This window comes from Chryseobacterium sp. AG844 (genome assembly GCF_003182335.1).
GTDB lineage: Bacteria > Bacteroidota > Bacteroidia > Flavobacteriales > Weeksellaceae > Chryseobacterium > Chryseobacterium cupriresistens.
Genome location: NZ_QGTV01000006.1, coordinates 1 through 183,771, shown reverse-complemented (window position 1 = coordinate 183,771; position 183,771 = coordinate 1). Strand labels below are relative to the sequence as shown.

The 183,771-nt window shown below is 37.0% G+C and carries 168 protein-coding genes and 1 riboswitch; of the genes, 101 read left to right on the top strand and 67 right to left on the bottom strand.

Annotated features, from left to right (window positions below; all coding sequences use genetic code 11):
• Window positions 1–742 precede the first annotated feature (742 nt).
• Complete coding sequence (locus tag DEU40_RS08685; protein ID WP_110009480.1) at window positions 743–1,552, bottom strand: DUF4197 domain-containing protein; 810 nt, start codon at window positions 1,550–1,552, stop codon at window positions 743–745.
• Window positions 1,553–1,826: 274 nt separating this feature from the next.
• Here DEU40_RS08685 and DEU40_RS08680 point away from each other — a divergent pair, with 274 nt between their 5' ends.
• The 6 genes from DEU40_RS08680 to DEU40_RS08655 all read left to right on the top strand — a co-directional run bounded on the left by DEU40_RS08680 (window position 1,827) and on the right by DEU40_RS08655 (window position 8,334).
• Window positions 1,827–4,049 carry a family 20 glycosylhydrolase gene (locus tag DEU40_RS08680; RefSeq protein WP_317047524.1) on the top strand — a complete coding sequence of 741 codons (2,223 nt, stop codon included), beginning with the start codon at window positions 1,827–1,829 and terminating at the stop codon, window positions 4,047–4,049.
• Between the two features lie 9 nt (window positions 4,050–4,058).
• Window positions 4,059–4,700 carry a Crp/Fnr family transcriptional regulator gene (locus DEU40_RS08675; RefSeq protein WP_110009478.1) on the top strand — a complete coding sequence of 214 codons (642 nt, stop codon included), beginning with the start codon at window positions 4,059–4,061 and terminating at the stop codon, window positions 4,698–4,700.
• A gap of 254 nt (window positions 4,701–4,954) precedes the next feature.
• Window positions 4,955–5,749 (top strand): sulfite exporter TauE/SafE family protein, encoded by a 795-nt coding sequence (locus DEU40_RS08670; RefSeq protein ID WP_110009477.1) that lies wholly within the window; start codon window positions 4,955–4,957, stop codon window positions 5,747–5,749.
• 91 nt (window positions 5,750–5,840) lie between these two features.
• Window positions 5,841–7,256, top strand: a complete 1,416-nt coding sequence (locus tag DEU40_RS08665; protein ID WP_110009476.1) for an MBL fold metallo-hydrolase — start codon at window positions 5,841–5,843, stop codon at window positions 7,254–7,256.
• A gap of 4 nt (window positions 7,257–7,260) precedes the next feature.
• Entirely contained in the window at window positions 7,261–7,824 is a 564-nt protein-coding gene (locus DEU40_RS08660; protein ID WP_110009475.1) for a YeeE/YedE family protein, read from the top strand.
• Between the two features lie 27 nt (window positions 7,825–7,851).
• A complete protein-coding gene (locus DEU40_RS08655) occupies window positions 7,852–8,334 on the top strand; it encodes a DUF6691 family protein (protein WP_110009474.1) in 483 nt (160 codons plus the stop codon).
• 60 nt (window positions 8,335–8,394) lie between these two features.
• Here the strand turns inward: DEU40_RS08655 and DEU40_RS08650 are convergent, their stop codons facing one another.
• From DEU40_RS08650 to DEU40_RS08635, 4 genes are all read right to left on the bottom strand, one after another.
• Window positions 8,395–9,774, bottom strand: coding sequence for a TolC family protein (locus DEU40_RS08650; protein WP_228406471.1), 1,380 nt, complete (start codon window positions 9,772–9,774; stop codon window positions 8,395–8,397).
• Between the two features lie 22 nt (window positions 9,775–9,796).
• Window positions 9,797–10,954, bottom strand: a complete 1,158-nt coding sequence (locus DEU40_RS08645; RefSeq protein WP_110009472.1) for an HlyD family secretion protein — start codon at window positions 10,952–10,954, stop codon at window positions 9,797–9,799.
• 5 nt (window positions 10,955–10,959) lie between these two features.
• Window positions 10,960–11,325 carry a DUF3302 domain-containing protein gene (locus DEU40_RS08640; RefSeq protein WP_062671030.1) on the bottom strand — a complete coding sequence of 122 codons (366 nt, stop codon included), beginning with the start codon at window positions 11,323–11,325 and terminating at the stop codon, window positions 10,960–10,962.
• 231 nt (window positions 11,326–11,556) lie between these two features.
• A complete protein-coding gene (locus DEU40_RS08635) occupies window positions 11,557–12,135 on the bottom strand; it encodes a Crp/Fnr family transcriptional regulator (protein WP_227943543.1) in 579 nt (192 codons plus the stop codon).
• Between the two features lie 148 nt (window positions 12,136–12,283).
• Between DEU40_RS08635 and DEU40_RS08630 the strand changes: the two genes are divergently transcribed.
• The 8 genes from DEU40_RS08630 (at window position 12,284) to DEU40_RS08595 (ending at window position 24,713) form a co-directional block, all read left to right on the top strand.
• Window positions 12,284–13,279, top strand: coding sequence for an isoaspartyl peptidase/L-asparaginase family protein (locus DEU40_RS08630; protein ID WP_110009470.1), 996 nt, complete (start codon window positions 12,284–12,286; stop codon window positions 13,277–13,279).
• A gap of 83 nt (window positions 13,280–13,362) precedes the next feature.
• Window positions 13,363–13,923, top strand: a complete 561-nt coding sequence (locus tag DEU40_RS08625; RefSeq protein WP_110009469.1) for a hypothetical protein — start codon at window positions 13,363–13,365, stop codon at window positions 13,921–13,923.
• A gap of 14 nt (window positions 13,924–13,937) precedes the next feature.
• A complete protein-coding gene (locus DEU40_RS08620) occupies window positions 13,938–14,600 on the top strand; it encodes a copper homeostasis protein CutC (RefSeq protein WP_110009468.1) in 663 nt (220 codons plus the stop codon).
• A gap of 119 nt (window positions 14,601–14,719) precedes the next feature.
• Window positions 14,720–17,188, top strand: a complete 2,469-nt coding sequence (locus tag DEU40_RS08615; protein ID WP_110009467.1) for a beta-mannosidase — start codon at window positions 14,720–14,722, stop codon at window positions 17,186–17,188.
• Window positions 17,189–17,422: 234 nt separating this feature from the next.
• Window positions 17,423–18,331 carry an AEC family transporter gene (locus DEU40_RS08610; RefSeq protein WP_110009466.1) on the top strand — a complete coding sequence of 303 codons (909 nt, stop codon included), beginning with the start codon at window positions 17,423–17,425 and terminating at the stop codon, window positions 18,329–18,331.
• Window positions 18,332–18,619: 288 nt separating this feature from the next.
• Complete coding sequence (priA, locus tag DEU40_RS08605) at window positions 18,620–21,067, top strand: primosomal protein N' (RefSeq protein ID WP_110009465.1); 2,448 nt, start codon at window positions 18,620–18,622, stop codon at window positions 21,065–21,067.
• Between the two features lie 161 nt (window positions 21,068–21,228).
• Window positions 21,229–22,698, top strand: a complete 1,470-nt coding sequence (gene dacB / locus DEU40_RS08600) for a D-alanyl-D-alanine carboxypeptidase/D-alanyl-D-alanine-endopeptidase (protein WP_110009464.1) — start codon at window positions 21,229–21,231, stop codon at window positions 22,696–22,698.
• A gap of 83 nt (window positions 22,699–22,781) precedes the next feature.
• A complete protein-coding gene (locus tag DEU40_RS08595; protein ID WP_110009463.1) occupies window positions 22,782–24,713 on the top strand; it encodes a M1 family metallopeptidase in 1,932 nt (643 codons plus the stop codon).
• A gap of 67 nt (window positions 24,714–24,780) precedes the next feature.
• Here DEU40_RS08595 and DEU40_RS08590 read toward each other — a convergent pair whose 3' ends face one another.
• The gene (locus DEU40_RS08590; protein WP_110009462.1) at window positions 24,781–25,659 is read right to left on the bottom strand and encodes a cupin-like domain-containing protein; all 879 of its coding nucleotides are present in this window, start codon (window positions 25,657–25,659) and stop codon (window positions 24,781–24,783) included.
• A gap of 158 nt (window positions 25,660–25,817) precedes the next feature.
• On the opposite strand from DEU40_RS08590, the gene kbl reads away from it, so the two are divergent.
• The 5 genes from kbl to gldG all read left to right on the top strand — a co-directional run bounded on the left by kbl (window position 25,818) and on the right by gldG (window position 30,673).
• Complete coding sequence (kbl, locus tag DEU40_RS08585) at window positions 25,818–27,014, top strand: glycine C-acetyltransferase (RefSeq protein WP_110009461.1); 1,197 nt, start codon at window positions 25,818–25,820, stop codon at window positions 27,012–27,014.
• Window positions 27,015–27,186: 172 nt separating this feature from the next.
• Window positions 27,187–27,654, top strand: a complete 468-nt coding sequence (locus DEU40_RS08580; RefSeq protein WP_110009460.1) for a hypothetical protein — start codon at window positions 27,187–27,189, stop codon at window positions 27,652–27,654.
• 4 nt (window positions 27,655–27,658) lie between these two features.
• The gene (locus tag DEU40_RS08575) at window positions 27,659–28,210 is read left to right on the top strand and encodes a CopD family protein (RefSeq protein WP_110009459.1); all 552 of its coding nucleotides are present in this window, start codon (window positions 27,659–27,661) and stop codon (window positions 28,208–28,210) included.
• Between the two features lie 59 nt (window positions 28,211–28,269).
• Window positions 28,270–28,998, top strand: a complete 729-nt coding sequence (locus DEU40_RS08570) for an ABC transporter permease (RefSeq protein WP_062671005.1) — start codon at window positions 28,270–28,272, stop codon at window positions 28,996–28,998.
• Window positions 28,999–29,002: 4 nt separating this feature from the next.
• Window positions 29,003–30,673, top strand: a complete 1,671-nt coding sequence (gene gldG / locus DEU40_RS08565; RefSeq protein ID WP_110009458.1) for a gliding motility-associated ABC transporter substrate-binding protein GldG — start codon at window positions 29,003–29,005, stop codon at window positions 30,671–30,673.
• A gap of 264 nt (window positions 30,674–30,937) precedes the next feature.
• Here gldG and DEU40_RS08560 read toward each other — a convergent pair whose 3' ends face one another.
• The 3 genes from DEU40_RS08560 to DEU40_RS08550 all read right to left on the bottom strand — a co-directional run bounded on the left by DEU40_RS08560 (window position 30,938) and on the right by DEU40_RS08550 (window position 32,971).
• Window positions 30,938–31,756, bottom strand: a complete 819-nt coding sequence (locus DEU40_RS08560; RefSeq protein WP_110009457.1) for a DUF2314 domain-containing protein — start codon at window positions 31,754–31,756, stop codon at window positions 30,938–30,940.
• Window positions 31,757–31,792: 36 nt separating this feature from the next.
• Window positions 31,793–32,431, bottom strand: coding sequence for a hypothetical protein (locus tag DEU40_RS08555; RefSeq protein ID WP_110009456.1), 639 nt, complete (start codon window positions 32,429–32,431; stop codon window positions 31,793–31,795).
• 111 nt (window positions 32,432–32,542) lie between these two features.
• Window positions 32,543–32,971, bottom strand: a complete 429-nt coding sequence (locus DEU40_RS08550) for a DUF4268 domain-containing protein (RefSeq protein ID WP_110009455.1) — start codon at window positions 32,969–32,971, stop codon at window positions 32,543–32,545.
• A 151-nt stretch (window positions 32,972–33,122) separates the two neighbouring features.
• On the opposite strand from DEU40_RS08550, the gene DEU40_RS08545 reads away from it, so the two are divergent.
• The 4 genes from DEU40_RS08545 to DEU40_RS08530 all read left to right on the top strand — a co-directional run bounded on the left by DEU40_RS08545 (window position 33,123) and on the right by DEU40_RS08530 (window position 35,078).
• Window positions 33,123–33,530 (top strand): RrF2 family transcriptional regulator, encoded by a 408-nt coding sequence (locus DEU40_RS08545; RefSeq protein WP_110009454.1) that lies wholly within the window; start codon window positions 33,123–33,125, stop codon window positions 33,528–33,530.
• Between the two features lie 88 nt (window positions 33,531–33,618).
• Complete coding sequence (locus DEU40_RS22395; RefSeq protein WP_110009453.1) at window positions 33,619–33,810, top strand: hypothetical protein; 192 nt, start codon at window positions 33,619–33,621, stop codon at window positions 33,808–33,810.
• 1 nt (window position 33,811) lies between these two features.
• Window positions 33,812–34,699: a sulfite exporter TauE/SafE family protein gene (locus tag DEU40_RS08535; RefSeq protein WP_110009452.1), complete on the top strand. Its 888-nt coding sequence runs from the start codon at window positions 33,812–33,814 to the stop codon at window positions 34,697–34,699.
• An 88-nt stretch (window positions 34,700–34,787) separates the two neighbouring features.
• Window positions 34,788–35,078, top strand: a complete 291-nt coding sequence (locus DEU40_RS08530) for a putative quinol monooxygenase (RefSeq protein WP_047376912.1) — start codon at window positions 34,788–34,790, stop codon at window positions 35,076–35,078.
• Window positions 35,079–35,215: 137 nt separating this feature from the next.
• On the opposite strand, the gene DEU40_RS08525 is transcribed toward DEU40_RS08530, so the two are convergent.
• Both DEU40_RS08525 and DEU40_RS08520 read right to left on the bottom strand, forming a co-directional pair.
• The gene (locus DEU40_RS08525; protein WP_110009451.1) at window positions 35,216–36,508 is read right to left on the bottom strand and encodes a T9SS type A sorting domain-containing protein; all 1,293 of its coding nucleotides are present in this window, start codon (window positions 36,506–36,508) and stop codon (window positions 35,216–35,218) included.
• Between the two features lie 193 nt (window positions 36,509–36,701).
• On the bottom strand, window positions 36,702–37,508 hold the full coding sequence (locus DEU40_RS08520) for a T9SS-dependent choice-of-anchor J family protein (protein WP_110009450.1): 807 nt from the start codon (window positions 37,506–37,508) through the stop codon (window positions 36,702–36,704).
• A gap of 95 nt (window positions 37,509–37,603) precedes the next feature.
• On the opposite strand from DEU40_RS08520, the gene DEU40_RS08515 reads away from it, so the two are divergent.
• From DEU40_RS08515 to DEU40_RS08475, 9 genes are all read left to right on the top strand, one after another.
• The gene (locus DEU40_RS08515) at window positions 37,604–39,709 is read left to right on the top strand and encodes a TonB-dependent receptor plug domain-containing protein (protein WP_110009449.1); all 2,106 of its coding nucleotides are present in this window, start codon (window positions 37,604–37,606) and stop codon (window positions 39,707–39,709) included.
• Window positions 39,710–39,725: 16 nt separating this feature from the next.
• On the top strand, window positions 39,726–40,841 hold the full coding sequence (locus tag DEU40_RS08510; protein ID WP_228406470.1) for an HmuY family protein: 1,116 nt from the start codon (window positions 39,726–39,728) through the stop codon (window positions 40,839–40,841).
• Window positions 40,842–40,862: 21 nt separating this feature from the next.
• Entirely contained in the window at window positions 40,863–41,741 is an 879-nt protein-coding gene (locus DEU40_RS08505; RefSeq protein WP_110009447.1) for a hemin ABC transporter substrate-binding protein, read from the top strand.
• Window positions 41,742–41,757: 16 nt separating this feature from the next.
• A complete protein-coding gene (locus DEU40_RS08500; protein WP_410493491.1) occupies window positions 41,758–42,765 on the top strand; it encodes a FecCD family ABC transporter permease in 1,008 nt (335 codons plus the stop codon).
• Window positions 42,765–43,538: a heme ABC transporter ATP-binding protein gene (locus DEU40_RS08495; protein ID WP_110009445.1), complete on the top strand. Its 774-nt coding sequence runs from the start codon at window positions 42,765–42,767 to the stop codon at window positions 43,536–43,538. Before DEU40_RS08500 ends, DEU40_RS08495 begins: the two co-directional genes overlap by 1 nt.
• 2 nt (window positions 43,539–43,540) lie before the next feature.
• Window positions 43,541–44,191: a class I SAM-dependent methyltransferase gene (locus DEU40_RS08490; protein ID WP_110009444.1), complete on the top strand. Its 651-nt coding sequence runs from the start codon at window positions 43,541–43,543 to the stop codon at window positions 44,189–44,191.
• A gap of 4 nt (window positions 44,192–44,195) precedes the next feature.
• Window positions 44,196–45,224, top strand: a complete 1,029-nt coding sequence (locus DEU40_RS08485) for a hemin-degrading factor (protein ID WP_110009443.1) — start codon at window positions 44,196–44,198, stop codon at window positions 45,222–45,224.
• A 118-nt stretch (window positions 45,225–45,342) separates the two neighbouring features.
• Window positions 45,343–46,215 carry a ChaN family lipoprotein gene (locus DEU40_RS08480; protein WP_110009442.1) on the top strand — a complete coding sequence of 291 codons (873 nt, stop codon included), beginning with the start codon at window positions 45,343–45,345 and terminating at the stop codon, window positions 46,213–46,215.
• Between the two features lie 160 nt (window positions 46,216–46,375).
• Entirely contained in the window at window positions 46,376–47,011 is a 636-nt protein-coding gene (locus DEU40_RS08475; RefSeq protein ID WP_110009441.1) for a peptide deformylase, read from the top strand.
• 46 nt (window positions 47,012–47,057) lie between these two features.
• On the opposite strand, the gene DEU40_RS08470 is transcribed toward DEU40_RS08475, so the two are convergent.
• The 4 genes from DEU40_RS08470 to DEU40_RS08455 form a co-directional block, all read right to left on the bottom strand.
• On the bottom strand, window positions 47,058–47,492 hold the full coding sequence (locus DEU40_RS08470) for a hypothetical protein (protein WP_110009440.1): 435 nt from the start codon (window positions 47,490–47,492) through the stop codon (window positions 47,058–47,060).
• A gap of 170 nt (window positions 47,493–47,662) precedes the next feature.
• Window positions 47,663–48,088, bottom strand: coding sequence for an organic hydroperoxide resistance protein (locus DEU40_RS08465; RefSeq protein WP_110009439.1), 426 nt, complete (start codon window positions 48,086–48,088; stop codon window positions 47,663–47,665).
• A complete protein-coding gene (locus DEU40_RS08460) occupies window positions 48,085–48,522 on the bottom strand; it encodes a MarR family winged helix-turn-helix transcriptional regulator (protein WP_062670961.1) in 438 nt (145 codons plus the stop codon). The genes DEU40_RS08465 and DEU40_RS08460 overlap by 4 nt, the downstream gene beginning before the upstream one ends.
• A 32-nt stretch (window positions 48,523–48,554) precedes the next feature.
• Window positions 48,555–49,187, bottom strand: a complete 633-nt coding sequence (locus DEU40_RS08455; RefSeq protein WP_110009438.1) for an NAD(P)H-dependent oxidoreductase — start codon at window positions 49,185–49,187, stop codon at window positions 48,555–48,557.
• A 234-nt stretch (window positions 49,188–49,421) separates the two neighbouring features.
• Here DEU40_RS08455 and DEU40_RS08450 point away from each other — a divergent pair, with 234 nt between their 5' ends.
• The gene (locus tag DEU40_RS08450) at window positions 49,422–50,174 is read left to right on the top strand and encodes an SDR family oxidoreductase (protein ID WP_110009437.1); all 753 of its coding nucleotides are present in this window, start codon (window positions 49,422–49,424) and stop codon (window positions 50,172–50,174) included.
• 6 nt (window positions 50,175–50,180) lie between these two features.
• On the opposite strand, the gene DEU40_RS08445 is transcribed toward DEU40_RS08450, so the two are convergent.
• From DEU40_RS08445 to DEU40_RS08380, 14 genes are all read right to left on the bottom strand, one after another.
• Window positions 50,181–50,492, bottom strand: a complete 312-nt coding sequence (locus DEU40_RS08445) for a hypothetical protein (protein ID WP_110009436.1) — start codon at window positions 50,490–50,492, stop codon at window positions 50,181–50,183.
• Window positions 50,493–50,561: 69 nt separating this feature from the next.
• Window positions 50,562–51,521, bottom strand: coding sequence for a protein-glutamine glutaminase (locus tag DEU40_RS08440; protein WP_110009435.1), 960 nt, complete (start codon window positions 51,519–51,521; stop codon window positions 50,562–50,564).
• 362 nt (window positions 51,522–51,883) lie between these two features.
• Window positions 51,884–52,612, bottom strand: coding sequence for a lipoyl(octanoyl) transferase LipB (lipB, locus tag DEU40_RS08435; RefSeq protein ID WP_110009434.1), 729 nt, complete (start codon window positions 52,610–52,612; stop codon window positions 51,884–51,886).
• 31 nt (window positions 52,613–52,643) lie between these two features.
• Window positions 52,644–53,378 carry a tryptophan synthase subunit alpha gene (gene trpA, locus DEU40_RS08430; RefSeq protein ID WP_110009433.1) on the bottom strand — a complete coding sequence of 245 codons (735 nt, stop codon included), beginning with the start codon at window positions 53,376–53,378 and terminating at the stop codon, window positions 52,644–52,646.
• A gap of 96 nt (window positions 53,379–53,474) precedes the next feature.
• A complete protein-coding gene (trpB, locus tag DEU40_RS08425) occupies window positions 53,475–54,653 on the bottom strand; it encodes a tryptophan synthase subunit beta (protein WP_110009432.1) in 1,179 nt (392 codons plus the stop codon).
• Window positions 54,654–54,656: 3 nt separating this feature from the next.
• On the bottom strand, window positions 54,657–55,202 hold the full coding sequence (locus tag DEU40_RS08420) for a GNAT family N-acetyltransferase (RefSeq protein ID WP_110009431.1): 546 nt from the start codon (window positions 55,200–55,202) through the stop codon (window positions 54,657–54,659).
• Entirely contained in the window at window positions 55,199–55,708 is a 510-nt protein-coding gene (locus tag DEU40_RS08415) for a hypothetical protein (protein ID WP_110009430.1), read from the bottom strand. The genes DEU40_RS08420 and DEU40_RS08415 overlap by 4 nt, the downstream gene beginning before the upstream one ends.
• A gap of 18 nt (window positions 55,709–55,726) precedes the next feature.
• Complete coding sequence (locus DEU40_RS08410; protein WP_110009429.1) at window positions 55,727–56,425, bottom strand: phosphoribosylanthranilate isomerase; 699 nt, start codon at window positions 56,423–56,425, stop codon at window positions 55,727–55,729.
• An 18-nt stretch (window positions 56,426–56,443) separates the two neighbouring features.
• Window positions 56,444–57,217 carry an indole-3-glycerol phosphate synthase TrpC gene (gene trpC / locus DEU40_RS08405; RefSeq protein ID WP_110009428.1) on the bottom strand — a complete coding sequence of 258 codons (774 nt, stop codon included), beginning with the start codon at window positions 57,215–57,217 and terminating at the stop codon, window positions 56,444–56,446.
• Between the two features lie 55 nt (window positions 57,218–57,272).
• Window positions 57,273–58,259 carry an anthranilate phosphoribosyltransferase gene (gene trpD / locus DEU40_RS08400; protein ID WP_110009497.1) on the bottom strand — a complete coding sequence of 329 codons (987 nt, stop codon included), beginning with the start codon at window positions 58,257–58,259 and terminating at the stop codon, window positions 57,273–57,275.
• 41 nt (window positions 58,260–58,300) lie between these two features.
• On the bottom strand, window positions 58,301–58,903 hold the full coding sequence (locus DEU40_RS08395) for an anthranilate synthase component II (protein WP_110009427.1): 603 nt from the start codon (window positions 58,901–58,903) through the stop codon (window positions 58,301–58,303).
• Window positions 58,904–58,955: 52 nt separating this feature from the next.
• The gene (locus tag DEU40_RS08390; protein WP_110009426.1) at window positions 58,956–60,380 is read right to left on the bottom strand and encodes an anthranilate synthase component I family protein; all 1,425 of its coding nucleotides are present in this window, start codon (window positions 60,378–60,380) and stop codon (window positions 58,956–58,958) included.
• A 245-nt stretch (window positions 60,381–60,625) separates the two neighbouring features.
• Window positions 60,626–61,267, bottom strand: a complete 642-nt coding sequence (locus DEU40_RS08385) for a hypothetical protein (RefSeq protein WP_110009425.1) — start codon at window positions 61,265–61,267, stop codon at window positions 60,626–60,628.
• 191 nt (window positions 61,268–61,458) lie between these two features.
• Window positions 61,459–61,911 (bottom strand): cupin domain-containing protein, encoded by a 453-nt coding sequence (locus tag DEU40_RS08380; RefSeq protein ID WP_110009424.1) that lies wholly within the window; start codon window positions 61,909–61,911, stop codon window positions 61,459–61,461.
• A gap of 201 nt (window positions 61,912–62,112) precedes the next feature.
• On the opposite strand from DEU40_RS08380, the gene DEU40_RS08375 reads away from it, so the two are divergent.
• The 4 genes from DEU40_RS08375 (at window position 62,113) to lysS (ending at window position 65,510) form a co-directional block, all read left to right on the top strand.
• Window positions 62,113–62,331 carry a hypothetical protein gene (locus DEU40_RS08375; RefSeq protein WP_110009423.1) on the top strand — a complete coding sequence of 73 codons (219 nt, stop codon included), beginning with the start codon at window positions 62,113–62,115 and terminating at the stop codon, window positions 62,329–62,331.
• Entirely contained in the window at window positions 62,331–62,705 is a 375-nt protein-coding gene (locus tag DEU40_RS08370) for a c-type cytochrome (protein WP_110009422.1), read from the top strand. The genes DEU40_RS08375 and DEU40_RS08370 overlap by 1 nt, the downstream gene beginning before the upstream one ends.
• 3 nt (window positions 62,706–62,708) lie before the next feature.
• On the top strand, window positions 62,709–63,638 hold the full coding sequence (gene rlmF, locus DEU40_RS08365; protein WP_110009421.1) for a 23S rRNA (adenine(1618)-N(6))-methyltransferase RlmF: 930 nt from the start codon (window positions 62,709–62,711) through the stop codon (window positions 63,636–63,638).
• A 174-nt stretch (window positions 63,639–63,812) separates the two neighbouring features.
• Window positions 63,813–65,510 carry a lysine--tRNA ligase gene (gene lysS / locus DEU40_RS08360; protein WP_110009420.1) on the top strand — a complete coding sequence of 566 codons (1,698 nt, stop codon included), beginning with the start codon at window positions 63,813–63,815 and terminating at the stop codon, window positions 65,508–65,510.
• A gap of 36 nt (window positions 65,511–65,546) precedes the next feature.
• Here lysS and DEU40_RS08355 read toward each other — a convergent pair whose 3' ends face one another.
• Genes DEU40_RS08355 through DEU40_RS08345 form a run of 3 tightly spaced genes read right to left on the bottom strand, consistent with a single transcriptional unit; the run spans window position 65,547 to window position 68,412 of the window.
• Window positions 65,547–66,062, bottom strand: coding sequence for a ClbS/DfsB family four-helix bundle protein (locus DEU40_RS08355; RefSeq protein WP_110009419.1), 516 nt, complete (start codon window positions 66,060–66,062; stop codon window positions 65,547–65,549).
• A gap of 5 nt (window positions 66,063–66,067) precedes the next feature.
• The gene (locus DEU40_RS08350) at window positions 66,068–67,072 is read right to left on the bottom strand and encodes a cytochrome d ubiquinol oxidase subunit II (RefSeq protein WP_110009418.1); all 1,005 of its coding nucleotides are present in this window, start codon (window positions 67,070–67,072) and stop codon (window positions 66,068–66,070) included.
• Window positions 67,069–68,412 carry a cytochrome ubiquinol oxidase subunit I gene (locus DEU40_RS08345; RefSeq protein WP_110009417.1) on the bottom strand — a complete coding sequence of 448 codons (1,344 nt, stop codon included), beginning with the start codon at window positions 68,410–68,412 and terminating at the stop codon, window positions 67,069–67,071. The genes DEU40_RS08350 and DEU40_RS08345 overlap by 4 nt, the downstream gene beginning before the upstream one ends.
• Before the next feature lie 234 nt (window positions 68,413–68,646).
• On the opposite strand from DEU40_RS08345, the gene gyrB reads away from it, so the two are divergent.
• The 6 genes from gyrB to DEU40_RS08315 all read left to right on the top strand — a co-directional run bounded on the left by gyrB (window position 68,647) and on the right by DEU40_RS08315 (window position 77,125).
• A complete protein-coding gene (gene gyrB / locus DEU40_RS08340) occupies window positions 68,647–70,581 on the top strand; it encodes a DNA topoisomerase (ATP-hydrolyzing) subunit B (RefSeq protein ID WP_110009416.1) in 1,935 nt (644 codons plus the stop codon).
• Window positions 70,582–70,662: 81 nt separating this feature from the next.
• Window positions 70,663–71,085 (top strand): DUF5684 domain-containing protein, encoded by a 423-nt coding sequence (locus DEU40_RS08335; protein WP_047432171.1) that lies wholly within the window; start codon window positions 70,663–70,665, stop codon window positions 71,083–71,085.
• Window positions 71,086–71,484: 399 nt separating this feature from the next.
• On the top strand, window positions 71,485–73,377 hold the full coding sequence (locus DEU40_RS08330; RefSeq protein ID WP_110009415.1) for a DUF3857 domain-containing protein: 1,893 nt from the start codon (window positions 71,485–71,487) through the stop codon (window positions 73,375–73,377).
• Between the two features lie 2 nt (window positions 73,378–73,379).
• Entirely contained in the window at window positions 73,380–75,314 is a 1,935-nt protein-coding gene (locus DEU40_RS08325; protein ID WP_110009414.1) for a transglutaminase-like domain-containing protein, read from the top strand.
• A 91-nt stretch (window positions 75,315–75,405) separates the two neighbouring features.
• Window positions 75,406–76,230 carry an RsiV family protein gene (locus DEU40_RS08320; protein WP_110009413.1) on the top strand — a complete coding sequence of 275 codons (825 nt, stop codon included), beginning with the start codon at window positions 75,406–75,408 and terminating at the stop codon, window positions 76,228–76,230.
• Window positions 76,231–76,273: 43 nt separating this feature from the next.
• Complete coding sequence (locus DEU40_RS08315; RefSeq protein ID WP_110009412.1) at window positions 76,274–77,125, top strand: diacylglycerol/lipid kinase family protein; 852 nt, start codon at window positions 76,274–76,276, stop codon at window positions 77,123–77,125.
• A 106-nt stretch (window positions 77,126–77,231) separates the two neighbouring features.
• Here DEU40_RS08315 and DEU40_RS08310 read toward each other — a convergent pair whose 3' ends face one another.
• The gene (locus tag DEU40_RS08310) at window positions 77,232–78,512 is read right to left on the bottom strand and encodes a dicarboxylate/amino acid:cation symporter (protein ID WP_110009411.1); all 1,281 of its coding nucleotides are present in this window, start codon (window positions 78,510–78,512) and stop codon (window positions 77,232–77,234) included.
• 170 nt (window positions 78,513–78,682) lie between these two features.
• Window positions 78,683–80,371: a gamma-glutamyltransferase gene (gene ggt / locus DEU40_RS08305; RefSeq protein ID WP_110009410.1), complete on the bottom strand. Its 1,689-nt coding sequence runs from the start codon at window positions 80,369–80,371 to the stop codon at window positions 78,683–78,685.
• 233 nt (window positions 80,372–80,604) lie between these two features.
• On the opposite strand from ggt, the gene DEU40_RS08300 reads away from it, so the two are divergent.
• The 3 genes from DEU40_RS08300 to DEU40_RS08290 all read left to right on the top strand — a co-directional run bounded on the left by DEU40_RS08300 (window position 80,605) and on the right by DEU40_RS08290 (window position 85,363).
• Entirely contained in the window at window positions 80,605–83,457 is a 2,853-nt protein-coding gene (locus DEU40_RS08300) for a TonB-dependent receptor plug domain-containing protein (RefSeq protein WP_110009409.1), read from the top strand.
• A gap of 103 nt (window positions 83,458–83,560) precedes the next feature.
• Complete coding sequence (locus DEU40_RS08295; protein ID WP_110009408.1) at window positions 83,561–84,526, top strand: NAD-dependent epimerase/dehydratase family protein; 966 nt, start codon at window positions 83,561–83,563, stop codon at window positions 84,524–84,526.
• 84 nt (window positions 84,527–84,610) lie between these two features.
• Window positions 84,611–85,363 (top strand): polysaccharide deacetylase, encoded by a 753-nt coding sequence (locus tag DEU40_RS08290; RefSeq protein ID WP_110009407.1) that lies wholly within the window; start codon window positions 84,611–84,613, stop codon window positions 85,361–85,363.
• A gap of 144 nt (window positions 85,364–85,507) precedes the next feature.
• On the opposite strand, the gene DEU40_RS08285 is transcribed toward DEU40_RS08290, so the two are convergent.
• Complete coding sequence (locus tag DEU40_RS08285) at window positions 85,508–86,713, bottom strand: metallophosphoesterase (RefSeq protein ID WP_110009406.1); 1,206 nt, start codon at window positions 86,711–86,713, stop codon at window positions 85,508–85,510.
• Between the two features lie 65 nt (window positions 86,714–86,778).
• Entirely contained in the window at window positions 86,779–87,852 is a 1,074-nt protein-coding gene (locus DEU40_RS08280; protein WP_110009405.1) for a 3-oxoacyl-ACP synthase III family protein, read from the bottom strand.
• Window positions 87,853–87,953: 101 nt separating this feature from the next.
• On the opposite strand from DEU40_RS08280, the gene DEU40_RS08275 reads away from it, so the two are divergent.
• From DEU40_RS08275 to rny, 6 genes are all read left to right on the top strand, one after another.
• Window positions 87,954–88,523 carry a hypothetical protein gene (locus DEU40_RS08275; protein WP_062670900.1) on the top strand — a complete coding sequence of 190 codons (570 nt, stop codon included), beginning with the start codon at window positions 87,954–87,956 and terminating at the stop codon, window positions 88,521–88,523.
• Window positions 88,524–88,526: 3 nt separating this feature from the next.
• Window positions 88,527–89,258 carry a bifunctional demethylmenaquinone methyltransferase/2-methoxy-6-polyprenyl-1,4-benzoquinol methylase UbiE gene (ubiE, locus tag DEU40_RS08270; RefSeq protein ID WP_002980528.1) on the top strand — a complete coding sequence of 244 codons (732 nt, stop codon included), beginning with the start codon at window positions 88,527–88,529 and terminating at the stop codon, window positions 89,256–89,258.
• A 3-nt stretch (window positions 89,259–89,261) separates the two neighbouring features.
• Entirely contained in the window at window positions 89,262–90,044 is a 783-nt protein-coding gene (locus DEU40_RS08265; protein ID WP_110009404.1) for a porin family protein, read from the top strand.
• The gene (locus tag DEU40_RS08260; protein WP_227943922.1) at window positions 90,037–90,486 is read left to right on the top strand and encodes a FlxA-like family protein; all 450 of its coding nucleotides are present in this window, start codon (window positions 90,037–90,039) and stop codon (window positions 90,484–90,486) included. Before DEU40_RS08265 ends, DEU40_RS08260 begins: the two co-directional genes overlap by 8 nt.
• Window positions 90,486–90,773, top strand: a complete 288-nt coding sequence (locus tag DEU40_RS08255) for a cell division protein ZapA (RefSeq protein WP_110009403.1) — start codon at window positions 90,486–90,488, stop codon at window positions 90,771–90,773. Before DEU40_RS08260 ends, DEU40_RS08255 begins: the two co-directional genes overlap by 1 nt.
• Window positions 90,774–91,006: 233 nt before the next feature.
• Window positions 91,007–92,572, top strand: a complete 1,566-nt coding sequence (gene rny / locus DEU40_RS08250) for a ribonuclease Y (RefSeq protein ID WP_171006220.1) — start codon at window positions 91,007–91,009, stop codon at window positions 92,570–92,572.
• Window positions 92,573–92,648: 76 nt separating this feature from the next.
• On the opposite strand, the gene DEU40_RS22615 is transcribed toward rny, so the two are convergent.
• Window positions 92,649–92,870, bottom strand: coding sequence for a hypothetical protein (locus DEU40_RS22615; RefSeq protein WP_228406469.1), 222 nt, complete (start codon window positions 92,868–92,870; stop codon window positions 92,649–92,651).
• Window positions 92,871–93,450: 580 nt separating this feature from the next.
• Between DEU40_RS22615 and DEU40_RS08240 the strand changes: the two genes are divergently transcribed.
• The 5 genes from DEU40_RS08240 (at window position 93,451) to DEU40_RS08215 (ending at window position 97,865) form a co-directional block, all read left to right on the top strand.
• Window positions 93,451–94,017, top strand: coding sequence for a DUF6624 domain-containing protein (locus DEU40_RS08240; RefSeq protein WP_137904184.1), 567 nt, complete (start codon window positions 93,451–93,453; stop codon window positions 94,015–94,017).
• Between the two features lie 7 nt (window positions 94,018–94,024).
• Entirely contained in the window at window positions 94,025–94,987 is a 963-nt protein-coding gene (gene gwsG, locus DEU40_RS08235; RefSeq protein ID WP_110009400.1) for a grasp-with-spasm system ATP-grasp peptide maturase, read from the top strand.
• Between the two features lie 202 nt (window positions 94,988–95,189).
• A complete protein-coding gene (gene gwsS, locus DEU40_RS08225; RefSeq protein WP_110009398.1) occupies window positions 95,190–96,221 on the top strand; it encodes a grasp-with-spasm system SPASM domain peptide maturase in 1,032 nt (343 codons plus the stop codon).
• A gap of 52 nt (window positions 96,222–96,273) precedes the next feature.
• A complete protein-coding gene (locus DEU40_RS08220) occupies window positions 96,274–97,515 on the top strand; it encodes an MFS transporter (protein WP_110009397.1) in 1,242 nt (413 codons plus the stop codon).
• A 167-nt stretch (window positions 97,516–97,682) separates the two neighbouring features.
• Window positions 97,683–97,865, top strand: a complete 183-nt coding sequence (locus tag DEU40_RS08215) for a hypothetical protein (protein WP_110009396.1) — start codon at window positions 97,683–97,685, stop codon at window positions 97,863–97,865.
• Between the two features lie 79 nt (window positions 97,866–97,944).
• On the opposite strand, the gene DEU40_RS08210 is transcribed toward DEU40_RS08215, so the two are convergent.
• From DEU40_RS08210 to DEU40_RS08185, 5 genes are all read right to left on the bottom strand, one after another.
• Window positions 97,945–98,880 (bottom strand): YeiH family protein, encoded by a 936-nt coding sequence (locus DEU40_RS08210; protein WP_110009395.1) that lies wholly within the window; start codon window positions 98,878–98,880, stop codon window positions 97,945–97,947.
• Between the two features lie 157 nt (window positions 98,881–99,037).
• A complete protein-coding gene (locus DEU40_RS08205; protein ID WP_110009394.1) occupies window positions 99,038–99,913 on the bottom strand; it encodes a LysR family transcriptional regulator in 876 nt (291 codons plus the stop codon).
• A 284-nt stretch (window positions 99,914–100,197) separates the two neighbouring features.
• Window positions 100,198–101,505, bottom strand: a complete 1,308-nt coding sequence (locus tag DEU40_RS08195) for a voltage-gated chloride channel family protein (RefSeq protein WP_181397947.1) — start codon at window positions 101,503–101,505, stop codon at window positions 100,198–100,200.
• A 31-nt stretch (window positions 101,506–101,536) separates the two neighbouring features.
• Window positions 101,537–101,604: riboswitch (Fluoride riboswitch) on the bottom strand.
• Window positions 101,605–101,777: 173 nt separating this feature from the next.
• Complete coding sequence (locus DEU40_RS08190; RefSeq protein WP_110009392.1) at window positions 101,778–102,617, bottom strand: GLPGLI family protein; 840 nt, start codon at window positions 102,615–102,617, stop codon at window positions 101,778–101,780.
• 84 nt (window positions 102,618–102,701) lie between these two features.
• Complete coding sequence (locus DEU40_RS08185) at window positions 102,702–103,169, bottom strand: acyl-CoA thioesterase (RefSeq protein WP_002980508.1); 468 nt, start codon at window positions 103,167–103,169, stop codon at window positions 102,702–102,704.
• A 121-nt stretch (window positions 103,170–103,290) separates the two neighbouring features.
• On the opposite strand from DEU40_RS08185, the gene DEU40_RS08180 reads away from it, so the two are divergent.
• A complete protein-coding gene (locus tag DEU40_RS08180; RefSeq protein WP_110009391.1) occupies window positions 103,291–103,647 on the top strand; it encodes an arsenate reductase family protein in 357 nt (118 codons plus the stop codon).
• A gap of 124 nt (window positions 103,648–103,771) precedes the next feature.
• Here DEU40_RS08180 and gcvT read toward each other — a convergent pair whose 3' ends face one another.
• Genes gcvT through idi form a run of 3 tightly spaced genes read right to left on the bottom strand, consistent with a single transcriptional unit; the run spans window position 103,772 to window position 105,840 of the window.
• Entirely contained in the window at window positions 103,772–104,848 is a 1,077-nt protein-coding gene (gene gcvT / locus DEU40_RS08175; RefSeq protein ID WP_110009390.1) for a glycine cleavage system aminomethyltransferase GcvT, read from the bottom strand.
• A 9-nt stretch (window positions 104,849–104,857) separates the two neighbouring features.
• The gene (locus DEU40_RS08170; RefSeq protein WP_110009389.1) at window positions 104,858–105,328 is read right to left on the bottom strand and encodes a hypothetical protein; all 471 of its coding nucleotides are present in this window, start codon (window positions 105,326–105,328) and stop codon (window positions 104,858–104,860) included.
• Window positions 105,329–105,330: 2 nt separating this feature from the next.
• The gene (gene idi, locus DEU40_RS08165) at window positions 105,331–105,840 is read right to left on the bottom strand and encodes an isopentenyl-diphosphate Delta-isomerase (protein WP_110009388.1); all 510 of its coding nucleotides are present in this window, start codon (window positions 105,838–105,840) and stop codon (window positions 105,331–105,333) included.
• Between the two features lie 326 nt (window positions 105,841–106,166).
• Between idi and DEU40_RS08160 the strand changes: the two genes are divergently transcribed.
• The 4 genes from DEU40_RS08160 to DEU40_RS08145 all read left to right on the top strand — a co-directional run bounded on the left by DEU40_RS08160 (window position 106,167) and on the right by DEU40_RS08145 (window position 109,224).
• Window positions 106,167–106,577: a phosphoheptose isomerase gene (locus tag DEU40_RS08160; RefSeq protein WP_002980498.1), complete on the top strand. Its 411-nt coding sequence runs from the start codon at window positions 106,167–106,169 to the stop codon at window positions 106,575–106,577.
• 86 nt (window positions 106,578–106,663) lie between these two features.
• The gene (locus DEU40_RS08155) at window positions 106,664–107,623 is read left to right on the top strand and encodes a D-2-hydroxyacid dehydrogenase (protein WP_110009387.1); all 960 of its coding nucleotides are present in this window, start codon (window positions 106,664–106,666) and stop codon (window positions 107,621–107,623) included.
• Between the two features lie 471 nt (window positions 107,624–108,094).
• Window positions 108,095–108,379, top strand: a complete 285-nt coding sequence (locus tag DEU40_RS08150; protein WP_110009386.1) for a hypothetical protein — start codon at window positions 108,095–108,097, stop codon at window positions 108,377–108,379.
• A 71-nt stretch (window positions 108,380–108,450) separates the two neighbouring features.
• A complete protein-coding gene (locus tag DEU40_RS08145) occupies window positions 108,451–109,224 on the top strand; it encodes a GLPGLI family protein (RefSeq protein WP_110009385.1) in 774 nt (257 codons plus the stop codon).
• 63 nt (window positions 109,225–109,287) lie between these two features.
• Here DEU40_RS08145 and mscL read toward each other — a convergent pair whose 3' ends face one another.
• Window positions 109,288–109,665 (bottom strand): large conductance mechanosensitive channel protein MscL, encoded by a 378-nt coding sequence (gene mscL / locus DEU40_RS08140; protein ID WP_110009384.1) that lies wholly within the window; start codon window positions 109,663–109,665, stop codon window positions 109,288–109,290.
• A gap of 245 nt (window positions 109,666–109,910) precedes the next feature.
• Between mscL and DEU40_RS08135 the strand changes: the two genes are divergently transcribed.
• Window positions 109,911–111,428 (top strand): NAD(P)H-hydrate dehydratase, encoded by a 1,518-nt coding sequence (locus DEU40_RS08135; protein WP_110009383.1) that lies wholly within the window; start codon window positions 109,911–109,913, stop codon window positions 111,426–111,428.
• A gap of 71 nt (window positions 111,429–111,499) precedes the next feature.
• Here the strand turns inward: DEU40_RS08135 and lgt are convergent, their stop codons facing one another.
• Together lgt and yidD are read right to left on the bottom strand one after the other, a co-directional pair.
• The gene (gene lgt, locus DEU40_RS08130; protein WP_110009495.1) at window positions 111,500–112,348 is read right to left on the bottom strand and encodes a prolipoprotein diacylglyceryl transferase; all 849 of its coding nucleotides are present in this window, start codon (window positions 112,346–112,348) and stop codon (window positions 111,500–111,502) included.
• A 450-nt stretch (window positions 112,349–112,798) separates the two neighbouring features.
• Complete coding sequence (yidD, locus tag DEU40_RS08125) at window positions 112,799–113,050, bottom strand: membrane protein insertion efficiency factor YidD (RefSeq protein WP_034695943.1); 252 nt, start codon at window positions 113,048–113,050, stop codon at window positions 112,799–112,801.
• A gap of 102 nt (window positions 113,051–113,152) precedes the next feature.
• Here yidD and DEU40_RS08120 point away from each other — a divergent pair, with 102 nt between their 5' ends.
• Window positions 113,153–114,430, top strand: a complete 1,278-nt coding sequence (locus DEU40_RS08120) for a replication-associated recombination protein A (protein WP_110009494.1) — start codon at window positions 113,153–113,155, stop codon at window positions 114,428–114,430.
• 46 nt (window positions 114,431–114,476) lie between these two features.
• On the opposite strand, the gene DEU40_RS08115 is transcribed toward DEU40_RS08120, so the two are convergent.
• The 5 genes from DEU40_RS08115 to DEU40_RS08095 form a co-directional block, all read right to left on the bottom strand.
• A complete protein-coding gene (locus tag DEU40_RS08115; protein WP_110009382.1) occupies window positions 114,477–114,914 on the bottom strand; it encodes a hypothetical protein in 438 nt (145 codons plus the stop codon).
• Window positions 114,915–115,030: 116 nt separating this feature from the next.
• Window positions 115,031–117,265 carry a DUF2339 domain-containing protein gene (locus DEU40_RS08110; protein ID WP_110009381.1) on the bottom strand — a complete coding sequence of 745 codons (2,235 nt, stop codon included), beginning with the start codon at window positions 117,263–117,265 and terminating at the stop codon, window positions 115,031–115,033.
• Between the two features lie 111 nt (window positions 117,266–117,376).
• Entirely contained in the window at window positions 117,377–118,087 is a 711-nt protein-coding gene (locus tag DEU40_RS08105) for a hypothetical protein (RefSeq protein ID WP_110009380.1), read from the bottom strand.
• Window positions 118,088–118,448: 361 nt separating this feature from the next.
• The gene (gene pheA / locus DEU40_RS08100; protein WP_110009379.1) at window positions 118,449–119,297 is read right to left on the bottom strand and encodes a prephenate dehydratase; all 849 of its coding nucleotides are present in this window, start codon (window positions 119,295–119,297) and stop codon (window positions 118,449–118,451) included.
• 258 nt (window positions 119,298–119,555) lie between these two features.
• Entirely contained in the window at window positions 119,556–119,963 is a 408-nt protein-coding gene (locus DEU40_RS08095; protein WP_110009378.1) for an acyl-CoA thioesterase, read from the bottom strand.
• A 136-nt stretch (window positions 119,964–120,099) separates the two neighbouring features.
• Here DEU40_RS08095 and dnaA point away from each other — a divergent pair, with 136 nt between their 5' ends.
• The 5 genes from dnaA (at window position 120,100) to DEU40_RS08070 (ending at window position 125,653) form a co-directional block, all read left to right on the top strand.
• On the top strand, window positions 120,100–121,554 hold the full coding sequence (gene dnaA / locus DEU40_RS08090; protein ID WP_002980474.1) for a chromosomal replication initiator protein DnaA: 1,455 nt from the start codon (window positions 120,100–120,102) through the stop codon (window positions 121,552–121,554).
• 100 nt (window positions 121,555–121,654) lie between these two features.
• Window positions 121,655–122,101 carry a low molecular weight protein-tyrosine-phosphatase gene (locus tag DEU40_RS08085; RefSeq protein ID WP_110009377.1) on the top strand — a complete coding sequence of 149 codons (447 nt, stop codon included), beginning with the start codon at window positions 121,655–121,657 and terminating at the stop codon, window positions 122,099–122,101.
• Window positions 122,102–122,165: 64 nt separating this feature from the next.
• On the top strand, window positions 122,166–122,864 hold the full coding sequence (locus DEU40_RS08080; RefSeq protein WP_110009376.1) for an SAM-dependent methyltransferase: 699 nt from the start codon (window positions 122,166–122,168) through the stop codon (window positions 122,862–122,864).
• Window positions 122,865–123,327: 463 nt separating this feature from the next.
• Window positions 123,328–125,130, top strand: a complete 1,803-nt coding sequence (locus tag DEU40_RS08075) for a lytic polysaccharide monooxygenase (protein WP_110009375.1) — start codon at window positions 123,328–123,330, stop codon at window positions 125,128–125,130.
• A gap of 145 nt (window positions 125,131–125,275) precedes the next feature.
• The gene (locus tag DEU40_RS08070) at window positions 125,276–125,653 is read left to right on the top strand and encodes a hypothetical protein (protein ID WP_110009374.1); all 378 of its coding nucleotides are present in this window, start codon (window positions 125,276–125,278) and stop codon (window positions 125,651–125,653) included.
• A 62-nt stretch (window positions 125,654–125,715) separates the two neighbouring features.
• On the opposite strand, the gene DEU40_RS08065 is transcribed toward DEU40_RS08070, so the two are convergent.
• Window positions 125,716–126,597 (bottom strand): DUF4349 domain-containing protein, encoded by an 882-nt coding sequence (locus DEU40_RS08065; protein WP_110009373.1) that lies wholly within the window; start codon window positions 126,595–126,597, stop codon window positions 125,716–125,718.
• A 144-nt stretch (window positions 126,598–126,741) separates the two neighbouring features.
• Here DEU40_RS08065 and DEU40_RS08060 point away from each other — a divergent pair, with 144 nt between their 5' ends.
• Window positions 126,742–127,809, top strand: coding sequence for a DUF2891 domain-containing protein (locus DEU40_RS08060; protein WP_110009372.1), 1,068 nt, complete (start codon window positions 126,742–126,744; stop codon window positions 127,807–127,809).
• Here DEU40_RS08060 and DEU40_RS08055 read toward each other — a convergent pair.
• Window positions 127,806–128,279, bottom strand: a complete 474-nt coding sequence (locus DEU40_RS08055) for a DUF962 domain-containing protein (RefSeq protein WP_110009371.1) — start codon at window positions 128,277–128,279, stop codon at window positions 127,806–127,808. The two genes, DEU40_RS08060 and DEU40_RS08055, sit on opposite strands and share 4 nt — an antisense overlap.
• A gap of 74 nt (window positions 128,280–128,353) precedes the next feature.
• Between DEU40_RS08055 and DEU40_RS08050 the strand changes: the two genes are divergently transcribed.
• The 7 genes from DEU40_RS08050 to DEU40_RS08020 all read left to right on the top strand — a co-directional run bounded on the left by DEU40_RS08050 (window position 128,354) and on the right by DEU40_RS08020 (window position 137,806).
• Window positions 128,354–129,199, top strand: a complete 846-nt coding sequence (locus DEU40_RS08050) for a helix-turn-helix domain-containing protein (protein ID WP_110009370.1) — start codon at window positions 128,354–128,356, stop codon at window positions 129,197–129,199.
• Between the two features lie 89 nt (window positions 129,200–129,288).
• Complete coding sequence (locus tag DEU40_RS08045) at window positions 129,289–130,599, top strand: TolC family protein (protein ID WP_110009369.1); 1,311 nt, start codon at window positions 129,289–129,291, stop codon at window positions 130,597–130,599.
• Window positions 130,600–130,621: 22 nt separating this feature from the next.
• The gene (locus tag DEU40_RS08040; protein WP_110009368.1) at window positions 130,622–131,725 is read left to right on the top strand and encodes an HlyD family secretion protein; all 1,104 of its coding nucleotides are present in this window, start codon (window positions 130,622–130,624) and stop codon (window positions 131,723–131,725) included.
• A 102-nt stretch (window positions 131,726–131,827) separates the two neighbouring features.
• A complete protein-coding gene (locus DEU40_RS08035; protein ID WP_110009367.1) occupies window positions 131,828–133,420 on the top strand; it encodes an MFS transporter in 1,593 nt (530 codons plus the stop codon).
• Between the two features lie 350 nt (window positions 133,421–133,770).
• On the top strand, window positions 133,771–135,981 hold the full coding sequence (locus DEU40_RS08030; RefSeq protein ID WP_110009366.1) for a TonB-dependent receptor: 2,211 nt from the start codon (window positions 133,771–133,773) through the stop codon (window positions 135,979–135,981).
• Window positions 135,982–136,085: 104 nt separating this feature from the next.
• Window positions 136,086–136,898: a siderophore-interacting protein gene (locus DEU40_RS08025; protein WP_110009365.1), complete on the top strand. Its 813-nt coding sequence runs from the start codon at window positions 136,086–136,088 to the stop codon at window positions 136,896–136,898.
• Window positions 136,899–137,101: 203 nt separating this feature from the next.
• Window positions 137,102–137,806, top strand: a complete 705-nt coding sequence (locus DEU40_RS08020) for a class I SAM-dependent methyltransferase (RefSeq protein ID WP_110009364.1) — start codon at window positions 137,102–137,104, stop codon at window positions 137,804–137,806.
• 291 nt (window positions 137,807–138,097) lie between these two features.
• Here DEU40_RS08020 and DEU40_RS08010 read toward each other — a convergent pair whose 3' ends face one another.
• Window positions 138,098–138,442: a hypothetical protein gene (locus DEU40_RS08010; RefSeq protein ID WP_110009362.1), complete on the bottom strand. Its 345-nt coding sequence runs from the start codon at window positions 138,440–138,442 to the stop codon at window positions 138,098–138,100.
• Between the two features lie 64 nt (window positions 138,443–138,506).
• A complete protein-coding gene (gene metG / locus DEU40_RS08005; RefSeq protein ID WP_110009361.1) occupies window positions 138,507–140,543 on the bottom strand; it encodes a methionine--tRNA ligase in 2,037 nt (678 codons plus the stop codon).
• A gap of 335 nt (window positions 140,544–140,878) precedes the next feature.
• Between metG and DEU40_RS08000 the strand changes: the two genes are divergently transcribed.
• The 14 genes from DEU40_RS08000 to guaA all read left to right on the top strand — a co-directional run bounded on the left by DEU40_RS08000 (window position 140,879) and on the right by guaA (window position 161,314).
• Entirely contained in the window at window positions 140,879–143,731 is a 2,853-nt protein-coding gene (locus tag DEU40_RS08000; protein WP_181397946.1) for a SusC/RagA family TonB-linked outer membrane protein, read from the top strand.
• 17 nt (window positions 143,732–143,748) lie between these two features.
• Window positions 143,749–145,317 carry a RagB/SusD family nutrient uptake outer membrane protein gene (locus tag DEU40_RS07995; protein WP_110009359.1) on the top strand — a complete coding sequence of 523 codons (1,569 nt, stop codon included), beginning with the start codon at window positions 143,749–143,751 and terminating at the stop codon, window positions 145,315–145,317.
• Between the two features lie 16 nt (window positions 145,318–145,333).
• The gene (locus DEU40_RS07990; protein ID WP_110009358.1) at window positions 145,334–146,446 is read left to right on the top strand and encodes a SusE domain-containing protein; all 1,113 of its coding nucleotides are present in this window, start codon (window positions 145,334–145,336) and stop codon (window positions 146,444–146,446) included.
• Between the two features lie 78 nt (window positions 146,447–146,524).
• Window positions 146,525–148,681 (top strand): glycoside hydrolase family 97 protein, encoded by a 2,157-nt coding sequence (locus DEU40_RS07985; protein WP_110009357.1) that lies wholly within the window; start codon window positions 146,525–146,527, stop codon window positions 148,679–148,681.
• A 226-nt stretch (window positions 148,682–148,907) separates the two neighbouring features.
• A complete protein-coding gene (locus DEU40_RS07980) occupies window positions 148,908–150,767 on the top strand; it encodes a glycoside hydrolase family 13 protein (protein ID WP_110009356.1) in 1,860 nt (619 codons plus the stop codon).
• A 9-nt stretch (window positions 150,768–150,776) separates the two neighbouring features.
• Complete coding sequence (locus tag DEU40_RS07975) at window positions 150,777–151,295, top strand: nuclear transport factor 2 family protein (RefSeq protein WP_110009355.1); 519 nt, start codon at window positions 150,777–150,779, stop codon at window positions 151,293–151,295.
• Complete coding sequence (locus DEU40_RS07970; RefSeq protein WP_110009354.1) at window positions 151,295–152,713, top strand: MFS transporter; 1,419 nt, start codon at window positions 151,295–151,297, stop codon at window positions 152,711–152,713. Before DEU40_RS07975 ends, DEU40_RS07970 begins: the two co-directional genes overlap by 1 nt.
• 604 nt (window positions 152,714–153,317) lie before the next feature.
• Window positions 153,318–154,046: a pirin family protein gene (locus DEU40_RS07965; protein ID WP_034696330.1), complete on the top strand. Its 729-nt coding sequence runs from the start codon at window positions 153,318–153,320 to the stop codon at window positions 154,044–154,046.
• 38 nt (window positions 154,047–154,084) lie between these two features.
• Window positions 154,085–154,636: an NADPH-dependent FMN reductase gene (locus DEU40_RS07960; RefSeq protein ID WP_110009353.1), complete on the top strand. Its 552-nt coding sequence runs from the start codon at window positions 154,085–154,087 to the stop codon at window positions 154,634–154,636.
• 289 nt (window positions 154,637–154,925) lie between these two features.
• Entirely contained in the window at window positions 154,926–155,918 is a 993-nt protein-coding gene (gene purM, locus DEU40_RS07955; RefSeq protein WP_110009352.1) for a phosphoribosylformylglycinamidine cyclo-ligase, read from the top strand.
• Window positions 155,919–156,001: 83 nt separating this feature from the next.
• Window positions 156,002–156,568: a phosphoribosylglycinamide formyltransferase gene (purN, locus tag DEU40_RS07950; protein WP_110009351.1), complete on the top strand. Its 567-nt coding sequence runs from the start codon at window positions 156,002–156,004 to the stop codon at window positions 156,566–156,568.
• Window positions 156,569–156,743: 175 nt separating this feature from the next.
• Window positions 156,744–158,261, top strand: coding sequence for a bifunctional phosphoribosylaminoimidazolecarboxamide formyltransferase/IMP cyclohydrolase (purH, locus tag DEU40_RS07945; protein WP_110009350.1), 1,518 nt, complete (start codon window positions 156,744–156,746; stop codon window positions 158,259–158,261).
• Window positions 158,262–158,350: 89 nt separating this feature from the next.
• Window positions 158,351–159,589, top strand: coding sequence for a phosphoribosylamine--glycine ligase (purD, locus tag DEU40_RS07940; RefSeq protein WP_110009349.1), 1,239 nt, complete (start codon window positions 158,351–158,353; stop codon window positions 159,587–159,589).
• A gap of 177 nt (window positions 159,590–159,766) precedes the next feature.
• The gene (gene guaA / locus DEU40_RS07935) at window positions 159,767–161,314 is read left to right on the top strand and encodes a glutamine-hydrolyzing GMP synthase (RefSeq protein ID WP_410493751.1); all 1,548 of its coding nucleotides are present in this window, start codon (window positions 159,767–159,769) and stop codon (window positions 161,312–161,314) included.
• A 292-nt stretch (window positions 161,315–161,606) separates the two neighbouring features.
• Here guaA and DEU40_RS07930 read toward each other — a convergent pair whose 3' ends face one another.
• Window positions 161,607–162,164: a DUF6705 family protein gene (locus DEU40_RS07930; RefSeq protein WP_146207838.1), complete on the bottom strand. Its 558-nt coding sequence runs from the start codon at window positions 162,162–162,164 to the stop codon at window positions 161,607–161,609.
• Window positions 162,165–162,183: 19 nt separating this feature from the next.
• Window positions 162,184–163,545: a hypothetical protein gene (locus tag DEU40_RS07925; RefSeq protein WP_146207837.1), complete on the bottom strand. Its 1,362-nt coding sequence runs from the start codon at window positions 163,543–163,545 to the stop codon at window positions 162,184–162,186.
• Window positions 163,546–164,017: 472 nt separating this feature from the next.
• Between DEU40_RS07925 and DEU40_RS07920 the strand changes: the two genes are divergently transcribed.
• On the top strand, window positions 164,018–165,520 hold the full coding sequence (locus DEU40_RS07920) for a carbon-nitrogen hydrolase family protein (RefSeq protein ID WP_110009345.1): 1,503 nt from the start codon (window positions 164,018–164,020) through the stop codon (window positions 165,518–165,520).
• 57 nt (window positions 165,521–165,577) lie between these two features.
• Here the strand turns inward: DEU40_RS07920 and DEU40_RS22390 are convergent, their stop codons facing one another.
• Window positions 165,578–165,742 (bottom strand): hypothetical protein, encoded by a 165-nt coding sequence (locus DEU40_RS22390; protein ID WP_167497813.1) that lies wholly within the window; start codon window positions 165,740–165,742, stop codon window positions 165,578–165,580.
• Between the two features lie 212 nt (window positions 165,743–165,954).
• Between DEU40_RS22390 and DEU40_RS07915 the strand changes: the two genes are divergently transcribed.
• From DEU40_RS07915 to DEU40_RS07905, 3 genes are all read left to right on the top strand, one after another.
• The gene (locus DEU40_RS07915) at window positions 165,955–167,601 is read left to right on the top strand and encodes an ABC1 kinase family protein (protein ID WP_110009344.1); all 1,647 of its coding nucleotides are present in this window, start codon (window positions 165,955–165,957) and stop codon (window positions 167,599–167,601) included.
• A 122-nt stretch (window positions 167,602–167,723) separates the two neighbouring features.
• Window positions 167,724–168,233 carry a hypothetical protein gene (locus tag DEU40_RS07910; protein ID WP_228406468.1) on the top strand — a complete coding sequence of 170 codons (510 nt, stop codon included), beginning with the start codon at window positions 167,724–167,726 and terminating at the stop codon, window positions 168,231–168,233.
• Window positions 168,234–168,392: 159 nt separating this feature from the next.
• Window positions 168,393–169,745 carry a DEAD/DEAH box helicase gene (locus DEU40_RS07905; RefSeq protein ID WP_110009342.1) on the top strand — a complete coding sequence of 451 codons (1,353 nt, stop codon included), beginning with the start codon at window positions 168,393–168,395 and terminating at the stop codon, window positions 169,743–169,745.
• An 81-nt stretch (window positions 169,746–169,826) separates the two neighbouring features.
• Here DEU40_RS07905 and DEU40_RS07900 read toward each other — a convergent pair whose 3' ends face one another.
• From DEU40_RS07900 to DEU40_RS07885, 4 genes are all read right to left on the bottom strand, one after another.
• Window positions 169,827–170,483, bottom strand: a complete 657-nt coding sequence (locus DEU40_RS07900) for a GDSL-type esterase/lipase family protein (protein WP_110009341.1) — start codon at window positions 170,481–170,483, stop codon at window positions 169,827–169,829.
• Between the two features lie 63 nt (window positions 170,484–170,546).
• Window positions 170,547–171,008, bottom strand: a complete 462-nt coding sequence (locus tag DEU40_RS07895) for a lipocalin family protein (protein ID WP_110009340.1) — start codon at window positions 171,006–171,008, stop codon at window positions 170,547–170,549.
• A 217-nt stretch (window positions 171,009–171,225) separates the two neighbouring features.
• Window positions 171,226–172,389, bottom strand: a complete 1,164-nt coding sequence (locus DEU40_RS07890; RefSeq protein WP_110009339.1) for an iron-containing alcohol dehydrogenase — start codon at window positions 172,387–172,389, stop codon at window positions 171,226–171,228.
• Window positions 172,390–172,541: 152 nt separating this feature from the next.
• Window positions 172,542–172,943: a winged helix-turn-helix transcriptional regulator gene (locus tag DEU40_RS07885; RefSeq protein WP_110009338.1), complete on the bottom strand. Its 402-nt coding sequence runs from the start codon at window positions 172,941–172,943 to the stop codon at window positions 172,542–172,544.
• 99 nt (window positions 172,944–173,042) lie between these two features.
• Between DEU40_RS07885 and lpdA the strand changes: the two genes are divergently transcribed.
• Window positions 173,043–174,443 (top strand): dihydrolipoyl dehydrogenase, encoded by a 1,401-nt coding sequence (lpdA, locus tag DEU40_RS07880; protein WP_110009337.1) that lies wholly within the window; start codon window positions 173,043–173,045, stop codon window positions 174,441–174,443.
• 246 nt (window positions 174,444–174,689) lie between these two features.
• Here the strand turns inward: lpdA and DEU40_RS07875 are convergent, their stop codons facing one another.
• Both DEU40_RS07875 and DEU40_RS07870 read right to left on the bottom strand, forming a co-directional pair.
• On the bottom strand, window positions 174,690–175,295 hold the full coding sequence (locus tag DEU40_RS07875) for a hypothetical protein (protein WP_228406467.1): 606 nt from the start codon (window positions 175,293–175,295) through the stop codon (window positions 174,690–174,692).
• A 37-nt stretch (window positions 175,296–175,332) separates the two neighbouring features.
• Window positions 175,333–175,737 (bottom strand): hypothetical protein, encoded by a 405-nt coding sequence (locus DEU40_RS07870; RefSeq protein WP_110009335.1) that lies wholly within the window; start codon window positions 175,735–175,737, stop codon window positions 175,333–175,335.
• A gap of 222 nt (window positions 175,738–175,959) precedes the next feature.
• Here DEU40_RS07870 and DEU40_RS07865 point away from each other — a divergent pair, with 222 nt between their 5' ends.
• The gene (locus DEU40_RS07865; protein ID WP_110009334.1) at window positions 175,960–178,494 is read left to right on the top strand and encodes a phosphoenolpyruvate carboxylase; all 2,535 of its coding nucleotides are present in this window, start codon (window positions 175,960–175,962) and stop codon (window positions 178,492–178,494) included.
• Between the two features lie 210 nt (window positions 178,495–178,704).
• Here the strand turns inward: DEU40_RS07865 and DEU40_RS07860 are convergent, their stop codons facing one another.
• A complete protein-coding gene (locus tag DEU40_RS07860; RefSeq protein ID WP_110009333.1) occupies window positions 178,705–180,306 on the bottom strand; it encodes a S8/S53 family peptidase in 1,602 nt (533 codons plus the stop codon).
• An 88-nt stretch (window positions 180,307–180,394) separates the two neighbouring features.
• Here DEU40_RS07860 and DEU40_RS07855 point away from each other — a divergent pair, with 88 nt between their 5' ends.
• From DEU40_RS07855 to DEU40_RS07840, 4 genes are all read left to right on the top strand, one after another.
• Complete coding sequence (locus DEU40_RS07855) at window positions 180,395–181,519, top strand: DegT/DnrJ/EryC1/StrS family aminotransferase (protein WP_110009332.1); 1,125 nt, start codon at window positions 180,395–180,397, stop codon at window positions 181,517–181,519.
• Window positions 181,520–181,522: 3 nt separating this feature from the next.
• The gene (locus DEU40_RS07850) at window positions 181,523–181,939 is read left to right on the top strand and encodes a hypothetical protein (RefSeq protein WP_110009331.1); all 417 of its coding nucleotides are present in this window, start codon (window positions 181,523–181,525) and stop codon (window positions 181,937–181,939) included.
• A gap of 2 nt (window positions 181,940–181,941) precedes the next feature.
• The gene (gene galE, locus DEU40_RS07845) at window positions 181,942–182,964 is read left to right on the top strand and encodes a UDP-glucose 4-epimerase GalE (protein WP_110009330.1); all 1,023 of its coding nucleotides are present in this window, start codon (window positions 181,942–181,944) and stop codon (window positions 182,962–182,964) included.
• 132 nt (window positions 182,965–183,096) lie between these two features.
• Window positions 183,097–183,549 (top strand): adenylyltransferase/cytidyltransferase family protein, encoded by a 453-nt coding sequence (locus tag DEU40_RS07840; protein ID WP_110009329.1) that lies wholly within the window; start codon window positions 183,097–183,099, stop codon window positions 183,547–183,549.
• The last annotated feature ends 222 nt before the right edge of the window (window positions 183,550–183,771 follow it).

The following is a 183,771-nucleotide window of genomic DNA, read 5'->3' as shown; positions in this document are numbered from 1 at the left end:
AACATAAAGAAATAATGATTCCGCGCAAGTTTAGAATTTTTAGAGAACAGGAATTATTTTTAGCGAAGAGATCCAGGTCTTGAATTTTTGTTTCTTTTGTTTTAAGACAAAAGAAAATAATCAAATAAAAAACGGTCCTTTCTTCATTTAGACACAAACAAATAGTTCTATTTACTACTCTAAAACTGACATTGGAACTCGCAGCGTTAAAAAAATAAGTCCTGTGAACGTTAAGAAAATTCTCCTGTCCGAAGCGCGAGCCCAATTCTGAACCGATTAAGAAATAATGATTCCGCGCAAGTTTAGAATTTTTAGAGAACAGGAATTATTTTTAGCGAAGAGATCCAGGTCTTGAATTTTTGTTTCTTTTGTTTTAAGACAAAAGAAAATAATCAAATAAAAAACGGTCCTTTCTTCATTTAGACACAAACAAATAGTTCTATTTACTACTCTAAAACTGACATTGGAACTCGCAGCGTCAAAAAAATAAGTCCTGTGAACGTTAAGAAAATTCTCCTGTCCGAAGCGCGAGCCCAATTCTGAACCGATTAAGAAATAATGATTTCGCGCAAGTTTAGAATTTTTAGAGAACAGGATTTATTTTTAGCGGAGAGCTCCAGGTCTTGAACTTTTGTTTCTTTTGTTTGACTACGTCGAATCTTCGATTTCAAGACAAAAGAAATTAAACATAAAAAAGCTGCTTCATCATGAAACAGCTTTTATATATTTAGTCTAATCTTATTTATCTCCCATCCTGAGCTCCAAACACCTTCTGCAAAATACTCGTAGTTCTCATGGCAGGTGTATTTCTGATCCCGCTTTCTTTATCTGCTACCATTTTGAAAAATCCATTGATAGTTTCTGTAGTAACATATTCATTAAGATCTGTGGTAACAGCCTGTCCGGTAAACGTATTATACTTTGAAATCAGGTTTTTCCAAAGCGTATCAGCACCTACCTTACCTAAAGAAGCTTTTACTTTAGGCTGAAAGACATTGAACAGCTGAGTCTGGGTTTTTCCCTGCAGATAGTTGGTTGCAGCATTATTACTGCCTAATAAAATGTTTTTAGCATCCGTAATCGTCATAGAAGTAATCGCGTTTGTAAAAATAGGAGCAGCCTCTGTTACGGCATCCTCAGCAGCTCTGTTTAATAATTTTACCCCTTCATCCGCAAGGCTTCCCATCCCGATTGAACGTAGGGTAGTATCAATTTTTCTTAATTTTTCAGGCATTAAAATCTTTACGGCTTCATTCTTGAAAAAACCATCGGTTACTGCCAGCTTTTTTACACCGTCCGTTACGCCCATACTTAAAGCTTCTTTTAATCCTGAGGAAATCTGACTGGAAGTGAGGTTTCCAATATTGGCCGAAGAATTACCGGAGGTGGTAGTGGTAGTCTTAGTAGAAGTTGCTGTACCATTATTTTTTACCGGAACATTAAGATCTACACCCGTTTTGTCTTTAACCGTAGATTTTATAATATCAAAAATTTGTGCATGAGCTGATAAAGAAAATAATAAAGCGGCTGCCAGAAAAATGTTTTTTTTCATCTTATTTTTTTACAAATTTAAACCTTTAATTTTTTTAAGTCGACTAAATTGAACAAAAAAACAAACCATAATAAACCGTATTTTATAGAATAATTTCTAGACAGAATGATTTAAAAGCTGTAAATACTTCATCTTATAGGGATCCCAACCCATAAGGTCTTTAATTTGTTTTTAAAAAGGCTCAAAGAGTTTTGAAAAATAATTATCTTAGCTCAAACCTTAACCCCATCTCATGATACGGACTTTTCTAGTACTCTTTGTATTGATTTCAAACATGATTTTTGCCCAAAATAAATTAAATCTAATTCCTTATCCTCAAAAAGTTCAACTTTTACAGGGAGAATTTGTAATCCCAAAAACTTTCGTATTAAGTGGTGATCTGCCAAAAGAGGAAACAGAATATTTCAAAAAGAGAATAGGTTCACAGGTAGAATTTCAATATGCTCAAAAGGGTGGTAATATTCATTTAACGAACTCTATAATTCCTCAGGCATCAGGAACAGATGCTGAACAGAAAAAGGAGTATTATTCATTAGAAATTTCTCCAAAACAGATCCATATAAAGTCTTACACTAAGCAAGGATACTTTCTGGCTCTTCAAACTTTGATCCAGCTTATTGAACAGTATAAAGAAGGAAAGAATATTCCGGCTATGAAAATCGAAGACCAGCCAAAGTTTGCATGGAGAGGAATGCACCTGGATGTCTGCCGCCACTTTTTCACAGTAGATGAAGTGAAGCAGTATATAGATTATCTGGCAATGTATAAACTGAATACCTTCCACTGGCATTTAACGGATGATCAGGGATGGAGAATTGAAATCAAAAAATATCCTAAGCTTACTCAGATCGGTTCAAAACGTAAAGAATCCATGATTGGGGCTTATGTGGATAATACTTTTGATGGAAAACCTTACGGTCCTTATTTTTATACACAGGAACAAATAAAAGACGTGGTGAAATATGCTCAGGATAGACATATTACCGTGGTTCCGGAAATTGAAATGCCTGGGCATGCATTGGCAGCATTATCGGCATATCCTGAACTGGCATGTACCAAAGGTCCTTTTGAACCTGCTACAAAATGGGGTGTTTTTGATGATGTTTTCTGCCCGAAAGATGAAACTTTTACGTTTCTTGAAAATGTTCTGGATGAGGTCATCAAATTATTCCCTTCCCGATACATTCATATTGGTGGTGATGAATGCCCGAAAACAAGATGGAAGGAATGTGCGCACTGCCAGGAACTGATTAAGAAAAATAATTTAAAAGATGAACATGGTTTGCAAAGCTATTTTATTCAACGGATTGAAAAATATGTCAACAGTAAAGGCCGAAAAATCATTGGCTGGGACGAGATTTTAGAAGGCGGATTAGCTCCCAACGCCGCTGTGATGAGCTGGACAGGCGTGAATGGAGGTATTGAAGCTGCAAAATCAAAACACTTTGCCGTAATGACTCCTGGTGCCTACTGTTATTTTGACCATTATCAGGGAGATCCACAGTCTGAACCTAATGCTTTTGGAGGATTTACGCCTTTGGAAAAAGTATATTCTTACAATCCTATTCCTTCCGAACTGAATGCAGAACAGAGTAAGTACATTATGGGAGTTCAGGCGAATCTGTGGACAGAATATATTTTAGATTTTAAGCAGGTACAGTACATGATTTTCCCAAGATTAATGGCACTTTCTGAAGTAGGGTGGGGAACATCAGATCCTAAAAAATATAAAGAATTTGAAAACAGAGTGATTAACCAGTTTAAAGTTCTGGATGGTATGAAGGTCAACTATGCCAGAAGCATTTATAACATCACCGGAAAAGTAATTCCTTCCAATAACGGAATTGCTTATGAACTGTCTACTTCGCAGAATTCAAACGGTATCCGATATACGCTGGATGGAACAAACCCTTCCATCAATTCTAAAACGTATCAGACGGCAGTTGAGATTCCTAATTCTTTAACTATTAAATCAGCTTATTTTGAAGAGGGGCAGTTGAAAAGTGCCGTGTCTACACAGCAATTTATCATTTCAAAGACTACCGGAAAAAAGATAACTTTAGAACAAAAACCTAGCGAAAACTATTCTTTTGGAGGTGCTTTCACCTTAGTAGATGGTATTATCGGAAATGTAAAACAGCTGGGTAAAACATGGCTGGGCTTTCAGGGTAACGATGTGGTGGCAACCATAGATTTTGGTCAGAAAACAGCTTTCTCAGAAGTGTATTTCAATACCCTTGAAAATAAAGGAAGTTGGATTCATCTGGCTAAGTCTGCAAAGATTTATGTTTCTGATGATAACACAAACTTTAAACTGATTAAAGAAATCGGAACCGCAGAAATTAAAAATACCAATGGAAAAATCAAACTGAATATAGGAATGCAGAACGCGAAATACCTGAAAGTAACTATTGAAAATGCAGGCATTATTCCGGCAGGAAATCCTGGTGCAGATTCCAAAGCATGGTTGTTTGTTGATGAAATTGGCGTAAATTAGAATAAAAAAATGCAGAACGACACGATACTTTCTTCAGAATTCTCATCATCACCAGAATTGGTAGAAAAGCTGTATCAATATGGTATAACGAAGAATTACCATCAAGGAGATATTATTCTAGATGAAAATGCTTCCATCCGTTCCATTCCTATTGTGATGAAAGGAATGCTGAAAGTGATCAGAACGGAAGAAGACGGGCGTGAAATTTTATTATACTACATCAAAGCCGGAGAAAGCTGTATCATGTCTTTTCTGGGTGGCATGCATAATGAAAAAAGCATTGTAAAAGCAGAGATAGAAGAGGATGCAGAAATACTTTTCTTACCCGTAGACAAAGTATCTTTATTCATCAAAGATCATCCGGAATGGCTGGATTATATCTTCAGACTGTATCATAAAAGATTTGAAGAGCTATTAGATATCATCAATGCCATCGCTTTCAAAAAAGTAGACGAAAGACTTCTCAACCTATTGCAGAAAAAATCTGAACTCACCGGCTCTGAAACGATTCATACCACTCATGAGCAGCTTGCCAATGAGCTGGGAACCGCAAGAGTAGTGGTGTCAAGACTTTTGAAGCAACTGGAAGAAGACGGAAAACTCATGTTAGGCAGAAATAAAATTACCCTCCTGAAAGCCCTGAACTCATAAATTCTCTCTCAATTTAATCAAAAATACTCATATTTCCCTTTCTTGGAAGGGTGGCAAAAGTTCAAAGAATTTTTGACGGGGTAGTTAAAGTCATTGCGAACCAAAGGTGAAGCAATCTCAAAGAAGCAGAATTACTCTAAATTCTTTGTGTCCTTTGTGAAATTATTCGTGTTTAAAAATCTCCTTATGTAACAAAAGTAGCTGTAGACTTTCATTCATATTCCCATTTTTGCATCAGAATTATTTGAATAGAAATGGAAATTATAGGATATACAGCGGCAGTTTTAATAGGTATTTCTCTGGGGTTAATCGGAGGAGGAGGAAGTATTCTCACGGTTCCTGTACTCGTTTATCTCTTTGGGATCGATGCTTTTCTGGCAACAGAATATTCCCTCTTTATAGTGGGGATGAGCAGTATTGCAGGTTCTGCATCGTATTTTAAAAAAGGACTGGTCAATTTTAAAATGGCGCTGGTGTTCGGAATACCTTCGGTAATCTCGATTTTTCTGACAAGACAATATATTCTTCCTCTGATTCCTGTAGAAATACTTCAAATACACGATTTTACCATTACCAGGAACATTTTTTTATTACTGGTTTTTGCCTGTTTGATGATTCTTGCTTCCTATAAAATGATTAAAAGCAATTCCTCAAAAGAAACTTTAGAAAACATTCAGGATGAAAATAATTTTTTTCTGGCAGTCGGACAGGGTTCAATAGTTGGTATTTTAACGGGACTGGTGGGAGCTGGAGGCGGTTTTATGATCATTCCGGCATTAGTGAATCTATTAAAAGTGCCCATGAAAACTGCAATAGGAACTTCCTTAATTATTATTTCTTTCAATTCTTTAATCGGTTTCCTCTCTTCAGTAAACCAGGTGAAAATAGAATGGAAACTGCTTGTTTCTATTACGGTGATTGCTGTTGCAGGAATTATAATGGGCTCAAAACTATCAAAAAGGATAGACGGTAAAAAGCTGAAACCAGCATTCGGATGGTTTATCCTGATCATGGGTATTTATATCATTACAAAAGAAATCTTCCTTTAATGTTCTTATGTAACAAAAGTAGCTGTACAGGAAAAAGCAAAGCAGGAAATTTGTATCAGATAACAGAATAAAGAATAAAAAATAAAATACAATGAAAATAGAACAGATTTATACAGGATGTCTTGCTCAGGGTGCTTACTATATTACCTCAGCCGGAGAAGCTGCTATTATTGATCCTTTAAGAGAAACACAGCCTTATATCAACAGACTGAAAGAATATGGAGTAAAATTGAAATACATCTTTGAAACCCATTTTCACGCAGATTTTGTCAGCGGACATCTGGATTTAAGCCATAAAACCGGAGCTCCGATTGTTTACGGGCCAACAGCCCATCCCGACTTTAATGCAGTTATTGCAGAAGATGAACAGATATTTGAACTAGGAGATGTTAAAATTAAAGTTCTTCATACACCGGGGCACACCCTTGAAAGTTCATGTTACCTTTTAATGGATGAAAATGGTGTTGAAAAGGCCCTTTTTAGTGGTGATACCTTATTCCTAGGGGATGTGGGGCGTCCTGATCTCGCACAGAAAGGAGCCAATATGACGCAGGAAGAGCTGGCGGGACTCTTATATGATAGTCTATACAATAAGATTTTGCCTTTAGATGATGATATTACGGTGTATCCAGCTCATGGAGCCGGTTCAGCCTGCGGTAAAAATATGCAGAAAGAAACCGTAGATACTCTGGGAAATCAAAAAAGAACCAATTATGCCCTGAATCAAAAGGACAGACAGAGCTTTATAAAAGAAGTAACGGATGGTCTTTTACCTCCACCGGCTTATTTCGGAATGAATGTGATGATGAATAAAAAAGGGTACAGCAGTTTTGATGAAGTACTTTCAAAAGGGTTGCACGCTCTTTCTCCTGAACAGTTTGAGGAAATTGCTGAAGCCTCAGGTGCTTTGATTTTAGATGTAAGATCCAATCGTGAATTTGCCAAAGATTTTATCCCGCAGTCCATCAATATAGGATTAGATGGTGATTTTGCCCCGTGGGTAGGCGCTTTAATTGCTGATGTCAACCAACCTATTCTGCTGGTCACTGAAAGAGGAGCTGAAGAAGAAGCGGTAACCCGGTTGAGCAGGGTAGGATTCGATCATATTTTAGGTTTTCTGGACGGAGGTTTTGAAAGCTGGAAAAAAAGCGGAAAGGAAACTGACTTTGTTAACCGTATCTCTGCAGACCAGTTTGAAACTGAAATCAAAGAGAAAGAAGCAAAAATCATTGATATAAGAAAAGAAAGCGAATACCATGCAGAACATATTCATGAGGCTTACAGCAAACCTCTGGCCTATATCAATGAATGGATTCATGAGATAGAGCCAGCAGAACATTTTTATATGCACTGTGGAAGCGGCTACAGAAGTACGATGGCAGCGAGTATCCTTCAGGCAAGAGGATATAGAAACTTTTCAGAAATTGAAGGAGGTTTTAAAGCAATTAGCTCCACAGAGATTCCTAAAAGTGATTTTGTATGTCAGACTAAAATTTTAAATAAATAGAAAAATGCTGGAGATTATAAAAGAACCGTGGCCGTGGTATATTGCCGGCCCGTTGATTGGGCTTACTGTGCCTGCCTTATTGATTATGGGAAATAAATCCTTTGGAATCAGTTCCTCACTAAGGCATATCTGTGCAGCCTGTGTTCCGGCCAATGTGAATTTTTTCAGATACGACTGGAAAAAAGAAGCCTGGAATTTATTTTTTGTCCTGGGAATCTTCTTCGGAGGATTGATTACATCCCAATTTTTGGTGAATCCCAATGAAATAACAGTGAATCCTGACCTGAAAGCAGAATTGGCAGGCTACGGAATTACAGATTACAGCAATCTGGTCCCGTTACAACTGATGAATTTCGAAAGCCTGTTGACCCTTAGAGGATTTATCATGATGGTTGCGGGAGGATTTTTGGTCGGCTTCGGAACAAGATATGCGGGCGGATGTACCAGCGGACATGCCATTATGGGACTTTCCAACCTGCAGTGGCCATCTCTGGTAGCAACAGTCTGTTTCATGATCGGTGGATTTTTAATGGCTAATCTTATTCTGCCTGCCATTCTATCCCTATAAGTAATTTAAAAAAGAGAAGTTTACATTATGAGCAAAGAAAAAGATATACGTCATCAGGATACTGTTTGTGTGAACGAAAGTGTCCTTACTCACCAATGGTATCACAACCTGAAATACCTTGCTGCCGGAATTATTTTTGGAATTATTTTCGTGAAAGCAGAGGTGATCAGCTGGTTCAGAATACAGGAAATGTTCCGCCTGCAGTCTTTCCATATGTACGGAATTATTGGAAGTGCTGTATTGGTGGGAATGATTTCAGTGTGGCTGATTAAAAAATTTAAAATAAAAACAATGTATGGGGAACCTATTACATTGACCCCTAAAAAGTTCAACAAAGGTCAGATCTACGGTGGATTGATTTTTGGTTTTGGCTGGGCGATAACCGGAGCCTGTCCGGGACCTCTTTTTGCTCAGATCGGGACGGGTGCTTTAGCCGTATCTGTTACCTTACTGAGCGCTATTGCCGGAACATGGGTATATGGATATTTCAGAGACAAACTGCCTCATTGATACCTTATAAATTATAAAAAAGACTGCAGATTATTTCTGCAGTCTCTCCAAGTATAAAAATTATGAATAAATAAAGTTCTCCGCACCTAAAGCCATATAAAGATTAATGCGCTCTATTCTGTACTGAAGTTCCAGATTGATGAGGTTCATTTCATTTTTCAAAAGATCTCTTTGTTTACGGATCAGTACAAAACTGTTGCTGGTACCGACCTTTATTTGTTTCTCGGTAAGAGAAATATTGTTTTTCAGCTCATTGACAGCATTGGTCGTATAAGCCATCTGTCTTTCAATAGATCGGAGATTAGCTAAAGATGATTCCACTTCGTTCAATGCATTCAGAACAGCTTTTGAATATTCTTCAACGACCTGTTTCTGCTGTGAGTTCTTTATTTCCACATTCTTTTTCAGCTTTCCACCGTTGAACAGGGGAGAAACCAATCCTCCGCCCACTTTTATTAAAGGGTTGGAAAATAAAGAATTAATAGATTCCACATTACTTCCGGCGCTACCCAGAGATGAGCTTATACTTAATGAAGGAAGTCTTGCCGCTTTAGCTTCCTGTACTTCATAAAAAGCCTTTTCGATCTGGAAATGACTCGCCTGTATGTCTGATCGGTTTTCAAGAAGTTCCAGAGGAAAAGATTCAGGAATACTGCTTTTTACAGAATTAAAGAAATTCTGGGTTGCCAGTTTTCCCTCCGGATACTTTCCGGTAAGAAGCTCCAGAGACCTTCTCGACTGCATATTGGCATTTTTAATCTTTTCAAGATAACCCTGCAGGGAAATAATTTCTGCAGAAATATTGGACACATCAATAGCATTTGCCGTTCCAACTTTCTTTTGAATGATGTAGAGTTTTTCCAGGTCTTTGGTCTTCTGAATATAGCTTTCAATCTTATTTTCCTGAATGTTTCCTGCAATATTCAGATAATAAGCTTTGGCAATCATCCCTGCAATAGATTGATGCAGCAGGGTATTCTGATGTTTTGCAGAAAAATAACTGCTGGTGCTGGCCATCTGTGAAGATTTATTTTTACCCCAAAGGTCAATTTCCCAGTTAGCTTTTAATGCAAGCCGCTGAACCTGGCTGCCGCTGACCAGATTATTCGAAGTGTTGGCCACAGCACTTACGCTCGGATAAAGGTCGCTTCCGGCAATTTCCATCGCCAGCTCAATCTGATTAAGCTTTTCTCTGGCAATAATAAGATCTGCATTGTATAACATTCCTTCTTTAACCAGGGCTTCCAGCTGTGAGGTCTTAAGATCATTGATCCAGTCGTAGGAAATTGATTTTGATCCAGCCTTTCTGTCAAAAATCCAGTCATCAGGAATTTGTATATGAGAAGCAATTTCACTCTTTTCTTTAAGCTGATCTATATTTTCCTTCGTAGCCTCTTTATAACCGATGCAGGAGCTTAAAGATCCAGCAAGTATGCTCACTAAAATTAACTTTTTATACATGTTAATGAAGTTTAGGAATCAGGAAGTTGATTTTGCTGTTGATACGCACCATTACTTTTCTGATAAGATGAAGAGGTTTAATATGATCAGAATAAATAACCGCAGTTCCTCTTGCTCCCACTGTAAGCTGTTTCTGATTATCTTCCAGTACAAATTTGGCAATAAGCTTTCCATCGGTTTCCGGCAATTGTCTTGCCGTATCAGGAAGTCCGGCTGTAGAACCATTTCCGCCCAGCATTCCTCCTGCATTATTCATGATCCCCTGGCTGGTAGCATCAATGACATATTCAAGTCTGGCTTTCACCACTTTTCCAGGTTCTGTTTTAAGAGCAAGCTCTACTTCATCTCCTTTTTTTACGGTTTCAAGCTCATTCTGAGCAAAAAATCCAATAACTGACTGCTGCTTCTGAATCAGAACAAATGCTGATTTGAAAGGCGCCATAATAGCTCCCTCATTCAGCTGCACATTCGGAATCACACCATCCGTAGGTGCCAGAACAACGGTTTGGGAGAGATTCCATTTGGCCTGTTCCAGCTTAGCCTGGATCTCAGACACTGATGAATTTTCTCCACCATAAGAAGCATTGGATTTTGTTTCCAAAGACTGCTGTTGTGACTGTGCAGCACTGATTCGGGATTGCAGATCACGTACATTGGTTATCGCCTGCTCAAGATCAAATTTGTTGGCAGCTCCAGCCTGTACAAGCTCCTGATATTGAGATACTCTTTTGTTGGCAAGATCAAGCTGAGACTGTAATGCAGAAATATTTTTTCTGGAGGCCGAAATGTCTGCATCATAAGAATGTACCGTGGCTTTCATACTGCTCAGTTTAGCTTCCAGTGATTTAATTTCCTGTAAATAAGGCTCCCTGTCGAGCATAAATAAAGTATCTCCCTTTTTTACTTCCTGGTTGGTACTCACATATACTTTTTTCACCTTTCCCAAAACCTGCGTAGTAATATCCACACTTCTGTTTCCCACCTTTACATCAGAGGTAATGGGGCAATAATAATTTAAACTTAATATCAAAGCGATAGATCCGAAAATAGGCAATGAATATACGATTACCTGTGTGGTAAATGTCCACGGGATCAATTTTAATTTTTTAATGAGAAGCCAGCAAATCCCGGCATATATTGCGACTAGTAATTCCAGCATGTCTTTTAATTTTCGATAGGTTTTAATTCTTCTTCAGGCAAATCTGTGTTGTCTTTCTCTCTTTCAGGAGCCGTCTGGTTTCCATAGTCATAGTTGGCCCAAATTAAGGCAACCGGCCATAAAAGACCGCCAAAGATCAGAGAAAGAAGACACATACTTTTGATAGCATTCAGCTGGGGATGGTTTTTCTTTTCTGCTACTTTTTCCGGGTAAATATGAACTTTCCAGAAGAGATAAATCCCTGCAATAGGCAATACAAATAAGATAAGCCAGGATGCTCCGTCGGCTATTTTGTCTTCAACATTGCCTGTAGAGGCCTGCACAAAATTGCATGCTAATAACAGGCAGAGAATGGTGGTTATTCTTTGCATAAATTAGTATAAAATGGTAATAAAATGTTGACTTAAGAAAATACAGATTCAGATCCCGATGAATATCCGGACAATCACATATTAATCCTGTTAAGATGTAAAGACTATTCTATAAGGTGGAATGCTTTGAAGATGATTATATTTTTTTTCATTTGGTTTTTTTAGTGGTGAAGAACAAGTTTTTGACCGGACAAAATTATACTGAATGCAACAATTAAAAATATTCTTAAGTTATTTTTTTCCTTGATTCTTTTTTTTATTGTCGCGGGCAGTAATACGGGAAAGGGAATTGGGAGTGATGCCCAGAAAATTAGCAATGTATTTTCTGTTGGCATTTTGACAGACAAACGGATGGCTGTTCAGAAAATCTTCATAACGGGAAAGCGGCGAGCTCCTGCAGAACTGCTCTGTGCGTGCTGATAAAATGCTGATAATCTGTTTCAACGATTTCAAATACAAATTGTAAATTCCTTTATGCTGAAAGGCAGTCTGCTCAAATTCACCTTTGTTAAAAAGAATAATCTGAGAATCAATCACGGCTTGTATAGTATACTTTTTAGTACCTTCAGCAGAATAAGATTCCGGACTCTCCAGAAAGGCAACCTCTTTTTCTGAGGGCAGAAAAGTATTAATTTCAACTCCATTTTCATCATCAAAGAAAAATCTCAAAAGACCATTGGTCAATATAAATAAATGGTTAAACGGCTGACCTGGCTCTAACAGTTTTTCTTTTTTCCGAAGAAGCTTAGGAGTACTGATGCTTGCAAGGACCTGGATTTCTTCATCCGATAATTCCTTAAAGCAATCCATTTTTCTAAAGGTTTTAAACATATATATTAATTAAAATAACCATTATAAAAATAATAAAAAATGGTAAAGAAAAATAGTGGGAAAACCATAAGATTTTCAACGGATTTTTTTAAGATATTTGCTTTGTATTAAATAATTCTTACATCCAATGAACAATAACCGAAGAAGTTTTATCAAAAAACTGGGAATTGCAACCGCAGCACTTACCATTAATCCTCTAGAACTAATGGCCGCAGAACGACCTGAAAGTAAAAAAATCATCAATAAACCTATCGTTCTTTCCACCTGGAATTTCGGATTAAAAGCCAACGAAGAAGCCTGGACCATCCTTGGAAAAGGAGGAAGAGCTTTGGATGCTGTAGAAAAAGGAGTCCGTCTTGTAGAATTAGATCCAAAAGAAAGAAGTGTAGGATATGGAGGACGTCCGGACAGAGACGGAAGGGTAACGCTGGATGCTTGTATCATGGATGAGAATTATAATATCGGTTCCGTAGCATGTCTGGAATATGTTAAAAATCCTATTTCTGTAGCCAGAGCTGTCATGGAAAAGACACCACACGTTATGCTGGTTGGGGACGGTGCATTGCAGTTTGCCCTTTCACAAGGTTTTAAAAAAGAGAATCTTCTTACTCCCGAATCGGAAAAAGAATGGAAAGAATGGTTAAAGACCAGCCAATACAAGCCCATTGCCAATATTGAAAACCATGATACCATCGGAATGATCGCTTTAGATGCACAGGGAAACCTTTCCGGAGCCTGTACCACCAGTGGAATGGCTTTCAAAATGCATGGAAGGGTAGGAGATTCGCCAATCATCGGAGCAGGTCTGTTTGTAGATAATGAAGTAGGTGCTGCTACAGCAACAGGTCATGGTGAAGAAGTCATAAGGACTGTAGGAACGCATCTTGTGGTTGAGCTGATGAGGCAGGGTAGAAATCCTCAGGAAGCCTGTAAAGAAGCTGTAGAGAGAATTGTAAAAATCAATCAGCGAAGAAATAAAAACCTTAAAGATATTCAGGTAGGGTTTATTGCCATCAATAAACAGGGAGAATATGGTTCTTACTGTATTCAGGACGGATTCAATTTTGCGGTGTACGATCAGAAAGGAAACCGCCTTGAAAAGCCTGAATTTGCTTTGAAATAATTAAAAATTCAATAGAAATGGGCTTCAGCCCATTTAAACAAATAAAAGATACCCATTGGCTTTAGCCAAAACATAAAACAAATATGAAAAGAACGATTATCGCTTCCTTGTTTATGATTATTGCTTGCAAGGAAGAAAAGAAGGAGATAAAAAAAGATGGTGAAATCCAGCCAATAAAAGAAAAAGTAGTTTTGCATAATGAGTCCAATGAGGCTGAAGAAGCCCAAAAATGGTTGGAAAAAAGTATTGTCGATTATTTTAAAGCCGATATCGGAAGTGAAGAAAAGAATATGCGGAAAATCACAACCAAAGACTACTTCGATTATAAAATGGATGCAATGAATGTTGACCTGGATGTAAGCGGAGGCCTTACTGAAAAAGAATTTCAGGATAAATGGAAAACCAGATTTGATGTAAGTAAAGCAGGTGTTGGAGCGGGCTTCCTGATTGCAGCACAGGATTGGGATAAAATTGAAGTTGGAAGCTGTGATTTAGAACTCTCCTCAACAGATGAATATCTCTTCAAGGTAGTGCTGACAGACAAAAATTTTAAAGCAGAATATCCGTCAGTAATAAAAGTAGTAAAAGAAAACGGTTCTTTTTTGATTGCAGATGTACTGCAGGACGAACCAAAATCAAATTAAATAGATACAATACAATGTCAAAAATAGAAATAGCTTGTTTTAATCCTGAATCAGCGATTATCGCTTTTGAAAACGGGGCAGACAGAATAGAATTATGTGATGGACTCAGTGAAGGCGGAACTACTCCGGATTTCGAAACGATGAAGAAGCTTCGTGAAAAAATTACAATCCCGATTTTTGTGATGATCCGTCCGAGAGGTGGAGATTTTACCTATTCTGATTCGGAATTTGAGCAGATGAAAAATGATTTGGTTCATTTAAAATCTTTACATGCAGATGGTTTTGTATTCGGGATCCTGGATGAAAATGATGAGATTAATATAGAGCAGAATAAAGTTTTAGTCGAATTGGCAAAACCGCTTCCATGTACTTTTCACCGTGCTTTTGATCGTGCTGCAAGTCTGGAAGAATCTCTGGAAAAAGTAATCGAATGTGGTTTTACAACCATTCTTACCTCCGGTCAGAAACCCAATGTATCTGAAGGAAAAGAGAATCTGAAAAAGCTTGTTGAATTATCCAACGGAAGAATAGAAATCCTTGTCGGAGGAGGTCTGCGTTCATCTAATATTGAAGAGATTAGAGCATTTACCCATGCGGGTTACTTCCATTCTTCAGCCATTACGGATGGTGGGGCTTTTGCCAATGCGGATGAAGTGGTTGCATTGAAGAATAAATAATATGCACTCAGTTTGTCATTCCAAGCGTAGCGGGAATCTAACCAATGAAAATAGAGATTCCTTCGTTCCTCGGAATGACAAAATCACTGGTATGATAACGACTCAAAATAAATTTATTGATGAATAGAACGACCCTTTTTGCTTTCCTTTTTATGCAGAATATCCTTTCCGCACAGTTTTCACAAAGAAGCTTGTCTTCGGAGAACTGGCAGTTTAAAAATTCAAAAGACTCAAACTGGTTTCCTGCGAAAGTTCCGGGAACCGTTCATTTGGATTTAATGGATAATAAGATCATTCCTGATCCTTTTAAGGATGAAAATGAAAAGAAAGTACAATGGGTTGAAAATGAAGACTGGGACTACCAGACCTCATTTACTATTTCACCTCATGAACTAAAGAACGAAAACATTGATCTGGTTTTTAATGGATTGGATACATTTTCTGAAATTTATCTTAACGGTCAGCTGCTGAAGAAAACAGATAATATGTTCCGTAAATGGAATATTCCTGCAAAACAATATTTAAAACCGGGTCATAATACATTGCAGATTAAGTTTACATCCGCTGTGAATACCGGAAAGGAATTAGCGAAAAAAATTCCGTTCACTATGCCGGAATCACCAAGAAGTTTTGTGAGAAAAGCACAATACCAGTTTGGATGGGATTGGGGACCAAGGCTGGTTACTGCAGGAATATGGAAAGATGTTCAGCTGGAATTCTGGAATAATGCTAAAATTATTACGGTTAAGGATATTCAGAAAAGAGTTTCCGGCACTTCTGATAATTTGCGCTTTGATGTTGAAATTTATGCTCAAAATGCCGGAGATTATACCTTGGATCTTAATAAAACTCATCAAAAAATATCTTTAAAAAAAGGGATTAATAAGATATCGGTTCCTTATGAAACAAAAGGGATGAAGCTCTGGCAGCCTAACGGGCGTGGTGAAGCTCATCTTTATGATTTTGAAGTGAAGCTTTCCAAAGATCAGAGAAATATTGATGCTAAAAATATCAGGATAGGCTTAAGGACCGTTGAATTGATTCAGGAAAAAGACGAAAAGGGAAAATCATTCTATTTTAAAGTGAATGGGGAACCACTGTATATCAAAGGAACCAACTGGATTCCGGGAGATAGTTTCTCACCCAGAATGACCAAAGAAAAGTATCGGAAGCTGATCAGGGATACCAAAGATGCCCATATGAATATGATCCGTATCTGGGGCGGAGGTATTTATGAAGATGATGAATTTTACAAAGCCTGTGATGAAAACGGAATCCTGGTGTGGCAGGATTTTATGTTTGCGGGAAGCTTTTATCCGGCAGATGAAGCGTTTTTAAACAATGTAAAAGAAGAAGTAAAAGACCAGGTCAACAGACTTCAGAATCATCCGTCCATTGCTTTGTGGTGCGGGAACAATGAAATTGATGAAGCGATTGTCAACTGGGGATATCAGAAACAGTTCAACTATTCAAAAAGCGATTCATTGCAGGTTTGGAAAGATTATAAGAAGCTGTTTCATGAGGTAATTCCTAATGCATTGGCAGAAAATCTGAAATCGGATAAAAATATATATTGGCCAAGTTCTCCCTCCATTGGTTGGGGACATAAAGAAAGTCTTACCGAAGGAGATTCTCATTACTGGGGCGTTTGGTGGGGTGAGCAGCCTTTTGAAATTTACAACGAAAAAGTAGGGCGTTTCATGTCTGAATATGGCTTTCAGGGTACACCTAGCCTTGAAACGACAAAATCAATGTTCTCCGGAACTCCGGATTTAAACCTTCAGAATCCAACGATAAAAGCTCATGAAAAGCACGCCCGTGGCTGGGACATCATTAATGAATATCTGAAGCGTGATTACAAAATTCCAACGGACTTTGTACAATACAACTATCTTTCACAGCTCTTGCAGGCAAGAGGAATGCAGATTGCTATTGAAGCTCACCGCCGTGCAAAACCTTATAATATGGGAACGCTGTATTGGCAGCTGAATGATTGCTGGCCGGTGGTTTCCTGGTCTTCCATTGATTATCTTGGAAACTGGAAAGCCTTCCATTATCAGGCGAAAAGAAGCTTTGAACCTGTTTTGGTATCAATAGCGGAAACCGAAAAAAGCTATGATGTCTATCTGATAAGCGATCTCCTGAAAGAACTGAAAGCAGAGACAAAATTTGAATTGATTGATTTCAAAGGAAAAATACTTTGGAAAGCCAGTCAGTCAAATCTTATTAATGCTGATGTAAGCAAGAAAATACGAACTATCAGTAAATTGGAATTGTCTCACTTTGATTTGTCCGCAGCTGTTTTAAAAATCAGTTCCGAAAAGGACACAAAATTCGAAAAGCTGTTCTTCTTTAGTAAACCAAAAGATCTGAAACTCTTACAACCTGATATTAAAATCAGAAAAATATTACCCACTGAAATTGAAATTTCAACAGATACGCTTGCTAAGGACATTTATTTAATCGGCGATACTCACTTCAGCGATAATTTCTTTGACCTGCTTCCAGGAACTTCAAAAAAAATTACCCTTTCAAAACCTTTGGAAAATATAGAGGTGATGAGCCTTTGGGATGTGATGAAGGAGTAATGGTCAATTGTAATTGATAATAAGAAAAAAACTCTTAAAAAGTCAGTCGTCAACTTTAAACCTTGACAAGGGTTATAAATTTCCGGCAGGTAGATCTCCAAACCTTATAGGTTTTGAAAACCTATAAGGTTTAATACTGGAAAGTTTTATTAGAAATTCCACCGAAAAAAATATAAATTTTACCCTTCCAACTCAAAAATCAGCCGTAAATTTGCCTCATATTTTATTACAGTTATGGTAAATTTTGTTCTGATTGCAGTGTGTATCATTGCAGGAATGATATTCAAAGCAACAAAATCTATCCACCCCGATGCTCACAAAGGCATCAATACCTGGATTCTTTATCTTGCTCTTCCGGCAGTTTCGTTTAAATATCTGCCCAAAGTAAAATGGACAACAGAAATGCTGTTCCCGATTGCAGCCACATTTTTAATTTCTGTGTTCTGTTTCTTTTTTATGATGTTTTACAGTAAGAGCAGGGGATATTCAAGGCGTTCCAGAAGTACATTAGAATTGGCAAGCGGATATAGTAATACTTCGTTCATCGGATTTCCATTAATCAGTGCTTTTTATGGGGAAGGGCTTTTGAGTATTGCAATCATCTGTGACCAGACGATGTTCTTTGCCCTTTCAACCCTGGGAATTATTGCTGCAGTAAAAGGGGGAAGTAAATCAGGAAAGGTGAGCGCGGCATTTATTTTAAAGAGATTAATAACATTTCCACCATTAATTGGCTGTATTTCTGCTTTGGTATTGTCTCAGTTCATTGACTTTACCGTTGCAGAACCATTTTTTGATAAGCTGGCAGCAACGGTAAGTCCGTTAGCTCTGTTTTCAGTCGGGTTACAGCTGAAATTCAATGGATGGAAAAAGCTGATCCCTCAGATGTCTATGTCGATGCTTTATAAATTGATTCTGGCACCCGCAATTGTTCTGGGAATGGCTTTGTTATTCGGAATAAAAGGAGATGTGGCAAAAATTACAGTATTTGAAGCAGCAATGCCAACCTTGGTTACCTCAAGTATCATTGCAGAACAGTTCAGGCTGAATACAAAATTGACCAACCTGATCATCGGAGTCAGTATCATTGTAGGATTTATTACGTCTGCATTCTGGTATCAGATTACAGAACTTCTTTTTTAGTCATTCATGAATCCTTTCTTCGATCCTTTCTGAATTTGTGTTGTTCTTTTATCCACACGCTTTGTCATTCCGCAGGAATCCAGCCTGTCATATCATTATTTTTGATCAATGTAATTCTAGACATTAAAAAATATCTGAATGGGTTACATTCCTACGGAATGGACAAAAATAAGGAGAAAGTAAAGAATAGAATGCAGTTTCAGGTTCTTGGTTAAAGATTACTAAAGAATCTCCACAAAGTTGCAGTTCTCTCAGGAAAATTCTAATTTTACACTTTAAATATTTCCCTTGCAATACGCTCAAATTATTTTACCCCTCAACCTGAAAGGATCTTTCACTTATAAAGTTCCTCAGGAAATGATGTCTGAAATCCAGCCCGGAATGCGTGTTCTGGTACCATTTGGTGGAAAAAAGATCTATACGGGAATCGTGTTTGAGCTTCATGATAATGCACCGGAAAATTTTGTGGCCAAAGAAGTCATCAGCATGCTGGATGATCAGCCGATTCTTCCTCAGGAACAGATTGATTTCTGGAACTGGCTTTCGAAATACTATTTGTGCAGCCTCGGAGAAATTTACAGGTTTTCGTTTCCTTCTTCTTTAAAACTGGAAAGTGAAACCTATTTAAAACTAAAACCAGGAGCCATTATAGATTTTGAAAATCTGGATGTTAACGAAATGTATCTGGTTCAGGCACTGGAAGTACGGCAGTTGATTAATCTTACAGATATTGAAGCTTTTATTCCTAAAAAAGATATCATCAGAACCATCAATTCTCTGATTGATCTTCAGTACATTGAAATTGATGAGAAAATTGCTGAAAAGTATAAAGCCAGAGAAGTTGCTTATGTGAGAATTAATGATGAGGTTCTGGCCAATCAAAATCTTACGGATATTCTTTTAAAACTGAACAGAGCGCAGAAACAGAAAGATCTTTTCCTTCTTATATTGGAAAAACAGACGGAACATCCTGACGTTCCTATCAAAAAATCTGAACTGTTTGAAGACGGTTACTTCGGAAGTTCCCACTTCAAACCTTTGGCAGACAAAGGTCTTGTGGAGGAATACTTTATGCAGAAAGACAGGATTGAAAGCTATGAAGGAGAAATCGAGGAGCTTGAAGAACTTTCCGAACAGCAGAAAACAGCAAAATCTGAAATTGATGAAGCTTTTGAAGAAGGGAAGAATGTTCTGCTTCATGGCGTTACTTCATCTGGGAAAACCCATATTTATTTAGAAAAAATTGATGAATGCATCCGTGACGGAAAGAATGTTTTGTTTTTGCTTCCGGAAATTTCGCTTACCAAACAGATCACCCAAAGATTAGAGAAGAAGTATGGAAGGCAGCTCGGTTTTTATCACCAGAAACTGACTGATTTTGAAAGAGTGGAAGTATGGAGAAGAATTAAGCAAAACGACATCCGCATTCTGATCGGAACCCGTAATGCTTTGTTTTTACCTTACCGGAACCTGGGCCTTATCGTAGTAGATGAGGAACATGATTCTGCGTACAGACCAAGAGAGGTTTCTCCTTATTTTAATGCTAAAGATGCGTCTATGGTGTTAGGAAAGATGTATAAAGCCGGAGTCATTCTGGGATCGGCTACCCCATCAGTCGAAAGCTACTACAGTGCCCGGAAAGATAAAATGAAATATGTTTTTCTGAATGAAAGATTCGGGAATGTTAATTTGCCGGAATACGAACTGATCAATTTCAAAGAAGCTCAGGAATCTAAAAAGGTTTCTGGAAATTTCTCGCTGAAGCTTATTGATGAGATAAAGAAAACGGTGGATGAAAAGAACCAGGCGATTGTCCTTCACAACCGCCGTGGTTATTCCAATGTCATAGAATGTGAAAGCTGTGGCTATGTGAACTACTGTTCCAATTGTGATGTGGTCATGACGTATCACAAAGCGGCAAATGAAATGAAATGCCACTATTGCGGGCAAAGAGCTTCAAAACCGAAAACCTGCCCGAAATGCAATTCTGAAAAGCTGAACGAAAGAGGAGTGGGTGTAGAGCAGATTCACGAAGAAGTTTCCAGGCTGTTTCCGGAAAATGAGGTGGACAGGATGGATGTGGACTCTATGCGTAAGAAATTTGCTTACGAAAAACTCTATGAAAAGATTGAAGACGGAGAAACGGATATTATTGTAGGAACCCAAATGATTTCTAAGGGACTGGATTTTGATCATATTGAACTCGTTACCATCCCAAAAGCAGACTCCTTATTATATGTACAGGATTTCAGAGCGGAAGAAAGAGCGTATCAACTGATCACGCAGGTTTCAGGAAGGGCCGGAAGGGTTTCAGGAAAAGGGAGGATCCTTATTCAGACCTTTAATCCTGATCATTCTGTATTTCAGCTCATCAAGATGAATAATCCTGCCAAGATCTATAAATATATCCTTACAGAACGTCAGAAGTTCCATTATCCGCCTTTCACCAAGCTGATTATGATTGAATTGAAACACAGAAGAGAGGATAAAGCTGACCGGGCATCACAGTTTCTGGGTTCTATTCTCAGAAAATACCTTCCTGAAGAATGTGTTTTAGGTCCGGAAAGAGCACAGATTGCAAAACTGAATAACTTCTATCAGTTCCAGATTATGCTGAAGCTTCCCCGTGGGAAAAATTATGAAAAATTCAAAAATATGGTTTTGATAAGTTTGAAAGAATTTGATGAAATCACTGCATATCAAAGCATTAAAAAAGATGTTTTTGTTGATTTTTAACAATTTTTAACAAACTTTACACTCTTTTATAACGGGGCGGTGGTCCGTTATATAACAATAATTTCTACTTTTGGACGTTGATTAAGTGTTTGGCTCTTTTACTGAATGATTTAACCTTTCATTTTTTATAGAGTCAAAACTACAGAACAAAAAGAAGATAGATGGTAAATTTCAGAAAATATATTTCAAGTGCGGCGGTGTTGGCTTCTGGTCTTTTCCTGGCTCAATCTACCGTTTCTACCGTTCTTTATTCCCAGAATTATGACAATCAGAAAAGCAGTTTAAACCTGCCTTCACCCGTTAGTACGATAGTGGAGAAAACTGTTTTGTCAGCAAAAGAACTGGTAGACATTAATGTAAACACAATGATGGCGGATCCTGTGCTGAAAAATGCAACCTGGGGATTCGTAGTGTATGACCCGAAAACGAAGAAGGTTATCTCTTCGTACAACGAAAATACTCCTTTAGTACCTGCTTCTACAACCAAATTGCTGACAACGGAAACGGCTTTAAATATGCTGGGTGAAAACTACCGTTGGATGACTCAGCTGGAGTACTCAGGAACTATAGATGAAAACGGAGTGTTGAATGGAAATCTTTATGTAATAGGAAGCGGAGACCCTTCTTTGGGAACAAACAAAGCAGGTGCAGCATCTTATAGAGATATTATTTCAGATTTCTTAGGCGGTGTTTCAAGAGAGGGAATCAAAAAGGTAAATGGTGATATTATCATTCAGACAGCGCTTTTCAAAGGCAATATTTCAGTGCTTCCGGAAAATGTTGTATGGTTGGAAAACAATAACTATTATTTACCTGCAGGAAGTACCCGCGATATCAACCCGGCCAACGAAAAACTGATCGTTAAAAAAGGTGGTTTCTCTACAGAAAAGAAATTTTTCTACGTTTCTCCTTACAATCATCAGATGGTATATGCTGATAAATATGAAGGAAACGGAGTTTTAACAACCAAGCTTCCTGATGCACCGGCTTATCTTGCCAACTCTTTCAGAACAACACTGGTGAAAAGCGGAATTCCTGTTACCGGAAAAGTAACTCCGAAAATGACAGATGCAGCCCCTGAAAACAGAAAAATGCTTTCAGCGTATAAATCACCTACTTTAAGTGATATTATTTATTATACCAACCAGCACAGTGATAACTCACTGGCAGAAGCTTTGCTGAGAACCGTAGGATATCAGAAAATGGGAGATCAGACTTCAGAATCCGGAAGAATCGTGGTGACTAATCACCTGAAAGATGCAGGTTTTGATATGGTTGGACTTAATTACATTGATGGGAGCGGGCTTTCAAGAAGTAATAATGTAACCCCGATTTCTCAGGTGAAATTTCTTACTTCTCTGATGGATCAGAAATACTACAGATCTTATCTGACTTCTTTGCCTATCGGAGGACAATCCGGAACATTGAAAAGAATGTTCAATGCAGGAGGTAACGGACAGGTTTTTGCGAAAACAGGAACTTTGAACAAAGTAAAAACATTAGCTGGTTATCTGAAAACCAATTCAGGAAAAACGTTGGTTTTTTCTTTAATGGTGAATAACTATTCCGGATCAGTAGATATGGTAAAAAAGAGGATGGAAAAGATTCTTGAACCCGCACTGGATTTGTAAAATTTTTTTATTTTATATATTATAACAGCCTTTTAATCATGGATTAAAAGGTTTTTTTTATATTTGATTAAATTTTTCTAAACATGACAAAATTGTACCTTTTGGTGTTGGGATTGTTATTGTCTCAACAATTTTATGGCCAGAAGCAAAGGCAAAATACGGATATGAAAGGATTAATCGAAAAAGAGAAAAAATCCTTCACCCAAAAGATGAATATCGGGAATATCAATCCCAATACCCTGAATTACGACCTGCAGTATCAGAGAATGGACGTCAGCCTTGATCCTGCAGTGTATAATATTTCAGGTTCGGTAACTTCACATTTCAAACCTACACAAAGTATGGGAAGCATTTATTTTGATCTTTCCAATTCATTAACGGTTTCCCAGGTGAAATACCACGGAACTAACATTACAAGCTTTCAGCAGCTTCCATCAAAAGAACTGAAGATTGATTTTCCTGCCTCGATTCCTGCCAATACACTGGATTCTCTTACCATTTATTATGCTGGAGCACCGTCCACAAGTAATGATGCATTCAAAACTGCTCTTCAGAGCGGAACTCCGGTTCTTTCTACTTTGAATGAACCTTATGGCGCCCAGGACTGGTTTCCGACAAAGCAAAGTTTAAATGATAAAATTGAAAGATTTGATTTTAAAATTACAACTCCATCAAACTACAGCGTGGCAGCCAATGGAAAATTAATGTCTGAAACTTTTCCTACAGGAAACACCAAACTTACGTTCTGGAGAACAATGTATCCTACACCGGCTTATCTGATTGCGCTGTCTATTACCAATTTTGTTAAGCTTAATGATACCATCGGAAACCCTCCGTTTCCTTTTGTGAACTATATTTATCCATCCACGAATTCAAATGCCACCAGTATAGCCAATATTAACTGGACAAAACAGGTAATGAATACTTTTGAAACGTATTTCGGCTCTTATCCTTTCCGTAATGAAAAATACGGACACATGGAATTTATGTTTGGCGGAGGAATGGAACATCAGACCATGTCTTCCATGGGAGGTTGGGGCAAACAGCTTATTGCCCATGAACTTGCCCATCAGTGGTTTGGTGATAAAGTAACCTGTGGTGCATGGAATGATATCTGGCTGAATGAAGGTTTTGCAACTTTTGGAGAACACCTTGCCAATGAAAAACTATTGATGACCAATACAGAATTTTTAAATTACTTACAAGGTCAATCTAACTACATTACTGCAAGTACAACAGGAAGTGTGTATGTCCCGGATTCCGGACTTTCCAGCATCAACAGGATATTTGACAGCAGATTGTCTTATGCTAAAGGAGGATATGTGCTGAGAATGCTGAAATGGATTTTAGGTGATGCTGCGTTTTATCAGGCACTTAAAGATTATCATGCAAGACCGAACCTGGCATACAGTTATGCTCGTACTGCTGATTTTAACGCTTCTTTGCTTCAGTCTACCGGAACAGATTTTACAGAATTTTTCAATGACTGGGTTTATGGCGAAGGATATCCTACGTATACCATCAAGTGGATGCAGGGCGGAAATCAGGCTCTATTTAAAGTTTCTCAGACACAAAGTAGTTCTACGGTAAGCTTTTTCGAAATGCCTCTGCCAATTAAAGTGACGGGAACTTCAGGGCAGACTGCTTACTTTGTTCTTAATAATACATCCAATAACCAAAGCTTTTTACAGTCGGTAACATTCCCGATTGCAAGTGTTCAGTTTAATTATGAATATCAGATTCTTGAGAAAAACTCTACAGTGGTTCAGGATAATACGTTAAGTGTTTCTTCTGTGGAGAAAGAAGGTTTTGGTTTGTATCCGAACCCTGCAAAAAATGAAATTAATCTTAAAGGAATTAATAAGGCTATGGACTTTACGATTCATGCCATTGATGGGAAACTGGTAGGAAAAGGAACGTATCAGCCAGGTAAAGCAATTGGAATAGCAGAATTGGTTCCGGGAGCTTATTTTATTACGATTGATGAAAAAAATATCAAATTTATCAAACATTAAAAATAACAAACGGCAAAGTATGAATGAGTACTTTTACCAATCAATCAAAATATAACAAAAGAAGCTTTCAGATTTGAAAGCTTCTTTGTTTTCTTGCTGCTCTGGCTCCTCTTTTTCTGGCCGTTTTCACTTTGTATTCAAACCATTTTTCTTTGAATATTTTACGCATGAGATTATCAAAATGTCTGGTGATCACAAGATTTTTAAATCCACGCCATTTTTCAAGTGGACTTGAGGGAAGTGCCCTTACTGATATGGAATATCCTTCTGTATCATATTGAATATAATGCCACCAGCCGGAAGGAATATAGAGGGTTTCTCCGGGATGAATAATAGCTTCATAGCCATTTAAATAGAGAAGGGCCGGATATTTTCGGTAATCAGGGTTTTTAATCTGAGCCAGACTGTGGAAGTTGTAAGGGAGTTTATACATAAAATCAGACTGTTCCCACGGGAAGAGCCAGATCCTCTTGATTCCCTGGAATTGGGTGATAAAAACATGGGACATGTCAATATCAATATGGTTTCTGGTGACAGAGCCTTCTCCTCCAAAAAACATAAAGGGCAGCCATTTCAGTATTTTACCATTCGTTACATCATTGTAGATGAGGTCATTCTTCAATTCAGGTTTTATTTTCAATAAATTAAATAAGAAAAGCCTGTGTTCAGTGGGAGCAGATTGGATGAGATCCAGATATTCTGAAAATGTTGTCTGTGCAATAGGATCACTGGCCACTCTGTCCAGGGAATCAAGCTCACTTCCGTAGATGTTAACTTTATGATCTCCTGCAATCTCTTTGAAATACTCATAATTCCACTTTTTAAAAGCTGGACTTTCCGGATGCACAAAGTCTTCAATAATAACCGGAACTCCCGGCTTCATGTGGGTGTTGATAAAGGTTCCTGAACTGATCGTCTTTATTTTTTGTACCGGCTTTAGTCTCATGCATTAAAATTTTAAACAAATATAACTATTATCCTACTAAATTTGTAGACTAATAATGTTAAAAGTGAAAGCCTTTTCAATTTTTTAGAATTAAACTGATAAAAGGTTTTATTTTACTGCCTTTTTAGTAAATTAGCACATCTAAAAAATTACTAAAAATGATCTCTGAAAAATACCTTCAACATTTACAGAACGAACTTCAGAATATTGAGAATGACGGACTTTACAAAAGAGAAAGAATCATCACTTCTCAGCAGAGTGCAGAAATAGAAGCGAACGGAAAAAAGCTTTTGAACTTCTGTGCCAATAATTATCTGGGATTATCCAACCATCCGGAAGTGATGAAAGCTTCGCAGGATATGATCCAATCTCACGGATACGGAATGTCTTCTGTACGTTTTATCTGTGGAACACAGGATATTCACAAAGATTTGGAGAAAAAGATTGCTGATTTCTTAGGTCTTGAAGATACCATCCTTTACGCAGCAGCATTTGATGCCAACGGAGGTGTTTTTGAACCCCTGTTTACAGAAGAAGATGCTATTATTTCAGATGAACTGAACCACGCATCAATCATTGATGGTGTTCGTTTGTGTAAAGCGGCGAGATACAGATACAAAAACAATAATATGGAGGATCTGGAAGCTCAGCTGATTGCAGCTTCTGAAAAGAACCACCGTTTTAAAATTATTGTTACAGACGGAGTATTCTCAATGGACGGTATTGTTGCAGATTTAAAAGGAGTTTGTGATCTTGCCGATAAATATGATGCTTTGGTAATGGTAGATGATTCTCACGCAACAGGTTTCATTGGAAAAACAGGCCGTGGAACTCACGAAGCGAATGAAGTAATGGGTAGAGTAGACATCATTACTTCTACCTTGGGAAAAGCCTTAGGTGGTGCTTTGGGAGGATTTACTTCCGGTAAAAAAGAAATCATTGATATGCTGAGACAGCGTTCAAGACCTTATTTATTCTCGAACTCTTTAGCACCTGGTATCGTAGGAGCTGCATTAAGAGTATTGGATATGATTTCAGATGATACCTCTCTTCGTGATAAAGTAATGGAAAATGCAGAATATTTCAGAACGGAAATGAAAGCGAAAGGCTTTGATATTCCTGATGGAGATGCTGCTATTGTTCCGGTAATGCTTTACGATGCACCGCTTTCTCAGAAAATGGCAGAAAAGCTTATGGATGAAGGCATCTACGTCATCGGATTCTTCTATCCTGTAGTACCGAAAGGAAAAGCAAGAATCAGAGTTCAGTTATCTGCGGCTCATACCAAAGAACATCTGGATAAAGCGATTGCTGCTTTTGAAAAAGTTGGAAAAGAATTAGGAGTGATCTCTTAATTATTGAATGGCGTACAGCAATGAAAATATAATGTTCGGCTCGGGCAGCTTTGCTGCCCCGAGCCGAACTATTTTTTATATAAAACTGTTTTTAATTATCTTTTCCTGATCAAAAGAAATTTATTTTTAAGAATTAGATAAAAACTTATCTTTGTGCCTGATTAAAATTGATATGTTTTTAAAGTCCAAATATCAGGTTGTCTTTTCGAAGCCAAAAAAAGCGATACTATCTAACATTGAAGAAAGTATATTTAAGAGCTTTCCTGATTATAATGGTAAAAAATTTAAAGGTGAAGTAACTGATGATGGATTTGAAGTAAAAGTGATGGGGAATGAATACTTGTCTTTTATAGGAAAATTTGTTTCAGACAAAAATAATGAAGAGCTTCTTAAAGTATCCATTGGAGTTAAATATTTTGATGTACTCATTCTTGTTCTTCTTTTAGGGATTTTTGTTCCTTTTTATACGGATGGAAATTCTGGAACCACGTATGGAATTATATTGATCTCTCTTGGGCTGGCTATTTTTATGGGATATTCTTATTACAATAATGTAAAGGATATGAAAAAGATTTTTTTTGATGTACTGAAGAATTTCGACCAGGATTGTAAAATTATTTCTATCAATAAATTTATTTAATAAAATGCTTTACACAATAATCAAAGCGCTGCACATTATTTTTATGGTAAGCTACTTTGCGGGAATCTTTTATCTCGTAAGGATTTTCGTTTACTATAAAGATACCGATGAATTTCCGGAAGAAAAAAAGAAAATTCTGAGAGAGCAGTACACTTTTATGGCCAGAAGGCTGTGGAACATTATCACAGTTCCTGCCGGGGTAATCATGGCGGTCTGCGGATTGGTGATGATCTTTTTAAACCCGGGATTAATGAAGATGGGATGGTTTCATTTAAAACTGACCTTCCTGATCGGACTTGCCATCTATCATTACTGGTGCTGGAAAAAAGTCCTTCATTTAAAAGAATTACATGGAAGTACACTACCCATTGCCAATATCAAACTGAGACAGGCCAATGAAATTGCAACGTTCATTCTGTTTCTGGTCGTATTTACCGTTATATTAAAATCAATGGTGATTGAATACTGGTGGCAATTAATTGCAGGATTTTTCGTTCTTGTATTTCTGATTATGATGACAGTGAAACTGGTTAATAAAAATAAAAAAAACAAATAATTGTAGAGTAGGGCGCATGTCCGAATATATTCATCCTTTCTACATCTTATAAAAAAACTATGATTGCAATTTTAAAGAAAGAACTTTGGAGTTACTTTGGAAACTGGAGCGCATGGGTGATTATTGCCGCTTTCAGTTTGATAGCGACTCTTTTTCTGTTCTTTTTCGACAACGATTCTAATATTTTTGAGATTGGAATGGCCTCATTGCAGAGCTATTTCGTATTGGTTCCATGGCTGTTGATGTTTATCATCCCGGCCCTTTCTATGAAAACTTTTGCGGAAGAACAGCAAACCGGAACATTGAACTGGCTTTTTTCACAGCCATTAAAAGTTTCAGAACTGGTAACAGGTAAATTCCTTTCCGTATGGATTGTAGGAATTTTATGTCTTATTCCATCATTAATTTATCTGTACACTGTATATGTTCTGGGAGTTCCTGCAGGAAATATTGATCTGGGAATGACTTTCGGAAGTTATATCGGACTGATAATCTTAATCGCAGCATTTTCAGCAGTGGGAATTCTTGCTTCCTCTCTATCTCAGAATCAGATTATGGCTTATCTGCTGGGTGTTTTTATGTGTTTCATCATGTATTTTGGGATCGAACAGCTGGCAAGTTATAAACTATTGGGAGGTGCAGATTTTATCCTTCAGAATATTGGCTTTTATCAGCATTTCTTAGGCTTCACAAGAGGACTTATTGATGCTAAAGATGTGGCGTATTTTGTTCTTGTCATCGGCGCTTCATTAGTATTGGCTAATCATTTTATTAACAAAAAGAAGTAGAAGTATGAAGAAGTTCAATGCTAAATCTCCACTGGGAATTTTCTTAATTGCAATTGTTCCTTTGGTTATTATCCTGACCTATTCGGGAATCAGATTAGACTTAACAAAAGAAAAAAGATATACCCTTTCTGATAACACCATCAAAGTATTGGAGTCTGTTAAAAAGCCTCTGACGGTTGAAGTGTATCTGGAAGGTGACTTTCCGGCAAGTTTCAAACAGCTGCAAAGCGAAACGAAATTTATGCTGGAGGAATTTAGAAAAATTAATCCGAAGATTGATTTCAAATTTATTGATCCCATTAAAACAAAAATGTCTCAGGACACTTTGATGGCCATGGGAATGCAACCGTCTATTCTTCCGGATGTAAAAGACGGGAAAATCTCACAGATCACCCTTTTCCCTTACGCTGTGATTAAATATGGAAATGATGGGGTTTCTATTCCTTTAGTGGTTCAGCAGGCCGGAATTGATGCCGATCAGCAGCTGACAAGATCGATTGAAGGACTGGAGTACAATCTTGTTTCCAACATTAAAAACATTGCAACCGCAAAGAGAAAGAAGGTCGGAATCCTGGTCAACCATGATGAGCTGAATCCGGATGAATTCCAGGGATTTGTACAGCTGGCCATGGAAAACTATGATGCAGGACCTATCATTCCTAAAAATCAGACTGAACTTTCACTGGAAGATGTTCCGCTATTAAAGCAGATGAGTGCCCTGGTGATTGCGAAACCAAGAAAAGCTTTTACTGATAATGAAAAAGTAATTCTGGACCAATACATCATGAACGGAGGAAAAACCCTTTGGATGATCGATGCAGTAAATGCTGAAATGGATACGTTAACAAGATCCAAAAAAGTAATGCCTTTCCCTGTCGATATCAATATGACAGACTTCTTTTTCAATTACGGGCTGAGAATCAATCCCGCGTTGGTAAAAGACGTGAAAAAGTTTGCCCTGTTAAGACTGGTTACAGGAGAAGTGAGTGGAAATCCTCAGTACACAAGCTTACCATGGCCTTATTATCCGCTTGGAATTGCCGAAAATAATAATCCGGTTACAAAGAATATCAACCCTGTAAAATTTGAATTCCCGACTTCCATCGATACTTTAGGAGGTAGAAAGAATATCAAAACAAAAGTCCTTTTCGAATCCAGTGAACGAACATTATTGAAACAGGTTCCGAATTATGTGGATCTGAAAGAAATTGCAAGTGTAGACAGTCTTGGACAAATGGAGAAACCAAGTACACCGAAGATCTTCGCTGTTGCATTGGAAGGGAAATTCAACTCTGCCTATGCATCGAGAATTGAGAGAAAATCTTACCCTGGGTTCAAAACATCCAGCCCGGAAAACAAAATGATCGTGATTGCAGACGGAGATGTAGGAAGAAATAAAGTAATCAAAGGAAAACCACTTCCTTTAGGAGTAGATTTATTGACGAACGAACAATTCGGAAACGAACAGTTCCTGAGAAATGCTTTAGATTATCTTTTGGATGACAGCAATCTGATGGAACTGAGAAACAGAAACATTGAAGAAAGACTTCTTGACAGGCAAAGAATTACGGAAGAGAAATCCACATGGCAGTGGCTGAACTTGTTGTTTCCATTGGCCATTATCGGCCTTATCGGAGGACTGTTCTTCTGGTTAAGGAAAAAGAAATTTGGATAAAGCATAAAAAATTCCGGAAGATGTTCTTCCGGAATTTTTATTTTGACAACTTGAGTAGTTGTTCAGACTTATAAAAAATGTTGAATATATTAAAAACCATTAAGAAGGATTTAAGAAATAAAGTATAGTTAAGATAAATCATTCCGATTTTTAAGCTTAAAGCGAAGCTTATCTTAATACTCTCAACAACTTAATACAATCTTAATGTTTCATAAATAAAAGTCTAAAACAAATTCTGAGTTGTATATAATCTTAATTAATAATTTATCCTTCCAATATAGGAATAAGGTGTTCCCAGTTCAGCTGTTTTGCATAATCCAAAGCTGTTTTTCCTTTTTTAGACGGGATATTTTTATCCGCTCCGGCTTCTAAAGCAACTTGTACAGTGGTTAAATTTCCTGCAATCGTTTCTTTGTGAAGAAGCGTCAGTCCGTCTTCATCGGCTTGGGTAAGTTCATCCGGATATTGTTGTAAAAACTTTGCAAATTCCTCCTTCATATTTTTACTCATCGGATGTTCAATAAGATTTTCCGGATTTTCTTTCTGGTTATTGACAACAAGGATGTCATTAAAGTCTCCGAAATCCAACTGCCATGCATTATCATGTTCCTTTCTTTCTGCAACAGACATGTCAGCACGCATTTTCTGTATGGTAAATCCGCCGTAAGCTTTCGGAAGTGGAGAAGATGAGGATGAAAATAACTTGGAAAGTCCCTTTGGTTTCTGTACACTTGGAGTGATGGCAAAAAGCCAGTCACTGATATTTTGTAAAGGGATTTCAACATAATCACCCACCTGCACGTTTTTAAGGCTGTTGGGTTCATTAATCAAATATCCTCTCACGTGATCTCCGTCAAAAAATATTTCATTAATCCACATATGTTCTACCAGGCTTTCTCCGGTTTCTTCATCCTGTTCTTCAAAAGCTGTTTTAACGCACGATACATTAAGTCCGGGAATGATTCTTCTGTATTCCCAGGACTGTTCGCGCCAGAAATACTTAAAGGTTTCCTGAGCTTTTCTGTAAGCTTTAATCATTTCCGGATCATTTCCGTCTGCAAAAAAGATGGGATTCTCTTCCATTTAATAATTAGGTGTGGTGTGTGAAAGAATATAAGATTATTGCTGATAGGCTTGTTTGGGAAGTAAGGCTGCTGTTTTGTAATAGCTGATGTCAGTAGGGATCTGTGCCTGAAGATCTTCGAAAGTATCATAATCATAATGGATCCAGTTTTCTTCATTGTCCGGGTCGGGTGTTTTATCTACAGCCAGTTCCAGTTTTCCGTCTTCCTGATAGCTGCATTCTATGGCTGCGTATTTTTCACCGTTTTCGTCATTCGTATACCAGCATTTTATGGTTCTTTCAAGGTGTGGCTGTTGAGTCTCATTATCGATGACCTGTGAACAGATAAAGTTTTCAGGATCGTCCGTTTTGAAAACAGTTTTGGAAATGAGGGGCAGATCATCTACGGATAAAGAATATAATGTATTGGTAGAAATAATATAGCCGTCGGCAGTTTCTTTTCTTTCAATATCAAAAAAGTCAGATTTTTCTTTAAGATAATCCACTACCTTCGCCTCGTCTTCCTCGTCACTTAGAAAATAATTGATGTTGTAAACACTGTCTTCATTGATGAATTCAATTTCTTTCAGGAAATCGGAGCCTTCTTCATAATAATACAGATGATATTCGCTTAGCTTCACAGCTTTACTTTTAGAGATGATTTCTCCAAAAATGTTTTTGTACACTTTTCTCATTTTTAATCATGTTAGTTTGTTTCATCTATTAGTTTAAGTGGTAGTGCAAAGATAAGTTTTCTTTTTTTATCTCAACCTGAAGTATAAAGTGGTATTTATTTCGTAAGTATTCTATATATCCTTTATAAAATCCTCATATTCGTAGTAAAACCTTTCGAAACCGTCCATTTTGTCCACAAAAAATTCAAAAATTTCTTGCCAGGTATTTTTATTAAAAACGGAAACATTATGTTTTTCAACCCATATCCTGCTGATGATCTTACCGTTTTCAAGAGTGAAATATTCTTCCTTCTGAAAATCTCCGATGAAATCTTTTAATATATCTTCCAAAGACCAGATCTTCTCATAGTAGGCATTCCGGAAAATTTCATCTTTCATTTCGATATCCAGAGAAACTTCTGCTTTTTTATTGTCGGCAGAAAACTTAAATGCCATGTCCTTGATTTTGGTATCATAAAGAATCCATTTTCTGGGAAATGATCTTCCGAAAGCTGTCCAAAATTCTTTTTTTAATTGCTGTGCTTCTTGTTTGCTGAACATATGGCAAACATAATGATTTAATAGGAGAAAGGCAAAATTGTGGTACCTAAAACCGTAAAATTACGGATAGATACACCGACATTTTTTTCGTTTGTTATTCCTGTTTTCAGGTCTTTTTCAAATATTAAACAATTTTCGTATTTTTGCTTTAATGCTTTCAAAAAAATCTCAATATGCTTTTAAGGCGCTGTCATATCTTGTAGAAAAAAGAAATGACGGCCCGATTCTTATTTCTGAAATTGCGGAACATAAAAAAATTCCTTTAAAGTTTTTGGAAAACATCCTTCTTGAACTGAAAAAAGCGGAAATCCTCGACAGTAAAAAAGGAAAGGGTGGAGGATACTTTTTTAAAGAAAATCCGGAAAATGTGAAACTGGCAAAGATCATCCGTCTTGTCAACGGTCCTATTGCGATGCTGCCATGTGTAAGTCTCAACTTTTATGAAAAATGTGAGGACTGCAATGAAGATCACTGCGGGCTTCATGATGTCCTGATAGAAGTTCGTGATGCTTCACTGAATATTCTGGAAAGTAAAACTTTAATGGATCTGGTAGATTAACCCGGTCCTTTTTTTTGAATTAATAGTCTACTTTTTTTGTAGGATAAATATTTTATCAGATATTTGCACTACTTCAAATGAATAAACTATGATTTCAAAAGAAGAGATAAACCAATTACAAAAGCTTACACGCTCCATTACTGCAATGCATTCTGATGCTGCATATGGCATACCTGAAAATATTTCCTTGTACAGAAGCGCAGAAAACATACGATCGTTAAATATCCTTATTTTCAATGTGACGGATAATCAGGAAATACAGACCAAAACGATTTTTTAATATGGTGATTTCAAGAAAAATTCAGGTAAGGTTGAATGTCCTTTTGGTGACGGCTGCTATTATATCCATTGCTGTTTTTTCCATGTACGAACTGGGATATCTGGAAGAATTACAGATTATTCTGGCCAAGGATCATTATATTTTTTACTGGATGCTCCTGGTAGGTGTTTTTGCAGAAATTGTGGCTGGTTCCATGGGAATGGGATATGGAGTTATTTGTACCACAACCCTTATGCTTCTGAATATTCCGCCGCATATTGTAAGTGCGAGTATTCATTCTGCAGAAAGTTTCACCACTGCTGCGGGAAGCCTCAGTCACATTAAACTGAAAAATGTAAGCAAAAGTCTGGTGAAAAAACTCGCTATTCCGGCTGTGATAGGAGCAATTATCGGAGCTGTCAGTCTTACTTATCTTGGAGAATATTATGCGAAAATCACCAAAACACTCATTGCTTTTTACACCTTATACCTTGGATTCCAGATTCTTTCGAATGCTTTTAAAGAAAAACAAAGCAAAGCATTGAAAAGAAAAACCAATCTGACCAGACTTGGCGTGATAGGAGGCTTTATAGATTCCTTTGCCGGAGGAGGCTGGGGGCCTTTGGTGACCGGAACACTCATTAAAAATGCATTCACCCCAAGATTTGCCGTAGGAAGTTCTACCGTGGCCAAATTTATTCTTACCATAACGGCTGCCGTTACCTTTTTCTTTACCCTGGGAATCCAGCACTGGAATATCATTCTCGGGCTTTTGATCGGAGGAATTGTGACCGCTCCTTTTTCAGCAATGCTTACTGCCAGGCTTCCTGTAAAGAAAATGTTTGTGATTATCGGTACTCTGGTTATTGTGATGAGTTCTATAACTATTTATAAATCAGTTTTTAATTAAAAATTATGTTGGATGTGGAAAAATAAAAGGGTTAAAAAGGTTTTCGGTTTTGAAAATATTTTACTTTTACATCACTAAATATTAGAACATGAATTTACATATCATTGCACTTTTTAAGTTTAATGAAAATTATCTGATGGACGCTGTAGAGCTGTTTCAGAACCTTGTGAAAGAAACAAGAAAAGAAGAAGGCTGTCTGCAGTACGATCTTATTGAGGATAAAGATAATAAAGGAACTTTCTTCCTGATCGAGCTTTGGGAAAGTGTTGAGCATCACAACAGGCATAACGGTCAGGATCACCTTTTGGATTTCCGTAAGGATGCTTCCAAAATTATGGAAAGCTCTGCAGAGGTTTATAAAGGGTTTAAAATATATTAATGGTATTGAAGGATTTAAAGATTTAAAAATTTAATGATTTAAAGAAGAATCTTATATCAATAGAAAATAAAAGGCGGTTTCAACAATCTGAAACCGCCTTTTTATTAGAAAAAATAGAAAGTATTAAAATAGAAAGTTTATTTTACGATAAGCTTTTTCGTCTCCGAATGGCCACCGTAAGTAATTTTTACAAGGTAATTTCCTGAAGTAAGGGTAGAAAGATTCAAATCCTGCTTATAAAAACCAGCCTGGTTGGTAAGTTCAGCTGAATAGACCTTTTTCCCGGTCTGGTCATAGACCTCTACATTTCCCTTATTACCTGTTTTTTCTTTAACATCAAAAAGAACCGTTACTTTTTTATCTGCCGTAGTTGGATTAGGATAAATACCGAATGATGCTTTTTTTCCAACTTCAGTTATCCCTAACGTTTCCGTGATCTTTTTGTATTTGAAATACATATTTCCTGTACTGGCACCACCATTGGTTGTGAAGTACATTCTGTAGTAATCATTTCCTTTTTTGACGTAGTAGACCACATCATTTTTCACCGTCCCGATCCCTTTCCAAGAGTGTCCTACCGTAGTGATAGCAGATGAGAAACTTGCATTGGCAGGAATTGCATACGATGCTGTTTGCTGTGCTTCAGGCTGAACCATTGCCACTTTTACGTTCGGGCTTTGAATCGCTCCGGAAAGAGGGTACATCTGCACACCCATATAGAACGTGTAATATTTGGTGAATACGAAATCCCATGCCGTTCTGGAAGGCTCAAGATTGGGAACTTTTTCTCCGGTATCAAATGAGAAATAGTTGAAATATGAATCATCTGTCCCGTTGGCGATGGTTCTGGTTTCCGTAGCTCCCCATGAGGTCCCGTTCCATTTTGAATACTTGAAGGTATATCCTGCAAAAGCATCTTCAATGGCAAACTTGATATAGGTTCCTGAAGCATATTTTAAAACAAAAATAGCTTTCCCCTGAATGTGGTGGTTCACCGGGTTATAAACGCCCCATCCGGTTGAAGGAATATTGGGGTTTGGAGAGGTTACTGGTCCCTGTTCAAAAGCTCCCTGGCTCCAGTCAGTGGTCTGGTCCGGATTATAAAGAGGATCTCCCCATGAAGCTTCATTGCTGATGCTGATGTTATCCCAGTCTGCTAAGTTGGTTGATGCACTGAATACTTCAATATCCTTAGCATCATTGACTCTGGATCCGAATGCATAGTTTGAATTTCTATAAAAAGCAATATCCCACGTATTGGCTGGCTGAGAAACCATATTACCATCTGCAAGGTTTACAAACACGCGGTTTTGGTATCCGCTTCCCATGGTCATATTTACCTGTGAGTATCCCAACGCGTCAGTCTGCGCCAAAACAGTCTGCTGAACAGACAATGCCAGTACTGAAGCCAATAATAGTTTTGTTTTCATAATTTATTTTTTAAATCCTTATTTAGAATGATTCCACAAAAATATATAATTATTTTTAATCAGTCTAAATAAAAACATGATTTTTATCGTGTTTTTATTTTAATTCTTATGATAAACAGAGAAAATCGGACATAGAAAAGCCGGCAGGATTACTCCTGTCGGCTTTAAAAAGGTCATAATAGTCTGATGAACCTTATTTTTTAATAAATTTTGATTGGATCAATCTGCCTTCTGCAGTCTCAATATTCATATAATATACTCCTGTCTGAAGCGTGCTGATATCAAATCTTTGTCCGTTCAGTTTCCCTTCCGCTGCTTTTTGTCCTGCTGCAGAATAGATCTGAATGTTTTTAGGATCTTTTTTGACAATGAATTCTATTGCAGACTGATCAGAATTTAAGGCAAATCTGAAATTTTCTGTCGATTTATGGTTGTCTGATACGCCTAAAGAAGCGGTCGTGTTATACACTACATTATCCACCTGAATGGCTACGTGAGTAGCAGTAGGAGTGAACTTAAATACAATGTATGAACCTGTGGATGCCGGAATATTAACACTGATATTCTGAACTGTACCAATAACTGATACATTAATAGGACTTCCTACAGGAACGAATGTTGACATATCAGCAGGATTGGATGCTATTCCTATCTGAATGCTTCCCGGGCCGGGAGACGGTGATACTAAAGTAGTATCAAATGTCAGTGTTTTGTTTCCGGTCGGAGTTTCAATCTGTGGTGTAATAAGGTAAGAGGAACCAGTTGCATTGTTTCCTGCATACGACTGGACAAACCTGTTGGAATCTCCTGCTACAATCATTCTTGGAGGTACAGGAGGAAACTCACCGGTGATGGGTGCAACAATGGCAGACCATCCAGACTGTGGGAAAGTGGTATTCCCTGCTGTAAAATTGTTGAAATTTTCATTGATGTTGGATACCTGAGCATTCGCAGTTAAAGCAGTCAACATCAGAGCTCCTAAAAGTAATTGTAATTTCATAACATTATTTTTATTTAGAATTATTATACAAAAATATATAATTATTTTTAATGAGTCTAAATAAAGTTTTATATTTGTCGAAAATTTGTACCCTTATGAAGAAGAAAGTGCTTTCCGTTCTATCATTATCCGTGGCTCTATGGATGAATGCACAAGAAAAGGATTCTCTTAATCAAAAGAAAATTGAAGAAGTTGTTATTACAGGACAGTACATGCAGCAGTCCATTAACAAATCGATATATAAGGTTGATGTTATTGATGCAGAACAGATCAAAAATATGGCAGCAACGAATGTTGCAGAGGTTTTGAATCAAAGTCTGAATATACAGATCACTCCGGATACCCGCTCAGGAAATTCCACCGCCAACATCATGGGACTTAACGGAGACTATGTGAAAATCCTTATAGACAATATACCGGTAGTAGGGGATACAGGACTGGGAAGTAATATAGACCTTACCAAAATTACTCTAAGCAATATCGAAAGAATAGAAATTGTAAAAGGAAGTATGGGGGTTGAATATGGAAATGGTGCCGTTGCCGGGGTTATCAACATTATTACCAAGAAAAACAGTACAAAAAAGATCAGTGTTAGAGGTTCGATACAGGAAGAAACAGTAAGGGATAACTATGATCTTAAGAAAAGAGGAAACGGAAGGCATATTCAGAACCTTAATGTAGATTATAACATCAGCAATGAATGGTTTGCCAGCATCAATTTCAACCATAACCAGTTTATGGGATATGAAGGGGAAAGCAAAGGCTACAAATATTTCGGGCAGGATAACCAGAGAGGGTATGAATGGAACCCGAAAGATCAGTATGATGCGTCTGCTTTATTAAGATATACCAAAAATAAAACGACATTCTTTTACAAACTGTCTTATCTGAATGAAAAATTCAACTTCTACAATCCGGAGGTCAACAGAAATCCTCTTAATGATGGTTTGGGCGGTGTTTCGTATGAAAGCAGAGACAGAAGATATAATACCGACCGATGGATTCACCAGTTCAATATTCAGACTAATCTGGGACACATCCGGTACATGGGCGATTTCTCGTATCAGAACCAGGACAGAAAATACTACGACTATAATTACGATATCCCGAACAGACAAATCAAAAGCCGCCAGGAAGAAAAATCTTATTATAAGACCGATGTCATCTACTCCAGAGGAATGTTCAGCAACTTCCTCGACAGCAAGGTTTTTGACTTTCAGTTAGGATATGAATTAGACTATACCAATGGCTATGCCGCTTTAATTGCCGGAGATTTCTTTGGTGAAGCGGTAAAGAGAAAAATATTTACCTACTCCAATTTCCTTTCTGCAGAATGGAATGTGTCAGACAAATTCTCTTTAAGACCGGGAGTAAGACTTTCCCTTAGTGAAAACTTTAATAATCAGTACAACTATTCTTTATCAGCAAGATATAAAACCTCTGAGAATTCAAATCTTAGAGCAGTGGTGGGATCGGCTAACCGATTCCCAAAATATGACGAGTTGTACACCTATTTTGTAAATCTTAATCATGATGTACAAGGAAATCCGGATTTAAATCCTGAAAAAGGATTCTCTGCTGGACTTTTCTGGAATCAGAACTTTTCAGCAGATAATGGCTGGAAGATCGCTTATGGAGTAGACGCATTATACCTTGATGTACGTGACAGGATTGAAATGGTAATGGTAAAGGAGCCTTCTACCTATAAATATATGAACCTTAATACCTATAAAAATCTACTATTCTCCGCTAATGTAGATTTCAGAAAAGATCAGTTTGCCCTGTCTTTAAGAGGATCAGTAAACGGAACATCAGTATCGATGATTGATTTGAAATCTTCTTCCCCAACAGACTTTCAGTATCTGGTACAGGCAGGCGCTTCAGCAACTTACAAACTGAAAAGTACCGACACTAATTTTGCCCTTTACTACAAATTCACAGGTCCGGACAGAATTTATGTGTCCGATGGAGCTAATGACTTCCGCCTTGGAAAAATAGATAGTTTTCATATGATGGATTTCATCGTAAGCCAGCCTTTCTGGAAGAAACATTTTGAAATTTCTGCAGGAGTGAAAAATATATTTGATGTCACAAGATTAAACTCTACGGCAGTGGCCGGTTCAGCTCATACAGCTGCCAATGGGTTTGTTAATTTATATTATGGCAGAAGCTATTTTGCCCGATTAATGTTTCAATTTTAAATAATACGTTACGATTATGAAGTATTTAAAAATAGTATCTGTTCTTTCCATCATGGCTGCCACACAGTCTTGTCTTTCTGCAGACGAAGATCCGGTTCCGGTTCCACCTATGACGGGATCTGAAGTAAGTGTACCAATTGGCGGCCCTACAGAACCTAATCAGGTTTGGATTGATTTAAGTGACTATACCAATCCGGCGGTCAACAGCAGGACAGACTGGGATCTTGGTTTTTACAGCGGCGATGCCTACAGAGTGATCATGAATGGATCTCTTGCCATGACGGTAATCAAAATACCCAACGCATCAGACATCAGTAAAGTAAAGGAAGCTGATATTTCAAGTTTAAAAGATATTGCCCAGGTAGGAACATTTGATGCTGCCAATATGAAATATGTTGACAATCCTAATGGTGACTTCCTGAATCAGACTTCAGGAATTGATGCCATCAAAGAAAATGATGCTGATAACCCAGTGTATCTGATCAATCTGGGGAGAGAAATACCTTCTGCCACCAATATCGGGGCAGGTTCAGTTTCATTGTCCGGTGATCCGAGAGGATGGAAAAAAATTCAGATTCTGAGAGCTCAGAACGGATACAAAATCCGTTATGGTGACGTGAACGCAGCAGAAGCAGACATCAAAGAATATATCATTACAAAAGATACAGAATACAGCTTCTCATTCTTCAATCTGAAAACAGGAACCCCGGTAAAAATTCAGCCAAAGAAAAAGAAATGGGATCTGGCATTCACAACGTTTACCAATGAAGTGTTCATGGGACCTACAACCAGCGCAGGAAGCTATTTTTATGCAGATTTTGTAACAACCAATACTTTGAATGGAGTAGGTGCTTACCAGGTAACAGTTACGGGAAGTCTTGATGCTGCTTACAGTTCATTTAAACTGAAAGATGTAGAGCCTTCAAAATTTGTTTTCAATGACCAGAGGGCTATCGGGGATAAATGGAGAACCACTACCGGTACGGCATCCAATCCTGTTCCTTTTGTGTATGCAGACCGTTTCTTTGTATTGAAAGATGCTGAAGGTTTTTATTTCAAGCTGAGATTCAATACCATGAAAAATACAAAAGGTGAAAGAGGGTACACCAATTTTGAATTCGAACCTTTATAAATAATCAAATAATAGTATATCATGAAAAAATTCATCCTTGCAGCTTCTGTTCTTGTAGCAGTATATTCTTGCAAAAAAGCAGAGACAGGAGCAAAAGAAAATACAACAGAAGCCAGTTCAGAAGCACCCAAAACCAACAATAAAATAGTAACATTAAACGGAGGAATTACTGAAATCGTAGCTGCTTTAGGTCACGAAAAGGAAATCGTGGGAACTGATGTTACCAGCACCTATCCTACGTCATTAAAAGCTACAGCGAAAGATTTAGGACACATGAGATCAATGACAATTGAACCGATCATGGCTGTAAACCCAACATTGATTCTGGCTTCTGATAAAGATATCAATCCGGAATTAATGGGTAAAATCAAATCCTCAGGGATTCAAACCGAAGTTTTCAAACAGGAATATACGGTTGAAGGAACCAAAAAACTGATCGAGCAGGTAGCAAAAGCGATCGGAAATACAGATTATCAGAAATTAAATGATAAAATTGATGCTGACTTAAAGCAAGTACAGCCTATTGCTAAAAAGCCCAAGGTATTGTTCATCTACGCAAGAGGAAATATGCTGATGGTGAGTGGTAAAAATACCCCAATGGCTTCATTGATTACCCTCGCAGGAGGAGAAAATGCAGTAACTGATTTTGAAGATTTCAAACCATTGACACCGGAAGCCGTTGTAAAAGCTAATCCTGATGTGCTATTTTTCTTCGAAACCGGTTTACAGGGAGCAGGAGGAAACGAAGGAGCGCTAAAAATGCCGGGAGTATCTCAGACCAATGCAGGTAAAAACAAGAAAATCATTGCAATGGACGGAGGTTTGGTATCAGGTTTTGGACCAAGAGTAGGAGAAGCAGCAGTAGAATTAAACAAACTTTTAATTGAAAGCACCAAGTAAATTATACTTTTATCTAATGATAAGTGCGGTACTGCTTGCCATTATAGCAGTACTGTCACTTAATACAGGAGTTTATGATTTCGGAGAAAATTCTCCGTTCAGGGCTCTGTGGCAATTTATAAAAGGAGATTCCGGTTTGTCACTCAGTGATAAATATGTGATCTGGGACGTAAGGGCAGCCAGGATTATCATGGCCATTTTAGTAGGAAGTATGTTGTCGGTTTCCGGGACGAGCCTTCAGGGACTTTTCAAGAATCCTCTGGCAACGGGAGATTTAATAGGACTTACATCAGGAGCAACATTGCTGGCAGCTATTGCGATTGTTTTAGGAGGACATTTCAAAGAATATCTTCCTGAAGCTGTACAATTTTCACTGGTAGGAATAGCCGCTTTTATCGGTTCTTTTTTATCCATGATGCTGGTCTACAGAATTTCAACAAGCGGAGGGAAAACAAATGTAGTCATGATGCTGCTTACCGGAGTTGCCATAACGGCTATCGGGTTTTCGATAACCGGATTTTTGATCTATATCTCAAAAGATGAACAGCTCAGAGATCTTACTTTCTGGAACCTGGGAAGCCTGGCCGCAGCAACATGGACGAAGAATATCATTCTCGCCATTGTGATCACCATCGCCTACATCATTTTATTACCCAAAGGAAAAGCCTTAAATGCAATGATGCTGGGAGAAAAAGATGCACAGCATCTGGGAATCAATGTGGAAAGACTGAAAAAGCAGATCATCATCACCGTGGCTTTAATGGTGGGAACGTGTGTGGCATTTTCAGGTACCATTGGTTTTGTAGGGCTTATTGTACCTTATATTTTAAGGCTTTTATTCAAATCCAATTATGTTTTTATTTTGCCATTATCGGCAATGTGCGGAAGCATTTTGTTATTAACGGCAGACACATTCAGCAGAAGTATTGTGGCACCGTCAGAACTGCCAATCGGAATTTTAACAGCCTTAATGGGAGGACCTATTTTTATCGCTATTTTGGTTAAATTTAAAAAATCACTGTAATGATCAAGGCACACCAGATAAATTATCAACATAAAGAATTCAGGATTCTGGATGGGGTAGATGTCTCTCTGGAATACGGCGAATTTCTGGCCATTGTGGGACCGAACGGAGCAGGGAAGTCAAGCCTTTTGAGTGTATTGGCAGATGAAGTGAAATCCGGAAATAACAAAGTTCTGTTTAAAGATAAACCCATCAGAGAATGGAATATCCGGGAACTTTCTAAACACAAAGCCAAGTTCTCGCAGCATAACAGCAATGATATTCCGCTTGAAGTAAAGGACGTGATCATGATGGGAAGGTATCCTTATTTTGATGCCCGGCCCGGAAAAGAAGATCTTGAGGCGATGAATAATATGATGTACGAAACCGATATTTTTCATCTCAAAGAAAGAGAATACAATACCCTTTCGGGAGGAGAAAAGCAGCGTGTACATCTTTCCAGAGTGATGGCTCAGCTTGAAAATGACATCGCCCACAAACTGGTTTTTCTGGACGAACCATTGAATAATTTAGATATAAAACATCAGTACAAAGCATTGGAAATTATAAAAAATTTCACCAAAAAAGCCAACAGTGCTATTGTTGTTTTGCATGATCTGAACCTTGCTGCACAGTTTGCAGATAAGATTTTATTAATGAAATCAGGACAAGTCTCTGCCTATGGAACCCCACAGGAAGTTTTTACTGAAGAAAATATCAGCAATGCCTATAATTTTCCCTGTACCATCTGCGGACACCCTATTACCAGTAACCCAATGATCATTTTTGGATAACCATGGAAAAAGACGAACTCAAAATCCTCGCACAGAATCTTGCCAACCCTCAGGGTGAAAAAGGCATCGAGATTGGTGAAATGATGAATGCCACTAACATCAGCATGACCTTAGAAAGTATCAAAACCCTTGTGATTGATGACGGCCAGCAAATCCTTGAAATAGGACATGGGAATGCCGCACACCTGAAAAGTATCATGAACCTTGCCAGAAACCTGAAATACACAGGGACTGACATTTCCGAAACCATGCACAATGAAGCCAAAAGGCTCAATAAAGAATTTGAAAGTCAGGCAGAATTTGTTTTATACGAAGGGAAGAAACTTCCTTTCAAAGATGAAACTTTTGATAAAATATTTACAGTCAATACCGTGTACTTCTGGGAAAATCCCGTGGGATTCTTAAACGAAATCTATAGGGTTTTAAAAGATGACGGAACATTTGTTCTTACGTTCGGACAAAGAGAATTCATGGAAAAACTGCCGTTTACGGAATATGATTTCACCTTGTACAGCAACAGTGAAATGGAAGAGCTGGTCTCCAAAAGCCAATTTAAAAGGATGAAAACTTCTGAAAGAGAAGAAGAAATAAAAAGTAAAACAGGAAACGAAACCATACGAAGAATTTATACAATTTTAACCATAAAAAAGTAAAGTAATGAGCACATTAGTTAATGATTTAAAGGAAAAATGGGAAGCTCTGAAAGCAGAAAATCCACATATCAGAATAAGAAATGCAGCAGCACAGTTAGAAGTAAGTGAGGCAGAATTATTGGCAACAAGCATAGGAGAAGGCGTTACTGTCCTGAACCCGGATTTCCAGGGAATCCTTACAGAAGCTGAGCAGTTGGGAAAAGTAATGGCGCTTACCCGTAATGATGAATGTGTTCATGAAAGAAAAGGGACTTACCTGAACGGAGATTTCAGCAGTCCTCATGCACAGCTTTTTGTGGGTGAAGATATTGATCTCAGAATTTTCCTTAACCACTGGAAATTTGCTTTTGCAGTACTGGAAGGAGAGAAGAAAAGCCTTCAGTTTTTCGGAAAAGATGGTCTGGCACTTCACAAGATTTATCTGACGAAGGACAGTAATGAAGCTGCTTTCAATGCGATCGTAGAAAAATTCAGAGCGGAAGATCAGAATCAAACATTGGCTTTTGAAGCAATCGCTCCAAAACAGGCTGAAAAAGCAGATTCAGACATTGATGTGGAGGGATTCAAAAAAGCATGGACGGAATTGAAAGACACCCATGATTTCTTCATGATGACCAGAAAATATGGAGTAAGCAGAACGCAGGCATTAAGATTGGCTCCGGAAGGATTTGCTAAGAAAATTGATAATGCGAAAGTGGTGAATATCCTTGAAGATGCTTCTGAAAAGAACGTTCCAATCATGGCTTTCGTTGGAAACAGAGGGATTATCCAGATACACACAGGAAATGTGAAGAAAACACTTTGGCACCAGCAATGGTTCAATGTAATGGATCCTGATTTCAATTTACATCTTGACGTAACGAAAATTGCAGAAGCATGGATCGTGAAAAAGCCGACTGAAGACGGAGAAGTAACCGCTATCGAAGTATTCAACAAAGAAGGAGACTTTATCGTTCAGTTCTTCGGAAAAAGAAAACCTGGAATTCCTGAGCTTCAGGAGTGGAAGGACCTTGTAGCAGCTTTAGAGAAATAATAATTAGATGATTTGAATGAGACCGTTTTGTTTGTAAAATTCAAAGCGGTCTTTTTTATTGCATGCGATCTGCGGGTGATGAAATATTTGTGTAATTTGTGATTAAAAATAAAATAAAATGAAACATATTTTCATAGCGATATTGCTGGCTGGTTTCTGTGCATTGAAGGCACAGGACTTAAAAGCATATCAGTTTTATGATAAAAAAGGAAAAGAAATAAAGACAGAAAAGCTGGTCAAAGAACTGGCAGATTATGATGTGGTCTTTTTTGGGGAAAATCATAACAGTTCCATCAATCACTGGCTTCAGCTGAAGATTACAGAAGCGCTGTTTGCGAAAAAGAACGGACAGCTGATCTTAGGAGCGGAAATGTTTGAAAGAGATAATCAGGCACAGCTGGATCAATATTTAAACGGAAAATTTGATGCAAAAACATTAAAAGATTCTGCCCGTTTGTGGAGCAATTATGCAACCGATTACAAGCCTTTGGTAGATTTTGCTAAGGATAAAAAGCTAAATTTTGTTGCTACCAATATTCCAAGAAGATATGCCTCCCAGACCGCCAAAGAAGGTCTTGAATCTTTAAATAAACTAAGCGAAAAAGAGAAAACCTACATTGCCCGGTTGCCGATTAAAGTAACGTTAGACACTCCAGGATATCCGGAAATGAAAAAAATGATGGGTGATCATGCCGAAGGAACAAAAGTGATGAATTTTATTTCAGCTCAGGCTACAAAAGATGCTACAATGGCTGAATCTATCCTGAAAAATTACCAGCCCGGAAAGACCTTTATCCACTACAACGGTAACTATCACAGCAAAGAATTCGGAGGAATCTATTGGTATATCAAACAGAAGAATCCAAATCTGAAAATGGCCGTAATTTCTGTTTTTGAATCAGACGATCTTGAATTGAAAGTACCTGCCAAAGATTATATCCCGACAGATTTCAATCTGATTATTCCTGCGGATATGACGAAGACTTTTTAAACCTTCGTATCTCTGAGAGAAAAATATTCAATAGGGTCGGGCTTAAGCCCGACCATTTTTAATTAAAAGAGGCAACGGCTTTAGCCAAAACTTAAAATTCATTGCTAAATAAATTATTTTTACACCACAATATTTACCTTTGTATCAGATTCAAAAACATATGAAAAAAATCCCCATCCTGCTGATCTTTTTTACCGGATTTTTTAATGGTCAGAAACTCACTCCCAGTGAAGTTTCAATCATCAATCAGGGAGATGTAAACACGGCGTTACCCATCTATCAGACGACGGATAATAATCAGCACCAAACCCTGCTGAACATTTCTTCAGAAGCAGATCCTCTTGATCCGAATACAGCTGTTCTGGTAAAAAGGATGAAAGAATCTCTTCTTTCAACAGATGGCGGAGTAGGTATTGCAGCCCCACAAGTGGGAATCAACAGGAAGATTATCTGGGTGCAGCGTTTTGATAAGGAAGGAACACCGCTGGAATATTTTATTAACCCGGTCATTGTTTGGCGATCTGATCTTCAGAATCTCGGTCCTGAAGGTGATTTATCTATTCCTGATTTCAGAGATCAGTTCTACAGAAGCAAAGTTATCCAACTGGAATATGTGGATTTGAAAGGGCAGAAATATTCAGAAATTGTAGAAGGTTTTACTGCGGTGATTTTCCAGCATGAAATCGACCATCTTTTCGGTATCCTGATTTCCGACAAAAAAGAGAAAGAGAAAAATGATTCCTATAAAAAAGTAGATGCCTATCAGAAAAGTGATGTAAATAAAGACAGGAGGTAATTACGAATTATAAATGATAAGTTATGAATGATGACAAGATTGAGTACTATCCATATTTTATAATAAAATCTTCTCCATCTTCATAATCTGCAGGATACACATAGGTAATTACTCCGATATCTGATTGTAAAATTTCTTTAAGCTTATGGAAGTACATATCCCTTTTCTCTTCAGTTGTATCCATTGTTAGGCTCATGATAAGTCTGTCATCATCTGTAATATTAGCACCCACCATTATTTTTTCCGGATTATCATGGTATTTATTCCAGTAAAAAGTTTGGTCAAGGGCAGGGTTTTCGATGAAATAACCAATCATTTCGTCCTCTGTTTTAAAAATATAATCTTTGTCGTGTCTTGGGTAAGTATAATTGAGATTTAATTTTTCATATCCGGGAATGAACGTATTCAAAACCAGATCAATCGTCTTTCTTGATTTTTGCCCTGCATACACCTGGCAAACAATATCTATAATGATTTCCATTGCGTAAAAATATTCAATAATGATGAATTATGAATAAAATTCTTAACCATTATGAGCATATAAAAATATCCTCAATGATCTGCGTCATCTGCGCGAAAATATAAAAATAAAAAGGAGCTGTTTCCATGGAAACAGCTCCTTTCGTTATAACTATGCTTAAAAAAATTGGATTAATTGTTGTTGGTTACTGAAAGTTTCACCTCCATATTATTTCTGGTCGCATTAGAATAAGGACAGATCTGGTGTGCTTTTTCTGTCAAAGCCTGTGCTTCCTCAATAGAAACTCCAGGGATGTTCACATCCAGTTCTGCTGCCAATCCGAAGCCGCCATTCTCAAGCTGACCTATGCTCACCTGAGCAGTCACTGTTGTTTCACCTGTTTTTACTTTAGAAAGACTGATCACTCTGTTCAGTGCGCTGTCGAAACAGGCAGAATATCCCGCTGCAAAAAGCATTTCAGGATTGGCAAAATCATCATTGGCTCCTCCTAAAGCTTTCGGCATTCTTACATCAAGATCCAGCACTCCGTTTTCACTTTTCACATGTCCGTTTCTTCCTCCTTTTGCAGTGACCTGAGTGGTATATAATGTTTTCATTTATTTTCTATTTTGTTTAATATTTTTAAGACTGTGTCTTTAAGGTGCAGCAGCTCTTCCGGTTGTATTCCCAGTTTTTCCTGAATTTTCCCCGGAATTTCACAAGCCTTTTGCTGAAGCTGTTTTCCTGCTTCGTCTAAAAATACTTCAACCACTCTTTCGTCCTCTTTTTTTCTTTTTCGGATAATAAATCCTTTAGACTCCAGCCTTTTAAGAAGAGGGGTCAAAGTACCACTGTCCAGAAACAGTTTTTCTCCGATATGGGTTACCGTAAGTCCGTCACCGTCCCATAATATCATCATCACAAGATATTGCGGATAGGTAATGCCCAGCTCATCAAGAAAAGGACGGTAAAGGCCTGTAATTTCTTTGGCAATGACATACAATGGGAAACAAATCTGGTTTTCCAGTTTAGGTGTTTTAGGATTTTCCATAATTTTGGGGTGCGAAAGATTCGATGAAGGTATTACTTTTTTATGATAAATTCATCCATTGGAATTCTGACTTTTTTCATAGTAGAAAGCCAGTCATTAGCTTCATCACGGTATCCAAGATATAAAAGGCTTACACTTTTTAATCCCAGTTCTCTTAGTCCCAGTACTTCATCTACCACCTCATTGCTGAATCCTTCCGCCGGAGTACTGTCGATTTTAAGTTCTGCAGCCTGTGCAAGCGCAATTCCTAAGGCAATATAAGTCTGGCGGGCAGTGTGGGCAAAATGCTCTTCAGGAGTCTGTGCACCATATATTTCTTTAATTTTATCGGTATAGCTTCCGAAGCGGCCTCTTGGAAGATCTCTTACATCTGTATGATAATCGTAAACTTTGTCAATTTTTTCATTAGAATAACTGTCCCATGCTGCAAAGACCAAAACGTGAGAAGAATCTCTCATTACTTCAGGGTTTAAAGCACCCGCCACCATTTTTTCTTTCAGTTCCTGATTTTCCACTACAATAATTCTGAACGGCTGTAAGCCCGATGAAGTAGGAGCCAGTCTTGCTGATTCTAAAATCGTATTAAGGTCTTCCTGTGAAACTTTTTTGGTAGGATCATAAGCTTTTACAGCATGTCTCCAGTTTAGATTTTCTATTAATGACATTTTTCTTTTGTTTTAAATTAAACTACTTATTGATGATTCAATGTCAGTTTTGAACTGACTCAATTAACAATACAAATATATGGCCAATTTAATTGTGTGCAATTTAATTTTGAGTGATTTTATTGATGACAATTATTGATGGACTTTTTGCCTTTCCACTCAATTCCACAAGAACTGGATTTTTTCAAAGCCTTTGAATTCCAATCTTTGCCGTAGAATTTTAAACTTAAAACAATGCAGAGATTTAAAAACAAAACCGCTTTAATTACCGGAGGAACCAATGGGATGGGTTTGGCTACCGCTCAGAAATTCATTGAAGAAGGAGGATCTGTGATCATTACCGGACGAAGCGAAGAAACGGTGAATAGTGCTTTAGAGAAACTTGGAGAAAAGGCTTTTGGAATTGTTTCCAATGCCGGAAATATAAAAGACCTTATGAACCTGCAGCATGAAATCAGAAAATATACAGAACATATTGATCTGGTTTTTGCCAATGCAGGATACGGAAGATTTGCACCTGTGGAATATGTGGATGAAAATCAGTTTGACGAATTATTTAATATGCTGGTGAAAGGACCGTTTTTTACGGTACAGCAGATGTTGCCATTAATGAAAAGCGGAAGCTCTGTTATTTTCAATACTTCAGTGGCAACGGATATTGCGATGCCTAATTTTTCGGTGTATTCTGCAGCCAAATCTGCAGTGCAGTCAATGATCAAAACGTTTGCTGTAGAACTTACAGAACGTGGAATCCGTGTGAATGGAGTAAGTCCCGGACATATCAAAACCAATATTTTTAATAATACAGGTTTAACCGGAGAGCAGATAGAAAGCGCTATTGATGATATTATTCCGACAATTCCTTTTAAAAGACAGGGAGAGCCTTCAGAAATAGCCAGTGTAGTTCTGTTTCTGGCTTCAGAAGAAGCGTCCTATATCCATGGGGCAGAAGTGAAAGTGGATGCCGGAATTTCTGTGATCAGATAATCCGGATTATTTGACCTCTTTAATTTCTTTAATGATATTGGTTTTATTTTCAATACCAATATTATAGGCCTTACCTTTTTTAAAGCTTTGGGTAGCTTTTTCCATAAGGCTCTTGTATTCCGGTGACTTTTTAGAGAGATAAAAAACCTGCGCACTGATTCCAATAGCGACGCGTACCACTTCATTGGGTTTATCGGGATCTTCCATAATGTTTGAAATCGTGGCATTATTGTACCATGTCAAGTTCTGTGAACTGGAGTTACCGGAACAGGATGTAATCATAATAAAAAGTAATAGTAAATAGGACCAGGCTTTCATAATAAAAAAGATTAAGTAAAAAGCTCCTGCAATATATCAAAATATCAGCAGGAGCTCTATATAAATTAGTTAGAATCCACAGCTCGCTACACTAGGTGCAGGGGAAGGAGAACATCCGGAAAGGGATGAGAATATGTTTAATACACAGTTGGTATTTACATAATTGTTATCATATAATAAAGATCCTGATGGACTTCTGTAGTATACGTTTCCTGCAGTATTGGCATAAGAAGATACTGAAGCAGATCCACAGCTTGTATTGGTGCAAGCAGCTCTCCATGCAGAATCGGTTACCGGTCCGCTGGAGAATAATGACGGATCAATAATTCTTTTTTCAACAATTCCTGAAGCATTTTTGAAGCTTACTAAAATCGCTACGTGATATACCCATGATACACAGCATGTTCCTGTAGATGCTCTAAGGTTACCATACACGAATTGCTTTTCACAATCGTAGCCTGCATTCAAAAGGATTTGTCTCATTTTGTGCGCTCTTGCATAGCATCCATCCACTGGATATCTGAATGTGATACATGGTGAAGATGCCGTAGAAGTTCCACAAGCCTGGTTTTTGATCTGGGTAAAAAGACTGTTTAACGTAGCAAGATTTGGAATAACACTTACTGCCTTGTTACTTTCTCCTCTTTCTTCCTTGTTGAATACCGATTTGAAATAACGGATGTCATCAGCAGTTGCTTTTTCTACTTTCGCAATTTTATTGGTATTGGCTTTAAGGAAAACATGAACAGGAGTTTCGTTTTCAACAGCCTGTCTGATCATGGAAATATAACCTGCATTCTCTTTACTGTCCGCAATTTCGTACGGCTGTGCAGTAACCATAAATGAGATTTTAAATTTTCCATCTTCTTTTTCAATCCCTACCGGAACAGTTTTGCCGAAATCTTTCATTGCAATTTCATTAGACTCCTTGGCTACAAGATTAGGATCCTGGTTGGCAGCTGAATCTGAGCAGGAATTCACTGACAGTACCGTCACGAATACCATCATGGATAACAGAAATTTTTTCATAGTTTTTATATTTTGTGGTTAGTTTTTCAGTGAACTTTTTAATTATGATAGTTCACTTATTTGTGACATTAAAAGTAATAAAAATTAAAATATATGCAAGATTTTTTTTGAAAAAAATACATTATTCTGTTGTTTTATTGATTTTATAATATTGAAAACAACTAAAAAACCTTAGGTTTTTAATAGTAGAATTTTGAAACATAGAAAATTTTAAAATAATGTTTTTTTAACCTTGCAGTCTGGATTCCTACTGAATAACAAACGTTGTGGATAGTCAAGGTGAATAAAAATAACATTATCATAAAACTAAAAGCCCGGGTTCAATCGTTGAAACCGGGCTTATTATATTGTATTAAACTTGACTATTTATAAATCAATTCTGCCTGAAAAACATCCGCGAAATGCTTTCTGATCTTTGCTTTCAGTTCTTCCATTTCTTCTGGTGTCAGTTCTCTTTCAAGCTCTCTTTTTAAAGAAGTAACCTGCTTATCTTTGATCCCACATGGAATAATGTATTCAAAATAACGCATATCCGTATTCACATTCAGTGCAAAACCATGAAGGGTAACCCAACGGGAAGCTTTTACCCCCATAGCACACATTTTTCTGGCGTAAGGTTTTCCAACATCCAGCCATACTCCGGTTTCTCCTGGTGAGCGTTCCCCTTTAATGCCATATTCGGCAATGGTTCTGATGATCACTTCTTCCAGATTTCTCATATATAAATGAATATCCGTGAAAAAGTTTTCAAGATCCAGAATAGGATAACCTACAACTTGTCCATAGCCATGATAGGTAATATCTCCACCGCGGTTTACTTTCACGAAGGTAGCCTCAATTTCTTTCAGCTTATCAATACCGGCAAGCATATTTTCTTCATGTCCGCTTTTTCCTAAAGTGTATACGTGAGGATGCTCTACGAAAAGAAGGTGGTTGGGAGTAATACTATGCTGTTCCGCAGGAAGATCTCTGTTTTTTATTTTGGTATCAATGATGTTTTTCATCAGCTGTTCCTGATAATCCCAGGCTGGCTGATATTCTTTGATTCCTAAATCTTCAAATTCTACTGCTTTATTTTGATTTGTATTCATTTCAATTTTTGATATACAAATTTAGTGAATTTTACCCTTTTATGGAATGGATAAAATCTATGGCACTTTTCTTCCAGTCTTTATCCTTAAGCAAAATATTCACAAAAGCGGTTCCGATGATACCGCCATCCGCTTTTTCCGTCACATTTTCGAAGTCATCTTTCGATTTAATTCCAAACCCGATCATCACCGGATTTTTAAGTGGAAGAGCAGCGAGCCTGGAAAGATAGTCCTCGTTCTTTAAAACCGCATTTTCATTTCCGGTAGTGGAAGAAGAACTTACTGCGTAAAGAAATCCTGAACTTAATGAATCCAGGTAGATCATCCTTTCATCGGAGGTTTCCGGTGTTACAAGAAAAGTGAAATTAAGATGATATTGTTTTAAGATATGTTGATAGTTTTTCTCAAACTCAATAGGAGGAAGATCAGGAAGGATCAGCCCTGAAACTCCACTTTCCGAACATGCTGCACAGAATTTCTCAAATCCGAAACTCAGTACCGGATTGATATATCCCATCAGAATAATTGGAATGTTGATTTTGTCTTTGATGGCTTTTAGCTGAGATAACAGTTTTTCGATCGTCATTCCGTTTTGTAAAGCCAGTTCGTGAGCTTTCTGGATGACAGGTCCGTCTGCTACAGGATCAGAATAAGGCATTCCGATTTCAATCATATCAGCCCCGGAATCCTGAATCAGTTGTATAATATCAGCGGTATCTTCCAGTTGTGGAATTCCTGCTGTGAAGTATATATTTAGTTTTTTCATTTTTTATTGTATTAAAGTATAACGTACAAAGTACAATGTATAAAGTAGTATTAAACTCAGGTGAGAAAGTACATTGTACATTTTACATCCGACATTTTACAAATTCTTCAGATACGTTTCCATATCCTTATCTCCACGGCCGCTCAGGCAAATGACCACAACATCATTTTCATTAAATTTCTTCTTATCCAGAACAGCCAGCGCATGAGAGCTTTCCAGTGCAGGGATAATTCCTTCCAGTCTGGTGAGTTCAAAGGCACATTTCAAAGCTTCATCATCATTAATACTAAAGAATTCAGCTCTTTTTTCTTTAAATAAATGCGCATGAAAAGGCCCGATTCCCGGGTAATCCAGTCCGGCAGAAATAGAGTGGGGTTCAATAACCTGGCCGTCTGCTGTCTGCATCACAAGACTTTTGCTTCCGTGAAGAACACCAAGCGTTCCCAGGAAAGTAGTAGCAGCGGATTTTCCGGAATCCACTCCCAATCCTCCGGCTTCAGCAGCAATGATTTTCACCTCTTTTTCCTCTACGAAATGATAAAAGGTCCCTGCTGCATTACTTCCTCCACCTACACAGGCAATCACATAATCCGGATTTTCTCTTCCGATTTTCTCTTTAAGCTGTTCCTTGATTTCCTTTGAAATAATACTCTGGAATCGTGCTACAAGATCTGGAAAAGGATGAGGTCCCACTACACTTCCAATCACATAATGAGTCGTCACAGGATTGTTGATCCAGTCTCTTAATGCTTCATTTACTGCATCTTTCAGGGTTTTTGATCCTGAAGTTGCTGCTACAACTTCTGCCCCAAGCATTTTCATTCTTGCGACGTTTGGGGCTTGTCTCTGGATATCAATTTCTCCCATATAAACAATGCACTCAAGACCAAGCAAAGCACACGCTGTAGCTGTGGCAACACCATGTTGTCCTGCTCCGGTTTCAGCAATGATTCTGGTTTTTCCAAGACGTTTTGCCAACAGAACCTGCCCCAGAGCATTATTGATCTTGTGAGCTCCCGTATGGTTGAGGTCTTCCCGTTTCAAATAAATCTGTGTCTGGTATTTTTGACTTAAGTTTTTAGCAAAATAGAGGGGCGTAGCTCTTCCGACATAATTTTTCAGTAAATCCTGATATTCTACCTGAAAATCTTCAGATTCTATGATTTCAAGATAGTTTTTTTGCAGTTCTTCTACATTAGGATAGAGCATTTCGGGGATAAAAGCACCTCCAAACTCTCCATAATATCCGTTTTCATCGGGGGTTTTATAATTCATTTTTTATTCTTTAGTCATTAAATAAGCGTTGTTTTGTACACTCAGCTGGTTGAGCAGCTCTTTTCTTTTCTGCGAGGTATGAAAAATCAAAATATCATCATCTTCAGAATTTACCCACTCCGGGCCGACACTTTCTTTGATCATTTTGGCCTTGTCATGGAGGATTTCTATGTCACATTTTTCATAAAAGGAACGAAGATCAGCGTGGCAGAAACCAATTGTCTCTAAATTTCTCTGAATAACATTTTCTTTGAAATTGTTTACCAATGCAGCACCATATCCTTTCTTTTTATGAGCAGAAACAAGTCCTACGGCTTCCGCAAAGGAATAACCGGTGTCTGCTATTTGTAAGGTGAAATCAAAGTTCACTCTCATAACGGCCAATATGCTTTCATCCATATCCATCAGAAAATGAAATTCCGAGTCTTTAAAAAAAGAGCGGAAGTAGGATGATTTCATGGTGTTCCATGCAGAAATATCCCAAAGTTCCAGGATGTGTTTTATTTGGGCTTCTGTTAAATCTTTCGTTTCTTTTACGTGATATTTCATGGGTTCAAACTATTAATAAATGTGAGATGGTAATCGTACTGCTGTTTGGTAATCAGCTTTTTATAATATAATAATTCTATTTTATGCATTAAGTCAATTAAGGTTGCTTTATCTATTTTCGACTGATACATGGTAATGGCAATTTCAAGGTTGTCAATCAGAAAATAAGGATCGGAATCCTCGTAAAGCAGAAAAATTTTAGAATAAATTAATCCCAGGTCATACTTTACACTGGATTTTACATGGTTTTCCAAAAATTTATCTGAAATAATAACCAGATAATAACTGTTCCATAAGCTGATTCTTTCAAAAAAATACTGGATATCACTTTCTTCAAAATCTTTAATAATACAAATGAAATCGGACAATAATCCACCCGCTTCCCAATGTTCTGTATTGCTGTCGTTCTGTGCAACAAAGTGGTACAGATTCTGGATTTTTTCATTCCCGAATTTAGGCGGAAATAATGTTTTATAAAATGTCTTCTTTAGCAAATGTATATTCATCCTTGTGTTTTTTATGTGTTATTTATTTTGTTGAAATTGGGTTTTAAATTTTTTTATCCTGTCAATATTTTTACTGCCGGGCTCTGTTTCAAACTTTGAATTGATATCCAAAGCGAAAGGCTGTTGCTTCAATGTTTTTACATCACAGATATTATCTTCAGAAATTCCGCCGCTTAGAAAGTAGGGCAGTGGAATCTCAAATTCATTCAGCATATTCCAGTCGAATTGTTGTCCCGTTCCGCCAAAGGCTTTGCTGTCAGTATCGAATAGGTAGTAGGTGATAGGTTGCAGATTACAGGTTGCAGGTTGCAGATCAAGAATTTGTGTTATTTTATTTTGATTTTCTGCCGTATTACTTCCTATTCTGATGACTTTAATGATTCCAACCTCAGGATTCAGTTTTTGTCTTAGTTCAGCAATAAAATCATTGCTTTCATCACCATGAAGCTGTACAAAATTCAAATCCGCACGCTGAACGACCTTTACAATGATATCTGCTTCTTCATTAACAAAAACGCCCACTTTTCCCTGGTGGTCAATACTTGAGAGTTCTTCCAGACTCAGATGGTTCAAAACATATCTCGGTGATTTTTCGTAGAAGATAAAACCGAGAAAATCTGTTTTCATAGCAATCAATTCCTGAATCTGATCCGGTTTTGTAAGACCACAGACTTTCAGGCGAGATGGCAGGTTTGAGGTTGTAGGTTGCAGGTTCATTGTTGATTATTATTGAGTTTAAATTTGAGAAGCGAATTCTTCAAAAGCTTTGGCCGGATCTGTATTTTTCATGAAATATTCACCCATCAGGAAACCATCAAACCCTTTTTCTTTTAAAAACTGAAAATCTTCAATGCTGTAAATACCACTTTCTGCAACAGATAAAACTTCTTTCGGGAGTTGATTCTTCAACTGAACCGAATGCTGAAGATCTACTTTAAAATCTTTAAGGTTCCTGTTATTGATCCCAACTAAATCGATTTTTGAATTAAAATGTTTCAGTTCATCTTCTGTATGAATTTCCAGTAAAACCTCCAATTTCAGTTGGTGAGCTAATTCGGTAAATTCCTGTACCTGAGCTGGTGAAAGACATGAAGCAATCAGTAATACTACATCAGCTCCAATACTTTTGGCTTCATAAAACTGGTATTCATCAATCATAAAATCTTTTCGCAGAATCGGAATATTGATGTCATTTCTTACACTGAGAATATCATTTAAATCTCCTCCGAAAAAATCATGATCAGTCAGGATAGAAACCCCGCTGGCTCCAGAATTTTTGTAAGCAGAAACTACTTCCAAAGGCTGTACACTATTGTTTATGATTCCTTTTGAAGGAGATTTTCTTTTAAACTCAGCGATAATTCCGCTTTTATTTTTGATGGATTCTTTCAGTGAATAGGTTGGTCTTCCAAAAAAGGCTGTATTTTTTAATCGGTCAAGGGAAATGCGCAATTTTGCAGCAGCAACTTCCTCTTTTTTCCGTTCAATAATTTGATCCAGTATAGTCATTTTTGTGTTTAAGTTTGGTCAATGCTGAATTTTGCTTCGCAAGTGAATAATGAATTTAATTAATCAGGAGATTAAAACTGTTTAATGCTTTTCCGCTTTGCAGGCTTTCCTGAGCAAGCAGAAGACAGTCATCGTACGTTCCGAATTTATGGGTGTTGTGCAGCGCTGCTGAAGCATTGGCAAGAATTACTGAGTTCTGCTGTTCTGTACCGTTTCCTTCCAGAATATTCATGAATATTTTTGCCGTTTCCCGAATGGAGTTTCCTGCTTTAATATCTTCCAGCGTTACCGGATTGAAACCTAAATCTTCTGCAGAATAAATTTCTTCTCCGTTTTTGGTGATGATTTTGCTGTCGCCGGTAAGACTTATTTCATCATATCCGTCAAGACCATGCACCAGAATAAATTCACGTGCTTCCTTTTGAAGAAGATACTGATAGATTCTTGCAATTTCCAGATTATAAACTCCAATCATGGAAAATTTTGGTTTTGCCGGATTTACCAATGGACCCAAAAGGTTAAAGAATGTCCTCAATCCCAGCGACTTTCTTAATAATCCGACAGATTGCAGCGCAGGATGAAAATAGGGAGCATGCAAAAAGCAGATGTTTGCCCTTTCAAGATCTTCATTCAATTGCTCTGAGCTGTTTTTAAACTGATATCCCAGTTCTTCCAGTACATTCGATGAACCTGTGGTGGTGGAAGCTCCGTAATTTCCATGCTTTGTTACCTTTTGTCCGGCTCCGGCTACAACAAAACTGGCCAGAGTTGAGATATTGATGGTGTCTTTTCCATCACCTCCTGTTCCTACAATATCAATCGCATCACTGGCATCGATGTTTACAGGAACAGCCATTTGTAACAATGCTTCTCTGAAACCTTCCAGCTCTTTCAAGGTGATATTCCGCATCAGGAAAACACTGATAAAAGCAGTCACTTCCGCAGCGTTGAATTTATTCTGTGCAATCTCAATCATGGTAGCCTTCGCTTCAGATTTTGAAAGCGTATTATGGTTGAACAGGTATTGAAGTATTTCTTTCATTTGTGGTATTTTTATGGTTGTTGAAGGACTTTCTAAGGTTTTCATGACAACAGAAAGTTTTTAATGATTACTTCTCCTTCCGGTGTTAAAATGCTTTCAGGGTGAAACTGTACTCCGTGCGCATCATAGGTTTTGTGCTGCAAAGCCATGATCATTCCGTCTTTATCTACAGCCGTAATTTCCAGTTCTTCCGGGAAATCTTCAGTATTGACTGCCCAGCTGTGGTATCTTCCCACTTCCAGTCCTGAATGTAAATCCTTAAATAATTTGGTGTCTTCTTTCACCAGATCGGTAGTGGTAGCCACTCCGTGAAAGATTTCAGACAGGTTGATCAGACTTCCTCCGAAAGCTTCAGCTATGGCCTGCTGTCCGAGACATACTCCAAGGATACTTTTTGAAGGAGCGTATTCTTTAATAAGGTCTAATAAAATACCTGCTTCTTCAGGAATTCCGGGACCGGGAGAAAGGATGATTTTGTCGTATTTTCCAATCTCTTCAAGGGTAATTTCATCGTTTCTTACCACATCTACTCTTTGGTTCAGAATTCTTTCAATAATCTGAACAAGGTTATAAGTAAAGCTGTCGTAATTGTCAAAAACGAGAACTTTAAGTGGCGTCTGCTGAGTGTTTATATTGCTGTTCATTGCTTTTTTTGTTAGATAGTTGCTGGTTGTTTTTTGTTGCTAGCTGGTGGGTTTATTTTTCAACTATTTTTTCTGCTTTTTCTACTGCTTTTTTCAGTGCATTCAGTTTGTTGTTGACTTCCTGTAATTCACTTTCAGGGACAGATTTTGCTACAAGACCGGCACCAGCCTGGTAAAATAAGGTATTGTTTTTACTTAAGAAGGTTCTGATCATAATGGCCTGGTTGCAGGTTCCGTTCAGTCCGATGATTCCTATACAGCCGCCATAATAGCCGCGGGAATCTTTTTCATATTGATTGATCAGCTGAAGCGCTTTATGCTTGGGTGCACCGCTTAATGTTCCCTGAGGGAAAGTAGCGGAAACCATTTCCAGAGGATTGATGTCACCAGCAACATCTGCAGTCACCTCACTTACCATATGAATAACGTGCGAGAACAGTTGGATTTCTTTAAGCTTGGTAACCGTTACATTTTTTCCGAGTTTTCCAAGATCATTTCTTGCCAGATCCACCAGCATGGTATGTTCTGCATTTTCTTTAGGATCGGCTTTCAGGACTTCAATAGCTTCAAGGTCAGCTTTAAAATTCCCCGTTCTTTTGGATGTTCCTGCAATCGGGTGAATAATGGCTTTATTGTTTTTGATGATTAACTGGCTTTCAGGACTCGATCCGAATAATTTGTAATTTCCGTAATCAAAATAGAATAAGTAAGGAGAAGGATTGATATTTCTCAAAGCACGATACACGTTGAACTCATCACCTTTGAATTTCTGCTCGAATCTTCTGCTGAGAACCAGCTGGAAGACATCTCCGCGCATACAGTGTTTCTGAGCTGTCTTTACCAGTTCAATATATTCTTCATCTGTAATATTAGATGTTTCTTCGCTTATTTTCTCAAATGGGTAAACCGGAGTATTCTGATTTTTAATGAGGTTTTCCAACAGATGGAATTCAGACTTTACGCCATCAATACAGTTTTCTATAATATACATTTCATCATTGAAATGATTGATAGCAATCACATATTGGTACAATCTGTATCTTAAAACAGGAATCTCTACTTCCTTGCTTTGTGCTTTAAGGCTGATGTTTTCAAAAAACTGTACTGCTTCAAAACTTGTGTAGCCGAAAAGGCTCTGAGCCGTCTGCTCAATAGGATCATTGGTTTCTTCACATTTAAAAATCTGGCGAAATTCTTCAAATACATCTGTAATATTCCGCTCCATAATAAATTGCTTTACGGGAGCAGAAGAAGGAAGTTTGATTTCATATTCGTTAAGATTTTTCACCTCAATTCCGGCAATGGCATTCACGGCGATGAAGGAAAAGTTATTATCAATACTTTTTGAATCTGAACTTTCCAGAAGAATCGTATCACGGAATTTATCCCTGATCTTAAGGTAAATATTCATGGGAGTATGAAGGTCTCCCAGTGTTTTTTTTGAAACGGTTTTTATCGTAATTGTTTTGGTCAACATTTTATTGTTTTTTGTGAGATTAGGAATAAAAAAAGGCTTTAACGGTATCCGTCAAAGCCTATATATTGTTTTTTGATTATTTCTGCTGTAATTAACAACATGACAATACCTCCAGACCCGACGAAGAGTTTGAAAGCCACCACCAAATATTGTTGTTCATTTTAAACATGGGACAAATGTAGAAATTTTTTTAATACAAAGACTAAAAAATTTCTGAAAATAAAAAAACTTAACATTGAAACCTCTTATTTAAGCTGTTTGAGTTCTTGTTTCAATACTTTGATTTTTTCTCTGTAAGTTTCATCATCATAGTCTTTTACATAATCTTCCAATGCAGCAATATATTCTTCAATGAATTGTTTATTTGTTCTGTCTGCTTCATATTTGATTCTTGCAGAATTCACAGGAGCCATTTTTTCATTTTGTAATACAATTTTTCCTTCCCTGGATTGGTCATAAAGGATTACCATGTTTTTTTCATATCCCGGAATGTATTTTACAGGAATATCCTTATCACCTGGAATTCTGATTGAATTTCTGATAGGATAAATGGCTGCAGTAGTAGTGGAGAAAAAGGTAGTGGTATATGTTCCGTCCTGTTTCTTTACAATAGCCTCATAATCGTGGATATACATATCATTCAGGGTAGAATTGGTTTCTACATCAGAGGTGATAATAGCTGTGCTTTCTACTCCGTATTTGTTTAAAAACCATGCATTTAGAAACTGTCCTCCAAAACCATTCAATATAGCAAGTGGAATGATCGGAATCAAAAACCATGCTTTTTTGGTCAGATAGGAGAGCAATCCAAAGAATGCAAACAACAGAACCACAGTATAAAAACCATGATGGCTGGTGAAAAACAGAATTTTTGAAATTAAAACCATGGATTAAATATAATTATAATAATCTTTTATTTAAACGCTGAGATCACAAAGATGTTATTAAATGATTATTAAAATGATCGCAAGGGCGTTTCACTCAGCAAAAGACGCTGTCATTAATTAAACGAAGTGCCCTTGTGAATAAAAAACAGAGTTTTATCATCATTACCTTGCGAACCCAGCGTTTGAACTATTTATTGTACTGGCTCAGATAAAGGAATGTCAGGAGTTCCACTATAGAAAACAATCAGCGTTGCGCCGAGGTCTCCGGTTTTACCTCTGTGGCCGGTATTAACCATTTCAGGAAGCACCTGACCTTTTCTTATCCATTGCGTTTTTCCATCCTCTTTTCTTTCAATCTGAATTTCACCCTTTTCTACATAAGCAGCATTGATGACGGGATGTTTATGCCAGCTCAGTGCCGAATTGGGAGGTACAGCAATTTTAAGAACCGAAATTTCCGGCTGAGTTGCGGGGTAAGCAGGATACGTAGTTCCGTCCCAGGATTTTGTCGTTTTTAAAAGAGTCACCGATTCAATTTTATCAGAATATTCTGATTGTGGTTCATTGGATGAATTATCACATGAAAAAAGGAGAGAAGAGAGTATAGCAAAGCAAGCGGTACCCAATACATGTTTTCTGGTCATACATTTTTAAATTAATACGTTGATTTTTGGCTCGGATCATCCGATATACAAAAATACTAACCTAATTTAAAATTCTCTCATGTTTGAATTATTTTTTTATTAGTTGTTAAAATCCTGATCTCAAAAATATTTCCTAAAGAAAACATTTGTCATAAGTTTAAAAGTTTATTTTTTATATTTTTGCTTCCAAATTAGAAAAAAATGAAAAAAGTATTAGCAATCGCATTTATCGGAGGTTTATTATTGGCAAGCTGCAAAAAAAAGCCAGATCACTCTTTACAGGATAGCAACACAATGCTTGAGGAACCGGAAGCAACTACTGTGGTAGATTCTACTGCTAAAACTGCTGCTCCAGCTGCTGCAACTCCGGCTGCACCTGCACCTGAAGCTGCTAAAACAGATTCTACAGCGAAGAAATAATGAAAAAAATACTTTTGGCAGGAACACTGGGTCTTATGATCATTTCCTGTTCTAAAAAAGAAAATACAGCAGAAGTGGCATCTTCTTCTGAAACTACAGCTGTTTCAGAACCTGCTCAGTCTCATCTTTCCGGTGATCAGATCATGGAAACATTGGACTGCTCAGGCTGCCATTCTGTGAATGAGAGAATGATAGGACCTTCTTATCAGGAAATTGCAGGAAAGTACTCTGAAAAGGATACTGAACTGCTGGCTTCCAAAATTATAGAAGGCGGAAGTGGAGTATGGGGAAGTGTCCCTATGGCTGCTCATCCTCAGGTATCTAAAGAAGATGCCAAAAAAATGGTGGAATATATTTTAAGTCAGAAGAAATAAAATATGTCCGCTGAAAAATCCAGTCTGCACACAAGAAATCTGCATCGTCATCCCTACGATTTTGATCAGCTTATTTCTTGTGTGCCGGAACTGAAACACTATGTTTTTACAAATGCCTATCAGACGGCAACCATTAATTTCAGCATTCCACAGGCTGTTAAACTGCTCAACAAAGCCCTACTCTTACATTTCTACAACATTAAAGGCTGGGACATTCCTGACACCAATCTTTGTCCACCGATCCCGGGAAGAGCAGACTATGTACATTATATTGCCGATCTATTAGGTGAACCACTTAATAAAATCCCGACAGGAAATTCTGTAAAAGGATTAGACATAGGAACAGGCGCGAATCTCGTGTATCCTTTAATCAGTTGCAAATCTTATGGCTGGATCATGCTGGGAACGGATATCAATCAGGATTCTTTGAAAAATGCTCAACACATTCTGAATCAAAATGAAGATCTTTCCTCTGTTATTCAGTTAAAAAGCCAGCCTGATGCTGATCATATCTTTACCAATATCATTGGTCCGGAAGACAGATTTACTTTCACCATGTGCAATCCTCCTTTTCATGATTCCGAAGAATCTGCCATGAAAGGGAATATCAGAAAAACAAAAAATCTTAGTAAATCAAAGAAAACGAAACCTCTTTTTAACTTCAGCGGACAGCAGTCTGAACTTTGGTGTGAAGGTGGTGAACTTGCTTTTATTACTAAAATGATCAATGAAAGCAGATTGTTTTCATCACAGGTTCTTTTGTTCACGTGTCTGGTTTCGAAAAAAGACAATCTCAATAAACTCAACAATCTTTTAAAGAAAGTAAATGCTGTAGAGGTGAAAACCATCGATATGGCTCAGGGACAAAAAGTAAGCAGAATGCTGGCGTGGACGTTTATTCCCCGAAAAGACAGAAAAAGCTGGTTGATTTAAAATTCAAAGTTCAAAGTTTAATGTGATAGCACAATCATTCAAATCTTTGATCTCTAAACACGTATCCCGAACCCCAATACCCCGCATCTTTACCACTTTTTAAAATTTCTTAAAAAAGCCATTGACGGTCATGTCAAAAATGCCTAAATTTGTACGCTTTTAGAAAAATAAGAAATGCAATTATCAGAACAAGAAATCATTAGAAGAGAAAAGCTGAATAAGCTTACTGAAATGGGGATTAATGCGTTCCCTGCGGATGAGTATATAATTACAGATACTACAGAATCTATAAAACAGGATTTTTCTGAAAGTAAACAGGTGAAGATCGCTGGTAGATTGATGTCCCGCAGAATTCAAGGAAAGGCTTCTTTTGCAGAATTGCAGGATTCTAAAGGAAAAATCCAGGTTTACTTCAACAGAGACGAGATCTGTCCGGGTGAAGATAAAGAACTATATAATGAAGTATACAAGCACCTTCTGGATATCGGTGATATTATCGGTATTGAAGGAGAATTGTTTACCACTCAGGTAGGAGAAAAGACGGTTTTAGTGAAAAACTTTACGCTTCTTACAAAGGCTTTACGCCCGCTGCCTCAGGCTAAAACTGATGAAAACGGAGTAGTACACGATGGTTTTACAGATCCTGAATTAAGATACAGACAGCGTTACGTAGATTTAACGGTAAACCCACAGGTAAAAGAAATTTTCGTGAAGAGAACAAAATTGTTCAATGCCATGAGAACATTCTTTAATGATGCAGGATATTTTGAAGTGGAAACACCAATCCTACAGTCAATTCCTGGTGGAGCAGCAGCTAAACCGTTTATCACGCACCACAATGCGCTGGATATTCCATTATATTTAAGAATTGCCAACGAATTATATCTGAAAAGACTGATCGTAGGTGGTTTTGACGGAGTATATGAGTTCTCTAAAAACTTCAGAAATGAAGGAATGGACAGAACCCACAACCCTGAGTTTACCGCTATGGAAATCTATGTAGCGTACAAAGATTATAACTGGATGATGGATTTCACTGAGAAATTACTGGAATTCTGTGCTATCCAGGTAAATGGAACTACAAAAGCTACCTTTGGGGAACATGAAGTAGATTTCAAAGCTCCTTACCCAAGAGTTTCCATGACAGAAGCGATCCTGAAATTTACAGGTTTTGATATCACCGGAAAAACTGAGAAGGAATTATATGATTTCGCGAAATCTATCGGTATCGAAGTAAATGAGACGATGGGTAAAGGAAAATTAATCGATGAAATCTTCGGTGAGAAATGTGAAGGAAACTTCATCCAGCCGACTTTCATTACAGATTATCCGATCGAAATGTCTCCACTGACAAAGAAACACAGAAGCAAAGAAGGCTTAACAGAGCGTTTTGAATTAATGGTATGCGGTAAAGAAATCGCGAATGCTTATTCAGAGCTTAATGATCCGATCGATCAGAGAGAGCGTTTTGAAGCTCAGATGGCGTTATCTGAAAGAGGAGATGATGAAGCCATGTTCATCGATCAGGACTTCTTAAGAGCTCTTGAGTACGGTATGCCGCCAACTTCAGGATTAGGTATCGGTATGGACAGATTAATCATGTTCTTAACGAATAATGCCTCAATCCAGGAAGTATTATTCTTCCCTCAGATGAGACCTGAAAAAGCAGTTCCACAAATTGAATTAGGAGAGGATGAAAAAGTAATCCTTGAAATCCTTAATTCTCAGGACGAGCCAATGGCTTTGGCTGAAGTAAAAGAAAGAAGCCAGTTATCCGGTAAAAAATGGGATAAAGCTTCCAAGACTTTGACAAAAAACAATATTGTGAAAGTAGAGAAAATTGATGAAAATCTTTTGATGAAACTGGCTTAAGATTTCTCAGAAAACATAAACAAAAAAGGTACAGTGTTATGCTGTACCTTTTTCTTTTTTCCATTTCCGGAGCTGTGCCCTGAAGTTTTTAAAGGGAGCTACGGTATTGATATGAATCCATTTCCAAACCGGCCACTGGGCGGGAGTAGTTGCCCATTTTCTTTTGCCAGGAATAAATAGTATATCATCATCAAGGCTTTCTATCCAGTTGATAATTTCATCCACCTGATTTCGAAGCAGTTCTCTTTGTTCTTGTAAAGTATGAGAACCATATTGATTATAAAAAGACTGGTACAATCCTCCCAGGTTATTCCATTTGTATTCAGGAGTGGGAGTTTTTACTTCAATTCCTTTGCTTTCATCAGATTCCCACTGTAAAAGTAGGTGAGTCCAACCCAATTGATAGGAAATATTTTGTGATGGAGTTTTATCAACTCCCGGCTGCCGAAGATCTTTTTCCTCTTCTTTTATATCATTAAATTCCTGATCATAGAGCAGATATCTTTTCTTTAGCTCTTCAATGAATTCTGTTTTATCTTTATACCCCTGCATACTTACTATTTTCTCAACTTACTGAAAGAAGCCATCAGATAAAATAAGAAAGGAAGAATAAACAATGAACCCAGCATCAATGCCCATCCCAATGCAGCGATAGTTTTTTCAGGAGCCATATGTTCCAGTAATGAAAGATGCTGTCCGTTCCCTAATAAAATAATATCCGGATTATGCTGATAGGTTGCCGCAACCAGAATCATCACTATCTGGAAGCCAGCCAAAGCACGTACAGGAAGTAGTTTTTGACGGTTCATCGCTCTTAGAATAAGCAACAAGGCAATGGTGGCAAAAGCAATCGCCATAATACCCAAAGGCTTTGAAAATACCCACATCAAAAGTGGAATATCGGAAATATAAGCAGCTACGAATACCAGTATTCCGGTTATCACAACAAAGATCATGGTCTGCTTGGATTTTCTGATCATTAACAAAAGATCGGCCTTATCACGGGTTTCTCTTAATGAAAAAATAGAAGCAAGATAAGCACAAAGGGCTACAGTAAATAAGCCCACAGAAACCCCAAACCAGTTCAGCCAGCTGAACACATACAAATCCAGAAAGCCTACAGCATCAGGATTGATAGAATGTGAAACCGTTGCAGCAGCTATTAACCCTAAAAAGAAAGGTGTTAAAAGGCTTGCGTAGTAGAAAATATGAGTGTATAAAACCTGCCAATTGTCTTTCACAGCATCATAATGCCTGAACGTAAAAGCTGTTCCTCTTGCAATAATTCCTAAAAGCATTAAGACTAAAGGAATGTGAAGATAAGTAGACATAGTGGTATAAATCTCCGGAAAGCCAACAAAAAGGATAACGATGGCAATAATCAGCCACATGTGATTGGCTTCCCAAACAGGAGCAATAGATTCATACATAATCTCATGGGTTTTATGGCGGGCTTTTTTATTGGTGAACATTTCTACAATACCTGCTCCAAAGTCAGCTCCTCCCAGAATAATATAAAGACAGATGGATAGCCAGAGAAAACCTATTACAATGTAAATCATGATTTTTTGTTTTTATCGTTAAACTGAGCATCAGTAGGATCGTAAAGCTTCGGTACCATTTGAATCTGTCTCTTTAAAAGGAAAACAAGGATCAATGATAATGATACAAAAATAGCCGTGAAGAAATAGAATGAATACTGTATTCCCGGCATAGGAGTTACCGCATCTGCTGTCCTCATAATTCCATAAATAATCCAGGGCTGTCTTCCGACTTCTGTTACCGTCCATCCCGCTTCCAGAGCAATATATCCAAAAGGTGTTGCGATTAAAAAGGTTTTTAGTAACCAGTTTTTATTCAGCCATTCTTTTTTGAAGAAGAAGGCATATAAATAGACAGCTCCGATAACGATCATCACCACACCGAAGAAAATCATAATCTGAAAAGCATAATGAACCACAGCAACCGGAGGCCATTCATCTCTCGGAAAATCTTTTAGTCCTTTTACTTCAGAATTAAAATCATTACTTACCAGAAAACTCAACACTTTTGGAATTTTCACAGCATATTTTACTTCTTCTTTTTCTTCGTCAGGTATTCCTCCAATCACAAATGAAGCCCCTTTTTCAGTTTCAAAATGAGCTTCCATGGCAGCCAGCTTGATCGGTTGTCTTTCTGCAACGGATTTAGCAGCAACATCACCGCTCAAAGGGGCTCCAAAAGCTCCGATAAGAGCAAAACCTACGGCAATTCTAAAAGCTTTGGTATGAAACTCAATATTCCTCTTTCGCATAATCATAAAAGCGTGAACTCCTGCAACTGCAAATCCTGTTGCACAAAAAGCAGCAACTGTCATATGAAGGGCCTGCGGAAACCATGCATCATTGAACATCGCTTTGATAGGATCTATATTAAGATACTGTCCGTTAATATAATCAAAACCGGTGGGAGAATTCATCCATGAGTTGGCTGCTACCACCAGAATTCCGGAAGCCAGCCCGCTTACTCCTACAAGAAAACCACAGAACCAGTGAAACCATTTATTGAATCTTTCCCATCCGTATAAAAAGAAACCAATGGCAATCGCTTCGATGAAAAAGGCTGTTCCTTCCAGAGAAAAAGGCATCCCGAAAATCGGACCTGCATGTTTCATAAATCCGGGCCATAAAAGGCCAAGTTCAAAAGAAAGCATTGTTCCTGAAACGGCTCCCGTTGCAAAAAGGATAGCCACCCCTTTACTCCATGCTTTTGTAAGTCCTTTATATACCTCGTTATTGGTTTTCAGATATTTCCAATGGGCAAAAGCCATCAGAAAAGGCATCACCATACCCACACAGGAGAATATGATATGAAAGCCCAGAGAGAGTGCCATCTGAGCGCGTGCTGCGATAAAATCATCCATAATTTCAACTTTTCAGTTAATAAATTTAAGCATAAATTATTGATGTTGAATATGATTTACAACAGTTGCTATCTCACCAATACATTTTAATTTTGTTTCTTTTACCGGCTCACCAATCCTTATGTTTTTCTAAAGAAAACTCCACATTTTTTTGACACTTTTTAACTTTCATACCTCGAAAAAAATCACGATATTTGTGAGTCTTTGCATATAGCAGGATTTTTAATTTTTAATATGAGTCAAAAACAATATACAGCTAGTAGTATTCAGGCATTGGAAGGAATGGAACACGTTCGTATGCGTCCTTCAATGTACATTGGTGATGTAGGAGTCAGAGGACTTCACCACTTGGTTTATGAAGTAGTAGATAACTCTATTGACGAGGCATTGGCAGGGTACTGCGACACGATCTTCGTTAGCATCAAGGAAGGAAACGGAATTGAAGTAAGTGATAACGGTAGAGGTATCCCGGTTGATTTCCACGAAAAAGAGCAGAAATCTGCCCTTGAAGTGGTAATGACAAAAATTGGAGCCGGAGGTAAGTTTGACAAAGACTCTTATAAGGTTTCAGGAGGTCTTCACGGAGTTGGGGTTTCGTGTGTGAATGCCCTTTCCAATGAGATGATCACTACGGTTTACAGAGACGGAAACGTTTACCAGCAGATTTATTCAAGAGGAAAAGCCCAGACAGGTGTTGAGGAGATTGGTCACAGCGAAAAAAGAGGAACCAAGCAGTTTTTCCAGCCGGATGATACCATCTTTACAGAACTAATATATAATTACGATACATTAGCAAGCCGTTTAAGAGAGCTTTCTTATCTTAATAAAGGAATTACCATTACTTTAACGGATGAAAGAGAAAAACTGGAAGACGGATCTTTCCGCTCTGAAGTTTTTCATTCTGAAGGCGGATTAAAAGAATTCGTTGCTTATATTGATGGCAACCGTGAATCTATCATGGAGCATGTGATCTTCATGGAAGGTGAAAGAGATGATATTCCTGTTGAAGTAGCAATGCGTTACAATACTTCTTTCAACGAAAATCTTCACTCTTACGTCAACAACATCAACACTCATGAAGGAGGAACTCACCTTGCAGGTTTCAGACGTGCTTTGACGAGAACCCTTAAAAAATATGCTGATGATTTAGGAATTCCACAGAAAGAGAAAGTAGAAGTTACAGGAGATGATTTCCGTGAGGGATTAACAGCTGTAGTTTCTGTAAAAGTAATGGAACCTCAGTTTGAAGGACAGACTAAAACAAAATTAGGAAACTCTGAAGTTTCCGGGGCTGTAGATAAAATTGTAGGGGAAATGCTTACCAACTTCCTTGAAGAGAACCCAAATGAAGCTAAGCTGATTGTTCAGAAAGTGGTTTTGGCTGCAAAAGCAAGACAGGCTGCAAAAAAAGCCCGTGAAATGGTTCAGAGAAAATCTCCGATGGGAGGTTCCGGTCTTCCAGGGAAATTATCAGACTGTTCATCAAAAGATCCGGCAGAATCTGAAATCTTCCTTGTAGAGGGAGATTCCGCAGGGGGTACGGCTAAGCAGGGAAGAGACAGACACTTCCAGGCTATTCTTCCGTTAAGAGGTAAAATCCTGAATGTAGAAAAATCTATGCTTCATAAAGTATATGATAACGAAGAGATCAGAAATATCTATACTGCTCTTGGGGTTTCTGTGGGAACTGAGGAAGACAGCAAAGCATTGAACCTGGCAAAATTAAGATACCACAAGATCGTGATTATGACCGATGCCGATATTGACGGATCTCACATTTCAACACTGATTCTTACTTTCTTCTTCAGATATATGAAGGAACTTATTGAGAATGGTTATATCTATATTGCTCAACCACCTTTATACCTGTTAAAGAAAGGAAACAAAAAAGTATATGCTTATAACGAAAAAGAGCGTGAGGAATTTACTTTAGAAATGTCTCCGGACGGAAAAGGAGTAGAGGTACAACGTTACAAAGGTCTTGGAGAGATGAACCCTGAACAGCTGTGGGAAACTACATTGAATCCTGAACACAGAATTCTGAAGCAGGTAACCATTGATAATGCAGTGGAAGCAGATAGTATTTTCTCAATGCTGATGGGAGATGAAGTTCCGCCAAGAAGAGAATTTATCGAGAAAAATGCGAAATATGCAAAAATTGATGCATAATCCTTTTTAAAAATATAATAAAAAAGCTTCTGATTATTTAGAAGCTTTTTTTATATTTGGATAAACCAAAAAAACAATAATATGTTAACTCTTTTACAAACAGATCCTTACAACGGAGCAGATGCGGCTTCTGGTGCAGTTGCTGCAGGATTAGGGATCGGAACAATGTTCTTCGGGCTGCTTTGCTATATATTCTATGGATACTGCATGTACAAAATTTTCCAGAAAGCAGGAAGACAAGATGCCTGGGCTGCCTTTATTCCTATTTACAACACGATCGTATTACTGGAAATTGTGAAAAAACCGATTTGGTGGATCATTCTTTTCTTTATTCCACTGGTAAACATTTATGCATGCTGGGTGGTATATGACAGACTTGCCAAAGGCTTTGCGAAAGAAACACCTCTGTACACCATTCTGATTCTCCTTTTCGGATTTATTTTTATTCCTGTATTGGGATTGGGAAGTGATCGCTTTGACAGTAAGCTGGTCCCGAATGACTAAATAGAAAGAAAAAAATTAAAAGACTTCAGCAATGAAGTCTTTTTTTATTGATCATCGATAGGATTGTAGAATTAATTGTACTTCCTGTTATTATTAATTCTACAGTATTTGAATCATATGGATTGTAAATTATTATAAATTTGAGTGCAGACAATTTGAAGTTTATCCCTTCATGTTACAGAATATATATTCTTATTTCAATATAGAATGAATATAAATATTCTGTTTTAACTTTTCAGAAATAAGCAATGAAAAGTTGATAATGTGTTCATTGCCTTATAGGTACATTTAAAACAGTACTTTTTTAAGTATTAGGTTGAAGGCTTCACATGTTGGAGCCTTTTATATTTTTTTTAACAGTTATTAAGATTTTATTATTTTTGTACTATCTTAATAACTATGATGAAAATATTAGTCCTCGGGGCATTATCTACCGCCTCATTATATTTCGCACAGAGCTATCCTGCCTCTGCCATTCCTGAGAATTTAAAGAAAAATGCGAGTGTTGTAATCCGAAAAGAAATTACAACCGTTCAGATCAATAAAATCGATGAAATAAAATATCAGAAAAATAAGATAATTACAGTCTTAAATAAAGATGGTGACGATGAGGCAGTAGCTTACATCCCTTATGATAAATCAAAAAGTATTTCAAACATAAAACTTACGATTTACGATGAGGCCGGCAAAAAAATTAAAAGTGTTTCAAAATCTGATTTTAAAGACGTAGCGAACAATCCTCAGGGAGTTTTTTATTCTGATAACAGGATATTGGTTTATTCATATACACCGGTGCAATATCCTTATACTATTGATTTTTCCTATGAAGCTGAAGATGAAGATACTGTTTTTATCCCGGATTTTGTACCTTTTACTTCTACTAAAATATCTCTTGAAGAAGCACAGTTTAAAATCGTTAACACTTCTGGAATAGAACTCAGATCTAAAATTTACCCTTCAAAATACAATTATACCTCTGTGATAGAAAGCGGTAGTGGAAATGATAAAACCTATTCATACAAAAATGTACCTGCTATTGACGATGCTTTTATGATTCCAGAGCCTGTTAAAATCTTACCTGCGGTCAACTTTGCACTTACAAAATTCAGCCTTGCAGGAAAACAGGGAACTTTGAATAACTGGACAGATTTCGGAACCTGGATTTACAATGATCTTTTGGTACCTGTTTCTGCATCTACTCCTTCTATTAAAGCTGAGGTAGCCTCTTTACAATTACAGGGATCTGTAGAAGATAAAGTAAAGAAAATTTATCAGTACATGCAGAACAAAAGCCGATATATTGCTGTGGCTTTGGGAATAGGGGGATGGCAGCCTATGATGCCGGATGAGGTTCAGAAAAAAGGCTATGGAGATTGCAAGGGGCTTACGAATTATATGAAAGTTCTTCTGAATGAAGCAGGGATTCCTTCCAACTATTGTATTATTACTTCCAGTCGGTCACAGGTTTCTTTTGATCCCGAATTTCCTTCTATGGGAGGAAATCATATTATTCTTATGGTTCCAACAGAAAAAGGAAATATATGGCTTGAAAATACCTCTCAGCAAATTGCTTTTAACCATTTAAATTACAGTACTACCGACAGAAATGTACTTGCTGTAACTCCGAAAGGAATCGAACTGATCAATACACCGGTGTATAAAGCTGAACAGAATAAAGAAAAACAAACATTGAGAGTTAATCTTAATGAGGATAACAGTATTATCGGCACCGGTAACTTTTCTTATACCGGAAATCAATATGATGATAATCTGAGATTTGCCAACCTTAATCCTAAAGAAAAGAATGATGCAGTTAAAGAAAGGTTTAATATCCTGAACTTTGAAAAAGTTGAAATGAAAAATTTTAATAACGACAGAGACAATGCCGTTATTACCTATGATCTGGATTTTAAAACCAATAATTTCTCTAAAAAAGCAGGAAACAGCCTATTGTTCCGATCTGTGCCTATTTTTAATGATGCAGTCTTTAAAACTGATGAAAACCGTGAGCTTCCTTTTGAAGTAGGCATGTCTTATGAGGATGAATATGAAATTGCCTTTGTGCTTCCTTTAGGATATAAAGTTGATGAAATTCCGGATAACGCAACCATTACTTCCGAGTTCGGATCTTATAAGCTAAGCTTTGTTAAAAGTGATGATCAGGTAAAAGTGATCAGAAAAATACAGATTAATAAAGGGCTGTATCCAAAGGAAAAGTACAATGACTATATCAGTTTCAGAAAAAAGATCCTGAATATGGATAATTCAAAAATTTTAATAACAAAAATATAACCATGAAAAAAATAATAATATTGCTTCTTTGCTCAGCCGGCACAATACTGGTAAATGCTCAGAAGAAATATGAATTTCTGAATCCTCCGAAATTTAATGATGCAGATTTATCTAAAACCAAATCATTACTGGATGAAAATGCTCCTGCAGAGATCTTGTATAAATCTGCTTATTTTATGATCGATAACAATACCGGTAATCTGCATAAAAGATATTTTTACAGAGTTAAGATTTATGATAAAGATAAAGCTGAAGATTGGCTGAATCTCGAAATCCCTATCTATAATATCGGTTCAAACAGAGAATCACTGGGTAAATTCAAGGCTTTTACCTATAATCTTGAAAATGGAAATTCTGTTCCTGTAAAAGTAGAAAAGAGTTCTCAATATAAAAGCAAAGAGAATAAATATGTTACTCTCACAAAATTTGCATTCCCAGGTGTGAAAAATGGATCAATCCTGGAGTATCAATATGAAATTGTATCTCCGTTCAGATTTATGATTCCTGAAGTATTGATAGAATCCGACACGCCTTCTCTGAATACAGAATACGTTTTTGATACTCCAATTAATATGTCATATAACGTAAATTATACAGGGGGAATTACTCCTAAGTACAGAGAAATGGAGGAAAGATACCTATATGGTGCACAATACAGAACCTACAGATTTGCTTATGAAAATCTGAAAGGCTTTAAAACTGAAAAATTTGTAAGAAATGACAGAAACTTCAGAACAAAAATCAGTGCTGAGCTGAATTCTACAAATTTCGGAGAGCTTAAGCTGTATTCTTCCTCATGGGATCAGATTGGAAAGAGATTGTATGAAAGTGAAGATTTTGGAGGAGAACTGAAAAGAACAAAACTGGCAAAAGAAAATATGCCGGCAGGAATTTCAGAAATGAAAACGGATCTTGAAAAGGCAAATGCTATTTTTTCCTATGTTCAAAAGACCTTTACCTGGAATAAAGATAAAGGAATCTACACAGAAGATGGCATCAGGAAACTGTTGGAAACTAAAGTTGGGAACGCTGCAGAAATCAATCTTTTTCTTGTGATGATGCTTCGCGAAGCAGGTCTTAAAGCTGATCCGTTGGTAATTTCTACAGTGGAAAACGGGTTAATCAACCTGGTTTCGCCTAATATTTCCAATATGAATTTTGTATTAGCAGCGATCAGTATCGATGATCAGCTGCATATCTATGATGCCACCTCAAAACAATCTTCTCTGGATGAAATTCCTCTTAAAAACTGGAATCAATATGGAATTTTAGTCACCAAAAACAAGACTCTTCTGATTCAAATGGCCAATGTGAAGTCAAGTAATACTTTCCTTACAGTCAATGGTAAAATCAATGATGACGGAAGTATTTCAGGAACGTATTCTGACAGAGATACCGGCGCCTACGCAATGTATGTAAAAGACAGCTATGACGATAATGCCGAGAAATACAAAAAACAGTACAAGGAAAACTTCTCCATGGACTTTACGGATATCGATTCAAAAGTCTTAGAAAATGGAGACTTTGAAAGCAGTATGAAATTCTCTTCTCCCAACCTGATTGACAGAGTAGGAAAGAAAATGATCATTAATCCTATGCTGTTTTTAAACAAAAGTTCCAATGAATTTGATCAGACGGAAGTAAGACAATATCCTATCGATTTTGGATCACCGATCACGAAAGTAAAAAAAGTAACTCTTGAAATTCCGGAAGGATATGTGATTGAGGAAATGCCTAAAGAAAAAAAGATTGTTACAGAAGATAAAGAAATAGAATATACCTATTCTATCGTACAAAAAGGAAATAAGCTGGAGGTAACAACCACTACAAAAATTAACAGTTCAGATTATCCGAAAGAGTATTATCCTGCATTTAAACAAATCTGGGGCGTTGCTTCGAAATTTGAAAATCAGGTAATCAGTCTTGTTAAAAAGTAATGTTCGACGTGATCTGAGTAAAAAAATATATTTTTTTCCAAAACCATTCATCTTTTGAATGGTTTTTGTATATATACTCAAAAAATAAATTATGAAAAATACGATTGCTGTTATAGCATTATCTTCTTTCCTGGCAGTTACGGCCTGTAAAAAAAATGAAAAGGCAGAGCAAGCAGAAAAAACAGAAAATAAAGCGACTGAAGAATTTGTAGTGGACTCTGTGAAAATCAATGACTCTACAAAAATTACAGACTCCTTAAAAGTGAGCTACACTTCAAAACTATTGGTTTTTCCTTCTTTAAAAGATAAAAAACTACTGGACAGCATCTATTTTCAGAATGAAAAAATTAAAGACTTTTCCAAAGCCGGTCTTCAGGCTTATCTGGACAATGAAAAAAATAGTTATTTCAATTCTGTAAAAAATGATAATCAAGACTGGGCTTCAGATGTCACTTATGCTCAAAACTGGTATTCAAGCTCACATATGAATCTTATTTCCAACACAAACGGGTATATGCATATCCAATACGTGGGAAGCGGATATGAAGGTGGAGCACATGATAATTACGGATTTTCCGAAAGGGTTTTTGATCTCAAAAACAGTAAAAAATTAGAATTGACAGACATTACTTCAATGCCTAAAAATAAAATTGAAGCCATTCTAATGAAAAATATCGATAAAATGAATAGTGGTACGATGGATGGTGACGGAGAAGTGAAAAACTCAGAAATGCTTTTAGTGGATAAAATTCCGGCATCTGATAACTTTTATTTTGATGATAAAAACCTGTATTTTCACTACAGTCCTTATGAAATTGCTGCATTCGCTGCCGGAGATATTACCATTCCGGTTTCATGGGAAGACCTGAAAGGCACATTAAATGCAGAATTTAAAGAAAGAATGAAAATTAAGTAAATTAATGCTTCCAGTTTAGGAAGCATTTTTTAATTTTGCTGTAATGGACAAAGTAGCTTTTATTATCAATCCTTTTTCGGCCAAAAAAAACTATCAGCCGTTTTTGAACGAACTTAAAGCAAAGGTTAACAATCCTCTGTATTACGTTTCAGAATCTATTCCCGGGACAGATGAATTTATCCAGTCTCACTTCGGAAAGGTAGATATTTTTGTGGCAATAGGAGGGGATGGTACCATTTCTACAGTGGCCAGGAACCTTATTAATACAGAGAAAATTCTCGCAATTTTCCCCGCTGGTTCAGGAAACGGTTTTTCCAATGAAACACAATTCAGTAAAAATCTGGACGAACTTTTAGAAAAAATAAAAGCAAAAAATTCCAGGAAGATCGATACATTTACCGTGAACGACAGGCTTTCCATCAATGTTTCGGGAACAGGTTTTGACGGTAAAGTGGTTAAAGAGTTTGAAAAAACAAGCCGTGGATTCAAAAACTATATCAAAGTTTCTCTGAAAACCTTTTTCAATTACAAGCCGATCAAAGTGAAGTTTTTTGATGAGGAATATCAGCAGTATAACGGAAGATATCTGATGATGAACATTGCCAATACCCGGCAGTTTGGTAACAACGCCTATATTGCACCAAAAGCCAGTAAAAGTGACGGGCTGGTTGATATGGTTTTAGTAAAAAAATTTCCTTTGACGTATTCTGCGCTGTTTGCTTTCAGAATGTTTACCAAAAGACTGAAAGATGATGAGTATGTGACCTATCTTCCGGTCTCTGAAATATCATTTAAAGTCAATACGAAAAACTGGCATCTTGACGGTGAATTCAATAAGATAAAATCACCAATTCATGTTAAAGTACAGCCTTCAAGTTTGAATATTTTGATTTAAAGCCAGTTACTGGTGTGGGTTAATCTGTTTCGGGTGATATTTTACACACAACATTAAACCTTGAACTTTGAATTCTATCCCTATTCCCCTGCCATCTGCCATCTATCTACACTTCCAATTTCTTTTCCACTTCAGCCGGATGTTCCAGACAGTATTGAAGCTGTTTTTTATCAAGTTGTTTTTCCCAGTTGGCTACTACAACTGTAGCCACTGAATTTCCAATGACATTGGTTAAAGCTCTGCATTCGCTCATGAACTTATCAATTCCAAGAATTAAAGTCATTCCTGCAATCGGAATTTCAGGAACTACGGCAAGTGTTGCTGCAAGTGTAACAAATCCGGCACCTGTGACACCAGCTGCACCTTTTGAACTTAACATGGCTACCAAAAGAAGCATCAGTTGCTTTTCGAGAGGAAGGTGAATATTTAATGCCTGTGCAATAAAGAGAGAGGCCAGTGTCATATAAATATTTGTTCCGTCAAGATTGAAAGAATATCCGGTAGGAACTACAAGGCCTACAATTGCCCGTGAGCAGCCGGCTTTTTCAAGTTTTTCCATAATTCCCGGCAGGGCAGACTCTGAAGAGCTTGTGCCCAGAACGAGAAGAAGCTCTTCCTTAAGATAAAAAAGAAGTTTGAATATATTGAATCCATTATACCATGATACTGCTCCCAATACAATAACAACAAAAAGGATAGATGTAATATAAAAGGTACCTACCAGGAATATTAGATTCAGTACAGAGTGAAGTCCATATTTTCCGATGGTAAAGGCCATAGCACCGAAAGCTCCTATCGGGGCAAGTTTCATGAGCATATGGACGATTTTAAATACCGGAGTTGACAGATCCTGTAGAAAATCGGTTACTTTCTGGCTCTTTTCTTTTGTTAAAACCAAAGCAACTCCCATTAAAATAGCCACCAGAAGAACCTGCAGGATATTATCACCCACCAAAGGGCTGAATAAAGTCTCCGGAATAATATTCATAATAAAACCCGTAAGAGTAGATTCATGAGCTTTTGCCTGGTATTGTGAAACGTCACCCGAAAGGGTAGCAGGATCAATGTTCAAACCATGTCCCGGCTGCAGAATATTTCCTACCACTAATCCGATGATAAGAGCAAGGGTTGAAAAGGTAAAAAAATAGATCATTGCCTTGATTGCAATTCTGCCTACTTTTTTCAAATCGGTCATGTGGGCAATTCCTAAAGTAAGGGTTATAAAAATTACCGGAGCGATAATCATTTTTACCAATTTGATGAATCCATCCCCCAATGGTTTCATCTTTTCTCCCAATTCAGGGTAAAATTTCCCAAGAAGAATACCCGCAATGATGGCGATAATTACCTGAAAATAAAGCTGATTGTGTATTTTTTTTGCTTTCAAAGAACAGTCGTTTTGTTTTTTTAAGGGCGAAAATTAAGAAAATTTATCTGAAAACATGACAAAAGTCATTCAAAAGAATCTGTTGAGCTTATTTGATAGATTGATTACAAAGTCAGGGCTTCATTCGAAGAATGAAGCCCTGACTCTATTTTAATATATTAGTATATAGTTTATTCCACTGCTACAGAATCATCTCCACGGCCGTCTGCCACAGCATGAATATTTCCGTTTTCATCAAGAACAATCATTTCTGTTTTTCCGATGTACTTCGTCTTTTCAATGACATAATTCTTGCTTTTCAGTTCAGAAATAGTACTTTCCGGAAAATTATTTTCAACCGTTATGGTTTCAGGAAGCCACTGGTGGTGGAATTTTGGTGCATTGACCGACATGTTTGCATTCAATTTAAAATCAACCACATTCACAATGGATTGGTATACTGAAGTCGGTATTGTAGTACCTCCGGGAGTTCCCACAACCATAAAAGGTTTTCCATTCTTAAGAATAATCGTTGGCGTCATTGAAGAAAGCATTCTCTTGTTGGGCTGTATTGAATTGGCCTCTCCACCCACAGCCCCGAACATATTCGGGACTCCGGGTTTGATTGAAAAGTCATCCATCTCATTATTTAAAAAGAATCCTGCTCCCGAAACTAAAACTTTACTTCCGTAATATCCGTTAAGAGTCGTGGTTACAGAAGCTGCATTTCCATCCTTATCCAATACGGAAATATGTGTAGTCTGCATCGATTCTTTCGGTTGTGCTATGATTTTACCGACTTCTGCACTTGGTGTCGCTTGGTCAAAACTAAAACTTTTCCATCTTCCTTTCAGATAATCATCAGAGATCAGGTAAGAGGTCTTGTCCTGAATAAAATCCGGGTCACCCATATATTCAGCCCTGTCTGCGAATGCTCTTCTTTCCGCTTCAGCCATGATCTGAACTGCTTTTGTTGAGTTCTGCTGATATTTTTCAAGGTTTTCAAAACTGGCCATTCTGAGCATCTGGGCAAGTAGCACTCCGCCGCTTGATGGTAAAGGCATAGTGACAACATCGTTTCCTTTGTAATCAAATTCCAATGCTTTTCTCTCAGCAACTTTATAGTTTTTAAGATCTTCCAATGTGATGATTCCGTTCCCTCTTTTCATTTCAGCTACTAAAAGTTCAGCTGTTTTTCCTTCATAAAAACCTTTAGCTCCCTGTTTCTGGATCAGTTTCAAAGTTTCAGCTAAATCTTTTTGAACCAATAGATCTCCGGCTTTCCATGGGGTATCTTTTACAAAAATGATGGAAGATTTATTATGTTTCTGAAATTTTTCCCTCTGGTTATTCAGCATTTCCGCTTCTTTGTCTGTGATGGCAAATCCTTTTTCAGCAAGATCAATGGCGGGCTGAATAATCTTTTCCATAGGAAGTTTACAGTATTTCAACGTAGCAAAAAATCCTGCTACGCTTCCCGGGATGCCTACTGCAAGTCTGCCGTTCTGGGATAAATCTGTATCTGCCTTTCCTTTTTTATCAATATACATATCACGGGAAGCCTTTTTCGGAGCTGTTTCCCTGTAATCCAGTGTGAATTTTTCACCATTATTTTTTACACCTACCAGAAATCCTCCGCCACCGATGTTTCCGGCCTGCGGATACACCACAGCAAGGGCATATTGTGTTGCGGTAACAGCATCGTAGGCATTTCCGCCCATCTTTAAGATTTTGGCTCCTGCTTCACTGGCTAGCGGATGTGCAGAGACTACAACACCTTTCTTTTTTACCTGTACTTCTTTGATAATATTGATGTCAGTAAATTGTGCCCAGCTGAGCTGTGCAGCCAAAAGCATCGAAGCAATTAAAATCTTCTTCATATGATTGTTTTTTCTTACAACAAAATTATTGAATTTTTTGTGTCAATGGCTGTTTTTATTAGGAATATGAAAATTATACTTTACTTTTTGTATTTGTTAATATTTTTTAAATTTTATTCTTTTTATATGTTTATTTATTTATTTTTATTATATGATATTTAATTAATTTAGATTTTTTATGATATTGTTTTCATTTTTTAAAATTTGAATCATTACATTTGAAAAAAAAATACATGAAAAAAAATTACCAGAAAATTATCTTTTTGGGAACCTTGGTCTTTGTGTCAGCCAGCCTAAATGCACAAACGAAAGATTCTATAAAAGTAAAGGCAGTAGATGAAGTTAAAATTACTGTAGGATCCAGAAATAAAAGCCGAGTTGCAACCGATACACCCGTTCCTGTGGATGTTATCAATATTGGATCACAATCTGTGCTAAGTCCGCAAACCGATCTTAATCAGATCTTAAACTATGCTGCGCCGTCTTTTACTTCCAATTCAACAACTGTAGCAGATGGTACGGATCATGTTGATCCAGCTCAATTGAGAGGGCTCGGGCCGGATCAGGTACTTGTTTTACTTAATGGAAAAAGAAGGCATACTTCATCACTGGTTAATATCAACGGTTCTCCGGGTAGAGGGTCTGTAGGGACCGATCTGAATGCTATTCCTGCTTTTGCTATTGAGAGGCTGGAAGTATTGAGGGATGGGGCTTCAGCACAATACGGCTCTGATGCAATTGCCGGAGTTATTAATGTGATCATGAAGAAAAATACCAATGCATTTACCGCAGCAATTATGGGAGGTGGATTTAATTCGAAAGGAGCTAATGATCATACCGGAGGATGGGATGGAGAGAAATATCAGCTTGATCTTAATTACGGAACTAAAATTGGTAATAATGGGTTCGTCAATTTTACGGCAAGCTTTCTGAACAGAAATGATACCAGAAGAGCCAAGTCGGCGACAGGCGATATTTTTAATGCATATAATGCTATTGAGCAAAGGGCATTAGAAAATGGAGTGAATATTTCTTCTCTTTTCGGGAATATCAATAACACTTCCAATACGCAGCAAATCATAGATTATATACATCAGTATGCTCCGCATGTAAATTATTTTACTGCAGCACAGCAGGCTGATATTCAGTCAGCAAATACAATTACAGCCCTGCAGAACCTACTGAAGGGTGATGTAACTGAAAATGAACTTGCCTACAGAGGGTTAACAAGAGACGACTTTAATATGAGGGTGGGGCAGTCCAAGTTAGGATCCGGTCAGTTTTTTATGAACTCCGAATTTGATCTGTCCTCAACAGTCCGCGGATATGCTTTTGGAGGAATCTCCTACAGAGCAGGAAATGCAGCAGGGTTTTACAGAAGGCCTAATCAAAACAGAACTTCAACGTCAATATATCCTAATGGTTTTTTACCGGAAATTGCTTCTGATGTTATAGACCTCTCTTTTGCAGCAGGGTTTAAAGGAAAATTAGGAAATATTAATTATGATATCAGTAACACTTACGGAAGCAATACTTTTGACTATACAATAAAAAATACAGCCAATGCATCCATGCTGTATCCTGGTAAAAGAGAGTTTAATGCAGGAGGTTTGGGGTTCTCTCAAAATACCATCAATGCAGATTTCGATACAAAGTTAGACTGGTTAAAAGGATTTAATATTGCCTTTGGAGGAGAAATGAGGTTTGAAAAATACAAAATAGAAAATGGCGAGGAAGCCTCATGGGCTCTTTATGATATTAATGGGAAGATTCAGAACCCTGCAACAGCTACTGCACTAAAGCCTACTGATTTCTTTGGAAACACAAGGCCCGGAGGATCACAGGTATTCCCTGGTTTTCGTCCTGAAAATGCTTTAAATAAAGGAAGATATTCCGTAGCTGCTTATGTGGATACGGAGCTGGATGTTACGGATAAATGGTTGGTGAGTGCTGCTTTGAGATATGAAAACTATTCAGACTTTGGTTCTACATTCAACTATAAGCTGGCAACAAGATATAAGCTGACGGATCATATCAATCTGCGGGCGGCACATTCCACAGGATTCAGAGCTCCTTCCTTACAGCAGATTTATTTTAATGCTACAGCGACACAGTTTGTGGGCGGAACAGCATATGAAGTAGGTACGTTTTCTAATGATTCCGATGTAGCACGTATTCTTGGAATTCCACAATTGAAACAGGAAGAGTCGGTGAGTTATTCTGCCGGTTTTACGGCTAAGATTCCACAGGCGAATCTTACATTCACAGTAGACGGTTATTATATTAAGATTAAAAACAGGGTGGTCTTAACAGATCAGTTTTCAAGACCGTCAGGAACCTATCCGGCGGGAAGTGATCTTGCTAAATTACAGACAGCCTTTGATAAAGCCAATGCAAATGCTGCCACTTTCTTCGCAAATGCGATTGATACTCAGACTAAGGGTATTGAAGGGGTGATTTCACATAAAGCAAGGTTTTCTCAGGCGGTAGCTTTGAATTCTGATTTTGCAGTTACGGTGTCAAAGACGAACAGAATAGGTGATATACATGGATCTGATATTTTAATCAATGCAGGGCAGATCAACAGGTATTATTCGGAATCCAGCCGTGTTTACCTTGAAGAAGCTATTCCAAGGTTTAAAGCTTCCCTGAATAATGCTCTGGAGATTAATAAATTCAGTGTGCTGCTAAGAAATGTTTATTTCGGGAAAGTTACCGACCCTAATACGATGGATGCTAACGGGGACGGAATTGTAAGCGGAGAAATCATTAACGGCCAGGCTGTCGCTACTGAACATCCGGTTTGGGGAGGAAAAATAATTACCGACCTGTCTGTTGGATATAATTTTAATAAAAACTTTAAACTGACAATCGGGGCGAATAATTTGTTTGATATTTATCCTGATAAAAACTACGGCCCGGCAGCGGTAAAAACTCCTTCTCTGGATGCTTCCGGTAACCTTGTGTATGTCAATACATCTACTATCGATCTTTCTAATCAGAATCAGTTTGTATACTCGAGAAATGTTTCTCAGTTCGGGATGAATGGCAGATTTCTTTTTGCCAGAGTAAATCTTACTTTTTAATTACAAATTTCAGGAATATAAAAAGGTGTACGAAAGTATACCTTTTTTATTATGGTTGACATGTTTTTTTTACTTTTGTACAATTCTAAAAAAAATCTGAAAAATGGAATCCTATACGGAAAGAATACTGATTACAGGTGCCTTGGGACAAATTGGTACCGAATTAACGAACAGACTTGTTGAAATCCACGGAGCGGAAAACGTAGTTGCCTCAGGATTGGATAGATGGCAGGAAGGAATTACCTCTGCCGGACACTATGAAAGAATGGATGTTACCAATACCCAGTTGGTAAGACAGGTGATCAAAGATTACGATATTACGACAGTGTACCACCTTGCTTCGCTTTTATCCGGGACTTCGGAAAAGCAGCCTATTTTTGCGTGGAAGCTGAATCTTGAACCACTGCTTCATTTTTGTGAAATGGCGAAAGAAGGACTCCTTAAAAAGATCTTCTGGCCAAGTTCAATCGCTGTATTTGGAAAAGGAATTCCAAAGCATGACGTAGGACAGGATGTGGTATTGAATCCAACAACTGTTTACGGAATCTCTAAAATGGCAGGGGAGAAGTGGTGTGAGTACTATTTCGATAAATATGGTGTGGATGTAAGAAGTATCAGATATCCGGGATTGATCTCATGGAAGACTCCGGCGGGAGGTGGAACAACCGACTATGCCGTTGAGATTTTCTACAAAGCAATTGAAGACGGAAAGTATACAAGTTTCATTTCGGAGAATACAGGAATGCCGATGTTGTATATGGATGATGCTATCAATGCAACCTTGAAACTGATGGAGGCTCCTAAAGAAAGTTTAACGGTTCGTTCTTCTTATAATTTGGGCGGAATGTCATTTACTCCCAAAGAACTGGCAGAAGAAATCACAAAAGAAATTCCGGATTTTACGATCGATTATAACCCGGATTTCAGACAGGCAATTGCAGATTCATGGCCGGCATCCATTGACGATTCCGTAGCTAAAAAAGACTGGGGTCTGACGTATGATTTCGGAATTTCTGAGATGACAAAAGATATGATTAAGAATCTGAAGGTAAAATTAGCAAAGGATTAATAATATAAAGTAATGCTTTAATTAAAAATATCTTTAACATCTGATTTTTAATATTTTATAAAATTTATATAAATTTTAATTTAAATGGTATTGTTGACTTTTAACATCACTTGTATTGAAGCCAGAGTAAAAAACGGCTCTCAAATTTCTGATGAAGAGCGATTAAAAATCACTGAAGATAATACCAGAGCGATTCTGAGAATTTTAGATATTCATGATGTCAAATCAAGTTTTTTTGTAGAGGTTTCTCTTACTGAAAAACTTCATCATTTAATAAAAGCAATTTCATCCAAAGGGCATGAAATTGCTTTTTATAACAAAGGGTCAAATCCGGACGAAATTGAAAATGCCAAGAAGAATATTCAGGATCTTCTGGAAAAACAGATCAGAGGAATCCGTCAGAAAGATGTAAAGGTTTCCCAGGAAATTTTGAAGATGATGGAATTCAATTATGTCTCCAATATCGATAATGCCAATATTCTTTTTCCTTTCAAAAGGCTCAAAAGAGATACCGAAATTACAGAAGAAGACGGATTGAGCATTGTCCCGGAAAGTATTTCTCCGTACAGTCAGCTTCCCTATAATGATTTTGTATTTCAGATTCTGCCGATGAAGTACTATCAGAATATGGTACTGGAAACTTTGCAGAATGAAGAATTTGTGCTGATCTACCTGAATACATGGCAGTTTACGGATTTCAAGAAATACCGTTTTGATATTCCTTTTTACCGGAGTTTATTTTCGGGCAAAAAAATGGAGGACAAATTAGATGCCCTCCTTACTTTTCTCAATGACAGGGAAATGGCCACTTCCCGTATGAAAGATTATATTTTTTAGGTTGCAGGTGATAGGTTGCAGATATTAGGTGTTAGGTAGCAGCTATTAGGTTAAAGGGATTAGGGAGAACTATTTCACAGGTTCAACAATACTCAATTTCTAAACCTCTAACATTAAACTTTAAACTTTGAACTTTGAACTTCACTAGCTCAGCTCAAAAAGCGTAATCTCCGGCAATACACCTACTCTTCCCGGATAGCCCAATACTCCGAATCCTCTGTTGACATACAGCAGTTTTCCTTCACTTTCGTATAAATCGGCCCACTTTGGATATTTGTATTGTACCGGTGACCATTTTACATTCTTAAGATCTAAACCAAACTGCATCCCGTGCGTGTGTCCCGAAAGTGTCAGGTGAATGTTTGCAGGGTGTTTTTTTACCACATAATCAAAGTGGGTAGGGTCGTGGCTCATTAAAATCTTAGTGGCAGATTCCGGTACGCCTTGTAAAGCATCATCAATCTTTCCGAATTGTGGGAATGGCTTCAATCCCCAGTTATCAACACCTAGGATATACAATTTTTCACCGTTTTTTTCAATCACTCTGTGCTCATTTCGAAGCATATCAAAACCAGCTTGTTTTTCATAGCCAATTAAGGTGTCAAGGTTTTCTTTTTTAGCTGCAGGTGATTCCCAGCTTACATAATCTCCGTAATCGTGGTTTCCCAATACCGCAAACTTGCCGTCCTTAGCCTGGATTTTTGAAAATAAGGGAATAAAAGGTTTGAATTCATCAGCAACGTTATTCACCATATCCCCGGTAAATAATACCAGATCCGGCTTCTGCTCATTAATCAGCTCAATAGCATGCTCTAATTTGCCGGGGTCAGAGAAACTACCGCTGTGGACATCAGAAATCTGGATGATTTTGTATCCTTTAAAACTTTTCGGAAGGTTGGCGAAATTTACTCTTACCCTTCTTACCTTATGCCTGTACTTTCCAAATGTAATTCCGTCTATGAAAAGAGCGGAAAGAACGCCGCTCATTCCCAATCCAACCAGACTCAGGAACTTTCTTCTTTCCGGGAAGAAATTTTCCGATGGCTTGGCGAAACCGATCAGGTAACCGCCCGTTCGGACAATATCATCAATCAATAAAAATAAAACGATAAAGATCTTTGGAAGGATGAAGATTAAAAATAACGAAATCATGATCTGAGCTCTTACCATACTTCTGTCTGATCTTTGGTAGTGGGTAACTTCATACGCGAAAATTCCATACACAACTAAAGATATGACCCAGTATCCGATTCTGATCCAGAAATTATCGGTAAGTGTTTTGACGGCCTGATAAATGTACACTTCCAGAAAAAGGAAGATTGCAGCAATGATTAAAAAATTCTTTTGCATGTTCTGATCAAAAAAAGCACAAAGAATAAACTTCCCTGTGCTTTTATATTTTTAATGGTTTAATATTACTTTTTGGGAAATCTATAAACGATAGCATTGATGTTCATTCCGGCACCTACCGAAGTCATCACAATGTTACCATTATCTTTAAACGATTGACCCTCCATTTTTCCTTTAATTATTAAATCATACATGGTAGGAATCGTTGCCACGGAAGTGTTTCCGAAATCCTGAATAGTCATAGGAGAGATGGCATGATCGTATTCTTTCACGTCATAAAGCTTATGAAGTCTTTCAATCATTGCATAATCCATTTTAGCATTGGCCTGGTGAATTAAGATTTTGTCTATATCTTCAATAGAAAGACCGGCATCAGTAATGGTATCCTTGATGGCAACCGGTACGTTTTTTAGAGCGTATTCGTAGATTTTTCTTCCTAACATTCTTACATACAGGCGTCTCTGATCTACTTCTTTATTGATGGAAGGAGCGTTTTCAAGATAGTTTAATTCCGGTCCGTTATCACAAATTGTATTGTGGGCAATAATTCCAACATTCTCTTCATCCGTAGCTTTTACCACTACAGCTCCTGCACCGTCTGCAAAGATCATTCTGTTTCTGTCATGCGGATCTGTTACTCTGCTTAAAGTTTCTCCTCCGATAACAAGAATGGTTTTGGCTACCTTAGCTTTAATAAGGTTATCAGCTAAAATCATTGCTTCTACCCATCCCGGGCATCCGAAAAGCATATCATAGGTTACGCATTTTCTGTTTTTGATTCCCAGTTTATTCTTCACTCTCGCTGCCATTGTAGGCATAAAATCAGCATATCCGTGTTCAGTAACTTCCCCGAAATTGCTTGCATAAATAATATAATCCAGGTCTTCGCCGTCTACTTTTGCGTCCTCAAGGGCAATTTTTGCAGCTTCATAACCGATTTGTGAGTTGGAAAGATCATCCTCAATGAATCTCCTGTTTTCGATTTCTGTAATCTCTACAAATTTCGCAATGGTCTCTTCCACAGGCTTTTCAATCTTTACCCCGTCTTCAGTGTAAAACTCGGAATTCATGAAGTAATCTCTACCAATAACTCTGTTCGGAATATAACATCCAGAGCCAATAATGATCGTATTCGGCATTCGTTTATATGATTTTTTTAAAGATGCAAAGTTAATAATTAATATTAATAACGGAGAATTAAAAATATTATTAAATTTGCAAAAATTGTACTTTACAATCTATGAAAAACAACTCGTCCTTAAAAGGCTTACTTATTGCAGCTGTGGCGTTTATCGTTGCCTTTGGGATCTACTTCCTTTTTTTAGCCAAGAAGAATTATTATGTTGTAGATAATCCTACCCCGAATACGTATTATTTTAAGATCAATAACGGATCTGAAGGAATTATTTCTGCGGGGCAGTATGTGCATGTGGATTTGAATAAAGGGAAAAACTCTATTCAGGTTTTTGATCAGAACAAGAAAATGCTTTACGATTCGGCATTTGAAGTGAATAAACTTCGTGGTCTGATTAATATTACCCATCAGGATTACTACGTAAATGATCAGTATTACGGATATAATCTTAAAAAAGATTCGTTGCTGACAGCACTTGATAAAACGGTTATCGACGGAAAGGATTATTACGGAGGAGCAAGACGCTTCAATAAGCTTTACACAGAAGATTTTTATTACAATGTAGATGAAGACTATGACAAAGTGATCAAAAATATCCAGAAAGTGGAATCACGATCCAAAATCTTCAGAAAGCAGGATTACCTAAATTATTACAAAGAATATTACAAGTTTTAAGTTTTGACAAAAGATATCACCAAAGTTACTCCCTACAATTCAGAGGCTACCAAAAAGAGCCAGGTAGAGGATATGTTCGACAACATTGCACCGAAGTATGACCTTCTGAACCATGTTTTATCCATGAAAATTGACGTTTTATGGAGAAATAAACTGGTAAAATGGATGAAAAATGATAATCCGCAGGAAGTGCTGGATGTGGCTACAGGAACAGGAGATCTGGCAATTACTATTGAAAAAGGAACCGGTTCTAAAGTAGTTGGATTAGATTTATCACAACAAATGCTGAATGTTGGCGTTATTAAAATAAAAAAACTTAAATTAGACGGCAAAATTTCCATGCAAAAAGGAGATGCAGAAAATTTACCCTTCGAGGACAATAGATTTGATGCTGTTTCCGTTGCATTTGGAGTAAGGAATTTTGAAAACCTTACCAAAGGTTTGGCAGAGTTAAGAAGAGTAGTTAAAGATAACAAAAGTGTTTATATACTGGAGTTTTCAAAGGTTGAGGGTTTCATGGGACCATTTTATATGTTTTATTTCAAAAATATATTGCCTGCCATCGGCAGATTGGTTTCTAAGGATAATAGGGCGTACACATACCTTCCGGATTCTGTAAATGCTTTTCCTTTCGGGGAGAAGATGAAGCAAATTCTTTTAGATACGGGATTTAAGAAAGTTGAATATAAAAAATTAAGTTTAGGTATAGCCACAATTTATAAAGCAACAAAGTAACCTATGAATAAATTTCTATTAAAAGCACTGGTTTTAACCTCAGTAAATGTTGCCGTTTTTGCAAACGCGCAATTCAGAACCCGAAACAGAATGGACAAGTTGGAAGATTTCGACGAACAGAAATTCAGTTGGGGGTTTTATTTGAACGGGAACAGACTGGATTACCGCATTGTTTTACATCCGAAATACGGGATGAATGATAATGAAAACCTTGTTACCTCTAAGGAAAGCTATAGTTTTGGTGCCGGGCTTATTGCAAAATGGAGACTGAATGACTATCTTGACGTGAGAATAGAACCAGGTTTACAGTTTGCACAAAGACAGTTGACTTTTAATACTCAATCCAATGACATATATGCAGGGGGTTCTTTAACGAATGATCCTTTTATGCCATTCCCTTTACAGGAAAAGGATAAAGTAAGAGAAATTAAATCTACGTTGATCGATATTCCGGTTCTTTTGGAGCTTCACGGCCAGAGATGGTACAACTCAAGACCTTATGTTGCAGCAGGGGTGAATTACGTTGTAAACCTTCAGTCTAATGCAACTTCTACAGACGACAACATGCAGGGAATCTACAGATCTACTACGCACAACTTTGCATGGTCTGCAGAAATGGGAATCCAGTTTTATTTCAACAAATTTAAACTGACTCCTGCCGTAAGAGGAACATTCTTCATGAACAATGAAAAAGTGGCGGATAACGCTACTACACCTCCTTACTGGTCATCTGCAATCTCTACATTGCAGACAAGGGCAGTAATGTTCGTTCTGAAATTTGAATAAAAAATATTTCAATGAAAAATACACAGGAGGTGCGCTGGCACCTCCTTTTTTATTGTTATATCAAAATATAGAGTGTTTTATTTTTGTTAGTGTTATTATTTTTTTATTTTTGCTTTTAGTTAGAATATACAAACCTGAAATGCTTCAAGATTTAGAAAACAATTTTTCAGAATTAGAGAGAAAGATTTCGACTCTGCAAAAGAACTATAAAAATCTTACGGAAAATTTAAAAGAATTAAGTATTGAGCATGAAGAGTTGAAGAAGAAATATGATGAGGAAAGAAGAAAGAATCAGGTATTAGCAGAAGAACAAAAAAATATAAAACTTTATTCAGCAATATCAGGAAATCCTGAACACAATAGGTTAATGAAAAACCATATCAACAGATTGGTAAAAGAAATTGATTTCTGTATTGCTCAGCTTCAAAACAGTGGATTATAATGGAGATAAGGAGAATAACCGTCAACATTGCAGGAAGAGTGTATCCGCTGAACGTACCGGCAGCAGAGGAAGAAACTTTGCGTAAAGTAGGGAAGCAGATCGAGAATATGATTAAAGATTTTGAACAAAACTTCGATGTAAGAGATAAACAGGATGCTTTGGCAATGTGTGCCCTTAAACTGGGAACCAATGCGGAAGTAGTTTCTCTGAACTACGAAAAAAATATTAATTCTACCAACGAAAGGTTAAAGCAGATTAATCAGTCGTTGAATGAAATCGGGAAATAGATTTTTTTTCCTGAAAATTACTGCCTACAATAATTCTAACACATTAAAGGTAAACTCAACGCTAAACAATTACCGAACAAATGTCCATTGAATGGCGTGCCGGGCTTCCGGATTACAGACAGTGGAAATCAGTTCAAATCGTGTTGATTAGGAGTTTACTCTCAATCTCTGGATTATTGTGGGCTTTTTTTATTGAACAAGAATATGAATACAATTAAAACTCAATATAAATTATGATAGAAGTTATAGTCGGTGTTGTTTGTTTGGTAATCGGAGCTGTCGTGGGGATGTTTTTTTCCAGAAGTTCTCTGAATACTAAAGCAAAATTCATCATAGATGATGCCAAGAAAAATGCCGAAAACCTTATAGAAAAAGCTAATGTACAGGCTGAATCCATAAAGAAAGAAAAGAATCTTCAGGCTAAAGAAAAATTCCTGGAACTGAAATCACAGCATGACGCTGATATTCAGTCCCGCGAAAAGAAAATGCAGGAAGTTGAGAAAAGAATCAAAGACAAGGAACACAAACTGAATGACGAGCTTAGCAAGACTGGGAAGCTTGAAAAAGATCTAGACAGACAAATTGCAGATTATGCCAAGAAGAACGAGATTCTGGATAGAAAACAGCAGGAATTAGATACGGCTACTGCCAAGAAAGTAGAAATACTTGAAAAAATCTCTAATTACACCGCTGAGGAAGCTAAAGCAGAATTGGTAGAAACCATGAGAGCAGAGGCCAAAACAAGAGCACAGGCACATGTTCAGAGCATCATGGAAGAAGCTCAGATGAATGCTAAAAACGAAGCGAGAAAGATCGTTATCCAGACAATCCAGAGAATCGGAACGGAGCAGGCAATCGAAAATTCAGTATCCGTTTTCAACATCGAGTCAGATGAAGTAAAAGGTAGAATTATCGGTAGAGAAGGTAGAAATATCCGTGCTTTGGAAGCGGTAACCGGAGTGGAAATTATCGTTGATGATACTCCTGAAGCTATTCTTCTTTCATGCTTTGATCCGGTAAGAAGAGAAATTGCAAGACTATCCCTACACAGATTGGTAACCGATGGTAGAATTCACCCGGCAAGAATTGAAGAAGTGGTAGAAAAAACAAGAAAGCAGATTGAGGAGGAAATCATTGAAGTAGGGAAGAGAACCATCATTGATTTAGGAATCCACGGATTACACCCTGAACTGATCAAAATCGTAGGTAGAATGAAATACCGTTCTTCTTACGGACAAAACTTACTACAGCACTCGAGAGAAGTAGCCAACATTGCTGCAACTATGGCTGCTGAATTAGGATTAAACGTAAAATTAGCAAAAAGAGCAGGTCTTTTACACGATATCGGTAAAGTTCCTGAGCAGGAATCAGAATTACCACACGCATTATTAGGAATGCAATGGGCTGAGAAATACGGTGAAAACCCTGAAGTAGTAAATGCTATTGGAGCTCACCACGACGAAATTGAAATGAAGTCATTATTATCTCCGATCATTCAGGTTGCTGATGCGATCTCTGGAGCTAGACCGGGAGCAAGAAGACAGGTATTGGAATCTTATATTCAGAGATTAAAAGATCTTGAATCTGCAGCATTAAGCTTCGATGGAGTATCTAGTGCTTATGCCATCCAGGCAGGTAGAGAACTGAGAGTAATGGTAGAGAGTGGAAAAGTAAATGACGAAGTAGCTTCTCAGCTTTCTTACGACATCTCTGAGAAAATCCAGAATGAACTGACTTATCCGGGGCAGGTAAAAGTAACAGTAATCAGAGAAACAAGAGCTGTGAATATTGCCAGATAATAATCAGAAAAAGATATTTGATAAAAACCTTTCAAGAAATTGAAAGGTTTTTTATTGTTAAAATAACGAAATTATTTTATGATTTTAGACTTCTAATTTCTTCTTTTAGTTCTTCTATTTGATTTTTCAAAAGATTGATATAATCTTCCATATTTTTTAAGATGAATTCAGGAATACTGTAATTATTATTTATATGAGGAAAATAGCTTCCCGAACTATTATCATAATTATTGATAATACTTTGAGGAATATCCTCTTCCTTTATATCATCTACTGTAGTATCCAGCGCTTTTGCCATACGCTCCCATTCGTCATCTGAAATTTTAATTTCTCCTTTTTCCCTTCTTTGGGTATTGAGACTGTGTCATATGTAATATTTTAGCCATGCTTTCCTGAGTGTATTTTTCCTTACGGGCTTTTATAAGCTTATTTTTTATCATAATTATGTTTTTTGGTTATTGCAAATATATTATTTATGTGCTGAAATTCACATAAAATTCACATAAAAACCTTGAAATTATTTCAATAGTATCTGATATATTTGAAATGTCAATAAGACACAAAATAGTTTAAATTAATTTATTATGAAAACAAATGGAAAAAAAGATGCTTTAATGCAAAAATTTCAAAATTCAGCACTTGACAGAGTTAAACTTGAAAAAATTTCCGGTGGAGGTGGGTAACATCACCTTCTCAGGATATTCAAACTGGACTTATGTCTGATGGCAACCACGACAACAACCAGACACCTCCTGATCGTTGGTATAATGGAGGTTCAGCAATGTCTAATGATATTAATTAGAGATTGTAATAATAACTAACAATTAATACAAAGAAGGATAAAATTTTTTTATCCTTTTTTTAACCCATAAAATCAGATGCGCATTAGATTATATCATATTTTATTAACCGTTATGGTTTGCTGTTTTTCATGCAAAAAAAAGGAAGACTACTCAGAAGTACAAAAGACCTTGGAAAAAGCTTTAACAGAAGATCAGAAATACAGAGAGCCTGATTATGATTATATAAAGCAAAACCCAATTGATGAAAAGAATATTGAAATCGTAACCAAAATAATCGACAGTTTAGGTTGGTTGGGGAAAGATAAAATAGGGGAGAATGCAAACACTGCCTTATTTGCTGTTATCATGCATGCAAATAAATTAGAAACAATGGAAAAATATCTCCCTATACTGAAAGAAGCTGCAAAAAAAGGAAACGCTGAAAAAAGTCAGGTTGCCTATCTGACTGATAGAATTGAGTTACTGAATAACAGAAAGCAGATTTATGGCACGCAACCTTCTATACGAAGCAATGGTAAAACATTTATAGAAAATCTTATTGATTCTGCTAATGTAAATGCGAGAAGAAAGTCAATGGGTTTAGATCCCATTGAAAACTACATCAGAATTTGTGATTCTGCAAACAGCGTAATGAATAAATAAATACAGTATGATAGTTATTTATACAGAAGACAATGATATTACAAGCAATCTGGTCATTGACTGGATTTCTGCTTTGTATAGTGGTGAAATAAAAAGAATAAACACCGATTATTTTGCAATGCCAAAGGATGAAGATTACCACATTGATATTAGCGAAAGTATTCCGGCAAAATCAATATGGTATAGAAGACCCGGCAGAAAACCTTTACCTATCAGGATGATACAGGAAACTCTATTCTTAGAAAAAAATAAATATCCGGAACTAGAAGTAAGGATGATCCAAAGTGGTAATAGTGAACTTGAAAATATAAATTCTTATGATTTAACATATAAGTATAAAGCAGAAAAGATATTAGGTGCTTTAAAGTTTGATGTCAATAAATTTGAAGTTTTAAGGATTGCTAAAGAACTCGGAATAGTAATTCCCAAGTCTATTTTAACAAATAGCAAATCCAGACTTATCAATTTCTTTAACGAGTGCAATAGTGAGATAATTTCTAAAATGCATGATATGCTTTTATGTGATATAAAAGAAACACACTCCACCTATGCAACTTATACAGAGAAAATTGAAATTGACTTTATTAATGACCTGCCGGAGCGTTTCTTTGTAGGACATTTTCAGGAAAAATTAGAAAAGTTGTATGAAATTAGAACTTTTTATCTTGATGGTGAACTCTTTTCCATGGCAATGTTTTCTCAGAAGGATAAACGGACGAGTGTAGATTTCAGGAGATATAACAGAGAAAATATGAACAGACGTGTTCCATATAAATTACCTTCTACCTTAGAAGATAAAATTCGTCTTTTAATGCAAAAGATAGGTTTAAATAGTGGCTCCTTGGATATCGTGAAAACCAAAGACAACTATGTATTTTTAGAAGTTAATCCGATTGGGCAGTTTGGATTTGTTTCAAATGCATGTAATTATAAGCTTCACAAAAAAATTGCCGAATACTTAACACAATAAATATGAAAGAGAAAGAATTTGCAACACTTTTCAAAAAAGAAAGTCTTAAAACCCTCCCAATAAACTATCACTTAATAAGAAACGTGTATTACACAAAAGAAGAAGTGAAACGATTCAATTTACATTATTCTGCACAAAGTAGTTTCCATCAGACTACGATATACGATATTTTTCATAATCACAAACCTATAATTAATATCATATGAGTAGTTACTTTAATCTTTATGCCAATTGTATTGCTGTTCAAGGCACACAGGAAAGCATAATTGCAGATTTACAAAATAATGAGTATATAAATATTCCTAATCTACTGATTGATGTTCTTAAAAACACCCGTGGAAAGACAGTAGCTGAAATTAAGAATTTATTCAATAATGAACTGAACGAGGGTATAGATCATTATTTTAGCCATTTAGATGAAATCGGTTACGGATTCTTTCTTGACAACCCGGAAAGCTTTCCGGAGCTGGATATTACTTGGGATTCTCCTTTGAAAATAAACAATGCAGTTTTGGAGATAGGACAAAATTGTAATTACAACATCAGCTCAGCCATTAAGGAACTTGGCTCTTTAGGATGTGCAGGAATTCAAATAAGAATTTCTGATGCTGATATCAATAAAATTTTGCCTGAAATCGTAAATGCAACCCGGTTTTCCAGAATTAAAGCTGTTGAAATCCTGTTACCGGAACCTTTATTTGATGATTCTTTAACCCAATATTTAGAAGATATAGAAAATAGAATTTCTTACATACTGGTGCATAGCGTTACAGATGAAGAAAAAACAAAAGCTCAATACGAAGATTATAAATATTTTAAAGATAAAAAGCTTGCTTTTACTTCAAAAATTGTTGATAACACAACCACAGATCTTATAGGGAAAGAAAAGTTTATAACAAACATTGAATTTTTTTCTGAAGCTCAGGAATATAATGTTGCACTAAACAGAAAGGTCTGCATTGATAATAACGGAGATTTTAGAAATTACCTTTCTCATAATGCAACTTTCGGAAATTTCAATAATACAAGCATTACTGAAATTATTCAGAATAGCGACTTTACAAGAAAATGGTTTGTTAACAATGACAATATAGATATCTGCAAAGATTGTCAGTTTCGTTATATTTGTTTTGACAATTCAGATATTGAATTTAATGGCTCTTCTTGGAGAAAATTAAATCAGTGCCTATTCGATCCATATACTAATAAATGGGAATCAGAAAAAGATATTTGATAAAAACCTTTCAAGAAATTGAAAGGTTTTTTATTTTTATCAAAACTTAAAAATGCAAGAACTGTCCCTGTCTTCAAAACTGAAGTACATTTTCTCTATTCCCGTTATTATTTCTGCCCTTGGCTATTTTGTAGATATCTATGACCTCCTTTTGTTTGGTATCGTTAGAATACCCAGTTTAAAAGCTTTAGGGCTTAACCCGGATGCGGACGGAACTTTTATTCTGAACTGTCAGATGGTAGGTCTTCTTATCGGAGGGGTGTTCTGGGGAATTTTTGGAGATAAGAAAGGAAGGCTTTCCGTACTTTTTGGATCTATCTTAGTGTATTCTTTAGCCAATATTGCCTGTGGTTTTCTGCCTTATTTTCCAAAAGAGCATTTGGTATACCAATATGCTGGCTTAAGGTTTATTGCAGGTATCGGACTTGCCGGTGAGCTTGGAGCCGGAATTACACTGGTTTCTGAAAGTCTGCCGAAGAGTTTAAGAGCCATCGGGACCTCGGTTGTTGCCGGTTTTGGATTAATGGGTGCCGTTGTAGCTCAGCTAACTGTAGAGCTAGCCGGAGGATGGAATATTTCTTACATTATCGGTGGGATCATGGGAATTATGTTATTGATACTGAGAATAAGCGTATCGGAATCCGGAATTTATAAAAATCTTGAGCATAAAAACATCTCAAAAGGAAACTTTCTTTCCTTTTTTACCAATAAAGACAGACTGATAAGGTATTTGAAATGCATTGCAGTGGGATTACCTACGTGGTATTGCATAGGGATTCTGGCTGTTTTAGCCAATCAGTTTGCCCCTGAATTAGGCATAAAGGATATCAACCCCGGAAAAGCCATCATGTGGGCTTATGTAGGTATTTCTGTCGGTGACCTGTTGAGTGGTTTTATTTCCCATGCTTTAAAATCCCGTAAAATGGCCATCTTTTATATGCTGATCTTTACGCTGATCGGGGTGGCAATTATGTTATTCGGGAATACCAACACAGAAACCAGATATTACCTGTTTTGTGTATGGCTGGGATTTGGAACAGGATATTGGGCTATGTTTGTAACGTTGGCAGCAGAACAGTTCGGAACGAATATCAGAAATACGGCAACAACTACCGTTCCTAACATGGTAAGAGGTCTGGTACCGGTAATGATATTTGCTTTTGATTCTCTTAAAGGACATTTCCCGGTTGTGGAAAGTGCTGCCATAGTAGGAGTGGTGGTATTCGGGCTGGCATTTTATTCTTCACTTACCATTTCAGAAACCCACGACAGAGATCTTGAATTTACGGAATAATTTAACTTGTTTAATAAATAACATAGTGCTATTCCTTATTTTGAACATAATAATAGGGTTATTATCAATAAATTATTCAATTTTACATTAATTTTTGTTGCGAGTATTTAATATTTGTTTAACTTTGAAAGGTAACTAAAACTATATTTTTAATCAAACTAAATCTCATGAACATTATGAAAAACGCTAAAAAATTAAGAAAACAGGATCTGAAAAACATTACCGGAGGAATAAGCGGAAACCCTGATTTATCACTTTGCGGATGCAGCTGCTCAGGAGCAGTAACCGGACCTTGGTATTGTGTACAATATATTGGCTGCCCACAGGTTTATACTTGCGGGGAGATCTAAGAAATTATTTCAATTAGAAATAAACATTTCCACATTTAATATGCAGAACCCTTTTGATTTCAAAAGGGTTCTGCTCTTTTTAATGGATAATGTAAAGAAGGCTGCCGATGCTTATCGTTACCCATAGTATAATTGCCATTACCAAAGGTTTTAATCCGATTGATTTCAGCGTTTGAACAGAAAGGGTAGAACCAATCAAAAATAAGGTCAGATTCAGACCGGATTTTGCCAGAACAGTAATTGAAGTACTGAAACGGTCTAGAAAGGGGAAATAAGTATTCAAAAGGATGGCTACAATGAAATATCCGATAAACCAGGGAATCTTTATTTTGGAATCTTTACTTTTAAAAATAAACATGGTGATCAATGAAACAGGAATAATCCATAAAGCACGAGCCAGTTTAACTGTGGTGGCTATTTTCAAAGCTTCATCTCCATATTTACTGGCAGCACCCACTACAGAACTCGTATCGTGAATTCCCACTGCACACCAAAGCCCAAACTGCTCCTGTGAAAGATTCAGCAGGTGTCCTATTGCAGGGTATACAAACAAGGCAACCGAATTTAAGGTAAAAACAATAGCCAGCGCAAGAGAAATTTGTTTTGTATTAGGTTTAATGATGGGAGAAACAGCAGCAATAGCACTCCCGCCACAAATAGCAGTTCCTGCGGAGAGAAGATAAGATAAAGGTCTTTCCAGTTTAAATAATTTTCCCAGAAAATATCCTAAAACCATAACAGTGACAATACTTACAACAGTCAGCATCAAGCCTGTTTTTCCGGCATGAAGCGCTTCATCAAGCTTCAACCCGAATCCAAGACCTACTATTGAAATCTGCAGCAGTAAATGAATATAGTGATGAAGGTGTTTTTCAAAAGGGTTTCCGATAAAAACAGCCAGGGCAAATCCCATAGCAAGAGCAATTGGAGAAGATATAAAAGGTGTAAGGCATAATACAGCCAAAACAATAAAAAATACTTTCCTTGTTATTTCATTTTGAATGAAATCTTTCATAATGCGAACTTTTAAAATGAGCATCAAAAGTCCGGAATAAAGTATTACAAAGTAAATTGTATTTTGTTATATCGGATAACTAAAAGTTATATCTTTGCTTATTGCTTATTGCTTATTGCTTATTGCTTATTGCTTATTGCTTATTGCTTATTGCTTGTTATTCTGCAAACCTCAAAAAAAGTTTGATCAGTTCAGATTGTTCTCCTTTGGGAAGGATAAAATGAAAATCTCTCTCAATACTGAAGTTTTTAATATCAATCACTGTAAGGATGTTGTTTTTAAGTTCGTTAAGGATAGTGCTGATGGAAAGAAATGCCAAACATTCAGAGTGAAGAAGGTAATTTTTAATACTTTCACTGCTTCCTAACTGTATGATAGTATTCAATTCATGAATATTAATTTCCTTTTCTTTAAGCCTGTTTTGGATGAATTCCAGCGTTCCGGACCCCTGTTCCCTGAAGATAAGATCCAGCTGATAAAGATCTTTTAAGCTTAATGTTTTATGGGCAAGAGGGTGATCTGATTTTGCTGCGAGAACAATTTCATCAGGTTTAAAAGTTTTATATTCAAAATAAGAAGACTGTGATTCCCCTTCAATGATACCCAGGTCAATTTTTTCTTCTTTTAAAAGTGTTGAGATGGTTTCCGTATTTCCGGTAAGAAGCTCAATCTTAATATCTTTATAATAAGAATTGAATTTGGCTAAAATCTCCGGTAAAATATACTGTGCAACGGTTGTACTTGCCCCGATAATCAGTTTTCCCTTATGCTGCTGACTGATCTGGCTGATCTCAAATTCCATGTCTCGGTAGATATTTCTGATCTTCTCTGCATGTTCAAACAAAATCTTTCCGCTCTGGGTCAGTTGGATAGAAGTTCCTTTACGATCAAATAATTTGGCTCCTATCTGAATTTCAATCTCTTTGATATGCTTGGTAACGGCAGGTTGGGAAATATGAAGCTCCTCTGAAGCCTTCGTGAAACTTAATCGGGTAGCTACCGTATGGAAAACTTTTAATCTGTAATCGAACATGGGGTAAAATTACGAATTATAGTTGGAAATGATGAAGGGAGCGGGAGAGTTTAAGGGTAATGAGATGCGTGTCGCGAGTTTCGGGATTTCGGGTTTCGTGGTGTGGGATTCGGGATTTCAGTTTTGGTTTTTTAAGTTTAAGGGATTTTGGGTTCAAGATGTTATAAGTGAAGAACTAAGAATCAATAAAAACCAGCGTCCGCATCCAGCAATAAAATAAATAACTGTGACTCCGCACCCTGCATCCCGTAACTCGTAACCCGCACCCCGTATCTCGAAACCCCTTATAAAAAATCAGAAACAGACTTGTCCTGCTGACTTTCATATCTTCTGTTTTTTGCTTCTCCGATTTTCTGTCTTGAATAAATACTGTTATGTCCTGAAAGAAGATAAGAAACGACACACGCAATCGCTACATATACACCGCATTCTGCCCCGAATAATTCAATTCCCATCAGCATACAGGCTAAAGGCGTATTGGTGGCTCCTGCAAATACCGCTACAAAGCCCATCCCAGCCAATAACCCGAAAGGTAGAGGAATGAACAGTGATAAGGCACTGCCTAAAGTGGCTCCGATAAAGAATAAAGGAGTAACTTCTCCACCTTTGAATCCGGCCGAAAGCGTAACAATGGTAAAAATCATTTTTAGAGCAAAATCATATAGTGGAAGCTGCTTTTCAAAAGATTCCACAATTACAGGAACGCCCAGCCCGATATAACGGGTTGTTCCCATCGCAAAAACGGCAAGCGCTATAATAATTCCTCCTACCACAGGACGAAGCGGAGGGTATTTGATATTTGATTTGAAGACAGAGCCCATCCAGTGGATGATTTTACTGAATGCAGCAGCGCAGATTCCAAAAGCTATTCCTGCCAGAATGCTGTATAAAATTGGTAAGAACTCAAGTTTAGGAATAAAATCAATATGGTAATGGGTATGTTTTACATTCCAGAGATTGGTAGCCCAGTCCGCCAGAATTACAGAAGCAAATGCCGGAAAGATTGCATTGTAACGAATCCTTCCGATCAGAAAAACTTCAAGACCAAAAACGGCTCCTGCCAGCGGCGTTCCGAAAACAGAGCCAAATCCGGCAGCAATAGCAGCAATAATTAATATTTTTCTTTCATTTCGGTCAAGTTTAAAAGGTTTGGTGAGCTGATCTGCGATAGCACCTGCCATCTGAAGAGCTGTTCCTTCACGGCCGGCAGAGCCTCCGAAGAAATGCGTTGCAATTGTTCCCAGATAGACAAAAGGAGCCATTTTAAAAGGAATTATTCCCTTGGGTTCATGGATGGTATCAATCAACAGATTATTTCCAGCCTCCACATCTTTTCCGAAATAATAATAAAGAAGTCCTATCAGAAATCCTGCAGCAGGAAGTAAAGCAATCAGCCAGAGATGATTTTCTCTGAAGTTTGTTGCCCATTCTAAAGACTGAAGAAATCCTGCAGAAGCGGTTCCTACCAACACACCAATGATGATACTGATACACAGCCATTTTAAAATATAAGGAATTGCTGGAAATTTTCTGAAGAAAAGATGAGTATGGAAAATTGCTTTTTTCGCTAATGTTCTTTGACTTTTTGACATAATAATCCTGATTAGTTATTTGTTAATAATCTTTTAATCAGGCGTCATCAGCTTTTATAAAGCGGTTGGGTAAGGAAGAACACCATTTCCTTTTGAGGGTACAAATATATGAATTATGTTAAAAAGATAAAAGATAAAAGATAAAAGATAAAAGATAAAAGATAAAAGATAAAAGATCTTATTGTTAAAATTCAATAGGGGTGGGCTTTAGCCCAGCCAAATAAATTTTAAATCCCATTGGCTTTAGCCCAAACTTAAAAATAACCATAGCTTTAATATACCGGATAATGCATCGCCTTATTGATTTCAATCGGGTTATTATATTTTCTGATAACCTCCTGCATGCTTTTGGTCTGGGTATTCAGTTCATCAACATTATGAATTTCCTTTCCGTTGATATTAATTCTAAGGTCATTATTGGATTTGCTGATATTATTTCTTTCAAAAGCAAAAGGATCATTATAAAATTCCATAAGCAGCTTATGTTTTTGCTTTTCGTTAATAGGAATTGCTTTATTACCAAAGCTGGATTCCAGGAAATCTGAAGTAGAGGAGACTTCCGGAAGTTCTCTGCTTTTAACGAGCGTATAAAGGAAATTTTTCTTAGCATCTGATAGCTCAAAGATTAAACCGGGTAATCCACGCAGTTTGAATGGCCCTTCATTAAATGGAATGTCTTTACAGAACCAGCCCGTCCAGCTTCTCCCTCCAAATTTTGCAGTTGCTTTTTGTAAAGTATAGTTTTCTACCTTTTTAATCTCATCAGCAATCGTCCAATTGATCTTATCCGTTGTTTTAAATGTGTAATATCCATTTTTAATGTTGATGAAATTTTCATTATCAAAAGAATTGATCTTTCTCTTAACCACCTGTCCGGTCATATCCGTATAGCTGAAGTTCGTTCCGAATTTTTTATTCAGTGAGTCTCTGATAGCGAGATCTTTTCCATAGAATTTTACTTCCTTCGGGGTGAAATCCAGGATCATATTCACTTTTTCATATCCAGCCTCGGTAGAATCCATTTTATACTGAAGCTCATAAATAAACCGGTGTGTCTGAGACTGCACCAAAGCTATTACAAGCAATGCTGTTAAAGTAAAAAAACTTTTCATATCATGTGATTGGTCGTTTTTTGTTACTGGTTTCCCAAAACCTTAAACCTTAAATATCGCAATATCGCATCCCGAAACCTGCTCTTACAAAAAAGGTTTCATTTCATCTTCAATCTGCGTTCTCAGCTCCATCAGGCGTTTGGCATACATTTCAAGCTGTTTTTCTTCCTCTGTTTCCGGTGTCCATTTTGGAACAGGGAGTTTTTTTCCATTTTCATCCACCGCTACAAATACGATAATACAATGTGTTTTCTTCTCAAAGTTGGGCTGTTTTAAATTTCTTGAAAAAACATTGATGGCAATATGCATGCTTGAAGTTCCGGTATAGATCACCTGAGCGTCTACTTTTACTACTTCACCGATTTTAATAGGATCATAAAAACGGATTCCGCCCACATAAACAGTGACAGAATAATTACCACTCCAGGTTGTCGCGCATGCATAACCGGCCTGGTCAATCCATTTCATAACACTTCCTCCATGTACATTTCCTCCGTAATTAACATCTGAAGGCTCCGAAATAAACTGAAAAGTAATAGGCTTGTTCTGCATCTTTATAAAATTTGAATAAAGTTATTTAATAATTTCCAAAGTTTTAGATTAAATCCTACTTTTGAAAGACGAAACTTTCAATGAAAGAGAATTTTAACCCATAACAGATTTAGAACCCGTAATGAAGAAAGTATTTTATCTCAATACATGCGATACATGCAGAAAAATTTTAGCCCAATTTGACCTTACAGACTGGGAACTCCGTGAAATTAAAAAAGAACCAATTACAAAAGAGGAATTGGCGGAAATGCATAAAAAAACAAAGTCATACGAAGCATTATTCAGTAAAAAATCTACTCAGATCAAACTGAGAGGTCTGGATGTAAAATCATTAACAGAAAAAGATTTTAAAGAATTGCTGCTGGACCATTATACTTTCCTGAAAAGACCTGTATTTGTTACCGATAAAGAGATTTTCGTGGGTAATGACAAAAAAAATGTTGAAGAACTGCAGAAGTTCTTTGGCGTAAATGAATAAATTTAACTGGAAACTAATTTTGCAAATAATAAACCTTATAGGTTTTTAAAACCTATAAGGTTTGGATATAAACCCAAAAGAGGCTGTGAACAAATCACAGCCTCTTTTTTGCTATTTTTTTCAATTATACAAAAGGAGCTTTCACCACTATTGCAGGAATGTTCTTGTTTCTTACCTGAATAAAGATTTCAGATCCTAATTTGAAGTGAGGTTTGTCTACGTAAGCAAGACCTAATCCTACTTTTTTCATTGGAGACTGTGTTCCGGAAGTTACTTTTCCGATCACGTTTCCTTCAGCATCCACCACAGGATAGTCATGTCTTGGAACTCCTTTATCTGTCAGTTCGAAACCTACTAGTTTTCTTGTAACTCCTTCCTCTTTTTGTTTTGCGAAAACATCTTTAGAAACGAAGTCTTTATCAAATTTAGTGATCCACCCTAAACCGGCTTCAATTGGAGACGTTGTATCATCAATATCATTTCCGTACAGGCAGAATCCTTTTTCTAATCTTAAAGTGTCTCTGGCAGCCAATCCGCAAGGAATGATCCCTTCTTCTTTACCAGCTTCCATTACGGCATCCCAAAGTTTTTCAGCACTTTCGTTATTGAAATAAATCTCAAAACCACCGCTTCCTGTGTATCCTGTGTTTGAAATAATCACATCATTTTCTCCGGCAACGGTTCCTACTGTAAAATGATAGTAAGGAATTTCTGAAAGATTTACGTCTGTAAGTTTTTGAAGAATTTCAGTAGCTTTAGGCCCCTGAACTGCCAATAATGACATCTCATCAGAAGCATTGGTCATTTTAGCCCCGAAAGTATTGTATTTTGAAATATGATTCCAGTCTTTGTCGATGTTGGATGCGTTTACTACTACAAAATATTTGTCATCTTCCATTTTGTAAACGATAAGGTCATCTACAATTCCGCCGTTTTCGTTCGGAAGGCAGGAATATTGAGCTTTTCCGTTTTCAAGTGCATCTACATTATTGGTAGTTACATACTGCAAAAGGTCTTTTGAACCCGGCCCTTCGATGAAAAACTGTCCCATGTGGGAAACATCAAATAATCCTGCTTTTTCTCTTACTGCAAAATGCTCCTCTGTAACCCCTGAATATTGAACAGGCATTTCAAAACCTGCGAAAGGTACGATCTTAGCTCCCAAAGAAACATGTTTGTCGTACAAGGCTGTTTTCTTCATATTTAATTTTTATTTCTTTATTTTAAAACTGTTAAAAGTCTCATTGAATAGGGTCATATAGTTTCCGTTCCAGTATTTCTGGCCGCAATTAATGGAAACCAAATATAAGTTTTTATCTTTTTGAAAAGCTTTGGTTACCCAGAACAGCTTCTCTTTTTCATCGAAATGCTCATAGAAATATTCTGTATATCCTTTCTGGCTCTTTTTTTCTTTTACTTTATCCTCCGGGTCTTGTGATTGATAAAGTGCCAGCATAAATTTTTTTACTTCCGCTTTGGGAAGGGGAAGATCATGATATTCCGAAATGGTAATTGCCCCTATCTGGCTGGTAGGGAAAATATTAACAATTTCACTGTCGTTGGTAGATTTCCAGCCTTCAGGAACAGTAATAGAATAATTGGAATTTTCATAGACCTTTGCTTTTTGGGCAAAAAACAGACTTCCCGTCAAAAGTGCAGAAAAAAGCAATATTTTTTTCATCGTTAAAAATGGTGTTTATATTCTTCGAGGATGATTTTGAACCATTCTGTAAAGTTTTCAGGATGTTTGGAAATTTCCTTATCCAGATCTTCCATGGAAATGAATCTTACTTCTTCCACTTCTTCTTTATTTAAATTGAAATCAGTTTCATGATTTCCCACAAATACATGATCCAGCTCGTGCTCCCAAAGACCACCGCCTACATCTGCTTTGTAAATAAAATGGAATTTTTCTGAAAGTTCTGCTTCAATTCCCAGTTCTTCCTTTAGTCTGCGTACCGCTCCTTGCTGATAAGTTTCCCCGTCACGCGGGTGCGAGCATACGGCATTGGTCCATTGGTTAGGAGAATGATATTTTCCTGAAGCCCTTTTCTGAAGAAGCATTTCCCCTTTACTGTTGAAAAGAAATACAGAAAAAGCACGGTGTAACAGGCCATTGATGTGAGCCTGCTGCTTTTCCATCAGCCCTAAAACCTCATCTTCAGGATTTACTAAAACAACAAATTCTTCCATTCCTACAAATGTAAGAGTAATAAATGTATTTTGGAAATTTTTAGATAAACATCATGCTTTTTGTAATCATAGCAATGAAATTGAGGAAGTCAGAAAAGACTGGCAGGTAAATTTGTCCATTCACTGAGTAGTTGCTTTCAGATCTCCACTTTATGATGTAAAAATAAATGTGAAATGAAAATTTTTAACTAATTCGGCTTGAATGGTTGATAAAATATTGATATTATTCTTTGAAAACCAGTTTTTATAGTAAAATATTAATATAAAGCAAGATTAATATGCCTGATAATGGTAAAAACGCTAACTTTGTTTTTTAATATTTAGTAATGGAATTAGAATACATTGAACACATTAGTCCTATTCTAAAGGATGGAATAAAAAATTACTTAATAGATATCGACGGAACCATTACTGATGACGTTCCCAATGAAGAGCCGGAAAGAATGGTTACCTGCGAACCCTACCCTGATGCTCTGGAAACGATCAACAGATGGTATGACGAAGGACATCAGATCTGCTTTTTTACTTCAAGAACCGAAAATCTGAAACAAATTACGATCGACTGGCTGGATAAGCATGGCTTCAAATACCACAGCGTGCTTTGCGGAAAACCAAGAGGAGGAAATTATCACTGGATAGACAACCATCTGGTAAGAGCTACAAGATACAAAGGAAGATTTACGGATTTGGTAGAAAAACAAGTGACCATTGAGGTATTCAAAGAAGACGGCGAATAAAAATATAATTCAAAGATTTAAAAATTAAATGTGAACCAGTACCTTTAATTTTTAAATCTTTCATTTTTTAATATACTTGAAATTTTATGAAAGTTTTAGCAAACGACGGCCTGGATCAATCTGGAATAGATGCATTGACAGAAAAAGGCTTTGAGGTGATTACTACAAAAGTTCCCCAGGAATTTTTAGTAGATTATATTAATGAGCACAAAATCCGCACATTATTGGTGAGAAGTGCCACACAGGTAAGAAAAGATATTATTGATGGATGTCCGTCTATCGACATTATTGGAAGAGGAGGTGTTGGTATGGATAATATTGACGTAGATTATGCAAGGGAAAAAGGGATTCATGTGATCAACACTCCTTCAGCATCATCGGAATCTGTGGCTGAGCTTGTTTTCGCTCATTTATTTTCCGGGGCGAGATTTCTTCAGGATTCTAACAGAAAAATGCCTGTTGTAGGAGATACTGAATTTGCAGGTCTTAAAAAAGCATATGCTGCAGGTATCGAACTGAGAGGAAAAACCATCGGTATTGTAGGAATGGGAAGAATCGGCCAGGAAGTGGCAAGAATTGCTTTAGGACTTGGGATGAGAGTGATTGCCGCTGATAATAACGTCGGAAGAGCAAGTATCAAAGTGAAATTTTACAATAACCAGTTCATCAATGTTGATATCGAAACAGAGCCGTTACAGGATGTTTTAAAACATTCGGACTTCATTACTTTACACGTTCCTGCACAGAAGGACGGTTATATGATCGGGAAGGATGAGTTTGAAATAATGAAAGACGGAGTGGCTGTGGTAAACTGTTCAAGAGGTGGAGTTATTGATGAAGCAGCTTTAATTCAGGCTTTGGATTCAGGTAAAGTACGATTTGCCGGTTTGGATGTTTTCATTAATGAACCAACACCATCAAAAGAAATCCTTACGCATTCTAAAATTTCTCTTACCCCTCACACGGGAGCATCTACTCTTGAAGCACAGGATAGAATCGGGCTTTCCCTGGCAGAGCAGATTTCAAGTATCTTACAGATTCAATAAGTTGAAATGATATCATAAATGAAAGTACCTCAATTTAGAGTGCACCCAAAAGTTTAGACAAAATCAAATAATCTTTTGATAATAAAGAGTTCGATATTCTATCGGACTCTTTCCTTTTTAAATTAAGTCTTATTCTGTCATTATTATAATAGTATAATCGCAAATTCCCAACGCCATAATCGACTTTCCCAAGGTCTTAATTTTTGAGCAATACAAAGAAAAATAAAAGCATCCTGATGGATGGTTTTTCATTTCAATGCCATTTAAATACTACTGAAATACTCATTAAAAAATCTTTCTTAATTACAATATGGAATTTAGTAAAAAAATTACAATCTTTATTTTTAACTATACAAAGTAACTAGAAAAAAGCAACTTAACATAAAAAATAATTCCTTTGTAGTTTGATTTATTTTAATATTTTTGAAATGAGTTCTTAAAAACAATAACTAACATTAAAAACACTTTATTATGAAAAAATTAATTTTATTAGCTGCCTTCGGTGTAGCTGGACTTGTTAACGCTAAAGGCAATGACGCTGGAAAAATGATCAAAACTGTTGAAAGCACTGAAACTGTAACGGTTCAAAAAACCGTTGTATATCAAGAGTGTAGTGTTGTTGTTACTTATTGGTCTGGTGGCCAAATAGTAGGGCAAGAAACGATAACATCAGATCAGCCAGATTTACAGAGTTGCCAAAACTTCCAAACAGGAGTTAAAGTCGCTTTATGGGCAGCTGGTTTCTGGCTAAGTTAATTAAGTTGATTTAATGCTTCTAACCCTTTCAGCAGATGTTGAAAGGGTTATGATTTTAAAAAAGATAATTTATGAAAAAGATACTTTTATTACCCTCAATTTTAATTTGTGGGTTTTATTTCACTCAACAAGTCCATGTAAAATATCTAAGAGTATTATCCTCTTTTACAACAACACATGAAGACCTGTATATAAAAAATAATCAAGTGTTGTCAATCCAAGATTCAATTATCATTAATAATAAATTAACAGACTCTTGGACTTTGGGTGTGAATTTAGATAATGGTAAAAAACCAGCAAAACAATACTTTGTTTCTGATTTAGATAAAAATAATGAAGCGGAAAGAAACTTCTTTTTCACTTCTAATGTAGATAGTAGAGAGTTTTTTATTTACGACAAAGTTCCACAACCAAAATGGAATATTGAAGAAAAAGAAACCAAAACAATAGCTGGTTACAAGTGCCAAAAAGCGACAACGATCTTTAGAGGTTCAAAGGTAACTGCTTATTTTACTAAAGATTTACCCTACTCTGCGGGACCATTCAAATTTTATGGCCTTCCAGGATTAATTCTTGATATTAGAGTAGATAATAAAGATTATGACATATGGAAAGCTGAGTCGGTAGATGTAAATGATAATTCAAACATTGCTTTTAAACCTGAATTCTTAAAAAAAGAAAAAATTAGTTTAAAGGATTATGTTGCAGCAAAAGAAGCTCATATGAATAAAATATTTGCTAAGCTTTCAGATGCATTGCCAAAAAACTATAAAGCCAGAGTGACTACAAATCAAAGGTTTTCTGTAGAGCAAAAATATGAATGGGAAGAGAAACTATCTGAATAAAATGAAAGCACCTCTAGAGTAGACCTGAGGTGCTTTTTTATTTTTAAACTGTTGTTTAAAAGATTAGATATTTTTGCTTTTCAGCAAATCTCTGATCTCCATCAGTAATTTTTGATCTTCTGTAGGTCCGGCAGGAGCAGGAGCCTCTTTCTTGTTCACTTTGTTAGCCAGTTTGATGATCCAGAAGAGAACCATTGCAATACAAAGGAAACTGATTACTGCTGAAAGGAAGTTTCCATAGGCAACACCATTCCATGTAAGTTTTGCAATGTTTTCTGCGCCGGCGGCTTTCAATGCCGGGTTGAGTATAAGAGGAGTGATTACATCTTCCACTAATGAGGAAACAATTTTACCAAATGCTGCCCCAATGATCACACCGACAGCAAGATCGAGAACATTGCCCTTAAAGGCAAACTCTTTAAATTCTTTTACAAATCCCATAATTTATATTTTTTTAATTAGTATATACACAAAAATATAATTAAAAAATGTAAAAAACACTACGTTTAATCGTTTTTTATTTCCAAAATATTGAAATTTAAGCTCATTTCCTGCTAACAGTTTTAATGAATATTTCAGCATTTTAACAATACATTATTTCATTAATGATGACTTTTTATTTTTATTAATGACGTGATATCATAATGAAAAATCTTTTGTAATTTGCTTAAAAGTTTGTTTCATCTATGAAAATTTTTACCGCAGAACAGATACGCAGCTGGGATCAGTTTACAATTTCCCATGAGCCGGTTTCTTCTATTCAATTAATGGAAAGAGCTTCAATGGCTGCTGCTCATTGGATTTCGGAACACTGTAAAAACCATAAAAAACTGGCTGTATTTTGTGGTAACGGAAATAACGGAGGTGACGGCCTGGCTGTCGCAAGGCTACTTTATCTGAAAGGTTTTGATTTGGATGTATTTGTAAGCGATTCCAAAAGGAAATTTTCAGAAGATGCTTCTGTTAACCTGAAAAGACTCCGCGATTTGTCGGGAATTACCGTCAGAAAATTTGATCCCGAAGAACACTATAATTTTGATGATAAAACAATTATTATCGATGCTCTTTTCGGAACGGGATTATCCAGGCCGTTGGAAGGTGATTATAAAAGGCTTGTTGAACAATTGAACAGCAAAAAAAATAGTAAGATATCCATCGATATTCCTTCGGGATTATCAGCAGATGAAATGTTTGATAATAATCCGGTTATTCTGAAAGCTGATTATACACTGACCTTTCAATGTTGGAAAAGAACCTTCCTTCATCCTGAAACAGGGAAATATACCGGAAAAGTAGTACAGCTGGATATTGATTTAAGCAAAATATACACAGATACAACTGATTCTGATTACTCTGTAATTGATGATCAGCTGGTGGGATCGATATTCATTCCGAGACAGGAATTTTCTCATAAAGGCAGTTATGGTAAGGCTGCCATCATAGGAGGAAGCTATGGAAAAATAGGAGCAGCAGTGCTGGCAACACGATCAGCTCTCAAAACCGGAGCAGGGCTGACCTTTACACTCGCTCCGGAATGCGGATACAATATTTTACAGACTTCATGCCCTGAAGCAATGTTTATAAAAGGAGGGGAGCAGTTTATCACAAATTTTGAAATGGACAAAGATGTTACCTGTGGTGCAGGTCCTGGTTTGGGAACGCATTCCGGTACAGAGAAAGGCTTTTTGAGTTTTCTTAAAAACTATTCTCAGCCATTGGTTCTGGATGCAGATGCATTGAATATTATTTCAAATGATCCAAAAAATTTGAAACTCATTCCCAAAAAATCAATCATAACTCCTCATCCGAAAGAGTTTGAAAGACTTTTCGGAAGTACAGATAATTCTTTTGAAAGACTTGAACTGGCAAGGAAAAAGGCAAAAGAACTTGATCTTTACATTGTTCTTAAAGATCACCATACCCAGGTTGTTACTCCGGAGGGAAAAGTATTCTATAATATAACCGGAAATGCAGGTCTTGCCAAAGGAGGAAGCGGAGATATTCTTACCGGAATTCTCACTTCGCTTCTGGCTCAGAAATATTCTGAAGAGGAAACCTGTATTCTTGGGGTATGGCTGCATGGCAGAGCGGCCGATATTGCTTCAGAAAAACATTCAAAAGAATCGATGCTGCCCACTGATGTCATTGATGCCTTTGGGTCTGTTTTTGAAGAACTGAACAGGAAAGTGGAGAGAAATCTGTAAGTAAACAGTTAATAAAAAAGGCAAATCTGTATTTCTACAAATTTGCCTTTTTATTTTTCAGTTTAAATGGTTTATTCCGGCTTCTCGTTTTCTGCCTCAGTGATCTTGAATTTCTTAGAAACAATCATGATGACAACTCCTGCAATCATAAACGGAATCGAAAGAACCTGACCTGTATTCAGCCCGCCAATCTGGATGAATTCATCTCCCTGTGGCTCTTTAAGGAATTCAACAAAGAATCTGATCGCCCAAAGGATGATAAAGAATAAACCAAATAACCATCCTTGCTGATATTTTTTATCTGTTTTTCTATAAAGTACCCATAGTAAAATGAAAAGAAGAACATATCCTACCGCTTCAAATAACTGGCTTGGGTAACGGGGTACAGTAAGACCATACTCACTGCTTTGTTGTGGGAAAAGCAAAGCAAACGGAGAATTCGGGTCCGCTGGTTTACCAACGATTTCAGAATTGAAAAAATTCCCCATTCTTACAAACGCTCCTCCTAAAGCTACGACAATACCTAGTCTGTCATATACCCAAAAAGGGTTTTTCTTAATGATTTTAAATGAATAATAAAGCGTGGTGAAAATCAGGGCAATTGTAGCACCATGGCTCGCCAGTCCTGAAAAACCTGTGAATTTTAAACCGTTTTTTGTACTTATCGGTAAAAATACACTCCAGAAATCCTCTTTAAATAGTTCCGGCTGATAAAAGATAACATGTCCTAATCTTGCTCCCAGAATAGTCCCGATCAGTGTCCATGTGAACAGAGGTTCAAGGTATTTCTGGTTCACATTATCAATCTTAAAGATTCTCGTCATTAAAACATACCCGAATCCAAAGGCAAAAACAAACATCAAACTATAAAAGTGAAGCGTAAATGATCCGATGTGAATACCTTTTGATGGATCCCATATTTTAAATGAAGTCTTAAGTTCTACTTTATCAGAATCAGTAATAGGTTTTACAGACTTTACTGCATATTTAAAAGTGGTGATATTTTCTTTGGTAACACCAGTATCAATCAACTTAAAGTTTTTATCAAAAAACTGATACTTGGAATCCTTATACTTTGCTAAAGTGGAAGCCCCATAATTGTAATAAGCAGGTTCAAAATTGGATTCATTAAGAATCACAACGAAAGACTGGTTCTTGTCTGATTCTCTGTCCGGAAAAGCTGTAAGGTCTCCCATTTCTGTGGTAGAATAGATTTTTACAGGAACATTGCTTCCATTGATATCTAAAGTTCCGTCAGATAAACCTCCAGGGTATTCCTGTGCAAAAAGAAGCTGCGTGGTGAACGCAAACAGCACAAGATAAATTCTGAAAAAGATAGTATTCATTTTTCTATTGATTTAATAGTTTGATTATTGACATTTATGTTTGGGTGGAACAGGATCATAACCGCTTCCTCCCCAGGGGTGGCATCTTAAAATTCTTTTAAATCCCAGCCAGAAACCTTTAAAAACACCATGCACCTGAAGCGACTCGATCATATAGTGAGAGCAGGTAGGTTCGTAACGGCAGTTTTTGGGAAGTAAGGGCGAGATGAACCATTGGTAAAATTTGATCAAAATTACCAGTGGAAATGTAATGATTTTATTGAATGTAAGTTTCAAAACAATGCAAAAATAGGTTAAAAAAATGAAAATTAGTTTAATTTTGTTATAAGTTTCGGAGATCGGAAATCCGGGACATTGATCTTAAAAAATAGAATTACTTTGAATCAAAATATCCCATTAGCTGAAAAATTAAGACCCAAAACCCTAAACGATGTTCTGGGGCAGGAGCATCTTACCGGCGACAAAGGAACAATCAGAAAGATGATTGAAAACAATACCCTGAATTCGCTGATATTCTGGGGTCCTCCGGGAACGGGGAAAACAACACTCGCTGAAATTATCTCTGAGCAGTCGGGGAGAAAGTTTTATAAACTTTCTGCAGTTTCTTCCGGGGTGAAAGATGTGCGTGATGTCATTGAGGATGCCAAGAAGCAGAATTTGTTTTCCGGAAAATCACCGATTTTGTTTATTGACGAGATTCACAGGTTTAATAAGTCGCAGCAGGATTCATTATTGCATGCGGTAGAAAAAGGCTGGATTGTTTTGATTGGCGCCACCACGGAGAATCCAAGCTTTGAGGTGGTTTCAGCATTGCTTTCAAGAAGCCAGGTCTATGTTTTAAAAGCTTTGAGCTATGAAAAACTGGAAGAACTGATTGATATCGCATCAGAAAGATACAATAAAGATGAAGGAACAGATTTTAAAATCCTTGAAAAAGAAGCTTTCATTCAGTATTCCGGTGGTGATGCCAGAAAACTGATCAATTCCGTAGAACTGGTTTTGAACCAATATAAAAATTCGGGTACAACGGAAATCCTGAATTCTGATGTTCTTGAAGTTCTCCAGGAAACGATGGCTTTGTATGATAAAAACGGAGAGCAGCATTATGATATCATCTCAGCCTTCATCAAATCTATGCGTGGAGGTGATCCGAACGGAGCGGTGTATTGGCTGGCAAGAATGATTGCCGGGGGAGAAGATATCAAGTTTATCGCAAGGAGAATGCTTATTCTTGCTGCTGAAGATGTAGGGTTGGCGAATCCTAACGCTTTGGTGGTTGCCAACAACTGTTTTCAGGCGATCAATGTGATCGGGAATCCTGAAGCAAGGATTATATTAAGCGAAACAGCGGTATATCTTGCGGTTTCCCCTAAGAGTAATTCTGCGTATATGGCGATTAATGAAGCGTTGGCTCTGGTAAAGCAGACCGGAAATCTGCCTGTACCTCTTCATTTGAGAAATGCACCAACAAAATTGATGAAAGACCTTGATTACGGAAAAGAATACAAATATGCCCATTCTTACGAAGGAAACTTTGTGGAACAGGATTTTCTTCCGGAAGAAATCAGGAATGTGAAATTATATGAGCCTGGTAATAATGCTACAGAAAAGAAGATTTACGAGGAGCTTAAGAAAAAATGGAACAATAAATATTAAAATAAAAAAGGATGCTGTTTTCAGCATCCTTTCTATATTATTCAAGTTATTCAGTAGTGTAAATAAATAATGTTTTCTTACCGTTGTAATCTTTTGTTTCAGTTCTTTTCTTGATTTCAGGATATATCATTGTGCTGGTATCTGCAAATTCATATCCTTCAATAAATACAGGGTTATCTGCCGGAATATTGTATTGTGCATTCATATTGGATAATGCCATTCTGTCAAGTACGTTTTCTCCGTTTTTAAACATATATTCAGTTACGCCTTTTGTAAAAACAGAACTGTATTTTTTTAAGCTTTGGGGAAGACTCGCTGGAGTATTGTATACTTTAGAAACCTGTAATACGTTCTTTTTTGTATTGAATAATTCTACTGTCCCAATGGCATTGTCAGCCACTGCAAACTTTACAGCAGGATTTTTTTGCTGAGCCAATAAAGTAGCAGAGGATAGAAATAAAAAAGAATAGAATAGTTTTTTCATAATTGGAATATGTAACTGTTAAAAACGTGATAAATATAGTTATTTTTTATAAAATCTTAATAAAATATTGAATTGTTTTACATTCTATTTATAAATAAAAACTTTTTTTCTGATTATCAGTCTGCGCTTTCATCTTTTTTATCCTTTTTATCTACCATATTTCTGATCATATTTTTCAGTCGCTGGAAAGTAAAAGAGCTTAGTAATAAAATAACTCCGAGAACAATAAAGGCGCTGATTCTTGAAATATTATCCATTTGCCATACATCATAACCATAAAGTTTCAATACCATCAGGCCTACCAATGCAAAGCCGATCTTGTTATATTCCTGAATATTCTTTTTCAACCCGGTATAAATAAAAATACTGGCAAGAATTGTCCATATAACAGGAAGATAAAGAATATTGAAATGTTCACTTGCTTTATAAGAATGGGAAAGATCATTGGAAACCATTAAAATATAAAAATGATGCAGCTCGCAGCTTACAGAAATGATTAGTGCCAGAGCCTGTATCCAGTAAGAAATCTTTTGCTTGTTAAACGCTGAAGCAGGAATAATTCTGTATCCTATATATATAAAAGGAATCCATTGCAGAAGATGAAGGAAATAAAAGCTTAAATGGAGCTTTTTTGTTAAGACAGCGGTCACAACCGGAAGAGTCGAAACCGATGTATTTATTACGATCAGGAAGAAAAACAGATAAATCAGTAGGTTTTGAACATCATTTCTGATGCTCAGCAGTTTCCTGAAAAGCAATAAAATAAAAATATAATAAATGCTGAATAAAAACCCTGTGCTGGTAATGGCTGACCATGGCATTTCCGAAATATGATAAGTGATTTCAAGAAGAAAAGTAATATAGATAACCCCATAACTGATCACGGTAATAAGATCTTCAAAAAAGTTATTGCTTTTTTCCTGTGCCTCTTTCACTGTGTTCCTTAGCAAATACAGATTAATCATGATGGAAACAATAGTAAAGGAACTGGTGATAAACGGAGGATTGAATATGATATTGAAATCTTTTGTTCCAAAATATTCAGTCCAGGTTATAAGCTGGGCGATCATCACCAATGGAAACAGGATATAAAAGAAGGTTTTGAAAATCTTATGACCTGTTTTTTTCCAGATAAAAAGAAGCAGGGTGGTTTCTATGGCCCAGATACTGGTGATGAGATGCGTTTTAAACTGAATAGCAACCGCAATGGTTATAAGGCTGGTAACAAGCCCTGCAAATACAGAATAAGCTACCTCAAAACTTTTTCGTGTATATTCTCTGAAAAGTAAAATAGTGTTGACGGCAGCAAAAATAAGCGGAAAAACAATCGGGGTTTCATATTTTAATGTATCAAAAATGTAAAGAAGCCCCAGAATACTTGAAAAATTAGCGAAAGCAAGTATTAAAATATCAGAGGTTGAAAGGATATTTCTTCTGAAGTAATCGTACAGACCAAAAATATAGAAAATTGCATAACTGATCAGATAAAAAGTAATGCTTAAAAGCTCCGGGCTTTCATGGGTCCAGAATAAAAGGTAGCCTGTTGTAAAAATATAAGCTGTCCATCCCACACTTTTCCAGTGCTGCAGAAAAGAGGCAGCCAGCATTCCTGTATTTAAAAGAGTAATATAAATAAAAAGGAAAAGATAATTACTTTGTCCTGTACTGATCATGAAAGGAGCTGCAAAACCTCCTATCAGTGAAAAGATAATCAATACTTCACTTTTATAGTAATAGGACAGGATGATAGAAGCTGCGGTAATCAGTGCTGTTATGATAAAAGCAGTATTTTGGGTAAACAGATGATATTCACGAAAGGCAATGGTTGCTGTGAAATACAGAACAGCAACACCGCCTCCTGTAATGATGGAAGAAAAAGCCTGATAATTTTTTCTGAGAAAATGCCCGGTGATGATGATTCCTGCTCCGGTACAAAAACCGATTCCCGCTCTTGCTGCTTCGCCGATCCAGTTTTTATCAATGGCATATTTTACAAAATAACCAATTCCGAGAACAAGGGTAAAAATTCCGATAATGGTAAGTGCATTTTGTTTTAAAAAATCAGAAACAGGAGCAAGCCAGTCTTTTTGAACTGGTGTTGAGGTTTTTTCACTTTTTTCACGGTATGGTATATCTTCCTGCTGAACCTGTTGAGGTACCTCTTGTTGCGGAATCAAACTGTTTTCCGTTGAGGTTGTCTTATGAATTATTTCTGTCTGAGCCTGAGCAGTCTTGTTGATCTTATTATGAAGATCTGAAATCTCCTTTTCCAATTTTCTGATTTTGCTGTTCAGATTATTGAAAATGACGAAGATAATTATAAGGATGATAACTGCAACAAACTCATTCATTTCATTAGTTTTTATCAAATATAAAGAAATGTTTCAAATGCTATTTAAAAATTAACCCATCGCGTTATAAGCGATGGGTTAAATGGTATAGATAACTAACAATATGTTTTACTAGTTCGATACTTTGTAAATGTAGAATGACGCAATACTGGATCCTAATAATCCTGCCGTGATAACACCGGAATCTACAAGTCCGAAAGAAACTTTGTCACCCGCCTGGAATGAATACAAAGAATTGATGCTGGAATCGGAAAGTGTTAAGTTAACTGCTAATGCAAGATTAACTCCACTGAATGGACGTGTGTCTATCAAAGTGGTTACTGCAGATCTGGTTCTTGCGATAGCGATACCGGGAGATCCTGACAATAAAGAAGCCTGTAAACCTGTACCATATCTGAACGCAAATCCAACAGCATATACTCCGGTTGATGGAATATTATAAGAACCATCAGCATTGGTAAATAACGCCGCAGTTCCTATCGTTCTGTCGGCTTGTACAAAGCTGACAGGCTGAAAATCAGCAGGTAAAACCCCTAAATTCAGAAGGGTTATACCAGTTGTTTTTTTCGCAGAATATACAGAAGTGTTGGTTCCGGCAGCTGCACTTAGCAATGACGGGTCAACTGAGAATACCTGGGTAGTTCCCTGGTTAACAGCTAAAATCTGATATCCAGGTAGGGCTGTAGCGGCAGGGGTATCACGAACTTTCAAAGTTCCATTAACATCTAGGGTTGCAGATGGGTTGGCTGTATTGATACCAACCTGTGAGAATAATGGTAACGCTGCACATGCTAACATTAAGCTGTAAAGTTTAGTTTTCATGATCAAGATTTTTAAATTAGTTGCTAAGCAAATATACAACAAAAATTATACCCTGCATTGTGAAATCTTTAAAATTAACATTATTATGATGTAATATATTTAAACATATGTTTATATTTTAGTTAATATTTAGACATAATTTGGTTACGACTTATTATATTTATTTTTAATTTAATATGTTGTTTATCAGTGTTTTGGTAAAAGATAATTCTCCCTGTTGTGTGGGTTATTTATTGGTTTAAACAGAAGGGTGCTATTCATAGAATTTATCATAAAAGTTTTTTTGAATTTAATATTTCTCAAATGAATAAAAAAAACACTGCCGTAACGACAGTGTTTTTGAACAGATTTATTTGTTTTCCTAGCTTTCCAATAGGAATTCTTTATAATTCCCAAGAAAATCTACATTAGCGTTGATTGATTCAAGCTCTTTGAGTGCATTTTCATGCAAAACCTCCCTCCATGGTCCTTCCACATTGATAAAAAAGAAATAATTTCCCAAACCTGTTTTTAAGGTTCTGGATTCTATTTTACTAAGGTTCATTTTTCTCCATGCAAAAACCGATAGAACCTGATGTAAACCTCCGGGATGATCTTCCGGAAGCGTGATGAGCATTCCTGATTTCTCACCCAGTATTTCCAGTTGATCATTTTGATATTGGTTCTGTTCTTTGGAAATAATGATAAACCGGGTATGGTTTTGTTCAAAATCCTGAATATTACGGTTCACAATTTTTAAGCCATATAAATTGGCAGCAAACTGATTGGCTACTGCAGCAATAGGAGTCTCCGGGTTTTCAGAAACAAATTTTGCGGCCGCTGCAGTGGAGGAAAAATCCTGTTTCGGAATCTCTTTGTAATGAGTGTCCAGAAAATGGAAGCTCTGTGCAAGAGCCTGTGGGTGAGAATATATTCTTTCGATATTCTCAATAGAATTTTCCGGATGAATCATCAGATGATGCGCAATAGGCATTACTGCTTCTGCTTCTATCTTAATAGACGGAGTCTTATATAAATAATCCAGCGTCATCGATACGGTTCCTTCGATTGAGTTTTCCAAAGGTACTACTGCTTTTACTACCTCTCCGTTTTCAACGGCATTAAAACAATCCAGTATGCTGGCTTGCGGTACTATTTCGTCATCAGGGAAAAGCTGTGCTGTAGCAAGCTGGGTAAAACTGGCATGAGGTCCCAAAAATGCAATCTTCATAATATAATATATAGGGGATGATTAAAATAATGGTACAAAGGTGCGAATTAATTCATAAACATAGAGGGGGTAGAGTTTAAAGTGTAATGTTTTTAGTTGCGAGTTACAGGTTACGAGTTGCGGGTTTATTTTGTGACCGGATAATTTGAGATAGATATTTTAACACTATTGAAAATTCACCATTCACCTTTATAAAACCTCTACCCAATATTTCGTAGGGTATCTCCCTAATTCCTGCAACCTACTACTTGCTACCTATCATTTCCAGTTCTTCTCAATCAGTTCCATCAGAAAATCCGGACACCTGATCACTTTGTTGGTTTTTGCATCCAGAAAGAATAGAGTAGTGGAAGCTTCTGTTATTTTAATATGCTCTTCATTGTAGATTTCATATTCAAATTCGATCCTTACCCCCGGAATTTTTTTAACATAAGTATGGATTTCTAATTTTTGATCATACAACGCAGGGCGGATATATTTAATTTTGTAGTCCGAAACGGGAAGCCAAATTCCTTGGTTTTCAATTTCATCGTATGAAATTCCTATGCTTCTGAAGAGTTCAACTCTCGCTACTTCGAAGTACGTTGCATAGTTTCCATAGTATACGTATTTCATCGGATCTGTTTCTGCGTAACGTACTCGTATTGAGTGTGTTGTGTGTATCATTTTAGGCGTTAAATTATACATACAAATATATTTTTAAATAATCAATACCTGCAATATTTTTTTTTGAAAAGAAAAAATTGGACCTTTGTCTTCCTTCTAAACACAGTACAAACAAAGAATAATCGGGGCTTAAAAAATGGATGACAATTTAATGATGATATGGCAGAAATGCCTTCAGTTTATGCGCGATAACCTGAACGCCGCTGAAGACAATTCTGACCTTAAAAAACTTGAAAAATCTTTCGATATGCTATTCGATAAGGTTCAGCCGCTTTCATTGGTAGCCAACAACCTTACGCTGATCGTGCCGAGTGATTTTTACAAGGAATATATAGAGGATAATTATCTGTCCTTGCTTTCTGCTGCCCTGAAGAAAAATATTGGAAAAGGAGTGAAATTATGGTATTCTGTGATGGAAAACAGACCAAAAGGTGAAGAAAAACCTGTTACCATGAACATCAAGGGACAAAGCGTTCCTACTCCGAAAACACAGGAAACAATGCCGCAAGGTTTTTCTGCTAATATTGTAAACCCGTTTGTCGTTCCTGGAATTAGAAAAGTAAACATAGATTCTAACCTGAAGCCTGACTATTCGTTTGATAGTTATGTAGAAGGAGAAAGCAATAAATTTGCAGCCACTGTAGCCAGATCCATTGCCAAAAGGCCTGGAGCAACAGCTTTCAACCCGTTATTCCTATATGGAGGTTATGGAGTTGGAAAAACCCACCTGGGACAGGCTGTTGGTCTTGAAGTAAAAAATCAGTTTCCTGATAAAGTAGTTCTTTATCTGTCTTCTGAAAAGTTTATCCAGCAGTTTATCTCTGCTGCAAAGGCTCATAAGCAGACTGAGTTTGCTAATTTCTATCAAATGGTAGATGTACTGATTATTGATGATATTCAGTTCCTGTCCGGAAAATCGGCAACACAGGACAGTTTCTTCCATATTTTTGATCACCTGCATCAGAATGGAAAACAGATTATCCTTACTTCAGATAAGGCTCCCGCAGATATTATGGATATCCAGGACAGAATTGTTTCCCGTTTCAAATGGGGACTTTCTGCAGAAATCAAATCTCCGGATCTATCTACAAGAAGACAGATCATTGAAGATAAGCTAAGCAGAGACGGAATTGTTCTTCCTGGCGATATGCTTGACTTCCTTGCTGCTGAAGCAAAAACCAATGTAAGAGAACTTATCGGGGTTATCAACTCTGTGATCGCTTACTCTACAGTGTATAAGAGAGACCTTAGTCTTGAGTTGCTTAAAGAAACCATCAACAGAATTGCTGCTAACCAGAAGAAGGTGATCAATATTCCTTACATTCAGGAAGTGGTTTGTGATTATTTTGGAATCAAAAAGGAGCAGTTGCTTTCAAAAACAAGAAAAAGAGAGATTGCATTACCAAGACAGCTTGCGATGTACTTCTCCAAAGAGTTTACCAATTCTACATTTACCAAAATTGGTGAGGAAATGGGAGGAAAAGATCACTCTACAGTAATGTATGCTTGTGATACAATCAAAGACGTTTCAAAAATTGATAAAGAAATCAAGAAATACGTAAAAGACCTTACTGAAAGAATCAAACAATAAATAAGGTTGAGCTTACATAAATTAAAATGAAGGATAGTTTTATTCTTCATTTTTTATTTAGTTTTGTCGTAACAAAAGACTTTTTTAAAAAAAACAGAATATGAAAATTTTAATGGTTTGTCTGGGAAATATATGCAGAAGTCCATTGGCGGAAGGAATTATGAAAACGAAACTACCGGATCATTATTGGGTAGATTCTGCCGGAACTATTTCAATGCATGAAGGCGAGCATCCGGATAAAAGAGCCATTAAAACTGCAGCTAATCATCATATTGATATATCGCAGCAAAGATCAAGACCTATCACCAGGAAAGATTTTGAAACCTTTGATAAAATCTACTGTATGGATGTTGATGTACTCGGAGATGTTGTTTCTAAAACTAAAAATGAAGAAGAACGTCAGAAAGTATCCTTGTTTTTAGAGGTATTGGGAGATCACAAAAATGCTGAAGTGCCAGATCCTTATTGGGGCGATATGAACGATTTTGAAAAGGTTTTCCAGCTTTTGGATAAAGGTTGTGAAGCTATCAAAAATCAATTATCATAATAATGAGCATGACATGCAGAATATTTCCAACACCTTCACTTAAAAAGAACTAAAAAATAATACAATGCTTTTTTTACTCCCTGCTTACTTATCAGAAAATACTTCTATCAACCACTTTTCACCTGTTGTGAAGGATTATATTATGCAGACCGATTATTTCTTTGTGGAAAATGAGAAAACTGCCCGAAAGGTTGTGAAATTTTTTGCTCCTGAAAAAAAGCAGTCTGATCTGAAGTTGTTTTTGTTAGATAAATACACGGAAAACGCAGATATTAAGGAAGCTCAGGAGCTGATGCTGAAAGGGCAGGACTTTGGATTATTGTCAGAAGCAGGATTACCATGTATTGCAGATCCTGGAAATCTGATAGTGAAATGGTGTCATGAGAAAAATATCAGAGTGATCCCGGTTTCGGGGCCTTCATCCATTATCCTGGCGCTGATTTCAAGCGGATTTAATGGACAGGAATTTACTTTCCATGGCTATCTTCCTATTGATAAAGGAGAGAAAAAGAAACAGATCATGAACCTGGAAAGCTTTGTTCAGAAAACCGGATATTCTCAGATTTTCATGGAAACGCCTTACAGAAACAATCAACTTTTTGAAGATTTGTGTAAATTCTTATCACCCAATACAAAGCTTTGTATCGCTGCTAATATCAACGATCCTGAACATGAATTCATCAAAACAAAAACCATAAAAGACTGGCAGAAACAAAAGCCGGAGCTTCACAAAATTCCTGCAGTCTTCGTACTTGGGAAATAAACTTTGCTCCTGTAGTTGACAATAAGTACGAGAGTTTTTGAGTACAAAATAGAAAAAGGCTGTGATTATTTCGCGGCCTTTGCTTTTTTATTTAGAATGGGTTGGAATATTATAAATACGATTTATAAGTTTTCTTTTTTCGTTCTTTCATTTATTGATGTATAATTTTAACTAAAATATTTCAACAATTAGTGATAAATATCATGGCGTTTATATATTTTTGTAATGTAAAATGTTCTAATTTTATATTTAAATATAACGCATTATGAATTTTAAAATTTTAATGTAATTGATAATATTTATGATCTTGTTTTATATAGTTTGATTTTTTATTATACATATCATAATTGAACTGATTTAAACGCTGCAAGTTAATTTAGCTTGTATTCATTGAATTACAAATGATGTATGTTCCGTTTTGCTTACAATCAATTCAGCCCAAACAACACCAAAATCTTAAAATATGATGACACGTAAAATTTTTTTTCCGGTACTGCTGATGTTGGCCATACTGGTACCTTCTTTAACTCATGTTTCTGCACACGGATATGTACTGAGTCCTGCATCAAGAGGATATCAGGGAAGCCTGGACAAGGCTGCACTAGGTTATTCTGCCGCATTTAGTATCTATGGATCTGTTATTAATGAACCTGGATCTCTGGAAGCTCCGAAAGGGTTTCCTGCAGCGGGTCCTGCAGATGGAAAGATTGCCTCTGCTAATGGAAGTATTGGTGGAGACACTACACTGGACATACAGACTAACGACCGTTGGAAGAAAACCAATATTTCCACGGGTGTGAATGCCTTTATCTGGAAATATTCCGCGTATCATGCGACAGCAAAATGGCATTATTATATCACAAAGCAGGGCTGGAATCCCAATCAACCACTTTCCCGTCAGGATCTTGAGCTTATTGGAACTGTTGCGCATAATGGGACACCTCCGCAGGATAATGTTTCTCATCAGATTACCGTTCCTGCAAACCGTAGCGGCTATCATATTATTTTAGCGGTCTGGGATGTAGCAGATACAACCAATGCATTTTATAATGTAATTGATGTTAACGTAACCTCCGGAACAGGAGTTTCTGCACCTGCCACCCCGACAGGCTTAGCACAGGTAGGAATAACAAGCACTTCTGCCAAAATAAGCTGGAATGCACAGTCTGATGCGGTATCCTATAACGTTTTCCGCAACGGACAAAACATTCAGCAGGTAACTACGGCTACATTCCAGGATACTGGTTTAACAGCCAATACGACATATACCTATGAAATTCAGGCGAAAGGATCTTCAGGGCTTATTTCAGCGAAAAGTGCACCACTCAATGTAAAGACAAACAGTGAAGGCATTCCTGAAAAGCCTACAGCACCATCCAACCTGCATTCAATGGCAGTTACTGAAAACTCTGTTTCACTAATGTGGACGGCCTCAACCCATTCGCAGGGAATCAAAAATTACCAGGTATTTGAGAATGGAATTAAAGTAGGAGAGACAGTACAAACAAGCTTTTTACGAACCGGATTGACACAGGACACAGAATATACTTATACGGTAAAATCTGTTGCAATGAACGATCAGCTTTCTGATGTAAGTAATGAATTAAAAGTCAGAACAAAAAAAATTACATCAGGAAATGGTCAGACCCAATGTGGAGCAGAGCAATATAACGCTGCCAATGCTTATCCTGCAGCCGGAACGAAAGTTTTTTACTCCTGTAAAATCTGGAAAAACAAATGGTACGCAAATCCGGGAGAAATGCCTGGAATCAATATGGTATGGGAGGAAATAAGTACATGTACTGAAGGGACAGGCTGCGAATCAGGTGGTACGGTTACTTATTGCGGTGCACAGGAATATAATCCGGCAAAAACATATCCAGCAGCAGGAACAAAGGTTTTCTATACCTGTAAAATCTGGGAGAATAAATGGTACGCAAATCCAGGGGATACACCGGGAAATAATGCTGTCTGGAAAATTGTAAGCGACTGCAATGAAGGACAGAACTGTCAGGGATCAGCTCTTGCCAATAAAGAAAATGACCTTTCAGTAATTGTATCTGAACATATGATCAATTTTGCACCGGAAACTTATTATGCTCAAATAAGCAGGGTAGATGTCATTACCCCTCACGGACTTCAGATCTTGACTTTTATAAATCCCGATAAAAACAGTATGAACATTAGCCGTCTTCAATCCGGAATCTATTTTGTGAAAATCCTTTATAAGGACGGAAAAAATAGTACTAAAACCATCAGAAAATAACAAAAACGATCTGAAATATCAAAAAAACCGTCCATCTTTTGTGGATGGTTTTTTTTTGCAGAATTATAAAAATATTTAACAGCCCTTAACAAGACTATTGCATTATTCTTGTTTTTAAGTATTTATCACTTAAAATTATATGATTATGTCTGATAAAAAATTAGCAGGAATCTGGATTGATACAGAGAAAGCCATTGTAGCCAGGAATCACGATGCACAAAATGTTTCTGAATTTATCCTTTGCAAACCGGTGAAAGCAGAGATACAGCACGGAAACTCCAGTGAGAACGCTGGAAACAACGCTGAAATTACCAACAGAAACAAGTTTTTTAAAGAAATTGAAAAGTTACTGACCAATTCTCAGGAAGTGTATATTACGGGACCGGGTGTAACACAAGAGGAACTTAAGCACTTCCTTCATGATACGGCTCAGTTCAGAGATTTGAAAATTACATTGGGAACCTCACAGAAAATGGCAGATGAAAAGGTACTTGAAACAGTAAAAGAATATTTTAATAGTTAAATTGTAGATAATGCAGTGAAAATCCGGGCATCGAAGATGCCCGGATTTTTAATAAGTTAATTTTAATCCTTTTTCTTTGATCTCCATTTTCTCCAAATAAAAATAATAACAGGAATAAGCAAAAAGAAAGGCCACAGAGAAATGATTCCAAGCATAAAGCTTACAAAACTGTTCCAGCCTTCCGTTACCGAATCTACAAAACGGCTCCCAAAACCTATTTTTGAAGTAGCAGAACTTCTCACCTTTTCTTTGTATAAATTCAAATTCAGAGTACTGTAATTTACCCGGTCATCAATAAAACGAAGTCTGCCTTCGGCTACATCAATTTCATCTTCCAGTTCACGGATATTTTCCTGAATTTCCAGCATATCTTTTGTGGTAGCAGCACTTCTAAGCATATCACGGTATTTTTCCAGATATATCTTTTTATTGGCCAGCTTTATCGCTACATCGGTATATTCCTCTGTGACATCATTGGATGAAATATTTTTAGATAAAACAGTTCCTACGCCATCTGAAAAAGAATTGATCAGAGCATCAAAATTTTTATGAGGTACACGGATAATCAGACTAAGGTTATCATCCATATCCGTATTTTGAAATTCTTCTTTCTGGATATAAGCATTGTTTTTTCTAATGATTTCATTAACCTGGCTCTGTGTTTTTTTAATATCACCCACCTGAATCTTCATATCTCCGTTTTTGATGATTTTTTTGGAGATTGTATCTGTTTTCTTTGAGGGGTGAACATCTTTGTTGGTTCCATTTTCATCAGATACCAGCTTTTCGGAAACAGAAATTGGTGAATATGAAGCTGCGGAAGAAGGCGCTTTATCCTCGGTTATAACTTCCATCATGTCGGCTTTCGCTTCGTGTTTTTCGCCGCCTGATTTGCTGCAGTTGATTAGAATAAGACCTGATAACAGGAAAATAATTTTTTTCATGGGTTAATTAGTTTTTTATGGGTATGATCAAAAAGTGTGCTCAAAAATGATTATAAGGTAAGATTGATTAAAATTTAAAAATAATTCGCTGTAAAACCAATCTGAAAATTGCTGAGACTGGTAAATAATTTCTATTTTTAATTCATGAAAAAAAGTCTTTTAGCATTAGCGTTTTCTCCATTTCTGATGTATGCCCAGGAAGCTCCGAAACTTACAGACGAAATGGCAATGAAATTATCCGACAAGCCTCTTCACTGTATCAAGCAGGAATATCCTAATAAAACTGCCCATATCATCAATAATGCAGGCGAAGTTCCTTTGACTCCAAAAGATCTTCACCCTAGTTTTTATGGATGTTTCGACTGGCATAGCTCTGTTCACGGTCATTGGATGCTGACCAGACTTTTGAAAACGAAACCCAATCTCTCCAATGCCAAAGAGATTGAAAAAATTCTGGATGAATCATTTCAAAAAGAAAAACTTCAGACAGAAGCAGATTACTTTACAAAATATCAGCTGACAGGAACTTTTGAAAGAACCTATGGCTGGGCGTGGATCTTAAAACTAGATGAAGAACTCACAACCTGGGATCATCCGAAAGCTAAAATATGGCACCAAAATCTGAAACCGCTGACAGATCAGATCCTGAAATCATGGAAAACTTATCTTCCAAAGCAAACATATCCTAACAGAACCGGAGTTCATCCTAACACGGCATTTGCCATGTCTTTTGCCATCGATTGGGCCAGAGCCAATAAAGATAAGGAGTTTGAAAGCCAGTTGACGGAAAAGGCAAAATACTTTTTCTTGAAAGAACTGAAAACACCTGCTTATCTGGAACCGGACGGATCCGATTTCTTTTCGCCAAGTCTTGAAATTGCAGACCTGATGCGAAGAGTGCTTCCTCAAAAAGAATTTGTACAGTGGCTGAATGCTTTCTACGAAAAGAGAAGTCTTGAAAATGTTGAAAAAATTCCTGTAGTAAGTGATCTGAGCGATTACCAAACCGTTCATCTTGTAGGGCTATCTTTTTCTAAAGCATGGTGTATGAAAGGAATCTCAAATGCACTTCCCGCTAATCATCCCCTGAAAAAAGATTTTAAGAAAACAGCTGATGTATTTCTCAATAATGGATTACCATTACTTTTTCAGGGAAATTATGGCGGGGATCACTGGCTGGCCAGTTTTGCGGTATATGCGCTGGAAGATTAATATCTGATTCCTGTCTTTTTAAGAACAAAGCCTAAAAGCCATATGGGTCCTATCAGAAGAAACTGGAGATCTTTAAGGAATGTAGGCTTTTTTCCTTCAATTTTATGCCCGATAAACTGAAAAATCCATGTGATGATAAAGACAGAAAGGTAAACCATCCATGATTGTCTTCCGAAACTGATATTGGCCAGATAGATGAAATGTTCCATCATGAGCATGATCACGATCATTATGAGAGCGATCAATAAAGACAGCCTTATATAGAAAAGGGTGATCAGAATAATCACAATAAGGCTTACGATACTGGCACATCCGAAATAGGAAGCGCAGAAATGAGGGGAAGGAATCAGGGAGGCGAACCCCAGAATCGTCCAGAAAATTAAGGGTACACAAATCCAGTGAATGAACTTGTTGGTCGGGTTTCTATGGCTTTTACTGTATTCTGCAAATAATAGATCAACCTTTCTCATACTAAAGGGAAATTGGATTCCTGCTAAAATAATAAAATTTTGTAATCACTGGTAAGATTGCTTACATTTGTCTTATGTCTGCCCTGGAAAAATTTGGCGTCGATATTTTTACGGAACGGAATATTTTCGAGCGAATAGCTGTAGGTAAACCGTTTCGTCCCGAAAATCCTGCATTTATATTTATTAAATCAGGAACTATAAAACTTCGCCAGCACTTCAGTGATCTGGAGGTTTCTGCCAACATGTTTATGGTAACCGATCCCCAAACTATTTATGAAGTGGTAGGAGTAACGGCTGACTTTCAGTCGAGGATGGTTTCTTATAAAAGAGAATTTATTTCTGCCTTATCATTAAAATTTAATCGTCTGATTACTTACCGATATTTCAGACAGCAGATGAATAAAGGAGTTCCTTTTCCTGAAGACGAAATGGAAGTCGTTTGGAAAAGCGTCAATTTCCTGAAATATATCCTGGATTCTGATACCGAAATGCTTTATAAGAAGGAAATGGTAGAGCACCTTTTTTCTGTTTTCTGCTATCAGATGGCAGGAATTATTTCCAAGGAGGATAACAGCTCTATGAACCAGATGTCCAGACAGGAAGAAATTGTATTTGTCTTTCTTACCGATCTTGCAGAGCATCATCTTACTGAAAGAACCGTTGAATTCTATGCCGAACGGCAGTCAATTACAACCAGACATCTTTCTTCTGTAGTAAAGACCATTACGGGAAAATCTGCAAGTCAGATCATTGCTTTAATTGTTATTAATGAAGCGAAAGTGCTCTTAAACTCTTCCAATAAACCGGTTTCGGAGATTTCCTCAATTCTCGGATTCAGCGATCAATACTCATTTTCTCATTTTTTTAAGAAGCATCTTGAGGTAAGCCCTAGACAGTACAGACATCAGTTCGAAAATTAAAATCTTACATTTGAACATCTTTTTCCAAAAATCAAACATTTGATTGATTTTGTTGCTGACCTAACTTTGCATCTGTAAAACAAGGTAAAATGACAAAGAAAATAAAAACAGCACTATCAGTATTGATAGCAGCTTTTCCTGCGCTGTTTTTTTCACAACAGATCAAACAGATGACCGCAGGTGAGGTGGCGGAACTCGCTGTTCAGAATCACCAGCAGCTCAAAGTCTCCGCACAGAATATTGATATTGCAAAGCAGAACACCAATGTGGTTAAGCTTCAGAAACTTCCCACAATTACAGCTTCTACAAGCCAGTTCTATTTAGGAGATGCAGTAGCCATTGATAAAGATTTTTCAAATTCTACAAACGTTCCGATGCCACATTACGGAAGTTCGTATGCGGTACAGGCAACACAGCTGATCTTCAAAGGAGGATTGGTGAATAAATCCATTGAAATGGCTGGGCTTCGCGAACAGCTTTCGGAACTGGATTTAGAGAAAAATAAACAGGATGTGAAATTTTTAGTGATTTCCAATTATCTGGATGTCTATAAAATCATCAATCAGGAAGAAGTATTTCAGAATAACAAAAAACTGGCTCTGGAACGTCTGAAAAATATCCAGAAGTTTTATCAGCAGGGAATGGTAACCCGAAACGAAGTGATTCGTGGAGAATTGGCCATCAAAAACCTGGATCAGGGAATTCTTACCCTTACGAATAATAAGAAAATCCTTAATTATAATCTGAATATTGCCTTAGGATTATCTTCTGACACGGAGATTGTTCCTACAGAAAGTCTGGAGAATAAAGAATCCGGAATTGGCATGGAGTATTATACAGATCTTGCACACGAAAGCAATCCTTTGCTGAAATCTGCTCAAAAAAACATTGCGGTAGCAGATAAGAATATTGAAATCATCAAAACAGACAATTCACCTACGCTGGCCGGATTTGGCGGATATACGCTGCAAAGACCGATCACGACGAGAAATCCTGTTTTGGATATGTATTCAGGGGGCTGGCAGACTGGGGTTTCTCTGAGCTACAACATCGATACCCTCTATAAAACAAAAGAAAAAGTAAAATTAGGAGAACTGCAAAAGAACCAGGCGAATGATGCCATGACTCTGGTGCAGCAGAATGTAGATATGGCAGTGAATGCAGCCTATACCAAATATCAGGAAGCGATTCAGCAGGCAGATATTCTGAATGATTCCAAAAGACTGGCGGAAGAAAACTACAAGATTACGGAAGCCAAATATCTGAATCAGCTGGCCGTGCAGGCGGAAATGATTGATGCACAGAACCAGAAACTACAGGCAGAGCTTGATTACGCCAATGCTGAAATCAATGTTTTATATCAGTATTACAACCTTTTGAAATCTACAGGAACACTTTAATTTAAAACTGAAAATCAACACAATGGAAAACAAGGGACAAACTACTCAAAATACAACATCTGCTGCAGAGCATAAGAAAAAGAAAAATAAAACCAATAAAATCAGAGCCATCATATCCAATATCATCGTTTTTCTGGTGATCGGTTTCGGATTATTCTGGTTAATACGCGAATATTTCCATATCGGAAGTAAAACCTATACGGAAGCAGCACAGGTAGAAGAATTTATCAATCCTATCAATACCAGGGTTTCTGCCTATATCAAAGAAATTAAGTTTATTGAACATCAGCGTGTAAAAAAAGGTGATACTTTGGTTATCCTTGACGACCGTGAAATTCTTACGCAACTGGGACAGGCTGAAGCCGCTTATCAGAATGCTATGGCTCAAAAAACAGCTACAAGCACTTCGGTGAACACGGTTTCTAACAATATCAACGTGATGCAGTCCAATATCGCAGGAGCAAAAGCAAGATTGTGGAATGCTGAACAGAATTTAAACCGATATAAAAACCTTTTGGCAGCTGAAGCCGTTACGAGACAACAATATGATCAGGTGAAGACAGAATATGATGCTCAGAAGGCTGCTTATGAAACCTTAGTCAATCAAAAGCAATCTGCAAACCTTTCTACAACAGAAGTAAAAAGCAGGTTGGGAATCAATGATGCTGAAATTAAAAGAACAAAATCTGCTCTGGATATGGCGAAGATCAATCTTTCATATACTGTTATTACAGCGCCTTATGATGGAGTAATGGGAAGAAGAACTATTTCTGAAGGCCAGCTCATCCAACCAGGACAGCAGGTGGCAACAATCGTTCTGAACGGTCAGAAGTGGGTAACTGCCAACTTCCTGGAAAGCCAGATGCCGAATATCAAAGTAGGAGAAAAAATTTCTATGACAGCGGATGCTTTAGGAGGGAAAAAATTCGAAGGAATTGTGACTGCCGTTTCAGCGGCTACCGGATCAAGATACTCAAGCGTGCCTACAGACAATTCTACCGGAAACTTTATCAAAGTACAACAGAGAATCCCTGTAAGAATTGAGTTTACAGCTTCTAACAAAAAAGAAGATCTGGATAAGCTGAGCGCCGGAATGAATATGAATGTGAATATTAATAAAGACTAAAAGATGAAAGATATCAGATGCCGGGTATTATGCGTATGGAAAGCTAACGCTGAATGTTGAAAGTCTGCCATCTGATATCTGAAATCTATTCCCTAAAAAATCATGTACAACAAAGGATTATATAGCGATTGGGTACCGAAACCCGTACAGTTGCTGCTGATTGTATTACTGCTTGCTGTGGTAATGCCCATCGGCGGGGTGTATACAGGAAATATCAGTTCTCTGGTAAGCGGTACCGGCGCCATGACAGAATATTTTATGTGGGCCAATTACGCTACTACCATTGGGATGGGAGCTTGCATGCCTGTTGTTCTGAGAATTAAAATGAGATTCAAAGTAAGGGACAAGATGGTGTTGCTCCTAGTACTTTTAGGGTTGCTGAGCTATGTGAACGGGACTACTTTACAGCCAATGATTTTTATTTTTACTTCTTTAATGATTGGCTTTATGAAAATGATGGTTACCATAGAACTGTTTCTGCCATTAATGGTTATGATCGGAAATCGTGGAGTATTTTACGGAGCTTTCTATACCTTCGTTCTTGTCATGAACCAGGTGGCAACCTATTATGCTGCTGAGTTTGCCCTTCTTTACAACTGGCAGCAGTTCTACCTGCTTACAGCTGTTTTATGCTTTATTTTAGCATTGATACACTGGATTTTTATGCATGACAAATATTTTGCATTAAAAGTACCGCTGCATTATATTGACTGGCTGAGTATTTTGCTTTTCATTTCAACATTCATGTTTTCGGCTTATGTGTATTCATTTGGAAGACAGCAGGACTGGTTCAACTCCAGGAACATCATCTATGGAAGTATTGCAGCTTTTGTCAGTTTTGCACTGCTTTCTATCCGTCAGCTGACTTTAAAACGCCCCTACCTTTCGTTTAAAATTTTCACAAAAAATAATGTGCAGCACGGTTTGTTCATGCTTTTCTGGCTGGGAATGTTTCTGGGAACAGCTTCTATTCAGAATACGTTTGCGGTAGGAGTTTTGGGATATGATCAATTGACCAATACCAGGCTGAGTCTACTGATGATCCCCGGAATTATCTTAGCCGGAGCTCTTGCTATTTTCTGGTTTAAAAAAGAAAAGCCATTGAAAATGTATATTTTTTCCGGTTTTGCCGCCATGGTTGGATATGCTATTATTATGTACTTTTCCATGGTGCTGGAGTTCAGTTATGACAACTGGTATCTGCCTATGTTTTTAAAAGGCTACGGAATGTGTTCATTGTTTATCTCCGTATGGTTTTATACGCTGGATAAGCTTGAAATGGATGAAATGCTGGCAGCTATCGGGCTTGTATTGGTTTGGAGAACTTTCCTTGCCGTAGGAATTTTTTCAACTTTATATTCCTGGTTTCAATACCGTTTTCAGGTTACGGCAATAGGAGATCTTGCCGTTTATATGGACGGAATGACGGTGACTCCTCAGAATGTAGCAGCCAATATGAAAGCCATTCAGCTTAATGCTATTATCATCGCCACCAAGAAGATATTCGGATATATTATTTTAGTCGGATTTGGAGTACTGATGTATGTTGCGACTCATCATTTCGGAGCAAAACGATTCCAATATTTCAGATTTATAAGAGTTCTTGGCGGTAAATCGGTCATAGCGAGAAGAAGACTTCGCGAAAGAAAAAAATTATTGGAAGAAATAAAAGATGCTGCAGGACCTGCAGTATAAAAAGAAACCTTGTTTTTACCAGTAAAATCCTGGTCCTTCGTTGGGCTGGGATTTTACGTTTTTAAGAAGATATCAAATTTTAAACTTTTTTGAAACATTAAGATTATAGTAAGGTATTTAGAGTATTAAGATGAGCTTCGCCTTAAGCTTAAAAATCAGAATGATTTATCTTAACTATACTTTATTCCTTAAATCCTTCTTAATGGTGTATATATATATCCAGATTTAGAAAACTTTTCTGTAAAAGAGGTTTACTATCATAAAAAAAGGGAAAATTTCATGTTTGGTTATTTTTATTCTTTCTAAATAAGAATTATCTTTGCAAGATTATAAAACGTTGAGTAGAAAGAATGAAAAAGAAGTATGCATTCATAGGTCTTTTGGTTTCGGGACTAATGCTTTCCCAGACCGTAAAAGATTCTATTGCCTCTAAAGGTATTGAAGATGTGGTAATCGTAGCCTCCAGAAAACCTACAAAAATCTCTGAAGTTCCGGGAACGGTCTGGGTAGTACAGAAAGAAAAGATTCAGGAACAGGCGAAAAGCGGAGTTCCTATCAAAGAAATGTTGTCGATTCTGATTCCTTCCATGGATATTGGTCCACAGGGAAGAACCAATTATGGTCAGAATATGAGAGGACGTTCTGCCTTGGTGATGATAGACGGTGTTTCTCTGAACAGTATCCGTGCGATCAGCCGCCAGCTGGATGCCATTGATCCTTTTAACATCGAAAGAATCGAAGTGCTTTCAGGAGCAAGCTCAATTTACGGAGGTAACGCTACCGGTGGGATTATCAATATAATTACAAAAACACCTTCCAAAAAAGGAATCAGCGGTGAAACTGAACTGGGTGTACGGACAGGATTTATGGGAAAAGATGACCATGATTTCCGTGCCGCTCAGTCTATTGCGGCTAAAGGAGATAAGTTCTTCGGAAGACTGGGAGTAGCTTATCAGCAGAATGGTGGAGTGTATGGAGCAGATCAGAAACAGCTTTTTACCGATATTACCCAGACTGACCTTCAGTATAATCAGTCTATTGATATCCTGGCTACCGGAGGATATCAGTTTAACAATAAACATAAAATAACAGCCTCTGTTCAGTATTACAATTCTAAATTTAATGGCGACAGAAGCTTATTTTTAGGAGAAAATCTGAGTGCATTTACAACAAAAAATGCTTCATTACTCGAGATGAGAGATGGGTTTTCATCTGATAAAAATGTAGGTACAGAACGTTATATGGCAACTGTAGCTTATAACGCAAACGGAATTTTAGGCGGACAGGATTTATATGTGCAATTGGCTACGCGAGGTGAAAAGTTAGGATTCTACCCATTCCCGGGAAATGTTACCTTACAGACGGGAAAAATACCTTATATGTCTTCTTCTCAGCAAGATACCTATTATTCCGGGATTAAAGCTTTATTGTCAAAATCATGGAGAGGACTGAACGTTACCTATGGAGCAGATTTCGATTTTGAAAAATTTGAAGGAACACAATCTGTTTATGATATTGCCAAAACAATGTCCAGCGGTGGTTTAGTGAATGAAACAAAGTACAGCTTGGGAAGATATCCGACTAATCATTCACAGAGTTATGCAGGGTATGTTCAGGCAAAATACAATATTCTTCCCAAATTACAACTGAATGCCGGAATCCGTTATCAGCATATCAACGTAAAAATGGATGATTTTGTAGGTTCTGAACAGCAGACCCAGATTGCAATGGGCTATGGAAGTTCAGCATCGGCAATTCCCGGAGGTGAAAGTTCTTATAATGTGACTTTAGCTAATGCAGGTTTATTATATAAATTCAATGAGCAGCATCAGGTTTGGGGAACATTTTCCCAGGGAGCAAGCTTAGCAGATCCTGCCAAATTTTATGGAATAGGACAGTACAAATTGGTAGGAACAAACTGGGATGTAGTATCCAGTATCAATGTGAAAGAACAACCGCTTCAGGCTATCAAAACCAATCAGTTTGAAGTAGGATACCGTGTCAACAGAGGAGGTTTAAGAGCGCAGATTGCCGGATTTTTAAGTAATTCTGATAAAACGGTTACTGTAGATAAAAAGACCTTCCAGATTCTTGTGAATGATTTGAAATTAAGAAACATGGGAATTGAAGCTGAGGTTTCCTATTCTTTAAGCAATGGAGTGTATTTCGGTGCCAGCGGACTTTTGATCAAATCTGAGGTAGACAAAGACGGAGAATGGCAGAAGCAGGAGATTTACAATGCTTCCCCTTCAAAATTGGTGACGTATATCGGGTATAATATTAAGAACTGGTCATTCAGATTCCAGTCGTTACAGAATTTCAAGCAGAAAGACGAGCTTAATAATGTTGTTGAGGGCTACAATACCTCAGATCTGATGATGGGATACCGTTTCAACTGGGGAAAACTCAACTTAGGAATTCAGAACCTGTTTAATACCGATTATCAGACGATCTGGAGCAAGCGTTCCCAGGTTTTATATGCTACTTACGGACTTCCGGAACTGTTTAATTATAAGGGAAGAGGGAGAACATTCAACCTTTCCTACACTTTTGAATTTTAAAAAAATGATCGGGATTTAAAATACCCTGATCTGAAAACATATTGTATTTCAAATCCGGTTTCTGAGTTTGATCGGAAACCGGATTTTAATTTAAAAAATCAGTTATGGCTAAAATTTCAACAGGGCAGATCGTTGCCGAAGTCACCAGAAAAGAATACATTACTGACCATTTTATCAGAGTGTATCTCTACTCGCCGGAAGTTCAGGTATTCAAAAATACGGTGGTGGGTGATAATAATAAAATTGCAGTTCCTCCGGCTGGTCTCAATGAGATTCATTTTCCGACGCTGGATGAAAACCATCAGTGGGTGTATCCGCCAAAAGATGTGGCTCCTTCCATCAGAACCTATACCCACAGAGGAATTGATCTGGAAAAAAATGAGCTGATCATCGATTTTGTAGATCATGGAGACGGCGGACCTGCTTCCAGATGGGTAAGAGAAGCTGAAGTAGGCTCCAAACTGGGAGTGATGATGCGCATGGAAGGTAAAGAGCTGTACCCTGCAGCAGATTGGTACCTGCTGGCCGGTGATGCTACGGCCATTCCGGTGATCAGCGCTATTCTGGAAACACTTCCCGAAACAGCAAAAGGAACCTGTATTATTGAAGTTCATGGAAAAGAAGACGAACAGCTGCTTGAAACTAAAGCACAGATTGATTTTAAGTGGCTGCACAATGCGCAGCCTCAGATCAGCAGTGAAATTACCCATGCGGTAAAAAGTATTGAAATTCCGGAATCAACAAAGTTTGGTTATGTAGCCTGTGAATTCTCAAGCGTGAAAGAAATCCGTACCTATCTGAGAAAAGAGAAAAACTGGACTTCCCAGGAATTGTACGCTTATTCTTACTGGAAAGCAGGCGTAGCAGAAAACGAATCTCAGGCAGACAGACATAAGGAGAAGGAATCGATGGAGTAGGAGGCAGGGATTTTGAGTTTGAGAGTGGGAGGGTTTGAGAGTTCAAGGTTTAAGGTTTTAAAGTTTAAGATTGTAGGAACACCGAATCTTGTAACTCAAAACTCGTGACCTCGAAACCCGCATCTCGAAACCCGCACCTCGCAAACCCGCAACATTCAACCAAAAACTTTGAACATTGAACATTGAACTATTATCTTTGCACTATGAAAGATTTAATGGGCAGAGCGATCTGGGATTATTACCACAATGAAAATCCGGAGGATCTGCAGACTGAAACGTCAATTTCTGAGCTGGATGAACTTCCGGTGGATTATTTATTCAGAGATTTTGAAGAAATGAATGATATTGAGCAGAAAGCGCTGCAGTTATCCAACGGAAAAGTTCTGGATATCGGAGCGGGTGCAGGTTCTCATTCTTTATACCTTCAGAATGAAAGAAATCTTGAGGTTACCGCATTGGATATTTCCCCAAAATCTGTTGAGGTTTGTAAGCTGAGAGGGATTAAAAAGGCAGTTTGCGAAAATATGCTTGACTTTTCAGGAGAGACTTTTGATACGATTTTACTGTTAATGAACGGTACGGGAGTTTTTGAAAGCCTGGCAAAAATAGATACCTATCTTCAGAAACTGCATACTTTACTTAATGACAAAGGGCAGATCCTGATCGACAGCACGGATATCCTGTATATGTTTGATCGTGATAAAGATGGCGGAGTATACATTCCTGCAGGCGGATATTATGGCGAGCTGGATTATGTGGTTCATTATAAAGGGGAATCTGAAGAACCGATTACCTGGCTGTATCTTGATTTCAATACCTTGAAAAATGCTGCCACAAATAATGGTTTCAAAATAGAAAGAGTATTGAAAGATGAAGATTCTTATTTAGCGAAGCTTACTAAGAGATAACCAGAAAACCATTCGGGGTAATTGATGATAATTGCTAACATTATCAGACAAATAATACCTGGTAAGATATACGAAGCTGCCCTATAAGGTAGCTTTTTTGGTGTAAACAAAACCCATAGTACCAGTAAAATTAAAGCACCTACAGCAGCCATGAAAAATTCTGGACTTTTTCTATAGGTAAAAAAGCCTTGTGTACTTTCCTTATATATGAGAGGAACTAAAAAATTCTGAATAGGTAAAAAGACAATTCCGAAAATAAATGTTAGAATTGCTGCTCCATACTTTTTAAGCTTAATAAAATTCATTCCTAACAATAAAGCTCCTGGAATAGTTCCCAAAAGTCCTCCAGCAAGTAAAATAAGATCTCTCGGAAAAAAGTTTAACAGCATTTGTATCTTCAGTGATATGATCTTTCCAAAGTTCACGTTCTTCTGTAAATTTTGCTTCTTCAGCTTCTTGTTTACGCTGAATTAATTGCTGAACAGCTGTTTTTTCCTGCTCATTGAAAATACGCCCTCTTTCTTCCAGAATTTCAAAAGCTGCCTGAACAGCCTCCGGAACAAAGCGGTTGCCTTCTTTTAAATATCCTTCTAATTCCTGATTGGAAAGTTTTCTTAAAACATTTTTGTTAACCATAAGCTGTAGATAAAAGAAAGGCTGCTTCCAGAGAAACAGCCTGTGATCATTATAAGGATTTTAATTATCCGATCTCAATACCGTTTTCAACATTGCTGTCGTCTGGTGTTACGAAAGATAATTTTCCGTCTGGTTTTGTTGTTAATAATAGCATTCCCTGAGATTCAATTCCTCTGATCTTTCTAGGGGCAAGGTTCAGAAGGATCATTACCTGCTTCCCGATTAATTCCTCAGGAGTGAAACTTTCTGCAATCCCGGAAACAACAGTTCTTACATCTACACCTGTATCTACAGTAAGTTTTAATAATTTATCTGCTTTTTCTACTTTTTCAGCTTCTAAAATGGTTGCTGTTCTAAGGTCTATTTTAGTAAAGTCATCAAACGTAATCTCCTCTTTCATAGGGTTTGCGTTAGGGTTTGTTTTTTTATTGTTTTGTTTTGTGTTTTCCAGTTTTTGGATTTGAGCTTCGATGACATCGTCTTCAATTTTTGAGAAAAGAAGGGAAGATTCGTTGATTTTGTGACCTGTTTCAATTAATACTGATTGGTTTTCAATAGAGCTCCAGTCTTTTTTCTCAACATTGAACATGTTCAATAGTTTTTCAGAGCTGAAAGGCATGAAAGGTTCACATAACTGAGCCAGAGCAACAGCTATTTGCGCTCCAACGAATAAAGATTGAGCCGCTTTTTCCGGGTTATCTTTAATAGTTTTCCAAGGTTCTTCCGTCTGAAGGTACTGGTTTCCAAAACGGGCAAGGTTCATTAAGGCTGTTAATGAATTTCTGAACTCGTAATTTTCAAGGAATCCTGAAATTTCTTTTGCAGATTTACTTATTTCCTGCAGTTCAGGGCTGTTTGCATCTCCTTGTGGAACAACACCGTCATAATATTTATGAATAAGAACAGCAACTCTGTTGATGAAGTTTCCGAAGATCCCTACCAATTCAGAATTATTCTTAGTCTGGAAATCCTTCCATGTAAAGTTATTATCCTTTGTTTCCGGAGCAGATGAAAGAAGAGCATATCTTAAAACATCCTGCTGTCCGGGGAAATCTTCCACATATTCATGAGCCCATACCGCCCAGTTTCTTGATGTTGAGATCTTATCGTTCTCAAGGTTCAGGAATTCAAAAGCAGGAACATTTTTAGGCATAATATAATCTCCGTGAGCCTTCATCATTGAAGGGAAAATAATACAGTGGAATACAATATTATCCTTTCCGATAAAATGTACAAGGTCACTTTCTGGACTCTGCCAGTAGTCTTTCCAGTCTTTTCCGTTTTTCTCTGCCCATTCTTTGGTGAAAGAGATATATCCGATAGGAGCATCAAACCATACGTACAATACTTTTCCTTCTGCATTCGGAAGAGGAACCGGAACTCCCCAGTTCAGGTCTCTGGTCATGGCACGAGGCTTAAGGCCATCATTCAACCAGGATTTAACCTGTCCGTATACGTTAGGCTTCCAGTCATCTTTATGGCCTTCAATGATCCATTCGTTTAGGAAATCTTCATATTCATTTAATGGCAGATACCAGTTTTTGGTTTCTTTAAGGATAGGAACATTTCCGCTAAGCATTGATTTCGGGTTGATCAGCTCAGAAGGAGAAAGGGTAGAACCACATTTTTCACACTGGTCTCCGTAAGCGTTTTCGTTACCACAATTAGGACATGTTCCTACAATATAACGGTCAGCAAGGAATTCTCCAGCCTGCTCATCAAAATACTGCTCAGAAACTTCTTCCGTGAATTTTCCTTTCTCGTATAAAACCTTGAAAAAATCCTGGCTGGTTTCATAATGCTTCTTAGATGTTGTTCTGGAATATTCATCAAATGAAATTCCCAGATCAGAAAAAGACTTCTTAATGATTTCGTGATATTTGTCCACGATATCCTGAGGAGTTACTCCTTCTTTTTTAGCTCTTATAGTGATAGGAATCCCGTGCTCATCTGAACCACAGATAAACGCTACATCTTTTCCTAATCTTCTCTGAAATCTTGCGTAAACATCCGCAGGAATATAAACACCTGCCAAATGTCCTATATGAACCGGTCCGTTTGCATAAGGCAAAGCTGCCGTAATCATCTTTCTGTTTGACATTTATAGTAAAGTTTTGACTGCAAAGATAAGGAATATCTGTTGAATACCGCTATTGGTGGTGTTATTATGCTGCAGAATACAAATTTTAAGAGCCGAACACCAAATTAAGTTAAACAATTGTTTAACATTTTCTTAAATTAAAACAAATGTTATGCAATGCATAAGACGTTGTAAAATATTGTATCTTAAAAAACTAACTAAAATGGGTTTCGTAATATACATAATTTTAACTAAAATTATATTAAATTTATGATAATTCTAATTTTTTTTTAAATTGCAAGTCTGGCTTCAGGCCAAAATATGACTGAAAAACGAAACTATAAAAAAATAAGATTGTGAAGAATTTTACAACAGTATTAAAAATCGCGCCCGCTTTTTTACTGGCCAGTACAGTAATACATGCGCAGAAAAAAGATTCTCTTCCTCAGGAGAAGAAGATTGACGAGGTTGTATTAATCGGATATGGGGCTAAAAAGAAATCGGACCTGACAGGATCTATTACTGCTGTCTCTGAGAAAGATTTTAATAAAGGAGCTATTGTATCTGCAGATCAGCTAATCAACGGTAAAGCTCCCGGTGTAAGAATTACTAACGATGGAGGTTCTCCGGATTCAAAACCAAACATCAGGATCAGAGGTGGAGCTTCCTTGAATGCCCAGAATAATCCATTGATTGTAATTGACGGAGTTCCTCTTGATTCCAGTAATCCTGCTGGTGTTGGAAACCCTTTGAATCTGGTAAACCCGAATGATATTGAATCTTTCTCGATTTTGAAAGATGCTTCAGCTACCGCAATTTATGGTTCCCGTGCCTCAAACGGTGTCATCATTATTACTACTAAAAAAGGAGGTGGAAAGCTGAAAATTAATTTAAGTACCAATGTATCGGTAGGTGAAGTAACAAAGTATATGGATGTAATGAAGTCTTCAGACTTCGTCAACTACATCAATACCTACTATCCTCAGTACAACTACAGATTGGGAGTAGGTGGAAGTCCGGACAATCCTACAACTCCGGGACAAATATATGATACCGACTGGCAAAGAGCGATCTATAGAACATCTGTTTCCAGTGATAATAACTTAAGTATTTCAGGAAACTTATTCAAAAAACTTCCAATCAGATTATCATTGGGATATAACAGAACAGAGGGAGTTGTAAAGACCAGTGATTATGAAAGGTTTTCAGGGTCTTTAAAAATAACACCTACTTTCTTTGATAACCATTTAAAAGTTGATATTAATGCAAAAGGGATTATTTCCGACTTAAATGCTATTGACGCAGGTGCAGCCATTGGTGGTGCTATTAATATTAATCCTACTTTACCGATTTATTCCAATAATCTTCCATATGGAGTTGATTTCGGAGGGTATTATCAGAATATTGATAATAATAAGAACCCTTACAAAAAAATTGGACAGGATAATCCCGTAGCAGCTTTATTACAGCGTTCTGCGCCTCAAAGGGTTAATAAATTTCTAGGAAATGTTGAGTTTGACTATAAAATGCATTTTTTGCCTGATCTTAGGGCTGTATTGAATTTAGGACTGGAATCATCAAAATCGGATCTTAAAACAATATTTGGTAATAACGCAATACAAACTTACAGATTGCCTACAGATGGATCGGCACCTTACGTTTTTAATCCTGGTATTGATTATCGCGAAATACAAAATATTTCCAATAAAACGATGGATGCTTATTTGGTATATAACAAAAAGCTTTCAGGATTTATCTCTAATTTCCTGATCCAAGGTGGATATTCATATCAGAATTTTAGAAATGAAGGAGATAAAGACCGTTATAAATATGATGACGGGGATCCAAGCACAGGTTTAAGAGTTCCGATTGTATTACCATTCCTGAATCCGGAAGATAAATATTTAAATGAATTAAATCTGCAATCATTTATTGCCAGATCTAATATTGATCTTTTAAATAAATACCTATTTACTGTTACATTCAGAGCAGATGCATCTTCACTGTTCAAAAAAGATTCCCGATGGGGGTACTTTCCGGCAGTAGGTTTTGCATGGAAAGTGAATGAAGAGAACTTCCTGAAGGATGTTTCTTCAGTTAGAGAGCTTAAGCTTAGATTGGGATGGGGGAAAACAGGACAACAGGATATTACCGGTATTGTAGGATTCTATCCATCAAGACCGTTGTTCCAGATTGGAAGCACAAACTCCCAATACTTTCCTGCAATAGGAACTTATAGTGCACTTCCTTTTAATGAAAATCTTACATGGGAAACAACCACAACAATCAACGGAGGTTTAGATTTCACAATCCTGAAAAATGGGATGCTAACCGGTAGCTTTGATGTATACGACAGAAAAACTACAAATCTTCTGGCGAGAAGATCTATACCACCAGGACAGGGGTTAACCAACAGCTTTGTTGATAATGTAGGAGAAATGAATAACCGAGGATTTGAAGCCAACTTAACGTTTACTCCTATAAAAAGAGAAGACCTGAGCTGGAGTATTTCTGGAAATATATCTTATAATAAAGGAAAGGTAACGAAACTGGAATCGGTTCTTCTTGCGCAGGATGGAGGTCTTCCTGTAGGTACAGGAACACAGCTGGCATATCATGTGGAGGGGTATCAACCTTATTCCGCTTGGGTATTCCAGCAGGTATATGACAGTGCAGGAAATCCTTTACCAGATGTATATGTTGATAGAAATGGTGATGGTAAAATCAATAACGATGACAGATATTATACGGCTTTAAGACCGAACTGGACTTACGGATTCAGTACTACCCTGAATTACAAGAACTGGGACTTGAGTGCTAATTTCAGAGGACAGATAGGAGGTAAGGTATTTAACTCAAGAAAACTTGCACAAGGCTTTAAATCATACGCGGTTCCGCAAAACGATGTTGCTTTGAATAATGTTCTGAATTATACAGCAAATTCACCGTTTATGAATTTGACAGACAATACCTATTTTTCTGATTTCTTTTTGGAAGATGCCTCATTCTTAAGATTAGACAATGCTACAATTGGATATCTTGTTAAAAATATGTTTGGTAGCACGAATGTTAGAATATACGGTTCTGTAAGTAATGCGTTTGTTATCACAAAATATAAAGGACAAGATCCTGAAAATTTTAATGCTATTGATAACAATTTTTATCCAAGACCAAGAATATATACACTTGGTTTCAATTTTAATTTCTAAAATTTAAAATTAGAGAAATGAAAAACATTAAATTTAAAATAAAATTCATTGCAATAGCCTCTATGTTGGCTTTTGTTACTACATCTTGTCTGAATGATCTGGATACGGAACCAAAATATGATTTGACCCTGGAAAATCTATTACAGCAAGACCCCAAAGCAGTTGAAGGATTACTTTCAAGATTATATGCAAGTTTCGCACTTTCCAGTGTGGAAGGTCCGGATAAATCTGATATAGAAGGAGCTAATGCGGGAGAATCACCTTTTATCAGAGGTATTGTAAATTTGAATGACTTTACTGCTGATGCAATGAAAAACAGATGGGGAGATAATGGCTTGGATCAACTTACCACTACCACAAACTGGACAAGTAATAATAAGTTTTTTAAATACGTATACGATAGAATTTATTATACCATTCCACAATCTACTAACCTTATCCTGATCATGAAAAAAGGCAATATAAATTATGCCAATAAAGACCAGGTTATTAATGAACTTAGATTCCTGAGAGCACTTTCTTATTATTATCTGATAGATTTATTTGGAAAAGGACCTTTGGTTACAGATGATAACTTTAACTCAAGTACACCATTACCGGAAGCTTCAAGAAAGGACTTGTTCAATTATGTAGAAAGTGAATTATTGGCTATTGAAGCCCAGCTTCCTCTTTCTAATTCTTACGGAAGAGCCAATAAATCAGTAGTGAGAATGTTGTTGGCAAAGCTATATTTGAATGCTGAAGTTTATACGGGAACAGCAAAATATAATGATGCAGGCACTTATATTACTAAAGTCATTAATGAAGGCGGATATCAATTGGAATCTAATTTTAGAAAAAATTTCTCGGCAGATAATAATACCTCAAAAGAGATAATTTTCCCATTAATTGCAGATGCGGTTTCCAGCCAAAGTTATGGAAATACAACCTACCTTGTTAACGGAAGCTTGAGTACAGAAACAATGGTTTTAGCAAATTTTGGAGCAACTGACGGATGGGCCGGACACAGAGCTACAAAAGCATGGTATGGCTTATTTGGTAATAATGCTACTGATCTTAAGAATAGTAATGATGTTAGAGCGAGATTATTCTGGACTCAGGGACATCAGTGGGAAATGGATGATTACAAAACCTGGAATAACGGTTTCCCTTCAGATAAATTCTGGAATAAAAATTCTGATGGAACAGGTGGAGCCACAGCTTTCTCATCAACAGATTTCCCTTTATTCAGATTAAGTGATGCCTACCTTATTTATGCAGAATGTGCCCTTAGAGGAGCCGCTTCAGCTAATACAGCCCAGGCTTTAACATATGTAAATCAGGTGAGAGCCAGAGCAGGAGCATCTGCATTAGGCTCAATTACATTACAGTCTGTTCTGGATGAAAGAGCACGTGAGCTGAATTTGGAAGGTGTAAGAAGACAGGATCTTATCAGATATGGAATGTTTACCGGATCTTCTTATTTATGGCCTTGGAAAGGAGGTGTTAAAAATGGTACATCTATTTCAGATAACTACAAAGTGTTTCCAATACCGACAACGGCCCTTCAGGCAAACCCTAATTTAACCCAAAATCCAGGTTATTAATTTTAAAAACTAAAAAATGAAAAAGATATTCAATGTTTTATTAGTGGCTCTGGTAGGTTTATACCTTATCTCATGCTCTAAAGAGGATGATAAAATAGAGTTGAATAATACTTCACAGGCTAAAATAACTTCAGATAAAACTTCTGTAGTACTTGATGAAACTAAAGCGGGACAAAATGCACTGACTGTTACCTGGGAAAATCCAACTTTTACTCCAAGTGTAGGATTCAACAATTCTCTACAGTTTGCAGTTGCTGGAACAAGTTTCGCAACAAATGTACTTCAGGATCTGCCTTCAGATCAGAAAACTTTCTCACTTACTCATTTACAGCTTAATAACATCCTTGCGCAGCTGAATGTTGCGCCTGATACCGCTAAGCCTATTGAAGTGAGAATGAGAACCTCATTAAACAGTACTACTTTCTTTTATTCAAACGTAGTTACTGTGAATATGACCGGATATAAGCCAAATCCGGATCTTATCTATCCAAAAATAAATGTTCCGGGAGGATATGCCGGAGCAGCAGGATATGCAGATTGGGATCCAACGAACTCACCAAATTTGTTTTCGCCTGAGAAGAATGATAAATACAGAGGCTTTATTTATGTTACGAATCCTAACAGTGAGTATAAGTTTACAATCAATCAAAGTTATACAGGAGATAAAGGAGATGATGGTACTTTTACAGGGAAGTTAGTGGAAACAGGAGAAGTTAATATAAAAGCTGTCACAGCAGGAACTTATTATTTAAAAGTAGACTGGGCTGCCAATACCTACTCTTCAGTTTTAGCAAACTTCGGAGTTATTGGTGATGCAACGCCTACGGGATGGGGATCAGATACTGACTTTGTATACAATCCTGCAACCAAAACCTATGTTATCAATTCAATTGCTTTATCCAATACGGGAGTATTTAAATTCAGAGCCAATGATGATTGGGCAATAAAGTTCCAGCCAAAAGATGCAGAGCAGACTTTAGTTTCAGGGACAGGTGTTCAGTCCTATTTAAGCTCAGAGGGAACTGTTACAGGAGATCCTGGATATAAAGTTTCACAGGCAGGTAATTATAAAATTGAACTGGATCTACACAATTCAGCATATTACAAGTTAACCATTACTAAATTGTAAATTAAACTAAACAAACTCAAATAAAGCAAAGTGCTGCTTTACCGCAGCACTTTATTTTTAAGTTAATAAATAGTCATTATGAAGAAAATTACAGTTGGAGCACTTTTGCTCTCAATGATGTTTACAGGTGTGAAAGCCCAATCTTTAAAATCTCCGGACGGAAAGTTTGAAATGAACTTTCAGTTAAAAGAAGGAGTACCTTACTATAACCTAAAGTATAATGGTGCGGTAGTGGTGGAAGATTCTAAATTGGGATTGCGATTATTTAAAGACACAGCCATAAAATTCGCTTCTGAGATTGCCAAACCAGAAGATGCAAAATACGATCTGAACAACGGTTTTGCAAAGACAGATGAAAAAAGAGACTCTAAAAATGAAACCTGGCAGCCGGTTTTAGGAGAAAAGAAAAATTATATCAATCATTACAACGAACTGGCAGTTACCCTGAACCAGGCTTCTACAGACAGAAGTATTGTGGTAAAGTTCAGATTATTCAATGATGGATTGGGTTTCAGATATGAGTTCCCACAGCAGAAAAACCTTAATTACTTTGTGATCAGAGAAGAAGACTCTGAAATCGATTTCCCTACCGACATGAAGGCATGGTGGATGGTTGCCGATTACGACTCTCAGGAGTATCAGTATCAGGAAACTAAAGTATCGGAGATTCCTTCAAAATGGGATAAAGCATATGATGCTAACGCTTCCCAGTCATTAGTGAAAAATGCAGTTCAGTCTCCTTTAATGCTTAAAAAAGAAGGAAAAGAACCATTGTATATCAATGTTGCAGAAGCAGCCGTATTGGATTATCCGGCTTCACATCTTGAGGTAGATGCACAGAATTATAAATTCAAAACGCATTTGACTGCCGACAGACAGGGAGCGAAAGGATATATTCAGACACCGTCAGTAACGCCTTGGAGAACGATTATCGTTGCGCCGAAAGCAGAGCAGGTAATGGATTCCAAAATGATCTTCAATCTTAATGAGCCTACAAAATATACCGACACTTCTTACATTCACCCTACAAAATACATGGGAGTCTGGTGGGAAATGATCATCGGAAAATCACAATGGGCTTATTCTACTGCTGAAAATGTGCATTTAGGTAAAACGGACTTTGCAAAATTGACTCCAAACGGAAAGCATGCAGCCAACAATACAAAGGTTAAGGAATATATTGACTTTGCGGCAGAAAACGGATTCCAGGGATTACTGATCGAAGGATGGAACATCGGTTGGGAAGACTGGTTCGGACACTCAAAAGAGTTTGTTTTCGATTTCATTACTCCTTACCCGGATTTTGACATTAAAATGTTGAATGAATATGCGCATTCAAAAGGAATCAAGCTGATCATGCACCATGAAACTTCGGGTTCTGCCACGAACTATGAAAGATGGGCGGATAAAGCTTTCCAAACCATGAATAAGTATGGATATGATGCCGTAAAAACAGGATATGTAGGAGATATTATTCCTAGAGGAGAACATCATTACTCTCAATGGACCATTAACCATTATTATAGAATTGCTGAAAAAGCAAATGACTATAAAATCATGGTTAACTCTCACGAATCCGTACGTCCTACCGGAGAAAGCCGTACCTATCCGAACTATATCTCTGCAGAAGCAGCCCGTGGAACGGAATATGAAGCTTTCGGAGGAAATAAGCCGGATCATCAGACGGTTCTTCCGTTTACAAGATGGATGGGAGGTTCTATGGACTATACACCGGGAATTTTCCAGACGAAACTTGACTATTATTTCCCTGGAGATAACCGTTTCGTAAAAACTACGCTGGTAAAACAGTTGGCGCTTTATGTAACGATGTATATGCCGCTTCAGATGGCTGCAGACCTACCTGAAAACTACAAAAAGCATATGGATGCGTTCCAGTTTATCAAGGATGTGGCAGCAGATTGGGATGATACAAAAATATTATCTGCAGAACCTGGTGATTATGTGGTGACAGCAAGAAAAGCAAAAGGAACTGAAAACTGGTTTGTAGGAGGTATTACCGATGAAAACAAACGTGAGTATACAGTAGATTTCTCATTCCTGGATAAAGGAAAGAAATATGAGGCAACCATCTATGAAGATGGAAAAGATGCCGATTATATCGATAATCCTCAAAGCTATAACATCTACAAGAAAGAGATTACAGGAAAATCGAAAATTAATTTTAAAATGGCAAGAAGCGGCGGTTTCGCAATTTCTATTAAACCAGTAAAATAATTGTAAGATACACTAAGGTGCCCCGGTTCATTGATTTTTTAATGTTCCGGGGTATTTTTTTCGCAGTCTGACTGATTTTCCTATTTTGTCCAAATCCAATTATTCATGATGAAGTCTATATGAAGATACGTAATCTTATCGTTGTTGTAAAAAGAGATAAAAAATAGACTTTCTCTTATATTTTTCGATGTATATATAAAAATTTAATGCTAAATTGAACACTAATATGAAGACAATATATGCAGCATTCACGCTTTCGATAGCTTCTTTTGCTTTTTCCCAGAAAAATCTGGAAAGAGTAGAGCCGGCTTTCTGGTGGAAGGGAATGAAAAATCCTGAACTTCAGATTCTTGTGTATGGAAAAGAAGTGGCTAAGAACGAGATTACGCTTTCAGATGGTATACAGATCAAAGACATCCGGAAAGTAGATAATCCCAATTATGTTTTTATTACAGTCAATACCAGCGAAATAAACGTTCCGAAGTTTGCTATCAATATTAAAAAAGGTAAAAAGAATCTTGGTTCATACACTTATGAATTAAAGCAAAGAAATCCCGGATCTGCGAGCCGCGAGTCTTTTACTTCAAAAGACTTTATGTATCTGATCATGCCGGACCGATTTGCCAACGGGGATGAAAAAAATGATTCAAAACCGGAGCTTACTGAAATAGCGAACCGCAGCCTTCCCAACGGCAGGCATGGGGGAGATCTTCGTGGAATTATCAACAACCTTGATTATATTCAGAATCTGGGAGCAACAGCCGTCTGGCTTACTCCTGTGAATGAGGATAACGAAAAAGTGTATTCCTACCACGGCTATGCCCAGACTGATCTCTACAAAATAGATGGCCGCTACGGTACCAATGAAGACTATAAAACATTATCCCAGGAGTTGAATAAACGAAATATGAAACTGGTGATGGATTATGTAACCAACCACTGGGGCGGATCACACTGGATGATCAAAGACCTTCCTTCAAAAGACTGGATTCATTGGTTTGATGAAGGAGAGAAAGGGTTTAAACGTTCCAACTATAAAACGACAACACAGTTTGATACCAATGCTTCAGATATTGATAAAAAATATGCACTGGACGGATGGTTTGATACGACCATGCCTGATATCAACCAAAAAAATCCATTGGTTCTGAAATATCTGACCCAAAATGCAATCTGGTGGATAGAATATGCAGAATTGGGAGGATTTCGTGTAGATACTTATCCCTACAATGATAAAGATGCCATGGCAAAATGGGCCAAAGCGATCACCGATGAATATCCGAAATTCAATATCGTAGGAGAAACCTGGCTTTATACGGCAGCACAAATTGCAGCATGGCAGAAAAATTCGAAAATAGGAGAAATAGAAGGGTACAATTCAAATTTACCTTCTGTGATGGATTTTATGCTCTATGAAAACATGCCTAAAGCCCTTAAAGAAAAAGAAAGCTGGGATAAAGGAATGATCCGTATTTACGACTCTTTTACCAGCGATTTCCTTTATCCGGATATCAATAATACGCTTGTTTTCTTTGAAAATCATGATACCGAAAGATGGAACGAAATCTTTAATGCAAATCCAGATGCCTATAAAATGGCACTCACTCTGATCTCGACAGTAAGAGGAATTCCTCAGATTTATTACGGATCAGAAATAGGAATGAGAGGTGATAAAAAGACCGGTGGTGATGCGGACATCCGCAGGGATTTTCCCGGAGGCTGGAAGACTGATTCTCAGAATGCTTTCAATCCATCTACTCAGACTCCGGAGCAGAAAGAGTTTTTCCGGTTTACTCAGAAGTTATTGAACTGGAGAAAAGGCAAAGACGTGATACATCATGGAAAAACTAAAAATTTCGTACCTCAGGATGGCGTTTTTGTTTATTTCAGATACAATGAAAAAGAAAGTGTAATGGTCATCATCAACAATAATGAAAAAGATCAGACGTTAGATCTGAAACGGTTTGCAGAATCACTGAATGGATTTACAAAAGGAAAAGAAATCATTTCAGACAAAGAAATTTCATTGCAAAATACAATGAATATTCCTGCAAAAACTCCACTGATTATTGAACTGGAAAAATAATTAATACATATGAAAAAACTAACGACTGCTTATACACTCATCCTTTTTTTACTGGGATTTTCTTTACTTACAGCACAGTCGAAAATCGGATTTGAAAAAGAAAAATCGGAAATCACTATCATGCTTGATACCTTCAATGCAATGGCGGCAAAAGCAGATTACAATGCGTATTTTAACCTCTTTGCGGATGAATCTACCTTCATCGGAACAGATGCTACCGAAATCTGGGATAAAAAAGCATTTATGGTCTGGGCAAAACCTTATTTTGATAAAAAGAAAACCTGGAATTTTAAAGCTCTTAAAAGAAATATTTACTTCAGCAAAGACGGAAAACTGGCATGGTTTGATGAATTACTGGATACCCAGATGAAGATCTGCAGAGGCTCAGGAGTGGTAGAGAAAATCAACGGAAACTGGAAGGTTAAGCAATATGTTCTTTCTGTGACAGTGCCGAATGAGGTGGTAGATAAAGTGGTTATTGAGAAGACACCTATCGAAGATGCATTAATTCAAAAACTGAAGTTGTAATGGCAATAATGATGGGGAAATATGATACTGGGAAGGTAGGAAAAAGGAAAAAACCAGACCTATCCATGCTCCAGATTATCAATATGAGCATGGGATTCCTGGGAATTCAAATGGCATTCGGACTACAAAATGGAAATGCAAGCCGTATTTTGGGGAATTTAGGAGCAGATGTTCACGAATTATCCTGGTTCTGGCTGGTAGCTCCCATTACAGGTCTGATTGTCCAGCCTATCATCGGTCACATGGGAGACAATACCTGGAGTCCGTTGGGAAGAAGAAAACCTTATTTCCTGATCGGAGCTGTCTTGTGTGCAATAGGATTGGTTTTACTTCCGAATGCAGCTTCTGTTACTCAGATGTTTGCGGCCAATGCGCTTTTGTTAGCCGTAATATTTCTGGCCATGATGGATGCTTCGGTGAATATTGCGATGGAGCCTTTCAGAGCTTTGGTAGGAGATATGCTCCCGAAACATCAGGGTACGATAGGATTTTCTGTACAAACAATTCTTATTGGAATCGGAGCGGTATTAGGCTCTTATCTTCCAGATTGGTTAACGAAAATGGGGATTTCCAATGAAGCACAGGCAGGATTTGTAGCAGATAATGTGATTTATTCTTTTTATATCGGTGCGGGATTGCTTATCATATCAATTCTATACACCATCATGACAACCAGAGAATATTCCCCACAGGAATTTGCTGATTTTGAAGATGGAAAAGACGCAGACCAACATAACTCTAAGTTTTCAGATATTTTTAAAGACTTTGCAGCAATACCTTTGCAGATGAAAAAACTGGGAATTGTTCAGTTTTTCTCATGGTTTGCCTTATTTACCATGTGGGTATTTACCACCAGTGCGCTGGCAACCCATCATTTTGGACTTTCCCCGGAAGATACCCATTCCAAGGCATTTAATGATGCAGGTGACCTTACCGGAAAGCTCTTCGGAATGTACAATCTCTGGGCGATTCCGTTTGCATTTCTGTTAACACCTATCGCTAAACTGATTGGTAAAAAACAGACTCATGCTTTAGCTTTATTGTGTGGAGGTTTGGGACTGGTTTCCATGTATTTCATTAAGGATGTCAACAATTTATGGATCTCCATGATTGGATTAGGTTTTGCCTGGGCAAGTATTTTAGCAATGCCTTATGCAATGCTTATTGAGGTGATTCCACAACGGAAAATGGGCGTTTATATGGGAATATTTAATTTCTTTATCGTGATTCCGCAGATCATCAATGGTTTGTTCGGAGGTCCAATCGTAAGCGGGATTTTCGGAAAACAGGCGATGGATTATGTTGTGGTAGGAGGCGTTTGCATGCTGATTGGAGCTGTAGTAACCATGATTTTTGTGAAATCAGAAGATGAAACGCCTAAGGAAATTGAAGAGGAAATCAAGCAGGTACACTTTTAAAAATAAATAGTTTTACTGACTTATCCTTTTAGTAGTACCTTCGACAGGCTCAGCCTGACACCGGTTAAAAATTCCGGTAGGTATTCGGAGTGTTACCCTGAGCCTGTCGAAGGGTTATCAATATGAAAAACTTTGTAATCATTAATATCGAGTATTAAATTAAAGGAATAAGTTAATAGGTTTAAATTCAAAATATCAATAGGAGCGGGCTTTAGCCCGCTTTTCTTTTAAACATTCATCAATTGGCATAGGAGCCAAAACTTAAAATCTACCTTTCGCGTATGCTTATTATTTTTTTTGATCTTAAGATTGCAATAATCTCCCACAGATTCTCACAGATATCACAGATGCACAGATATCACAGATGCTTGCACTTGTTTACTCATTGGAAGAAAAAATATCCAGTATAAAATTTTATCGCAGATAAAATCCTTGCGCCGTAAAAACATATCAAATGTGAAAAAAGTTGCGTCTTTGCGTAATCCAACCTAGCCTATATTTTCACTTTTTCACCATTTTTACTTCTACAATTTCCTTTCTTAACCTACATCAACTTTTTAAACGTTCACATCCCGTACATTTGTACCATAAATAATCACAGAAAATGAAAACAGTATATCATAAAGCAGATTCAAGAGGCCATGCTAATCACGGATGGTTAAATTCTTACCATACATTCAGTTTTGCGAACTATCAAAACAGAGATAGAACAAACTTCGGCGTTTTAAGAGTATTGAACGATGATACCGTTTCTCAGGGAATGGGCTTCGGAACACACCCGCACAGAGATATGGAAATTATATCCATTCCTTTGGAAGGAGATCTGGAACATAAAGACTCCATGGGAACCACAGCGGTGATCAGAAAAGGAGAAATTCAGGTGATGAGTGCCGGAACCGGTGTTATGCACAGCGAATACAATAAAAATAAAGATGAAGAAGTAAAATTCCTTCAGATCTGGGTGTTCCCAAAAGAACAGAATGTTGAACCGAGATACGATCAGAAAAGTATCAAAGAAGGGGAAAAAATCAATGGATTCCAGCAGATCTTATCTCCCAATAAAAATGATGACGGAGTTTGGATTCATCAGGATGCCTGGTTCAACTTGGCCAACTTTAAAAAAGGAAATGGCAAAAATTATATGCTTAACAAAAAAGGAAACGGAGTCTATGCATTTGTGTTAAAAGGAAGTGCAAAAATCGGAGACCGTGTTCTGAATGAAAGAGACGGATTGGGAATCTGGGATACGCAGAGCTTTAATATCGAAGCCGTAGAAGACACTGAAGTATTATTAATGGAAGTCCCAATGGAACTGCCTTCTTATCTTAAATAAAAAACTAAATTTGTAATCTTAAAAAATAAACCTCACCTATGAAAATTTTAGCAATAGCAGGAAGTAATTCAGAAGTTTCAATGAACAAGCAGTTGGTAGCCTATGCATCAACTTTATTTGAAAATGCAGACGTAGAAGTGATCGATTTGAATCCTTTCGAAATGCCAATCTATAAACACGAAAGAGAATTAGCGGGCGGTGTTCCACAGGAAGCTCATGATTTCGCAGCAAAAATTGACGGTGCTGATGTATTACTGGTTTCTTTGGGAGAGCACAACGGAACGTATTCTACAGCATTCAAAAATGTGTTCGACTGGGTATCCAGAATCAAAGACAGAACTGTCTGGAACGAAGTACCAATGCTATTGATGTCTACATCTCCGGGCGGTAGAGGTGGAGCAGGTGTTTTGGAAGCAGCATCAAAGCGTTTCCCTTTCCACGGAGGAAATGTGGTGGAAACATTTTCACTTCCTTTCTTTAATGATAACTTTGATAAAGCCGCTCAGAAAATTTCTAATGAAGAGAAAGACAGTGAGTTAAAAGAAAAAATTAAGAAGATTGCAGCCATTGAAACAATCCTTGAAAAATAGAATTTGAATATTCATTTAAAATTACTATTTTTGCAAAAAGAAAAGAGATGAAAATTCAGACCTCCTATAAACAATGTTTTTCTCATAAAGGGAAAGTTGTGGGCTCTGAAATTCTGAGATAAAATAACGGCCGATAATCTGAAAAGATTGTCGGCTTTTTTGTTTTCTAAAATCGAGTATAAAAGTAAATATATAATGTACCAATTGATCAATGTATCAATCTAACAATTCAATTTATTGTTACACTAATTAGATTATTACATTGTTAGATTATTATAAATTATTAGACATGAGCAACACTTACAAATCAGCAGGAGTAGACAAAGAAGAAGGATACAAAACGGTTGACAAGATCAAAAAAGCGGTCGGTGAAACCCACAATTCCAATGTACTGAACCACTTGGGAAGTTTTGGTGCTTTCTATGAAATCGGAGGATACAAAAATCCGGTTCTTGTATCAGGAACAGATGGAGTAGGAACAAAGCTGAAAGTAGCTTTAGATACTAAAAAATACGATTCTATCGGGGTAGATTGCTTCGCAATGTGTGCCAACGATATTCTTTGTCACGGAGCAAAACCTTTATTCTTCTTAGATTATCTGGCTTGCGGAAAGCTTGATTCGGAAATTGCTGCAGAAATCGTTTTAGGAATGGTTGCTGCTTGTAAGGATAACAACTGTGCACTGATTGGCGGTGAAACTGCTGAAATGCCAGGGATGTACCAGCCTGGAGATTATGATGTTGCAGGATTCTGTGTAGGAATCGTAGAAAAAGATCAGATCATTGACGGTTCTAAGATCAAAGCAGGGAACAAAATTATTGCGTTACCAAGCTCAGGATTCCACTCAAACGGATTCTCTTTAGTAAGAAAAGTATTCCCGAACTTTGAAGAAGAGTTTGAAGGAAAACCATTATATGAAACACTTTTAGTTCCTACAAGACTATACTACAAAGATATTCACAAAGTACTGGAAGAAGTAAGAGTAGAAGGAATTGCCCACATCACAGGAGGTGGTCTTTACGAAAACGTTCCTAGAATTATTCCTGAAGGACTTTGTGCTTCTATCGACGAATCAAAAATCAGAATTCCTAGTGTTATGCTTGAGCTTGAAAAAAGAGGTGGAGTGACACGTAAAGAAATGCACGGAACATTCAATATGGGCGTAGGAATGGTAATCGTTGTAGATGCTGAACATGCTGAAAAAGTATTACACCTTTTAGATGACGCTTACGAAATCGGTGAAATCACTGAAGGAGCAGAGAAAATTAATTTATCAATATAATAATATAACAATATAACAATGTACCGGTGTACCAATTAAATCATTGTTACATTGATAGACTGATACATTGTTACATTATTAATATGAAGAACATCGTTGTACTCGTGTCCGGTTCAGGAACCAATCTGCAGAGAATCATTGATACTATTGACTCAGGAGAAATCCAGAATGCAAAAGTAACTCTGGTGGTAGCAGACAGAGAATGTTTCGGACTGGAAAGAGCAAAGAATCACAATATAGAAAACATTCTTATTCCAAGAGGAAAGAACTTCAGCAGTGAGTTGGCTAAAGTAATCCCTGAAAATACAGATCTTATTGTATTGGCCGGGTTTTTATCCATCTTAAAATCTGAATTCTGTGAAAACTGGAATGGTAAAATAATCAATATTCACCCGGCTTTGCTTCCGAAATTCGGAGGAAAAGGAATGTGGGGAATGAACGTTCACAATGCAGTTATTGAAGCCAAAGAAGTAGAGAGTGGGGCAACTGTACATTTTGTGACACCAGGGATTGATGAAGGAGAAGCTATTCTTCAGAAGTCTTTTGAAGTAACCGCTGAGGATACTCCTGAAACGCTGGCTCAGAAAGTTCACCAGATTGAATATGAAATATTCCCGATCGCGATCAATAAGGTCCTGGGAAATGAATAAATATAACAATGCACCAGTGTACCAATTTACCAATGTTGAAGGTATTGTTACATTGCTGGACTGATACATTGTTACATTAATAAAAAGAAATCTAAGTAAAATAAAATTAAGTTCGGAGGTGAAAGACCCGGACACAGTTTGAAATAGCTGTAAAAAGTAAAAAATTGAAAGTAAAATGAGTAAAAAGAGAGTTTTAATCAGTGTTTCTGACAAAAGTGGATTAATAGAATTCGCACAGTTTTTGGAAGCTCAGAATTATGAGTTGATCTCTACAGGAGGAACGTTCAAACATTTGAAAGACGCTGGTTTAAATCCTATTCAGATTGATGAGGTTACCAATTTCCCTGAAATGTTGGATGGAAGAGTGAAAACTCTGCACCCTAAAGTTCACGGTGGATTGCTGGCTGTTCGTAACAATGAAGAGCACATGAAAACCGTTCAGGAACACGGAATTGGTCTGATTGACATGGTGATCGTAAATCTTTATCCTTTCTTTGAAAATGTAAACAAAGACATTTCTTTACATGAAAAAGTAGAGTTTATCGATATAGGAGGTCCTTCAATGCTTCGTTCTGCAGCGAAAAACTTTGATTCTGTAACGGTAATCACTGATGTAGAAGACTATGCAGCAGTGAAAATTGAAATGGAGCAAAACGGTGATACATACATCGAAACCCGTAAAAAGCTTGCAGGAAAAGTATTCAACCTTACCTCTGCGTATGATGCGGCTATTTCCAGAATGCTTTTAGATGAAGAATATCCTACTTACCTGAATGCTTCTTATAAAAAAGTAGCAGATCTAAGATATGGAGAAAACCCTCACCAGACAGCAGCTTACTACGTTTCTACTTTCGAAAACGGAGCAATGAAAGATTTCGAACAGCTTGGAGGTAAAGAACTTTCTTTCAACAATCTTCGTGATATGGACCTTTGCTGGAAAGTTGTCACTGAGTTCAAAGAAGAAATGGCTTGTTGTGCGGTAAAACACTCAACCCCTTGTGGCGTTGCGATCGGAACTTCAGCTTTGGAAACCTATCAGAAAACTTTCGAATGTGATCCGGTTTCCATCTTTGGCGGAATTGTTGCAATGAACTATACAATTGATGCAGCTACAGCTGAAGAATTAAATAAAACTTTCCTTGAAATTGTAATGGCTCCTGAATTTGATGAAGAAGCCCTTGAAATTTTAAGAAAAAAGAAAAACCTGAGAATCATCAGAATCGTAAACCCTGTTTCAGACAAACAGACCTGGGTGAAAGTAGACGGAGGTATCCTTGTTCAGGATAATGATACCCATTTCTCTGACGATATTAAAGTAGTTACTGAAGTACAGCCTACAGAAGAGCAGAAAAAAGCATTGCTTTTCTCTCAGAGAGTAGTAAAATATGTGAAGTCTAATGCGATTGTAGTTTCCAACGGAATTCAGGCATTCGGTATCGGAGGCGGTCAGGTAAACAGAATCTGGGCAACACAGCAGGCGATCGAAAGAGCAAAAGAAAAATTCTCAGGAGATTTAGTACTGGCTTCAGATGCATTTTTCCCTTTCCGTGATGTGGTAGATTTCTGCGCTCAGGAAGGTATCAAGGCGATTATTCAGCCTGGTGGAAGTGTAAAAGATCAGGATAGTATAGAGGCTGCCAATGAGCACAAAATCCCGATGATGTTTACAGGTGTCAGACACTTTTTCCACTAATTAAAATAGAATTAAAAAATAATTAGGGATTGTATTTTTAGCATTCAAAATTATATATTTGTAAAATAAGACTAGATAATAAATAAAGTATGAGAATATTAATCATAGGTGAAGGCGGTAGAGAATCTGCTTTAGCGGCAAAGCTTCAGAATGACCCAAGAATTTCTAAAATGTTTTTTGCCAACGGGAATGCTACTACCGATGTAATAGGGAAAAATGTTCATTTATCAGAAATCAAAGAACTTAGAGATTTCGCGATTAAAGAAAAAATTGATCTTACGATCGTAGGTCCTGAAGCTCCTCTTGTAGCGGGTATCAAGGACGAATTTAAAAAGCATGATCTTAAAGTTTTCGGGCCTACTCAGAAAGTAGCGAGCCTGGAAGGAAGTAAAGCTTTCTCTAAGAAATTTATGCAGACCTATGATATCAAAACAGCGAAGGCTGTCGTATTTGATTCATACAATGATGCTAAAGAATATGTGCAGACACAGCAGTATCCTTTGGTAATCAAAGCTAGTGGTTTAGCAGGCGGAAAAGGGGTGGTTATCTGTGACAACCTTGAAGAAGCTGAAGCTACAATCCACGATTTCATGATCAGAAGAATCTATGGTGATGCTGGTATTCGTTTAGTTATCGAAGAATATTTACAAGGTTTTGAAGCTTCAATCATTGCATTCTCTAACGGGGAAAAATTGTTCCCTTGTGTAGCGGCAAAAGATTATAAAAAAGCGGGAAACGGAGATACAGGACCTAATACGGGAGGTATGGGTTCAGTAGCGCCAAGCCCGGAATTTACTCAGGAGCATTATGCAGATTTTGAGAAAAATATTCTGGAACCTACTGTTAAAGGTCTTAAAGCTGAAGGTTTCGGATTTAAAGGAATCATCTTCTTCGGATTGATGGTGACGAAAAACGGAGCTTACCTTCTTGAATACAACATGAGATTCGGAGATCCTGAAACTCAGGTGTTGATGGCATTAATGGAAAACAATCTTTTAGATGTTATCCAGGACTGTATGGAAGGGAAAGACATTGAGCTTAAGTTTAAAGACGAAAAAGCAGTTTGCCTTGTTATGTGTTCAGGAGGGTATCCGAGAAATATCGAAATAGGTTTCGAAATTACAGGAGAAGACAAACTGAAACATAGTAAACTTTTATATGCAGGAGCAGCCACGAAAGGTGATAAAGTAGTTTCCAATGGCGGTAGAGTACTGAACATTGTAGCTACAGGAGCTACCTACGAAGATGCCCGCAAAAAAGTTTACGAAGATGCAGCGCACGTACATTTCGATTACGGCTTCTACAGAGAAGACATCGGAAAGTTTTAATAAAAATCGCGAAAAAAGATTTGGAGTCATTCCAAGTCTTTTTTTGTAAAACAGTTAATAATTAGAAATTAGAAGCTAGAGGTTAGAAATTTAATTGCTGAAAGTGAAATTGGGAAATTATTTCCAGGCCAGAAGCCATTAGCCAGTGGCCATTAGCTCTATCATTTATCAATCATCATTTATCAATTATCAAAAATGAACAACGGTATTATTATTTTAGATTTCGGATCCCAGTACAACCAGCTTATCGGAAGAAGAATCCGTGAGATGGGCGTGTACTCTGAAATCTTGCCTTACAATACACCATTACAAGATATTTTAGCAAAACAGCCAAAAGGAATCATCCTTTCCGGTGGACCAAGTTCTGTAAATGCAGAAAATGCCCACCTTGTTGAAAAAGAATTATACGAGCACGGAGTTCCTGTCTTAGGAATCTGCTACGGAATGCAGATGACTGCTCACCTTTTAGGAGGTAAAGTAAACAAAGGAGAAAAAGGAGAATACGGTAAAGCCAACTTAGAGATCGTTAAAGAAAGCTCTTTATTAAAAGGAGTTACTCAGAACTCTGTTGTTTGGATGAGCCACTTTGACGAAGTAGGAGAATTGCCTGCAGGTTTTGAATTAAATGCGAAATCAGGCGTAATTGCTTCTATCTCCAATGAAGACAAAAAAATCTTCTGCGTTCAGTTCCACCCGGAAGTTTCTCATACAGAAGAAGGTGGAAAGATGCTTGAAAATTTTGTTTTCGGAATCTGTAACTCAGAGAAAAACTGGAAACTGACTAACTATATCGAAAAAACAGTTGAGGAAATCCGTGAGAAAGTAGGAGACAACAAAGTAATCCTTGGACTTTCAGGAGGTGTAGACTCTTCTGTAGCCGCTGTTTTGATCCACAAAGCCATCGGTGATCAGTTAACTTGTATCTTCGTAGATACGGGATTATTGAGAAAGGATGAAGGGAAAAAAGTAATGGATCAGTACGGAGAGCATTTCCATATGAATATTAAAATGGTGGATGCTAAAGAAAGATTCCTTTCAAAACTAGCCGGAGTAGACGATCCTGAAGCAAAGAGAAAAATCATCGGAAACGAATTCATCCACGTATTTGACGAAGAAGCTCATAAAATTGAGGGCGCTAAGTTCTTAGCTCAGGGAACCATTTATCCTGACGTTATCGAAAGCCAGTCTGTCAACGGACCATCTGCAGTAATCAAGTCTCACCACAATGTTGGAGGACTTCCTGAAGATATGGAATTCGAGTTATTGGAGCCTTTAAGAGAGCTTTTCAAGGACGAAGTAAGAAAAGTAGGAGAAGAATTGGGTATTCCTCATCACCTGGTATACAGACACCCTTTCCCTGGTCCTGGATTAGGAATCAGAGTATTGGGAGCGGTAGATGCTGAGAAAGTAAGAATCCTTCAGGAAGCTGATGATATCTTCATCGAAGAATTATACAAAAATGACCTTTACGAAAAAGTATCTCAGGCATTTGTAGTCCTTCTTCCTGTAAAATCTGTAGGAGTAATGGGTGACGAAAGAACTTACGAATACACCGCTGTAGTTCGTTCTGCTAATACGATCGACTTCATGACGGCAACTTGGAGCAGACTTCCTTACGAGTTCTTAGATACTGTGTCCAGCAGAATTATCAACGAAGTAAGAGGAATCAACAGAGTAGCTTACGATATTTCAAGCAAACCGCCTGCAACTATTGAGTGGGAGTAATTTTGCTAATTAATAAAACATAAATCCCGTCATTTTCAGACGGGATTTATGTTTTTAAAGCCCTAAAAGTTGTTTTCTTCGAGTGGTAAAAGTATTAGTCCGTTAGTATTATTCATTTCTGAAAATTCCTTAAAAAGAATCTGGTTAGATAAAGTACCATGAAATGTTTTGATAATGAAAGGTTGCACGGATGGTACCTTAAAAAAGATGGTCAAATGATTGCTTTACAATAACTAGGTAAAATCAATTATTTTATCTTTTATCAGAAAACAGCTTATAATTCAGTTTGAAGTTATTGCCTAGTTAAATGTATAATCTGATTATCAGGTAATGTAGTTTTGAAATTAGTACAATCTTGTTTAACTATATCATTATCAGGATGAAAATTGATTCCTATTTGATTAGGTGTTTCAGGTTTTATCCACATGTAAGTATATCCATAATCAATACAGTTGATTTTGTTACCTGAGAAACGCATTAAATAAACTTTCAAATCCTTTTGAAAATTATTTCCAAAAAAATCTGTTTCATTATCTTGCTTATTGAAACTGTCATATTCTACTATTCCATTAGAATTAGTAATCTTCAGTCTTCCAATTAATCTGTCCCTTTTCAAGTTATCACTAAAACCAAAGTTCTCTTTTTTAATAAAATTGAACTCATAATTTTTACCATTAAGTGAGCCTTTCCATGTTCCTACATATTTATTCAACAAATTATTAACATCCTTTATGTAAGTTGCAGCTGGGCAGTTTGCTGGTTCACACTGAGCCATCGTTTCAAGTGAAACAGTTTGTCCCATACAACTTGTAAAGACGATAAAGCATATTATACTTAATATATTTTTCATAATTTTTTATTTTAATTGTTTAACCTGGGCATCCAGATGTCATTTTAGTTTTTTCAGCTGTTAATTTTATTTCATAATTTGTGCCATTGGAATCCATCTTGTATAGATTAGTTGCTTTTACATTCATTTTTTCACTCAGAAAATTTAGAAATCCAGTTTCTAAGTCACCTGAATATTTAGCCATAAAGTCAGGAAAATCATTAGTGAATTTTTTAATTTGGTCAGAAGTGAAATTTTTAAGCTGATACTGGTTTCCTGTAAAGCGAATCTGATAATTGCCAGAACTTGTTATCATTACTGCATAAACATCTGTTAAAGGTCTTCCTGCTTCCTGAGCATTTCTAAGCATGTCCATAAAATAGGCTATATCCGCTGGAGAAAACATTTTTATTCCTGTTCTTGTTTCTTCAACTCCATCTGCATTTGTATATGTATAATCATTAACATGAGTATGGAGATAAGCCATTATGTTTTTATTTTCAGGCAAATCAGGTCTTGGAAGAGATAAGGTATTAGATGTTGAACTTTGTCCTGCTCCATCTTGATATGTGTAACTTCCATCTGTCCTTTGTATATAGCCTGTTTCTCCTTTTAAACCTGTCTTGCTTTCTAAATTTAGAACATTACTTTTGAAAGTGGCGTTTTTAGTCAAATTCTTTACTTTTGCGCAATTATCAGTAAAATCCTTAATTTCCTGTGTATATGGATAACCTCCACCTCCAGTACCTCCGCCACTACTTCCAGTACCTCCGCCACCATTACCGCCAGTACCACCGCATGGTGAGTCAATATCTATAGCCTGACATGGCAAATAAGGACCAGATGAAGTGCAGTGCATTGATGTAAAATGGTCTACCTGTAATACTGCTCCTGTTTGGGTGTCAGTCCAAGTTACCGTTTTCTCTATCGTTATACAGCCTTTAGCTTGAGCATTATCTGTATTTTGGTTGAGTGTTCCAGAAAGGCTATTTCTGTCTTTAAAAATCAGAATGTCAAAAAATCTTCGAGAATTTTCATCGGTATCTCTTTTGAAATAAACCCTGTCGTCTTCTTTTATCACCGAAAGGATGAAATTTACTTTACCATTTTTAATGACAGGTGCTTCTAAAAATTTTTCATCACCTGCGGTCAATGTATAGTTCCATGCTACTTGTCCTTCTGTGTTTGTAAAATAATTTTGGTCAGCGTATTTTTCAAATACTTTCTTTACATTCTGAATATATTTTTCATCTTCTTTCCAGAGACTTCTGGAAGTATATTCTTTAGATATGTATTCATTAGAGCTGGGATTAGAAGCTGAGTATACATCGTCATGAATACAGGAGTGTATTGAAGTCATCAGCCCTAGTATTAGAAATGGTTTTAAAATATTTTTTATCATATTTTTTCTGTGTTTGTAAATTAAAAGTTCCTAAATATGTTTCATTTGTTACGTTTAGCTTGTTTTAATGAACAGATAATTACCAAGCTAGAAATTATCTGTATTCTTGTTTAAGAGTTTCATCATTTTTTGTTTTTCACAAATTTAAAAATTAAATTAATCGAGTGAACTTTTTTCACATAAAAAAGATTTATTGTTTCAAACTCTTTGAGCAGGTTCCATATAGAAAGTTAGAATTGAAATATATATTATAATTTTTCATAATCAATTTCTATATTAATCTCACATATGATGGATAGGCTTTCTATAAAGTATTGAAAGTAGTATGTTTCTAGCTGTTATTTAAATTAATTGCTCATTATTATGACTACGATAGTATCCACTGTTAAATTTTGTATAGATAGTTTGAGAAGTACTTTGTATAAGGATTTAAGTAAAATATTTTGCCTACATTTAAGTAAAATTACATCAGATGCAAATAGAAACAAGAAACCTGACCCTTCAGGATTATGATGAACTGGCGGAAACGATGAAAAGGGCCTACCCGCAAATGTCGGAGTCTATATGGTCTAAAAAAAGTATTGATAAGCTTACCAAAATGTTTCCTAACGGACAGATTTGTATTACAGTAGACGGTAAACTGGCTGCTGTAGCGCTTTCCATTATTGTCAATTATGAAGAATTCGGAGATGATCATACCTATAGTGATATTACTGGAAATTATACGTTCAATACCCATACTTCTACAGGAAATGTCCTGTATGGAATTGAAGTTTTTGTAGACCCTGAGTTTCGTGAATTACGTTTGGGAAGAAGGCTTTACGATGCACGAAAAGAACTTTGTGAGTTATTAAACCTGAAATCGATTATTCTTGGAGGCAGAATTCCCAATTATCACAAATACAGCCACGAACTTTCTGCAAGAAATTATATCCGAAAAGTAAGAGATAAGGAGATCTATGATCCGGTATTGTCTTTCCAGCTTTCCAATAATTTTCTTCCGATAAAAATCCTGAAAAAATATCTTCCGGAAGATGAAGCTTCCAGAGAAAATGCAGTTCTTTTGCAGTGGAACAACATTTATTACAGCAGAAAGCCGAATACCATGCAGGACAGCATTATCCGTCTCGGATTGGTGCAATGGCAGATGAGGCATTTTAAAGATATTGAAGCTTTTTACGAGCAGGTAGAATTCTTTGTAAACGTAATGGGAGATTACAAATCTGATTTTGTCCTTTTCCCGGAGCTGTTCAACACGCCTTTGCTGGCACCCTTCAATAATCTTTCCGAAAGGGACAGTATGATAGAACTGGCTAAGTTGACAGAGGAAATCAAAGAAAAAATTTCAGAGCTGGCCATCAGTTACAACGTCAATATTATTTCGGGAAGTATGCCTGTTTTTGAAAATAATGAACTGTACAACGTAAGCTATCTTCTTCACCGTGACGGCCGTATGGATGAATATAGAAAAATTCATATTACTCCGAATGAAAAGAGATATTATGGAATGAAAGGCGGAAATGAAATCAAAGTTTTTGATACCGACTGCGGAAAAATAGGTCTTGTCATCTGCTATGACGTGGAATTTCCGGAGTTACCAAGAATTCTGGCCGATCAGGGAATGAAAATTCTGTTTGTTCCTTATCTTACAGACACTCAGAATGCGTACATGAGAGTACGCCACTGTGCCGCAGCAAGAGCCATTGAAAATGAATGTTACGTTGCTATTGCCGGTTGCGTAGGAAACCTTCCGAAGGTCAATAATATGGATATTCAGTTCGGACAGGCTGCCGTATTTACCCCTTCCGATTTTGCCTTCCCATCCAATGCCGTGAAAGGAGAAGCAACTCCCAATACAGAAATGACCCTGATTGTGGATGTAGATCTGAACCTCCTGAAAGATCTCCATCACAACGGTTCTGTTCAGGTGATGAAAGACCGCAGAAAAGATCTTTATGAGACTTATCTTAAATAACAAAACAGAATGCGAAAGCATTCTGTTTTTATTTTACCTAAAATTTTTTTGAGCAGCTTACATATACTGAGGGCATACTACAGCAGGGCAGATCAGTCCAGGACATTTTGGTCTTCCGTCTGTAGGGCAGCATTGGTTTGAGCAGTTTCCGATAATGATTCCGCTTCCTGCAATTCCTTTTAATTGCTCTCTTGAAAGTTTGTTGTTGCGTAAATTTTTCATGTTCTAATACTTTTGATTTGTTTTAATTTGTACGTTGTAAATATATTAATTTTTACAATATATGATGTGTTTTTATTGATATTGGTGTATTTTATTCTTTAAAATATTGATTATGTGTTGTTATTTTTAATTTTATTTGTTGGTGTTGTTGTCATAATTGTTTTCATAAAGGAACAATTTTTGGAGTAAATTGCACCTACTATTGATACACTATGTTTGATAAACCTCAAAGAAAACTGAAAAGATCCGCAAGACTGATTTCCGTACTCAGTAAATATGGATTCAAAGATCTTCTGGCCAGAATGAACGGAAATAAGCAGGAAGAAGTTTCCGGTCATTCAGATGAAATCATCTCAAAAGGAACCGTTTACGAAAGAATCAGACTGGCTCTTGAGGAGCTTGGGCCTACCTTTGTAAAATTGGGTCAGACATTCAGTAACAGGGAAGATTTATTGCCGCCGGAAATGATCCAGGAACTGCAGAAACTTCAGGACAAAGTGGAAACAGTAGATATGAATGTGGAGGAAGCACTGGAAAGTGAATTTAATATTTCTGTGAAAGATTATTTCCATGAAATTCAGAAAAAGCCTTTGGCTACAGCTTCCATTGCTCAGGTTTACAAAGCTGTTCTGCTGGATGGCAGCCCTGTGATTTTAAAATTGAGAAAACCCGATGTACAGTCCGTCATTGAAGATGATTTACTGTTGATAAAAGATATTGAAAAACTGATATCCGCTTACTCGGAAATAGGAGAAAAACTGAATCTGAAACAGGCCATTTCTACCTTTGAAAAATCTTTACTGGAAGAAGTTTCTTTGATTAATGAAAAAAACAATATCCAGCAGTTCCGTGTGAATTTCAAGAACAATAAAGAAACTTATGTTCCTAAAGTCTACGAAGAATTTTCCAACAACAATATTCTTTGTATGGAGTTTATCGATGGGATCAAAGTAACCGACAAATCTGTTTTGCTGGCCAATGGTATTGATCCTGTAAAAGTTTCGGAAGAAGGACTAAGGCTTTTTGTATCGCAGATTTTAGATTATGGATTTTTCCATGCCGATCCTCATGCCGGAAATATTCTGGTAAAAAAAGATGGCAGAATTGTTTTCATTGATTTTGGAGCGGTAGGGAAAATTCAGCCAAACGATAAAGAAATTCTTGAAAACCTTATCGTAAGCTTTGTCGCTAAAAATTCGCATAAAATAGTCCGTTCACTCAAAAAAATGGCAATCAGCTATGAAATACCTGATGAAAGACGCTTTGAAAATGATGTGGAAGAAATTCTGAATTTTGTACACAGTTCGTCATTACAGGACATTAATGTACAGGTAATCATCAATAAGATGAAAGACATTTTAAAAGACAACAGGCTTTATATGCCGGATTATTTCTATCTTCTGTTCAAAGGAATCAGCCTGATAGAAGGAGTGGGAAGGAGCATTAATCCTGATCTTGATATTGTTAAAAGTCTTCATCCTTACACCAAAAAGATTTTTACCAAGAAAATCAGCCCTAAAAATCTTTTAAAAACAGGGATGGACCGTATGATGAATTTCACGGATAATGTAGATGAAATTCCGAAAGAACTTCGTTCCGTTCTTCAAAAACTGGATGATAATAAATTCACTGTTTCCAGCGAAATCAAAAATATAGAGAAGACCAACCAGCTCATCAAATCCAGTGTCATCAATCTGATTCTAGCCATGGTTTTAGGAGCGAATATCATTGCCACGGCTATCGTTTTTTCCTCAGAATCCGGACCAAGAATCGGAGAACTGTCGTTAGTTGCAGTTTTAGGTTTTATTTTTTCAATTCTTTTAGTCATTATCCTTCTGCTAAGAGTAACCAGAAAATAAAAAGGAAGTTGACTTTGAACTGGAGGAATGTATAAACGCAAATCCCACACCTCGTAACCCGCAACCTGAATCCCGTCACCCCGTAACTCAAATCCCGCCACCCCGTATTTAAACCCAAAACAATGAAAACACTTATTATAACATCCATCACCTTATTCAGCTCACTTTGTATGGCTCAACAAGGAAATGAAGAAAAACTTCAGGGAGATTTTGACGGAAACGGAACAAAAGAATACGCTTACACAAAAGTCAGCGACTGTGGCGATGAATGTGAAGGAAAGTGTGAAACCACCATTTATTTCAGCGATAAAAATATACAGCCGATCACCATTACTCCTGCAAACCAGGGAAGTCTGTATAACTTAGGAGACCTTAATGGCGACGGAAAAGAAGAGATCGGTTTTTATCCCAATTGGTGCACCAGCTGCTGGCATCCGTTCTATGTGTACACTTTAGGTAAAACGGGTTGGAAGCCATTATTACCTTCTATCTCAACCCATTGTAATCAGTGGGAAGAAGATCAGTTTCCTATTAAAAAAGATCCGAAAAAGAAAGGATACGTTATTGTTACCTCCAGCAAATGGGAAGATGATGATATTAAAATCAGTAGTAAAAGTGTAAAAGTGAACTGATTACAATCGCTTGAGGTTGGAAGAGAGAAGGAAATGACCTGTGTTAATACATTAATCTGTTTCATTGTACATTCAAAAAATTAAAAAGAACGTTTGATAATCTTCCAGCTTCAGACTTCGTGCTTCCATACTACAAAATTAAATACCTATCTTTGCAAAATGGAAAAACTCACTTTTGCGGATTTTGACCTTCCGGTTAAAATTCTCGATGTTTTAGCGGATCTGGAATTATTTGAACCTACTCCAATTCAGGAGAAGAGCTTAAAGCCTATACTTTCGGGAAGAGATGTAATGGGAATTGCGCAGACAGGAACCGGGAAAACATTAGCTTATCTTTTACCTGTTCTTAAAACATGGAAATACAGCAAGACAGGAAATCCAACTGTTTTGGTGCTTGTTCCCACAAGAGAACTGGTGGTACAGGTAACAGAAATCCTTGAAAAACTGACAGAAAATATTACGGCAAGAGTAATCGGGATATACGGTGGAAAAAATATCAATACTCAAAAACTATTGTTTAATGATGGATGTGATATTCTGGTAGGAACACCGGGACGAGTGATGGATCTTTCCATAGACAACGCAATTTCTCTGAAAGAAGTTCAGAAGCTGATCATCGATGAGTTTGATGAGATGCTTAACCTTGGTTTCAGACCACAGCTTACCCATATTTTTGAAATGATGAAGGAGAAGAGACAGAATATTCTTTTCTCTGCAACCATGACGGAAGCGGTAGACGAAATGCTGGATGTTTATTTTGCCAATCCGATTGAAATTTCATTGGCTAAATCAGGAACACCACTTGAGAAAATTGAGCAGATTGGTTACAAAGTAGAAAACTTTAATACCAAGATCAATTTACTGGAGCATTTGCTTAAAAGTGATGCAGATATGTCCAAAGTATTGATTTTCAATAACAATAAAAAACATGCAGACCTTCTCTTTACTAAAATCGATGAGCTTTTCCCTGAACAGTTTGATGTAATTCACTCTAATAAATCGCAGAATTACAGACTGAAAGCGATGAAGAGGTTTGAAAACGAAGAGATCAGAGGTTTGATTACCACAGATGTCATGGCAAGAGGTCTGGATATCTCGAACATTACACACGTCATCAATTTTGAAACGCCTGATATTCCGGAGCAGTATATCCACAGAATCGGTAGAACAGGTAGAGCAGACAAAGAAGGGAAAGCTTTGGTTTTTGTAACGAAAAAAGAAGAACCTTTGCTTCTTGATATTGAGCTGTTGATGGATAAGGAATTGAAATTTAATGATTTCCCTGAGGAAGTTAAAATCAATCCTAAAAAGATTGCTGCCGAAGAAGATCAGGTAGTCATGAAAAATCCTGTACAGGTAAAACTGAATGAAGGAGGAGGAGCTTTCCACGAGAAAAAGGCTAAAAATACCAAAGAAAACTGGGGTGGTCCTTCCAAAAGAAAAGCTCCTAAGAAGTTTGGAGCCAACAGAGCGCAGCAGAAGGCAAAATCTAAATCGAAAAGAAAGAAATAAAATAAAAAAACGATTCCCATTTCAGGAATCGTTTTTTATTTTTAATCGAATTTGATATTATTGTTTTTATCATCATTGAGCTTACTTCATATAAGGAGTGATCACCTCAGCCCAGATTTTATATCCTTCCGGCTTAAAATGAAGCATGTCTTCCACAAAGATATCTTTTCTCACCTTTCCATTCTCATCTTCCATAGCTTTTGTCACATCAATGAATTCCGCATTAGGTTCCTTTTTCATGAACGCAGCAATCTTTTTGTTGGCAACTTTCATCTGTGGCCAGATCACTTCTCGGCTCGGCGAATATTTGATGGAGATATAATCTACTTCAATATCAGGAAACCTCTCACGGATTTTTTTGTAGAAAGCTTTGAATCGGTCAACGACTACTTTGGCTTTTAGCTTATGATTATCTGCAAAATCATTTTCACCACAGTAAATGATGATTTGTTTGGGCTGATAAGGCGCTAAAAGGTCATTCGCAAAATCATTAAGATCTGTAAGTCTGGATCCTCCAAACCCTCTGTTGATGATTGTTTTACCAGGAAAATAATCTGCTACATCAGTCCACTTTGTGAATGATGAGCTTCCGATAAATAAAATAGCATCCTTTTGAGGCGGGTTTTGCTGGTCCAGCTTTTTAAATTCCTGGATGTCCTGCCAGAACATCGGTTTTTTCTCTTGTGAAAAGGCAATAGCAAAATACAGCAATAGAAATGCTGATAGAATCTTCTTCATTATATTCAGTTTTAAATTAGATATAAAAGTAATAAAAAACTCCCGATTAGCGGGAGTTATAATTTATCTTTTGTAGGTAACGTAAGGGACATCCGGTATTTTATCTCCATCCATATCAAAGATTCCTGACTGCTGGGCAAGTTTAAGATCTTTGGCTGTCAGAATATCAATTCTGTAGTTTACTGATCCTTCATCACCAAGTTTAATTCCAATGATTTTTGAATCGGCATCGTAGGTAAATGTTCCTTCAGTTTTTGGCGATGGGGTACAGTCTGCACCTTCTCCCGTATACGCTGTATAGCTTACATAATAATCTGTTCTGAAGAAAAGAGTATTTTTAGCTGCACATCCTGTTAAAGTTTCAGTATAAAGCACTGTTTTATTATCTTTTCCGGAAATTACTTCCCTTTTAACTTCCTTCCAATCTCCCTTCATGATTTCCATATCATAAGCTTCAAGATTGTCATCTTTACAAGAAGTAAGTGCCAAGGCAGAAAAGGCAAATAAAAGTAGCTGTTTTTTCATTTTCACAAATTTAAGAATATGCTAAAATATAAATAAATTTGAAATATATGTAATGAAATAGTGAATTTTTAAACGAATGTTTGTAAATTAAATAATTTTATAGAGGTTGCAATACGGGATGCGAGTTTCGGGTTATATATTTTCAAACTGAAAATGAAGATAAGCGCTTCATCCGAATCTTGAAACTGCATAGCTCAAACCTCGTACCCCGAATCCCTTAATAGCTCATCTCTACAATCTTATAAGCATCCTGCGGAGTCAGTTTTTTATATTCTCCAAGGCCTAGCCACTTTCTGTCTGTAAAGGCTTTTTCAACCTTTTCAGCGGTTCCTTTAAAGTCCTCCGTATATTCGGAAAGCCTGGTTTTGATATGAAGACTGTGGAAGAATTCTTCCAGCTTTTTAATGCCCAGTTCAGCTTTTTCCTCTACACTTCCGTCTTTGATTCCCCAAACTCTCTCAGCATACTGAGCCAGTTTTCCTTTTTTATCTTCAAAGTTGTAACGGTAATGAGAAGGAGCAATAATGGCCAGTGTTCTTGCATGATCAATTCCGAAATAAGCGGTCAGCTCATGTCCCATTGCATGCACGGCCCAGTCTGTAATAACTCCTTTCTGGATCAGTCCGTTTAACGCCATTGTACAACACCACATAAAGTTTCCTGCAGCATCATAGTTGAAATCATCAGCCAATACTTTTGGAGCCGTTTCCTGCAGGCTGATCAGTATGCTTTCTGCAATTCTTTCCTGAAGGTCGGCAGAAGAAGGAGCGGTCATATATTGTTCCAATACGTGAGTATAGGCATCTGTGATTCCGTTAACAATCTGATTTTTTGGAATAGATCTGATTACTTCCGGATCCAGTACAGAAAATTGCGGGAAAAGTCCCGGTCCTCCTGAAGATAATTTCTCATGGGTTTCCCTTCTGGAGATCACATACCCGGAATTCATTTCTGATCCCGTTGCGGGCAGTGTTAAAATACTTCCGAAAGGCATTCCTTCTCCTTCAAAAGTTCTTACGGATTTTCTCAGGATATCCCATGGCTCACCGTCATAATTGGCTGCTGCAGAAAGGAATTTTGTACCGTCAATGACAGATCCGCCGCCTACAGCAAGAAGGTAAGTAATGTTTTTCTCTTTAATAAAGCTTAAAGCATTGATCAGAACTTCATATTCAGGGTTGGCAGGAACTCCGCCAAACTCGTATAATTCATGATCTTTTAAAGCCTCTTTTACCTGATCGTAAACACCATTGTTTTTGATGCTTCCGCCACCGTAAATCATTAATATTCTTGCGTCTTGAGGAATTTCTTTGGAAATTTTAGCGATTTCGCCTTTCCCGAAAAGTATTTTTGTAGGGTTTTTAAACTCGAAATTAAGCATTGTTCTAAATTTATTTTAAGTCAAATTTACGGAATGAAAAAAGAAAAGTAGGTTAATGAAATTTTAAAATTGCTATTATTCCATTTTATGAAAGCTATTGCTTTCAGTTTTTCCGATTCCTATTTCCGATTCTCTTGTAACATGTATTATATCTAAGAAGAAAGAAAGGCCTTTGCTCTTTTTATAAAGCCTTCCTTATCCTTTTTAATCTCGTCCAGCAATTTTTTCCGGTCATCAGGAATCGTAAGATACTGATCACCCCAAAGATTGATTTCAACGATTACAGGAATCAGGTCAATTCCTTTCTGAGTCAGAAAATAAAGAATTTTCAGCTTACTGTCCGGATGGTCTTTTTTATCAATGATTCCATTGTCCAACAGGTTTTGAAGTCTTGCAGCCAGAATATTTGTTGCAATTTTTTCATCAGCCTTAAGGAAGTCTCCGTAAGTACATTCCTTTTTCAGCATGAGATCTCTTATGATCAACAGAGACCATTTGTCTCCCCACATTTCAAGTGAGCAGCTGATGGGGCAGTCTGATCTTTTTTTACTCATTTTGTTAATTTAAAAATAATACTTGCAAATTGAAAGTGTTTAATTTAAATTTGCTTTTGTTTTGCAAGTAAATTTAATCATAAAAAATTAATAAATCAAATGGATCATTATGACATTGCCGTAATCGGCTCAGGACCCGGCGGATATGTAGCGGCGATACGAAGCGCCCAGCTGGGATATAAAACCGTGATTATCGAGAAATATGATACTCTGGGAGGAACATGTACCAATGTGGGCTGTATTCCGACTAAAGCTTTATTAGACAGTACACATCATTATTCAGAAGCACAGCATCAATTCAATGAACATGGGATTAAGCTGGATCATATAGAACTGGACTTTTCTCAGATGTACAGAAGAAAAGCAGATGTAGTTTCAAAAAATACAGGAGGCCTGGATTTTTTAATGAGTAAAAATAATATTACAAGATTACAGGGAACGGCTGGATTTATCAATAATTCTACCATCAGAGTTGTAAACGGATCTGAAGTTAAAGAAATAACTGCCCGAAATTATATCATTGCTACAGGCTCAAAACCATCAACTATTCCAGGAGTAGAGATTGATAAAAAAAGAATTATTACGTCTACAGAAGCATTGTCATTAAAGGAAAAACCGGAATCTATGGTAATCATAGGGGGGGGAGTAATCGGGGTGGAAATGGCTTCTATTTTCAACCGCATCGGAACAAAAGTCACTATCCTTGAATATGCTGATCATCTGATCGCTGCTATGGATCATGAATTGGGGAAAAGCCTTCAGAAAATCCTGAAAAAAGGAGGTATTGATATCCGCCTTAATCATGCAGTGTATAAAACCGAGAATACCGGATCTGCTGCTAAAGTGTTTTTTAAAGATAAAAACGGAACAGAAGGTGAGCTGGAAGCAGATTATGTATTGGTAGCGGTGGGAAGAAGTCCTTATGTAAAAGGTTTGGGTCTTGAAAATACTGATGTACAGCTGGATGAGAGAGGATTTATTAAAGTGGATGAAAACAGCCGGACTTCTGCATCCAATATCTATGCGATTGGTGATGTTATTGGCGGTGCAATGCTGGCTCACAAAGCTGAAGAAGAAGGTGTTTTTGTAGTTGAAACCATTAACGGGCACAAACGACCTATTCACTATAACCGTATTCCTTCAGTGGTGTATACCTGGCCGGAAGTCGCTTCAGTAGGCTACACCGAAGAATATCTGAAACAAAATAACATTGCATACAATGTAGGGAAATTTCCATTTTCTGCCAGTGCAAGAGCCCGTGCTTCAATGGATATGGAAGGTTTTGCGAAAGTTTTGGTGGATCCGAAATATGGAGAAGTGCTGGGAGTTCACATTATTGGAGCCAGAGCTGCAGATTTGATTGCTCAGGGTGTTATCGCTCAGGAATATGAGGTGACTGCAGAAGATATGTTCCGTATTTCCTATGCGCATCCAACCTATTCCGAAACGTTGAAGGAAGCTTACCTGATTGCCTCCGGACAAGGCGCCATTAATATATAAAGAAGTACTATTAAAATTTAAACCATTAAGATCTGTGAAGAATAAGAATAATTAAGATTCATCTTAGATGAAGAAAAAAATCTTGCTAAAAAATAACTTTAGCTATTCCCTTAACTATCCTTATCAACTTAAAAAATCTTAATGGTTTACATTAGCAGTTTGTAAATTTTATCGCAGATAAAATCCTCGCGCCTTAAAGCTGTATGTTGATAAATTAATTTACGCCTTGGCGTTTTTTTAATTCAGTTACAAAGAAGTACAGTTTTCATCCTTGGCATAAACTCCATTGCTTTTTGCTTCCAGCTTTCCTGTTTTTCTATTGATTTTAACCCAAAAAGATTCTTTCACAGCGGGACAACCCTTAGATTGCATGAGGTACATTGAAATATGACGGTCTTCAATTTTATATGATCCGGTAAAGCGATTGCCTGTATCCACAGAATACCCATATGTTTTAGCCAGTAAAATAGCCTCCGGAAGATTGTCTACTGCTCCGATAAAATCTCTCAGTTGCTGTTCATTGGAAAAATATACTGATCTTTCATTCTTACACGCCAGAATGTATGTAAAACAGTTGTTCCCGATACATTTCTGGAAAAAGCCTCTTTCAGGAACAGGTTCATTGATCGTCATAAAATCAGGAGCCTGGCTTTCATAGATAACTGCTTTTTCATAATCCATATCATTGCTGAGAACACGCCAGTATGCATACCCTTTATCAGGAATAATGAAAGGGTAGAGGTATTCTGCAGTATCAAGAATATCGGGAATTTTTTTATAATCATCAGGAACCTTGATCTGGCTGTAAAGCAGATTGGAGAGAATCAGGGAAAATGCGATGATTACTTTCATAGAGAGTGGGTTTCCGATGCAAATGTAAGAAAGAGAATTATTCCAGTACAATTTTATAATATCCTTTTTCAGCAGTTACATCAATATCTATACCTGTAAAAGTCAGTTTATTGATCTGATAACCATCACAGCCTCCATTAAACTCCGATGACTGGATGGAAAAGTCGATATCTTTGATATTAGAATAAAATTTGTAATTTTTTGTTCCGTTATAAGCGCCTACATTTTCTAAAAGAATTCTGTTCTCGGATGTTTTGGATAATTGTACACTGACATTATTTTCATCCTGAACAGAATACGTTGTTAATGTTCCATTGGTGATAAGATTTTCATTATTGGAATTGACGAACTCAAAAATGACGGGTAATGGTGCATTGTAACAATCTTTTTCACAAGAGATGAACAGAAGGGCTACGAGTAAAAAAGTAAATATTTTTTTCATGGATTATGGATAGCGTTAACAGTAAAGTTAATCAAAATTATATTAATCCTGAATGAGTAAAACAGATTTCTATGAATTTAAAACTGCACAAATATTTATAATTAACCGTTCGTTTATTCTGAAAAGTACTTATAAAATGTAAATATCTTTTTTTTGATTTTCGTACTTAATTTTTGCCATTTGTCAACCCAACTAATTTGAAAATCGCTTACATTTGTTAGTATGATACATGACCAACGCGCAGAAAAATTCAGGCAGATTGTGGAAAATAAGTTCCAGATCTATAATTCATTATTTATGAGCCTGCCTTATGATAAAATGACGAATATCGGAATGCTGCTTCCATTTCTTTATGAGGAAAGCAGGACCGGCTATGAAGCAGGGAAAACTCCTGAAAATATCGTCGAAGAATTCTTTAAAAACCATACCGATCTCCAGACGGAAGAGCAGAAACTGGAATTGCTTTTCAAGATCATACAATATATAGAAAGACAGGTCGTTTTGTTTGACAGTATTGAGGATGCTGCATTTCCTAATCTTCATTCAGAAAGTGATAATGGAACAGTAACCAATCTTTTTGAACGTTCTTTTCAGGATCATAAAATTGAAAAAGTACGCGAGAAATTAAAAGACTTTAGCGTTAAGGTCGTATTTACGGCACACCCGACTCAGTTTTATCCAAGTTCGGTACAAAGAATTATTCAGGATTTGAGAGGGGCTATTACCAGTGATTCGGTGACGCAGATTGATATGCTTCTGCAGCAGCTGGGGAAGACTCCTTTTGTCAATAAAGAAAAACCTACTCCGGTAGATGAAGCGCTGAGTATTATTTCTTACCTGAGATATGTATATTATGATACCATTGGCGAATTGTTTACGAAGATCAAAAAGACTTTCGGAAATGGCCATTTTCATCTTCATGAAGATATTATCCAGCTTGGTTTCTGGCCGGGAGGAGACAGGGACGGAAATCCTTTTGTAACAGCGGATGTAACGAAAAGAGTAGCGGAAGAACTGCGTTCAGCGATTCTGAAATCATACTACAGCCATTTGAAATTTATCAGGAGAAGATTGAGTTTCAGAGGTGTTTCTGAAGTGCTGACTCAATTAAGTGAAGAATTGTATGCAGCCATTTTTGACGGAAAGAGCATTAAAGCAGAAGATATTTTAAATAAAGCTGCTGAGGCAGAAAAAATACTGGTTAATGAGCATAACTCTTTGTTTTTAGATCTTTTGGTAAATTTCAGGGATCGTGTGATGATCTTCGGAACTCACTTTGCTACGCTGGATATCCGCCAGGACAGCAGAATTCATCAGAAAGTTATTGATGAGGTTTATGCAAAAGTATACGGAAATGAAGACGCTGATTACGAACAGAAATTCAATAAGCTTATTCAGATTTCAGAAACGGTAGCTGCTGAAGATTTTGGAGACATTGTAAAAGATACTTTGTTAACGGTTTCACAGGTTAAGGATATCCAGCATCTGAACGGATTAAGAGGAATGAACCGCTATATTATTTCCAATTCTGACGCGGTAAAAGATGTTATGAATGTATATGCCTTCTTTAAAATCTGCGGTTATCAGGATGAAGCGATCAATATGGATATTGTTCCACTTTTTGAAACCATGGAAGGGCTTGCCAATGCAGAAAATGTAATGAATGAGCTGTATCATGATCCTGTTTATAAAAATCATCTTGAAAAAAGAGGAAATCAGCAGACAATCATGCTCGGATTCTCTGATGGAACCAAAGACGGAGGTTATTTAAAAGCCAACTGGGAAATTTATAAAGCCAAAGAAGTACTGACAAAACTTTCCGAGCAGAATAATATCAAAGTCGTATTTTTCGATGGCAGAGGAGGCCCGCCGGCAAGAGGAGGTGGAAAAACCCACGATTTCTATGCTTCCCAGGGAAAAACGATTGCCAATAATAAGATTGAATTAACCATTCAGGGGCAGACCATTACCAGTATTTTCGGAAACAAAGAGCAGGCAAAATACAACTTTGAACAGCTTCTGACGGCTGGTGTTGAAAATGACGTATTCAAAAATTCAAAAAAAGAACTTACAGAAAAAGAAAGAGCTTTGATTATTGAGTTGGCGGATATCAGCTATAAAAAATATTCAGATCTGAAAGCGCACCCTATGTTTGTTCCTTACCTTCAGGAAATGAGTACACTGGAATACTACGGAAAAACGAATATCGGAAGCCGTCCATCCAAAAGGGGAAATGGCAGCGAACTGAAATTTGAAGATCTGAGAGCCATCCCGTTTGTAGGATCATGGTCACAACTGAAGCAAAACGTACCTGGGTTCTTCGGTTTTGGATATGCGATGCAAAAGATGAAAGAACAGGGTAGATTTGAAGAAGTAAGAGAGCTGTATAAAGGTTCAGATTTCTTTAAAACTTTAGTTCTGAACTCCATGATGAGTATGAACAAGTCTTACTTCCCATTGACTTACTATATCAAAAATAATCCGAAGTTCGGTGCTTTCTGGAATGTGCTTTTTGATGAATATGAGCTTTCCAGAGACATTATGCTGGAACTGACAGGATTTAAAATGCTTCAGGAAGAAGACCCGTTATCCAGAAAATCTGTGAAGATCCGTGAGAAGATCGTCCTTCCGTTGCTAAGTATCCAGCAGTATGCGTTGATGAAAATTCAGAAAGGAGAAGGAAACAAAGAAGCTTATGAAAAGCTGGTGACCCGTTCTTTATTTGGTAATATTAATGCCAGCAGAAATTCGGCATAAGCTATTTTTAAAATAAGAATGATCATAACGAATGATAATCAATATCAATAGAAACGGGCTAAAGCCCGTTTTTTTTATAAACCATTCAATGAGCTTTAGCTCAAACTTATTTTTATGTTGTAATACGACACAAAATAGTAATATATCTCCCACAGATTGCACAGATGTTTATGTTGTAATCAATCTGCACAATCTGAGGGAAACAAAAAATTACTCCTTTAAGAATTTTTCGTAGAAAACCTTGTCCTTCATCTGAATCTTCAGATAATAAGTTCCTTTGGAAAAATCTTCCACTTTTATAGATTTCTGGTTGTTGCTTTTCCTGATGAGTCTTCCAAGGTTATCATATATTTCTAACGATTGAACTTCTTGCTCTGATGCAATATTCAGGATATTTTTTGCAGGATTCGGGAATATGGAGAACCTGTCTTTTTTTACAGTCTCAGAGGTATTCAGAACGAGATCATATAAACTTCCGAAATTGAGAATACCATATCCCATCTGATCGGTATGGGCAGGATATAGTGAAGCAGTTTGTCTCAGCTTTGCTCTCATCTGCTCTCTGTTCATCGCTGGAAATGCCTGAATAAGACATGCAACACCGCCGGCAGCAATAGGAGTAGCAATTGAAGTTCCATTCACGATTAAGGTAGTATTATCATAAACAGTTGTCGTACCGGTTCCCTGGGTACTTCCGTCCGGTTTTACCACCCCGAGAGCATTAGGTCCGAAAGAAGAAAAAGCTGAAGCATTTCCGGCTGAATCTACAGATCCGATAGAAAATACTTTAGCGTTATCAGCCGGTGTCATAAGATAATGCCACGGCTGTTGTCCGGAGTTACCGGCAGCAGCAAGAACAAAAATACCTTTTTCAGCCGCAATACCAGCTCCGCGGGCAATGAAGGACGTGTTACCATCCATATTGGCATATGTATAATTGTAGCGACTTTCATCAAAAACATTATATCCCAATGATGAGGTGATAATGTCAATTCCTTTACGGTCTGCTTCCTCAGCTGCTTCAATCCAGTATAGCTCTTCTTCGGGAATTTCTACAGCCGCATTTTCACTGCGGTAAAGATAAAAATCAGCATCCGGTGCCGCTCCTACAAAAACATTCTGCAGATATCCTCCTATAATTCCTAACACGACAGAGCCATGTGTGCTGAGTGAAGAATTATAAATATCTCCGGTTTTGGTTACAAAATCATAGGATGCTTTGATGTGATTATTGGTCCATAATCTTGCAAAAGCAGTTCCTGTATTCACGGTTGGGAATCCGGCATCAATGACCGCAATGGAAACTCCTGTGCCTGTATAGCCTGCCAGATGAAGCGGCCGGATATTGACCTGATCAATTTGTCCGGCCCCTGAACCATAATTGAAGTTAGTAAGTGTTTTATTGATACCTGCATCGTCTTTCCATTTTCCCGGTGCTGTTTTCACGGTAGTAGAACTGTTTCTGGCAAAACTTTCAACAGACAAAACATAAGATTGAGCCTGTAATAAAGTTTTTTGTGCCGGAGTGGCATTTACCGCAGCTCCGTTAAGCCATTTTGAATAATCTGTCACAACAAATCCCAAATTTTGAAGATTCTGAAGGTAAGACTGTTCAATAGGGGCATCCTGATCATTAAGCGGAATTCCCAGTGCGGTACGCCTGTTGAGTGATTTCTGGCTGAGTTCTGACAGTGGATTTGCATAAAAAGCAGCTTTATTAGGCTTATCCGTGAAGTAAACAAAAACGAGCTCCGTTTGTGCGGAAATGGTCAGGTAACCTGTTAGGAAACAAAAGAGTAAAAGTTTTTTCATAAAATTTATTTGTATAAAGATAAAAACAAAATCAATAAAATTTTTGATAGGATTTTAAATTCCTTATTTTTACAGAAATATTTAGTATATGAAAAAAATTCAGATGGTTGATTTGCAAAGTCAGTATTACAAAATAAAGAATGATGTAGACAATGCAGTTTTGAATGTAATGGATTCTGCGGCATTTATTAACGGTCCTGAAGTAAAGTCTTTCCAGAATGAATTGGAGTCTTATTTAGACGTAAAACATGTGATTCCGTGTGCCAATGGTACAGATGCATTACAGATTGCCCTGATGGCTTTGGATCTGAAAGAAGGAGACGAAATTATCACGGCTGATTTTACTTTTGCTGCAACAGTAGAAGTGATTCATTTGCTTAAATTAAAGTCTGTATTGGTAGATGTAGATTATGATACATTCACAATCTCTACAGAACAGATTAAAAAAGCAATTACACCCAAGACAAAAGCAATTATTCCGGTACATATTTTCGGACAGTGTGCCAATATGGAAGAAATTTTAAAAATTGCTGAAGAGCATAATTTATATGTTATTGAAGATAATGCCCAGGCAATCGGTTCAGAATATACTTTCTCCGACGGAACAGTAAAACAGGCAGGAACAATGGCAACAGTGGGAACAACTTCTTTCTTTCCTTCCAAAAACCTGGGATGCTACGGAGACGGAGGTGCTATTTTTACCAATAATGATGAACTGGCTCACCGTTTAAGAGGAATTGTAAACCACGGAATGTATGAAAGATATTACCATGACGAGGTAGGGGTAAACTCACGTCTGGACAGCATTCAGGCAGCAGTTTTAAGAAAAAAACTTCCTCATCTGGATTCTTACAACGAAGCAAGAAGAAAAGCTGCAGATTTCTATGATGAAGCATTTGCTGGTCATCCGGATATCCTGACTCCAAAAAGAGCGGAAAACTCTACTCACGTATTCCATCAGTATACGTTAAGAATTCTGAACGGAAAGCGTAATGAGCTTCAGAAGTTTTTATCGGAAAAAGATATTCCTGCAATGATCTATTATCCTGTAGCATTAAGAAAGCAAAAAGCGTACTTCCAGGAAAGTAATGCTGCAGATTTTGTGAATACAGATAAGCTTTTGGATCAGGTAATTTCTTTACCGATGCATACGGAATTAGACGAAGAGCAGCTGAAGTATATTACGGATGCTGTCCTTGAGTTTATGGGATAATTAATGAAAAGAAAGATATTTAAATATAAGCTGGTATACTATATCGCGGTAATAACCAGCTTACTACTTTTTATAATATCTGCATTTTGGATTCTTGAAATATTTAATGACTTTAGCCTATTTAAAATATTATTTATTGTTATTTCGTTAGTTATTAATGCATTTGCATTTGTTAATCTGATTGAAAAATATGATAAAGCAATTTTGTTTCTAAATCTCAGTTTATTATTATCCATAATTGTTTTAGGTTATCCTTTATTGTTTGGATTTTTAAACGGATATTCTGTTTTAGAACATTTTACTTTTAGATTTTTAATCATATTTATATTGTGTTTATTAATTGTAAATGTATTTAAGGTGAAAAAAAATGACGGAGCAAAGGAAATAGAACACATAGGAAACACGAAGATTAAAAAATAAAAATGGCAATACTTGTTACCGGCGGACTTGGATATATTGGTTCTCACACAGTGGTAGAACTTATTAATAACGGCTTTGAAGTTGTTATTGTTGATGATTTATCCAATACAGAAAGGTTTATTTTAAATAATATTGAGGAAATTACGGGTAAGAAACCTGTTTTTTATCCTTTTGATCTGAGAAGAAAAGAGCTTCTTACTCAGGTTTTTGATGCTCACCAGATTGATGGTTGTATCAATTTTGCAGCTTCTAAAGCAGTAGGAGAGAGTCAGATCATACCTGTAGATTATTATGAGAATAATCTGTTTTCCTTGATTAATGTTCTTCAGGAATTTAAAACAAGAAAGATCTCCAACTTTATTTTCAGCTCATCATGTACGGTATACGGACAGGCAGATGTAATGCCGATCGATGAAAATACTCCGTTGAAAACCCCTGAAAGTGTCTATGGGAAAACAAAACAAATGGGCGAACAGATCCTGATTGATTTTGCCAAAGCCTATCAAAGTAAAATATCACTATTAAGGTATTTTAATCCAATCGGAGCACATCCTTCCGGAAAGCTGGGTGAATTGCCAATCGGGATTCCTAATAATTTAGTGCCTTATGTAATGCAGACGGCTTCAGGAGTGCGTGAGAAACTGAATATCTGGGGCGATGATTACCCTACAGAGGATGGAACTGCTGTTCGAGATTATATCTATGTTGTTGACCTGGCAAAAGCGCACGTTGCAGCATTAAAGAAACTGATAGAAGATTCTTCATCTGATGCAGTGATTGATACCTATAATCTGGGAACAGGAAAAGGTTCATCCGTACTGGAAGTGGTAAAAGCATTTGAAAAAGCTAATGATGTGGAAGTACCTTATCAGATCTGTGCGAGAAGAGAAGGGGATATTACTATAGCATATGCCAATCCCGGAAGAGCAGAGAAAGAACTCAACTGGAAGTCTGAAACGTCTCTGGAAGAGGCTTTGAGAACAGTTTGGGAATGGCAGAAATATCTGAACACCAGAAATTCGTAAATTAGCATTGAGAAATAATTGCATCAAAACAATAATTTAAACGATCATAAAACAAATTACAAAACATTTTCCTGAAGAGTAAGTGTTATCCTAAAAACATTGAATTCAGTGAAGCTTTAATTTTAAATTAGTATGAAGACACAGAGAATAGGTATTACATTTTCGTCATTTGACTTATTACATGCGGGTCACATCAAAATGCTTGAAGAAGCTAAAACTGTATGTGACTATTTAATCGTCGGACTTCAAATTGATCCGTCCCACGACCGTCCTACTAAAAATAAGCCAAGCCAGACTATTGTTGAAAGATATATTCAACTGAAAGCTGTGAATGCTGTGGATGAGATCATTCCTTATTACACGGAAGAAGACCTTTTGGATATTCTTAAATCATTTGTAATTGATGTAAGAATCATAGGAGATGATTATATGGACAAAGACTTTACAGGTAAAAAATACTGTGAAGAAAAAGGAATTGAAATTTTTTTCAACAAGAGAGACCATAGGTTTTCCACCAGTGATCTGAGAAGAAGGATCTACGAAGCTGAAAAAGAAAAATATTCGAAAGCAGAACCTGTAAAATAACAACTGACTAGTCCTGAAAAAGGTTGACTAGTTTAATATTTCAAATATACTTAAATGTAATAGCCACGACTTTATCTGACAGTTAGGGGTTAAAAATAATTGTCAGTTATCCAATATTATCCTTACTTCCAAAAGTAAGGATTTTTTGTTCCTCTGCAAGAGTTTCCAATAATTTCTCTTTTGCCATAGGTTTACTATCTAAAAACGTCTGCATCGGTGTTT

Bases quoted from the DNA above. Each gene is read 5' to 3' on its own strand.
- DEU40_RS08685 (WP_110009480.1), bottom strand. From the start codon at position 1,552: ATGAAAAAAAACATTTTTCTGGCAGCCGCTTTATTATTTTCTTTATCA.
- DEU40_RS08680 (WP_317047524.1), top strand. From the start codon at position 1,827: ATGATTTTTGCCCAAAATAAATTAAATCTAATTCCTTATCCTCAAAAA.
- DEU40_RS08675 (WP_110009478.1), top strand. From the start codon at position 4,059: ATGCAGAACGACACGATACTTTCTTCAGAATTCTCATCATCACCAGAA.
- DEU40_RS08670 (WP_110009477.1), top strand. From the start codon at position 4,955: ATGGAAATTATAGGATATACAGCGGCAGTTTTAATAGGTATTTCTCTG.
- DEU40_RS08665 (WP_110009476.1), top strand. From the start codon at position 5,841: ATGAAAATAGAACAGATTTATACAGGATGTCTTGCTCAGGGTGCTTAC.
- DEU40_RS08660 (WP_110009475.1), top strand. From the start codon at position 7,261: ATGCTGGAGATTATAAAAGAACCGTGGCCGTGGTATATTGCCGGCCCG.
- DEU40_RS08655 (WP_110009474.1), top strand. From the start codon at position 7,852: ATGAGCAAAGAAAAAGATATACGTCATCAGGATACTGTTTGTGTGAAC.
- DEU40_RS08645 (WP_110009472.1), bottom strand. From the start codon at position 10,954: ATGCTGGAATTACTAGTCGCAATATATGCCGGGATTTGCTGGCTTCTC.
- DEU40_RS08640 (WP_062671030.1), bottom strand. From the start codon at position 11,325: ATGCAAAGAATAACCACCATTCTCTGCCTGTTATTAGCATGCAATTTT.
- DEU40_RS08635 (WP_227943543.1), bottom strand. From the start codon at position 12,135: ATGGATTGCTTTAAGGAATTATCGGATGAAGAAATCCAGGTCCTTGCA.
- DEU40_RS08630 (WP_110009470.1), top strand. From the start codon at position 12,284: ATGAACAATAACCGAAGAAGTTTTATCAAAAAACTGGGAATTGCAACC.
- DEU40_RS08625 (WP_110009469.1), top strand. From the start codon at position 13,363: ATGAAAAGAACGATTATCGCTTCCTTGTTTATGATTATTGCTTGCAAG.
- DEU40_RS08620 (WP_110009468.1), top strand. From the start codon at position 13,938: ATGTCAAAAATAGAAATAGCTTGTTTTAATCCTGAATCAGCGATTATC.
- DEU40_RS08615 (WP_110009467.1), top strand. From the start codon at position 14,720: ATGAATAGAACGACCCTTTTTGCTTTCCTTTTTATGCAGAATATCCTT.
- DEU40_RS08610 (WP_110009466.1), top strand. From the start codon at position 17,423: ATGGTAAATTTTGTTCTGATTGCAGTGTGTATCATTGCAGGAATGATA.
- dacB (WP_110009464.1), top strand. From the start codon at position 21,229: ATGGTAAATTTCAGAAAATATATTTCAAGTGCGGCGGTGTTGGCTTCT.
- DEU40_RS08595 (WP_110009463.1), top strand. From the start codon at position 22,782: ATGACAAAATTGTACCTTTTGGTGTTGGGATTGTTATTGTCTCAACAA.
- DEU40_RS08590 (WP_110009462.1), bottom strand. From the start codon at position 25,659: ATGAGACTAAAGCCGGTACAAAAAATAAAGACGATCAGTTCAGGAACC.
- kbl (WP_110009461.1), top strand. From the start codon at position 25,818: ATGATCTCTGAAAAATACCTTCAACATTTACAGAACGAACTTCAGAAT.
- DEU40_RS08580 (WP_110009460.1), top strand. From the start codon at position 27,187: ATGTTTTTAAAGTCCAAATATCAGGTTGTCTTTTCGAAGCCAAAAAAA.
- DEU40_RS08575 (WP_110009459.1), top strand. From the start codon at position 27,659: ATGCTTTACACAATAATCAAAGCGCTGCACATTATTTTTATGGTAAGC.
- DEU40_RS08570 (WP_062671005.1), top strand. From the start codon at position 28,270: ATGATTGCAATTTTAAAGAAAGAACTTTGGAGTTACTTTGGAAACTGG.
- gldG (WP_110009458.1), top strand. From the start codon at position 29,003: ATGAAGAAGTTCAATGCTAAATCTCCACTGGGAATTTTCTTAATTGCA.
- DEU40_RS08560 (WP_110009457.1), bottom strand. From the start codon at position 31,756: ATGGAAGAGAATCCCATCTTTTTTGCAGACGGAAATGATCCGGAAATG.
- DEU40_RS08555 (WP_110009456.1), bottom strand. From the start codon at position 32,431: ATGAGAAAAGTGTACAAAAACATTTTTGGAGAAATCATCTCTAAAAGT.
- DEU40_RS08550 (WP_110009455.1), bottom strand. From the start codon at position 32,971: ATGTTCAGCAAACAAGAAGCACAGCAATTAAAAAAAGAATTTTGGACA.
- DEU40_RS08545 (WP_110009454.1), top strand. From the start codon at position 33,123: ATGCTTTCAAAAAAATCTCAATATGCTTTTAAGGCGCTGTCATATCTT.
- DEU40_RS22395 (WP_110009453.1), top strand. From the start codon at position 33,619: ATGATTTCAAAAGAAGAGATAAACCAATTACAAAAGCTTACACGCTCC.
- DEU40_RS08535 (WP_110009452.1), top strand. From the start codon at position 33,812: ATGGTGATTTCAAGAAAAATTCAGGTAAGGTTGAATGTCCTTTTGGTG.
- DEU40_RS08530 (WP_047376912.1), top strand. From the start codon at position 34,788: ATGAATTTACATATCATTGCACTTTTTAAGTTTAATGAAAATTATCTG.
- DEU40_RS08525 (WP_110009451.1), bottom strand. From the start codon at position 36,508: ATGAAAACAAAACTATTATTGGCTTCAGTACTGGCATTGTCTGTTCAG.
- DEU40_RS08520 (WP_110009450.1), bottom strand. From the start codon at position 37,508: ATGAAATTACAATTACTTTTAGGAGCTCTGATGTTGACTGCTTTAACT.
- DEU40_RS08515 (WP_110009449.1), top strand. From the start codon at position 37,604: ATGAAGAAGAAAGTGCTTTCCGTTCTATCATTATCCGTGGCTCTATGG.
- DEU40_RS08510 (WP_228406470.1), top strand. From the start codon at position 39,726: ATGAAGTATTTAAAAATAGTATCTGTTCTTTCCATCATGGCTGCCACA.
- DEU40_RS08505 (WP_110009447.1), top strand. From the start codon at position 40,863: ATGAAAAAATTCATCCTTGCAGCTTCTGTTCTTGTAGCAGTATATTCT.
- DEU40_RS08500 (WP_410493491.1), top strand. From the start codon at position 41,758: ATGATAAGTGCGGTACTGCTTGCCATTATAGCAGTACTGTCACTTAAT.
- DEU40_RS08495 (WP_110009445.1), top strand. From the start codon at position 42,765: ATGATCAAGGCACACCAGATAAATTATCAACATAAAGAATTCAGGATT.
- DEU40_RS08490 (WP_110009444.1), top strand. From the start codon at position 43,541: ATGGAAAAAGACGAACTCAAAATCCTCGCACAGAATCTTGCCAACCCT.
- DEU40_RS08485 (WP_110009443.1), top strand. From the start codon at position 44,196: ATGAGCACATTAGTTAATGATTTAAAGGAAAAATGGGAAGCTCTGAAA.
- DEU40_RS08480 (WP_110009442.1), top strand. From the start codon at position 45,343: ATGAAACATATTTTCATAGCGATATTGCTGGCTGGTTTCTGTGCATTG.
- DEU40_RS08475 (WP_110009441.1), top strand. From the start codon at position 46,376: ATGAAAAAAATCCCCATCCTGCTGATCTTTTTTACCGGATTTTTTAAT.
- DEU40_RS08470 (WP_110009440.1), bottom strand. From the start codon at position 47,492: ATGGAAATCATTATAGATATTGTTTGCCAGGTGTATGCAGGGCAAAAA.
- DEU40_RS08465 (WP_110009439.1), bottom strand. From the start codon at position 48,088: ATGAAAACATTATATACCACTCAGGTCACTGCAAAAGGAGGAAGAAAC.
- DEU40_RS08460 (WP_062670961.1), bottom strand. From the start codon at position 48,522: ATGGAAAATCCTAAAACACCTAAACTGGAAAACCAGATTTGTTTCCCA.
- DEU40_RS08455 (WP_110009438.1), bottom strand. From the start codon at position 49,187: ATGTCATTAATAGAAAATCTAAACTGGAGACATGCTGTAAAAGCTTAT.
- DEU40_RS08450 (WP_110009437.1), top strand. From the start codon at position 49,422: ATGCAGAGATTTAAAAACAAAACCGCTTTAATTACCGGAGGAACCAAT.
- DEU40_RS08445 (WP_110009436.1), bottom strand. From the start codon at position 50,492: ATGAAAGCCTGGTCCTATTTACTATTACTTTTTATTATGATTACATCC.
- DEU40_RS08440 (WP_110009435.1), bottom strand. From the start codon at position 51,521: ATGAAAAAATTTCTGTTATCCATGATGGTATTCGTGACGGTACTGTCA.
- lipB (WP_110009434.1), bottom strand. From the start codon at position 52,612: ATGAATACAAATCAAAATAAAGCAGTAGAATTTGAAGATTTAGGAATC.
- trpA (WP_110009433.1), bottom strand. From the start codon at position 53,378: ATGAAAAAACTAAATATATACTTCACAGCAGGAATTCCACAACTGGAA.
- trpB (WP_110009432.1), bottom strand. From the start codon at position 54,653: ATGAATTATAAAACCCCCGATGAAAACGGATATTATGGAGAGTTTGGA.
- DEU40_RS08420 (WP_110009431.1), bottom strand. From the start codon at position 55,202: ATGAAATATCACGTAAAAGAAACGAAAGATTTAACAGAAGCCCAAATA.
- DEU40_RS08415 (WP_110009430.1), bottom strand. From the start codon at position 55,708: ATGAATATACATTTGCTAAAGAAGACATTTTATAAAACATTATTTCCG.
- DEU40_RS08410 (WP_110009429.1), bottom strand. From the start codon at position 56,425: ATGAACCTGCAACCTACAACCTCAAACCTGCCATCTCGCCTGAAAGTC.
- trpC (WP_110009428.1), bottom strand. From the start codon at position 57,217: ATGACTATACTGGATCAAATTATTGAACGGAAAAAAGAGGAAGTTGCT.
- trpD (WP_110009497.1), bottom strand. From the start codon at position 58,259: ATGAAAGAAATACTTCAATACCTGTTCAACCATAATACGCTTTCAAAA.
- DEU40_RS08395 (WP_110009427.1), bottom strand. From the start codon at position 58,903: ATGAACAGCAATATAAACACTCAGCAGACGCCACTTAAAGTTCTCGTT.
- DEU40_RS08390 (WP_110009426.1), bottom strand. From the start codon at position 60,380: ATGTTGACCAAAACAATTACGATAAAAACCGTTTCAAAAAAAACACTG.
- DEU40_RS08385 (WP_110009425.1), bottom strand. From the start codon at position 61,267: ATGGTTTTAATTTCAAAAATTCTGTTTTTCACCAGCCATCATGGTTTT.
- DEU40_RS08380 (WP_110009424.1), bottom strand. From the start codon at position 61,911: ATGACCAGAAAACATGTATTGGGTACCGCTTGCTTTGCTATACTCTCT.
- DEU40_RS08375 (WP_110009423.1), top strand. From the start codon at position 62,113: ATGAAAAAAGTATTAGCAATCGCATTTATCGGAGGTTTATTATTGGCA.
- DEU40_RS08370 (WP_110009422.1), top strand. From the start codon at position 62,331: ATGAAAAAAATACTTTTGGCAGGAACACTGGGTCTTATGATCATTTCC.
- rlmF (WP_110009421.1), top strand. From the start codon at position 62,709: ATGTCCGCTGAAAAATCCAGTCTGCACACAAGAAATCTGCATCGTCAT.
- lysS (WP_110009420.1), top strand. From the start codon at position 63,813: ATGCAATTATCAGAACAAGAAATCATTAGAAGAGAAAAGCTGAATAAG.
- DEU40_RS08355 (WP_110009419.1), bottom strand. From the start codon at position 66,062: ATGCAGGGGTATAAAGATAAAACAGAATTCATTGAAGAGCTAAAGAAA.
- DEU40_RS08350 (WP_110009418.1), bottom strand. From the start codon at position 67,072: ATGATTTACATTGTAATAGGTTTTCTCTGGCTATCCATCTGTCTTTAT.
- DEU40_RS08345 (WP_110009417.1), bottom strand. From the start codon at position 68,412: ATGGATGATTTTATCGCAGCACGCGCTCAGATGGCACTCTCTCTGGGC.
- gyrB (WP_110009416.1), top strand. From the start codon at position 68,647: ATGAGTCAAAAACAATATACAGCTAGTAGTATTCAGGCATTGGAAGGA.
- DEU40_RS08335 (WP_047432171.1), top strand. From the start codon at position 70,663: ATGTTAACTCTTTTACAAACAGATCCTTACAACGGAGCAGATGCGGCT.
- DEU40_RS08330 (WP_110009415.1), top strand. From the start codon at position 71,485: ATGATGAAAATATTAGTCCTCGGGGCATTATCTACCGCCTCATTATAT.
- DEU40_RS08325 (WP_110009414.1), top strand. From the start codon at position 73,380: ATGAAAAAAATAATAATATTGCTTCTTTGCTCAGCCGGCACAATACTG.
- DEU40_RS08320 (WP_110009413.1), top strand. From the start codon at position 75,406: ATGAAAAATACGATTGCTGTTATAGCATTATCTTCTTTCCTGGCAGTT.
- DEU40_RS08315 (WP_110009412.1), top strand. From the start codon at position 76,274: ATGGACAAAGTAGCTTTTATTATCAATCCTTTTTCGGCCAAAAAAAAC.
- ggt (WP_110009410.1), bottom strand. From the start codon at position 80,371: ATGAAGAAGATTTTAATTGCTTCGATGCTTTTGGCTGCACAGCTCAGC.
- DEU40_RS08300 (WP_110009409.1), top strand. From the start codon at position 80,605: ATGAAAAAAAATTACCAGAAAATTATCTTTTTGGGAACCTTGGTCTTT.
- DEU40_RS08295 (WP_110009408.1), top strand. From the start codon at position 83,561: ATGGAATCCTATACGGAAAGAATACTGATTACAGGTGCCTTGGGACAA.
- DEU40_RS08290 (WP_110009407.1), top strand. From the start codon at position 84,611: ATGGTATTGTTGACTTTTAACATCACTTGTATTGAAGCCAGAGTAAAA.
- DEU40_RS08285 (WP_110009406.1), bottom strand. From the start codon at position 86,713: ATGCAAAAGAATTTTTTAATCATTGCTGCAATCTTCCTTTTTCTGGAA.
- DEU40_RS08280 (WP_110009405.1), bottom strand. From the start codon at position 87,852: ATGCCGAATACGATCATTATTGGCTCTGGATGTTATATTCCGAACAGA.
- DEU40_RS08275 (WP_062670900.1), top strand. From the start codon at position 87,954: ATGAAAAACAACTCGTCCTTAAAAGGCTTACTTATTGCAGCTGTGGCG.
- DEU40_RS08265 (WP_110009404.1), top strand. From the start codon at position 89,262: ATGAATAAATTTCTATTAAAAGCACTGGTTTTAACCTCAGTAAATGTT.
- DEU40_RS08255 (WP_110009403.1), top strand. From the start codon at position 90,486: ATGGAGATAAGGAGAATAACCGTCAACATTGCAGGAAGAGTGTATCCG.
- rny (WP_171006220.1), top strand. From the start codon at position 91,007: ATGATAGAAGTTATAGTCGGTGTTGTTTGTTTGGTAATCGGAGCTGTC.
- DEU40_RS22615 (WP_228406469.1), bottom strand. From the start codon at position 92,870: ATGGCAAAAGCGCTGGATACTACAGTAGATGATATAAAGGAAGAGGAT.
- DEU40_RS08240 (WP_137904184.1), top strand. From the start codon at position 93,451: ATGCGCATTAGATTATATCATATTTTATTAACCGTTATGGTTTGCTGT.
- gwsG (WP_110009400.1), top strand. From the start codon at position 94,025: ATGATAGTTATTTATACAGAAGACAATGATATTACAAGCAATCTGGTC.
- gwsS (WP_110009398.1), top strand. From the start codon at position 95,190: ATGAGTAGTTACTTTAATCTTTATGCCAATTGTATTGCTGTTCAAGGC.
- DEU40_RS08220 (WP_110009397.1), top strand. From the start codon at position 96,274: ATGCAAGAACTGTCCCTGTCTTCAAAACTGAAGTACATTTTCTCTATT.
- DEU40_RS08215 (WP_110009396.1), top strand. From the start codon at position 97,683: ATGAACATTATGAAAAACGCTAAAAAATTAAGAAAACAGGATCTGAAA.
- DEU40_RS08210 (WP_110009395.1), bottom strand. From the start codon at position 98,880: ATGAAAGATTTCATTCAAAATGAAATAACAAGGAAAGTATTTTTTATT.
- DEU40_RS08205 (WP_110009394.1), bottom strand. From the start codon at position 99,913: ATGTTCGATTACAGATTAAAAGTTTTCCATACGGTAGCTACCCGATTA.
- DEU40_RS08195 (WP_181397947.1), bottom strand. From the start codon at position 101,505: ATGTCAAAAAGTCAAAGAACATTAGCGAAAAAAGCAATTTTCCATACT.
- DEU40_RS08190 (WP_110009392.1), bottom strand. From the start codon at position 102,617: ATGAAAAGTTTTTTTACTTTAACAGCATTGCTTGTAATAGCTTTGGTG.
- DEU40_RS08185 (WP_002980508.1), bottom strand. From the start codon at position 103,169: ATGCAGAACAAGCCTATTACTTTTCAGTTTATTTCGGAGCCTTCAGAT.
- DEU40_RS08180 (WP_110009391.1), top strand. From the start codon at position 103,291: ATGAAGAAAGTATTTTATCTCAATACATGCGATACATGCAGAAAAATT.
- gcvT (WP_110009390.1), bottom strand. From the start codon at position 104,848: ATGAAGAAAACAGCCTTGTACGACAAACATGTTTCTTTGGGAGCTAAG.
- DEU40_RS08170 (WP_110009389.1), bottom strand. From the start codon at position 105,328: ATGAAAAAAATATTGCTTTTTTCTGCACTTTTGACGGGAAGTCTGTTT.
- idi (WP_110009388.1), bottom strand. From the start codon at position 105,840: ATGGAAGAATTTGTTGTTTTAGTAAATCCTGAAGATGAGGTTTTAGGG.
- DEU40_RS08160 (WP_002980498.1), top strand. From the start codon at position 106,167: ATGGAATTAGAATACATTGAACACATTAGTCCTATTCTAAAGGATGGA.
- DEU40_RS08155 (WP_110009387.1), top strand. From the start codon at position 106,664: ATGAAAGTTTTAGCAAACGACGGCCTGGATCAATCTGGAATAGATGCA.
- DEU40_RS08150 (WP_110009386.1), top strand. From the start codon at position 108,095: ATGAAAAAATTAATTTTATTAGCTGCCTTCGGTGTAGCTGGACTTGTT.
- DEU40_RS08145 (WP_110009385.1), top strand. From the start codon at position 108,451: ATGAAAAAGATACTTTTATTACCCTCAATTTTAATTTGTGGGTTTTAT.
- mscL (WP_110009384.1), bottom strand. From the start codon at position 109,665: ATGGGATTTGTAAAAGAATTTAAAGAGTTTGCCTTTAAGGGCAATGTT.
- DEU40_RS08135 (WP_110009383.1), top strand. From the start codon at position 109,911: ATGAAAATTTTTACCGCAGAACAGATACGCAGCTGGGATCAGTTTACA.
- DEU40_RS08115 (WP_110009382.1), bottom strand. From the start codon at position 114,914: ATGAAAAAACTATTCTATTCTTTTTTATTTCTATCCTCTGCTACTTTA.
- DEU40_RS08110 (WP_110009381.1), bottom strand. From the start codon at position 117,265: ATGAATGAGTTTGTTGCAGTTATCATCCTTATAATTATCTTCGTCATT.
- DEU40_RS08105 (WP_110009380.1), bottom strand. From the start codon at position 118,087: ATGAAAACTAAACTTTACAGCTTAATGTTAGCATGTGCAGCGTTACCA.
- pheA (WP_110009379.1), bottom strand. From the start codon at position 119,297: ATGAAGATTGCATTTTTGGGACCTCATGCCAGTTTTACCCAGCTTGCT.
- DEU40_RS08095 (WP_110009378.1), bottom strand. From the start codon at position 119,963: ATGATACACACAACACACTCAATACGAGTACGTTACGCAGAAACAGAT.
- dnaA (WP_002980474.1), top strand. From the start codon at position 120,100: ATGGATGACAATTTAATGATGATATGGCAGAAATGCCTTCAGTTTATG.
- DEU40_RS08085 (WP_110009377.1), top strand. From the start codon at position 121,655: ATGAAAATTTTAATGGTTTGTCTGGGAAATATATGCAGAAGTCCATTG.
- DEU40_RS08080 (WP_110009376.1), top strand. From the start codon at position 122,166: ATGCTTTTTTTACTCCCTGCTTACTTATCAGAAAATACTTCTATCAAC.
- DEU40_RS08075 (WP_110009375.1), top strand. From the start codon at position 123,328: ATGATGACACGTAAAATTTTTTTTCCGGTACTGCTGATGTTGGCCATA.
- DEU40_RS08070 (WP_110009374.1), top strand. From the start codon at position 125,276: ATGTCTGATAAAAAATTAGCAGGAATCTGGATTGATACAGAGAAAGCC.
- DEU40_RS08065 (WP_110009373.1), bottom strand. From the start codon at position 126,597: ATGAAAAAAATTATTTTCCTGTTATCAGGTCTTATTCTAATCAACTGC.
- DEU40_RS08060 (WP_110009372.1), top strand. From the start codon at position 126,742: ATGAAAAAAAGTCTTTTAGCATTAGCGTTTTCTCCATTTCTGATGTAT.
- DEU40_RS08055 (WP_110009371.1), bottom strand. From the start codon at position 128,279: ATGAGAAAGGTTGATCTATTATTTGCAGAATACAGTAAAAGCCATAGA.
- DEU40_RS08050 (WP_110009370.1), top strand. From the start codon at position 128,354: ATGTCTGCCCTGGAAAAATTTGGCGTCGATATTTTTACGGAACGGAAT.
- DEU40_RS08045 (WP_110009369.1), top strand. From the start codon at position 129,289: ATGACAAAGAAAATAAAAACAGCACTATCAGTATTGATAGCAGCTTTT.
- DEU40_RS08040 (WP_110009368.1), top strand. From the start codon at position 130,622: ATGGAAAACAAGGGACAAACTACTCAAAATACAACATCTGCTGCAGAG.
- DEU40_RS08035 (WP_110009367.1), top strand. From the start codon at position 131,828: ATGTACAACAAAGGATTATATAGCGATTGGGTACCGAAACCCGTACAG.
- DEU40_RS08030 (WP_110009366.1), top strand. From the start codon at position 133,771: ATGAAAAAGAAGTATGCATTCATAGGTCTTTTGGTTTCGGGACTAATG.
- DEU40_RS08025 (WP_110009365.1), top strand. From the start codon at position 136,086: ATGGCTAAAATTTCAACAGGGCAGATCGTTGCCGAAGTCACCAGAAAA.
- DEU40_RS08020 (WP_110009364.1), top strand. From the start codon at position 137,102: ATGAAAGATTTAATGGGCAGAGCGATCTGGGATTATTACCACAATGAA.
- DEU40_RS08010 (WP_110009362.1), bottom strand. From the start codon at position 138,442: ATGGTTAACAAAAATGTTTTAAGAAAACTTTCCAATCAGGAATTAGAA.
- metG (WP_110009361.1), bottom strand. From the start codon at position 140,543: ATGTCAAACAGAAAGATGATTACGGCAGCTTTGCCTTATGCAAACGGA.
- DEU40_RS07995 (WP_110009359.1), top strand. From the start codon at position 143,749: ATGAAAAACATTAAATTTAAAATAAAATTCATTGCAATAGCCTCTATG.
- DEU40_RS07990 (WP_110009358.1), top strand. From the start codon at position 145,334: ATGAAAAAGATATTCAATGTTTTATTAGTGGCTCTGGTAGGTTTATAC.
- DEU40_RS07985 (WP_110009357.1), top strand. From the start codon at position 146,525: ATGAAGAAAATTACAGTTGGAGCACTTTTGCTCTCAATGATGTTTACA.
- DEU40_RS07980 (WP_110009356.1), top strand. From the start codon at position 148,908: ATGAAGACAATATATGCAGCATTCACGCTTTCGATAGCTTCTTTTGCT.
- DEU40_RS07975 (WP_110009355.1), top strand. From the start codon at position 150,777: ATGAAAAAACTAACGACTGCTTATACACTCATCCTTTTTTTACTGGGA.
- DEU40_RS07970 (WP_110009354.1), top strand. From the start codon at position 151,295: ATGGCAATAATGATGGGGAAATATGATACTGGGAAGGTAGGAAAAAGG.
- DEU40_RS07965 (WP_034696330.1), top strand. From the start codon at position 153,318: ATGAAAACAGTATATCATAAAGCAGATTCAAGAGGCCATGCTAATCAC.
- DEU40_RS07960 (WP_110009353.1), top strand. From the start codon at position 154,085: ATGAAAATTTTAGCAATAGCAGGAAGTAATTCAGAAGTTTCAATGAAC.
- purM (WP_110009352.1), top strand. From the start codon at position 154,926: ATGAGCAACACTTACAAATCAGCAGGAGTAGACAAAGAAGAAGGATAC.
- purN (WP_110009351.1), top strand. From the start codon at position 156,002: ATGAAGAACATCGTTGTACTCGTGTCCGGTTCAGGAACCAATCTGCAG.
- purH (WP_110009350.1), top strand. From the start codon at position 156,744: ATGAGTAAAAAGAGAGTTTTAATCAGTGTTTCTGACAAAAGTGGATTA.
- purD (WP_110009349.1), top strand. From the start codon at position 158,351: ATGAGAATATTAATCATAGGTGAAGGCGGTAGAGAATCTGCTTTAGCG.
- DEU40_RS07930 (WP_146207838.1), bottom strand. From the start codon at position 162,164: ATGAAAAATATATTAAGTATAATATGCTTTATCGTCTTTACAAGTTGT.
- DEU40_RS07925 (WP_146207837.1), bottom strand. From the start codon at position 163,545: ATGATAAAAAATATTTTAAAACCATTTCTAATACTAGGGCTGATGACT.
- DEU40_RS07920 (WP_110009345.1), top strand. From the start codon at position 164,018: ATGCAAATAGAAACAAGAAACCTGACCCTTCAGGATTATGATGAACTG.
- DEU40_RS22390 (WP_167497813.1), bottom strand. From the start codon at position 165,742: ATGAAAAATTTACGCAACAACAAACTTTCAAGAGAGCAATTAAAAGGA.
- DEU40_RS07915 (WP_110009344.1), top strand. From the start codon at position 165,955: ATGTTTGATAAACCTCAAAGAAAACTGAAAAGATCCGCAAGACTGATT.
- DEU40_RS07910 (WP_228406468.1), top strand. From the start codon at position 167,724: ATGAAAACACTTATTATAACATCCATCACCTTATTCAGCTCACTTTGT.
- DEU40_RS07905 (WP_110009342.1), top strand. From the start codon at position 168,393: ATGGAAAAACTCACTTTTGCGGATTTTGACCTTCCGGTTAAAATTCTC.
- DEU40_RS07900 (WP_110009341.1), bottom strand. From the start codon at position 170,483: ATGAAGAAGATTCTATCAGCATTTCTATTGCTGTATTTTGCTATTGCC.
- DEU40_RS07895 (WP_110009340.1), bottom strand. From the start codon at position 171,008: ATGAAAAAACAGCTACTTTTATTTGCCTTTTCTGCCTTGGCACTTACT.
- DEU40_RS07890 (WP_110009339.1), bottom strand. From the start codon at position 172,389: ATGCTTAATTTCGAGTTTAAAAACCCTACAAAAATACTTTTCGGGAAA.
- DEU40_RS07885 (WP_110009338.1), bottom strand. From the start codon at position 172,943: ATGAGTAAAAAAAGATCAGACTGCCCCATCAGCTGCTCACTTGAAATG.
- lpdA (WP_110009337.1), top strand. From the start codon at position 173,043: ATGGATCATTATGACATTGCCGTAATCGGCTCAGGACCCGGCGGATAT.
- DEU40_RS07875 (WP_228406467.1), bottom strand. From the start codon at position 175,295: ATGAAAGTAATCATCGCATTTTCCCTGATTCTCTCCAATCTGCTTTAC.
- DEU40_RS07870 (WP_110009335.1), bottom strand. From the start codon at position 175,737: ATGAAAAAAATATTTACTTTTTTACTCGTAGCCCTTCTGTTCATCTCT.
- DEU40_RS07865 (WP_110009334.1), top strand. From the start codon at position 175,960: ATGATACATGACCAACGCGCAGAAAAATTCAGGCAGATTGTGGAAAAT.
- DEU40_RS07860 (WP_110009333.1), bottom strand. From the start codon at position 180,306: ATGAAAAAACTTTTACTCTTTTGTTTCCTAACAGGTTACCTGACCATT.
- DEU40_RS07855 (WP_110009332.1), top strand. From the start codon at position 180,395: ATGAAAAAAATTCAGATGGTTGATTTGCAAAGTCAGTATTACAAAATA.
- DEU40_RS07850 (WP_110009331.1), top strand. From the start codon at position 181,523: ATGAAAAGAAAGATATTTAAATATAAGCTGGTATACTATATCGCGGTA.
- galE (WP_110009330.1), top strand. From the start codon at position 181,942: ATGGCAATACTTGTTACCGGCGGACTTGGATATATTGGTTCTCACACA.
- DEU40_RS07840 (WP_110009329.1), top strand. From the start codon at position 183,097: ATGAAGACACAGAGAATAGGTATTACATTTTCGTCATTTGACTTATTA.